This is a genomic window from Bordetella flabilis, assembly GCF_001676725.1.
Lineage (GTDB): Bacteria > Pseudomonadota > Gammaproteobacteria > Burkholderiales > Burkholderiaceae_B > Bordetella_C > Bordetella_C flabilis.
The window spans coordinates 626,205-856,890 of sequence record NZ_CP016172.1 but is presented as its reverse complement, the minus strand read 5'-3'; the positions used below and the strand labels follow the sequence as shown (position 1 = coordinate 856,890).

The 230,686-nt window shown below is 65.2% G+C and carries 200 protein-coding genes, 1 tRNA gene and 5 pseudogenes (2 of these 206 only partly in view); 103 read left to right on the top strand and 103 right to left on the bottom strand.

Annotation, left to right across the window (positions count from 1 at the left end):
• Positions 1–735, bottom strand: partial view of a CaiB/BaiF CoA transferase family protein gene (locus tag BAU07_RS03770; protein ID WP_066654265.1) — the 5' portion only. Its footprint begins 510 nt before the window's first position; the window shows 735 of its 1,245 coding nt (coding positions 1–735); its start codon is at positions 733–735; its stop codon lies off the left edge, out of view.
• A gap of 33 nt (positions 736–768) precedes the next feature.
• Positions 769–1,743 (bottom strand): Bug family tripartite tricarboxylate transporter substrate binding protein, encoded by a 975-nt coding sequence (locus tag BAU07_RS03765; RefSeq protein WP_066654263.1) that lies wholly within the window; start codon positions 1,741–1,743, stop codon positions 769–771.
• 643 nt (positions 1,744–2,386) lie between these two features.
• Here BAU07_RS03765 and BAU07_RS03760 point away from each other — a divergent pair.
• The 4 genes from BAU07_RS03760 (at position 2,387) to BAU07_RS03745 (ending at position 6,327) form a co-directional block, all read left to right on the top strand.
• On the top strand, positions 2,387–2,842 hold the full coding sequence (locus BAU07_RS03760; protein ID WP_066654262.1) for a YsnF/AvaK domain-containing protein: 456 nt from the start codon (positions 2,387–2,389) through the stop codon (positions 2,840–2,842).
• 57 nt (positions 2,843–2,899) lie between these two features.
• Positions 2,900–4,006, top strand: a complete 1,107-nt coding sequence (locus tag BAU07_RS03755) for a YsnF/AvaK domain-containing protein (RefSeq protein WP_066654261.1) — start codon at positions 2,900–2,902, stop codon at positions 4,004–4,006.
• Positions 4,007–4,418: 412 nt separating this feature from the next.
• Complete coding sequence (locus BAU07_RS03750; protein ID WP_066654259.1) at positions 4,419–5,297, top strand: amidohydrolase family protein; 879 nt, start codon at positions 4,419–4,421, stop codon at positions 5,295–5,297.
• Between the two features lie 67 nt (positions 5,298–5,364).
• Positions 5,365–6,327, top strand: coding sequence for a Bug family tripartite tricarboxylate transporter substrate binding protein (locus tag BAU07_RS03745; protein ID WP_066654257.1), 963 nt, complete (start codon positions 5,365–5,367; stop codon positions 6,325–6,327).
• 76 nt (positions 6,328–6,403) lie between these two features.
• Here BAU07_RS03745 and BAU07_RS03740 read toward each other — a convergent pair whose 3' ends face one another.
• Positions 6,404–7,330, bottom strand: a complete 927-nt coding sequence (locus BAU07_RS03740) for a LysR substrate-binding domain-containing protein (RefSeq protein WP_066654255.1) — start codon at positions 7,328–7,330, stop codon at positions 6,404–6,406.
• A gap of 105 nt (positions 7,331–7,435) precedes the next feature.
• Here BAU07_RS03740 and BAU07_RS03735 point away from each other — a divergent pair, with 105 nt between their 5' ends.
• From BAU07_RS03735 to BAU07_RS03710, 6 genes are all read left to right on the top strand, one after another.
• The gene (locus BAU07_RS03735; protein ID WP_084025267.1) at positions 7,436–8,854 is read left to right on the top strand and encodes an MFS transporter; all 1,419 of its coding nucleotides are present in this window, start codon (positions 7,436–7,438) and stop codon (positions 8,852–8,854) included.
• Between the two features lie 182 nt (positions 8,855–9,036).
• Positions 9,037–11,133: a hydantoinase/oxoprolinase family protein gene (locus BAU07_RS03730; RefSeq protein ID WP_066654253.1), complete on the top strand. Its 2,097-nt coding sequence runs from the start codon at positions 9,037–9,039 to the stop codon at positions 11,131–11,133.
• Positions 11,130–12,767 (top strand): hydantoinase B/oxoprolinase family protein, encoded by a 1,638-nt coding sequence (locus BAU07_RS03725; RefSeq protein ID WP_066654251.1) that lies wholly within the window; start codon positions 11,130–11,132, stop codon positions 12,765–12,767. Before BAU07_RS03730 ends, BAU07_RS03725 begins: the two co-directional genes overlap by 4 nt.
• Before the next feature lie 123 nt (positions 12,768–12,890).
• Positions 12,891–13,874: a tripartite tricarboxylate transporter substrate binding protein gene (locus BAU07_RS03720; protein ID WP_066654249.1), complete on the top strand. Its 984-nt coding sequence runs from the start codon at positions 12,891–12,893 to the stop codon at positions 13,872–13,874.
• 45 nt (positions 13,875–13,919) lie between these two features.
• Positions 13,920–14,687 (top strand): maleate cis-trans isomerase family protein, encoded by a 768-nt coding sequence (locus BAU07_RS03715; protein ID WP_066654247.1) that lies wholly within the window; start codon positions 13,920–13,922, stop codon positions 14,685–14,687.
• 113 nt (positions 14,688–14,800) lie between these two features.
• A complete protein-coding gene (locus BAU07_RS03710) occupies positions 14,801–15,784 on the top strand; it encodes a Bug family tripartite tricarboxylate transporter substrate binding protein (protein ID WP_066654245.1) in 984 nt (327 codons plus the stop codon).
• On the opposite strand, the gene BAU07_RS03705 is transcribed toward BAU07_RS03710, so the two are convergent.
• Positions 15,756–16,784, bottom strand: a complete 1,029-nt coding sequence (locus BAU07_RS03705) for a LysR family transcriptional regulator (protein WP_232338242.1) — start codon at positions 16,782–16,784, stop codon at positions 15,756–15,758. The two genes, BAU07_RS03710 and BAU07_RS03705, sit on opposite strands and share 29 nt — an antisense overlap.
• Before the next feature lie 152 nt (positions 16,785–16,936).
• On the opposite strand from BAU07_RS03705, the gene BAU07_RS03700 reads away from it, so the two are divergent.
• Positions 16,937–18,139, top strand: a complete 1,203-nt coding sequence (locus tag BAU07_RS03700; RefSeq protein WP_066654243.1) for a pyridoxal phosphate-dependent aminotransferase — start codon at positions 16,937–16,939, stop codon at positions 18,137–18,139.
• A gap of 351 nt (positions 18,140–18,490) precedes the next feature.
• Here the strand turns inward: BAU07_RS03700 and BAU07_RS03695 are convergent, their stop codons facing one another.
• The 9 genes from BAU07_RS03695 to BAU07_RS03655 all read right to left on the bottom strand — a co-directional run bounded on the left by BAU07_RS03695 (position 18,491) and on the right by BAU07_RS03655 (position 27,671).
• On the bottom strand, positions 18,491–19,102 hold the full coding sequence (locus BAU07_RS03695; RefSeq protein ID WP_198168863.1) for an ANTAR domain-containing response regulator: 612 nt from the start codon (positions 19,100–19,102) through the stop codon (positions 18,491–18,493).
• A 4-nt stretch (positions 19,103–19,106) separates the two neighbouring features.
• Positions 19,107–20,249 (bottom strand): transporter substrate-binding domain-containing protein, encoded by a 1,143-nt coding sequence (locus BAU07_RS03690; protein ID WP_066654241.1) that lies wholly within the window; start codon positions 20,247–20,249, stop codon positions 19,107–19,109.
• A 46-nt stretch (positions 20,250–20,295) separates the two neighbouring features.
• The gene (locus tag BAU07_RS03685; RefSeq protein ID WP_066654240.1) at positions 20,296–20,997 is read right to left on the bottom strand and encodes a branched-chain amino acid ABC transporter ATP-binding protein; all 702 of its coding nucleotides are present in this window, start codon (positions 20,995–20,997) and stop codon (positions 20,296–20,298) included.
• Positions 20,985–22,793 (bottom strand): ABC transporter permease subunit, encoded by a 1,809-nt coding sequence (locus BAU07_RS03680; protein ID WP_066654239.1) that lies wholly within the window; start codon positions 22,791–22,793, stop codon positions 20,985–20,987. Before BAU07_RS03680 ends, BAU07_RS03685 begins: the two co-directional genes overlap by 13 nt.
• A gap of 4 nt (positions 22,794–22,797) precedes the next feature.
• On the bottom strand, positions 22,798–23,631 hold the full coding sequence (locus BAU07_RS03675; protein WP_066654238.1) for a branched-chain amino acid ABC transporter permease: 834 nt from the start codon (positions 23,629–23,631) through the stop codon (positions 22,798–22,800).
• Between the two features lie 43 nt (positions 23,632–23,674).
• Positions 23,675–24,835 carry a substrate-binding protein gene (locus BAU07_RS03670; protein WP_084025257.1) on the bottom strand — a complete coding sequence of 387 codons (1,161 nt, stop codon included), beginning with the start codon at positions 24,833–24,835 and terminating at the stop codon, positions 23,675–23,677.
• Positions 24,836–24,906: 71 nt separating this feature from the next.
• Positions 24,907–25,797: a nitrilase family protein gene (locus BAU07_RS03665; protein WP_066654236.1), complete on the bottom strand. Its 891-nt coding sequence runs from the start codon at positions 25,795–25,797 to the stop codon at positions 24,907–24,909.
• Between the two features lie 228 nt (positions 25,798–26,025).
• A complete protein-coding gene (locus BAU07_RS03660; protein ID WP_066654234.1) occupies positions 26,026–26,616 on the bottom strand; it encodes a DUF4202 domain-containing protein in 591 nt (196 codons plus the stop codon).
• 59 nt (positions 26,617–26,675) lie between these two features.
• The gene (locus BAU07_RS03655; protein ID WP_066654232.1) at positions 26,676–27,671 is read right to left on the bottom strand and encodes a LysR family transcriptional regulator; all 996 of its coding nucleotides are present in this window, start codon (positions 27,669–27,671) and stop codon (positions 26,676–26,678) included.
• A gap of 242 nt (positions 27,672–27,913) precedes the next feature.
• On the opposite strand from BAU07_RS03655, the gene BAU07_RS03650 reads away from it, so the two are divergent.
• The 7 genes from BAU07_RS03650 (at position 27,914) to BAU07_RS03620 (ending at position 37,454) form a co-directional block, all read left to right on the top strand.
• Complete coding sequence (locus BAU07_RS03650) at positions 27,914–29,956, top strand: hydantoinase/oxoprolinase family protein (protein ID WP_066664719.1); 2,043 nt, start codon at positions 27,914–27,916, stop codon at positions 29,954–29,956.
• A 32-nt stretch (positions 29,957–29,988) separates the two neighbouring features.
• Positions 29,989–31,734 (top strand): hydantoinase B/oxoprolinase family protein, encoded by a 1,746-nt coding sequence (locus BAU07_RS03645; RefSeq protein WP_084026016.1) that lies wholly within the window; start codon positions 29,989–29,991, stop codon positions 31,732–31,734.
• Between the two features lie 12 nt (positions 31,735–31,746).
• Entirely contained in the window at positions 31,747–32,916 is a 1,170-nt protein-coding gene (locus tag BAU07_RS03640) for a CaiB/BaiF CoA transferase family protein (RefSeq protein ID WP_066654228.1), read from the top strand.
• A gap of 74 nt (positions 32,917–32,990) precedes the next feature.
• Positions 32,991–33,806: an enoyl-CoA hydratase-related protein gene (locus BAU07_RS03635; RefSeq protein WP_066664713.1), complete on the top strand. Its 816-nt coding sequence runs from the start codon at positions 32,991–32,993 to the stop codon at positions 33,804–33,806.
• A gap of 121 nt (positions 33,807–33,927) precedes the next feature.
• A complete protein-coding gene (locus BAU07_RS03630) occupies positions 33,928–35,298 on the top strand; it encodes an MFS transporter (RefSeq protein ID WP_084025255.1) in 1,371 nt (456 codons plus the stop codon).
• 63 nt (positions 35,299–35,361) lie between these two features.
• Complete coding sequence (locus BAU07_RS03625) at positions 35,362–36,294, top strand: hydroxymethylglutaryl-CoA lyase (RefSeq protein WP_066654226.1); 933 nt, start codon at positions 35,362–35,364, stop codon at positions 36,292–36,294.
• A 92-nt stretch (positions 36,295–36,386) separates the two neighbouring features.
• Positions 36,387–37,454, top strand: coding sequence for an SDR family oxidoreductase (locus tag BAU07_RS03620; RefSeq protein WP_066654224.1), 1,068 nt, complete (start codon positions 36,387–36,389; stop codon positions 37,452–37,454).
• A gap of 49 nt (positions 37,455–37,503) precedes the next feature.
• Here BAU07_RS03620 and BAU07_RS03615 read toward each other — a convergent pair whose 3' ends face one another.
• The 4 genes from BAU07_RS03615 to BAU07_RS03600 form a co-directional block, all read right to left on the bottom strand.
• A complete protein-coding gene (locus BAU07_RS03615) occupies positions 37,504–38,784 on the bottom strand; it encodes a cation:proton antiporter (RefSeq protein WP_066654222.1) in 1,281 nt (426 codons plus the stop codon).
• A gap of 169 nt (positions 38,785–38,953) precedes the next feature.
• Positions 38,954–39,580: a dihydrofolate reductase family protein gene (locus BAU07_RS03610; protein WP_066654220.1), complete on the bottom strand. Its 627-nt coding sequence runs from the start codon at positions 39,578–39,580 to the stop codon at positions 38,954–38,956.
• 88 nt (positions 39,581–39,668) lie between these two features.
• Positions 39,669–40,559 (bottom strand): hypothetical protein, encoded by an 891-nt coding sequence (locus tag BAU07_RS03605; protein ID WP_157121962.1) that lies wholly within the window; start codon positions 40,557–40,559, stop codon positions 39,669–39,671.
• A gap of 203 nt (positions 40,560–40,762) precedes the next feature.
• The gene (locus tag BAU07_RS03600) at positions 40,763–40,978 is read right to left on the bottom strand and encodes a hypothetical protein (RefSeq protein ID WP_066654216.1); all 216 of its coding nucleotides are present in this window, start codon (positions 40,976–40,978) and stop codon (positions 40,763–40,765) included.
• A 93-nt stretch (positions 40,979–41,071) separates the two neighbouring features.
• On the opposite strand from BAU07_RS03600, the gene BAU07_RS03595 reads away from it, so the two are divergent.
• The 9 genes and pseudogenes from BAU07_RS03595 (at position 41,072) to BAU07_RS03560 (ending at position 50,384) form a co-directional block, all read left to right on the top strand.
• A complete protein-coding gene (locus tag BAU07_RS03595; protein WP_066654211.1) occupies positions 41,072–41,452 on the top strand; it encodes a DUF2946 domain-containing protein in 381 nt (126 codons plus the stop codon).
• Positions 41,453–41,664: 212 nt separating this feature from the next.
• Entirely contained in the window at positions 41,665–43,815 is a 2,151-nt protein-coding gene (locus tag BAU07_RS03590; protein ID WP_084025250.1) for a TonB-dependent receptor, read from the top strand.
• Positions 43,816–43,818: 3 nt separating this feature from the next.
• The gene (locus tag BAU07_RS03585) at positions 43,819–45,276 is read left to right on the top strand and encodes a PepSY-associated TM helix domain-containing protein (RefSeq protein ID WP_066654208.1); all 1,458 of its coding nucleotides are present in this window, start codon (positions 43,819–43,821) and stop codon (positions 45,274–45,276) included.
• 190 nt (positions 45,277–45,466) lie between these two features.
• Positions 45,467–46,921 (top strand): amidase family protein, encoded by a 1,455-nt coding sequence (locus tag BAU07_RS03580; RefSeq protein WP_066654206.1) that lies wholly within the window; start codon positions 45,467–45,469, stop codon positions 46,919–46,921.
• 72 nt (positions 46,922–46,993) lie between these two features.
• Entirely contained in the window at positions 46,994–47,485 is a 492-nt protein-coding gene (locus tag BAU07_RS03575; protein WP_066654203.1) for a DUF302 domain-containing protein, read from the top strand.
• Positions 47,486–47,560: 75 nt separating this feature from the next.
• A pseudogene (locus BAU07_RS27480) lies at positions 47,561–47,683 on the top strand (TetR/AcrR family transcriptional regulator); the annotation flags it as partial.
• The gene (locus BAU07_RS03570; protein WP_232338381.1) at positions 47,684–48,133 is read left to right on the top strand and encodes a TetR/AcrR family transcriptional regulator; all 450 of its coding nucleotides are present in this window, start codon (positions 47,684–47,686) and stop codon (positions 48,131–48,133) included.
• Positions 48,134–48,330: 197 nt separating this feature from the next.
• Positions 48,331–49,266 carry a LysR family transcriptional regulator gene (locus tag BAU07_RS03565; RefSeq protein WP_066654199.1) on the top strand — a complete coding sequence of 312 codons (936 nt, stop codon included), beginning with the start codon at positions 48,331–48,333 and terminating at the stop codon, positions 49,264–49,266.
• Positions 49,267–49,424: 158 nt separating this feature from the next.
• Positions 49,425–50,384 (top strand): tripartite tricarboxylate transporter substrate binding protein, encoded by a 960-nt coding sequence (locus tag BAU07_RS03560; RefSeq protein WP_066654197.1) that lies wholly within the window; start codon positions 49,425–49,427, stop codon positions 50,382–50,384.
• 128 nt (positions 50,385–50,512) lie between these two features.
• On the opposite strand, the gene BAU07_RS03555 is transcribed toward BAU07_RS03560, so the two are convergent.
• Positions 50,513–51,406, bottom strand: a complete 894-nt coding sequence (locus tag BAU07_RS03555; protein ID WP_066654195.1) for an NAD(P)-dependent oxidoreductase — start codon at positions 51,404–51,406, stop codon at positions 50,513–50,515.
• A gap of 64 nt (positions 51,407–51,470) precedes the next feature.
• Positions 51,471–52,907, bottom strand: coding sequence for an aldehyde dehydrogenase (locus BAU07_RS03550; RefSeq protein ID WP_066654194.1), 1,437 nt, complete (start codon positions 52,905–52,907; stop codon positions 51,471–51,473).
• A gap of 148 nt (positions 52,908–53,055) precedes the next feature.
• On the opposite strand from BAU07_RS03550, the gene BAU07_RS03545 reads away from it, so the two are divergent.
• A complete protein-coding gene (locus BAU07_RS03545) occupies positions 53,056–53,739 on the top strand; it encodes a GntR family transcriptional regulator (RefSeq protein ID WP_084025247.1) in 684 nt (227 codons plus the stop codon).
• A 193-nt stretch (positions 53,740–53,932) separates the two neighbouring features.
• Here the strand turns inward: BAU07_RS03545 and BAU07_RS03540 are convergent, their stop codons facing one another.
• The gene (locus BAU07_RS03540; protein WP_066654189.1) at positions 53,933–54,190 is read right to left on the bottom strand and encodes a TetR/AcrR family transcriptional regulator; all 258 of its coding nucleotides are present in this window, start codon (positions 54,188–54,190) and stop codon (positions 53,933–53,935) included.
• A gap of 142 nt (positions 54,191–54,332) precedes the next feature.
• Here BAU07_RS03540 and BAU07_RS03535 point away from each other — a divergent pair, with 142 nt between their 5' ends.
• The 3 genes from BAU07_RS03535 to BAU07_RS03525 all read left to right on the top strand — a co-directional run bounded on the left by BAU07_RS03535 (position 54,333) and on the right by BAU07_RS03525 (position 58,789).
• Entirely contained in the window at positions 54,333–55,184 is an 852-nt protein-coding gene (locus BAU07_RS03535) for an NAD(P)-dependent oxidoreductase (RefSeq protein ID WP_066654187.1), read from the top strand.
• A gap of 144 nt (positions 55,185–55,328) precedes the next feature.
• Positions 55,329–56,318 (top strand): quinone oxidoreductase family protein, encoded by a 990-nt coding sequence (locus tag BAU07_RS03530; RefSeq protein WP_066664698.1) that lies wholly within the window; start codon positions 55,329–55,331, stop codon positions 56,316–56,318.
• An 89-nt stretch (positions 56,319–56,407) separates the two neighbouring features.
• Complete coding sequence (locus tag BAU07_RS03525; RefSeq protein ID WP_066654184.1) at positions 56,408–58,789, top strand: hybrid sensor histidine kinase/response regulator; 2,382 nt, start codon at positions 56,408–56,410, stop codon at positions 58,787–58,789.
• A 95-nt stretch (positions 58,790–58,884) separates the two neighbouring features.
• Here the strand turns inward: BAU07_RS03525 and BAU07_RS03520 are convergent, their stop codons facing one another.
• Together BAU07_RS03520 and BAU07_RS03515 are read right to left on the bottom strand one after the other, a co-directional pair.
• On the bottom strand, positions 58,885–59,646 hold the full coding sequence (locus tag BAU07_RS03520) for an SDR family NAD(P)-dependent oxidoreductase (protein ID WP_066654181.1): 762 nt from the start codon (positions 59,644–59,646) through the stop codon (positions 58,885–58,887).
• Between the two features lie 36 nt (positions 59,647–59,682).
• A complete protein-coding gene (locus tag BAU07_RS03515) occupies positions 59,683–60,417 on the bottom strand; it encodes an SDR family oxidoreductase (RefSeq protein WP_066654179.1) in 735 nt (244 codons plus the stop codon).
• A 295-nt stretch (positions 60,418–60,712) separates the two neighbouring features.
• On the opposite strand from BAU07_RS03515, the gene BAU07_RS03510 reads away from it, so the two are divergent.
• Positions 60,713–61,624, top strand: coding sequence for an AraC family transcriptional regulator (locus BAU07_RS03510; protein WP_066664695.1), 912 nt, complete (start codon positions 60,713–60,715; stop codon positions 61,622–61,624).
• A gap of 229 nt (positions 61,625–61,853) precedes the next feature.
• Positions 61,854–63,119, top strand: coding sequence for a hypothetical protein (locus BAU07_RS03505; protein ID WP_066654177.1), 1,266 nt, complete (start codon positions 61,854–61,856; stop codon positions 63,117–63,119).
• Positions 63,120–63,170: 51 nt separating this feature from the next.
• Here BAU07_RS03505 and BAU07_RS27655 read toward each other — a convergent pair whose 3' ends face one another.
• Positions 63,171–63,833 (bottom strand): serine hydrolase, encoded by a 663-nt coding sequence (locus tag BAU07_RS27655; protein ID WP_198168862.1) that lies wholly within the window; start codon positions 63,831–63,833, stop codon positions 63,171–63,173.
• Positions 63,814–64,605 (bottom strand): serine hydrolase domain-containing protein, encoded by a 792-nt coding sequence (locus BAU07_RS27650; protein ID WP_066654173.1) that lies wholly within the window; start codon positions 64,603–64,605, stop codon positions 63,814–63,816. The genes BAU07_RS27655 and BAU07_RS27650 overlap by 20 nt, the downstream gene beginning before the upstream one ends.
• A 237-nt stretch (positions 64,606–64,842) precedes the next feature.
• Between BAU07_RS27650 and BAU07_RS03490 the strand changes: the two genes are divergently transcribed.
• Entirely contained in the window at positions 64,843–65,337 is a 495-nt protein-coding gene (locus BAU07_RS03490) for a GNAT family N-acetyltransferase (protein ID WP_066664693.1), read from the top strand.
• Between the two features lie 100 nt (positions 65,338–65,437).
• Here BAU07_RS03490 and BAU07_RS03485 read toward each other — a convergent pair whose 3' ends face one another.
• Entirely contained in the window at positions 65,438–66,379 is a 942-nt protein-coding gene (locus tag BAU07_RS03485; RefSeq protein ID WP_066654171.1) for a LysR substrate-binding domain-containing protein, read from the bottom strand.
• A gap of 178 nt (positions 66,380–66,557) precedes the next feature.
• Here BAU07_RS03485 and BAU07_RS03480 point away from each other — a divergent pair, with 178 nt between their 5' ends.
• Positions 66,558–70,133, top strand: coding sequence for an ABC transporter ATP-binding protein/permease (locus tag BAU07_RS03480; RefSeq protein ID WP_066654169.1), 3,576 nt, complete (start codon positions 66,558–66,560; stop codon positions 70,131–70,133).
• A gap of 45 nt (positions 70,134–70,178) precedes the next feature.
• Here BAU07_RS03480 and BAU07_RS03475 read toward each other — a convergent pair whose 3' ends face one another.
• Both BAU07_RS03475 and BAU07_RS03470 read right to left on the bottom strand, forming a co-directional pair.
• A complete protein-coding gene (locus BAU07_RS03475; RefSeq protein ID WP_066654167.1) occupies positions 70,179–70,934 on the bottom strand; it encodes a TerC family protein in 756 nt (251 codons plus the stop codon).
• A 148-nt stretch (positions 70,935–71,082) separates the two neighbouring features.
• A complete protein-coding gene (locus BAU07_RS03470; RefSeq protein ID WP_066654165.1) occupies positions 71,083–71,916 on the bottom strand; it encodes an oxidoreductase in 834 nt (277 codons plus the stop codon).
• Between the two features lie 169 nt (positions 71,917–72,085).
• Here BAU07_RS03470 and BAU07_RS03465 point away from each other — a divergent pair, with 169 nt between their 5' ends.
• From BAU07_RS03465 to BAU07_RS03450, 4 genes are all read left to right on the top strand, one after another.
• Positions 72,086–72,997, top strand: a complete 912-nt coding sequence (locus tag BAU07_RS03465) for an AraC family transcriptional regulator (RefSeq protein ID WP_066654163.1) — start codon at positions 72,086–72,088, stop codon at positions 72,995–72,997.
• A 99-nt stretch (positions 72,998–73,096) separates the two neighbouring features.
• Positions 73,097–73,966, top strand: a complete 870-nt coding sequence (locus BAU07_RS03460) for a hypothetical protein (protein WP_066654161.1) — start codon at positions 73,097–73,099, stop codon at positions 73,964–73,966.
• A gap of 94 nt (positions 73,967–74,060) precedes the next feature.
• Positions 74,061–75,329, top strand: coding sequence for an Hsp70 family protein (locus BAU07_RS03455; RefSeq protein ID WP_066664691.1), 1,269 nt, complete (start codon positions 74,061–74,063; stop codon positions 75,327–75,329).
• 187 nt (positions 75,330–75,516) lie between these two features.
• Positions 75,517–76,041, top strand: coding sequence for a hypothetical protein (locus tag BAU07_RS03450; protein ID WP_066654159.1), 525 nt, complete (start codon positions 75,517–75,519; stop codon positions 76,039–76,041).
• Here the strand turns inward: BAU07_RS03450 and BAU07_RS03445 are convergent.
• The 12 genes from BAU07_RS03445 to BAU07_RS03390 all read right to left on the bottom strand — a co-directional run bounded on the left by BAU07_RS03445 (position 76,018) and on the right by BAU07_RS03390 (position 86,437).
• The gene (locus BAU07_RS03445) at positions 76,018–76,593 is read right to left on the bottom strand and encodes a restriction endonuclease (protein ID WP_066654157.1); all 576 of its coding nucleotides are present in this window, start codon (positions 76,591–76,593) and stop codon (positions 76,018–76,020) included. The two genes, BAU07_RS03450 and BAU07_RS03445, sit on opposite strands and share 24 nt — an antisense overlap.
• A complete protein-coding gene (locus BAU07_RS03440; protein ID WP_066654156.1) occupies positions 76,590–76,823 on the bottom strand; it encodes an RNA-binding S4 domain-containing protein in 234 nt (77 codons plus the stop codon). Before BAU07_RS03440 ends, BAU07_RS03445 begins: the two co-directional genes overlap by 4 nt.
• Positions 76,824–76,984: 161 nt before the next feature.
• Complete coding sequence (locus BAU07_RS03435; RefSeq protein ID WP_066654154.1) at positions 76,985–77,746, bottom strand: glucose 1-dehydrogenase; 762 nt, start codon at positions 77,744–77,746, stop codon at positions 76,985–76,987.
• A gap of 209 nt (positions 77,747–77,955) precedes the next feature.
• Positions 77,956–78,540, bottom strand: a complete 585-nt coding sequence (locus BAU07_RS03430; RefSeq protein WP_066654153.1) for a DUF308 domain-containing protein — start codon at positions 78,538–78,540, stop codon at positions 77,956–77,958.
• A gap of 190 nt (positions 78,541–78,730) precedes the next feature.
• Positions 78,731–79,315: a TetR/AcrR family transcriptional regulator gene (locus BAU07_RS03425; RefSeq protein WP_066654149.1), complete on the bottom strand. Its 585-nt coding sequence runs from the start codon at positions 79,313–79,315 to the stop codon at positions 78,731–78,733.
• A 207-nt stretch (positions 79,316–79,522) separates the two neighbouring features.
• Positions 79,523–80,695, bottom strand: coding sequence for a GGDEF domain-containing protein (locus tag BAU07_RS03420; protein ID WP_066654148.1), 1,173 nt, complete (start codon positions 80,693–80,695; stop codon positions 79,523–79,525).
• 86 nt (positions 80,696–80,781) lie between these two features.
• On the bottom strand, positions 80,782–81,507 hold the full coding sequence (gph, locus tag BAU07_RS03415; protein ID WP_066654147.1) for a phosphoglycolate phosphatase: 726 nt from the start codon (positions 81,505–81,507) through the stop codon (positions 80,782–80,784).
• A gap of 49 nt (positions 81,508–81,556) precedes the next feature.
• Positions 81,557–82,309 (bottom strand): SDR family NAD(P)-dependent oxidoreductase, encoded by a 753-nt coding sequence (locus BAU07_RS03410; RefSeq protein ID WP_066654145.1) that lies wholly within the window; start codon positions 82,307–82,309, stop codon positions 81,557–81,559.
• A gap of 35 nt (positions 82,310–82,344) precedes the next feature.
• Positions 82,345–83,400, bottom strand: coding sequence for an Ldh family oxidoreductase (locus tag BAU07_RS03405; RefSeq protein WP_066654140.1), 1,056 nt, complete (start codon positions 83,398–83,400; stop codon positions 82,345–82,347).
• The gene (locus tag BAU07_RS03400; protein ID WP_066654138.1) at positions 83,397–84,905 is read right to left on the bottom strand and encodes a tripartite tricarboxylate transporter permease; all 1,509 of its coding nucleotides are present in this window, start codon (positions 84,903–84,905) and stop codon (positions 83,397–83,399) included. Before BAU07_RS03400 ends, BAU07_RS03405 begins: the two co-directional genes overlap by 4 nt.
• Positions 84,906–84,909: 4 nt before the next feature.
• Positions 84,910–85,386 carry a tripartite tricarboxylate transporter TctB family protein gene (locus BAU07_RS03395; protein WP_066654133.1) on the bottom strand — a complete coding sequence of 159 codons (477 nt, stop codon included), beginning with the start codon at positions 85,384–85,386 and terminating at the stop codon, positions 84,910–84,912.
• A gap of 70 nt (positions 85,387–85,456) precedes the next feature.
• Entirely contained in the window at positions 85,457–86,437 is a 981-nt protein-coding gene (locus tag BAU07_RS03390) for a Bug family tripartite tricarboxylate transporter substrate binding protein (RefSeq protein WP_066654128.1), read from the bottom strand.
• Between the two features lie 308 nt (positions 86,438–86,745).
• Between BAU07_RS03390 and BAU07_RS03385 the strand changes: the two genes are divergently transcribed.
• Positions 86,746–87,540: an IclR family transcriptional regulator gene (locus tag BAU07_RS03385; RefSeq protein ID WP_066654127.1), complete on the top strand. Its 795-nt coding sequence runs from the start codon at positions 86,746–86,748 to the stop codon at positions 87,538–87,540.
• A 47-nt stretch (positions 87,541–87,587) separates the two neighbouring features.
• On the opposite strand, the gene BAU07_RS03380 is transcribed toward BAU07_RS03385, so the two are convergent.
• The gene (locus BAU07_RS03380; protein ID WP_066654126.1) at positions 87,588–88,664 is read right to left on the bottom strand and encodes a malate/lactate/ureidoglycolate dehydrogenase; all 1,077 of its coding nucleotides are present in this window, start codon (positions 88,662–88,664) and stop codon (positions 87,588–87,590) included.
• Between the two features lie 211 nt (positions 88,665–88,875).
• Here BAU07_RS03380 and BAU07_RS03375 point away from each other — a divergent pair, with 211 nt between their 5' ends.
• A complete protein-coding gene (locus tag BAU07_RS03375; protein ID WP_066654125.1) occupies positions 88,876–89,847 on the top strand; it encodes an ATP-grasp domain-containing protein in 972 nt (323 codons plus the stop codon).
• Between the two features lie 202 nt (positions 89,848–90,049).
• The gene (locus BAU07_RS03370; protein ID WP_084025238.1) at positions 90,050–90,541 is read left to right on the top strand and encodes a DUF2846 domain-containing protein; all 492 of its coding nucleotides are present in this window, start codon (positions 90,050–90,052) and stop codon (positions 90,539–90,541) included.
• Positions 90,542–90,676: 135 nt separating this feature from the next.
• On the opposite strand, the gene BAU07_RS03365 is transcribed toward BAU07_RS03370, so the two are convergent.
• Positions 90,677–91,681: an amidohydrolase family protein gene (locus BAU07_RS03365; protein WP_066654121.1), complete on the bottom strand. Its 1,005-nt coding sequence runs from the start codon at positions 91,679–91,681 to the stop codon at positions 90,677–90,679.
• Between the two features lie 23 nt (positions 91,682–91,704).
• Positions 91,705–92,469, bottom strand: a complete 765-nt coding sequence (locus BAU07_RS03360; protein WP_066654119.1) for an IclR family transcriptional regulator — start codon at positions 92,467–92,469, stop codon at positions 91,705–91,707.
• Positions 92,470–92,845: 376 nt separating this feature from the next.
• Here BAU07_RS03360 and BAU07_RS03355 point away from each other — a divergent pair, with 376 nt between their 5' ends.
• The 4 genes from BAU07_RS03355 (at position 92,846) to BAU07_RS03340 (ending at position 97,538) form a co-directional block, all read left to right on the top strand.
• The gene (locus tag BAU07_RS03355; RefSeq protein WP_066654117.1) at positions 92,846–94,084 is read left to right on the top strand and encodes a BtrH N-terminal domain-containing protein; all 1,239 of its coding nucleotides are present in this window, start codon (positions 92,846–92,848) and stop codon (positions 94,082–94,084) included.
• Positions 94,085–94,183: 99 nt separating this feature from the next.
• Positions 94,184–95,161, top strand: coding sequence for a Bug family tripartite tricarboxylate transporter substrate binding protein (locus BAU07_RS03350; protein ID WP_084025233.1), 978 nt, complete (start codon positions 94,184–94,186; stop codon positions 95,159–95,161).
• A gap of 159 nt (positions 95,162–95,320) precedes the next feature.
• A complete protein-coding gene (locus BAU07_RS03345; RefSeq protein ID WP_066654115.1) occupies positions 95,321–96,292 on the top strand; it encodes a Bug family tripartite tricarboxylate transporter substrate binding protein in 972 nt (323 codons plus the stop codon).
• A 55-nt stretch (positions 96,293–96,347) separates the two neighbouring features.
• Positions 96,348–97,538, top strand: coding sequence for an alpha/beta hydrolase family protein (locus BAU07_RS03340; protein WP_066654113.1), 1,191 nt, complete (start codon positions 96,348–96,350; stop codon positions 97,536–97,538).
• Between the two features lie 48 nt (positions 97,539–97,586).
• On the opposite strand, the gene BAU07_RS03335 is transcribed toward BAU07_RS03340, so the two are convergent.
• The 10 genes from BAU07_RS03335 to BAU07_RS03290 form a co-directional block, all read right to left on the bottom strand.
• Entirely contained in the window at positions 97,587–98,771 is a 1,185-nt protein-coding gene (locus tag BAU07_RS03335; protein WP_066654111.1) for a pectate lyase family protein, read from the bottom strand.
• 11 nt (positions 98,772–98,782) lie between these two features.
• Positions 98,783–99,844, bottom strand: coding sequence for an SDR family oxidoreductase (locus BAU07_RS03330; RefSeq protein WP_066654108.1), 1,062 nt, complete (start codon positions 99,842–99,844; stop codon positions 98,783–98,785).
• Between the two features lie 41 nt (positions 99,845–99,885).
• Entirely contained in the window at positions 99,886–101,790 is a 1,905-nt protein-coding gene (locus BAU07_RS03325; RefSeq protein WP_066654106.1) for a tetratricopeptide repeat protein, read from the bottom strand.
• Complete coding sequence (locus BAU07_RS03320) at positions 101,783–102,814, bottom strand: KpsE/RkpR family capsule polysaccharide export protein (RefSeq protein ID WP_066664686.1); 1,032 nt, start codon at positions 102,812–102,814, stop codon at positions 101,783–101,785. The genes BAU07_RS03325 and BAU07_RS03320 overlap by 8 nt, the downstream gene beginning before the upstream one ends.
• A 121-nt stretch (positions 102,815–102,935) precedes the next feature.
• Positions 102,936–103,655, bottom strand: coding sequence for an ATPase (locus tag BAU07_RS03315; protein WP_066654103.1), 720 nt, complete (start codon positions 103,653–103,655; stop codon positions 102,936–102,938).
• Positions 103,656–103,664: 9 nt separating this feature from the next.
• A complete protein-coding gene (locus tag BAU07_RS03310) occupies positions 103,665–105,005 on the bottom strand; it encodes an ABC transporter permease (protein WP_066654101.1) in 1,341 nt (446 codons plus the stop codon).
• Between the two features lie 8 nt (positions 105,006–105,013).
• Complete coding sequence (locus tag BAU07_RS03305) at positions 105,014–106,177, bottom strand: polysaccharide biosynthesis/export family protein (RefSeq protein ID WP_066664684.1); 1,164 nt, start codon at positions 106,175–106,177, stop codon at positions 105,014–105,016.
• Between the two features lie 42 nt (positions 106,178–106,219).
• On the bottom strand, positions 106,220–108,661 hold the full coding sequence (locus BAU07_RS03300; RefSeq protein ID WP_418214865.1) for a glycosyltransferase: 2,442 nt from the start codon (positions 108,659–108,661) through the stop codon (positions 106,220–106,222).
• Positions 108,616–111,096, bottom strand: coding sequence for a hypothetical protein (locus BAU07_RS03295; protein ID WP_066654095.1), 2,481 nt, complete (start codon positions 111,094–111,096; stop codon positions 108,616–108,618). The genes BAU07_RS03300 and BAU07_RS03295 overlap by 46 nt, the downstream gene beginning before the upstream one ends.
• A gap of 37 nt (positions 111,097–111,133) precedes the next feature.
• Positions 111,134–112,411 (bottom strand): nucleotide sugar dehydrogenase, encoded by a 1,278-nt coding sequence (locus BAU07_RS03290; protein ID WP_066654093.1) that lies wholly within the window; start codon positions 112,409–112,411, stop codon positions 111,134–111,136.
• Positions 112,412–113,165: 754 nt separating this feature from the next.
• Between BAU07_RS03290 and dbpA the strand changes: the two genes are divergently transcribed.
• From dbpA to BAU07_RS03275, 3 genes are all read left to right on the top strand, one after another.
• Positions 113,166–114,554, top strand: a complete 1,389-nt coding sequence (gene dbpA, locus BAU07_RS03285) for an ATP-dependent RNA helicase DbpA (RefSeq protein WP_066654091.1) — start codon at positions 113,166–113,168, stop codon at positions 114,552–114,554.
• A 182-nt stretch (positions 114,555–114,736) separates the two neighbouring features.
• The gene (locus BAU07_RS03280; protein WP_066654089.1) at positions 114,737–115,312 is read left to right on the top strand and encodes a helix-turn-helix domain-containing protein; all 576 of its coding nucleotides are present in this window, start codon (positions 114,737–114,739) and stop codon (positions 115,310–115,312) included.
• Position 115,313: 1 nt separating this feature from the next.
• Complete coding sequence (locus BAU07_RS03275; RefSeq protein WP_066654087.1) at positions 115,314–115,853, top strand: GNAT family N-acetyltransferase; 540 nt, start codon at positions 115,314–115,316, stop codon at positions 115,851–115,853.
• 142 nt (positions 115,854–115,995) lie between these two features.
• On the opposite strand, the gene BAU07_RS03270 is transcribed toward BAU07_RS03275, so the two are convergent.
• From BAU07_RS03270 to hisD, 5 genes are read right to left on the bottom strand one after another with little or no spacing between them, the layout of a single operon-like run.
• Positions 115,996–116,781, bottom strand: coding sequence for an HpcH/HpaI aldolase family protein (locus tag BAU07_RS03270; RefSeq protein WP_066654085.1), 786 nt, complete (start codon positions 116,779–116,781; stop codon positions 115,996–115,998).
• Between the two features lie 31 nt (positions 116,782–116,812).
• Positions 116,813–117,856 carry a Bug family tripartite tricarboxylate transporter substrate binding protein gene (locus BAU07_RS03265; RefSeq protein WP_232338240.1) on the bottom strand — a complete coding sequence of 348 codons (1,044 nt, stop codon included), beginning with the start codon at positions 117,854–117,856 and terminating at the stop codon, positions 116,813–116,815.
• Positions 117,857–117,864: 8 nt separating this feature from the next.
• Positions 117,865–118,878 carry a LacI family DNA-binding transcriptional regulator gene (locus BAU07_RS03260; RefSeq protein WP_066654070.1) on the bottom strand — a complete coding sequence of 338 codons (1,014 nt, stop codon included), beginning with the start codon at positions 118,876–118,878 and terminating at the stop codon, positions 117,865–117,867.
• The gene (locus BAU07_RS03255) at positions 118,875–119,642 is read right to left on the bottom strand and encodes an SDR family NAD(P)-dependent oxidoreductase (protein WP_066654068.1); all 768 of its coding nucleotides are present in this window, start codon (positions 119,640–119,642) and stop codon (positions 118,875–118,877) included. The genes BAU07_RS03260 and BAU07_RS03255 overlap by 4 nt, the downstream gene beginning before the upstream one ends.
• The gene (hisD, locus tag BAU07_RS03250; protein WP_066654066.1) at positions 119,639–120,958 is read right to left on the bottom strand and encodes a histidinol dehydrogenase; all 1,320 of its coding nucleotides are present in this window, start codon (positions 120,956–120,958) and stop codon (positions 119,639–119,641) included. The genes BAU07_RS03255 and hisD overlap by 4 nt, the downstream gene beginning before the upstream one ends.
• Positions 120,959–121,392: 434 nt before the next feature.
• On the opposite strand from hisD, the gene BAU07_RS03245 reads away from it, so the two are divergent.
• Positions 121,393–122,082 (top strand): type 1 glutamine amidotransferase domain-containing protein, encoded by a 690-nt coding sequence (locus tag BAU07_RS03245; RefSeq protein WP_066654064.1) that lies wholly within the window; start codon positions 121,393–121,395, stop codon positions 122,080–122,082.
• Between the two features lie 175 nt (positions 122,083–122,257).
• On the opposite strand, the gene BAU07_RS03240 is transcribed toward BAU07_RS03245, so the two are convergent.
• On the bottom strand, positions 122,258–122,614 hold the full coding sequence (locus tag BAU07_RS03240) for a hypothetical protein (RefSeq protein WP_066654060.1): 357 nt from the start codon (positions 122,612–122,614) through the stop codon (positions 122,258–122,260).
• Positions 122,615–123,187: 573 nt separating this feature from the next.
• Here BAU07_RS03240 and BAU07_RS03235 point away from each other — a divergent pair.
• Positions 123,188–130,057, top strand: coding sequence for an autotransporter outer membrane beta-barrel domain-containing protein (locus tag BAU07_RS03235; RefSeq protein WP_157121956.1), 6,870 nt, complete (start codon positions 123,188–123,190; stop codon positions 130,055–130,057).
• 145 nt (positions 130,058–130,202) lie between these two features.
• Here the strand turns inward: BAU07_RS03235 and BAU07_RS03230 are convergent, their stop codons facing one another.
• Positions 130,203–130,976 (bottom strand): aldolase, encoded by a 774-nt coding sequence (locus BAU07_RS03230; protein ID WP_066654056.1) that lies wholly within the window; start codon positions 130,974–130,976, stop codon positions 130,203–130,205.
• A gap of 111 nt (positions 130,977–131,087) precedes the next feature.
• On the bottom strand, positions 131,088–131,651 hold the full coding sequence (locus tag BAU07_RS03225) for a tripartite tricarboxylate transporter substrate binding protein (RefSeq protein ID WP_415830464.1): 564 nt from the start codon (positions 131,649–131,651) through the stop codon (positions 131,088–131,090).
• Positions 131,652–131,940: 289 nt separating this feature from the next.
• Between BAU07_RS03225 and BAU07_RS27470 the strand changes: the two genes are divergently transcribed.
• Positions 131,941–132,435: a substrate binding domain-containing protein gene (locus BAU07_RS27470; RefSeq protein ID WP_232338238.1), complete on the top strand. Its 495-nt coding sequence runs from the start codon at positions 131,941–131,943 to the stop codon at positions 132,433–132,435.
• A 249-nt stretch (positions 132,436–132,684) separates the two neighbouring features.
• Here BAU07_RS27470 and BAU07_RS03215 read toward each other — a convergent pair whose 3' ends face one another.
• On the bottom strand, positions 132,685–133,641 hold the full coding sequence (locus BAU07_RS03215) for an AraC family transcriptional regulator (RefSeq protein WP_066654053.1): 957 nt from the start codon (positions 133,639–133,641) through the stop codon (positions 132,685–132,687).
• A 99-nt stretch (positions 133,642–133,740) separates the two neighbouring features.
• Here BAU07_RS03215 and BAU07_RS03210 point away from each other — a divergent pair, with 99 nt between their 5' ends.
• Positions 133,741–134,511 carry an SDR family oxidoreductase gene (locus BAU07_RS03210; RefSeq protein WP_066664680.1) on the top strand — a complete coding sequence of 257 codons (771 nt, stop codon included), beginning with the start codon at positions 133,741–133,743 and terminating at the stop codon, positions 134,509–134,511.
• A 74-nt stretch (positions 134,512–134,585) separates the two neighbouring features.
• Here the strand turns inward: BAU07_RS03210 and BAU07_RS03205 are convergent, their stop codons facing one another.
• Positions 134,586–135,722, bottom strand: coding sequence for a LysR family transcriptional regulator (locus BAU07_RS03205; RefSeq protein ID WP_232338237.1), 1,137 nt, complete (start codon positions 135,720–135,722; stop codon positions 134,586–134,588).
• A 24-nt stretch (positions 135,723–135,746) separates the two neighbouring features.
• Here BAU07_RS03205 and BAU07_RS03200 point away from each other — a divergent pair, with 24 nt between their 5' ends.
• From BAU07_RS03200 to BAU07_RS03110, 19 genes are all read left to right on the top strand, one after another.
• Positions 135,747–136,400 (top strand): hydrolase, encoded by a 654-nt coding sequence (locus tag BAU07_RS03200; RefSeq protein WP_066654050.1) that lies wholly within the window; start codon positions 135,747–135,749, stop codon positions 136,398–136,400.
• A gap of 182 nt (positions 136,401–136,582) precedes the next feature.
• Positions 136,583–137,587: a saccharopine dehydrogenase gene (locus BAU07_RS03195; protein WP_066654045.1), complete on the top strand. Its 1,005-nt coding sequence runs from the start codon at positions 136,583–136,585 to the stop codon at positions 137,585–137,587.
• 473 nt (positions 137,588–138,060) lie between these two features.
• Complete coding sequence (locus BAU07_RS03190) at positions 138,061–138,831, top strand: IclR family transcriptional regulator (protein ID WP_066654043.1); 771 nt, start codon at positions 138,061–138,063, stop codon at positions 138,829–138,831.
• A gap of 3 nt (positions 138,832–138,834) precedes the next feature.
• On the top strand, positions 138,835–139,980 hold the full coding sequence (locus tag BAU07_RS03185; RefSeq protein WP_066654041.1) for a thiolase family protein: 1,146 nt from the start codon (positions 138,835–138,837) through the stop codon (positions 139,978–139,980).
• 77 nt (positions 139,981–140,057) lie between these two features.
• Positions 140,058–140,417, top strand: coding sequence for a Zn-ribbon domain-containing OB-fold protein (locus BAU07_RS03180; RefSeq protein ID WP_066654039.1), 360 nt, complete (start codon positions 140,058–140,060; stop codon positions 140,415–140,417).
• Positions 140,418–140,487: 70 nt separating this feature from the next.
• A complete protein-coding gene (locus BAU07_RS03175) occupies positions 140,488–141,453 on the top strand; it encodes a tripartite tricarboxylate transporter substrate binding protein (RefSeq protein WP_066654037.1) in 966 nt (321 codons plus the stop codon).
• A gap of 54 nt (positions 141,454–141,507) precedes the next feature.
• Positions 141,508–143,742, top strand: a complete 2,235-nt coding sequence (locus BAU07_RS03170) for an acetate--CoA ligase family protein (RefSeq protein ID WP_066654035.1) — start codon at positions 141,508–141,510, stop codon at positions 143,740–143,742.
• Positions 143,739–144,716 (top strand): Bug family tripartite tricarboxylate transporter substrate binding protein, encoded by a 978-nt coding sequence (locus BAU07_RS03165; protein WP_066654033.1) that lies wholly within the window; start codon positions 143,739–143,741, stop codon positions 144,714–144,716. The genes BAU07_RS03170 and BAU07_RS03165 overlap by 4 nt, the downstream gene beginning before the upstream one ends.
• Before the next feature lie 12 nt (positions 144,717–144,728).
• On the top strand, positions 144,729–146,093 hold the full coding sequence (locus tag BAU07_RS03160; RefSeq protein WP_066654031.1) for an acyclic terpene utilization AtuA family protein: 1,365 nt from the start codon (positions 144,729–144,731) through the stop codon (positions 146,091–146,093).
• Between the two features lies 1 nt (position 146,094).
• On the top strand, positions 146,095–146,463 hold the full coding sequence (locus BAU07_RS03155; RefSeq protein ID WP_066654029.1) for an AtuA-related protein: 369 nt from the start codon (positions 146,095–146,097) through the stop codon (positions 146,461–146,463).
• Positions 146,456–147,274, top strand: a complete 819-nt coding sequence (locus BAU07_RS03150; RefSeq protein ID WP_066654027.1) for an SDR family NAD(P)-dependent oxidoreductase — start codon at positions 146,456–146,458, stop codon at positions 147,272–147,274. Before BAU07_RS03155 ends, BAU07_RS03150 begins: the two co-directional genes overlap by 8 nt.
• 11 nt (positions 147,275–147,285) lie before the next feature.
• Entirely contained in the window at positions 147,286–148,527 is a 1,242-nt protein-coding gene (locus tag BAU07_RS03145; protein ID WP_066654025.1) for an acyl-CoA dehydrogenase family protein, read from the top strand.
• 14 nt (positions 148,528–148,541) lie between these two features.
• Positions 148,542–149,603 (top strand): phosphotransferase family protein, encoded by a 1,062-nt coding sequence (locus BAU07_RS03140; protein ID WP_066654023.1) that lies wholly within the window; start codon positions 148,542–148,544, stop codon positions 149,601–149,603.
• A 48-nt stretch (positions 149,604–149,651) separates the two neighbouring features.
• Positions 149,652–151,292, top strand: a complete 1,641-nt coding sequence (locus BAU07_RS03135) for an AMP-binding protein (protein ID WP_066654020.1) — start codon at positions 149,652–149,654, stop codon at positions 151,290–151,292.
• Positions 151,293–151,450: 158 nt separating this feature from the next.
• Positions 151,451–152,446 carry a diacylglycerol/lipid kinase family protein gene (locus tag BAU07_RS03130; protein WP_066654018.1) on the top strand — a complete coding sequence of 332 codons (996 nt, stop codon included), beginning with the start codon at positions 151,451–151,453 and terminating at the stop codon, positions 152,444–152,446.
• A complete protein-coding gene (locus BAU07_RS03125) occupies positions 152,443–153,261 on the top strand; it encodes a metallophosphoesterase family protein (RefSeq protein WP_066654016.1) in 819 nt (272 codons plus the stop codon). Before BAU07_RS03130 ends, BAU07_RS03125 begins: the two co-directional genes overlap by 4 nt.
• A 525-nt stretch (positions 153,262–153,786) precedes the next feature.
• Complete coding sequence (locus tag BAU07_RS27465; RefSeq protein ID WP_232338236.1) at positions 153,787–154,467, top strand: DUF302 domain-containing protein; 681 nt, start codon at positions 153,787–153,789, stop codon at positions 154,465–154,467.
• A gap of 51 nt (positions 154,468–154,518) precedes the next feature.
• On the top strand, positions 154,519–155,805 hold the full coding sequence (gene soxC, locus BAU07_RS03115) for a sulfite dehydrogenase (protein WP_084025215.1): 1,287 nt from the start codon (positions 154,519–154,521) through the stop codon (positions 155,803–155,805).
• Positions 155,792–156,331, top strand: coding sequence for a c-type cytochrome (locus BAU07_RS03110; RefSeq protein WP_066654014.1), 540 nt, complete (start codon positions 155,792–155,794; stop codon positions 156,329–156,331). Before soxC ends, BAU07_RS03110 begins: the two co-directional genes overlap by 14 nt.
• A gap of 494 nt (positions 156,332–156,825) precedes the next feature.
• Here BAU07_RS03110 and BAU07_RS03105 read toward each other — a convergent pair whose 3' ends face one another.
• The 4 genes from BAU07_RS03105 to BAU07_RS03090 all read right to left on the bottom strand — a co-directional run bounded on the left by BAU07_RS03105 (position 156,826) and on the right by BAU07_RS03090 (position 160,102).
• A complete protein-coding gene (locus BAU07_RS03105; protein ID WP_066654012.1) occupies positions 156,826–157,437 on the bottom strand; it encodes a GNAT family N-acetyltransferase in 612 nt (203 codons plus the stop codon).
• A gap of 105 nt (positions 157,438–157,542) precedes the next feature.
• On the bottom strand, positions 157,543–157,845 hold the full coding sequence (locus BAU07_RS03100; RefSeq protein WP_084025212.1) for an EthD family reductase: 303 nt from the start codon (positions 157,843–157,845) through the stop codon (positions 157,543–157,545).
• 28 nt (positions 157,846–157,873) lie between these two features.
• The gene (locus BAU07_RS03095) at positions 157,874–158,614 is read right to left on the bottom strand and encodes an SDR family oxidoreductase (RefSeq protein ID WP_415830465.1); all 741 of its coding nucleotides are present in this window, start codon (positions 158,612–158,614) and stop codon (positions 157,874–157,876) included.
• Positions 158,615–158,662: 48 nt separating this feature from the next.
• On the bottom strand, positions 158,663–160,102 hold the full coding sequence (locus BAU07_RS03090; RefSeq protein ID WP_066654009.1) for an MFS transporter: 1,440 nt from the start codon (positions 160,100–160,102) through the stop codon (positions 158,663–158,665).
• A gap of 301 nt (positions 160,103–160,403) precedes the next feature.
• On the opposite strand from BAU07_RS03090, the gene BAU07_RS03085 reads away from it, so the two are divergent.
• Together BAU07_RS03085 and BAU07_RS27460 are read left to right on the top strand one after the other, a co-directional pair.
• Positions 160,404–161,270, top strand: a complete 867-nt coding sequence (locus tag BAU07_RS03085) for a LysR family transcriptional regulator (protein ID WP_066664665.1) — start codon at positions 160,404–160,406, stop codon at positions 161,268–161,270.
• Between the two features lie 100 nt (positions 161,271–161,370).
• Positions 161,371–161,576: pseudogene (locus BAU07_RS27460) on the top strand (site-specific integrase); the annotation flags it as partial.
• Positions 161,577–161,741: 165 nt separating this feature from the next.
• Here the strand turns inward: BAU07_RS27460 and BAU07_RS03080 are convergent.
• Positions 161,742–162,188 carry a carboxymuconolactone decarboxylase family protein gene (locus tag BAU07_RS03080; RefSeq protein WP_066654007.1) on the bottom strand — a complete coding sequence of 149 codons (447 nt, stop codon included), beginning with the start codon at positions 162,186–162,188 and terminating at the stop codon, positions 161,742–161,744.
• Positions 162,189–162,345: 157 nt separating this feature from the next.
• Here BAU07_RS03080 and pdxR point away from each other — a divergent pair, with 157 nt between their 5' ends.
• Complete coding sequence (pdxR, locus tag BAU07_RS03075; RefSeq protein ID WP_066654005.1) at positions 162,346–163,764, top strand: MocR-like pyridoxine biosynthesis transcription factor PdxR; 1,419 nt, start codon at positions 162,346–162,348, stop codon at positions 163,762–163,764.
• A 227-nt stretch (positions 163,765–163,991) separates the two neighbouring features.
• Here pdxR and BAU07_RS03070 read toward each other — a convergent pair.
• Positions 163,992–164,463, bottom strand: a pseudogene (locus BAU07_RS03070) (LysR family transcriptional regulator); the annotation flags it as partial.
• A gap of 212 nt (positions 164,464–164,675) precedes the next feature.
• On the opposite strand from BAU07_RS03070, the gene BAU07_RS03065 reads away from it, so the two are divergent.
• The 5 genes and pseudogenes from BAU07_RS03065 (at position 164,676) to groL (ending at position 169,991) form a co-directional block, all read left to right on the top strand.
• Positions 164,676–165,989 (top strand): serine hydrolase domain-containing protein, encoded by a 1,314-nt coding sequence (locus tag BAU07_RS03065; protein ID WP_066654003.1) that lies wholly within the window; start codon positions 164,676–164,678, stop codon positions 165,987–165,989.
• A 63-nt stretch (positions 165,990–166,052) separates the two neighbouring features.
• Positions 166,053–166,343 (top strand): annotated as a pseudogene (locus BAU07_RS26655) (NmrA family NAD(P)-binding protein); the annotation flags it as partial.
• 157 nt (positions 166,344–166,500) lie between these two features.
• Positions 166,501–167,520, top strand: a complete 1,020-nt coding sequence (locus tag BAU07_RS03060) for an aldo/keto reductase (protein ID WP_066654001.1) — start codon at positions 166,501–166,503, stop codon at positions 167,518–167,520.
• 504 nt (positions 167,521–168,024) lie between these two features.
• On the top strand, positions 168,025–168,312 hold the full coding sequence (gene groES, locus BAU07_RS03055) for a co-chaperone GroES (RefSeq protein WP_066653999.1): 288 nt from the start codon (positions 168,025–168,027) through the stop codon (positions 168,310–168,312).
• Positions 168,313–168,347: 35 nt separating this feature from the next.
• Positions 168,348–169,991 carry a chaperonin GroEL gene (gene groL / locus BAU07_RS03050; RefSeq protein ID WP_066653997.1) on the top strand — a complete coding sequence of 548 codons (1,644 nt, stop codon included), beginning with the start codon at positions 168,348–168,350 and terminating at the stop codon, positions 169,989–169,991.
• Positions 169,992–170,220: 229 nt separating this feature from the next.
• Here groL and BAU07_RS03045 read toward each other — a convergent pair whose 3' ends face one another.
• Positions 170,221–170,811, bottom strand: a complete 591-nt coding sequence (locus BAU07_RS03045; protein WP_198168861.1) for a GNAT family N-acetyltransferase — start codon at positions 170,809–170,811, stop codon at positions 170,221–170,223.
• A 113-nt stretch (positions 170,812–170,924) separates the two neighbouring features.
• Here BAU07_RS03045 and BAU07_RS03040 point away from each other — a divergent pair, with 113 nt between their 5' ends.
• Entirely contained in the window at positions 170,925–172,415 is a 1,491-nt protein-coding gene (locus tag BAU07_RS03040; protein ID WP_066653995.1) for a hydroxysqualene dehydroxylase, read from the top strand.
• A gap of 98 nt (positions 172,416–172,513) precedes the next feature.
• Here the strand turns inward: BAU07_RS03040 and BAU07_RS03035 are convergent, their stop codons facing one another.
• The gene (locus BAU07_RS03035) at positions 172,514–173,245 is read right to left on the bottom strand and encodes an acetoacetate decarboxylase family protein (RefSeq protein ID WP_066653994.1); all 732 of its coding nucleotides are present in this window, start codon (positions 173,243–173,245) and stop codon (positions 172,514–172,516) included.
• 343 nt (positions 173,246–173,588) lie between these two features.
• Here BAU07_RS03035 and BAU07_RS03030 point away from each other — a divergent pair, with 343 nt between their 5' ends.
• Both BAU07_RS03030 and BAU07_RS03025 read left to right on the top strand, forming a co-directional pair.
• Complete coding sequence (locus tag BAU07_RS03030) at positions 173,589–174,482, top strand: YihY/virulence factor BrkB family protein (protein WP_066653992.1); 894 nt, start codon at positions 173,589–173,591, stop codon at positions 174,480–174,482.
• 148 nt (positions 174,483–174,630) lie between these two features.
• Positions 174,631–175,761 carry an FUSC family protein gene (locus BAU07_RS03025; protein WP_066653990.1) on the top strand — a complete coding sequence of 377 codons (1,131 nt, stop codon included), beginning with the start codon at positions 174,631–174,633 and terminating at the stop codon, positions 175,759–175,761.
• 103 nt (positions 175,762–175,864) lie between these two features.
• On the opposite strand, the gene BAU07_RS03020 is transcribed toward BAU07_RS03025, so the two are convergent.
• The 11 genes from BAU07_RS03020 to BAU07_RS02970 all read right to left on the bottom strand — a co-directional run bounded on the left by BAU07_RS03020 (position 175,865) and on the right by BAU07_RS02970 (position 187,713).
• Positions 175,865–176,947, bottom strand: coding sequence for an Ldh family oxidoreductase (locus BAU07_RS03020; RefSeq protein WP_232338235.1), 1,083 nt, complete (start codon positions 176,945–176,947; stop codon positions 175,865–175,867).
• 5 nt (positions 176,948–176,952) lie between these two features.
• Positions 176,953–178,164: a D-mannonate dehydratase ManD gene (manD, locus tag BAU07_RS03015; protein WP_066653986.1), complete on the bottom strand. Its 1,212-nt coding sequence runs from the start codon at positions 178,162–178,164 to the stop codon at positions 176,953–176,955.
• A 126-nt stretch (positions 178,165–178,290) separates the two neighbouring features.
• The gene (locus BAU07_RS03010) at positions 178,291–179,379 is read right to left on the bottom strand and encodes a mandelate racemase/muconate lactonizing enzyme family protein (RefSeq protein WP_066653984.1); all 1,089 of its coding nucleotides are present in this window, start codon (positions 179,377–179,379) and stop codon (positions 178,291–178,293) included.
• Between the two features lie 115 nt (positions 179,380–179,494).
• The gene (locus BAU07_RS03005; RefSeq protein WP_066653982.1) at positions 179,495–181,030 is read right to left on the bottom strand and encodes a UxaA family hydrolase; all 1,536 of its coding nucleotides are present in this window, start codon (positions 181,028–181,030) and stop codon (positions 179,495–179,497) included.
• A 56-nt stretch (positions 181,031–181,086) separates the two neighbouring features.
• Complete coding sequence (locus tag BAU07_RS03000) at positions 181,087–181,950, bottom strand: fumarylacetoacetate hydrolase family protein (protein ID WP_066653977.1); 864 nt, start codon at positions 181,948–181,950, stop codon at positions 181,087–181,089.
• Between the two features lie 39 nt (positions 181,951–181,989).
• Positions 181,990–182,745, bottom strand: a complete 756-nt coding sequence (locus BAU07_RS02995; protein ID WP_066653975.1) for an SDR family oxidoreductase — start codon at positions 182,743–182,745, stop codon at positions 181,990–181,992.
• Positions 182,746–182,769: 24 nt separating this feature from the next.
• Entirely contained in the window at positions 182,770–184,176 is a 1,407-nt protein-coding gene (locus tag BAU07_RS02990; protein ID WP_066653973.1) for a TRAP transporter large permease, read from the bottom strand.
• A 27-nt stretch (positions 184,177–184,203) separates the two neighbouring features.
• Entirely contained in the window at positions 184,204–184,815 is a 612-nt protein-coding gene (locus BAU07_RS02985) for a TRAP transporter small permease (protein ID WP_084025206.1), read from the bottom strand.
• Between the two features lie 13 nt (positions 184,816–184,828).
• Complete coding sequence (locus tag BAU07_RS02980) at positions 184,829–185,803, bottom strand: sialic acid TRAP transporter substrate-binding protein SiaP (RefSeq protein WP_084025203.1); 975 nt, start codon at positions 185,801–185,803, stop codon at positions 184,829–184,831.
• 62 nt (positions 185,804–185,865) lie between these two features.
• Positions 185,866–186,894, bottom strand: a complete 1,029-nt coding sequence (locus BAU07_RS02975; protein ID WP_066653971.1) for an L-idonate 5-dehydrogenase — start codon at positions 186,892–186,894, stop codon at positions 185,866–185,868.
• 69 nt (positions 186,895–186,963) lie between these two features.
• On the bottom strand, positions 186,964–187,713 hold the full coding sequence (locus BAU07_RS02970) for a FadR/GntR family transcriptional regulator (RefSeq protein ID WP_066653969.1): 750 nt from the start codon (positions 187,711–187,713) through the stop codon (positions 186,964–186,966).
• A gap of 117 nt (positions 187,714–187,830) precedes the next feature.
• Here BAU07_RS02970 and BAU07_RS02965 point away from each other — a divergent pair, with 117 nt between their 5' ends.
• The 3 genes from BAU07_RS02965 to pyrF all read left to right on the top strand — a co-directional run bounded on the left by BAU07_RS02965 (position 187,831) and on the right by pyrF (position 190,479).
• Complete coding sequence (locus BAU07_RS02965; protein WP_066653967.1) at positions 187,831–188,226, top strand: diacylglycerol kinase; 396 nt, start codon at positions 187,831–187,833, stop codon at positions 188,224–188,226.
• A gap of 112 nt (positions 188,227–188,338) precedes the next feature.
• On the top strand, positions 188,339–189,658 hold the full coding sequence (locus BAU07_RS02960; protein WP_066653966.1) for an NAD(P)/FAD-dependent oxidoreductase: 1,320 nt from the start codon (positions 188,339–188,341) through the stop codon (positions 189,656–189,658).
• 2 nt (positions 189,659–189,660) lie between these two features.
• Positions 189,661–190,479 (top strand): orotidine-5'-phosphate decarboxylase, encoded by an 819-nt coding sequence (gene pyrF, locus BAU07_RS02955; RefSeq protein ID WP_066653965.1) that lies wholly within the window; start codon positions 189,661–189,663, stop codon positions 190,477–190,479.
• 12 nt (positions 190,480–190,491) lie between these two features.
• On the opposite strand, the gene BAU07_RS02950 is transcribed toward pyrF, so the two are convergent.
• The 6 genes from BAU07_RS02950 to ribBA all read right to left on the bottom strand — a co-directional run bounded on the left by BAU07_RS02950 (position 190,492) and on the right by ribBA (position 194,931).
• Positions 190,492–191,031, bottom strand: a complete 540-nt coding sequence (locus BAU07_RS02950; RefSeq protein ID WP_066653964.1) for a CinA family protein — start codon at positions 191,029–191,031, stop codon at positions 190,492–190,494.
• Positions 191,028–191,534 (bottom strand): phosphatidylglycerophosphatase A family protein, encoded by a 507-nt coding sequence (locus BAU07_RS02945; RefSeq protein ID WP_066664654.1) that lies wholly within the window; start codon positions 191,532–191,534, stop codon positions 191,028–191,030. The genes BAU07_RS02950 and BAU07_RS02945 overlap by 4 nt, the downstream gene beginning before the upstream one ends.
• A gap of 29 nt (positions 191,535–191,563) precedes the next feature.
• A complete protein-coding gene (gene thiL / locus BAU07_RS02940; protein ID WP_232338312.1) occupies positions 191,564–192,472 on the bottom strand; it encodes a thiamine-phosphate kinase in 909 nt (302 codons plus the stop codon).
• A gap of 166 nt (positions 192,473–192,638) precedes the next feature.
• Positions 192,639–193,127, bottom strand: coding sequence for a transcription antitermination factor NusB (gene nusB, locus BAU07_RS02935; RefSeq protein ID WP_066653958.1), 489 nt, complete (start codon positions 193,125–193,127; stop codon positions 192,639–192,641).
• A complete protein-coding gene (gene ribH / locus BAU07_RS02930; RefSeq protein ID WP_066653956.1) occupies positions 193,111–193,635 on the bottom strand; it encodes a 6,7-dimethyl-8-ribityllumazine synthase in 525 nt (174 codons plus the stop codon). The genes nusB and ribH overlap by 17 nt, the downstream gene beginning before the upstream one ends.
• Positions 193,636–193,752: 117 nt before the next feature.
• Positions 193,753–194,931 (bottom strand): bifunctional 3,4-dihydroxy-2-butanone-4-phosphate synthase/GTP cyclohydrolase II, encoded by a 1,179-nt coding sequence (gene ribBA, locus BAU07_RS02925; RefSeq protein WP_066653954.1) that lies wholly within the window; start codon positions 194,929–194,931, stop codon positions 193,753–193,755.
• Positions 194,932–195,272: 341 nt separating this feature from the next.
• Between ribBA and BAU07_RS26650 the strand changes: the two genes are divergently transcribed.
• On the top strand, positions 195,273–197,162 hold the full coding sequence (locus tag BAU07_RS26650) for a CYTH and CHAD domain-containing protein (protein ID WP_084025200.1): 1,890 nt from the start codon (positions 195,273–195,275) through the stop codon (positions 197,160–197,162).
• 147 nt (positions 197,163–197,309) lie between these two features.
• Here BAU07_RS26650 and ftsY read toward each other — a convergent pair whose 3' ends face one another.
• On the bottom strand, positions 197,310–198,548 hold the full coding sequence (gene ftsY / locus BAU07_RS02915; protein ID WP_066653952.1) for a signal recognition particle-docking protein FtsY: 1,239 nt from the start codon (positions 198,546–198,548) through the stop codon (positions 197,310–197,312).
• Here ftsY and rsmD point away from each other — a divergent pair.
• The 4 genes from rsmD (at position 198,547) to BAU07_RS02895 (ending at position 201,280) form a co-directional block, all read left to right on the top strand.
• Positions 198,547–199,113 carry a 16S rRNA (guanine(966)-N(2))-methyltransferase RsmD gene (gene rsmD, locus BAU07_RS02910; protein WP_066653950.1) on the top strand — a complete coding sequence of 189 codons (567 nt, stop codon included), beginning with the start codon at positions 198,547–198,549 and terminating at the stop codon, positions 199,111–199,113. The two genes, ftsY and rsmD, sit on opposite strands and share 2 nt — an antisense overlap.
• Before the next feature lie 56 nt (positions 199,114–199,169).
• Entirely contained in the window at positions 199,170–199,673 is a 504-nt protein-coding gene (coaD, locus tag BAU07_RS02905) for a pantetheine-phosphate adenylyltransferase (RefSeq protein ID WP_066653948.1), read from the top strand.
• Between the two features lie 145 nt (positions 199,674–199,818).
• Positions 199,819–200,070 carry a YfhL family 4Fe-4S dicluster ferredoxin gene (locus BAU07_RS02900; RefSeq protein ID WP_066653946.1) on the top strand — a complete coding sequence of 84 codons (252 nt, stop codon included), beginning with the start codon at positions 199,819–199,821 and terminating at the stop codon, positions 200,068–200,070.
• A gap of 4 nt (positions 200,071–200,074) precedes the next feature.
• A complete protein-coding gene (locus BAU07_RS02895) occupies positions 200,075–201,280 on the top strand; it encodes a benzoate/H(+) symporter BenE family transporter (protein ID WP_066653944.1) in 1,206 nt (401 codons plus the stop codon).
• Positions 201,281–201,325: 45 nt separating this feature from the next.
• Here the strand turns inward: BAU07_RS02895 and BAU07_RS02890 are convergent, their stop codons facing one another.
• The 3 genes from BAU07_RS02890 to BAU07_RS02880 all read right to left on the bottom strand — a co-directional run bounded on the left by BAU07_RS02890 (position 201,326) and on the right by BAU07_RS02880 (position 205,396).
• Positions 201,326–201,709, bottom strand: a complete 384-nt coding sequence (locus BAU07_RS02890) for an MOSC N-terminal beta barrel domain-containing protein (protein WP_066653942.1) — start codon at positions 201,707–201,709, stop codon at positions 201,326–201,328.
• Positions 201,706–204,300, bottom strand: coding sequence for an AsmA family protein (locus tag BAU07_RS02885; RefSeq protein ID WP_066653937.1), 2,595 nt, complete (start codon positions 204,298–204,300; stop codon positions 201,706–201,708). Before BAU07_RS02885 ends, BAU07_RS02890 begins: the two co-directional genes overlap by 4 nt.
• 379 nt (positions 204,301–204,679) lie before the next feature.
• Entirely contained in the window at positions 204,680–205,396 is a 717-nt protein-coding gene (locus BAU07_RS02880) for a TetR/AcrR family transcriptional regulator (protein ID WP_066664652.1), read from the bottom strand.
• Between the two features lie 184 nt (positions 205,397–205,580).
• Here BAU07_RS02880 and BAU07_RS02875 point away from each other — a divergent pair, with 184 nt between their 5' ends.
• From BAU07_RS02875 to dkgB, 7 genes are all read left to right on the top strand, one after another.
• The gene (locus BAU07_RS02875) at positions 205,581–206,606 is read left to right on the top strand and encodes an HlyD family secretion protein (protein ID WP_066653935.1); all 1,026 of its coding nucleotides are present in this window, start codon (positions 205,581–205,583) and stop codon (positions 206,604–206,606) included.
• Positions 206,603–208,480 (top strand): ATP-binding cassette domain-containing protein, encoded by a 1,878-nt coding sequence (locus BAU07_RS02870; protein WP_066653933.1) that lies wholly within the window; start codon positions 206,603–206,605, stop codon positions 208,478–208,480. Before BAU07_RS02875 ends, BAU07_RS02870 begins: the two co-directional genes overlap by 4 nt.
• Positions 208,477–209,682 (top strand): ABC transporter permease, encoded by a 1,206-nt coding sequence (locus BAU07_RS02865; protein WP_232338234.1) that lies wholly within the window; start codon positions 208,477–208,479, stop codon positions 209,680–209,682. The genes BAU07_RS02870 and BAU07_RS02865 overlap by 4 nt, the downstream gene beginning before the upstream one ends.
• A gap of 5 nt (positions 209,683–209,687) precedes the next feature.
• On the top strand, positions 209,688–210,803 hold the full coding sequence (locus BAU07_RS02860) for an ABC transporter permease (RefSeq protein ID WP_157121947.1): 1,116 nt from the start codon (positions 209,688–209,690) through the stop codon (positions 210,801–210,803).
• A 10-nt stretch (positions 210,804–210,813) separates the two neighbouring features.
• Positions 210,814–212,472: an efflux transporter outer membrane subunit gene (locus tag BAU07_RS02855; protein ID WP_335617536.1), complete on the top strand. Its 1,659-nt coding sequence runs from the start codon at positions 210,814–210,816 to the stop codon at positions 212,470–212,472.
• A gap of 234 nt (positions 212,473–212,706) precedes the next feature.
• Positions 212,707–213,909, top strand: a complete 1,203-nt coding sequence (locus BAU07_RS02850) for an MFS transporter (RefSeq protein WP_066653929.1) — start codon at positions 212,707–212,709, stop codon at positions 213,907–213,909.
• A 262-nt stretch (positions 213,910–214,171) separates the two neighbouring features.
• Positions 214,172–214,975, top strand: a complete 804-nt coding sequence (dkgB, locus tag BAU07_RS02845) for a 2,5-didehydrogluconate reductase DkgB (RefSeq protein ID WP_066653920.1) — start codon at positions 214,172–214,174, stop codon at positions 214,973–214,975.
• 18 nt (positions 214,976–214,993) lie between these two features.
• Here the strand turns inward: dkgB and BAU07_RS02840 are convergent, their stop codons facing one another.
• Both BAU07_RS02840 and BAU07_RS02835 read right to left on the bottom strand, forming a co-directional pair.
• On the bottom strand, positions 214,994–216,370 hold the full coding sequence (locus tag BAU07_RS02840; protein WP_066653918.1) for an arylsulfatase: 1,377 nt from the start codon (positions 216,368–216,370) through the stop codon (positions 214,994–214,996).
• A 30-nt stretch (positions 216,371–216,400) separates the two neighbouring features.
• Positions 216,401–217,387 (bottom strand): Bug family tripartite tricarboxylate transporter substrate binding protein, encoded by a 987-nt coding sequence (locus BAU07_RS02835; protein WP_066653915.1) that lies wholly within the window; start codon positions 217,385–217,387, stop codon positions 216,401–216,403.
• A gap of 368 nt (positions 217,388–217,755) precedes the next feature.
• On the opposite strand from BAU07_RS02835, the gene BAU07_RS02830 reads away from it, so the two are divergent.
• Positions 217,756–218,751, top strand: coding sequence for a LysR family transcriptional regulator (locus BAU07_RS02830; RefSeq protein ID WP_066653912.1), 996 nt, complete (start codon positions 217,756–217,758; stop codon positions 218,749–218,751).
• 209 nt (positions 218,752–218,960) lie between these two features.
• On the opposite strand, the gene BAU07_RS02825 is transcribed toward BAU07_RS02830, so the two are convergent.
• Positions 218,961–219,962, bottom strand: a complete 1,002-nt coding sequence (locus BAU07_RS02825) for an alpha/beta fold hydrolase (protein WP_198168860.1) — start codon at positions 219,960–219,962, stop codon at positions 218,961–218,963.
• 470 nt (positions 219,963–220,432) lie between these two features.
• Between BAU07_RS02825 and BAU07_RS02820 the strand changes: the two genes are divergently transcribed.
• Positions 220,433–221,311: a formate/nitrite transporter family protein gene (locus BAU07_RS02820; RefSeq protein ID WP_084025188.1), complete on the top strand. Its 879-nt coding sequence runs from the start codon at positions 220,433–220,435 to the stop codon at positions 221,309–221,311.
• 87 nt (positions 221,312–221,398) lie between these two features.
• Here BAU07_RS02820 and ychF read toward each other — a convergent pair whose 3' ends face one another.
• On the bottom strand, positions 221,399–222,490 hold the full coding sequence (gene ychF, locus BAU07_RS02815; RefSeq protein ID WP_066653899.1) for a redox-regulated ATPase YchF: 1,092 nt from the start codon (positions 222,488–222,490) through the stop codon (positions 221,399–221,401).
• A 521-nt stretch (positions 222,491–223,011) separates the two neighbouring features.
• Between ychF and BAU07_RS26645 the strand changes: the two genes are divergently transcribed.
• Together BAU07_RS26645 and BAU07_RS02810 are read left to right on the top strand one after the other, a co-directional pair.
• Positions 223,012–223,203: a DUF4160 domain-containing protein gene (locus tag BAU07_RS26645; protein ID WP_084025185.1), complete on the top strand. Its 192-nt coding sequence runs from the start codon at positions 223,012–223,014 to the stop codon at positions 223,201–223,203.
• Complete coding sequence (locus BAU07_RS02810) at positions 223,200–223,652, top strand: DUF2442 domain-containing protein (RefSeq protein WP_066653896.1); 453 nt, start codon at positions 223,200–223,202, stop codon at positions 223,650–223,652. Before BAU07_RS26645 ends, BAU07_RS02810 begins: the two co-directional genes overlap by 4 nt.
• Before the next feature lie 45 nt (positions 223,653–223,697).
• On the opposite strand, the gene BAU07_RS02805 is transcribed toward BAU07_RS02810, so the two are convergent.
• The 8 genes and pseudogenes from BAU07_RS02805 to BAU07_RS02770 all read right to left on the bottom strand — a co-directional run bounded on the left by BAU07_RS02805 (position 223,698) and on the right by BAU07_RS02770 (position 230,433).
• Entirely contained in the window at positions 223,698–224,471 is a 774-nt protein-coding gene (locus BAU07_RS02805; RefSeq protein ID WP_066653893.1) for a CPBP family glutamic-type intramembrane protease, read from the bottom strand.
• Positions 224,468–225,064, bottom strand: a complete 597-nt coding sequence (gene pth, locus BAU07_RS02800) for an aminoacyl-tRNA hydrolase (RefSeq protein ID WP_066664642.1) — start codon at positions 225,062–225,064, stop codon at positions 224,468–224,470. Before pth ends, BAU07_RS02805 begins: the two co-directional genes overlap by 4 nt.
• A gap of 110 nt (positions 225,065–225,174) precedes the next feature.
• Positions 225,175–225,795 (bottom strand): 50S ribosomal protein L25/general stress protein Ctc, encoded by a 621-nt coding sequence (locus tag BAU07_RS02795; protein WP_066653890.1) that lies wholly within the window; start codon positions 225,793–225,795, stop codon positions 225,175–225,177.
• A 123-nt stretch (positions 225,796–225,918) separates the two neighbouring features.
• On the bottom strand, positions 225,919–226,869 hold the full coding sequence (locus BAU07_RS02790; RefSeq protein WP_066653888.1) for a ribose-phosphate pyrophosphokinase: 951 nt from the start codon (positions 226,867–226,869) through the stop codon (positions 225,919–225,921).
• 104 nt (positions 226,870–226,973) lie between these two features.
• Positions 226,974–227,047 (bottom strand) — tRNA-Gln (locus BAU07_RS02785).
• The gene (ispE, locus tag BAU07_RS02780; RefSeq protein WP_066653883.1) at positions 227,048–227,977 is read right to left on the bottom strand and encodes a 4-(cytidine 5'-diphospho)-2-C-methyl-D-erythritol kinase; all 930 of its coding nucleotides are present in this window, start codon (positions 227,975–227,977) and stop codon (positions 227,048–227,050) included. It abuts the tRNA gene before it with no gap.
• 2 nt (positions 227,978–227,979) lie between these two features.
• The gene (lolB, locus tag BAU07_RS02775; protein ID WP_066653880.1) at positions 227,980–228,555 is read right to left on the bottom strand and encodes a lipoprotein insertase outer membrane protein LolB; all 576 of its coding nucleotides are present in this window, start codon (positions 228,553–228,555) and stop codon (positions 227,980–227,982) included.
• Positions 228,552–230,433: pseudogene (locus BAU07_RS02770) on the bottom strand (tetratricopeptide repeat protein). The gene lolB and the pseudogene BAU07_RS02770 overlap by 4 nt, the downstream one beginning before the upstream one ends.
• Here BAU07_RS02770 and mutM point away from each other — a divergent pair.
• Positions 230,432–230,686: the beginning of a bifunctional DNA-formamidopyrimidine glycosylase/DNA-(apurinic or apyrimidinic site) lyase gene (mutM, locus tag BAU07_RS02765; protein WP_066653874.1), read on the top strand. It continues 573 nt past the right edge of the window; the window shows 255 of its 828 coding nt (coding positions 1–255); it begins with the start codon at positions 230,432–230,434; the stop codon falls past the right edge of the window. The pseudogene BAU07_RS02770 and the gene mutM overlap by 2 nt on opposite strands.

Below are 230,686 nucleotides of genomic sequence, written 5' to 3'. Positions count from 1 at the left end.
CACGCCGGTACCCGCCAGCCGCTGCGTGCCCGCGTTGCGCTTGCGGACAGTGCCCTCCAACTCATAGAACTGCACCGCGTTCTCCATGCCAAGCACCACGCATTCCTGCATGGAGACATCCACGTGCTGCCCGCTGCCGCTCACCTCGGCGTCGTAGACGGCCGCCAGGGAGGCGACCGCGGCGTATACATTCGCCGCGCCGATGGCCTGTTCGCCGCACGCGACCATCGGGGCGGTATCGGGGTAGCCCGCCAGGTACAGCATGCCGCCCAGCCCCATCGCGGTCAGGTCGGTCGCCTGCCAGTGCGCGAAGGGGCCGCATTGGCCGAAGGCGCTGATGCTGGTCATGACCAGCGCGGGCTGGACTTCCCCCAGGCTTGCGTATCCGAGGCCGCGTCGCGCCATGGTGCCCGGCTGCTCGCTTTCGAGGACCAGGGCGCTACGGCTGGCCAGCGCGCGGAACACCTGCTGTCCCGCCTCGCTGTCCAGGTCCAGCGCGATGCTTTCCTTGTTCGTATTCTGGAACTGGAACGTCAGGCTGGCATCGGCATCATCGCGGCCGGCGATCCGCGGTTCCAGCTGCCGTGCAGGCGCCCCGGCCAGGGGCTCCACCAGGATGACACGCGCGCCGAGGTCCGCGAAAAGTTTTCCGCAGTAGTTGCCGAGCGGGCCGGCGACATCCAGGACGGTAATGCCGGCCAGGGCGGCCTTGCTGGGTGATAAGGATTGATGCATGGGAATCCGAGGCGTTTGCGAAGGCGGAATGGCTTATTGCGTGTGGAAAATGCCCGCCTGCTGCGCCACGTCGCGCCACTTGGCGATGTTGCGCTCGATGTCCTTGCGCATGTCCGCGGATGAACTCGCCACTACGGTGTAGCCCAGGCGCTCCAGCTGCTCCTGGCGCTTCTTCAGGGACTTCACGATGGCCGCATTGAGCGTGGCGACGACCTTGGGGTCCGCCTTGGCCGGCATGTTGAAGCCGTACCAGGTATCCGAGTCGTAGCCCTTGAGCCCGATCTCATTGAAAGTCGGCACGTCCGGCAATTGCTTGTTGCGGTGCGCGCTGCCGATGGCCAGGATGCGCAGCGACCCCTTGTCCGCCAGGTCCTTGGCCGATGCCGACTGCACGAACATCATGTCGATATGCCCGCCCAGCAGGTCGCTCATGGCGGGACTGCCGCCGCGGTAGGGCACGTGGGTAATCTTGACGCCTGCCATGGCCTTCATCAACTCCCCCGCCATGTGCTGCGAACTGCCGACCCCGGCGGAGCCATAGCTGAGCTTCTCCGGATTGGCCTTGGCGTAGGCAATCAGTTCCTGCGCGGTCTTGAATGGCGAGTCGGTGCGCACGGCCAGCACCAGCGGCGCGCTCACCGCGATGGACAGCGGAGTGAAGTCCTTGAGCGGGTCGTAGCCCAGCTTTTTGTAGATCGACGGGTTCACCGACAGGATGCCGTCCGTCGTCAGCATGATGGTGTAGCCGTTGCCGGGCTGGCGCTTGACGTAGTCCGCAGCGATCGTTCCGCCCGCACCGGCGTGGTTCTCGACGATCACCGGTTGCTTCAGGTCCTCCGCCACGTCCTGCCCGACGAGGCGGGCCAGCGTGTCCGTACTGGCCCCCGCGGCATACGGGACGATGAGCTTGATCGGTTCGGAGGGGAAAGGCTGGGCGGCGCTGGCGTTCAGCGCGAGCGCCAGGGACGCAAGGCCGAGCAGGCATTTGAACGGACTGATGGAAAGCACGGACGTCTCCTGTTTTTTATTCAATGGGGTCGCCGGCCATGGGCCGGACGCGTTCGTTCTCGACGGAACGATTCCACGTCCACGAATAATAGGAAGCGCCCAGGCGGGCGGCAACGCAAAAAAGACCACAATGTGAGCTACAGGCGGATTACTTCTTTTAGCGGCGGGTGCCCGCCAGCCGTGTGCTTCGGGCATCATGCCGCCCGAGTCCAACTAGTGAGACTACCGTGCGGCCCACGGCGGGCTGGCCAGCAGCCAGGATGCGCAATGCCGGCGAAGCGATGCGCCAATTAATCCGCCGGCACAACCCGCCGGGCTCCCTTCTCCACGACGTCCGTCGCCAGTTCCGCCGCCAGCCCGCTCCCGACATTGCGCGCCGACCGCGCCGTCCCCACAGGGATGAAATGCGATGCGCCCGACTGGAGGATGGTCGGCTGCCGGTCGCTCAGCTGGCATCGGCGTCCCTGGAATTTCGCCCGGAATCTTCGGCCCGGGCCCGGAGATTCACGGGCACGTGAAGTGCGCAAGGCAATCATCGCCGCGCGTCGCTTTTCCCGACAGCGCGGCACGCGCGGCGTTGGAAACCAGTCCATCGCAATCATCCAGGCGCGCCTGACACGGCGCCACGATCGGTGTGGAAAGCATGGCCTCAACAGATGATGCGGAGTGCGCGGGCGACCGGCCGCGCCCCAGGCAAGGCGACGCCAAGGTTGTTGCGGTCCAGGAGAACCTGGAAGTCTCGCTGCGCGAGACCGAAACGGGCGCCGTGCGCGTGCGCAAGGTTGTGCATGAGGACGTGCACCAGGTCCCGGTCACCGTTCGTACAGGCAAGGTCGCCATTGTGCGGGTTCCGATGAGTCGGCAGGTGGATAGCGAGTTCCCGGTCCGCCAGGAAGGCGACACCACCGTTATCCCCGTTTTCGAGTACCGCGTTGTCGCCGAGCGGCGGCTGTTCCTCGTGGAGGAGGTCCGGATAACAAAGGAAATGACGCAAAGCACGCATACGGAAGAGGTCGTCACGCGGCGTGAAGAAGTCGTGGTTGAACGGCGGGACACATCGGGCCCATGGCGGCAACAGCCGCCAGACACGCCCGAGTAGCTGCGCGGGATCCCTCGCGGCTGAGCTGAGGTTTATTACCACTCTTGGGGAAGCAACATGGCACAGAACATAGTTGGAGTATTCGATTCGTTCGAGCGGGCGAACGATGTCGTAGAGCGCCTGGTGGATGCCGGCATTTCCCGTTCGGACGTGAGAGTCCATGCGCGGGACGGCAATGCGGCGTATGAAGCCGACACTGAAACAGGTGAGCCGGACCGTGGCTTCATCGAGAATGTCCAGCACTTCTTCAAGAATCTGTTCGGCGAAGAAGACCATCGCGAGGAAGTCGGCCACTATAGCGAAGCCGTACGTCGCGGCGGCGCGCTGCTTTCCGTCGAGGTACAGGACGAGACGCAAATGGCCACCGTGCAATCCCTGATGGAAGAAGGTGGCGCCGAGGATATCGACGCGAAGGTCGCCGTCTGGAAATCAACGGGCTACGCCGGATTCGACCCCGACGCGGCCCCCTATACGCAGGAAGATATCGAGGCCGAGCGCCAGGCCATCCCTGTAGTACGGGAAGACTTGGTCGTGGGCAAGCGGGAAGTCGATACCGGCCGTGTACGCGTGTATTCCCGGCAAACATCGACGCCGGTCAGCGAGTCGGTGAATCTGCGGGACGAGCGCGCGACCATCGAACGGCGTCCGGTGGACCGGGAAGCGACGGCGGCGGACCTGCAAGGCGGTACGGTAGAGGTACGCGAGACCTCGGAGGAGGCCGTGGTCGGCAAGACTTCGCGCGTCGTCGAAGAAGTGCTTGTCGGCAAGGAGGCGTCCCAACGCACGGAGACCGTGCATGAAACCTTGCGCGGTACCGAGGTCGAAGTGGAGCGCACCGATGACAAGCCTGGCGGGCCCGCCCGTGCCACCGGTTCGACGATGGATGCGGCGTCCTCGCCGGGCGCGGCCTCCGCGCCCTCCACCGCAACCGGTGGCCCGGGATCGACCGGTACCGCTGCGGGGACGACGGGCACCGGCCTGGGCGGCGGCACCTCGGGCACGCGCGGCACCGCGGCGGGCGGCGCCCCGTCCGTCGCGCCGGGTACCGGCCAGGGCGGTGGCACGGTAGGGACTTCCGGCACATCCGGCGCCTCCGGCAATGACTCAAGCAGCACGAGCACATCCTTGCCTGCCGGCACGTCGAGGGAGCCACGCGACGTGTGAAGCGCTACCTATTTGGCATGGCGCTAGCCGGCGCGTCCGACCTCCGGGTCGGCGCTCCGGCTTTTTTTATGTGGGGCATTGCCGGCGTCACGACACGGTCCATGCGCACCGATGCGCAGGTCAATTCTGCCCTTCCCATGTAAATCGCGGGACCTCCGCTGCCCTTGGGCAACAGGCCCGTCGCGCCGCAGTCGCGGCAATCCCGACAGGCGCTCCACCTCGTTCCCAACCGCGCAACGGCGGGCGGGCAAAGGGCAAGGCCGCGCGCAAAGCCAGCGGATTTTCCGCAGCGCCACATCTTCCGATAACAAAAGAGCAGCGCCGCGCGCGCAGAAGGCATTACCCGTCGCGCCGGCGGGCAAGGATACTAAGGGCCAGAGCCTCATCGCCGAACAAGACCCAGGAGACTTGCATGCCGTACGTGACCCCGCCCTTCGACCCCAATCCCCGGAAGCCCGCCATGGACGTTCCGCCGGGCGGCTGGGACTGCCAGATCCACCTGTTCGGTCCCGCAGACAAGTGGCCGTTCGATCCGGAGAGCCCCTATGTCTCCGGCGAGGCCCTGCCCGAGCACGCGATACACATGCTCGATACGCTGGGCCTGCGCAAGGCGGTGGTGGTCAGCGGCGGGGGCTATGGCCGCGACTACAGCTACATGCTGGATGCGCTGAAGCGCTTCCCCGACCGCTTCGCCGGCGTCATCCTGCCGCCCGATGAACTTTCGGATGAGGAACTGCTGCGGCTGGACCGGGCCGGCGTGCGCGGCGTGCGCTTCGTCAGCGCCAAGCGCGCCTCCAACCTGCCCCAGATCCTGCCCGACATGGCGGCCCAGGTCGAGAACCTGGGATGGCCGGTGCATTTCTATCCGCATGGCGAGGACATCGTGTCCTATGCCGACAAGCTGCTGGCCCTGCCCAACAAAAAAATCGTGCTGGATCACTTCGCCAGCGTGCCGGCCGACAAGGGCGTGGACCAGCCGGCATTCAAGACCGTGCTGAAGATGCTGGACACGGGCCGGGTATGGATCAAGCTATCAGGCCCCATGCGATGCGCCAAGGGCGACATGCCGTATGCCGCCGTGACGCCGATTGCCCGCGCGCTCATTCGTCATGCCCCCGAGCGCATGGTATGGGGCTCGGACTGGCCGCACGTGAATATGGTCGGACGTGCCATGCCCAATGACGGCGATCTGTTCGATCTGCTGTCGGACTGGGCGCCCGATGCGGAAGACCGCAAGCGCATTCTCGTCAGCAACGCGGACGCCCTGTATGGCGCGCCGGCGCACAACTGAAGACGCGGCGGCGTAAGCGTCCGCCCAATAACGATAAGGGCGCGGCTGCGCCCATCAGGAGACATCGATGAAGAGGACCCTACTGGCGCCGGCGCTGATGCTGGCGGCCTTGGCGCTGTGCGCCTCCGCACAGGCAGGTACTTTCCCGGATCATCCCATCCGCCTGGTGGTGCCGTTCTCGCCGGGCGGCAGCACCGACCTGGTAGGCCGCCTGGTCGCCACCAAGGTATCGCAGATACTCGGCCAGCCGGTCATCGTGGAAAACCGTGCGGGCGCGGGCGGCGTAATCGGCTCGGACAATGTCGTCAAATCCCCCGCAGATGGCTATTCGCTGCTGATGGCGACCACCTCGCACACCGCCAACCCGTCGATCTACAAGAAGCTGCCCTACGACACGCGCAAGGACTTCGTGTCCATCGCCCTGATCGGGGACATGCCAGGCCTGCTGGTGGCGCACCCGTCGATGCCGCCCAACGACTTCAAAGAATTCATCGAGTACGCCAAGAGCCACAGGCTGTCGTATGGCAGCGCGGGATCGGGCACATTCCCGCACCTTTCGATGGAACTGCTCAAGGCCGCGGCGGGGCTGGACATGACCCATATCCCGTACAAGGGTGCGGCGCCGGCACTGACGGATCTCGTCGGCGGCGTTTACCAGGTCAAGATCGACGCCTACATCACAGCGGCGAACTTCGTCAAAGCCGGCAAGCTGAAGCTGTACGCGGTGACGAGCTTGCAGCGCATGCCGCAATTGCCGGACATTCCGACCGTCGCGGAATCCGGTTACCCCGGCTACGAGTCCACGTACTGGATAGGCATTGTTGCGCCCGCCGGCGTGCCCGCCGACGTACGGCAGAAGCTGGAGCAGGCCTTCGTCGCCGCGGTGCACGACGGCGGTGTGGCGGCCAAGCTGCAGGACAGCGGCACGCGACCCATCGGCGGCACGGCGGCGGATCTGGACACGCTGATGAACCGCGAGTTCCAGCAATGGCCCGGCATCATCGAGAAGGCCGGGATCGCGGAGAAATAGGCTGCCGAGCGCGGCCGAGACCGCGTCGGCAAACGCGCGCGGCACAACCCGGAAAGCGCGGCGCCGTCGGCGGCGGCTATCCGCCTGGCTGTATGTATTCGCGCATCATGGCGGCGAGGCGATCCGCCAGCGGCTGTGTTTCTCCGGGACGCTTCAACATCACGAGGGGGATGGCGGGCAGGGCCGGCAGGCCGGCGGCTTTTCCCTCCAGTACGCGCACCGCGGCCGGCAGGCCGTAGGGCGTGCGCACATTGACGCCCAGCCCGGCGGCGGTCGCGGCCCACAGGCCGCTCAAGCTGGGACTCGTGAAGACGAGTCGCCACGGGATGCGCGCGCGGTCCAGCGCGACGACCGCCGCATGGGTGAACAGGCAGGGCCGGTCGAAGGCGATCAGCGGCAGTGGGTCCATTTCATCCGCGGAATCGTTGCGCCCTGTTGCCGAGGCCCCCGCCGCCGGCCCGATCCAGCACATGCGCGGCCGCGCGATCACTTCCCGAGACCCGTCCCCGCGCGGTCGCGCCGGGCCGCCATTGCCCTGCGCGTCCATGCTGCCGTCCCACAGCAGGGCCAGGTCCAGCTGGCCAGCGTCGAAACGCTCCTGCAGATCCGTATTGCGCGCCACGCGCGCTTCGATCCGCACCTTCGGGTGCGCGCGCGCAAATCGCCCAAGCAATTGCGGTAACAACGCTTCGCCGAAGTCCTCCTGCAACCCCAGGCGGATCCAGCCCTCCATATCCAGCCCTCGCGTGGCCACGGCGGCCTCGTCGTTCAGGCCCACCATGCGGCGTGCGTAATCCAGCATGACCTCTCCCGCGTCGGTCAGGGCCAGCCCTCGCCCGGACTTGCGAAACAGCGGCGCGCCGGCCTGTTCCTCCAGCTTTTTGATCTGCGCGCTGACCGCCGACGTGGAGCGCCCGACACGGTCCGCCGCCTTGGCGAAGCTTCCCAACTCCATCCCGATGACCAGCGTGCGCAGGGCGGCGATATCGAGGTTCACGTGCATGGATCATCCCATTTTATTGGACTATTTGGCAAATATTATTCGATATTCGAAACCGTTAAAAGTGCTCAGACTGATGCCATCGCATACAACGAAGGCGCCAATACGATGCCTGCAACCGCCGTAGAACCGGTCCCCGTCGATGGCGCGGGACGTCCCCACGGAACCGCCGCACACGGACCCCGCCCCGCCGGCCTGGACCTGTCCGCGGCCGCGGCGTCCAAGGCCGCACCGCACGCCTCCAAGGCAGGCGCCACCCTTGGACCGTCGCACCGCTGGAAGGTCCTGGCCGCGGGCGTCGCGGCGAATGTCAGCTTCTCCGCCGCGGCAGCCGGCATTCCCACGACGGCGATCTGGCTGCGCTCCGGATACCGCCTGGACGACGTCGCGCTTGGCGTGGCCCTCGGCGCGATCGGCCTGGGCGTCGCCCTGACGGAATTGCCGTGGGGCGTGGCCACCGATCGCTGGGGCGATCGCCCGGTGCTGTTGAGCGGGCTGGCGGCCACCACGGCGGCGCTGCTGGCGATGACTCTGTTCATGGTCCCGTCCCCACACGCCGTGCCGGCCTTCCACTGGCTGCTGGTCGCGCTATGCGTGGTCGGCCTGGCCGGCGGCAGCGTCAACGGATCCAGCGGCCGCGCCATCATGCGCTGGTTCAAGGAGGGAGAGCGCGGGCTGGCCATGAGCATCCGGCAGACCGCCGTGCCGCTGGGCGGCGGCCTGGGCGCCCTGCTGCTCCCGTGGCTGGCATCCGACGGCGGGTTCCGGGCGGTGTACGCCACGCTTGCCGCGATGTGCGCGATGTCGGCCCTGCTGGCCTGGCGCTGGCTGCATGACCCGCGCGAGGACGAAACAACCACGGGCGATCGCCACGGCGCCGGCGGTCCCGCCACGCAGCCGGACACCCGTGCGCGTCCGGCGGTACGGGCGACAGCGCGTGTGGACGCCGGCGCGTCCGGCCCCTTGCGCGACCCGCTGATCTGGCGCATGGTCCTCGCCATCGGGCTGCTGTGCGCCCCGCAATTCGCGGTACTGAGCTTCGCGACGGTCTACCTGCACGACTTCGGCGGCGTCGGCATCGCCGGCACCACCTTCGCCATGGTGAGCGTACAGCTGGGCGCCATGGTGATGCGGGTGTGGAGCGGACGACTTACCGATGTGCGCGGCAACCGGCGCGGTTATGTGCGCGCGCTCGTGCTGCTGAGCGCATGTGCATTCGCCGCCCTGACGCTGGCGACGGCCGGCAGCGCCGCCGCGCCGCTGCTGGTCGCGGCCATCATCGCGGCCGGCATCATGGTGTCGGCGTGGCATGGCGTCGCATACACGGAACTGGCCACGCTTGCGGGCCAGGCACGCGCCGGCACGGCACTGGGAATGTGCAACACCCTGGTGTACCTGAGCCTGTTCCTCGCGCCGCTTTCCATCCCGCACGTACTCGCGGCCAGCTCATGGACCGGCGTCTGGCTGCTTGCCGGCCTGGTTGCCCTGGCGACCTGGCCGCTGTTTCCGCGCCCGCTGGCCCGCTGACGCGAACAGGCTGTCCGGCCGCATGCGGCGGGCGGCGACCTCGCGGAGTGCGTGGGGAGGAACGGCGCCCGCCACCCCGATATATTGACCTGCCCGAATTATCCTTCTCTATTTTTCATTAGTTCTATGGTGCCCGCCTTCCTATCATTCTCCCTGGACTGGACATACGTGGAGAAACAGGCGTGGCAACGTGGGCGATCGGCATCGATATCGGCGGCACCTTCACGGATGTGGTGGCGCTGGACTACACCGCAGGGAGCTTGCACGGCTTGAAGGTTCTGACCACGCACGGCGACCCTGCGGAAGGCGTCGCGGATGGCGTGGCAAAGCTGATGGAGCAATGCGGCATCGCCGGACGCGATGTGCTGCGCGTCGTGCATGCCACGACACTCTTCACCAACGCCCTCATCGAGCGTCGCGGCAGTGTGACGGGCATGCTGGTCACACGCGGCTTCGCCGATGCGGTGGAGATCGGCAATGAACGCAAATACGATCTCTACGATCTGAACATGGAGGCGGCGCCGCCGCTGGTCCCACGCGACCTGCGCGCGGAAATCGGTGGCCGGCTGGACGCGCGCGGGAATGTCCTGGAGCGGATAGACCCCCAGGAAGTACGGGCCGCCGTCCGGGCGCTGGCGAACCGCGGCGTGGAATCGGTAGCGGTGTGCCTGCTGCACGCCTATGCGAACCCCGACCAGGAGCGCGCGGTGCGCTCGCTGGTCCTGGCCGAGCAGCCGGCCATGGAAGTGACTCTCTCGTCGGATGTGGCGCCGGTTATCCGGGAATTCGAACGCATGTCCACCACATCGGCCAACGCCTACATAAAGCCGTTGGCCAACGGTTATCTGGAAGCGCTGGAACGCCGGCTGGAAGCCCTGGGACTGCGCACCGGAGTCCTGATGATGCTATCCAACGGCGGCCTGTCGCATATGCAGCAGGCCAAGAGCAAGCCGATCGAGCTGCTCGAGTCCGGGCCCGCCGCGGGAGCGATCGCTGCGGCCCACTACAGTGTGCGCGACAGCTACGGCGATCTGCTCGCCTTCGATATGGGCGGCACGACCGCGAAGCTCTGCCTCGTGGAGAAGGGAAAACCCGCCATCACCTTCGGTTTCGAAGCGGCGCGGCGCAAGCGCTTCGCAGAAGGCAGCGGCCTGCCCGTGCGCATCACCACCATCGACTTGATCGAGATCGGCGCTGGCGGCGGCAGCATCGCGCATACCGACAGGATGGGCCTGTTGAAGGTCGGCCCCGCGAGCGCCGGCTCGGAACCGGGACCCGCTTGCTACGGACGCGGCGGCACGGAACCCACCGTCACCGACGCCAACCTGGTCCTCGGATACCTGAATCCCGATTACTTCGCCGGCGGGACGATGGCGATAGACAGCGGCATGGCCGAGGCCGCCATCGGTCGTGCGGGCGCGCGCCTCGGGCAGGAGGTCACCTCCGTGGCCTGGGGCATGCACGACATCGTCGCGGAGAACATGGCGGCCGCGGCACGTGTGCACGTGGCCGAACGTGGCCGCGACCCGCGCGATTTCGTTTTGCTGAGCACCGGCGGCGGGGGCCCTTTGCACGCGTACTACGTGGCCCGCAAGATCGGGGTGCGCCGCATCATATGCCCGCCCTCGGCCGGGGTTGCGTCGGCTTACGGGCTACTCGTCGCGCCGGCGCGCGCGGACCTCTCGCGCACCGTCACGGTACGCCCTGCCGTTGACGGGCTGGCGCCACTGGAAGCCGCGTTCGCCGATATGGAAAAGCACGTCGCCGCAACGCTGGCCCCCCTGGCCGATGGCTTCGGCCCCCTGTCCTTGCATCGACACGCCGATGGACGTTTTGTCGGCCAGGGTTTTACGCTGTCCGTACCTTTGCCGGACGGCCCCTACGACATCGAAGACGAACAACGGATGCGCGATGCCCTAGTGGCGGCCTTCGAGGCCGGCTATCGCGACAAGTTCGGGCGCACGCCGCCGAACGTGCCCGTCGAACTGGTGAATCTGCGGGTATCGGGCGAAGCGCCGCCGCGCCATGCCGGGGCGCGGCAGGCACTGGAGCAGGGCGCAATACCGCAGCCGAAGCAACGCCGCAAGGTGTACTTCCGTGAGTTCGCCGGCTATGCCGATACGCCCGTCTACGACCGGGATTCGCTGCGCGCCGGGTTCTCCTGCGCGGGGCCCCTGCTGGTCGAGGATGCCGGATCCTGCCTGGTCGTCGGCCCGCTTGGTCATGTGGAGCAGATGGCCAGCGGAAACCTAATGATCACCATCAAGGAGCAAGCATGAAGGCAGGCGAGCGGCAAGACGAAGCGGCGCTGGCATCGGACCCGATATTCCTGGAGGTCTTCTGGACCCGAATCTGCTCGGTCGTCAACGAAGCGGCCAAGCTCATCGTCAGGACTTCCTTTTCCACGCTTTCGACCGAAGCAAACGACTTCGCGGTCGTGCTCACCGACTCGCAGGCCCGATCGCTGGCGGAGAACGCCGGCAGTATCCCGTCCTTCATCGGCACCCTGCCCCGTACCGTGGCTGCCGTACTGGAGCGATTCGGCAAGGACGCCATGCGTCCGGGCGACGTCTACATCACCAACAACCCCTGGATAGGCACAGGCCATCTAAACGATGTAAGCCTCGTCAAGCCAATTTTTCACAATGAAAATCTGGTGGCTTTCGCGGCCACGGCTGCGCATGTCCCCGACATCGGCGGGAAGATCCGCTCGGTGGACGCGCGCGAGCTTTTCGAGGAAGGTTTCCACATCCCCATCATGCGCCTGCTGCGCGACGGCGAACCGGACGAAACGCTGCTGTCGCTGATACGGACGAATGTGCGGACGCCGGACCAGACCGTCGGGGACATCTGGTCGCAGGTCGGCGCGGTGGAATTGATTGCCCGGCGCCTGGAGGAGATACTCGGCGAGTATGGCTTGAGCGGCATCGATCCGCTCGCCCATGCACTGTTCGAACGCAGCGAGGCCGCGATGCGCGCGGCGATCTCCGCCCTGCCGCGAGGCGAGTACCGCTACGAAATGGAGACGGACGGTTTCGACCAGCCATTTCGCTACGCCGTCTCGGTCCGGATCCAGGGCGACGAGATCGAATGCGACTTCGCCGGCACGTCGCCGCAGCAGCCGCGAGGCATCAATTGCGTATTGGCCTACACGGCCGCCATGACGGCCTATGCCATCAAGTGCCTGCTTTTGCCGGACCTGCCCAACAACGACGGCCTGTTCCGGCCGATCCGCGTCGTCGCCCCGCTGGGCTCCCTGCTCAATCCGACGCAGCCGGCGCCCGTGGGGGGGCGTGCCTGCACCGGGCATTACGTGCCCGTGGTCATCTTCGGCGCGCTCCATGCCGTGCTGCCGGACAGGGTGATGGCCGGTGCCGGTTCGCCGCTGTGGATCGCCAACCTGAGCGGCACTCGCGAGGACGGCAAACCCTTCGCGACGGTACTTTTCTATAACGGCGGCATGGGCGCCACGTCGGTGAAGGACGGGGCGTCGGCGATGTCCTGGCCCAGCAACATCTCACCCACGCCGGTGGAAATCGCCGAGCGCGATTCGCCGGTTTTCTTCCGCCGCAAGGCGCTGCGGACCGACTCGGGCGGCCGGGGCGAGCATCGCGGCGGCCTGGGACAGGAAATCTGCTTCGTCAGTCGCCACCATGCGCCCATGTCGGTGGTCTTCCTGACCGAGCGGGTCCGCGTCGGCGCGCCGGGACTCGGCGGTGGCCAGGCCGGCGCCCGGGGCGAGGTGCTGATCAACGGCAACGCGGTGAACAGCCGGCTCCCGCATGTATTGATGCCGGGCGACGAAGTGATTCTGCGTACGCCAGGCGGCGGCGGTTACGGCCTCGCCGAGCGGCGCAGCCGGCAAAGTATCGCGCATGACGCGGCACAGGGATATGCATTGATGAGCACATAGCGCGCTTCGGACGCGCGAAGCGGACCTGCCTAGCGTGGGCCTGCCAAGGGGAGATGCAAAGCACACTGCCCTTGCCGGCGTCCGGACGTTTCCAGCAACTCCATAACGATCCAAGGGGAAAACATGAATCGGATACTTGGGAGTGTTGTCGTGACGGCCGTTTGCCATGCCTTCGGCATGGCGCCGGCTCATGCCGCGGATGACGCGGCGGCGTACCCGGACAAGCCGATACGCATCGTCGTGCCGTATCCGGCGGGAGGTTCCACCGATGTCCTGGCACGCACCTTGGGACAGAAGGTCGGCGAGACCCTGGGGCAGGCGGTCATCGTGGAGAACAAGGCCGGCGCCAGCGGGGCTATCGGCGCCACCTATGTCATCAACTCGCCTCCCGACGGCTATACGCTGTTCCTTGGAACGTCCACCGCGCTGGCGGTGAACCCGGGGCTGTTTCCCGACCTCTCCTACCGGGTCGACGGCTTCGCACCCATCATCCTGGCCGCGATGTTGCCGAGCATCGTGGCGGTCAACAAGTCCTTTCCCGTGCAGCGCATGACGGATCTCGTGCCCTACCTGAAGGCCCATCCCAACGCGGTCAACTATGCCTCCTCCGGCAACGGGACGCCGGCCCACCTGGGCGCCGAGCTGTTCAAGATAATGACCGGGACCACCATGACGCATGTGCCCTACAAGGGCGGCGCTCCTGCGCTGACCGATCTGGCCGGGGGCCAGACATCGCTGATGTTCGCGATCCTGCCGGAGTCCATGCCGCTGGTGAAGACAGGCAAGCTGCGCGCACTGGCGGTGACGACCGCGGAGCGCCTGCCGGCCTATCCGGACCTGCCCACCGTTGCGGAGTCGGGCGTGCCGGGCTACGAACTGATCGGCTGGTACGGATTCCTCGCGCCGGCGAAGACGCCGCCCGCCATTGTCGCGAAACTGAATCTCGCGTTCGATGACGCCTTGCGGGATACCGTGGTCCGGCAGAAGCTGACGGACATGGGCTTCGAGGTCGCGGGCGGCCAGCCCCCGCGCTTCGCCGAACTGATCGCATCCGAAACCGTGAAATGGAAGAAAGTCATCACCGACGGCAAGATCGTTGCACAGTAGCCGGCGCGGCTTGCCGGTCCCCTTTCCCGTTCACAGGAGAGTCCCATGAATAACCAACTGCGCCGCTTCGGCGTGCTGGCCCCGCCCGGAAATATTGCGCTGGAACGCGAGTTGCCACTGGCGCTGCCCGCCGGCGTGACCATGAACCACAACCGGCTGTCGCGGCCCGGCTCCGATATCAGCGCCGACTCGCTGCTCGCCATGGCGCAATCGATCGAACGTGCCGCTCATGATCTGGCGCAGGCTCATCCCGAAATCATCCTGTACGGCTGCACCAGCGGCAGCTTCCTGGCCGGCCTGGGGCGCGAAGCCGAAGTCGCACAGCGCATCGCGGACCTTACCGGCATAGCCTCGATCACGACCTCCACGGCCGTGGTGGACGCGCTCCGCGCGGTAGGAGCACAACGGGTGTTCATGCTGACGCCGTATCCCAAGGACATCACTTTGCACGAAGTGGATTTCCTGCGGCACTACGGCATTGCGACGGACGGCTGGGACACCTTCGAATGCCCCACCAGCGAGGCAATCCGCGCCGTGTCGTCGGAACGCGTGGCGGACCGCGTGCTGGCCAACCGCCATCGCATCGATCGCTGCGACACCGTCTTCATCAGCTGCACCAACCTGCTGACCATGGACCAGATCGCGGCGCTCGAGCAGGAGCTCGACAAGCCGGTGGTGTCCTCGAACCAGGCATCCCTATGGGCGGTCCTGCGCCACATGGAAGCGGACATGCCGGGTCGGCCCGACCGATTGTTCGCCGCCCGCGGGGCTGTCGACGTGTCGCTGCCGCGGCCAGCCGCCGCCGCGGCCTGAGGCGGGCCACCGGACCATCCTTCCAACATCTTCAAGGGGATACGAGACCGATCACGCCACGATGTGTCGCCGTAGAACACGGGATGGCGTGTGGAAGCGCTCGTACGACAATCATGATCCAGAACATCCGCTTTCTCGCCGCGCTGTGCCTGTGCGCGTCCCTGGCGACCGCCGGGCCTGTGCATGCCGCCGACCCTCGCTACCCCGACCATCCCATCCGTTTTATCGTCCCGTACGCTGCTGGCGGCTCCACCGACGTGCTGGCGCGCATCCTGTCGGAAGCCATGGGGCAAGCCCTGGGACAGAGCGTCGTCGTGTACAACCAACCCGGCGGCGGGGGCGCTATCGGAACGACCGCGGTGGCCCGCTCCCTGCCGGACGGATACACATGGCTGATGGGCACCAACGGGACGCATGCCATCAACACCACGCTGTACGCGTCGCTGAGCTATGACGCCGTAAAGGACTTCCAGCCGGTCAGCCTGGTCGCGACGGTACCGCTGGTGCTGGTCGTGCCCGCCACCTCGCCGGCACGCAGCCTTCAGGACTTGCTGGCGCTCGCGCGCGGACAGAAGGCCGGGCTGAACTTCGGCTCGGCCGGCGTGGGTTCGTCCGGGCACCTGGCGGCCGAAATGCTGAAGATAGAAGGCAAGATCGCCGGATCGCATATTCCCTACAAGGGCGACGGCCCTGCCCTGGTCGACCTGATGGCGGGTCGGGTGGATTTCTCGTTCGCCAACATGCCGGCGGCGGTGAACCAGATCCGGCAAGGAAGCCTGCGCGCGCTGGCCGTCACGACGGCGCAACGCTCGCCGGAGCTACCCGGCGTCCCGACCGTGGCCGAAGCGGGCTACCCGAGCTTGCAGGTGGACCCCTGGTATGGCGTCTTCGTGCCTGCTGGCACGGATGCCGCCCTGGTCCAGAAGCTGAGCGTCGCGTTCGCCAGGGTGCTCAAGGACCCGACGGTCGCTCAACGCGTCATGGGCCTGGGCGCCACACCCGTCGGCACCACACCCGATCAGTTCGCCCGGACCATCCAGGAAGACACGGAAAAGTTCGCCAAGGTCATCAAGACTTCCGGCGCGCAGGCGATGTAGGGCGCTCCGCCGATGTAGGGCGCTCCGCCGTGGGTTGTCGCGCCGTGCGCTTCGCCGGCGTGACGGCGCTTATGGAAACACCCGGCGGCAACCGGGCTTGTCGTATCGAGTTCGCCAGCACGTCCAATATGCGCTGCGAACTGGGCGACAGGGATCGCAGCCGCCGGGTGATCAGGCATATCTGCCGGGTCAGTACCGGCGTCTTCAACTGGCGGAACGCCAGGTCCTTGAATTCCTCCACGTTGGCCGCGAGCGCGGGCACGATCGAAAAGCATCCCCCGCCGCGCAACATGGCGTACAGAGACGTGGTGCTGGATATCTCGTCGTGGCGCCCATCGAAAAGGCGCCATCCGGCGGCTTGTTCGCGCAGGTACGTCCCGATACCGGTGTCTTCCGAGAACGCCACGAAGCCATCGCTGCTCAACGACGCCCAACCGAGGGCCGACTTGCTGCCGGCCAGCGGATGGTCCTTGCGGCATGCGACCCCGTAGCGATCCTCCAGGAGGGGCGTGTAGACCAGGTCCGGGTGGCCCTTGTGGCGGCTCGTGATGGCGAAGTCCACCATGCCGCTATAGACCATCTGTTCGACCTCCTGCGCGCCGGCATCGCGCAGCGAGAAGGTAACGTTCGGATAGGCCTCGCGGAACGTGGAGATGGCCTGGACCAGGAACTGCTCGATGACCGAGGCGGCCGCGGCGATCCGGATATGACCCTGTTGGCTTTGCGAGAAGGCCTGCAGGTCGCTCAACGCGCTGTCGAAGTGATTGAGGATCTTGTCCGCTTCGATCTTGAAGCGCAAGGCCGCGTCGGTCATTGCGACACGGCGCGTCGTGCGATCGAACAGCTTCAGGCCCACGGCTTCCTCGAACTGCTGGATGGTCGCGGTAAGCGAGGACTGCGTGAGGAACAGGCGCGATGACGCGATAGTGAAAGATCCGGAATCGGCCACTTCGACGAAGCAACGCAAGTGGCGCAGCGAGACGGTCCGCAGCAAAGACATGGCAGCCAGTCCGAAGGTCGGGGAGCAGTCGAACATATATCTGCCAAAACGAACAGTCAACAAAAACTATTAAATTGTTCCGAATGACCCGCCCCCCTAGAATTTTCCGTATCGGGCTTGGCACGCCTTCATCGACGGGGAGCGGGAAAATCATGGCAGTACTGGCGCAACGACTGGATCGCATCAAGCCTTCCCCCAGCTCCATGGCCGGGCAGCGTGCGCGCGAGCTGCGTGCCGCGGGCCGTGACATTGTCGGCCTGACGGCGGGCGAGCCCGACTTCGATACGCCAGAGAACGTCACGCAAGCCGTCGTCGAGGCAATGGCTGCGTCCAGGACCAAGTACACCGACGTCGGCGGCACCCCGGAACTGAAGGCCGCGATTCGCGCCAAGTTCCTGCGCGACAACGGCCTCGACTACCGCACCGATGAAATCATCGCAGGCACGGGCGGCAAGCAGGTCATATTCAATGCGCTCATGTGCACGGTGGAACGCGGCCGCGAGGTCATTGTTCCCGCGCCCTATTGGGTCTCGTATCCGGACATCGTGTTGCTCGCGGGGGGAACGCCGGTCACCGTGCAGTGCCCCGCCGACAAGGGCTTCAAGCTGCAGCCCGAGGACCTGGAGCGCGCCATCACGCCACGTACGCGCTGGCTCATCCTGAACGCGCCCAACAACCCCAGCGGCGCGATCTATTCGAAAGCAGAGATGCAAGCCCTGGCCGACGTGTTGGCGCGCCATCCGCATGTGTGGGTGCTCGCCGACGACATGTACGAACACATCATCTACGACGGCCTGCCCTTCGTCACCCCAGCGCAGGTGGATCCGTCGCTCAAGCCGCGCACCTTGACGGTGAACGGTGTATCGAAGGCCTACGCGATGACGGGCTGGCGCATCGGCTACGCGGGCGGACCTGGCGAGCTGATCAAGGCCATGACGAAATTGCAGTCGCAGAGCACGTCCAACCCCTCGTCGATCAGCCAGGCCGCCGCGACGGAGGCATTGGCGGGACCGCAGCACGTCATCGCGGAGCGGCGCGCCATCTTCCAGGCGCGCCGGGATGCCGTCCTTGCGCTGCTGCGATCGATTCCCGGCATCGATTGCCATACGCCGGAAGGTGCGTTTTATCTTTTCCCGTCCTGCGCAGGATTGCTCGGGCGCACGACGCCAGGCGGCAAGCGCCTGATGACGGACGAGGACTTCGTGCTCTATCTGCTGGACGAGGAGAACCTGGCCTTGTTGCAGGGCGCCGCGTATGGCGTGGAAAGCCACTTCCGCATTTCGTTCGCGACATCCATGGCCATGCTGGAAGAGGGTTGCGCGCGCCTGCGGCGGGCTTGCGGAAAACTGGCGTGATAGTGTCGAAGAAAGTCCTGAGGCTGAGAGCGGCAGGAAACGCCAAAACGCGCCGAAAGCGCATCGAGCCGCCGATCATGTGTCCAGAGATCAGTACCCGGGTTGACCAGAACCGAAGCCAGCAATAGCACGTCCACGAGACCGCACCCCAGGCCGTAAAGCCGCTCTCGCTCGATGAAAGCAATGGCTTCGGGCAATGTCGCACGACGCAATGGTTGCAGTAGCTCCAGGTTGGCCAAGGTCTGCGTACGATTGGGGGGTGTGCCGCACGCAATCTCGCCGATCACCATGGGATGCGTTAGTACGGCATCTAACGCAAGCAGATTCGCGAGCGCCCCAGTCGATGAGACATTACCCGCTTCGCCCCAGCCCCAGCTTTTCCATGACCTCCTGCGCCTCGACCACCATGGAGGCCACCTCGGCAACGGTCACCCGCAGGCTGGTCGCACGGGCGCGCATGTGCTCATAGGCCTGGACCTCGTCCATGCCCTGGTGGTCGACCAGAACCTTGATGGCCTTCTCGATCTGGCGCCGGGATTTGATGGTGGCCTCCAACTTCTGGATCTTGGCCTGCTGGCGCTGCTGGAAGCCCTGGGCCGAACGGGCCAGCACCAGCGTGCTCAGCACCCCGGAAGAGCGGAATGGCTTGGTCAAAACACCATGCGCGCTGCTGTCGAGCAACAACTTGAGCGTGGTGGGACTCTCATAGTCGGACAGGGCGATCAGCGTCGCGTCGGTCGCGCTGGCGCACCACAGGCCGTTGCCCGGGATATCCTGGGACAAATGAAAAAAAACCACGTCGGCGCCGCGCGGCGGCTCCTGGCAGTAGGGCCAGAAGACCTGCAGGCGGCAGCCGATGCGTTTCAGCTGCTCGATCAGCAGTTCGCGGTCCTCGCCGGGCGGGTGCACGACCGCGACGCTGATGCTGCGCAGGTCCTCGAACAGGCGGCGTATGCTGCTCATTGCGTCATTTCAGCCAGAACGCTGACAAGCCGAAGGTGGACAGGTAGGGATCCGGCCGGACCGGTCCCGACCCCTGCCACACCACGTCGAACTGGCCGTCCTCGCGGCAAACGCCGATGCGCGGCGTAAGCATGCAGTGATTGTTTTCCGAATCGATGGCGAGCGGCCCTTCGGGCGAATCGTAGCGCACGGAGTGCGCCGTGCGCACCAATCTTGCGGTATCCAGGCTGCCGGTGCGCTCCAGGGCGCGTGCGAACAGGTGGACCTGGTTGTAAGCCGACTCCGACCAGGTGCTGGTGGGCCGGTCGCCATACCGGCTGCGCCACAGCTCGGTGAAGTGGCGGTTGCTCTCGTTGTCCAGCGAGTTGAAATAGGTGGCGGCCGTGATGTGCCCGGCGCAAAGCGAGGGCCCGACCAGGCGGATCTCTTCTTCCGCCATGGAGAGGCTGGCGATCGGGATGCGGCGCGGGTCCAGCCCGCTTTCCGCATACTGCCGGTAGAGCATGCGCGCCGAATCCCCGACGACCGTGGAGAAGACCACTTCCGGCTGGGCAGCCTTGATATCGCGGATGACCTCCGCGACGTCGGCCGGGCCGGCGGTCAACGGCAGGTAGACTTCGTCCAGCACCTCTCCCCCATGCTGCTCGACCATGTCGCGCATCACGCGATTCGATTCGCGCGGGTAGATGTAGTCCGATCCCACCAGGAAGAAACGCGAGCCCTTGTGCAGCAGCAGGTAGGCGGCCAGTTGCATGGCGTTCTGGTTCAGGACCGCGCCCATATAAAGCACGTTCGGCGAGTACTCGAAGCCCTCGTAGAAAGAGCAATACCAGAGCAGGCCGTTGTTGCGCTCCACCACCGGCAGCACGGCCTTGCGGCTGGACGACGTGGAACAGCCGAAGATCACGTTGACGTCATCCTCGGCCATCAGGCGCGTGGCCAGGCGCCGGTACTCCGCCGGATCGCTGGCCGGATCGTAGACGACAGGCGCGAGCTCACGATCGAGCACCCCGCCCCGCGCGTTGATTTCCTCCACCGCCAGCGCGGTGCCCAGGAAATGCTCCGAGCCTGTAATCCGCGTCACGCCAGTGCGCGAAAACAGAATGCCGATACGCCAGTCCGCCGACGAACCCCTGGTCCCCGTCATGTTCCCATTCCTGTCCCACCCGCGCCCCGGGACCTGCCAGCAGGCCCTAGACGCGCAGGTGAGCAAATACCGTTACGGCGGCGCCGTCGTCCCTGGCGTCGCCCTGCTCGACGATCTCGCCCTGCTTGAGAACCGCGAAGCGGTCCGCGACGCGCAGCGCGAAAGCGACATTCTGCTCGATCAACAGCATGGCGGTGCCGTGCTCGCGCCGCTCCCATAGCAGCGCCTGCGCCAGGCGGTCGATGACCGAAGGCTGCAGGCCCTCCGTGATCTCGTCCAGAAGGATAACGGACGGCCGCAGCATCAGCGCCCGCGCGACCAGCAACATTTTCTGCTCGCCGCCGGACAGCGTGCCTGCCGGTTGCCTGAGCCTGTCCCGGAACACCGGGAACACCGGCTCGATCGCCGCGAAGCGGGCCGGAAAGTCCGCCTCGCGCGCCAGGCCCAGCCGCAGGTTGTCGCGTACGCTCAACTCCGTGAAGATGGCCTGCTCCTGCGCGGCGTATGCCACCCGCTTGCGCGCCACCTCGTGCGGCGCGAGCCGCGTGATGTCCTCGCCGTTCAGCGCGACCGTCCCGGCCTGCTTGGGCAGGTAGCCCATGACGGTCTTCAGCAGCGTGCTCTTTCCCATGCCGTTCTTGCCCAGCAGGGCCACGGCTTCTCCTTCGCCGACATCCAGGGAAAGCTCGCGCAGCACGACCGAGGCGCCGTAGCCGCTGGTCACCTTGTCCAGCTTCAAGGCCTGCATGGCGCCTCCTCCGTCTGGCCGGTACCGGCGTAGATGGTTTTGACGAGATCCGATCCGACGACCTCGGCGAAGCTGCCGTCCATCACAATTGCGCCCTGGTGCAACACCACGATGCGCGTGGCGATCTGCTCGACGAAATCCAGGTCATGCTCGACGAGCAGGCAGCACAGGCCATGGCGATGGGCGAGCGAGGCCAGGATCTCGCCTATCCGCGACCGCTCGTGCTTGCTCAATCCGGCGGTGGGCTCGTCCAGCAGGACGACGCGCGGCGCCAGCGCGAGCACCATGGCAAGCTCCAGCGCCTGCTGTTCGCCATGGGACAGGTCATGGGCGACGGCATCCAGCTTGCGGTCCAGGCCCGTGGCATGCACGACTTCCAGCGCGTACGACGGCAGGCGCAACGTGTCCGAGCGCCGCCAGAACGAAGGCCGCTCGTGCAAGGAGCCGGCGATGCGCAGGCTCTCGGCCACGGTCAAGGTGCCGAAGATGTTGGCGTTCTGGAACTTGCGGCCCAGTCCGTCCCGCACGCAGGCCTGCGGCGGCTGGCTACCGATATCGTGTCCGCACAGCAAGATGGTGCCGCCGCTGCGGTCCGTCCCATCGCTCAGGCAGCGCATCAAGGTGGTCTTGCCCGCCCCGTTCGGGCCGATCAGGCCCACCAGCTCGCCGGCGCGCGCGGTCAGCGTGATGCCGCGCAGCACCTGCAGCGAACCGAAGCGGCGGCTGACATCGAGCATTTCAAGGGCGGCCGCCGCATCGTCGCGCCGCGCGGGAAGGTCGCGCGAGGCCAATGCCGGCACGCGGGGCGCCAGACGCCCCAGACCGAACGGCCGCAGCAGCAGCGGCACCAGTCCGTGCGGCAGCAGCAGGATGACCGCGACGAAGGCCACGCCCAGTATCAGTTGCCACGCAAAGGGCATGCTGCCGCTGAGATACGCACTGGCCACATTGATCAACACCGCGCCGATCAAGGGGCCCCACAGCGTCCCACGCCCACCCAGCGCGACCCATATGATGAGTTCGGTACCCAGCACGAAGCCCGTCAACTCCGGCGCCACCACGCCGCTGAAAGCGCCATAGCCGAATCCGGCCAGGCCAGCGACCACGGCCATGACGACAAGCAGCAGGATGCGCGCGCGCGGCACGCGTACGCCCAGGTATTCGCAGCGCGTCTCGTTGTCGCGCATGGCGGTCAGCAGCCGCCCGCCGTCGCTGCGCGTGACGACCCATCCCGCCACGCTCACCGCCGCGAGCGCGATGCCGGCCACCCAGTACCAACCCTCCAGGGACAGGTCGAAGCTTTCGTAGCCGGTCAGGCCCGAACTCGACCCTGTCCATTCGCCGCCCGACAGCACCAGCTGCGTCAGCACGATGGGCAACACCAGCGATATCACGGTGGCAAAGAACGGCGACGCACCGCGATAGAAAGACAGCCAGCCCACGAAGGCGGCCAGTATCGCCGTGCCGGCCACCGCCGCCGCCAATGCCAGTACCACGACCGTGGGCGAGAACCCGTAGTGCGTGAAGGCCAGGCCCGCGGCGTAGGCGCCTACGCCGAAAAACGCCGATTGGCCGAACGTGAGATACCCGGTGTAGCCCCACAGCACATCCACGGTCAGCGCGGCGATGGCGAAGAAATACGCCTTGATCAGGACGTTCAGCAGATAGGTGTCGAAGATGAAGGGCCCGAGCGCCACCAGCGCCAGGCCGCCGACGGCAAGGAAAGCCAGTCCGCGCCCGGTGGCGTGGCGGCGCGGCCGCCCGGCGGCCCCCGCCGTCGCGTCTTGGTGCGTCATGGCCTTAGTCATGGGCAAATCCCTTGGGGCGCACCCGCAGTGTCAGCGCGGCCAGCACGGCGATCGTCAAGCCGCCGAGGACCGGATTCAGGTAAATACTGACCAGCACCTGGCACGCCCCGAAAACCAGGCAGGTCAGCATCAGGCCGGATATGGAGTGGCCCGCCACCATCACAAGCATGAAGGCGCTGACCAGCCAGCCGACGCCCATATTCGGATCGACGCTGGACAGTGGCGTCACCAGCGCGCCGCCCAGCGTACCCAGCCCCGCGCCCAGGCTGAACGTGATGAAACGGATGCGCGCGGCGTTGATGCCCAGGCCGCTGGCCAGGGGTTCGTTCATGATGACCGCGCGCGTCTTGACACCGAACCGCGTGCCGCTCAGCAAGCCGGCCAGCAGTACCCACAGCGCCAGGGCGACCGGGACCAGTACCAGCCGATAGGCGGAGTACTCCGTGCCGGCGACAGTCCAGATGCCGGACACCGGCGCGTCGGCGAACTGCACCTCGCGGCCGAAGGCCAGCACGATCAACTGGCCGATGACGATGCCCAGTCCCCATGTCGCCAGGATGGCATCCAGCGGACGCCGGTAAAGCGGGCGCACGACCACCCACTCCACGATCATCCCGACCACGATGCCGCACAGCACGGCCAGCGGCCATCCCAGCCAGGGGTCCAGGCCCAGCCGGGTCACGATGTAGCTGACGTATCCGCCCAGCGTAATCAGCGCCCCGTGCGCGAAGTTGACGATCTTCATAACGCCGAAGATCACCATCAGCCCGACCGTCACGATGAACAGCATCGCGGCGGTTGTCAGTACGTCCAGCAGTAAAGCCATGTCGGTCTCCGCGCGCGGGCCCCGCAGCCCGCGCCAGCACGCATTACTTGATGTTGGGGCACTGCACGCCGGGATCCACCGCCGTAAAGGTCTGCAGTATCTTCACCGAGCCGTCGGACTGGATCTGGCCGAGGTTCATGTTGAGGGCCGCGTGCCGGCTCTTGTCCATGCGGACCGTCCCGCGCGGGCCATCGTAGGAGACCTGGGCAAGCGCCGGGATCACCTTGTCGGAATCGGTGGTGCCGGCCTTCTCCACCGCCGCCTTGTACAGGAAGAAGGCTTCGTACTGCGGCTCGGACAATTCATTGGGTGTCTTCAGTTCCGCGCCGAATTTCTTGCGCATCGCGTCCAGGAAACGCTTGTTCTGCGGCGTATCGATGCTGGTCAGGTAGGAAGCGGACAAGTACATGCCCGCGGCGACATCCCCCATGGTCTTGGCCGTGCCTTCGTCGATGGCCAGGTTGCCGTAGGGAATGCCGATACCGGCGGCCTTCAGTTGCTTGGCCAGCGACACGTTGGGCGCCCCGCCGGCCGTGGAGCTGATCAGCGCGTCGGGATGGGCGGAGCGGATCTTCGAGATCACGGCGGTCCAGTCGCTGCCGTCCATGGGCAGGTATTCCTCGCCCACCACCTTGCCGCCCTTCTGCTCGATGTACTTTCGGGTGAAGCCCAGCATGCCGCGGCCGAAGGAGTAATCGCTGCCGACCAGGAAGAAGGTCTTCGCCTTTAGGTGCGCGGTGAAGTAATCCACCACGGGGGCCACCTGCTGCTCCGGTACCCAGCCGTTGACGTACAGCCACCTGCTGCACGACCGGCCTTCGTAGAACGACGTGTAGATGTAGGGCGTCTTGCCGCGCGCCACCACGGGCAGGCCCGCGCTGCGGGCCGCGCTGGTTTCCATGCCGATGATGGCATCGACTTTCTTCTGGAACACCAGGGTGTCGAAGGCCTTCTGCGCGCCGACGGCGCCGGAACCGTCGTCGGCGATTTCCAGCTGCACCTGGCGGCCCAGGATGCCGCCGGCCGCATTGATTTCATCGACGGCGAGCTGCGAGGACTGGACAGCGGCCGGCGCGACGACGCTGTTGGCGCCCGATAGCCCGACGGCGACGCCGATCCGGATGGGGTCGGCCGCGTGGGCAACCGGGGCCAGCATGCCGGCGGTCGCCAGCAGGGAAGCAAGGAAAGCAGCGGTGGTTTTCATCGTCGATCCTGTGAAAGGTAAGGGCTGACCGATGCATGGGCCATCGGCGGGAAACGGGGCGAACGGGGACCCTAGCCTGCCTTCGCGGGTCCCGGTCCGAGAACCACCCGATAGACATCGTCGCGACGGTCGCGCAACACGACGTTGTAGGGATTCAAGTGACGGGCGGCGCGCGAACGCTTCAGGTTGATCGAGGCGTAGAGAATCTGTTCCTGGTCCGGACTGGCGGGCCCGGCCAAGGGCCAGCCCTGCGCGTCCACCACCAGGCTCTGCCCCAGGAACGGCTGGCCCCGCTCGACGCCGACGCGATCGGCGCAGACGATGTTCAGGCCATTGCTGTGGGCGGCCGCCATCGCCAGTGTGTTCGCCATGGTGGGATGGCGCGGGTCCTGCCCCGGCATCGGCACCCAGTTCGTCGGCATGCAGACGATGTCGACGCCCTGCATGGCGAGCAGCCTGTAGACCTCCGGGAACCAGCCGTCGTAGCAGATCGCGACGCCCAGCCGGCCGTGCTCCGTATCGAAAACGGGCAGGCCCAGGTCGCCGGGCTCGAAGAAAAGATTTTCCTCGCCCCACAGGTGCAGCTTGCGATAGGTGCCCAGATAACCGCGCGGCCCGACGACGGCGGCGGCGTTGTACAGGCGGTCCCCGGCGCGCTCGGTGATACCCGCCACGATGTGGATATTCAGGCGTGCGGCGGCCGCCATCCAGGCCTGCGTGGTGGGGCCGTCCGGAACGGCTTCGGCCAACGCGAAGGCCTCGGGCCGGCTGTCGAAGACATAGCCTGTATTGGACAGCTCCGGCAGGACGACGATGACAGCCCCCCGGGCCGCCGCTTCTTCGATCAGCGCCAGCGACCGCGCGACGTTATCGGCCTTGCGGCCGATGCGGCAGTCCATCTGCACAGCCGCCACGACGGTATCCGGAAACACACGCTCGCCGTTGGGATCGGTAGACGACATGGAAACTCCAAAAACAAAAAGCCCTCGACCACGCGGGAAGCGCGATTCGAGGGCTTTCATAGCCGGTGTTTGAAGCAGCAGTCCTGCTGCGTGGCGCGCGACGCTGTTGTCGCACGCTTGTAGCGGATTATCAGGATTGCGGACGCGCCGTGTCAATGCGGCGCGGGTTGGTGGATACCCTAGGACGGCCGTGAGACCGGCGGGGCCTTATCAGCGCACCGCGTACGTCTAGGCGGAAATCTGCGCCAATGCGTCCTTGATGAACACCATGCCCTGCTCCGAATAGGATAGCGACAGCGCCGCGCCACGCCCTGCCGCATCCATCTTCAGCAATGACTTCTTCAGGATATCGACGATCTTGTCGGCGTTGGCCTTATGGAAATCTTCGTACTGGTATTGCAGGAAGACCAGGCATAGGCCGTTCTCCATGACCTGCACGTCCGGATCGCGCTTGATGCCGTTCTTCGAGATGATGGAGCGCACCCTATCGATGACCGGTTCCTCGTATCCCAGGCCGCGCAGGATTTCTCCCGACTTATCGGCATGGTGGTGCATCAAGTCCCGGCGCCAGGCGAGATAGCCCGCACGGCCGTCGGGATAACTGTTGCGCGGAACCTCCCAGCGGCCGATATGCTGGCTGCGGGATGCCAGGACCAACGGCTCGGAGGCATGCGGGCAAAGGCGCAATACCCATTCGTACAAGCGCCGGGCGAAGAAGAGCTCCCGCGGATGCCGCGTGCCCTCCCATTCGAAAACGTGGGGATCCGTGCTGTTATAAGCGTCGAACGCCGCCAACGCCTGATCATGCTTGCTGTTCATCGATCTCGCCTTCGCGTCGCTTTGGTTAAGCTACCGGACTCCAATGTCCGGGTTGTACATCACGGCGTTGCCGCATGAGTACCGCCTTCCGTGGTCGCATTGTCACACGCATCGTTCACCCATCGGCGTTCTCCGCGCGCCTGGCACAGGCGTATGAAGGCCGCGACCACCGGCGTCAGCGGGACGCCGCGCCGTGTGGCGATGCCATAGGGCATGCCCGTGCGCGCGATCCTGATCGGTAGTATGCCTATCAGGCCGCAATCGGCGAAGTAGCGCGCGACGGGCAATGGAAGCATGCCGATGGTGCCTTCCTCCGCGCGCAGCAGCGACAGCGTGGCGAAGGTGGACGACGTCTCGATGGCATAGGCCGGAAAGGGCAGGTTCTCGTCGGCGAACAATTGTTCCAGCAGGGATCGCAAGGGTAGCTGCGCCTGCGGAACGATCCATGGATGCCCGGCGATATCGCGCAGGCGCAACGCCGTACGCCGCGCATAGGAATGCGCCCCATCGATGACGAAGCACATTTCCTCCACTTCCAGCGGAATGAAGTCGTAGGCCTCGGGATGGACGCTGACGCTGGTGCGCCCTATCACTACATCCAGGTTGCGCTGGTCCAGCATAGAAAGCAGGCGCGCGCTATTGTCCTCCCAGACTTCCACCAGGGCGTGGGGCTGCGCCCGCCGCAGCGCGCCCAGCGTGGGCGTCAGCCATGTCGGCACCGAACCCATGACGGCCCCTATGGTGATCGTGCCCCCGCTGCCGCGCGAGATCGCCGTCAACTCGTCGCGCAAGGCGCCGACGCTGGCGCGCAGCGCCCGCGCATGCCGGACCACGCAGCGGCCAAGTTCATTGGCCTCGATGCCGCGCGGCGATCGGTTGAACAGATCGGCGCCGAACATGGACTCGATCTCCTGCAACGCCTTGGTGGTCGCGGGTTGCGACAGCGCAATGTGCTGCGCCGCCTGGCGCAGGGAACCGTAGTCGTCCAGCGCGATCAGCAGCGCGATGTGGCTGCCGCGCAGACGCCGCAGGATGGAATCGGTACTGGTTATCACGGATATAACTCCGGTGATTCACGCGATCGGAACGTTTCATTATCGGGCGCCCTTCCCCGTCACTACACTTTCCCTGTCGATGCCGGTGCGACGTGCAATGCGGCGCACCATCGGCGTCCGTCGCCGGGCGGGCGTCGATCATAGCGCAGCCCCGTCCGCGCCAGAAGCCGCGCTGGCACGATGATCCGGAGCCAGCGATGCTGCGCCGCCAGATCCACGCAGAACCGAAGTGGAGAGACAACGTGAAGAGAATAGGCATCGATGTCGGAGGCACGTTCACCGACGTCGTGATGGTGGATGACGTGACAGGCCGTATCTGGTCGACCAAGGTTCCGACGACACCGCGCGACCGGGTGGTGGGCGCCACGCAGGGCTACCTGCGCATCCTGGAGATCTCCGGCGCCCGCAGCGACGAGGTGGGCTTTCTGGGGCATGGCACCACCATGGCCACCAATATGGTGGTGGAGGCAGCCGGCGCCTTGACCGCCCTGGTCACCACGCGCGGCTTTCGCGACGTCCTGGAACTGCGCCGCGTATCCCGGCACGACCGCGCCGACCTCTATGACCTGATGTTCGACAATCCGCGGCCCCTGGTACAGCGCCGCTGGCGGCTGGAGGTGGACGAACGCATGCGTTTCGACGGCGCCGTCGAAACGCCGCTGGACCTGGAAGGCCTGCGCGCCGTGGCCGGGCGTATCGCCGGCTCCGACGTGGAAGCGGTGGCCGTGTCCTTCCTGCATGCCCACGTCAACCCGGTCCATGAACAGCAGGCGCTGGAGTTGCTGCGATCCCTGCTGCCCGACCGCTTCATCTGCGCATCGCACCAGGTCAACCCGGAAATCATGGAGTATGAGCGCACCAGCTCCACCGTGATCAACGCCATGCTGGGTCCCGTGTGCGGCCGCTACATCAACCGCCTTGAACAGGCGCTGGCCGAGCTGGGCTTCAAGGGGCGCTTCCTGTTCATGCAGTCCAACGGCGGGCTGGCCAGTCCGGCCATGGTGGCGGACCGCCCCATCGTGTTGCTGGAATCCGGGCCGGCGGGCGGCGTCAGCGCCGCCATACGCAGTTGCGAGAAAGGCGGCCTGCGCAACGCTATCCTGGGCGACATGGGCGGCACGACTTTCGACGTTTCGCTTATCCGCGACTTCCGTCCGGAAGTGCGCAACAAAAGCCTGCTCCATACCTATGCCGTACGCAGCCCCAGTATCGACATCGATTCGGTGGGGGCAGGCGGCGGGTCCATCGTCTGGATCGACGCCGGCGGCGGCGTGCGCATCGGGCCGGAAAGCGCGGGAGCGGACCCGGGTCCCGCCTGCTACGGTCGCGGCGGACAACGGCCCACGGTCACGGACTGCAATGTCGTCCTCGGATATATCGACCCCGCGAGCTTCCTTGGCGGCGAATTCAAGCTGGACGCCGAGGCCGCGCACCGCGTCGTGGAAACGCACCTGGCCCGGCCACTGGGCCTGAGCGTGCAGGAAGCGGCGCAGACGGTGCGCTCCGTGGCCAATGCCCTGATGGCGCAGGCCATCCGCATCATGACCGTGGAGCGTGGCTACGATCCGCGCGAATTCGCCTACATCTGCTATGGCGGCGCCGGGCCGGTGCACGCCGTCGACCTGGCGCAGCAAATGGGTATCCGGCGCGTCATCGTGCCGCCGCTGCCGGGACTGTTCAGTGCCTTCGGCATGACGGTGGCCGACCAGCAGTACGACTACCAGCGCCCGCTGGAACGCGGCCTGGACCAACTGAACGACGGCGAACTGTGGCAGGGCTTCCAGGCTTTGCTGGACCAGGGCAGCGCAGAACTGCGCCGCCTGGACGTGGATCCTTCCACGGCGCGCGTATTGCGACTGGCGGATTGCCGCTACGCCGGGCAGCCGGACGTGATTACGGTTCCCGCGCCAACCGGGGAAACCGGCATGCGGGAGGCGCTCGGACGCGAGTTCGAAGCGGCCCACCAGCGCCTGTGGAACTTCACCAGCGCGGACAAGCCCATCGTGGTCGCGAACCTGCGCCTGCAACTGGTGGCCGATACGGGCTGGCGCGGCGGCGTGGTGCCGCCCGCGACGGGCGCGGTGGCCGCGCATGGTTCGCGCCAGGTGTACCAGGACGGCGATACACGCTCGCTGCCCGTGTTCCGCCGGGGCGCCATTCCGGTGGGCGGCCGCGTCGACGGCCCCGCCGTGATCGAGGAGCAGAGCAGTTGCGCCGTGCTGGGCGCCCGCCACAGCGCCGTGGTCGACGAGAACCTGAACCTGGTCATCGAGCTGGCCGCCTAGGCAAGGAAACAAGGAAGACTATGAGCACGAGCATGGACATCGTCACCTACGAAATCATCCGCAACAGCCTGTTCGCCATTGCGCGGGAAATGAAGATCGCCATGATGCGCACGGCGGGCAGCCCGCTCATGCATGCCAGCGGCGATTCCAGCGCGGCGATCTTCGACGCCGACATGCAACTGGTGGCCCAGGGCAACGATATTCCCACCATGCTGGGGTCGGCGGTCATCTCCACACGCGCGTCCGTGGAGGCCATCGGCCGCGACCGCCTCCGTCCCGGCGACGTGATCGTCAGCAACGATGCCTACGTCGGTGGCGGCAATCATCAACCCGACGTACAGTTCACCCGGCCCGTATTCGTCGATGGCGATATCGTGGCATTCGTCATGACGCGCGGGCACTGGACCGACATCGGCGGCCAATCACCAGGCAGCTACACGGTCACCACGTGGGACGTCTTCGCCGAAGGCATACGCATCCCCCCGGTGCTGCTCTATCGCGAGGACAAGGTGGTGCGCGACGTGCTGGAGATCCTGACGCGCAACAGCCGCAACGCCCATGAGCTGCTGCTCGATATCCAGGCCCAGTACGCGGGCACCTATGTCGGCGAGCGGCGGCTGCTGGACCTGATCGCCAAGTATGGCGTCCGCGACCTGGCGGCGGCCATGCGCCAGAGCCTCGACCATTCGGAAAAGCTGATACGCGCGGCCATCGGCCGCATACCGAACGGCGTCTACGAGGCGCAGGAGTATCTCGATCCCATCGAAGCGCCGGGCTGGAAGCAGGAGCGGCCGCTGCTGAAAGTGAAGATCACGGTCGACGACGACCACATGACATTCGACTACACCGGTACCGGCGCGCAAGTGCGTGGCGGCGTCAACTGCCCGCTGTCCGTCACCTGCAATAGCACCTGGTTCACGGTCAAGGCCATAACCGACATCAGCATCCCGATCAACCAGGGCTGCTATCGGCCGGTCACCATCATTGCGCCGCCGGGCAGCGTGCTGAACTGCCAGTATCCGGCGTCGGTGGTGTCCGGCAATACGGAGACCTCGCCGCGCGTGATCGACATGTTGTTGAAGGCGCTCGCCCCCGCCATACCGGACCGCATCGTCGGCCAGAGCAATTGCGCGTCCTGCGCGGGCATTTTCAGCGGCCGCGATACGCACGCGGGCCGCGTGGCGCAGACCGGGCAGGAGTTCGTCACCATGCACGACGTGCATGCCGGCGGCATGGGTGCGCGTCCGGACAAGGATGGCGTCAGCGGCATCCGCGTGTACGTGGGCAACGCCGGCAGCCAGCCGGTCGAAATGATAGAACGCACTTCGCCGCTCACCGTGGAAGCGTGGAGCCTGGTGACGGACAGCGGCGGGGCGGGGCGACAGCGAGGCGGATTGACCTCGCGCCGTGTGTACCGGGTGGAGTACGACGAAGCCACCTTCACGGTGTCCGGCGAGCGCGGCCGTTCCGCCCCGGAGGGCTATTTCGGCGGCATGGCGGGGTCGCCCTTCACCTGCATGGTCCATCGCGCCGACGGGACGCAGGCGCCCATCGCGGCCAAGGGCGGCCAGACCGTCCTGCAGCGCGGCGACCGCGTGGTCGTCAGTCCGGCGGGCAGCGGCGGCTATGGCGATCCGCTGGAACGGCGACGCGAGGACGTGGCGGCCGACGTGGCGGACGGCTATGTGAGCGTCCACGCCGCGCGGACCCTCTATGGCCTGGACCCGCATCCGGCGCAGGCGCAGGCCGATGTTGCGCAGCCCGCCACGGCGGAATAGGAGCGGCGCGCCATGGCCGGATCCCTGCCCCTGGAAGGTATATGCGTGGTCGAAATAGGCCACAGCCTGGCCGCGCCCTATGCCGGCATGGTGCTGGCCGGCCTGGGCGCGGAAGTCATCAAGGTCGAAAGCCCGGATGGCGGCGACCACGCGCGCGATTGGGGGCCGCCGTATATCGACGGGGCGGCGGCCTTGTTCCACGCCGTCAACCATGGCAAGGCCAGCGTGGCGATGTCCCTGTCCGACCCGCAGGCGGTGGCGCGGCTGCGCGCGCTGATCGACGCGCGCGCCGACGTGGTGCTGCAGAATTTGAAGCGAGGCAGCCTGGACAAGTACGGCCTGGGTGCGGCGCAACTGCGCGCCGCCAAGCCGTCGCTGGTGTACTGCAACCTGGGCGCCTTTGGCGAGGCCGGCCCGCTGCGCGACAAACCGGGCTACGACCCCTTGGTCCAGGCCCTGAGCGGCCTGATGAGCTTGATGGGCGGCCCCGGTGAGCCGCTAAGCCGCATCCCCGTGTCCGTGAACGACATGGGCACGGGGCTATGGGCCGCCATTGGCGTGCTGGCGGCGCTCTTGCGGCGCGAGCAAACCGGCGAGGGGGAAGTCGTCTCCGTGTCCCTGTACGAGACGGCGCTCAGCTGGGCCGGCATGCAGATCGCCGACTACCTGGCCAACGGCGTGCTGCCGGGGCGCTGGGGCTCCGGCACCGCCGCCATCGTGCCGCACCAGGCGTTCGAGTGCGCCGACGCACCCATCATGGTGGCCGCCGGCAACGACCGCCTGTTCGCCCGCCTGTGCGACGTGCTGGGCACCACGAAGCTCGCGGGCGACCCGCGCTACGCCACCAACGGCGCGCGCGTGGCCAACCGGCAGGCGCTGATGGACCGGTTGATGCCGGTCTTCGCATCCCGCCCTGCCCGCAGCTGGCTGGCCGCCCTGGACGAGGCCGGCGTGCCGTGCGGGCCCATACACACCATGGACCAAGTGGTGGAACACCCCCAGACCCAGGCGCTGGACATCCTGAAATGGACGTCGGATGGCGCGGCCCGGATCGTTGGCCTGCCGATGTCCTTCGGCGGTGAACGGCCGGCGGCCATCGGGCGCACGCCGCGCCTGGGCGAGCACAACGATACATTGGCACGCGCCGATGACGACGCATCGACGATGGCGCGGGAACGATGACACGCGGGGCGACGACGACACGCCGGCGGCGCACTGATGATGCCCCGACTGATGATGACTGCACAGGAGACATGGTGAAAATCACGGAACAGCTGGACCCCGCAGCGCTCGAAACGCTGCGGTTGCGGGAAGTGGATGGCCGGATACTGGTCGTCTGCCTCGACCGGCCGCAGGTCGCCAACGCCATCAGCACCGCCATGGGCCACGAACTGCTGCATGTGTTCGGCGCGTTGCATGCCGATCCCGAATGCTATCGCTGCGTGATCCTGACCGGCGCGGGCGACCGAGCCTTCTGCGGCGGGGCCGACCTGAAGCAGCGCGAGGGCATGAGCGACGCGCAATTCGGCCGCCAGCATTACCTGTTCGAACGCATGAACCGCGCCATTACGGAGTGTCCCCTGCCGCTGATCTGCGCGGCCAATGGCGCCGCCGTGGCGGGCGGCCTGGAATTGCTGCTGGCCTGCGACTTCGCCTACGCGGCGCGCAACGCGGTGTTCGGCTTTACCGAGGTGAAGCGCGGCATCATGCCCGGCGGCGGCGGTACGCAGCAACTGCCCCGCGCAATCGGTGCGCGACGCGCCAAGGAGCTTATCTTCCGCGGCGGGCGGTTCAGCGCCGAAGACGCGCTGGCCTGGGGCGTGGTGAACCACTTGTCCGAGCCGGGCCAGGTGCTGGACGATGCCATCGCCGCGGCGCGCGACATCTGCACCAGCGCGCCGCTGTCCATCATGCAGGCCAAGAAAGCCATCGACCTCGGCATGCAGGCCGACCTGCATACCGGCCTGTTCGTGGAGATCGAAGCCTACAACCGCCTCATCCCGACGGCCGACCGGCTGGAGGGCATCAACGCCTACAACGAAAAGCGCCAGCCGGTGTTCAGCGGACGCTGACGACAGAGGCCGTGCCGGCCGTCGGCGCAATCCCGCCTGCGGCCGCACAGGACCGCCCGGAGCACGGCAGAACGCTGCCGCGCCATTCCATAACCGGCCGCAGCCGGAGGAGACAACGACCATGGAGCAACAACACCAGAACGCCGTACAGGCGGACCGGACCTACGGGCGCATCACACGCCGGCTGATTCCGTTCCTGTTCCTCTGCTACACCTTCGCTTTCCTGGATCGCATCAATATCGGCATTGCGCAGCTGGACATGAAGCACGACGTGGGGTTCAGCGACCTGACCTACAGTATCGGCGCCGGGATCTTCTTCCTGGGCTACGTCCTGATGGAAATCCCCAGCAACCTGCTGCTGGCGCGCATCGGCGTCAAGCTGACCTTCTCGCGCATCATGGTCATATGGGGTCTGGTGGCGGCGGGCACGGCCTTCGTCACGCTGCCCAGCCACTTGTACGTCGTGCGCTTCGTGCTGGGCCTGGCCGAGGCCGGCCTGTACCCGGGTGTCATCTACTACCTGACGCGATGGTACCCGGTGGAGCGGCGCGCAAAGGTCATCGCCCTGTTCACCTGCGCCACGGGCATCGCCGGCCTGTTCGGCGGCCCGATGTCGGGCTGGCTGATGACCTACTTCGAAGGCTGGCATGGGCTGCACGGCTGGCAGTGGATGTTCATTGTGCAAGGGCTGCCGGCCAGCGTGCTGGGCATCATCGCCTATTTCTACCTGGACAACCGTCCCGAGGACGCCCGCTGGCTCAGCGCCGCGGAAAAAGAGCAGGTGTCGGCGGACCTGCGCAACAGCTCCGGCGTCACGGACGCACACGCGGAGCATACATTCGCCCGTGCGCTGCGCGACCCGCGCGTGTACCTCATGGGCTTCGTATGGTTCACGCAGATCGCCGGCGTCTTCGCCATCGGTTTCTGGCTGCCGACGCTTATCAAGAACGCCGGCGTCGGCACTCCCCTGGCGGTGGGCGCCTACTCGGCGATTCCGTATTTCGTCAGTTGGGTGGCCCTCGTTCTGCTCAATCGCCATTCCGATCGCACCATGGAGCGCCGCTGGCATTGCGGCGGCGCGATGCTCGTGGGCGCGCTTGGCCTGATCGCCGCCGCCATGACGCCTGGCAGCCTGACGCTGTCGCTGATCGCCTTGTCGGTCGCCACGGCCGGCATCCTGGCTCCGAATCCGCTGATCTGGGCCATCTCCACCGACTACATCCGCGGACGCGGCGCGGCCGGCGGGGTGGCCATCGTCAACTGCGTGGGACTGCTCGGCGGCTTCGTCAGCCCCATGATCATCGGGTCGGTCAAGACCTGGACCGGCAGCATGGTCGGCGGGCTGGGCGCGGTGTCGCTGCTGATGGTGCTGGGCGCGGTGGCGGTCATCCGCTTCGCCACCGGCATGGTGGCCAGCGAGAAGGCCGCGCGGCCCCAGCACCAACCGCTGGACACCGCCGTGCCCGCCACCGGCATGCCCGCCCGGCATTGAGGCGGCCAACGCCGCACTCCGGTGGCGCGCCGGCGCCACCGGCATGAAACAGGAAGCACAATCATGGACAATCGAGTCGACGTCAGGGAAGTGGGGCCGCGCGACGGCCTGCAGATGGTAAGCCAGATACTGCCCGCGGAACGCAAACTGGCCTGGTGCCGCGGCTATGCCGACGCCGGCGGCCGCCATGTGGAGGTCACCTCCTTCGTGCCGCCGCGCATCGTGCCGCAGTTCGCCGACGCGGAAGAAGTGGCGCGCGGTGCGCTGGAAATCCCCGGCCTGACGCCGGCCGCACTGGTGCCCAATCTGAAAGGCGCGCAGCGCGCCATGGCGACCGGACTGCCCAAGGTGCATTACGTGTTGTCGGCGAGCGAAGCCCACAACCTGAAGAATGTTCGGCGTTCCACTGCTGAATCGGTGGAGGACTTCCGCCGCATCGTCGCCGCGCGGCGCGCAGATGGGCACGCCGGCGTCAGGCTGGGCGCGGGCATCGCGACCGCGTTCGGCTGTGCCATCGCCGGCGAGGTGCAGGCGGCCCAGGTCCTGGGCCTGGTCGACGCGCTGCTGGATGCCGGCGCCGACGAACTGACGATCGCCGACACCGTGGGGTACGCCCACCCTTCCCAGGTGCGCGGCCTGATGAAGCAGGTCATGGCTCGCTGCGGGGACGTGCCCGTGGCCTGCCACTTCCACGACACGCGCGGCCTGGGGCTGAGCAATGTACTGGCCGCGCTGGAGGCGGGGGTGCGCGCCTTCGACGCATCCATCGGCGGACTGGGAGGCTGTCCCTTTGCGCCGAACGCCACCGGCAACATCAATACGGAAGACACGGTCTTCCTGCTGGAATCCGAAGGGCTGGACACCGGCATCGACCTGCCGGCGCTGCTGGCCTTGCGCGCCGCCGTGGCTTCCTGGCTGCCCGGCGAAGCTTTCGTGGGTGCGGTCGCGAACGCCGGCCTGCCGCTGACCTACAAAGCCCCCGCGCGGCCGGCCTGACGGGGTGCCAGCTCAAGCGCCCCGCAGGCCAGCCGATCGGGCAACCATCGCGATCGCAGTATGCTGGCGCAATACCCATGCGGAGCGAACACATGATGAACAAAGCATTGATTGTCGGCGCCAGCGGCGTCATCGGCCGGGCACTCGCGGAGCGCCTGCTGTCGACGGGCTGGTCGGTCCATGGACTCTCGCGCGGGCGCACCGCCAGCGTCCCGGGGTGCACCCCGGTCATCGCGGACCTCACCATGGCCGATGCCGTCTCGGCCGCCGTGGCGGGTTTGGACGTCACCCACGTTTTCTTTACGGCATGGTCCCGCCAGGCAAACGAGCAGGAGAACATCCGCGTAAATGGCGCCATGGTGCGCAATGTCCTTGAACCGCTCGGGCGCAATCGGACGCTCAGGCACGCCGCGCTCGTGACCGGGCTCAAGCATTACCTGGGTCCCTTCGAAGCCTACGCATCCGGCGCCGTGCCGGATACGCCGTTTCGGGAGTCCCAGGGCCGCCAGCCGGTCGAGAATTTCTATTACGAGCAGGAAGACCGCCTCTTCGAGGCCGCCGATCGCCATGGTTTCGGCTGGAGCGTGCACCGCCCTCATACCATCATCGGCTTCGCTGTCGGCAATGCGATGAACATGGGACAGACCCTGGCGGTGTATGCGACCCTGTGCCGGCATACCGGCCAGCCGTTCGTCTTTCCGGGGTCGGGGGCGCAGTGGCACGGCCTGACGGACATGACCGACGCGCGCCTGCTCGCGCGTCACCTCGAATGGGCCTCCACCACCGACGCGGCGCGCAACGAAGATTTCAATGTCGTGAACGGCGACGTATTCCGCTGGAAGACAATGTGGCGCCAGATTGCCGATTACTTCGGCTTGGAGGCCGCCCCCTTCGATGGCACGGTGCGGCCGCTGGAAGGCCGCATGCGGGACGCCGGCCCTGCCTGGGCCGAGATCGCCGCCAAGCACGGCCTGCTTGAACCGGACATCGGAAAGATGGCGTCCTGGTGGCACACCGATGCCGACCTGGGACGCCCGATGGAAGTCGTCACGGACATGACGAAGAGCCGCAAGGCCGGCTTCCTCCTGTACCAGAGCACCTCGGATGCCTTCTTCGACCTCTTCGATCGGCTGAAGGCGGAACGCCTTATTCCCGCGTGAACCAGCGTCCGAGGCGCCGCGGAAGCCGCGCCTCGCGCACCCAGGTGCGTCACCGCTTCAGCAGGGGCCGCACCGATGCCCCATGAAGCAGGATGGAGCCAGCGACCGTCACCAGGGTGATCGTGACCAACTGCTCCGCCAGGCCGGGCTCGATACCATGGCGGATGGCAAACATAAGATAGAAGATCGACCCGATCCCGCGGATGCCGAACCAGGACGTCATCGCGCGCTGACGCCACCCTTGGGAGCTCCATGCGGTGCCGACGATCACCGCCAGCGGACGTAGAACCACGAAGAGGAGCGGGACGAACCACCATTGCATGGTCCGTAGCGCCGCATAGGGCAACATGGCGCCCACCAGGAGTACCAGGGTCAATTCCGCAAGCCTTTCCAACTGCGCATTGAAGGAATGCACCGCACGAGTCATCTCGGCGCTTGCATGGTGGGAATGCGTTGCCAGCACCCGGTCGCTGTGGCCCGTCGTATCTTCCGGCGCCCCCAGCGGCGTGCTGCCCCGGCGTGGCTGTTCTTCGACACGTTGAAGCGCCAGTCCCGCCGCGAAGACAGCGAGAAAACCCGATGCCAGGCAGACCTGGGCCGCCCCATAAGTCAGCGCGATCAGGCCCAGGGAAAGAAACTCGTCCAGTCCCACCGCTTGTTGGTGCCGCGTGCGCAGGTACACGACCAGCCGCCCTATCAGCGCCCCCAGCCCTGCCCCTATGGCCAGCCCCCCCAGGGTGCCCCAGGCCAGGTCGACCAATGCCCAGCGCCATGCCCCGCTTCCAAGGTCGTGGTGGCCCAGTAGGCCCAGCCCCAGCATCACGAAGGGAAACGCGGTCCCGTCGTTCAGGCCTCCCTCGCCTGCCAGGCTGAAGCGCAGGTGATCCGGGTCCGAGCCCCGATCCGTCTTTACGCCCGAAGCCAACACGGGGTCGGTCGGCGCCAGGATCCCACCCAGCAGCACCGCTTCGCCAACCGACATGCCCAGGCCCCACACGCCGACCACGGCGATCAGCCCCACGGTGATCGCCATGGAAACGAAAGCAAGACGCACCGGCAGGATCCACCTGCGGTCCAGCATGGGAACGCCCATGCGCAATCCGACGGTGAATAGCGAGATCAGCAGAGCGACCTCCGCCACCCGTGCCAGCACATCGGCATGTCGAAAGGGGTCCGGCGTAAACAAACCGAGCAAACCGGGACCCAGCGCATATCCAATGCACAGATAGACCGCGGCGCCGCTCAACAAAAGACGGGCGAGCTGCGACCCTCCCAGCACCATGGCAATGAGCAGCGCACCGAATAAAAGAGACCAATAGGGGTCAGACATGGCAGGTATGCGTTCCTCGGTAGACGATGCCGCCAGCCGCGCCGGCGGCAGGCAGGCGCCGTCGCGCCCGGGCGCCCCGCACGCAAGTACTTCTCCCGCTGCGCGGATTTTTCCAAAACTTCGCAGGATGGTGCAGGAGGTACTTGCGGTGACCAGTATGCACGACTCGTCAATCGACTTCCTCGAATGCGCCCGTGCGCACCTCGCCGGCGCGCGTATAGCGGGTGATCAGCACGCCGCCGGGCGTTTGGATCGAGTGCGCCAGGTGGAAGGCGGACGCCGCCGCATCATCGCCGAACAGGCGCTTGCCGTGCCCGAGCATGACGGGGTAGATCGAAAGGCGAAGGTCATCGACGAGGCCCGCGGCCAGCAGCTGGCGGACCAGGTCGCCGCTGCCGAACGTCAATAAGTTGGCGCCTTCCTGGCGCTTGAGCAGGCGTATCGCGCCGGTCAAGTCGCCCTGCAGCGCATTGCTGTTCCGCCAGTCGAGGCTTGCGGATCGATGCGTGGCCACGTGCTTCGGGACGCGGTTGAATAGTTCGGCGATGGCCCCGCTGCGTGAATCGGCCGGCACGCGCGGCCAGTACGCCGCGAAAATGTCATAGGTTCGTCGCCCCAGCAGCAACTCGAACGGCTGCGCAAGCACGTCGCGCAGGTTCTGGCCGGTCGCCTCGTCGGCATAGGGAACGATCCAGCCGCCCAGCCGGAAATCGCCACTGCGATCTTCCTCCGGCCCTCCAGGGGCTTGAATGACGCCGTCCAGGCTGATGAAAGCGGAAACGGTGAGCGTACGCATGGTCTTCTCCAGGTCCACGGACCCGATCGGTCCGCAGATACGACGAACCACGGGCATGTGAATCGACAATCGACGCTGTTGGCCCTGTTTACGTTTGCGTCGCGGTCCGTTCGCCCTCCAGCAGCTTCCATAGCACCAGCTTCCTGCCCAGAACGCCCGATTCGCCGGTATCCCCCTTGAACCGCTCCCAGTCGGCCAGGAAATCATGCATGGCGGTTTCCACCCAGTGGCGGTCCTTGCCCGGGTTCAGCAGCAGCTCGGTGCGAATATCCTTCTCGTAGTTGGGGGTTCGCCTGCCGATTGCCAGGCGCTGGTCGACCAGCCGGTCGTAGTCGCCGCTATCCTTGAGTTCCGCCACCACCGCATCCATGAAGCTGGCATAGGAATCGGTGCGCCGCCAATCCTGGTAAGGGGCTCGGGCCAGGACAGCGAACCGGCCATCGCGCCATTTGCGGCGCAACTGCTGGATAACGGCCAGGCTACGATACTTGCCGCGGAAAGAGATCAAACCGTCGAGCGGGTCCAGCCGACTCTGCCACCGCTGCAAGTCTTCAGCCGTGCCGCCGCTGAAGGGCTCCGACTCGGACTGCCGCTGGCAGTCGGACATGCTGGGAGCTGTCGTGCAGTCGGCGTTCGCGAACTTCGAGGAGGGCGCGCCCAAGGTGCTCGCGACGGCTTCCCGATTCGCCGCAACCACGAGGTCGGACGCTCCCGCCGTGGAAAACCGGATCATCGTTGTGACGGCACCGACGAGCCAGTTGGGGGCACGGCAGATCTCGCGGCGACGCCTGACGGACGAGGAATCGGTGTATCCGAGGGAGCCCTGGCCGCCGGTGGGGGCGGCGGCCGCTTCATACGTCGAAAACGCCGTGGCCATGGGCCACGGCGCTTGCCGCGCCTCTCCTCCGTCGGTACCGGCGGGGGTATTCGCGGGGCTTATCGCGGCGTCAATGGAGGAGCCAATGGCGGCATCGGCCAACCGGCCTGTAACGTGGCTGGAAAATGTCATCGTGTGCGGGACCTTATCGCTTGCGAAACTTTCGGTGAATCGGAACAGTGCGGCCTGTCTCCGGCGGCGGCGACTCCGCCGCCGCATGTCGTGATCGACACAATGCCTATAGTTCCCGCTGGGAGGCAGGTTGCTTCACTCCTCCTGGCCTCCGCGCCCGCAGCCTGCCGATATCAGGCTGTCCCGCTCCCGTCCATCTTGACGACGAATGCGATCAGCAAGGCTCCCAGCGTCAACAGTGCGGCGATGGCATAAAGCCCATGGTCGAGACTGCCCGTAGCCGTCTTTACCCAGCCAAGCAGCGACGGGCTGAAGAATCCGCCGGTCAACCCAATGCAGTTGATCCTGCAGTTCCGCGCCAGCAGCGCATCGGCCGGCGAGCTCGGCACTGACACTCCACACTTGACACAGACCGCAACGTCTATAGAATCGCACCGACCCCGGACACCCGCTCGACACTTCACAGCGGCATGCAAATTTCAATGCGATTGCGCACATACGCCACATGGCTCGCACTTTGCGCCATGTGCTTCGGCGCCATCGCACCTACCGTGTCCAAGTGGCTGGCCTCCGGGGCGGGCCGTACGCTATGGGTCGAGCTCTGCAGCGAAACGAGTGCGACGCACGCGATTGCCATATCGATCGCCGCTGAAGAACCGTCCTCGCATCCAGTCGCGGGCGACGAGCATTGCCCTTATTGCGCGCTCGTCCATCACCTTCCCTTCATCCCGCCCACCGCGGCGGTGTTCATTGCCGCATTGCCGGCGATGGCGTCTGTCTATACCGATGCCGGCATAGAACTGCCGCAGACGCACCAGCCCAGGCGCGCGCACGCACCGCGCGCGCCGCCCTTCATTTCCTGATTCACCTTCGACTGGCCATGAGCCATCTCCGAGGCCGGGCGGACGTCGCCAAGGCGGACCCAAGTCCGCGGCCTACGCCGTGACCGTGCCTTGCCGGCTCGCTCACTCCGGCCCGGATCCGCATATCCGATAGCGAGGCTGGCCACCATCCGCGCCTCCCCATGGGGGGTGCGGCGGAGCCGTGCGCGCGACTCACCGTACCTCAGGAAACCATGAGAATCCTTCCAGCTGCTCCCGGCGCGGCACTGTTCGCCGCGCGCCTGGCTTTTCCATCGCTTTGCCTGCCCATGTTCCTTTTCCCCGCAAGCGCTGCGCGCGCAGCCGACGCCGTCACAACGCTCGCCCCGATATCCGTGACCACGGACGATGTTTCGCCGCTGAGCCAGCCTGCGTCGACCGGATCCAATCTGGGCCTCACTCCCCTTCAGACCCCGGCCAGCGTCGACACCATTACGCGCGAGCAATTGGATGAGCGCGGCGATTCCAGCCTGATCGATGCCATCAGCCGCGCACCAGGGTTCAGCAATATCGCGCATCCGGGCAATGGCGGATCCGCCCTGTCGGTGCGGGGTTTCACCGATTCGACCTCCGTCATGCAGTTGTATGACGGTGTGCGGCAGTACGGCGGCATCGGCATCACGTTCCCGTTCGATACCTGGTCCGTGGACCATATCGAGGTACTGCGGGGCCCGGCTTCGGTGATCTACGGGGAAGGCGCCATCGGCGGCGTGGTCAATGTGATACCCAAGAAGCCGACGCGCGGTCCCGTCGAAAACGAAATCCAGGCGACCGTCGGCACCGAGGATACGCAGCGGCTTGGGTTTGGCAGCGGCGGCGCCATCAACGACAAACTGTCGTACCGGTTCGATATCAGCGGCAACCATTCCGGCAATTGGGTGGATATGGGCGACTCACGCAACTTGAGCGTGTCGGGCGCATTGCAGCTGGATGTTTCGCCAGACCTGTGGGTCAAGTTGAGCTATGCGCAGGGTTGGCAGGAGCCGATGCGCTACTTCGGCACGCCCCTGATAGACGGCGAGCTGGATGGTTCGATACGCAGGAAGAACTATAACGTCGGCGATTCGATGATCAAGTACGACGACCGGTGGCTGGAGCTGTCGACGCAATGGACGCCGAACGCCAATACCACCGTGCGGAGCCGGCTGTACCAGATAGACAGCCACCGCCACTGGCGGGACGCGGAGTACTACGATTACCTGCCTTCCAGCGGCCTTATTGAACGATCCTCCTACACGGAAATCCTGCACGACCAATCCCAGATCGGCAACACCACAGATGTCACCTTCAAGAGCCGTCTGCTGGGATTGGAGAACCAGGTCTCCATAGGCTTCGACGTAAACCACAGCGCGTTCAAACACACCAATAATTCGCCGTACTCGGGTACGTCATTCGTCGACCCCTACGATTTCGATCATGGCGACTTCATCAATGTCGCGGGAACGACGCCACGCTACAGGAACAAGTCGTCCCAGTACGCGCTCTTCGCCGAGGACAGGCTGACATTGACGGACGCATGGTCGATCCTTGCGGGAATACGCTACGACCACGCGGAGGTCACGCGGCAAGATCTGGTGCAGGACGTGCGCGCTTTCGACAAGACCTTCACCAATGTCGGCTGGCGCCTGGGCACGGTGTACGACCTCACGCCGGACCTCGCGGTATACGGCCAGTATTCCGAAATGGCCGACCCGGTCAGCGCGCTGCTCATGATGAATCCGTCCACCAGCGACTTCAAGCTGGCCACCGGCAAGCAGGTGGAAGTGGGCGTCAAGCAGAATTTCTGGGACGGCAAGGGCGACTTCACGCTCGCGGCCTATCGCATCGTCAAAAAGAATCTATTGACGGCGGATGTGACCGACCCCACGGTCAGCGTTCAGGTCGGCCAACAGTCCTCCCGTGGCATCGAGGCCAGCTTGCGGCTGGACTTCGCCCGCAACTGGAGCCTGGACGCCAACGCCACCGTGCTAAGGGCTCGCTATGACGATTTCACGGAGTCCGTAGGGGGAACAGCCGTTTCCCGGAATGGCAACGTGCCGACCAATGTGCCGGAACGCCTGGCCAATGTATGGCTGAGCTGGCGCTTCCTGCCCGACTGGACGGCGATAGCGGGACTGCGCTATGTGGGCCGCCGCTTCGCCGATCGCGCCAATACGCTCGAGCTTGCCTCCTACGCCACCACGGACCTCGCACTGCGATGGCAGGCACGGCGTGACATGAGCTTTACCTTGCGGGGATTCAATGTGTTCGATCGGCACTATGCCACGACCGCCTATTACAACGAGACGCAATGGCTCATCGACGATGGCCGCCGCGTCGAGCTCACCATGAACTACCAGTTCTAGAACATGAACACTCCGACAAATCCACGGCCCGCGCCCCTGTCCCCAAGCGCGGGCAACTACCGCACGCTTTGGCGTTGGCACTTCTACGCCGCCCTGTTCGTCATGCCTTTTCTGGTCGTGCTTGCGATCACCGGGACCGTGTACTGCTTCCAGCCGCAGATCGAGCCGTTGCTGTATCCACACCTGCTCACTGTCGCGCCGGTACAGGCCGCGCGATTGAGCGATGACGTATTGCTGGCCCGCGCCGGTGCCGCGGCTCCGGCCGGTTCGCTGGCGGCCGCGGCCTCCATCGACAGAGACCCGGCGCGCAGCGCGGAGTTCGTATTCCGTTATCCGGACGGCGAAAAACGCAGCGTCTATGTGAACCCCTACACCGGCCAAGTCCTGGGAAACTTGAGCGTCGAGCGCCGGTTCATGCAGGTCGACCGGATGATCCATCGCAAGCTGCTGATCGGCAAACCCGGGGAACTCATCATGGAGCTCGCGGCTTGCTGGACGCTGGTCATGGTGGGAACCGGTGTCGCGCTATGGTGGCCGAGGACGGCATTCACTTGGCGCGGTACGCTATGGCCGCGTTTCTCCTTGCGGGGCCGTCCCTTGTGGAAGAGCGTGCATGCAGTGATGGGGATATGGCTGGCGGTCGGCGCGGTCGCCTTCATTTTGACGGGATTGCCCTGGAGCGGATCGTGGGGCAGGAACCTGCAGTCGCTGGCCACGCGGGTCAATATGGGCTCGCCCCCTGGGGCGTGGGGCGATACGCCGTTGCGGTCCGCCATTCCAGGGCAATCCGCACATCCGGCCTTGCAACAGGACCACGGCGACGGTGGCCACCATGGACACGCGGCGGAGAGCATGCCCGGCATGGTAATGGACGATCTACCCTTATCGCAGACGCCCTGGGCGGTCGGCGCCAGCGCCGTGCCGACCTCGGGCCACGAGGGCCTTGCCGCCGTTCCGCTGACCCTGGACCAGGTGGTCGGCATAGCCCGATCCCGCGGACTCGTTTCCGGCTACGACGTCGCGCTTCCATCGGGCCCGACCGGCGTCTATACGGTTTCGTACTTCCCTGCCGATCCACGAGACGAACGCACGCTGCATATCGACCAGTACGGCGGCAAGGTGCTGGAAGACATTGGCTACGATGACTATGGCGCCATCTCGAGGGTCGTGTCGTACGGAACGTCGCTACACATGGGTCGCTACTTCGGCCTGGCGAACCAGATGCTGTGCGCGTTGATCTCGATCGGATTGGCGGCCATGGCCGTCACGGGTTCGGTGATGTGGTGGAAACGCCGCCCCCGGAATGCGCTGGGCGCGCCGGCACGCCTGACCGCACCGTCATCCCTGCGGGGATGGGTCGCGGGGTTGGCGTTTCTTGGGGCGGTGTTTCCCCTTATGGGCATTTCCCTGCTCTTCGTTTGGGCGCTCGACGCGGCGCTGGTGCGAAGAAGCGCCGTGTGATCGCGGTATAGCCGAGCGCTTTCGCCCCGGGCTGGCCCGGCCAGCTGCGGCTTGGTGATCCCCTTTTCCGGCGCTTGACACGCCGCGCCACATGGAATTACGATCGTACTATGACATTACGATCATAATTTAACCGTTGCCGGTGGGCAGGCGCCAGCTCGACGCTTATTCCCTGGCCAGTGAGGATCTCATGCAGGAAAAATCTGGAATGTCCGCGGCGGCTCACACCGCCGGGCTTGCATCACTTGGCGTCGCCGCGGCGGCCGATGCCATCCGCAAGGGCGAAATCTCGTCCGAGACTTATGCCAGCGCGCTTTTGGAGAGGGCCCGGAAGCATTCCGACCTCAACGCCTTTATCACGATCGATGAGGAGGCGGTGTTGGAGGCCTCCAGGTCGGCGGACAAGGCGAGGGCCAAAGGTGCGAGCGCTCCCTTGCTCGGTGTCCCTATCGGGATCAAGGACAGCTATCTGACCCGAGGCCTTCGCACGACGCTGGGCATATCGACGCTGGATGGCTTTGTACCGGAAAAGGATGCCGACACTGTCGCGGAAATCAAGGACGCCGGTGGCATCGTGTTCGGCAAGAACAACCTCGTGGAGATGTCCTATGGGTTGACGGGCCACAACAGTGCCTATGGCCAGGTGAAGAACCCGCATGACCGCGGCCATGTCTCGGGCGGGTCTTCCAGCGGGTCCGCTGCATCGGTTGCCGCGCGGCTCGTGCCGGCATCCCTGGGCGGCGACACCATTGGCTCGATCCGCGTGCCGGCGTCGTTTTGCGGCGTGGTCGGCTTCAAGCCGACAACGGGACGGTGGCCGCGTGGCGGGGTCGCTCCGATCTCCCATACCCTGGATACAACCGGCGTGTTCGCGCGCAGCGTGGAAGACTGCCTCCTCATCGACCATGTCGTCACGCGAAACGCGACGCCGGATGTTCCCGGCCGGCATGGTCTGCGAGGCGTAAAACTCGCCTACGCGCCTCGACAGTATCTGGAGCTCATCGCGCCCGAGGTCGGGGCGCATTTCGAAGATACCCTCCGCCGTCTGCGCGACGCGGGAGCGGTAATCGTCGAAATCGACCTTGGCGATGATTTCTCTTCACTGGCCTTGTCGGCTACGTGGAATATTTTCTTCCGCGAAACCCGGGACGCGGTCGCAGGGTTCCTGCATCAGCAGAATATCCCGGTCACCTTCGAAGCGCTACACGCCTGCCTGAAACCCGAGCTGAAGGACGTATGGGCGCAATTCGTCGTACCCAGCGGCACAGGGTTTCTCAGTGCGGAGGCCTACGACAAGGTCCTGTCCGTTGAACGCGTCGAAATCAAGCGTCGCTTCAAGGAGGCGTTCTCCAGCAGCGGCGCCGAGGCCCTGCTTTTCCCAACCACCCCCTGCACGGCGCCGGCCATCGAACATCAGGCCAAATTCCTGATTGCGGGACAGGAAGTGAGCTACGTGGCTATCGCTCAAAACACGATTCCCACGAGCGCCGCCGGACTGCCAGGCATCAGCATTCCTATCGGCTTTACCCGTGACAATCTGCCGATAGGGCTTGAAATCGATGGCGCACATGGCAAGGACAGGTCCCTGCTCGATCTCGCGCGCCGTATCGAAGCCGCGGTCGGCAGGTTGTCGTCACCGGTCTGATTCGCCCCCTTGGGCCCCCAACGCCCGGGGACGAAGAGCCCTGGGCCGCCTCTTTATTGAAAGGCTGGAAAAATGGAAAAACCGACTCACCGCAGCAGCATGGTCTCGATCGAACATGTCACCATCCCGTCGCATCACTCGTTCGAGATCGTCAAAGCCAAGCTGGAAAGCCTGCTCCCGCGCATCGACGACGGTATATTCACGCTGTTGCGCTACGGAGAAACCGTACGCGCACTGAAAGAACTGGAATCGCTGCCCACCCTCTCGATCTTCGGATTCCGGGATCATGGCGCGCTGCTGGGCATAGCTGGCCTTCGACGCCGAGCGATACAGTACGACATCGGCAACCCGCTGACCGCGGCGAAAATGTCGCGGCATCACTTGTCCACCGCACTCTACGCGCCGATTCGCGTACTCCTTCGTGAAGCCGAAAATGGAATGGCAGCCTTCGAATATGATCGCCCCGCGTCCACCTTCGGGCAATTCGGCGATAACCAGGTCGATCCGGTTGCGCGTCAGCTCGACCAGGATCTCCAGGCTGCCCTGGATGCAGCGGCGTCGTAAAGTAGCGTAGCGAGCAAGAAGCAGGGATGGCGCCGGCCCTTCCTGCTTCAAGGTATCCGATGACAGGTGGAATGAATGCGTTTTGAGAAAGGGCACAAGGAAAACACTCGGCGCCGCATCGTCGATGTCGCCTCCAGGCGTTTCCGCAGAGACGGAATTTCAGCATCAGGGCTGGCCGGTATTATGGCCGAGTCGGGATTGACGAATGGGGCCTTCTATCCTCATTTCGATTCCAAGGACGCCCTGGTCCGGGAAGCGGTGTCCAGCGCGTTGACGGAACAGCTCGATCAATTGACGGACGCGGGTGCAGGCGTCACCGGTATCGAAGACGCCATTCGGCGCTACCTGAGCAAATCGCACCTGGAAGGTCCCGAAGAAGGGTGCCCGTCCGCTGCCCTGTTACCTGAGCTAGGTCGGCAGCCCGCCCTCACAAGGAAGGCGTACGAGGAAGGACTCCTTGCCTATGTCGGCAGCCTGGCGGCATTGCTGCCCAGCCCAAAGTCGGTCCAGACCAGGCGGCGCGCCACGGCAATTTTCAGCCTCATGGTCGGCACGCTGCAGATGGCGCGGGCCGTTTCCGACCCGGCCCTGGCCCAGGAAATCCTGGAAGGGGGCGTGCAGGCTGCCTTGAATCTGGCCAAGGCGTGACACCTATCGCTGACCGGAAAGTCATCCAGCCCCTCGGCGTGCAGGACCGCGTCACGGTCGGAGTACCGGCGAACCGCTATTGATAGCGCCCGGCAGAAATTCCTTGTCGAGTATTAGCCCAGTGTTAATAATCAGCGTCACGCCTGGACTTCCCGCCCCTTCCGCGCGGGATTCAGCTCCTCCATAACGACGACAGCATGGCGCTGAACATCAAATACCGGCCGCTCAAGGCTTTCCTGTTGGCGGTCGAAACCAAGTCTTTCACGCATGCCGCGGCCCGCCTGGGCGTGACGCAGCCATCGTTCACGGCGCTGATAGCCGATCTGGAGGCGGTGCTGGAGGTCAAGCTGTTCGAGCGCACCACGCGCCATATCGCCCTTACCGCGGCGGGCGTCGAATTCCGAGACCGGATCGAGCGGCCCATCGCCGACCTGGAAGAAGCCTACCGAAGCATGCTGGACCTGGCTTCGATGCGCCGCGGCGCCGTAGTCATCGGCGCATTGCCCTCCACGTCGCTGACGCTCGTGCCGCCGGCCCTGGGAGCGCTGCGCCGGCTGCATCCCCAACTGCAGATTCGCGTCGTCGAAGCCCACAATGACGAGTTGATCGGCATGCTGCGCATCAACCAGATCGAGTTCGCGCTGGCCACCTTGCTCACCGACGCCCCCGACCTGAAATTCACGCCACTGGTCGCCGACGCCTTCTTCGCCGTATATCCCTCGCGCCATGAAGTGGTGGCCTTGCCATCGCTGCATTGGGAAGACCTGATCCCGTTCGATCTGGTGTTGCTGGCGCAAGGCTCCAGCGCCCGCCACCAGTTCGACCGCGCAGTGTTCGCGGACAAGGCCACTGCGGGGCTGCGCTACGACGTCACCCACATGACCACTGCGGTGCGACTCGTGGGTCAAGGACTGGGGGTCGCCATACTGCCGCGGCTGGCCCTGCCGTCGCTGGGCCTGGGCGCCTTGCGCAGCCGCCCGATCGAGGACGACAGCGCCAAGCGGACCATAGGCGTCCTGCACCGGCAGGACCGGCTGCTCTCTCCCGCAGCGCAAGCCCTCATCGAAACGCTGCGCCAGGTCGCGACGGAGGTCGAAAGCGCCCTGCCCCCGCTGCGTCCGCGCCAGATATAGCGCAGACCTAATAGTCCCCCAAGAATATCTATTTGTGGCTATGAAAGGCCGCAGGCACACTGCCGTGCAGGCGGGTCCGGCCGCCGCCGCGGCTGGCGACCACCGCGCCGCCATTATTTAGATCAAGTACGGCCGCACAAGGCCAGGAGACCTTTCCCATGTTTGGTATGAAGACTTTGCTCGCGGGTATCGCCGCGGGCACGATGGCGCTGGCCGCCGTGCCGGCCGCCGCCCAGTGGCCCGAGCGCCCGGTGGAACTCATCGTCGGCTTCGCGGCCGGCGGCGGTACCGACATCACGGCGCGAACCCTGGCGGTATTCCTGGAGAAGGAATTGGGCGCGTCGGTGGTGGTGGTGAACAAGCCCGGGGCGTCGGGCGCGCTGGGGCTGAGCCTGGTGGCGCGCGCCAAGCCGGATGGCTACACGCTGGGAATGACCAACATGCCCGGCCTGCTGACGCTGCCCATCGAACGCAATGCCGGTTTCACCGGCGCCGATTTCACCTACCTGGCCACGCTGGTGCGCGATCCCAGCGCCTTCAGCGTCAAAAGCGACTCCCCCTATCAGTCTCTCAAGCAACTGATCGACGCGGCCCGCGCGAAACCCGGCCTGGTCAGCTATGGCTCGACCGGCGTCGGCACCGACGATCATCTGGCGCTGGTGATGTTCGAGGCCGCGACCGGCACGGATCTGAACCACGTACCCTTCAACGGCGCCGGCCCGCTGCGCAACTCCGTGCTGGGCGGCCACACCGACGTGGGTGGCATGAACCTGGGCGAGGCCATGCCCTACAGCGGCAGCAAGTTGCGCATCCTGGCCCAGGCCAGCGAGAAACGTTCGCCCTTGGCGCCGGATGTACCCACGTTCAAGGAACAGGGCGTGGACCTGGTCTTCGCCTCCGAGCGCGGCGTGATCGCACCCAAGGGCCTGCCGCCCGAAGTGGAGCAAAAGCTGGCCAAGGCACTGGAACGCATCGCCAACAACCCCGAGTTCCAGAAGACCATGCTGCAGCAATTCACCGAGATGGACTACCTGCCGGGCGACAAATGGCAAGCCCGCCTGCAAGCGGCGGACACGCAATTCCGCGCCATGTGGGCCAGGCAGAAGTGGGTGGATTGATCAAGCTGGCCCGTGGCCAGGCGGCCTGGTCCGCGCAAGCTGCCATGCGCACGCACACGATACGCACTTAACGCAAAAAAGCCCGCCGCAAGAGGAGTCCCCTTGCGGCGGCCTCGCGACGCGTCACATCATGCCGTGGGGACCGCCGGCTTGCCCCAGTCCGCCCACACCTTGGCGATGGCCGCGTAGTCGTCACGGCCATAGCCGGAAGCGGCGGCGATTTCATAGATGGTGTGCGAACCCTGGATGGCGAACAGCGGCACACCCAGCGTCTGCGCCAGTTCGAGCGCCAGCACTGAATCCTTGCGGGCCGCGTCCAGCGGCATGCCGCCTTCGTAGTTGCCCTGGGCGATGCGTTCCGCATAGCGGTGGGTCAGCGGACGATGCAGGCCCATTTGCGGATCGGACAACAAGGACACGAGCTTCTCGCAGCTCACGCCCGAGGCGGTGGCCAATGCGCCCGCCTCGGCCACGACCACCATGACGGCATGCGCCACGGCATTGTTGATGACCTTGGCCGCCGCCCCCGCGCCGGAGTCCCCGAAATAGATCTGCTTGGGTGCGATGGCGTCGAGCACTGGCTGGCTATCGGCGACCGCGGCCGGGTCGCCGCCCATCAGCAGCATGGCGGTGCCGGCCTTCATCTGGCTGACACCGGCCATGACCGAGGCATCGACGATGCGCAGGCCGAACGAGTCCAGCAGCTTTTTGCTGGCGTGGATGTCCTTGGGGTTGACCGTGCTGGTTTCCAGCACCACCGCATGGCTGGGCAGCCTGGCGGCGATCTGGCCCAGTACGGCCAGGGAGATGGCCGGGCTGGGCAAGGACAGCACCACTACATCGACATCGGCCAGATCTTCCGGGCCGTTGATCGGCACGGCCTGGAAGCCGTCCTGCGCACGCTGCACCAGCGTCTTGTCGAGGTCGGCGACTTTGGTGACGAATCGCGCGGCGGCGATGCGCTCGGCGACCAGATACCCCATGTTGCCCAGGCCGTAGACGGCAACTTTGGAAATACTCATAGGAAATGACTCCGGATACGAACAGGATGGTCGCGCGTGGCGCGACGGCTTGGCGCTGCGGCCCTTACTTCGCCACCGGCAAGGGGTGGGCGTGAAGGCCGAAGTACATACTCTTGACCTGTGCGTAAAGCTTCATGCCGTCGATGCCCTTTTCACGGCCGATGCCGCTGTTCTTGAAGCCGCCGAATGGCGTGCTGGTGACGGACTGCTTGTAGGTGTTGATCCATACCGAGCCCGCCTCCAGCGCACGGCCGATGCGCCAGGCCTTCTTGAAGCTTTCCGTCCAGATGCCGCAGGCCAGGCCGAACACAGTACCGTTGGCCTGCGCGATCAGGTCGGCTTCGTCCTTGAAAGGCAGGGCCACCAGCACGGGGCCGAAGGCCTCTTCCTGGCAGCTGGCTGCGTCCGACCCCAGGCCGTCGATGATGGTGGGCAGGTAGAACGCGCCGTGGTCGTATTCCCCGCCGGCCGGCGCTTCGCCGCCGCAAAGGATACGTCCTCCCTCCGCCCGGGCGCGATCCACGAATCGCGCCACCCGGTCGCGATGATGGAAGGACGCCAAAGGACCCACTTCCACGCCGGCTGCATCGGGCAACGCAACCTTCAGTGCCTTGGCGCGTTCGACGACGGCTGCCAGCACCTCGTCGTACACGCTGGCCTCGATGAACAGGCGCGAACCGGCCACGCAGGACTGTCCGGAAGAGCCGAAGATGCCGGCCACTACCGCGGCCACCGCATGCTCGCGGTCGGCATCGGCGAACACCACATGGGGCGATTTGCCGCCCAGTTCCAGCGCCGCCGGCACCAGCCGTTCGCCGGCCACCTTGCCGATATGCGAACCTGCGACCGTACCGCCGGTGAAGGAGATCATGCGCACACCAGGATGCGCCACCAGGGCCGCCCCGATCTCCGCGCCCCGGCCCTGCACCACCTGCAGCAGGTTCTCCGGCAAGCCGGCTTCGCGCGCGATACGTGCCAGCTCCGGGCCCAGAAGCGGCGAGTCTTCGGAAGGCTTCAGAATGACCGCATTGCCCGCGGCCAGCGCGGGCGCCACCTTGGTCGCGTCGTTCATGATGGGCGAGTTCCAGGGCGTGATGGCGGCCACCACGCCGAACGGCTCCAGCACCGTGAAAGATACGTAATCGCCACGCGGGGGCGTAACGTCGGTTTCCAGCGTTTCGCACACGGCCGCGTAATAGCGGAATGTGCCGATGGCCGATTCGACCATGCCGCGGCATTCGGCGATGGGCTTGCCGTTGTCGCGCATTTGCAATTGGGCCAGTCGCTCCTTCTCGGCCACGATGCCGTCGGCAATCGCATTGAGCACCAGCGCGCGGCGGTGCGGCAGCAGCGACTTCCACCCTGATTCGTTGAAGGCGGTCCAGGCGCGCGCCACGGCGGCATCGAGCTCCGCCAACGTCGTGGCCTTGACGCGTCCGACCTCCTGGCCGTTGGCGGGGTCGATACTGATGATGTCCTGGGGTTCGGTTGAGGCGTTCATGCTAGTCCTGGTTGTTCAGCCGAAAAAGTCTAGGTACAGACCCCAGCGAAGACAACCGGCACGTTGTCGCCAATCTTTATAATAGGATTATTGATAATGTGCGCCCCGGCCCCGCCGCGATCTGGCCAGCGCGGTATTTGCGAGCGTCATGAGCCACAATAGCTTTTCCTCTCTCCTCTTTGCCGAGACCCCGCTTCCCGCACAGGTCACCGGCGTCATGGAGGCGATCGAGACGGACATTATCCGCGCCCGCATCCTGCCTCGCATGCGGCTCATCGAAGACCACCTCATGGAAGACTACGCGGCCAAGCGCCACGTCGTGCGCGCGGCGCTGGTGGAACTGCAGCGCCTGGGCGTAGTGGTCAAGCCACCGCACCTGGGCGCGCAGATCCGGCGCTTCGATGAGCAGGAGCTGGACGACCTGTATCGCATGCGCAGCGTGCTGCACCACACCGCCATCGAAATGATCGAATTCCCGGTGGCGCCCGGCCGGCTGGAAGCGGTAGAGGCGGCATGCAACGCGCACGCGCACGCCGCGGCGTCGGGCGAGCTTATTGCCATACACCGCAGCAATATGGTGTTCCACCGCGAGCTCTACGGCCTGTGCGACAACGTCTACCTGGCCGAATCCATCCGGCTGCACGATTGGCTGAGCTTCCCGGTGCGGGCGTATGGGGTAGCCGATGCGGGTGCGCTCGAACAGGCCTGCCGGGAGCATCAAGCCATGGTCGATGCGGTCCGCGCCGGCAACCGCGCGGCGCTGGAAGCCCTGTCGGTGGCCCATATGGGACGTGCCCGCGCCATTTACGAAGCGAAGTTCCTGACGCGTTGACGCCCCTAGACGGGGCGCGCAGAACGCGTCCAGGCTCCGCTTCGCGAGCCAAGCTTCAGCAGCCTGAATAAGCGCCTCGCCCCGGGCCCGCGGGCGAAGCAAGCGCGGTGTGCGTGGAAGTTCTGCATGCGTCCCAGGCCGCCATGACCTGCACTGCATCCTTGCCGACCGGCGCAGCGTGGTTTCGAAGGCGTCACGAGGCGGAAGATCCGCATCGCACAGGCATTCCTGTCACGCGCGCGTAGGCAGACAGGTAGCGCTGCATGCACTGCCGGAACAGCGCCTCCTTGGAGCCGAACGCTGCGTAGAAGCTGGGCGCGGGGATGCCGCCCCCAATGCCAGCCTTCCGTCGCGCCAACGACGTCGATTCGTATCCGTTCTTCCGGAACAGATGCATCGCTTCGTCGATCGCCCTGTCCCGCTCGAAGGTTCGCGGCGTCCGGTTGCCCATGTCAGGTTCCCTGGTCATTACCGATTTATATATCAAGTGATATATAACTCATTGACAATCACCGCCTTGGCATATACTGTATCGATCGATATATATGTACAACGGGTTGGCCGGCGTCCGCGCATATCGTTGGGAGAATGGAATGGACATAGGAATCCTTGGCCTTGGCGCAATGGGCCGCGAGATGGCGCGCAACCTGGTCAATGCAGGCCACGCCGTCAAAGCGTGGAACCGCTCGGGCGGCCAGGTCGATGGTGTCGGCATGGTCGGCACGCCATCGCAGGCCCTGCAGGCGGACATCGCCTTGACCATGCTCTCCGATGACGCAGCCATCCGTAGCGTCTTGCTCGATACGAACGTGCTGGCCCAGGCCAGGCCAGGCCTGGTGCATGTGGTGGCCTCGACGATTTCCGTGTCGTTCGCCCAGGAGCTGGTCAAGCATCACGAGCAGGCGGGAATCGACTATGTCGCCGCACCGGTGCTCGGGCGGCCGGATGTGGCCGCAAAGGGAGAACTCAACATCCTCACCGCCGGCTCGCCGGCTTCGCTCGGCAAAGCCAGGCCCGTGCTGGAGGCGATCGGCAAGCGAATCTGGGACATGGGCGATCAGCCGCCCACGGCGCATGCCGCCAAGATTGCCTGCAATATGATGATCACCATGGCGATCGAAGCCATGGCTGAAGCGGTCGTCCTGACCCAGGCGAATGGCCTGGCACGCGAGCGCTTCTTCGAATTGATCCTGAACACCTTGTTCGGCAGCCGCTCCTACCAGGTCTATTCGGCCAACATAATGCAGGATCACTACGAACCGGGGTTCAAGGCTTCGCTGGGACTGAAGGATCTGCGGCTGGCCAGTTCGGCGGCAGCGCAACTGGGACGCACCCTGCCGATGCTCGATGCGGTGCATGGCCAGATGGCGCGGGCCGTAGAGGCGGGCGGCGGGGAGAAGGACTGGTCCGTGATGGCCGACTACACCATCCGGTCGGCGGGTTAGGGACTTCGCGCCGCGGGAAGCGACCCGCAGGGCCGACGCATCTTGCTCTTGCGCAGGCATCCGGAGTAGCGTTGCCCCATACGTCAGCGCCGACCTCCGCCATTCTCCTGGAGCCATTCCGTGAGCCCTGCCCTGCCCAAGACCATGCGCGCCATCACCATCGACACCTACGGCGGCCCCGAGGTGGTGCAGGTTCGCGATGACGCCCCAGTGCCGATTGCCGGGCCCGGCGAAATCCTGGTGCGGGTCGTCTGTGCCGGCGTGAATTTCATGGATATCCATACGCGCCAGGGGAAATACGCGGAGTCCCGCACCTACCCCGTACGCCTTCCCTGTACCCTGGGCATGGAGGGCGCGGGCATCGTCGTGGCCACGGGTCCGGGCGTATCCCGGCTGCGGGTGGGACACCGGGTGGCCTGGTGTATTGCCTGGGGGAGCTTTGCCGACTATGCCGCCATCCCGGCGCGGCTTGCCGCCGTCATCCCCGACGAGATCGGTTTCGATACGGCCGCCTCGGCGATGTTCCAGGGCTGCACGGCGCATTACCTTGTTCACGATGTCGCCCGCCTGACGCGGAACAGCCGGTGCCTGGTGCATGCGGCTTCCGGCAGCATTGGCCAGATCCTGATCCAGATGGCCAAGGGCATCGGCGCTACCGTCTACGCCACGGCCAGCACCGAGGACAAGCGCGCGGTGGCCCTGCGATGCGGCGCGGACGCCGCCCTGCCCTATGACAACGGCGGCTTCGCGGACCGCGTGCGCCACCTGACCGGCGGCATGGGCGCGGACGTCGTATTCGACTCGGTTGGCGTGGCCACCTTGCGCGACAGCATGCGCGCCACCCGCACGCGCGGACTGGTTATCAATTACGGCAACGTATCGGGCTCGGTGAAGGACCTCGACCCTTACGAGCTCGGCGAAGCCGGATCGCTCTTCCTGACACGGCCACGGCTGGCCGACCACATGGGCGACGCCGAAACCGTTCAACGGCGCGCAGATGCGGTCTTCGCGGCCATCCTGGACGGCAGCCTGGCCATCGCAATCGCCCACCGCTACGCCTTCGACGAGCTCAGCCAGGGCCACGCGCGCATCGAAGCGCGGGAGCAAGTGGGCAAGGCGGTCGCCTGGATATAGGCGACGCGCCGGCGCCCGCGCGTTCCACCGGCCGCCCGAGGCACCCTCTGCGGTACTATGGGTAGTTCGACATCTTTCCGGAGCACACCATGTCACGGCAAGAGGCTGTCGACAAACGGCCGCCGCCGGCCCATGACTTCCGACGCCTGGTCGAATCGATCCAGCGGTATGCCGTTTACATGGTGTCGCCCGACGGTGTGGTGCTCAGCTGGAACGCGGGCGCACGCCAACTGACCGGGTGGGATGCGGTCGACATCGTTGGCCGCCATTATTCCGAGGCCTACGAACGGGCCGACCAGGCGACGACAGACCCGACGACGCTCTTGGACGATGCGAAGTGCAAAAGCGTTGTCGTTCGAGATGGCTTCATGCGCCGTAAGGGCGGATCGCAGGTGCGCGTGAGCACCACGGTTGACCCGGTGCGCGACGACGATGGGACGTTACTGGGCTTTGCCTTCGTTTCATGCGATGTCGCCGATATCGATGCGTCTGACGAAGCCCTGCGTCGGAGCGAGGAGCAGTTTCAGCTGCTTATGCGCGGCGTAGTGGACTATGCCATCTATATGTTGGATCGCAACGGCCATGTAACCACATGGAATGCCGGGGCCGAGCGGATCAAGGGCTATTCCCGCGAAGAAATCCTGGGCAGCCATTTCTCGCGCTTCTACACCGACAATGACCGGGAAGCAGGTGTGCCGGCACAAGCCTTGCAAGCTGCCCTTCGCGAAGGCCGTTACGAGCGCGAAGCATGGCGGGTGCGCAAGGACGGCACCCTCTTCTACGCTCATGTGGTGATCGATCCGGTCTTCGATCCCGACAACAATCATGTCGGGTTCGCGAAGGTAACGCGGGATATCACCGAAAAACAGGCAGCCAAGGAAGAACTGGAACGTACGCAGCGCGCGTTGCAACAGGCGCAAAAGCTGGAGACGATCGGCAAGCTGACCGGTGGAGTGGCGCACGACTTCAATAACCTGCTGCAGGTTATTGGCGGGAACCTGCAACTGCTGGCGTCGGATATACAGGATACCGACCGTGCGAAGAAGCGGCTGGCGAATGCGTTTTCCGGGGTGCAGCGTGGCGCGAAGCTGGCAAGCCATCTTCTGGCGTTCGGGCGCAGGCAACCCCTGGATCCCAGCGTCGTGAATATCCGCACGTTCCTGCGCGGCTTCGACGATATGCTGCGACGCAGCCTGGGCGAAGCGATCGAGGTGGAGACCATCGTCGCGGGGGGCCTCTGGAACACCATGATAGACGCGGCGCAGCTCGAGAACGCACTGCTGAACCTCGCGATCAATGCCCGGGACGCGATGAACGGTGTAGGAAAACTCACCATAGAAATCGGCAACGCATACCTCGACGACGCCTACGCCCGCACGCATCCGGAGGTGAAGGCGGGCCAGTACGTCATGCTGGCGGTCACCGATACGGGTTCGGGCATGGCCAGCGACGTGATGGCGCAGGCTGTCGAGCCGTTCTTTTCCACTAAGCCGGAAGGCCAGGGTACAGGCTTGGGGCTGTCGATGGTCTACGGGTTCGTCAAGCAGTCAGGTGGGCACCTGGCGCTATATAGCGAGCTCGGCCACGGCACGACGGTCAGGTTGTACCTGCCCAGGTCTTTCGAGAAAGAGGACGTTGGAGGGGACTCCGTGCCCATACCGATAGCCGGCGGCTCGGAGACGATCCTGGTGGCGGAAGACGACGAACAGGTCTGTACGACCGTCGTCGAATTGTTGCGCGGCCTGGGATATCAAGTACTCCGCGCCGGCGATGGCGAGAGCGCGTTCGCGATCATCGCCAGCGGTATAAAAATCGATCTGCTTTTCACCGATGTCGTGATGCCGGGACCGCTACGCAGCCCGGACCTGGCGCGCAAGGCGCAGGAGCGGCAGCCGGACATGGCGGTACTGTTCACGTCCGGGTACACCCAGAATGCCATCGTGCACGGTGGCCGGCTGGACAAAGGCGTCGAACTGATCGCCAAGCCGTACACCAGGGAAGATCTGGCCCGCAAAGTGCGGCATGTCATCGCGAATCATAAGCATCGCCGCAATGGTTTGCGTGGGCGGGCAGAACCCGCAGCGCCTGTCCCGCCCGTCCAGTCGGCGGCACGCCAGCTGACCATCCTGCTGGTGGACGACGACGAGGACGTGCGGACCATTACCGCAGCCATGCTCGAAACCCTCGGACATGTGGCCTTGGAAGCCGCCGACGCGAACGCCGCCTTTGCAGCCCTTGATGAAAAGACGCCCGACCTGATGCTGGTGGACGTGGGCTTGCAGGGCATGTCGGGCATTGAGCTGGCCAACGAGGTCAAGAAGAAGTGGCCGGGCGTCGGCATCGTTTACGCGACCGGGCAGGACGCGCCGTCCGATTCCGCGCCCGATATGGTGCTGCGCAAGCCCTACAGTACCAATGAGATCGTGCAGGTGTTGAAGCCATTCCTGAAGATGCCGAACCCCTTGGCCTGAGGACCGACGTGGCGTGCCAAGTCATGCACGCATCCACGGTGCGTCGACAAGTGGACGAAGCCGTCGCATTGAGATAGGGAGCCGCAAAGCCGGCCTTACTTGAGCGCCACGCTCATCCCGCCATCGGCCATCACCACGGCGCCGACCACGTAGCTGGCCTTTTCCGATGCCAGGAATGCGATCACCTCGGCGATTTCCCTGGGGTGAGCGGCACGCTTGATGGGCGCATTCTTTCCGTGCTCGGCCAGGAAGGCCTGCCCATCGGCGTGGATGTGGTTGGTAATGTTGGTCACCGCGTCGCCCGAACCGACGGCGTTTACACGTATGCCGTGCTCGATCGCTTCCAGCGACAAGGCGCGCGTCAACTGCGCTAGCGCGCCTTTCGAGGCCGCATACGCGGAGATCGTGGGAAAGGCCTGATAACACGCATACGAACCAACATTGACGATGGCCCCCGACTTTGCCGGCACCATCGCGCGCATTGCCTCGCGAGAGAACAGGAAGGCGCCCGTCGCGTTGACAGCCAGGATGCCGTTCCAGTCGTCCAATGTCATGTCGACCAGCGGCTTGTTGATGATAATTCCGGCGTTGTTCACCAGGATGTCGAGCCTGCCGCATTGGTCGATGGCCCTGGACACGGCGCGCACGGCGCTTTCCTCCTTCGAGACGTCGGCGACGAGCGGCAGTATCCCTGGCCGGGCCAGGTCCTCGACGTTCGCGCCCCGGTCGACCGCGATCACGGTGGCGCCTTGCGCGTGAAGAAGGTCCGTCGTCGCGAGACCGATTCCGCTGGCGGCGCCGGTCACGATGGCGACCTTGCCGGAGAAGGGAAGTACCTCGGATGCTTGCGTATTCATGGTGGAAATCTCCAGAAAGTTGTGGTTTGCTCAGGCTCAAAAGGGGCTGGCCGTGGGGCGAACGACGATTTCGCTCACATCGACGCTGGCCGGTTGCTCGATTGCGTAGGAGACAGCGCGTGCGATCGCGTCCGCCGCCAACGCGACACGCCTGAAATCACGCATCGCCTCCCGCGCCGTATCGTCGGAGATCGAATCGGCCAGCTCCGATTCGACGACACCCGGACAGATGACCGTAACGCGGATCTTGTCGGTTTCCTGGCGCAGGCCGTCGGAGATCGCCCGCACGGCAAATTTGGTGGCGCAATAGACAGCGGCTGTCGGCGAAACGCCAAGGCCACCTATGGACGACATGTTGATTACCTGGCCGAAGCCTTGCCGCTCCATGACCGGCAATACAGCCGCGATGCCATGGAGAACGCCGCGGATGTTGACGTCGATCATCCGGTCCCATTCGTCCACCTTGATGGCTCGAAGCGGTGACAGCGGCATGACGCCCGCATTGTTCACGATTACGTCGATTTGCCCAAAGCTATCGAGCGCCTGCTGGGCGAATGCCTTGACGCTGGCCGCCGACGTCACATCCAGTTCCCGGTAGATGACCGAGCCCCCGGCCGCCTTCAGCTCGGCCGCCAGCTCGGCCAGTCGTTCCGTGCGCCGTGCGCCTATAAGCAGGCGATGACCTTGCGCCGCCAGCATGCGTGCCGCCGCCTCGCCGATTCCGCTACTCGCTCCAGTAACCAGAATCGCCTTGGACTGTTGTTCTGCCATGTGCAACTCTCCATGTGTGGATAGATGAATCGACAGCCGCGGGGCGAGCCACGGTTTCCCGCAAGCAAACGGAAGACCTGAAATGACCCTGCTTCGGGCAGTCCCGTCGAATGACGCGGCCGTCAACGGCATCTTAGGTTTCGGGGGCTGCCCCGCCCATACCCACGACGATGCCTACCTTGCCCATTCCTATCGATCGAGAACGCGCTGCGCAGATACGCACGGTAGAATTCCCCACATCCCGACCTGCACAGGAGATGCCGTGGCAACCGCCAATCGCCCGACCCGCGAGAAAATGGCAAGCCTGCTGGAACGGCTTGCTCCCAACGAGGGGTACACGCAGTCCGCGCTGGACGGCGTGCGTTTCATGCGATCCAACCGTCCGTTGGGTCGCACTCCCGTGCTTTACGAGCCGGGCATCGTAATCGTGTGCCAGGGACGCAAATTCGGCTTCCTGGGCGACGCGGTCCATGTGTACGACGCGCAGCACTATCTCGTACTGTCGGTCCCGCTGCCGTTCTCCACCGAAACCGAGGCCAGCGAGACCGAGCCGATGCTCGCCGTTTCGCTGCGGCTGGAATTGACCGAGCTGACCGAGTTGATATTGGCGATCGATGAGATGGCGCCATCGGGCGCCAAGGCGACCCCCGTAGGCATGGTATCGACACCCTTGGATGGCGACCTGGCCGACGCCACGCTGCGCTTGTTGCGGGCCTTGGGCTCGCCGGTGGAAGCGCGCATTCTGGGGCCCGCCATCCGGCGGGAGATTTTCTTTCGGGTTCTTTCCGGAAGCCAGGGACCGGCAATGAAGGCCGCGCTGGCACACCAGGGCCGCTTCGGGCGGGTCGCGAAGGCGCTGCGCCGTATCCACGCCGACTTCGCCCAGCCGCTCGATGTGGGCAGCCTGGCGCAGGAAGCAGGCATGAGCGTCCCGGCCTTCCACGCGAACTTCCGGGCGGTCACGCTTACGTCGCCCATCCAGTACATCAAGTCGACGCGCCTGCATCAGGCACGGCTCATGATGATCCGGGACGGCCTGACGGCTGCATCGGCGTCGGCGCGCGTCGGATACGAAAGCCCCTCCCAGTTCAGCCGGGAATTCAAGCGCTTCTTCGGCCGGTCGCCGATCGATGAGGCAAGGGACATGCGGGCATCGTTCGCGCTCAGTCCCGCGGTGTCGATCGCAGCGTTCGCGGGCGCGCATTGACGCACTGCCGCCCTCCTACATTCCCGTCGACGGAATCTGCTCCGGCCCTGCGCCGCCTGTACGGCGGTCGCAGCATCCCGTGGTACCGGAACCTTCCCGGTCATCGAAGCTGGCATGCGGCGTGCTAGCGACCCTGCGGCACCCACCGTATGCAGGACGGCGGCGGGTTGCGAATCCCGGTACGATCCAATGAACTGAGCCGGCCCACCCCATCGTCACTGGAGCGAGCATGCCCGACCCAGACAGCCCTTTGCTGCACGGCGCACTGGAATTCCCCACCTTTACGATTGAAAGCTACAGCGTGGCGCTGCGAGACGATAAAGGCTTCGTGGGCGACAACGCCAGCCGCCCCGCCTTCCTCGGTATCCTGGACGCCTGGCGCGTGCTGTTCGAAATCCTGCACGGCAAGGACCCCCTGGGCGACAAGGCGTCGGAGGACATTCCGAAGAAGAAGCTGGACGAACTGATGGCGCGCGAAGGCGCGGCGGCCGCGGCGATACACGGGGCGCTCGAGGACTATGCCGAACAATTGGCGCGGGTCATACGCCGCTTCCTCAGCCAGAAGTCGTGGAAAGGCGTGCAGCGCGTGATCATCGGCGGCGGCCTGAAGCAGAGCGACATCGGCGCCCTGGCGGTCGAGGCCGTGGCGAAACGGCTGTTCCGCGACGATGTGCATGTCCAGTTGCGGCTGCTGCATCATCATGCCGACGAGGGCGGGCTGATCGGCTGGCTGCACCTGATGCCGGAGGAACTGGCCGAGCGCTACCGCGCCATGCTGGCTGTCGATATCGGCGGCACGAACATACGCTGCGGCATCGTGCGGCTGCCCAAGAACCGCGACCCGCGCAAGGCCAAGGTCGTCATCTCGGAAAAATGGAGCCATGCGCGCGACGAGAACACGACGCGCAAGGAACACGTCATCCAGGGCATCGCCGATATGCTCATCAAGCACATCGAGTACGCCAGGAAGAGAGGGATCGAGCTTGCGCCCTGGATCGGCGTGGCCTGCCCCGGACGGATTCGCCAGGATGGGTCCATCAGCCGCGGCACCCAGAACCTGCCCGGCGACTGGGCGCACCGCAATTTTCATCTGCCGGCCGCGCTGTGCAAGCGTTTGCCGCCCATCGACGGCCAGGAGACGCAGGTTGTGCTGCACAACGACGCTGTCGTGCAAGGCCTATCCGAACTGCCGTACCTGGACGATGTCCGCCGATGGGGCGTGCTGACCGTGGGTACGGGCCTGGGTAATGCCTGCTACACCGTGCGGCGCAGGCGCTCCGACGATAAGGCGGTAGAAGACCGCGCTGAAACTTCGAAAGAACCGAACACGGCAAAGCGGAAGTCACCGGGGCCGGCGCTAAGAACCGCGCCGGCGAAGGAAGCGGCTTCAGGCGATGGGCGCAAGGCGACGAAGGTTACGGCGAAGACGGCCGCCCGGAAGGTGCCAGCCCGAAAGACAGTTGCCAGAGTCGCTGGTAAGGCAAGGCGGGGATAGTCCGCGAACAACGCCGGGACCGGCCCCCGGCCCTCCGCTTCCGAGCGCGGCTCATGGGTTTTCCCCGTTCAGATCACGCTGGAAGACAATGTCCGACACAACTGGTTCAAGTGGCGACTTCAGTGCAACGACTTGGCCTTCCGCGTTCATCTCCAGAGAGACGAAAAGTCCGGCTGGATATCGGGGCACGCCCTGCTCCTTCAACTGGTATGAGTGCCGGCCATGGTGCACGAGCAGCCCCTCGAGCCCACGCCACTCCCAATGCATCCCAGCCGCCTTCTGGACAATCGAAATGCAGCCATAGGCCGGATGCCGATATATCCCCTCAATATTTGGCGTCAGTCCATCATCGCGCGGATCCGCTGGATATCTCGCGATGCGACCACGCTCTTGAGCCTCCTGCTCCTGCAGTAGCGCTAAGTGCTTGCTCCGGAATACAGTGAACCAATCGAGCGACCCAAGCGCCAGGAGCCGGTCATAAGTGGCATAGGCAATCAAAGCGCATACTGGGCTGAAATCCCCATTGGTCAGCACGATCACACCGATCCGACGTTCGGGCATCATCGTCATGAATGCGCCCCAACCCGGCTGCGACCCGGGGTGCGAGATCGTTGCGTTGCCGCGGTAATGTGCACACCACAGTCCGAACCCGTACTGGATCTTTCCGATCTCCGCGAATTCAGACTCACCGACGTCAATATGCGGGGTCATCATGGCGTCCATCGACGCGGCCGCGTGATAACAGCAACCGTAGCCAAAGCGCCATATCGGCGACGGACGCATTGATGCCGCCGGCAGGCGTGGCTTGCATTGGCCACAGCTTGCCGCGAAGAACACTACGCATATCCCACTCATGCGGATGGGCGTGGTCGGGCGCAGACTCCAGCGCCGCTTTCGAGAATCCGAAACTGCTGAACCCCAGTGGTGACAGCAGCCGCTGCGTCGTGAACGCCTCCCAGCTCTTGCCGCTTAGCCGCTCCGCGAGCATGCCGGCAACCACATAACCCAGGTTGGAATACTGGTGACACTCGCGGAACCGTCGGCTCGGTTCGAGATAGCGCATGGCTTCCAGCATCTGTTGTCGAGACCGCTCACCTGGCGGCGACCATATCCGATCGTGCGCGGGAAGCCCGGTGCGGTGGGTGAGCAAATCCGCAACCGTGGCTTCTGCGCTCGCGGCAGCATCGCGCAGCTCGAACTCCGGCAGTATCGCCCGCACCTTCGTATCCCATCGCAGGCGCCGCTCGTCAACTAGGAGTGCCAGGCCCGCCGCGGTAATGGATTTGGTAAGGGAGCAGATCATGAACTGGGTAGCGGTCGTTACCGGCGCATTGTTGCCGACGTCACGCACGCCATAGCCGCGAAGCAGGATTATGTCGTCGCCTTCCACGACACCAACCGCGACGCCTGGGACACCCCAGCATGCCATTGCATCATCGACCAGGCGGTCCAAGTCGGTCCAGGCAGCGCCGTGCATGGCAGCCATCGTTCTACCTTTCAGGTTGGAGATACGACGATAAGGGCAGAGGACGCCCGCGGAAAGCGGAGGAATTTATTCGACTCGGGCTGACATTCGACTTTCAGCGGATCGCCTTTGCGCTGGAACTTTTTTGGAAGCGGACCCGTATAAGATGCTGCCTGGCGCAGTTCCGCCTTGTTCTCGGCCCCTGCCTCCGTTTGGAAGAACGTGGGCGCGTGGCATTACAACCTGGACAGCACAGAGATGACAAAAAGGGCAATCCGCAGCGCCGCCGAAGCCGACCTGCCCCATCTGGTGGTCATTGGAACCGAGGCGATCGCGTATAAGCTGGGTCGCGGAGATTACGTTTGGGGCACCAGCGCGTGGACGGTCCAGGCGACACAGCGGATGCTGGATCAAGGCGGTTTATACGTTATCGAGCAAGACGGAATGCCGGCGGGGATGCTGTCGTTCGCCTGGCAAGATGAAGAATACTGGGGACCACAGGACCGGAACGCCAGGTACGTGCACAAGCTTTCGCTACGGGACGGCTTCCGCGGGCTCGGGCTTGGCGTTTACGCAATCGACTGGTGTGCCGATCTGGTACGGGCAAACGATGGAGATCGCTTAAGGCTGGACTGTGAACTCCGGAATACCGGTCTATGCGCGTACTATGAGTCCCTGGGCTTCGTGCGCGTGGGTACGAAACCCTTTCCCAGCGGCTACATTGCATCGCTCTACGAGCGGTTTCTCCGCTAGACCGTCCGAACGGGGATACCGCCATAGGCTTGTGGACGCGACATCCACACGGCTCGCCGTCTGCTCCTTGTTAGATCCAGCAGCGGTAGCCCCGCCCCCGCTAAGAACCAGCATGCTTGGCTTCTTCCAGCAGGAATTCCACCAGGGCCGGTAGGGCGGCATCGTTGGGGCGATCCGGTCGCATGCGTATGACATAGCCCCATGATCCCGCCATGCGCAACGCCGGCATCAAGGGCACCAAACCTCCGCGCGCCACTTCCTCGTCGATCAGCGGCGAGCGGCCCAGCGCGATGCCGGCGCCGGCCACCGCGGCCGACACCACGGTGCTCAGTCCGCTCAGGACCAAGGGCTCCTGCCAATCGGCATCGCGCAGGCCCAGGCGCTTCCACCAGGTCCGCCAACTCGTCTCCGGGCTGGCGATGTGCTTCTCCTCGAGCCAGCGGCAGCGGCTGAAGAGCGCCGGATCATCCCGCGAGGCGGTATCGACCAGGACCGGACTGCATACCGGCACTACCGTCTCCGTCATCAGCCGAATGTCGCCTGCCGCGGGCCGATGCGGCCCTTCGTCCCGCATATGCAGGAAAGCCAGGTCGATATCCTGTTCCTGCCACGCCGGGTCCTGGTTGCTGTGCAGATAGACCTGGATGTCGATATCCGGGTGAAGCTCGACGAAGCGCCCGATGCGGGGCGCGAGCCACAAGGCCGCCAGCGAGGGGTTCGCCGAAATGTTCAGGCGCTGGGGCTGCCGGCCCCTGGCCGCCGCGCGCACATTGCGGCAGGCGCTTGCCAGCAGGGTCAAGGCTTGTTGCACCGAGGACAGCAGGTCGGCTCCGGCGTCCGTGGTTTCCGCCCGCCGGGTGGTGCCCCCGCGCCGCAGCAGCACGACGCCCAGGTCGGCCTCCAGCGCGCGCAATTGATGGCTGACGGCGCTCTTCGTCACGTTGAGCTCGGCGGCGGCGCGGCTCAGGCTGCCCAGGCGTGCGACAGCCTCGAAGGCGCGCAGGGCGGCGAGCGGAGGTGTGCGATTGGGAAGGCTTGCCATGGGTGTAATTTAACTCAACCGAAGATCGAAAAACTATCACTAGTGCGCCGCGGCCGACGACGGCAACAATGCGTGGGTTTGGAATGAAGACAACGTCCGCTTGAACCGCCGGCACGCCACCTCGCTATGCGGTTCTGGCGCCGGAATTGCGCCGTACACGGCAATCAGGGGCATCCGCATGTATTTCGATTACCGGCTGTGGCAATTCACGCAGGGCATGCGGGCGCGCATGGCCGGCGGGATCCTGCTGGGCCTGCTGGCATTGGCAGCGGGCATCCTGCGCTATGTCTTCCTGGGCCAGATGCTGGCACGCGTTCTTGCCGGCGATCCATGGCAGCGTTGGGCCGCGCCGGCAGGGGCGGCGGTCGTGATGGTGGTGCTGCGCGCGCTGTTCGATCATTGGCGCACGCAGCAGGCGAACCGCTGCGCAGCGACCGTGCAACAGGTATTGCGCGGCCGGCTCTACGATCGCATCGTGGCGCTTGGACCCGCATGGTTCGCCAACCAGCGCACCGGCGGCGTCATGCTGACCGTGGTGGACGGCGTCGAACAGCTCCAGACTTTTTTCGGCCAATACCTGCCCCAGGTCGCCATCGCGGCCGCGGCGCCTTTCGCCATCTTCGCAGTCATCGCGTACTGGGACGTGCCGACCGCCGCGGTGTTCCTGGCCGCGGCCGTATTTGCCCTGTTCGGTCCCATGGCCGTGCATATGCTGGACAAGCGCGCCAGCCTGGAGCGGGCGAAGTCGTTGAAGGACTTCGGCGAGGAATTCCTGGACGCGGTGCAGGGCCTGCCCACGCTGAAGTCCTTCGGCCAGGGCAAGTCCTGGGGCAGGCGGTTGGCCGCACGCGCACGCCGCTTGTCGGATGGCACCATGTGGGTGTTGTCGGTCAGCCTGCTGACACGCGGCATCAGCGACCTGGGCGTGGCGCTCGGCGCGGCGCTCGCCCTGACGCTGGGCGCGTGGCGCGTCGGCCAGGGCCAGATGAGCCTGGAGGCGCTGCTGATCGTCCTGATGGCGGGCACGGAGATTTTCCGTCCCCTGCGTGACCTGCGCGCGGTCCTGCACCGCGGCATGCTGGGCCAGTCGGCCGCGGCCAGCATTCACGCGCTGATGGATGCGGAGTCGACAGCCAGTTCGCATGCGGCACGGCGGGGCGCGCACGCACCCACGCATCTGGACCCCACCATCGAATTCGACCACGTGACGTTCTCCTACACGCCGGAACGTCCGGCACACCAGGGATTGAGCTTCCGGATCGCGGCGGGTGAACGGGTGGGGATCGTCGGCCCCAGCGGAGCCGGCAAATCCACCATCGTCCGCCTGCTGCTGCAGGAGGGAATTCCGCAGCAGGGGGCGGTGCGCATCGGCGGCACGGACGTGCGCGAACTCGATGCACAGGCCCTGCTATCGCGCATCGCCGTGGTCAGCCAGGACATTACGCTGTTCCATGGCACGCTGGACGACAATTTGCGCCTGGGACGGCCCGATGCCACGCACGAAGAGGTACGTGCGGCGGCGCGGGCCGCGAATATCGACGACTTCATCCAGGCCTTGCCCAAGGGCTACGCAACCCGCATCGGCGAACGTGGCTTGCAGCTTTCCGGCGGCCAGCGCCAGCGCATCGCGATCGCGCGTGCCTTGTTGCGCGACGCGCCCATCCTGATCCTGGACGAGGCGCTATCGTCGGTGGATACCGAGAACGAAGCCATCATCCAGCAGGCCCTGGACCGCTTGATGGCCGGCCGTACGACACTGATCCTCGCGCATCGGCTGGCCAGCGTGGTCGGCGCCGACCGCTGCCTGGTGCTCGATCGCGGCAGCATCGTGGAACAGGGTACCCATGCCGAACTCATGGCGCGCCAGGGGCTGTACTACCGCTTGATGCATGACCAGGATGCCGCGCGCCGCCAGGCGGCCCAGGACCGGCCGGCGGAGGCTGCAACCGCAATGACGCAGGTGGTGCAGGATGGCACCGAAGCGGCCGGTACGCCACGCCCGGGCCCCGCACCGCGCGCGCTGGACGAAGACGCCGATCACGTGGGCTGGCGCGAGACCTTGGCGACGCTGCTCGCTGTCGTGCGCCCTTGGCGCGGCACCTTGCTGACGACCATCGTGCTGGGCGTAGCCCGCGTGGCGGCCTATATCGGTGTCGGTGTGTTGAGCGCTTTGGTGGTGGCCGCCATTCGCGACGGCCGGCCCACGGGCGGGCTGGTCATCGGGCTGCTGATCGCGGCGCCCCTGGCCGCGCTGTTCCACTGGCTGGAGTCATGGCTGGCGCATGCCATGGCCTACCAGCTGCTGGGCGATATGCGCGTCAAACTCTATGACAAGCTGGAACGGCTGGCGCCCGCCTACCTGCTGCAGCGCCGCTCCGGCGACCTGGTCGCCTTGGCGACGCAGGACGTGGAGATGATCGAGTACTTCTATGCGCATACCATCGGGCCGGCCATCGTCTCGCTACTGGTTCCTTTGACGGTGCTGGGTTTCCTGGCGGCCTATAGCTGGCCGGTAGCGTTGGCGTTGCTGCCTTTCCTGGCCTACGCCCTGTTTGCGCCCATCCGCGGCCGCCGCCGCATCGATGCCCTGGGCGACAAGGCGCGCGCCGCGCTGGGCGAGATGAGCGCCCACACGACCGACACCATCCAGGGGCTGGGCGAGCTGACGGCCTTCCAGGCTACCGGCCGCCGCCGCGCGCAGTTCCTGCTGCTCGCCGAACGCTATGGCCTGAGGCGGCTGGACATGCTGCGCGACCTCTCGTCCCAGACCGCGCGCTTCGAGATCGCGATGGGATCGGGAGGCCTGGCCGTGGCCATCGTCGGGGCGATGCTCGTATCGGCCGGCGCCCTGGCCCCCGGCATGCTGCCCTTGCTGATCCTGATCGCCCTGGCCACCTTCCTGCCCGTATCGGAAATCTCGCAGGTAAGCCGCCAACTGGCCGACACCGTGGCGGCGTCGCGCCGGTTGCATGTCGTCAGCCATGAGCCCGAGCCGGTCACGGATGGTCCCCGGACGGCGCCGCAGGCGGCGGAAGGCTTGTCGCTGGAATTCGATCGGGTCCGCTTCACCTACCCGGGTAATCGCGAGCCGACGCTTAAGGACCTCAGCTTCCAGGTCCCTGCCGGCGCCATGGCGGCCATCGTCGGCGCCTCCGGCGCCGGCAAGAGTACCGTGGCCAGCCTCCTGCTGCGCTTCTGGGACCCAGGCCAGGGCACGGTACGCCTGGGCGGCATTGACGTGCGGGAGTTGAATCTCGACGAACTGCGCGAATGCGTGGCGCTGGTCACGCAGGACACTTACCTGTTCAACGACACGCTGGAAGCGAATATCCGCCTGGCGCGCCCCGACGCCAGCGAGGCCGAGTTGCAGGCCGCGCTCGAACAGGCTGCCTTGGCGGATTTCGTCCTTGCCTTGCCGGAAGGCCTGGCGACGCGCGTGGGCGAGCGAGGCATGCAGTTGTCGGGCGGGCAGCGCCAGCGCATCTCCATCGCGCGCGCCTTCCTGAAGAACGCGCCGGTGCTGATCCTGGATGAGGCGACTTCGCACCTCGATACGCTTTCGGAGCTGCAGGTGCGACGTGCGTTGCAGGTGCTGATGCAGCATCGCACCACGCTGGTCATCGCGCACCGGCTGTCGACCATACAAGAGGCCGACCTGATCCTGGTGCTGCAGAACGGTGCCTTGGCGCAGCGTGGGACGCACGAAGAGCTACTGGGCCAGCACGGGTTCTACGCGCGAGCCAGCGCCCATTGAGGGCGTCGGCGTGGGGGCGATCGGCTTGGCGCCAGCCCTCTCCGCTCAGTGGCCCCCCGCCCCACCGCCGCGTCGGTCCTTGGCGCGCCGCGCCATCAGGTTCAGGCCTTCGACCAGGGCGGAAAACGCCATGGCGGCGTAGATGTAACCCTTGGGCACGTGGGCGCCAAAGCCTTCCGCGATCAGCGTCATGCCGATCATCAGGAGGAAACCCAGGGCCAGCATCACAACCGTGGGATTGCGCTGGATGAAGCGAGCCAGCGGATCGGCGGCCAGCAGCATGACCAGCACGGCGACGATCACCGCGATGAACATGATGGGGATATGCTCGGTCATGCCTACCGCGGTGATGATGCTGTCGATCGAGAACACCAGGTCCAGCAATAGAATCTGGCCGATGGCCGCGGCAAACCCGATGGTGGCCGCCTTGCCTTCGAATATGTCGCCGCCCGGGTCGGGATCGACATGGTGATGGATTTCCTTGGTCGCCTTCCAAACCAGGAACAGGCCGCCGGCGATCAGGATGAGATCGCGCCAGGAGATGCCGCGCCCGAATATCTCGAACAACGGCTGCGTGAGCTGCACGATGAAAGCCACCGTGCCAAGCAGCGCCAGCCGCAGGATCAGGGCCAGGCCGATGCCGATGCGTCGGCCGCGCGCCTGCTGCGCCGCCGGCAGCTTGTTCGTGAGGATCGAAATGAAGATCAGGTTGTCGATGCCCAGTACGACTTCCATTGCGATCAGTGTCGCCAGCGCAATCCAGGCGGCAGGGTCCTGGGTCAGCGATAACAGGTAATCCATACGTGCTCTCCGGCTCGTGCGGCGCCCGCGCGCCGTCGCGACCTATCATAGTGGGTACGCGCCAATTGCGGCGGTTGCACGATCCCTATCGCACGCGGCCTGCTGTCAACGCGCCGGACACCCCGATGCGCGACTGGCGCCTTCCCGGCTATCCGTCCGTGGACCGTGTAACGCTTTCCCAGGCATCGAGTTCGGCACTGAGCAACGAAAACTTTTCCCGGACCATGCCGAGCGCGTCACTTCCCAACAGCAGATGCGCAGGCGGCTCATCGGCGTCGATGATGGACAACATCGCGCGTGCAGCCTTCACGGGATCCCCGAGTTGCCTGCCGGATTTTTCTTCGCGACCTTTGCGGATCGGGTCGAACAAGGAGTCGTAGTCCGCGATCGAACGCGGCGATCGAACCATCGACCGGCCTGCCCAGTCCGTGCGGAACGAGCCGGGCGCCACGGCGGTCACGCGGATACCGAACTGCCTTACTTCCTTGCCCAGGACTTCGGAAATCCCTTCCAAGGCGAATTTGCTGCCGCAGTAATAGGCGATGCCAGGCATGGTGATAAAGCCGCCCATCGACGTGATGTTCAGGATATGGCCATGCCTGCGCTCGCGCATATGCGGCAACACGCACTTCGTGACGGCAACGGCACCGAACACGTTTACGTCGAATTGCCGGCGCATCGCATCCAGGGGAGATTCTTCCATGACGCCCTCGTGACCGTAACCGGCGTTGTTCACCAGCACGTCCAGCGGACCGAGGTTCGCCTCGATATCGTTGACGACGTCCGGGATGGAATCAAAGTCGGTGACATCCAGTATTCGGCCGAATGCGCGCGCGGCATTGAGCGATTCGAAGTCGTGCTTCGCCTGCTCGCTCCGCACCGTGCCGACCACCCGATATCCCGCGGCCAGCGCTTCCTCCGCCAATGCGCGTCCAAAGCCGCTGCTGACGCCGGTGATAAGCATGGTTCTGGTTGATGACATCGCAAGTGCTCCCTTCGAATCAGTTTCGAGAACTGCATGTTATTCTCGACATTCGCCCGAAATCAGCCATAAACCTCTGTTTTTATTGCCTGATTCTATGAATCCACGACCCCGCGCTCAACGCATCGAGTGGCCCGTTGCCTGCGCGGATGCCGATGAACAACGACGGATGGTGACGCTGCTGACCGCGCTCGCCCCGCAGGAAGGCTACAACCTGACCGTGTTGCCCGATGTGCGCATCCTGCGTTCGGACCGGCCGTTGACTCGCACACCGGTGCTCTACGATCCGGGCATCGTGATCGTCTGCCAGGGCAGGAAGCGGGGATTCCTGGGTGACCGGGTGTATGTCTACGACGCCCAGCATTACCTCGCCGTCGCGGTACCGGTCCCCTTCACAATGGAAACCGACGCGACGCCGGAGTCTCCTCTTCTGGCGCTGTACATGCATCTGGACTTCCAGGTGGCGGCAGAGCTCATGATCCAGATAGATCGTCATGGCCCGCCATCGTCGCAGGATGCGCCGCAACCGATGATGTCGAGCCCCATGGACGCGTCGATGCGAGCATCTGTACTGCGCTTCCTGGAAGCCATGAACCAGCCGCTTGACGCCGCGATACTTGGACGGGGGCTGGTACGTGAACTGTATTTCCGTGTTCTCACCGGCGCGCAGGGCGACACAATGCGTGCGGCTTTGGCCATGCAAGGACAATTCGGCAAGATCGGAAAGGCGCTCGAGCGCATCCATGCCACGTATGCGGAGCCGCTGGACCTCCCTGGCCTGGCGAACCAGGCCGGGATGAGTATTCCCACGTTTCACAGCCACTTCAAGGCCATCACCAGTACTTCGCCGATGCAATACGTGAAATCCACGCGATTGCATCAGGCCCGCTTGCTGATGGTGCGCCAGGGCATGACCGCGGAAGCCGCATGCCATGCCGTCGGCTATGCCAGCCCGTCTCAATTCAACCGCGAGTTCAAGCGACTCTTCGGCCGTACTCCCGCTGCGGAGACGAAGCGCCTGCGCGAGAGCTTCGCGCTGCCGCCGGCATTTCCGGAGGCGAAGTTCGTCTCCTCACATTGAGGCCGGTAGTCGGCGCGCAGAGCCGGTCCCCACCCGGCACTACTGCGGCCTGCCCGGTCCTTGCTAAGATCGCGGCAGCCGATACACGGAGCGGAGCGCATGTCCCATCCCATCTTCCTGTCGAGCGCGTCACAGCCCCGGATGCCCGAAGGCAGCCGCAATGAATGGCGTGACTTCTTCGGTCATGGCGTCGAGCTGGAAGCCAACGCTTTCTTCCCGCTTTTCTGGCGGGCGCTCTTCGGCGCCGACGACATCCGGCACGCGCGCTTCATCGACGAGTACGACGCTGACGACGAAGCCTCGGCTGTCGAACGCGAGGAATGCCTGGAGGACTTTGGCGCCGAGGCCGCCTACCCCTACCTTGCCATCGACCGGGCTACCGGGATTACGCGCCTGGCGGCACGGCGAGAAGCCATCATCGGCGCCATTGGGGAACGCTACCGCGCGATTTACGAATCCTTCGAGACATTGATAGCGCAGCGCTTCGCGGACCATATCGTGCTCCGTACCCGCGGCCTGCCCGATGCCGCCGACGCCGAGCCATGGCTGCGCGCCTGCCTCGCGGAGATCGAGAACCTTCCCGGCGGCAAGGCGCTCGAACAGATCAGGTCCGAGCTTGCGAGGCATGATGTGGACCCGGTCTGGACATTGGCGGGCACCGGTTATGAAGCCTGGCCCCCGGCGGCGCTGCGGGAGCGCTTCCCCGACCCGCGGAAAAAGAGGACCGGCGCTCCGCCGATGCCCTCACAAAGCGAAGAATCGCATCGGCCGCACGCCGCGAAAACGCCGCGCAAGGCCGGAGGCGGCTGGGATAACGTGCTGGAATGGTTCGGCGCGGTCGTCGCGGCGGGCGCGGGCCTGGGCGTCTATGTCATGACCGGGTCCGGCTGGCTGGCCGCCCTCGCCTTCCTGGCCGCGGCGGTGGCACTGGGCTTCGGCATCGTCAAGCTGCGCGGCCCGCGTGCATGACAAGCCGGGCATCCATACAGTCCTCGCCGTACAATCGCCCTTTGACAACACCATCGCGCCCCGCGCCGGCTCGCCGCGGGGCGCGCGCATTTTTATGAATCCTTCCGCCCATGCCCGCGCCTGCGGCATCGACTTCGGCACCTCCAATTCCGCTGTGGGGTGGTACCGCCCTGGCGCATCTGCCCTGTTGCCCCTGGAAGACGGCCACCCGACGATGCCGTCGGCAATCTTCTTCCACGCAGAAGACAGCACCGTCAGCTACGGCCGCGCCGCGCTGGAGGATTACCTGGCCGGCTACGACGGGCGCCTGATGCGCGCCATGAAGAACCTGCTGGGCAGCTCGCTGATCGACGGCCATACGGAGATCGGCGGCCGCGCCGTCCCATTCCGGGTCCTGCTTACCCACTTCATCGCCCGGCTGAAGGCGCGCGCGGAGGCAGCCGCGGGGCGTACCTTCACTTCCGTGGTCATGGGCCGGCCGGCCTTTTTTGTCGATGGCGACGAGGCGGCCGATCGCAACGCCCAGGAGACCCTGGGCGAAATCGCCGCCGCGGTGGGTTTCGAGCACGTCGCCTTCCAGTACGAACCGCTGGCTGCGGCCTTCGATTACGAGTCCCAGATCGCCCGCGAAGAACTGGTGCTGGTAATCGACATCGGTGGCGGCACGTCGGACTTCTCCTTGATCCGCCTGGGGCCGGAGCGCGCCGGCAAGCCCGACCGCCGCGAAGATATCCTTGCCCACGGTGGCGTGCATATCGGGGGTGGAGATTTCGACCGCCACTTGAACCTGGCTGCTTTCATGCCGCTGCTCGGGCTCGGCGGCAAGTTGCGCAGCGGCAAGGACGTACCTTCCACGCCGTACTCCAACCTTGCGTCGTGGCACACCATCAATTTCGCCTACACCAACAAGGCGCAGGAAACGCTGTCGTACATCCGTGCCAACGCGGCGGAGCGGGACAAGATAGAGCTGCTGCTTACGCTGGTCAAAGAGCGCGCCGGGCATTGGCTGTCGCTGCAGGTGGAACAAGCCAAGATCGACCTGTCCGACGCGCCGGCCACCGAGGCCAGCCTGGATCGCATCGCACCGGACCGCACGCTGGCCATAACGCGCGCCGACCTGGACCAGGCCACGGCGCCCTTGATCGACCGCATCGAAAGCAGCGTCGCCGCCCTGCTGCGCGAGGCCGGCGTCGCCAGGTCGGCCGTGGACACCGTGTTCTTCACCGGCGGTTCCAGCCGGGTCTCATGCCTGCGCGAACGCATAGGCGCGATGCTGCCTGGCGTGCGCAACGTCGAAGGCGACCTGTTCGGCAGCATCGGCGCCGGGCTGGCGCTGGACGCCGCGCGCAAGTTCGGCTTTTGAAAGGACGCAGGCCGGGAACCTTGTGCAGCGCGCCGGTGGCGCACCGGACGCGCGCTGGGCCATCGCGGTCCAGTGGAGGCGCCGCGGCGAATTCCGGCAACGGGCTGGCGCGCCAGCGGGCCGATAGCAACTGTAGGTATGATGCGGGACGGTCTACGGACGAACAAAGGGCAGGAGAAATACCGCAGTGAACGACACCCCCATCCCGGACAGCGATGTGCCCGAAGACCGCAAGACGCAGGAGCCCCGGCTTTGGTGTGATGATGGCTGGACCGCGCGGATAATCAAGAACGAGGACGACGACGGCTGGGCCGTGGAGATGACCAAGGACGGCGAATCCGAACCGGCCCTGGTAGGCCCCTGGACCATGGGACGCGACAAGAAGAACCCGAAGCCGCTCGACTCGCCTGCCTTCTTCACCCTGGTCAAGACCGCCAACGAAGTCCTGCGCCGGCACGAACAGCAACTGCATGCAACGCTGCACAAGAGCGTGAAGGTCGATACCGCCCAGGGCCGCCTGACCATCAAGCTGGACATCGTCCCCGACGAAGACGAGCCGTATGCGGTGCTGAGCGCGTACGATGAGTTCGGCGAGCAGTTGGCCCAGGTCCATGTCCCACCGACGTACAAACTGGGCGTGCAACGCGCATCGGACTGGGTGGCCGGCGGTTTCGGAAAGCCGGCGGGGTCAGATTCCCGAACCCCGCAATAGCTTCGCCAGGTCCGGCGCGGTCATGAAGGATATGCCATGCGCGGCCGCATACTCCCGCGCCGAAGGAGAGATGTCTCCCAGGGCGATGTAGACCGCTTCGTGCGCGGCACGTGACTCACGGACGGCTTGCAGCTTGCGGACCGTGTCGATACCTGTACGGGCCGCTTTCCAGCGCTGCGCGCTGACCAGCGCGATGCGGCCCTTCTTCGTCAAGGCGAAGTCCGCGCCCGCTTCGTTCAAACGCTCCACCTGGCAACCGTCGCGTTCGAAACCCGCCTGGATGGCCTTCGAGAATACCGGCCATGGCATGGCCACGACGGTCGCGGCGACCGCTTCAACGCGTGAAGCAGAGGGGGTCCGCAATTGACGCAAGCCGGCCAGGATGGCAATGGCGGCGAAGGGTATCGCGGCAAAAACGCCAATCGCCCAATACTCCTTGGGCAACGCCGCAATGGCGCCGAGGACCAGCAGGACCGCGATACCGGCACTCATCCACCATGGCGAACGCAGCAGTATCCCGAAAATCGAATTCCTGGACGGCTTGAGCTTCATGCTTCGGCGCCCTGGCGCACAACGATGCGCACATCCGCGCAGCTCACCGTTTGTCCGGCACGGATCTTCGCCGTCTTGCGCGTTTCCACCGCCCCGTCCACGCTGACCATGCCGTCCGCCACCATGGCCTTGGCGGCGCCACCGCTATCGCAGACGCCCGTGACCTTGAGCAGGTGGTTTACTTCAATATGGAGAGCGCCGGGCGCGAGGTCGAATTCGATGGTTTGCATTGGAGCCTGGGGTAAAGGAGCGGGGACACGGACGAATGCCGTCTCGCAGGACGCAGTCTACTGCGAGTGGGATTTGCCACCATCAGGCCACTCTTTTACTGGAAACCCAGGCTCGCGTGTATTGACGGGTCAGATAGTGCTGGATAACGACCGTTGCCCGCTCACTTGCCGCCAGTGACATCGAGGAATGTGCCGGTGATGAAAGAAGCCTCCGCGCTGGCCAGCCATAGAACCGCCCGCGCAACTTCCTCAGGCTGCCCTCCTCTTCCCATGGGAATGGAGTCCTTGACGCGATCGACTCGTCCCGGCTCCCCCCCGCTGGCGTGCATCTCTGTATAGATATGCCCAGGTCGTATGCAGTTGACCCGTATGCCCTCCCGGGCGACCTCCTTTGCAAATCCGGTCGTGAATGTCTCGACGGCGCCCTTCGATGCAGCGTAGTCCACATACTCGTTGGGACTGCCAAGCCGGGCCGATGCCGAAGAGATATTGATCACGGCGCCGCCCCGCCCATTGTGACGATAGGCCATCCGCTTCACCGCTTGCTGCGCGCACAGGATAGGGCCGATCGAGTTGACGGCAAAGATACGACGCATCCGCTCGAAGTCCAGATCCTCCAGCCGGGACTGGCGCGCCAGTACCGCAGCGTTGTTCACCAGTACATCGATGCGGCCGAACTTCCGATCGATCGCCGCGAATAACCGGGCGACCTGCTCCGGATCCGCGCTATCCGCGCGCACGGGTAAAGCCCGGCGGCCCAGAGCTTCTACATCGGCCGCCACCGCAAGGGCAGCAGATTCGCTGGAGACAAAGCTGATCGCAACGTCGTAACCCTGTGCGGCGGCAAGACGCGCGGTCGCGGCGCCCATGCCCCGACTTCCACCCGTTATCAGAATCAGCGGCGCCTGGGACACGGTATCCATTTAGCAGACCTTCTTGGAGTTGGGATCGTGATTCAGGGCCGGGGTCGCTTGAATGCCGGCCAGGAGGATGATCCAGGAGTGCGACAGGATATCCACCGTGTATTGGTCGCGGCAAGCCAGATAAATGGGCAAGTCGTGTTAGAAAAGCTCTCGCATATGAATCTGTATCGCCGCCTCCTTCGCCCTGCCGAGGACGCGCGATTCGGATGCTAGGACGACCGGGCCGCCTTGCGGCGCAGTTCGCTGACCGACAACCATACCGCCGAGATCAGGAAGTAAAGCGCCCCGACCGCCGCATAGCCTGCCACGTTCGCGATCGATGGCGTATCGGGCTTGCCGGCCTGCGCAATGAAGAACATGCCAGCGAGCGCCGATTGCGCGCCGCTCAGGACCATTGCCCATTGCGCACCGAAGCTCTTCCAACGCCTGATCGCGGTGCCAAGCTGAAGCAAGCCGGACAGTATGGCCCAGGCACCAAACACCCCGAGCACCCAATTCATGCTTTCCTGCAATGCGACCACGACGGCGACTGCAGTCGCAATGCTCACGACCACGTTGATGGCTTGCGTCCGGTTGTCTCGCAGTCCGCCGCTGCGGGACGCATCGACATAGTTGGCGAGGGCATCCCACGCGGGGTAGACCACGAGCAGGATGGCTGCGAGGGCCGGGGCATGCTGACCCAGCGTAAAGGCCGCGAATACCCATACGACTGAAAACGCGGCCCTCATGTAGTAATACAGCTGGAGCCATTGCTGCTGGCGGGAACCGGGAAAACTGCTGTTGCTGTCGCTCATGGTGTTCCTTTCGATTGTCTGGGTAGCCGGCTCGTAGCGGCCACGAATCCACCCTGCGACTGCAGGGCGTCCTGGGGGCTTGTCGTCATTGCGCATCGTCCCAGCCTATGCGTTCCGCCAGTATTTAAACCAACTAGTTGGTCGATATTTTCCTTAAAAAAAGCCGGGCACTTCGCCCGGTACTATGCCGTCAATTCGCCCCAGCCAGCCGGCTGACTGCCGTCCGCGTGATGGACGCGAAAACCTCTGGATTATCGACAGCCCGTGCGGTCAGCATCGCCCCATGCACGATGGACATGAAGGTCTGCGCCTCGATATAGGCGCTGTCGCGCAGGTGGAAGCGACCCGTTTGTGCGCCCTGCGCAAGAGTCCTGGCCAGCCAGGCGGTCAACTCGCCGAAATAGCCGCGCACCTCGTCTGCGATCACTTGGGGAATCTGCGGCAATTCGGCAGCCAGCATCGCGCAAATGCATATGGAAGAGCTGCCCTCGCGTATGCACTGCGACCAATAATCCGTGTAGGCCTTCAGCCGCGCCAGCGGGTCATCCATCCGATCGAGCGCCGCCATACCCGCCCGGGCCTGTTCGCGGTGTCGCGCGACGACGGTAAGGACGAGATCTGCCTTGCTGGGGAAATGATGATGGATACTGGCCTTGCCAATGTGCACGCGTTCGGACACATCGGCATAACTGAACCCGTGATACCCACCGGCCGCCAACAGCAGCTTCGTGTGGTCCGCGATTTCAACCGCGCGGGGAGACAACTCGGCGTTCATAGATCTCGACTCGAATAGTGAAAACCTGCAATGCCACCAATCTACTAGTTGGTTGGCTTTATGTCAAACGCCTGGGAAGTCTCGCGGAGCGACAAGACCCGCGTTTGTGGAGAGGGCGGCCTTCCGGCTCGGATGTCGACGCAAGCACTCCGGGCGGGGCAATCGCGTCACGGGCACTCGGGCAAACGCCGTAGTAACCGCTGGAGATCAACCGCCAGGTGAAGCGGGGCCCTGCGCCAGCTCCAGGCGATTGCCGCCCAGTGATTTTGCCCGGTATAACGCGCGGTCGGCGGCGGCAAGCGCCTCGGCCAGCCCCGGCGCTTCGTTTTCGACATGGGCCAGGCCTATGCTGACCGTTGCCGGGACCCCATGGCTCTCGACCTGGTTGGGTACGACTTCGGCGAAGCGCTTCGCCACGGTCTCGCCGAGCCCCCTGGCGCGCACGGCGTCTTCCCCCACCAACAGCGCGGCGAACTCTTCTCCGCCGATACGCGCGAAGATCGTGTCGGGGCCCACCACGCCACGTGCAATTTCCGCGAACGACTTCAACACCTTGTCGCCCGTCTGGTGGCCGTACAGGTCATTGATCGCCTTGAACTGGTCCAGGTCGAACGCGAGGACGGCGGCGGACCTGTACCGCTGCCGGTCGTTCAGGACGCGCGCGCCTTCCTCAAAGAACCACCGACGATTGCCAAGACGGGTCAGGTAGTCTGTCTGGGACTCCCGGAGCAGCTGTACCTGGGTTTCGTCGCGTATGAGCTTGAGCAGGGCCATGGGCAGTATGACCGAGTACAGCACGCCCTCGTACATGGTGATCTGGCTGGCCAGCACCTGCGTCGCCGGTCCATGCGCCGCCACCAGGACGGGCAGTACGACGGCGCGGGCAGCATAGATGAACGCATGCAGGCCGGTCAGCACCACGACGATGTGTCGCGATGCCAGCGGCTTCATGGTCGCGCATCGCAGCATCTCCCAAGCCGTCAGGCCGCTGGCGATCGCGATCGGCGCCGCGCTGATGTAATTCCACACCACACCGTGCCACCGCGAGCCCGCCACGGCCCATACCAGTGCCATCGCGATCAGCAGGGCGGCTGAAGTGGCGCGGTACCGCCTGCCGCTCAATGACGCGACGCCGCCAAGGACCAGAAGATATCCAGAGAGAAAAACGAGATTGCTGATAGCGGATCCGAGCGGCGCCGGCAGCGCGCCACGGAAGAGCACCGCGACGCAGCCGAATGCGAGCGTTGCATAGCCTGCGGACAGGATCCGCAACGCCTGGCCGCGCGTCGGATTGGCGCGATGCTCCCAGAACGTCATCCCGGCGCTCGCCAGCAGTGTTCCGATCGCAAGGAAATAGAGGGTCAGGAGATCGACGTGCATCCTGGATATATGGGCACTGCGCCGATGTGTCCCGGCGGCATGGGATTTTACGTCGAAATGTCTAGACTCGACTTGTTACGATCGCGTCATGCCCGTGCCTCGCCAAGCCGATCGATTCCACGGCCTTTATCCAGCAGGCCGGCACAGGCTCCCACCAGGTCATCGAAATGATGCAGCAGCACGTCCGGCGCAAGCTCGGCCGCCGGGATTTCGGTATAGCCGAAGTCGACCAGTATCAACGGCGTCCCGGCCGCTCTCGCGGCGCCGGCGTCGGTGTCCGCGTCGCCCACCATGATCGTGCGCGCCAGATCGCCCCCCACCGCGTCCACGGCTTCGATCAGATGTGCCGGGTCGGGCTTGGCAGCCGTGACGGCGTCTATGCCCACGACGCCGTCGAACAGTCTTAGCATGTCGAGCTGGCTCAACAGGCTGCGGGACAGCCCGGTGGGCTTGTTGGTGCAGACGACCAGCCGGGCACCTGCCGCCTTCAGGATTTCCATGGCCTGGACCGCGCCCGGGAAGGGCTTGGTTTCGTCCGCGACATGGGCGCTGTAGTAGCTGATGAAATGACCAAAAAGGGCCGCGGTGCGCGCGGCCGGGTCTTGCGCTCCGGCCAGCTCGAGGCCCCACTGCAGCAACCACCGCGCTCCACGGCTGATGAAGGGCCGACCCTGGTCGTAGCCCAGGGGTACGAGCCCTTCCGTGGCCAGGATGGCGTTCACGGCGTTGATCAGGTCGGGGGCCGATTCGACGAGGGTTCCGTCAAGGTCGAAAGCGATGGTCGCCCCGTCAAGGGCAGCGAGGTTGGTCACAATACGAGCTTCCTGTCCGTGCCCGCGCACAGGTCCAGCGGACATGCCATCAATACGTCGCGCGCCCGCCGGAGATGTCGAATACCGCGCCGGTGCTGAATGAACAATCCGGCGAAGACAGCCAGCACACCATGGCGGCGATCTCGTCCACGCGCACGAAGCGTCCCATCGGGATCCTGGACAGCATGTAGTCGATGTGCTGCTGCGTCATGGACCCGAACATCTCGGTCTGGGCGACGGCGGGCGTCACCGCGTTGACCAGCACCCCCTTGCCAGCCAGCTCCTTGCCCAGCGACTTGGTCAATGCGATCAGGGCGGCCTTGGAGGCGCTGTAGTGCGATGCGTTCGGATTACCCTCCTTGCCGGCGATGGACGCGATATTGACGATCCGCCCATACCCTTGCGCGATCATGTGCGGTATCACGCTGCGGCAGGTGTGGTACGGCCCGAACAGGTTGATGTCCATGACTTCCCGCCAGACACTCGGCTCCAGTTCCCAGGCCAGGCCGTTGCCACCCGTGATGCCGGCATTGTTGACCAGGATGTCCACCTTGCCATGGCGCTCCAGCGTCTCGCGCATCGACGCCTCGACCGCGCCCGGTTCCGCCAGGTTTACGACGTGCGTACTGACCCGGGACCCGGCCGACAATTCCCGTTCAGCCTGCCTCATCCGTGCCTCGTCCCTGTCCCAGATGGCGACCGTGCCGCCCGAGGCCAGCGTGCGCTGCGCGATGGCGAAGCCGATACCGCGCGCCGCACCGGTTACGACGGCCACGCGGCCGTCCAGGTCGAGTTGGTTCATGCGGGTTCTCTCCTTCGGCGCGGGGCGCCACGGTTTCAACGGCTTGTGGGGAACGGCACGGCGTGGGCCTGCGCCAGCCGCTGCAAGGCAGGGACGATAACGTCTTCCAGGACCACACCCCGCGCGAGTTGCCGCGCGCGCAACGCCAATGCGCGGTCCCCAGGCAGGCGCACCGCCTCGACGCCCGGCCGCGGCCGATTGCCGCGGCACTGGTCTGCCAGCCAATCCATTTGCCGCATGAATGCCTCTTTGCCACAGAAGCCCACGGTGTCATACAGGCTCAGATAGACGGTCGCCCCCCAGCCGCTTGCATCATCGGCGCGGCCATACCCGGCCAGTCCGCCGGTCAAGGCCTCGATCAGCAACGCCAGTCCGTATCCCTTGTGGCCCGCCGACAGGCCGCCGACGGGAAGAATGGTGCCTGGCGGCGACTGGAACAGCGTGGCGGGGTCACGCGTGGGATTTCCCTGGGCATCGATCAGCCATTCCTCTTCGAACTGCCTGCCCTGCTGCGCCAAGCGGGAAGACATGCCGTTGGTGGTGACCGACGCCGAGATGTCGATCAACAGCGGCGAGGCGGCCGGTATGCCGGCTGCGATCGGATTTGGCGTGAAGACGGCCTCCGTGCCGCCGAAGGGCGCCACGCTCCGGCCGGCAGGGTCGGACGACGCCAACACGATCAACATGTCCTGCTCCACGGCCTTGAGCAGATAACTGGCCAGGCAGGCGATGTGGTGGCTGCGCCGTATGACCAGCGTCGCGGCGCCGAATTGCCGCGCGCGCGGCAGCAATGCCTCGATGGCCTGCGTGACCAGCCAGGGCCCGGGCAGCCGCCCGCCATCCCACAGCACGGCCGCGCCCTTATCCGACAATACCTGCGGCTCGCCGGCGCAGGACATCTGGCCCTTCTCGATGTCCGCGACATACGGCGCCAATAGCGCCAACCCGTGCGTAGTGTGGCCGAGCAGATCGCCCTCCACCAGCACGTCGGCCACGGTGGCGGCCAACTGCGCCTGCATGCCCGCCTTCTCCAGCACCCGTGTCGCGAAATCCCTTAGCGCTTCCGCCGGATAGCTTTGCTGCCCCGTCATGCCTGTACCCTCCTCGCGCCGGTTGCCATTCGATAGGCTCCCCTGAACAGGGGAAACAGCCACACCAGCAATGCCAGGATGCCCAGGCCGCATGCGATGGGCCTGCTGAAGAACATCATGAAATCGCCGTCCGCCTTGATCATCGAAAAAACGAAATTCTCTTCCAGCATGCCGCCCAGGACCACGCCCAGCACGGCCGGCGCGATGGGAAAATCGTTCTCTTCCATCAGGTACGCCAGCACGCCGACACCGAGCATCACCATGACGTCGAACACGCTGTTGTTGATCGCGAAGGTCCCGACGATGCAGAAGATAAGGATGATGGGCATCAGGATATTGCGGGGCACATTCAGAACCTTCTTCGCCATTTTCACCGCCAGGTAGCCCAGCGGCAGCATGATGATGTTGGCCAGCACGAACACGGCGAAGACCGCATACATTTCGACCGGGCTATTGGTGAAGATCATGGGCCCGGGCGCCATGTTCTTCATGTACAGGACCCCGATAACGATGGCCGTGATGGAATCGCCCGGAATGCCGAACACCAGAGCGGGGATCCAGGCTCCCGCCAGGGCGGAATTGTTGGCCGCGCCCGCTTCCACGATGCCTTCCACATGGCCGGTGCCAAATTTCTCGGGTTCGCGCGAGAAGCGCTTGCTCATGCCGTACGACATCCAGGCCGCGATATCGGCGCCGGCGCCCGGCAAGGCGCCCACGATCAGGCCCAGCGTACTGCCGCGCAGGATGGACTTGGGATACTTGCGCATCAGCCGGCCCATGCCGGTGAAAATATGGCCCACCCGTTCCTTGATGTCGATGCGTTTCTGCTCGGCATGGGTGGCATAGCGCAGCACTTCCGACAGCGCGAACATGCCCACCATCATGGGCAGCAGCGTGACGCCATTGAGCAGGTCCTCGTTGCCGAAGGTAAAACGCGGGAAAGCCGCCGGATTGTTCATTCCCACGCAGGCCAGGAACAGGCCGATCAGCAGCGAGACGAAGCCGCGCAACGTGCTGGAGGGCGAAATGAAAATGGCGCAGGACAGCCCCAGCACGACCAGCCAGAAAAATTCGTACGACGAGAAGTTCAACGCGAATTCGGCCAGCACGGGAGCGCAGGTGATCAGCACCACGGTGCCGAACAGCCCGCCTATGCAGGAAAACACGATGCTTGCACCGAGGGCCTCGTTGGCCAGCCCCTTGCGCGTCATGGCGTATGCCTCGTCCGTGTACGCGGCAGAAGATGGCGTGCCCGGGATGCGCAACAGGCAGCCCGGAATGTCGCCCGAGGTGATGGCCATCGCGGTCGCCGTCACCATCATGGCGATGGCTGGCACGGGGTCCATGAAGAAAGTAACGGGCACCAGCAAGGCCACCGCCATCGTGGCGCTGAGGCCCGGCACCGCCCCTACGAACAGGCCGAAAATGGCCGCCACCAGAATGACGCCCAGCACGAACGGCTGGGTCACCAGTGCGAGGGCATCGTAAAGATGCGTCAGTTCCATCGATTCACCACGCGATCGGTTCCAGCAGGCCCCAGGGCAGCGGCACGTGCAGAACGGTGTAGAACATGAAGTGGATGATGAGCGTGGTGGCCAGCGCCACGACGAGCGCGGTGCGCCAACGTACACCGAACAGGCGGAACAGCACGATCAGCAACAGGAAAGCGCAAGGTACGAACCCCAGCCAGTCGCCAAGCTGGAAATAGAAGACCAGCGAGGCGGGGACCATCAGGAAACGCATCACCGATATCGGATCGCGCAGCCAGGACGGCGAGGCCGCCTTGGGCGCGCCCGCCGCTCGGGCACGCAGACCGTGCGCCACCAGCAGGACGGCACAGATGAACAGCCCCACGGCGATGAGCATGGGGAACAGGCTGGCACCGAACTGCTGGCCAGGGATGACGGGGAAGGTGCGCGCGGCCGCGAACACGATCACCGAGAACACCCCCAGCACGATGCCGATGTGGATATCGTTGAATTTCATGGCGGCTCGCGAACGGATGCGCGCCCGGCCGATTGGCCGGTCCGGGCACGAACGGCAGCAGGGCTGCGGATCAGTTGGGCGCGGGGCGCGACATGCCGATGGCCGAGATCACCGTGCCGAAATCGTCCATCGACTTCTTCATGAATGCACCGTATTCGGCGCCGCTCGCATAGCCGACGCCAAAGCCGCGCTGCTTCATGAAGTCGCGGAATTCCTGGCCGTGATTGACACGGTCCAGGGCCTGTTCCATCCGTTTGACGACCTCGTCAGGCAAGCCCTTGGGACCCGCGATCCCGCGCCAGACGCCGATCTTCCAGTCCAGGTTGACGGACTCCTTCAGCGTGGGAACGTCGGGATACAAAGGTTCGCGCTGGTCCGCCATCACGGCCAGCGGCCGGGCCTTGCCGGCATCGATCATCGAGCGGGCCTCGGGCAGCGAGGTGGGAACGATGTCGATACCCCCCGCCGCGAGCTCAAGCATGGCGGGCGCCGCCCCGTTCGACGGCACGAAGGGCACGGCGTTGGGGTCGAGTCCGGCGGTCTTGAGCAGGCCTGCCATGGCGATATGCCAGATGCCACCCTGCCCCGTACCGGAAGCCTTGAGTTTGCCGGGATGCGCCTTGATGGCATCCAGCAGCTCGCCCATGGTCTTGTAGGGAGAGGTCGCGCTGACGGAAACCGCGGCAGGGTCGACGTTCATGAGCGCAAGCGGGGTGTAGTCCGCGGGCGTGAGGTTGGTCAGGCCCTGGTGCTTCATCATGGCGATCTCGACCGTCAGCATGCCCAGCGTATAGCCATCGGGCTTGGCCTTGGCGATCGCCGAATGCCCCACCACGCCATTGCCGCCGGTGCGGTTCACTACGTTCACCGGCTGGCCCAACTCCTTCTCCAGCAGCGAGGCGATGATACGGGCCGTGGCATCGGTGCCGCCGCCTGCGCCCCACGCCACGATCAGGGTAATGGGTCGTTCAGGCCAGGCAGCATGGGCGGCGCCCACCATCATGCTGGCACAGAACGCCAGCGCCAATCCCGCTAAACGGTGTCTCTTCATTGTCTCCTCCGTTTCTTTTCTGCTTTTTGCTGCGGGTCTGCTGCTGCGTCGGCATGCCGACGGTCCCTGGATAGGACACGGTCACGCGGCGCCGGCGATCGTGCTTATCCAGTTGTGGACAGCACGCACCCGCTTTTTATTAGTAAAACTGGATTTGCAGTCGCAGGGATATCCTAAGCCGTTGCACGCGCCGGATCAATTGGAAGTTGCGGTCTTCCTTTCAGGGATTTCCCGTTGTTCAGCCCGTCGCGAATAGCAGATAAGCTTGCACGGGGCACCCGGGCCTTTCATAGGTAAAACTCCACCGCATGAACGACAGCATCGTCAACCGATATCGCGCGCCCGCGCTGGAAAAGGGCCTCGACATCATCGAAGCCCTGGCCTGCAGTGAACAGGGCTATACGCTGAACGAACTGAGCCAGGCGCTGACGCGCAACGTCAGCCAGATCTTCCGCATGGTCATGACGCTGCAGGATCGGGGGTACATCGAGCAGGCCGATTCGGACGGCCGCTATACGCTCACGCTGAAGATGTTCCGGCTCGCGCACCGGCAGCAACCCATAAAGTCGCTTGTGCAGACCGCGCTGCCGCTCCTGCGGGAATTGGCCGAGCGGGCACGGCAATCCTGCCATTTGTCGCTATTCCGCAGCGGGCGGGTCATCATCGTGGCGCAGGTCGACAGTCCGGAGCGCTGGTCCTTCGGGTTGAAGCTCGGCGAAGCGATGGGGCTCACCGACACCTCGTCGGGCCATGTCCTCCTGGCCTACCAGGACGAGGCGGAGCGCGCCCGCATGCTGAGCAGCCACATCAACGTGGAAGGCGAACTGCAGATGGATCCCGGGCAGCTTTTCGCAATATTGGAGAAAGTGCGGGCCCAGGGCTACGCCACGATGGCGAGTATCCAGATCGCCGGCGTCACGAATATCACCTTCCCCATCTTCGGCAATAACCGGCGTGTAGTCGCCGCGGTCAATGTGCCGCACATCGCCCGGATCGACGGAATGCCGCGACCGGATATCCCGAAGATCAGGGAAATCATGTCCGAGGTCTGCCTGCGCTTATCGACTCGCCTCGGCTTCGACCCGGATAGCGGAATGGCTTGACCCGTCAGGCCCGGGGAACCAGCCCGTTTCACTCTTCGACGCGATCGCTACAGCCCGACGTGCCGATTGACGGTCGCCACAGGCACCCCCAGCATATCGGCGTGCCGCACGATGTCAGCCCAGGTCTGTTCATCGACGGGGATGCCCTCGGCCTGCCGTTGCGCCGTGGCTCGACGTTCCGGCTCGCCGGCCACCAGCACGCTGTCCACGCCTGGCTGCGGCGGCGACGCCTTGATCCAATCCAGCGTGCGCCGCGCCTGCTCTTCGAAGATCGCGCGATCGCCAATGCGCGACGGATCGATAAGAATGGTCAGCATGCCATTCAGCACCCGCCGTCTGCCGTCCGCCGGTCCGTCTACAGAATGACGGCCCGCCAGCGCGCCGCCCAGCAGTTCGCACACCAGGGACAGGCCGAATCCCTTATGCTCGCCGAACGGCAGCAGTGCGCCCAATGGGTCCAGCACGCCGAAGACTGGGTCGGTGGTCGGCCGCCCCTGGGCATCGAGCAGGCATCCAGGCGCCAGGGATTCCCCCTTGTTGAAAGCCACGCGGGTCTTGCCTTGCGCGATCATGCTCGTGGCGAAGTCCAGCACGATGGGTTCACTTGAAGCCAGGGGAATGCCCACTGCGAACGGGTTGGTTCCGAAGCGGGCATCGCTGCCACCCCACGGCGCTACGATGGGCCGCGAGATCACATTCACGAAATGGATGGAGATCAGTCCCTGGGCCACCGCCATCTCGGCCCATTCGCCAATACGGCCGAGGTGGTGCGCGTTGGCCAGCGCCATGATGCAAGCCCCATGCTGGCGGGCGCGCTCGATGCCGAGGTTCATCGCCTCCTGGCCGACGACCTGGCCAAAACCCGCTCCGCCATCGAGGGCGAGCAGCGTGCCGGTATCCAGGCTGATGCCTACCTGCGCATTGGGTTTCAAGTTGCCTTCCTGGAAGGCCTGCACATAGCGCGGCAACATCCCGATGCCATGGGAATCATGGGCAGTCAGGTTGGCGCGCACCAGATTCGCCGCCACCAGCTCGCCTTCCCTTTCGCTGCTGTGAAAGCCGCGCATGATCTCGCGCACGGCCGCGCGCAGCGCGTCCGGCATGAACATGTGGAACTGGGCCATGAGTACTGCCTCCTTTGTGTCTTCTGGATGTTGGGCTGCGGGACGATTCCCTATACCCGCCCGGCGCGCAGGCGGGTTACGGCGCCATAGACGAATCCTCCATAACTATATGCAGTATCCGCCATATTCAACGCGGGGCCCGGCCGGTATCCTCGTTATAACCCTTAGTCAGATCCCCCCTTTCGCGCCATCCGCGCATATCAAAGCGACCATGCCGAAAATCCACGTGATTCATGAAAACGCCGCCTGGGTAGAACCCTTGCGCGCCGCCTTCCAGGAACTGCGCCTGCCCTTCGAGGAATGGTTCCTGGACGAAGGCACGCTGGATCTTTCCGGCGTGCCGCCCGAAGGCGTGTTCTACAACCGCATGAGTGCCTCATCGCATAGTCGCGGCCACCGCTATGCCCCTGAGTACACCGCCGGTGTACTGGCGTGGCTGCAATCGCATGGCCGCCGGGTCATCAACAATGGACGCGCCCTGCAGCTGGAGGTAAGCAAGATCGCGCAATACGCGGCATTGGCGAACTTCGGCATCCGGACGCCGCACACGGTGGCGGCCATCGGGCGCAACAACATCCTGGTCGCCGCGGGCAAGATGCGCGGTTCGTTCATCACCAAGCACAACCGCGCCGGCAAGGGCCTGGGTGTGCACCTGTTCCATAGCGTCGACGCACTGAATCAGCATCTGGACAGCGATGCATTCGAGGATTCGATCGACGGCATCACGCTGATCCAGGAATACATCCGCGCACCTCAGCCCTACATCACCCGCGTGGAGTTCGTGGGTGGAGAGTTCCTATACGCCGTACGGGTGGATACGTCGCTCGGCTTCGAGCTTTGCCCGGCGGACGTGTGCCAGATTGGCGATGCGTTCTGCCCCGTCGGCGAAACGGCGCCGGTGGCGGCCCCGCCACGCTTCCAGATCATCGAAGGCTTCAGCAACCCGATCATCGACAAGTATCGTCGCTTCATTGCCGCCAACGGCATCGGCATTTCGGGTATCGAGTTCATCACCGACGAACACGGAGAGCTCTATACCTACGACGTCAACACGAATACCAACTACAACAGCGACGCCGAGGCGCAGGCCGGCCGCTATGGCATGCGCGCGATCGCGGCCTATCTGGGCGAGGAGCTGCACAAGCTGCAGGAAGGCCGCACCGCCGCGCGCGCTGCGGCCTAGCCCCCAACCGACTTAGTGATCCGGCATGCCGCTTCCCGGTCTTCGCCGGCAGTGCCGATGCAGGGCCGGGCAACCGCCGTGTGGCCGGAAATCGGCAGTCCGCCCATATTGACGGAACGCTCCCGGGGTTGGCCGGGGGCGGGAGGTGTTTGCTTGATGTGCTTAAATGTAAGTACATCTTAAAAAGAGGAGCAAGCACGCCATGAACCGTCGAACGGGAATGATCGCCATCCTTGCCATCACGGCGGTTGTGTTGGCCGGGTGCGCCCGGCCCAGCTACGACACCGTCGAGATGAAGTACGGCAATCTGCCCGCTGGCCAGGGGCGCATCTACGTCTACCAGCCCTCCAGTCCGGGCGACCCCGTGACGGGCAATCCTTATGTGCTCGTCAACGGCTGGAAGGCAGGCCGCACGTCCCCGGGCAATTTCTTTTTCGTGGACCGCCCCGCCGGCAAGTACACCGTCACCATCCAGTACAACCCCTCGACCCCGCTCACCTTCGACCTGGCCGCCGGGCAAACACGCTATGTGCGCGTGAACAAAGGCGGCACCAGGCTCACGTTCAACGAGGAAACGAAGGACAAGGCCGAGGCGGAAATGGCGTCGATGAGCTATCACGGCGCTTCCTCGCGGGAACGCCGTGCGCTCAAGCGGGCCTATCCCGGACCTGATATGTCTCCCGCGCCGCAATAAGCGGCGGCCGTGCATCCATCGCCGTGAAGGGTGGCGAGCTGCTGCGCGGCCCGCCCGCGCAGCAGGCGGGCCTGCCCGTCCCATCGGGCAAGGCTATCGCCGGCGAGGTGGCCTGAAGGGCCGTACCATCTCTCTTTACGCCAAGCTGCCCGACCCCTCGCCGAGCAGGCGCAAGGCGGTTCCGCAGCAGACCTCGTGCTGCTCCGCGTGCGAGATATGCGGCACGTGTTCCAGCGTCTCGACCGGCCTGGCGTCGCACATATCGAAGGGCGCATCGGTGCCGATCGCGATATGGTCGGCGCCGACGAGATCGATCAGGTACCGCAGGGCGGCGGGCTCGAAGACGAGACTGTCGAAATAGAAGCGCCGCAGCAGCGCTTTCGGGTCGCTGTGGGTATGCACTCGCGCTTCTTGACGGACCTTGTGGCCGTGGACCAGGCGGCCGATCTGGTAAGGCGCGAACCCGCCCCCGTGGGCCAGCAGTATCTTCAGACCAGGCAGCTCGTCCATGACGCCGCCGAAGATCAGATTGGCCACGCAGGTCGTGGTATCGAGCGGATTGCCGATCAGGTTGGTGAGATAGTAGTTTTCCAGCCCCGCCTTCGAGCCGATGTAGTAAGGATGGGCGAACACGAATACGCCGAGTTCGGACGCGCGCTTCAGGACAACACGAAAACGCGGATCGGCAAGTTGCTCGCCTTCGATGGTGGTGCCGATTTCCACGGCCTTGAAGCCGTACTCCCGCACCACCCGCTCCAGCTCCGCGACCGCCGCGTCCGGGTGTTGCATCGGTAAGGTGGCCATGCCGCGCAAGCGGGCCGGATGGGACGCGACCATGTCGGCCACGCCATCGTTGACCATGGCGGAAATCCTCAGGCCCAGGTCGGCGTCCGCCCAGTAGTAGAACATCGGTGGCGCCGGCGAGATCACCGAAATATCGATGCCCTTGCGGTCCATCGAATCGAGCTTGGCGAGGGGATCGACAAACTCCGGGAACAAGGGGTAGACATAGCCCTGGTCATGGGCCATGAGCGGATGGCCCTCCGCGAGCTTCAGGCGCGCGGCATAGGTCCCGGCGTCGCGCGTGATGGCGTCGACGACCCGTTTTGGAATCACATGGCTGTGCATGTCGATGCGCATGGAGGAGTGGCCTTTTCTTCAAGTCAGGAGGAAAGAGTGGACTCGATGGCGGTGACGCATTCAGAGATGTGCCTGTGAATCGTCAACTGTCGGGTTTCGGTCATGCGGCTGCTGATGGAAGCCGCGAACACGGCCGCGGTAGGTACGCCGCCGCGGCTGCGCACGGCTTTGCCGAGCGCGACGACATCGAGGGCCGCGCTGCCTTCGTCGATGGCATAACCGCGTTCGCGGGTCCGCGCGATGCGTTCGCGCAAGGCGTCTTCCGTCAGCCGGTAACGGCTGAGCTGGCAGGCGATCGCCTCGATGGTGATATCGACATCTGCGTTGTTCAGCGCAGCCAGAATCGCCAGTCCGCCGGCGCCTATGCCCAGCGGATGCCGGTCGCCGACGTTGCGGGTCAGTGTCTGGATTTCGAAGTCGCCGGCGATCCGGTTCAGGCACACGGTCTCGAATCCGCTGCGCACGATCAGGAAGGCCATGTCGCCCGTGGTCCTGGCGAGCCGGCGCAAGGCAGGCTCGGAAGCGGTCTGGATATTGGTCTCGGGCAACGCGGCCAGCCCCAGCTCGTGCAGCAGCGGGCCCAACCGGTAGCCGCGCCGGCTGGGGTCGCGCTCCAGCATGCGTTCGTGCACCAGGCGCTGCAGCAGGCGATGCGCGGTGGATTTGTCGAGCGCGGCCATTTCGGCGATATCGATCAATCGCAGATTGTGCGACTTGCTCGACGCGACCAGCCGTAAGAGCTGGATGGCCCTGCCGACGGTCTGCGAAGTGGATGTCGCGCCAGTCAAGGTTTTCCCCTTCGTGCGATTGTGCACTTCTCAGAACCTGAGAAATCGTTTCTGCCGCGAATCCGATCCGGTGGTTTTATAAGTAAAAGTCGATCGGGACTTCAGGTTCAGCGCGTATCCCGGACGCCCTGTATTCCGGCGCAACCGCAATCGATTCTATCGACAGGCCCGGCGCGGTGGCAATAGCATGGCCGCGGTTCTATCGTTTTCCCCTAAATTTCTTGCTATGCGAGAACGAGGAAAAAAACCTGCTCGGGCCGCTGGGACGCGGTGCTAGGATCAAAAAAAACGGCGACGAGCGGGCAGGCGCGAACGCCGGCCTGCCCCGCATCGACCCACGAGTTGCTTGCCCTACGGATCTTCCTGGAGAAGCAAAATGCCCGAGATCGCTTCCTACTCGTCGAGCTATTTCTCTATGACGTGGCTGGGCCCGAAAGGCTATCCCGATGGCGGGAATTCGGGCCGCTGCTATTTCACCGGCGTCATCGGCATGCTGCGCCATTCCGGCGAAGAGGACGCGCTGTTTGCCGATGGCATCAGCGGCGATGGCTTTTCCTTCCGCTGGAGCCCGGTATACGGCGCGCCCGCCTTCAACGGCGGGGTCGGTCCCTTCCATGAGATGTGGGAATACACGCCGCGCACCCTCGGTTTCCGGAGTCATTGGGAAGAGGATGACGAGGACGGCTTCGAAGGCGCTTTCTCCAAGCTGAGGGCGCTGATCGACCGGGGCATTCCCGTGCAGGTGGGCCTGCACTACAGCCTGCTGTTGCCGTACGGCGCGATGAGTTCGCCGCGCCTGGCCTTCCAGAAGGCCACCATGAAGGACACCGGCTTCGGCCACCATGTCGTCGTCAGCGGCTATGACCTGGAAAAGAAAACCGTCGTCATCTGGGAACCGAATGACCTGGCCGAGCATGCCCGGTTCGAGTGCCCGATCGATGTCTTCAGAGCCGCGTGGGAACAGTCGCAACAACGCACCGGCGACCACTACCAGGCATGGCCTCATCACCGCGCGTGGGAAGGCGAATGGAGCCTGCACGACGGTTATGGCCCTTACCTCATGGTCTGGGTCGAACCCGAACGCGACCCGGACTGGGACATCGCGGCTGCCATCCGGAACAGCTTCCGCCGCAACCTCAAGATCCTCAGCGGGGAATACCCCAAGCCCTACGCCCTGTACGGCAATCAATGGCAGATCCCCCATTGGGAGACCGGCGCACCCGGCATGGCGCGCTTCGCGCAGGCCGTACTGGACGGCAAGGTCAGCGATCCGCTGATGCCGTCGGGCCAACGCGAACCCCTATTCGTCAATGGCAACATCCCGAACCATGGCGTCCTGGGCCGGCGGGGCGCCAGCGGCTATCTGCAGCGGGCGTCCAAGGAACTGGTCAAGCGCGGCCTGGATGGCGCCGCGGTGGCGCGCGCCGGCGAGGCCATGGGCAAGTCCTCGGATCTGTTCCGCACGCTGCGCTACGAAAAGGACCTGCGCAGCGCCGGCCTGCTGGTCAAGGAAATCGCGGGCGTCGAACTGCAGGCGCTCGAGGATATGCGCCAGGGCTGGGAGCATGTCAGGAAGCTCGCGCCCTCCGCGCAGTCCGTGTCCAAGGCCGCATAGGCATAGGATAGCGGCGCCAACGGCGCGGATGCCGTCCCGGACATCCACGATATAAGAACGCGCGGGTGTGCCGGGGCCATCCGCGAGGCTGGAGTTCGCATGAAGAAAAGCCACCTGCTCTTCGGCATGGCCGCGCTCACCGCCGCACTGCCGCTGACCGCGCCCACCTGGGCGGACAACTATCCGAACAGGCCGATCACCATCATCGTGCCCTTTCCGCCGGGCGACGGCACGGACCTCGTAGCGCGCCTCATCGGCGCCGAGATCGGCGCGCAACTGGGCCAGGCCGTCGTGATCGAGAACAAGCCCGGGGCGACCGGACAGCTGGGCCTGGCCATGACGGCCAAGGCGTCCCCCAACGGCTATACGCTGGGCGTGGCGCAGGTGGCCAACATGGCGCTTGCGCCCTCCACCTACAGGAACCTGCCATACCACCCGTTGAAGGACTTCGTCCCGGTGGCAATGTTGTCGACCAATTATCTCGCGGTCGTCACGCGGCCCGACGCGCCGTTCAAGACGGTATCGGAGATGACCCAATGGGCCAAAGCGCATCCGGACACCCTTACCCTGGGTACAACCGGGACCGCGGGCCTGCAGCATTTGTCCTTCGCCCTGCTGGCGAAGGAATCCAATGGCTTTACCTTTACGAATGTGCCCTATAAAGGCAACGGCGCGGTGATGACCGACCTGGTCGGCGGCCGCATCGACGTCGCCTTTCCCTCCTATACGGCCGCCGCGCCGCTCATCGCCAGCGGCCAGATACGACTGCTGGGCATCACGAATCCCGGGCGGGACGCCAGACTCAAGGATCTGCCCACCGTGGGCGAATCAGTGCCGGGATACGGCGCTGTCGGCTGGTACGGCATCGTCGCGCCGGCGGGCACTCCGCCCGCCATCGTCAAGCGCCTCAACGCCGAGATCAATCGGGCCACCAGGCAGCCGCGCATCCAGGACGCCCTGCACGCGATGGGTCTGCAGCCGGTGACCGAATCGCCCGAATATTTCGGCCAGTTGATCGATGCCGAGAGCCAAAAGTTCGCCGCCTTGGTCAAGGACATCGGCTACGAACCGCAGTAACCGGATTGCACGTTCCAGCGCGCCGCGAGGCCATGCATCGAAAAGCGCAGGGGCCATCGCTGCCAACCCGGGGGCGCAACGGCCCACGCGGCGAGGCGGACACAGCCTCGTCCAGGGGCCGAGGCCAGCCCTGGGCCGATTTTGTCACGGAGGTTGCTCATGAGAATCAAGCTCTTCACTGGCGCCGCGGCCATGATCGTCGGACTGGCTACATCATGGTCGGCGGCGGCGGATGACTACCCCAGCCGGCCCATCACGATCATCTGCCCCTACACCTCGGGCGACGGCCCGGACGTCATCGCACGCCTGGTCGGCGCCGAGCTCAGCCAACGTCTCGGCCAACCGGTGATCGTGGAGAACCGCGCCGGCGCCAGCGGGCAGATCGGCATGACGACCACGGCCAAGGCACCGCCCGACGGCTACACGCTGGGCGTCGGGCTGGTCACCAATCTGGCGCTGGCCAAGCATACCTACAAGACCTTGCCCTACGACCCGTTGAAGGACCTGGCGCCCGTCGCGCTGGCTACCGTGAACTACCTCGCGCTGGTGGCGCGGCCGGACGCCCCCTTCAAGAACGTCACGGAAATGATCGCCTGGGCCAAGGCACATCCGGGCAACTTGAAGATAGGCACCACCAGCATGGGAGGCCTGCCGCATATGTCGTTCGAACTGCTGGCCCACATGACCGGCATCAAGTTCATCAATGTGCCCTACAAGGGCAACGCGGCGATCATGGCCGACCTGGCCGGCCAGCGCCTGGATCTGGCTGTGACGTCCTACACCAGTGTCGCCGCCCTGATCGAGTCTGGAAAAATGCGCCTGCTCGGCATCACCTACGGCAAGCGCGATCCGCAGTTGCCCCAGCTCCCCACGATCGGCGAGTCGGTGCCGGGCTACGCATCCGAGGGCTGGTTCGGTTTCGTGGCGCCCGCGGGAACGCCCAAGCCTATCGTGGACAAGCTCAATGCCGAAATAAACCGGGCCTTGAAGCAACCGAAGATGCTGCAGACCCTGAACACCCTCGGGCTCATCCCCGTGACGGAATCTCCCGAATACTTCGGCAGGCTGATGCAAAGCGAAAACCAGAAATTCGCCAAGCTCGTATCGGATATCGGCTACGACCCGCAATAGGAGCGGCCGCGAGAATAACGCAAGACGGCAGCAATTCACTTTGACGGAGAAAACGATGAACGATACCGCTAAGCCACCTCGCTATGAGCCCTTCGGCTGGCACCATTGGCCCGAAGATTTCTGGATGTCCTACCAGTTCCGCCGCGGCCTGGGCGAAACCCAGGAAGGCGGCGGCGCGGTCAGCGAAGTCTTCCAGGCGGGCAGCAAGATCATCGCCAACGATTTCGACAGCTGGCATCGCGAATGGATGCATATCGGCGAACGCAACGATCTCCGCGGCGACGAGGAATTCGGGCGCAAGCACATACGTACCGCCATGAACTGCTGGCTGCGCGCCGCGAATTATTTCCGCGAAGCCGAATTCTGGCTGGCGGCGGACGATCCGCGGCGGCTGCCCACCTTCGACCGCTGCGAAGAGGCTTCGCACAAGTTCCTGCGGCAACTCACGCCGAAGGCCGAAATCGTCGACATTCCCTATGAGCCGGGCAAGCCACTGCCCGCCTATTTCATCCGATCGGCCAACGGGGGCGATCGCCAGCCCGTGCTGATCTCGGTCGGCGGCCTCGATTCGTTCAAGGACGAGCTCTGGTTCATGACCGGGCGCGGTGCCCTGCAGCGCGGGATGTCGGTGCTGCTGGTCGATGGGCCCGGCCAGGGCGGTGCGCTGCGCCGGCACGGACTGGTAACCCGCCACGACTACGAAGTGCCGATCGGCAAGTGCATCGACTGGCTGACGCAGCGCAAGGACGTCGACCCTGCCCGCATCGCGGTGAGCGGCTCCAGCCTTGGGGGCTACTATGCTGCGCGTGCCGGCTCAATGGAGCCCAGGCTCGCGGCCTGCATCTCGCATGGCGCGATATGGGACATTCACGAGCGCTGGAAAACCCGCGACGACAATCATGGCCTGGCCGGCCATATCAAATGGGTGTTCGGCGCCAAGAGCATGGCTGAGGCCACCGAGATCGCCAAGCCGTTCAAACTGGAGGGCGTTCTCGACAAAATGAAATGCCCGTACCTGATCATCCATGGCGGTCACGACGTGCTGGGCGTGGAAGCCGTGAAGAAGGTGCATGACTATGCCGTCGAGCACGGCGTCAACGCCACGCTACGGCTGACCAGCGAGGAAGAGACCGGGGCCGAGCACTGCCAGCACGACAACCCCACACTGGGACAGGAGCTGATGCTGGATTGGCTGGCGGACGTGTTCGAACTCGACCAGACGTCCCTCGCCCACTATCCCGGCTGAGCGCCGGCGTGCCGGCATCCGCGCACGCCTTCCGACCACCCATCCGGATCAGGGGCACGCCGATCCGCTCCGCGCGATAACGGCAGGGACAACTTCCTGTGTATTGCCAGCCAGCCTGCGGATCTTATCGGCGAGTTCCGGCGTCGGCCGCTCATACCCGTAGCAGTACGGCGGATTCGGCACCGACTCCGGGCGGTAGTCCTCCAGGACTGCTTTCGCGTCGCCCAGGTAAAGATTGTCCTTCACGCGCAAGAATGCCTTGAAGTCGTGCTGGTAGCCATACTGGCCCTTTGATTTCTCGTAATTCCGCCGGTCGGACTCGCCGTTGGCCAGCGCGCTTCTCCCGGGGGCCTCCGGTATATAGCGGCAGTAGTTCACGTTGATACCTTCAACGGTCGGGAAGAATTTCGGTTCGGTGCAGTTGCGCCGCGATGCGTTGCTGAACATGTTTCCCTCGACCAATGCCCGGGCGGCGAGGCTGAAGCTCATGCCGTAGAAGTCCCAGTTTTCCACCAGGTTGTTGAACAGGTGGAAAGTGCCGAATTGGGCTCTCGGATTGCGCTGTACGGTGTTCAGGAAGTAATTGTGGTGCAGCGTCACCCGGGCGATCGAATCCCGTTCGTAGTTCTTGAAGAGATTCGACGAAGTAATGTTGTTGAGCAGCATGACCTTGTTGGAGTCATGAAACTTGTTCCATGAAACCGTGACATCTGTCGAGCCGTTCTTCACGTTCAGCAGTCGATCCGAGAATCGCGAGAGATCCAGGTGGTCTACCCACACATCCTGGCTGCCATTGGCCACATTCACGGCCTGCGTGAGCCTGCTCAATCGGCCGTCTATCGTGAGATGGGTAACGATGACATTCCTGCTGCGGTAGATTCCGAGCCCATCGTCGATCAAGGTGACATGCCGCCCGCGTCCATCGATCGTAATGTTCGACGGCACGCGGAGCTGGGAGTCCAGCACGATGGTCATGTCGGAAGCAAAGCGGATCCACGTGGGCCCCTTCGCGTGCTTCAGCGCGGCGCGCAGTGTTCCCGGCCCCGCGTCCTTGTCGGACGTCACCTCGACGAACCGCCCGCCCAGGCCGCCTGTGGCCTTCGCCCCGTAGCCTTGCCGTTGCTGTAGAAGCGACGAGACGGCCGGACAATGCTCGTCCGGGATGTCGCACGACTGGCTGGCGGCCGCCGCGCCGCCATACAACAACGCCAAAGCAAGCAGCAAGCGCATCATATCGGCTCCTTTCAGGCGGCCGCCCGGGCGGTCAGAAAAGCGATGTACCACGGCAACGCCTCCGTCATCCCACGCCGCAGATCGACGAGCGGCGCGTAGCCGATCCCTGCCTGCGCCTTCGATACGTCGGCCTGCGAATGGCGCACATCGCCTTCGCGGAACGGCCGGTACTCCGGCGCGCGCGCGTACTCGAAGCCATGCGGCGCCAAACCGTCGCGGATGATGCCGAACAGATCGTTGAGCGTCGTGCGGCCGCCGACGGCAACGTTATATACCTCGCAGGCGCCCGCGGCCTGACGCAATGCGGCGCGCAGGTTCGCCTGCACCACATTTCCCACGAAGCAGAAATCCCGGCTGGTTTCCCCATCGCCGTTGATCTGGACCGCTTCCCCCTCGATCATGGAAGAGATCCATTTCGGGATCACGGCCGCATACGCCCCGTTCGGATCCTGGCGCGGACCGAATACATTGAAGTAGCGCAGCCCCGTGGAGGCGAATCCATACGTGCGCCGGAAGACGTCGGCATAGATCTCATCCATGAGCTTGGTGGCCGCATACGGCGACAAGGGCTTGCCGATCCGGTCTTCGCGTTTGGGCAGATTGGGTTCGTCGCCATAGGTGGAACTGGATGCGGCATAGACAAAACCGCGGATCGGCGCCCGCCGAGCCGCATCCAGGATATTCAGGAAGCCCGACACATTTACCTGGTGCGAGGTCAACGGATCCTTCACGGAACGCGGAACCGAACCCAGCGCGGCCTGGTGAAGCACGTAATCGACGCCGGCGACGGCCCGTTCGCACGCAGGCATGTCGCGGATGTCCGCTTCGTGCAGCGTAAACCGCGACCAGCGGTCTTCGCCGACGTTCTTGCGGATCTCGTCCAGGTTCCGCCGATGTCCGGTGGAAAAATTGTCCAGGCCGTGCACATCCTGGCCCAGGAGCAGCAGCGTTTCCACGAGATTGGAGCCGATGAAGCCTGCCGCTCCGGTCACCAGCCAGCGGCGGCGCTGCGCCAGCAGTTCATCGCGAAGGTCGCGTTGAGTTTCATCGAGCAGCCACGGCGAGATGGTCATATCTTTTTCAAGTCCGGTTGGTTTCATCAAGTCTTCGCTCCCTATTGCTGCACGCTGCGGTCCGGGGACTTCACGTGCCGCCAGATGCCCCCGCTCAAGCGCAGGTTCTCCGGCGGGCCGGCCAGGTGCTCCCGCAGCTTTTCGAAATACGCCTGCTGCCATCGATGCGCATACGCAGCAGCGTCCTCGCCGGGCGTGACCCTGGGCAGCATTTCGAGCGTGAACGTGACAAGGCCGTTCTCCCAGCGGGGGGTATAGAAAACCGAGGGCAGGTCGAGGCGATGCGCCATGTGGGCGGCGAAACCCGAGTACGTCACTTCCTGCCCCTCGAAGGTCGTGCGCGGCGCCGCCGGGTTGGCTGCGCCGTCGACGGCCAGGCATAGCACATAGCCGGAACCGAGCGCGCGCATGCACGCCTTGGCGACCTGCGCTTCGGTCTGGTCGGCGGTGGAGATCAAGGCCTCGGCGTAGCTGGTCCGGGCTATGCTGGGCGCGGTCGCGAGCCAGCGCGACGGAATGCCCACCAGTTCCAATGCCATCAGCCCCGCATACATGGGACCGACGTGCGCAGTCGCGACCACGACACCCCGGCCCGACGCCAGCAAGGGCGCGAAGAAGCGCTCTGCGCTATCGAGCTCTCCGAGCAGCGTCATTGCCTCTTCGACGCGATCCTCGCGGCATTCGAGCCAGTCGAACAGAAGATGGTCCACCAGGTGGCCCCAGCGCGCCGCCCGCTCCCATTGCGCGCGATCGACATCGGTATTGCCTCGCATCGACCACGCCCAATCGAAGCGCGCCTGCGGTATCGAAGCTGTATCGAGCCGCTTGTCCAGCTGCGCCAGGGCTTCCTGGAAAGTGTCCGGAAGCTGCTGGCTGCGTTTCGACAGATACTGCTCGAACAGTGCTTCGGCTTCCTGCTTACGGCCTGCCTGGGATAGCGCGCCGATGGCGGCACGCTGCCAGAGCAGTTTTTCCGGGGATTTCTCCAGGACCTTCACAAGCTGCTCGGCGGCATCGGCATACTGGGCCGAATAGCGCAGGGCGCGCGCATAGAGCACCCGGGTCTGTTCCAATTCCGGCGCCAGGTCGATCGCCTGCTTCAACGGCGCCAAGGCGTCCTTGTAGCGTCCGGCCCGCAGCAGCGTTTCGCCGTAAAGCGACAGCACTCTCACATCCGATGGCGATGCTCTCAAGGCGGTCTCGAAATGCGCCACCGCGTGCACCTTGCGGTCTTCCTCGGTGCCGCGCCGCAGGTGCGCCTGCCCGAGTTGGGTACGCAGCGCGGCGCAATCGTGGCCTGCCTTCAGCGCCGCGTCGCCAAGGCTGATCGCCGCTTCCGTCCTGCCATCCTCGAACAGGGCGCGCACGGCCATTGCCGCCACGCGTTCATTCGGCAGCCTCTGTGGATCCAGCGCCGCTGCCGTGTGCGCCGCTTCGGCGGTATCCCCGTCGCGCATGAATGCCATCATCCAGAAATAGGCCTCGCCCGGCTCGCTGGCCGCCATGCCGGCGGTCGCCCGCGCAACCGCCGCGGCCTCCGCCACCTGTCCGGCCTGCAGGCGAAGCTGGATCCGGGCGGCATGCAGCGTCGCGGAATCGGGCTCGATGCCGGCAGCGGCGTCCGCTTCGGCGATCGCCCGCCCCCACTGCTCCGATCGCCCCAACAGGCTGGCGAGAAAGCGGCGCTCCTCGGCTCGCGACGGATAGGCGGCCACGAGAACCTCCATCGCGGCGATCGCGGGCGCCAACGCGCCCTCTCGCACGAAGGGGGAAACCAGCAATCGCCTGACGTCGCGCCCGCCATCCGCGGCCTGCACCAGCTCGGGGGCAAGCCGGGCCATATCCAGAGCGGGATCCGTCGCCGACCGGATCTTCTGGATGACATCAAGCAGCCGGGCGGTGGCGTCGGGGGACGCGGGACGACTCGCAACAATCGTTTCAACCATGGCGCAACCCCCTCAGCAAGGCCATCCCTATGCGAGTGATGAACATCAGTACAAAGCCCACGGCGAGGGCTTGCAGCAGCAGGTTCATCCAGCGCGGGCTGCTGGGCTGGTCGGTTGGAACCGGCTGCGCGATGATGGACAAGTACCGCTGCAATCGCAGGGCATCCACCATCGCCTGCTGATACGACTGCTGCGCCAGGGTAAGGTTCGAATCGGCGAACGCCTGGGCGTTTCGCAGCGCCTCGTACGATTTAAGCTGCTTGGCTTCCGTATTGCCCTCGCCGCTCAGGCGGCGACGCACGGCCACTATCCTCTTTTGCAGGGCCGCGACCTGCATCTGGGCGGGCTTCAGCATGGGATGGTCCTTATTGCCCAGCGCGCGCAGCTTGTCGAGATTGATCTGGGCGTTGCTCAGTTCGCCCTCGAGCTGGCTGGACAGGTTCAGCAGCATCGCCACGGACGCCGTGGGGTCGATATTGCCGTGAGCCGTCCGCCACGCCGTCAGGGCATCCCTGGCCTCGAGCGCCTTGCGCTCCGCCCGTCTCACCGCTTCCTCGCTCACCTTCAGCTTGTCCGCGACACCCTTCTCGTTCATCCGGCTGACAAAGTCCTCCGCCAGGCCGATCAGGGCCTTCGACAGGATCGCCGCGTCTTCCGGCGAGAACGCGCTCACGCGCAGCACATCGATCTGCTCCAGCACATTGAAGGAGACTTCAACCGAGGCCTGGTACGCGCGATAGAGATCATCCTCGCTCGCGTCCGGCGGAAGGCGGTTGGCGAAGTCCGGCCCGGTATGGACCAGGTAGCGGCGCAATCCCACTTTCTCGTCAAGTTGGCGCATGCAGTCGCGCGATTTGAGAAAGTCGCTGACCGCCCATCCGTCCACGAAACCGCCAAGCATGGCCGGCATGTTCCCCGTGGATAGCAGATTGCCCGCCCCTGCTCCCGCGGATTGCTGGCCGGAACCCGATTGCACGAAAAACCGGGACTCCGCTTCGTAGCGCGGCGTCGCGATGGAGAACAGATAGGCCAGGACGAGCGCTACCGGCGCGACGACGATGCCCGCGTTGATCCAACGCTGGCGCCGGCGCTCGCGCAGCGCCGCGTGACGCTCGCGCTGGCGGCGCTCGATCTCGGATTCGCCCTCAGAGCCCGAGCTGGCTTTCCCCGAAGTCGCTTGCGAAAGTGTCCTCTCCTGCGCTGCCGGATTCGCTCCTGGATCGTCGGGGCGGGTACTTGAGGATGCACCGGTCGAGGTCATCTTCGATTCTGAGACTGCTTCGTTCATAAACCAGGCCTTTGAAGCAATAGTCCGCCAGCTGGTTCTGGCGATAACTGGAAAAAACAAGCGTCCGGCCAACCAGCCGTTCTTCGAACAGCGCCAGCCAGAGACGGGTGAAGCGGCAGGGCTCGAAGGGCATGGCCGCTTCGATGACGTAGACATCGAAGGCAGGCGCCAGCGCGAGCGCGAAGGAGAACTCCTGCCGTACGTACAGCGGCCAATGTTCCATGGGCGTGGCCAGCGTTGCGGGCTCGCTGATGAGGTCCGCGACAAAGTCGACCGTGGCATCCGCGTCGAGCTCGTACATCTCGCAAACGAACTCGATCATGCGCAGTCCGTTTGCCTTGCCGCGGATGAAGCCTTGCCGTCCTATCGCCCAGGAAACTCTTCCACCGTGGCTGACGAAGCCCTCGCGCGGGGGACGCAGGCGGCACAACACATCGATAATCTGGCGATGCAGTTCCGGCGAGGGCGAGAGCAACGCATAGCGCCCGACGGGAATGTCCAGATCGACATTGGCAAGCAGCGGCTGCCTGTTTCCGAAGGCATAAGGCTCATCCGTTACACCGTTGAGATGGATCATTGCTGCCCCTCACATAGGCTGGATATGGCTGCGCGCCAGGCGCTCGCCGGCCAGGGCGACAACGCCTAGAAAAACCAGCGAAGTCAGGAAATAGCCCAAGCTTGCATCCTGCGACGTGTAGTTGGCGAAATAGGCCGATCGCAGAAGCTGCATGCCGTGCGCGAATGGCGACCAGAGGAGCCAGGGACGCAGTTGCTCCGGCAGTTGCTCCGAGACAAAGAACACGCTGGAGAAAATCTGCAGGAACCGTTCGATCACCGGCGCGAGCCTGAGGAAGAAATGCCAGGCGGTTGCAATCGCGCCGAACAGCACGCCGAGCGCCGCGCCGCCGGCCCCCATCAACACGACATACAACAGGAAACCGGCCCAGCTGACGGGCAGCGTGATCAGGTCCAGCGCACTGCCCGCCCCGATCAACACGCCGAACACCACCAGATACACCGACACATAGATAAGCGCCTGCACCAGCGCGCACATCAGCGGCGTGACCCCTTCGAAATTCAGCAAACCCCTGGCCGACACATAGCCCGTGCTGCTGCGGAAAACAATCTGCCTGAACATGATCCAGGTGGTCGCGCCCAACAGAGAGAACGTCCGCACATCCATCCCAAGGATGTAATGGGTGCCCATCAGGAAATACAGCGACGAGATCAGCGTCAGCAACACCACCGGGCCGACCAGCGCCCAGAGCAGGGCTACCCGGCTTTCCCCCTGCATCACGTGCAACTGATAGACGAACAGCGGCAGCAGGGTGCGCAGGCGCAGTCCGGCCTCGTCTGCGGCCCGCGGCCGCTGCCCCAGGTGCAATGCATGCAAGCGTTCGCGCAGGATCGCGAGGTCCTGGGCCTCGTCTTCAGGAAGCTCGCGTTGCAGCGCGATGTCGTTGCGGGACGCATGCCGGCGGGCGTCCCGCTCGTCGTCCAGTTTTCGCCGCTGAACGCGCCGTTGATGCGCCACGCCCAGTCGCGCGTCTTCCGCCTCCAGGGCGGACGGCACGTAGCCAGGCTGGAACACATCGACACCCGCGCGCAGATCCTGTTCGAGCAGGCGAACCATGATACGCAGGCGCCGACGGGCAAAATCCGCGAACGTATCCTCGACGCCCGTGCGCTGGCCCTCTTGCTCCAGCTCCGCCTGTACGGCCTCGTATACCGCCCGGCGAGCGGCCACGGTATCGTGCCGCTCACCTTGCAGTCGCGCCACCAACCGCTTGACCATGACCGCCGGCGACGACATGGCGTCGAACAGCGTGGCGAGATCCAGGCGCCACGCGGCAACGCCGGCACCTACGGCGTAGTTCCGATCCTGCCGGCGCGCCCGCCAGCCCTTGATACGTTCCTCATTGCTCATCGACGGGGCTACTGGGTTACACCGGAGCTGGAGCTGGAGCCGCCCGAATCGCTGTCGATAGCGCGCGTGGCGCTGAAGCCGGCGCTCATGGTCACCCGGAATGCCGACAGTACCTTCTGCACCTGGGTAAAGGGAGCGTCGGATATATAGATGGCCTGGCCTTCGCGTACCGTGAACTGGCCGGCCAGGGCGACTTGCTCCGGACGAGTGAGATCGAACTGGTAAACGATCGGCAGAGTGTCCGGCGCCCCCTGGGTGCCCGGCTTGGCGGGCGTGAACAGGAACACGGACCGCGGATCGGCCGTCTTGTCGTCGAGCCCCTTGGAATCCCCCAGGGCATCCAGCACGCTGTAGTTGCGCTTGCTGATGGCGACACGCCCCTGGGTGCCGGCCGCACCGAGCACGGTCAGGTACTCGCGGGCATCATGGGCGGTAATGACATCGCCTGCGCGCAGCAGGATATCGTTCGCCTGGTTGCGGTAGATATCCGACAGCCGCACTGAAGCAATCTCATTGGCACGGCGCAGCGTAATCACGAGCTGCTCGGGATTCGTCTGCACAGGCGCCGCAAGCGCCAGCGCGCTGCTCAGGCGCTGGGTGGTCTGCGTAATGGGATACATGCCCGGCTTGGCCAGGTTGCCCTGGACCGTAACCATCTGGCCGCGCGAGTCGGCCGCGCGGGTCACGCTGACGTCGGAACCGACGATGAGCTTGCTGAGGCGGGCGACGACGGCGTCATGCAACTGCGCCAGCGTCAGTCCCGCGGCGCGGAACTTCCCGAGAATGGGGAAATAGAGGTTTCCCGTCCGGTCTATCTCCTGGTTTCCCAGATCGCTTACCCCCGCGGCATTGGCCGCGAACACGCCCAGCCCATCGCGCTCCCAGACGGTGATGTTTATGCCGTCTCCAGGGACCAGTACGTCGAACTCGGCCTGGCTGGCATTCCGATACCGCGCGGGAAAGTCCATGACTTCCGGCACGTTGCTCGCCCGCGCGAGCTCCCGGGAGACCGGCATGACGATGACGTCCTTGTCATCGTGGGCCGACATCATCTCGCTCAACATCGGCCCGGAACGCGGCAACTGGCATCCCGTAAGGGAGAACGCGGCAAGCAGCACCATGACGAGCGCCGCCTTGCCCCGCGGGGCGGCGCTCGGGCCATTCCATTGCATCGAAGCCATAAATTTCGGAACCACGGGGATATTGCGCAGCAATCAGGCCTCCATCAGACGCATCGACCCGACGCCGAGGGCCTCGTCGTTTCTCGACGTGCCCATGACTGTCACGCATAAACTCAGGAATTTGCTCAACATCGCATTGAGCGAAAACAGATCCCGGGCCCGCTGGCGGCTGTGCTGTTTCAACACATCGTTGCCGCGCACCAGGTCGACCATGGATTCGATTTTGTCGCACGCCTCGGTCAGGTCGGGATGTTCGACATCGCCCAGCAGATGCCCTGTCACGTTCTCGACAAAGCACTCGCCCGCCCCGCCGGCCGGTGTCGAAACCACCGGGACGCCCAGGAGCTGCGCCTCGATGAGCACGTTCGGCAAGCCTTCATACCGGGAAAGCAGGACTTTGACGTCCATCTGCGAATACCAGTACCCGACGTGATTCGACAGGCCGACGAACAGCAGCCGGTCTTTCACGCTGAGCTCCTCGGCCAGCGCCACCATGTTGTCGAGCAGGCGCCCGTCACCCACGATGAAGAAGCGCGCCTGCGGCCGCCGCTTCAGATATTGCGCGGCGAGCTTGATCCAGAGTTGCGGCCGCTTGTCCGGTTCCAGGCGGAACACGCCGCCTATCGTCTCCGTGGCATCCGCCGTATATGCCTGGAAGGCGCTCCACTTTTTCTCGTCCTCGGGCGACGCACCTGTGGCCAGTTCGGGCACGCCGTTATAGAGAATGTGGAAACGCACAATCGGAATGCCGAGCCACTTCGCATACTCCTGCGCGGCCGTGCGGCTATTACTGACGAAGTGCACCCCCGGGACCTGGGCCAGTGCCTGGTACAGCACCGGATACTCCTCGCGGAAGCGATCCTTGCGGATGTTCGGCGGCAGTCCGCGAAATACCAGATGGATGGTCGGGACGCCGGCAAGCAGCGCGGCCAGGGCCCCGAACAGGCACGTTCCGTCCTGCCACAAGCTCACGACGTCGAAGCGGTTCTCGCGCAACAGCGGTGCAAGGCGCGTGACGCCGTAGTGCACCGGGGGCGGCAACTGCTCCAGCAAGCGGGTCAGGACGGGATCCGCGACCGATTGATGGGACGTCGAAATCGCGGGCAGCCCATTGATCTCCGTGACAGGGATCTGCGCATCGGCCAGCACGGGCAGGAAAAAATCCAGCCCTTGTTTTTTCCCGGAGCCGGAAGGCTCGGTGTGCTGTTTCACCAGCACTTCGACCTTTTCCGGCTTCACGCGCATGAAGGCCGGCGGACGCTCGGCGGAAGCCGCCATGCGATGGAGTTCGCCAGCGAGCCGCGTCAGTTGCCGTTCGGCGCCGCCGGGGCCAAGGCTGCCTGTGACCAGCGCGATCGAAACCGCGTTTTCGGACGGCTGCTCCGCGATTACGCGATTCCTGAAGTGCAGGATCGCGTGCTTCATCGAAATGATCCTGATGTCCTTTCCCGCGAGTTCCTCCTCGGACTCGAAACCGCGGTAGAACTCATAGTCGCTCGTCAAGGTGCTGGCGAGTTCCGCGGCCTTGCTGCCCGGCGCGAGCAGGTGCATCACGGGCTTTATCGTATCGAACGCGTCCGCCAGCAACCCACGCTTGCGCAGGCGCTTGGCGAATTCGATACGTACATTGCGGTCGTCATGGCGCGCGATCAGGCGACGAAACAGCGCATCGGACTGCTCATACGCGCGGACATCGCTGAGCAGCTTGGCCCTGGCGAGCAACATGTCCGGATTGTCGGGCGACTCCGGAAGATAGCGCTCGATCAGGGCCAGCGCGTCATCGACATGCCTCTCCTTGACGAGACGGGTCGCGCAATAGCGGACGACCTGCAGATCATCGGGACACTCGTTCAAAAGCGCCGACCACTGCTCGAACATGCCCTCGTTGAAACCCGCCGACTCCTTGAGCCGAAGCAGGAGAAAGCGGACTTTGGGGTCCGCCATGTGATCGCGGGCCAGCGCCTCCGCGCGCGGCAGATTCGCCTGCGCAAGCTGGACCCTGCCCGACGACGCCACGATCTGCTCCAGTTGGACGCGAACCTCCTGGAGACCGGAAGTATCGTCCTCCAGCTCGGTAACAGGTTGGTGGTGCACTGGCCTGCCCTCCTGAAGCGGCGCGCCACCTTCGCGCGGACCGGCAGCGCGGCCTCCCCGCGGACGGGCGTTTCGTTCTCCAGGCGGCCGAGCGCGAGTGTCGTCGGTGGCCTTCTGTCGCTTCGCGTCGCCACCCTGGGAAAGGGCGGTACGCTCTCCAGGCGGCCGAGCGCGCGTATCGCTGGTGGCCTTCTGTCGCTTCGCGTCGCCACCCTGGGAAAGGGCAGTACGCTCTCCGGGCGGCCGGGCGCGAGCGTCGTCGGTGCCCTCCTGTCGCTTCGCGACGCCTCCCCGGGGGAGGGCAGCGCGCCCTCCGGACGGCCGAGCGCGCCCGCTCATGCCGCCTTCCTGCGGTTGGCTTTTTCGATCCAGACCAGGCATCTCTGGATGTAGTGGTCGAACTGCTCCGGCTTGTCCGAGCGTTGCTTCAACAGTTCCCAGTACGGCAAGGCCTGTTCGAATCGGTGCAGACGCATCGCCCCGACGGCTGCCGCCCGCAGTCCAATAGGATCGTCGGGAACGAGTTTCAGGATCCGCTCGCCGAGGGCAAGGCGTTCGCTCGCGCTGGACGGATCCAGCGCTCGTGCTTCTGCGTACAGCACCGCGAGGATGCGCCGCTTCTCCTGGGCGACTTCCGGCATGTCGGGCCAGGACTGCGCGATGCGCTCCAGCAGCGTCCAGGCGGCCTGGTGCTCGCCGGACGACAGCATCTCCCGGGCGGCGCGAATCGAACGGGGGCCGAGCCTGCCCAGCTGACGCTCCGCCTCCTCTTTCGCGTTCTGGTCGGCCGATGGGTGGGCAAGGACGGCGGTGTAGGCGTCGATTGCTTCGCCGAACCAGCCGCCATTGAACGCCACCCGTGCAAAGAACAGCTGCGTGCTGAACGGAGCCGAAGCGTCAGCCGCCGCCCGTTCGAGATGACGCATGGCGGTTCGCTTGTCCCCAAGCGCATCCGCGGCCCGGCCGCGCATTGCGTCAAGTTCGGGGAAATCGACCTGCGCATCGAGCGCGATATCCGTGAGCTCGATCACCTCTTGATGATTGCCCGCGAGGAGCGCGGCCCGCACACGCAAACGCATGGCTCGCTCGAACGCGCGCTGCGCCCGCACGCCCGCCATCGCGCCGGGATCGAGCAGACGATGCGCGCAGATTCTTTCCGCGGCGTCGCGCAAGCGCCCTTCTTCCAGCGCGCGCGCGCCTTCTTCCGCCCATGCCGACGACTGCGCCAGCAGCCAGCCACGGATATCCTCTCGCTCGCTCCTGGCCAACCCGCACGATACAGCCAGCGCGCTGGCGGCCACGATGCAGCCTCGCCACGAGGCCTCCTTGACCAGCTCCAGCGCGTCGTGGTCCGCAAGGGCAGGCGATTCGGTTGCCATAACGCGCAGCGCCGCACGATCACCTGCCATCAGCCGGTCGCGCCACAGCACGGCGAAACCTCGCCCGTACGTGGGGAGCGCTGCGCGAACCTCGTGCACCCAGCGAATGGCGGCCTCCGTGTCTCCACCGGCCTGCAACATCGAAAGCACCGTATCTGCCGCCTCCAGCGCCACGGCTTCGTCAGCGCTGGAAATCCGGAACAACTGCCTCCAGTTGCCCAGCGCCTCGTCCGCCTTGCCGAGCTGACTGGCGGACGCCGCCGCGACCCGCACGATCTCGGGGGTTTCTATCTCATCGCCAAGCAGGCCTGCCGCGAGCGAGTACGCCACATCATGGTGCCCAAGCTCGAAATGGCTGCGCATCAATATCTGCTCGGCCTTGCTGCCGGAGGCTACCGTGCCATCGGCGTCTTGCAGCAGGGCAATCGCGCCTTCATGGTCGCCCAGCTCTCCCTGCATCCGCGCCAGCAGCGTCACATGGTCGGGCAGACCGGGATACCGGCGCAGCACGTCGCGCACGCGCCGCGAGGCTTCGCGCAGTTCGCCCGACTCCCAATCCCTTTCGATGCGCTCGGCGGCTTCGTCCGCGGACAGTCTCGCCACCACGGCAGGAGCCGTGGACTCGCCCATCCGGGGACGCATATAGTTCTTGTACCAATCGGCGCACAGGCGATCGGCGAAGAGCTCCGTGTAATGGGTAAGGTCCAGCCCCCCATTCTCCATCGCATCCGCCTGGCCTATCTTGTTCATCAGCGGCGTCGGGTCGTAGCAAGGCACGCCAATGTGCTCGGCGCCAGCCGCCACGGCGGATATCAGTTGCTGCCGCTGCTCGATCGGCACATTGTCCGGCGTCAAGGCGTTGACATGCGTGACGAATACCACCTTGTCCTTGCCCAGCAGACCGACGAGTTCGCGCATTTCGCCCTCGATCTCGTCATCCGCGAGATCCCGCTTGACGATGCGGGCGAGCAGTTCCCGGTCGTCCGCCGGAAGGCTCTTGAATACCGGGTCCCGCTGCAGCGATTCGCGCCGTTCCGCCAGGCGGTCGGTCGCGGCCAGGGACCAGAACATCCGGCTGCGACCGCGATCGGCGAAAAACTCGCTGAAGTAGCGCACCAGATAGTTGGACTGGATGGGATAACCGTCGATCGTCAGGAGCTTGCGCGATGACAGTTCGACCATGTACAGATCGGCTGGCTTATGCGTCCCACGACGGGCCTGGTCGCCATTCGACGGCCGGAAAACCAGGCGCTGTATGTCGGCAGGAATCTCCTGCTCGCCGTACATGAATCGCGCCTGCTGAAGCGCCTCCGCGCTCGTATGCACGAACCCGTAGTTGCGCCCTAGCTGCAGCTTGAGCGGGTAGCGTCCCACCGCGTCGCGCAGCGGCGTATGGATACGGCAGGTCCCGATCGGAGCGATCGTAAAAGTAGCCATTCAGGGTCACCTTTAGTGATGGATTGACGGCCCGAACTCAGAGCGTCCAGTACACGAGATCGGACTGAAGCCGCTTGCTGTCGAGTACGGACTTCAGGTCGCACACCATGCCGCCGCTCTTGACCAGTTCGGGCAGGTCGTCCCAGATGGACTCCATGGTCTGGCGATGCGGAACGGCAAGAATCAGCACGTCCATGCTGCGGAAATCCTTGCGAGGCACGAGCTTGATGCCGTACTCGTGCTCCATCTGGATCGGATCGGCCATCGGATCGCAGGCGACCGGGCTGATGCCGTAATCGCCAAGCGCGTTGTAGAGGTCGACCACTTTCGAATTGCGGATGTCGGGGACGTTTTCCTTGAACGTCATCCCCAGGATGCCGACCCGGGTCGAGGTATGGAGGCGGCCATTGCGGGCCAGCACCTGGGCCACCCGGGAGGCGACGTGATTGGCCATCCCGTCGTTGATCCGGCGGCCCGACAGGATTACCTCGGGGTGGTAGCCGAGTTCCTGCGCCTTGGACGTCAGGTAATACGGGTCGACCCCAATGCAATGCCCCCCCACGAGACCGGGCGTAAATCGCAGGAAATTCCATTTGGTTCCCGCGGCGGCCAATACTTCCGATGTGCGAATGCCGACCAGATCGCAGATCTTCGACATCTCGTTCATCAGCGCGATATTGATGTCACGCTGTGTATTTTCGAGGACCTTCGCAGCCTCGGCCACCTTGATTGAAGACGCCCGGTGGACACCCGCGTCGATAATCTTCTCGTAGGCATTCGCGATTATTTCGAGCGCGTCCTCGTCCTGGCCGGACACGATTTTGACGATTTTCTCCAGGGGATGGTCCCGATCACCGGGATTAATACGCTCGGGGCTATAACCCAGCTTGAAATCCTTTCCGCAGCGCAGGCCGGAGGCTTTTTCCAGTTCCGGGCCGCAAATCTCCTCGGTCGCGCCGGGGTGGACGGTGGATTCGAAGACCACAATGCTGCCCGGGCGCAGTACCGGGCCGATCAACTGGCAAGCACGAACCAGCAGCGAAAAATCCGGATTGCAGCGCTCGTCGACGGGAGTCGGGACGGCGACGACAAAAAAGTCGCAGCCTTCGAGGTCCCTTACGTCATCCGTAAACCGTAGAGTGGAATCGAGCAGCACGTGCCGCTCGATCTCGCCGGTCCAGTCGTCGGCGTCTTTCAGGCGTTCGATGCGTCGCTTGTCTACATCAAAGCCTATAACATCGAAACGCCTGGCAAACGCCACGGCGACCGGCAGGCCTACATAACCCAGGCCACATACTGCGATTTTCTTTACCACGGGTACCTCACTGTTTGTCGGCGTGTCGGGGACACTGAAAATTGACGCTCGTAAACAAATCGAAATATCTCTGAAATGTCTTGTCTTATCCGAGCAATACTCTGAGCTGCACACATTTAGATATTGTTTGTCACCCGTCCGCATCTTTCGGATGCCGAACGCCCCGGCCGGCGAATCCTAAACGCGAGGTAGAGCAATACTTTTGACCAAATATTTGCATTGCTCTGGAAATGAATCGGCATGAATGCAATAAAGCCCGCGCTGCGGCGTAATAAATTACATTCATTACACGGATGGCAACAAAGCCGCTCGGCGCTTTTATTGTCAAATATTTACAAGCGTGTCATTTGTGCGTATTTAATCTGAGCGCAATAAAGCGCGCGTTCCGTTTGGGAATATATATATGCCCGATCCGCAGAAGGGCCTCTTCTTCATAGGCGAAAGCTAAGCCCCTGAGGCGCAAGGCCCCCCACAGCCGCGTGCGGATCGAAAGGCCGGAACGGCGCGCAGAAAAGCTATTTTTTTTCTCAATGCCAGCCCGATTCGAGCCGTCGATCAATAATGAAAAATAGCCACGCCATTAATATCGGTTCGGTTCTTATTGTTTGGCGTGCCTGCAGCCTTATTGGTTTACTGTGCCTGGAGCCGCTCCTGCCCGCGGTAGGCAGGCATTCGGCTTCGGCAGCCGGCAAAGGGGTGCGACGGCATACACTGTGTGATTCAGCCTTCCGCCATTCAGGCAATCCGCCCTATTGTGACCAACGCTCCCTTCTCATCCCTGCCGCTCCTGCCCGCCTTGCTGGACAACCTTGAAGGCCTGGGCTTCGAACAGATGACGCCTATCCAGGCGCAAAGCCTGCCGCTCATTCTCGAAGGCCGCGATCTCATCGCACAAGCCAAGACCGGCAGCGGCAAAACCGCGGCGTTCGGCCTGGGCCTGCTGCAAAATCTGGACGTCAGCCGTCTTGCGCCGCAGGCGTTGGTGGTCTGCCCTACCCGGGAACTGGCCGATCAGGTGGCGCAGGAACTGCGCCGGCTGGTCCGCCTGATTCCCAACGTCAAGATACTGACCCTATGCGGCGGCGCCGCCGCACGTCCCCAGGCCGAATCGCTCGCCCGCGGAGCGCATCTCGCGGTAGGCACGCCCGGCCGGATCAAAGACCATCTGGAGCGCGGCAGCCTGGACCTGTCCGAGTTGAAGACGCTGGTCCTGGACGAAGCCGATCGCATGGTGGACATGGGCTTCCATGACGACATCGTGGCGATCGCCTCGCACTGCCCGGCCAAGCGCCAGACCCTGCTGTTCTCGGCCACCTACCCTGACAACATCCGCAAGCTCAGCGCCCGATTCCTGCGCAACCCGGCCGAGGTCAAGGTAGAGGCGCAGCATGACGCCGACCGTATCGAACAGGTCTTTTACGAAATCGACGAAGCCGAAAGGCTGGACGCCGTCGTCACGCTGCTGGCGCATTTCCGCCCGCTATCCACGCTGGCGTTCTGCAACACCAAGGTGCGCTGCCATGATCTGGTTGAACGCCTGCGCGCAGAGGGTATCAGCGCCCAGGCGCTCAACGGCGACCTCGAACAGCGCGAGCGCGACGAGATACTGATCCAGTTCGCCAACCAGAGTTGCGCCGTGCTGGTGGCCACCGACGTCGCCGCCCGCGGCCTGGATATCCAGAACCTGGCCGCCGTGATCAACGTGGACGTGACCAAGGACACCGAGGTCCACATCCACCGTATCGGCCGCAGCGGTCGCGGCGAGCAGAAGGGGCTGGCGCTGAGCCTGTGTTCGCCCGAGGAGATGCGCTGGGCCACGCTGATCGAGCAATACCAGGGTGCCCCGCTGAAATGGGGCGACCTCAGGTCCCTGCGACCCAAGGCCGACCGCCCGTTGCGGGCCCCCATGATCACCTTGTGCATACAGGGCGGCAAGAAGGACAAGCTACGTCCGGGAGACCTGCTCGGCGCCTTGACCGGCGAGGGTGGCTTGCCATTCGAGCAGGTCGGCAAGATCAACATCACCGAGTCCAGCTCCTATGTGGCCTTGAACCGCGAATCCGCCAAGAAGGCCTTCGCGCGGCTTTCCAACGGCAATATCAAGGGGCGCAAGTTCCGCATGCGCTTCCTGGAAGAGTTCTGAGCGTCTGCTGCCATCCGCTAGAGAGAAGTCGAAGCCCGCAGGCTGACGCACAAGCGTCCAACTGCCTATCGGAGAGGGGCTGCCCTCTGCGCTGCCGATGTCGAAGAGCTCAGGACATCGCGGATTGACGCCGCGGCGGACTTCTATAATAATGGAAAAATTATCCATTATTATGGACATCGATGGACATCAACCACGTTATCGCGACGCGCGTCCGGGACCTGCGAAGCCAACACGCCTGGTCGCTCGACGTCCTGGCGGATCGCAGTGGTGTGAGTCGCTCAACAATATCGTTGATCGAACGAGGGGAAAGCAGCCCGACCGCCATTGTCCTGGACAAGCTCGCCACGGCGCTTCATGTCCCGCTTGCATCCTTGTTCGAGCAGTCGTCTCCCGAAACCAGCCCTTCGCCCATCTCCCGAGCGGACACGCAAGCGGTGTGGAAAGACCCTGCATCGGGATATGTTCGCCGCCACCTCTCGGCGCCCATGCCCTGCCCCACCCAGTTGGTCGAGATCCACTTTCCGGCCGGTCAGCGCGTGTCGTACGAGACGGCGATGCAGGAGCCGGATGTTGTCCAGCAACTGTGGATGATGCGCGGAACGATGGAGGTACGTATGGGAGAGACGGTTTGGCGACTGGCAGAAGGCGACTGCCTGACGATGAAGCTGGATCAACCCACCACCTTCCATAATCCTGGCCGTGCAATGGCCCGCTATCTGGTCGCGCTAACGACCGTTGCCCACAAAGGAATCTGAAATGACGACTCAAGCAAGGATCCGTGTTGTCGCTGCCGACGAGGTTCCAGGCCTGGCGGAGAAGCTGGCCGAGCTGCTGGTGGATTGCGTCGCCGGTGGCGCCTCTGTCAGTTTCACAGCGCCTCTTGAGATGCCTCAGGCGCTGCGGTTCTGGATGAATGTCGCTGACGGCGTGAGGCAAGGCGAGCGGATTCTGCTTGTCGCTGAATCCCGGGCGCGCATCATGGGTACGGTCCAGATAGTCATCGGACAGCCCCAGAACCAGCCCCATAGAGCCGATGTGTCGAAGCTGCTGGTTCACCGCGACTTCCGCCGTCAAGGCATTGGAAACCAGCTGATGGCGCAGGTGGATATTGTTGCCGCGGGCGCCGGGCGGACGTTGTTGGTCCTGGATACCGAGACAGACAGCGATGCCGAGCGACTTTATCAGCGGTTAGGCTGGACGCGCGCAGGGGTGATTCCGGATTACGCATTGAAGCCCTACGGTGGACTCGCGGCGACGACTTATTTCTATAAGCGCCTGGCGTCCTCCGTTCTATAAGCGCCCAATGCCCTCCGGCCACGCCCAATGCGCCCCTTTTCGTGAATGAGGAGTGGCGCTTACTTTATTCGGCTAGCCAATGGGCGTGACCGGGACCGGGCCCGAGTCCGCTTCCTCGCAGTAGCCAGTACCAGGCGCGGAATCAATAGCGCAATCCCGCTTCCATTCCCGCGGACGCTACTTGGGCGAGGGCTTTGGAGATGATGCTGGTCGACACATTGGCGAAGTAGCGAGCGCCGAAGCGCCCGTATTTTTCCTCGTCCTGCGGAGTCAATGCGATGATGCCGGGACATTTCCCGGCGGCGGCGATGGCCTTCAGGCCTCGTTCGATGGCGCGCTGTACCGGCGCGGCATTCCAATCGCTGCCGTGCCCCATCGCATGCGCCAGGTCATTGGGCCCGATGAATACCGCATCAACGCCATCAACCGCCGCGATTTCCGAGGCGACGTCGATGCCGCCAGGCGTTTCTATCATGGCGACGAATACGATACCGTCGTTGCTGCGCTGCGTATGTGCCGCGCCGCCGAACGCGCCATAACCCGCCGCGCGAGTGCTGAAGGCGCTGCCACGACGGCCCAAGGGCGGATAGCGCGTCATACCCGCCAAGCGCCGCGCCTGTTCGGCGCTTTCCACCATGGGTATTTGAACGCCGCTCGCGCCCATATCGAGAATGCGTGGCAAGTCGTGTTCGAAACAACGCACGATGGGCGCAATACCGGACGCCCGTGCCGCACGCAGCATGTGCTCGGTCTGACCGAGGTCGGCGCTGCCGTGCTCATTATCGAGAATGATGAAATCGAAGCCAGCGTAGGCGCACATCTCGACGATGGCGGGGCTGGGTAAACCGTTGAATAGGCCGCGCAGCGGCTTGCCGCTGCGCAGCATCTCCGGCAGGCGGCCGTCTAGGGGTGAGCGGGCATCAGTCATACTGACCTCCTGGATACGGGAAAGGGAAAGATCAATCGGCCTGGATGCCGGCCTGCTTGATAACCTTGCCCCATTTTTCAACCTCGGCTTGCTGGAATTTGGAAAATTCGGCGGAACCACGTCCGTCTGGCGTTACGCCCAGCTGCAACAACTTGGCGCGTAGTTCAGGTGTATTAACCGCAGCCGCGATCTCCTGCGCCAGCCGGTCGACAATGAGCGTTGGCGTGCCGGCTGGTGCGAAAATTCCCTGCCAGGACTGCATTTCAAAACCAGGCAAACCAAGGTCGGCCAGCGGTTTGGCTTGTGGCAGGCTGTCCAGCGGCTCGGCCGACGTCACGCCAAGTACCTTGACCCGCTTGGCGTCGATCATGGGGCGGGCCGCCGCGACGGTATCGAACACGATATCTATCTGCCCGCCTATCAAATCCACCATGGATTGGGAGCCGCCCTTGTAGACGATCTGGCGCAGCCGCGTGCCGGAAATGGACTGGAAGAGCTGGCCGGACAGATGCTGCGATGTTCCTGGTCCGGCCGTGCCGTAGGTCAGGCTGTCCGGCTGGGCGCGGGCGGCATCAACCAGTTGCTGTACGGTGTCATAGGGACTGTCCGCACGCACGACCAGCGCATTGCTGACCATGCCGACCAGCGCGACCGGTGTGAAGTCCTTCACAGGGTCGTACCCCAGCGACTTCTTGAAGAAGGGATTGACCGCGTGCGTGGTGATGGTGCCGCCCTCGATCGTGTAGCCATCCGGTTCGGCACGTGCGGCCAATTGCGTGCCGACAATGCCGGACACGCCGGGCTTATTCTCCACGATGACCTGCTGCCCCAGCCTGCTGGATAGCTGTTCGGCTATCAGGCGCGCTACGCCATCTGATACGCCGCCCGGCGAGAACGGGACGATATACCGGATGGGTTTGGCAGGCCACGCTGCCGTCGTGCCTGCCGCTTGAACAGCAGTGGTATTGAACCCGATCACCGTCGCGAGCAGAACACCCAGGAATTTACTGCGCATACATTGTCTCCTTCTGTACATGTTGCGAGCGCGATCCGCGCCCTCTTTAGGTTTGATCACCAGATAGGTCAGGAAGCCGCACGGACAGTCGCACGCTCGACCAGGGTGCATGGCACGACGATGTCGCGCGGTTGCAGCTCGCCGCGCATCTGCTCGCGCAGCAGGGTCAACGTGGCATCGACCATGGGCTCCAGGTGCTGGCGCACCGTCGTCAGTTGATAAGCGCCCCACGCGGCCTGCGGCACGTCGTCGAATCCGACGACGGCCACATCCTGCGGCACCCGCACGCCCAGCTCCAGCCGCAGAACGTCCAGCGCCGCGATCGCCATGTGATCGTTGGCGACGAAGAGCGCGTCCGGCGCGTCGGCGGCAAACATAGCGCGCAAGGCCTCCTGAGCCAGGTCGAAGCTGTAGTGTCCTACGGCCCGGCATCGCACCTCATGTCCGAGTTCGCGCAATCCTTCCCGATAGCCACGCTCCCGTTCGATGCTGGTGGATGAGTCCTCCAGCCCTGCCAGATATCCAAAGCGCCGGTAACCGCGCTCCACGACCAAGCGTGCCACCGCGCGGCCACCGCCATAGTTGTCCGATGTAGCCGAGCTGCTGGCGTGCCGGGCCAGGCCTCCCAGTATCGAAATCCGGTTGAACTGCACCACCGGCACGCCTACGTCCGCGCAGCTGCGGACGATATTGGGCGAGAGCATGGCCGAAGCCATGATGATGCCGTCAACCTGGTATTGGAGAATCTCGGCAAGCACGCCGTCCGCCGCCTCGTCCACCTCGGCAATGAACATCAGTACGTGGTAACCCTCCTTCTGCAACTTCTGCGAGAGCTTCTCGATGACGAGGGGATAGAACTGGTTCTCCAGATAGCTCATCACCAGCGCCACGATACGGCTACGCCGCGTAATCAGGCTTCGAGCCAGCGCATTGGGTCGGTAGCCGAGCTTTTGCGCGGCGGCCAACACCTTCTTCCGCGTTTCTTCCGACACGCTGGCGCCCGGCGTGAACGTACGGCTTACCGCCGACTGGGATACCTTGGCCAAGTCGGCAACGTCCTGGGCGCGGGGCGAGACCTTCATGCTGCGGTCCAGCCCCCATCGAGCATCAGCGCGCTGCCCGTCATCAGGCTGGACGCATCGCTCGCCAGAAACACGATCGCGCCCATAACCTCGTCCAGCCGGCCGACGCGGCCCAACGCATTGCGTGCGCAGACCCATTCGCGGAAGCCGGGCTGCTCTAGCATCCCGGCAATCATCGGTGTCTCGATAAAGGTCGGGCAGATGGTGTTCACGCGTATGCCCGCCGCGCCCAGCTCCCACGCCAGCGCGCGCGTCAACCCCTCCAGCGCATGCTTGCTGGCGCAATACAGGGTGCGCTTCGGGCTGCCCACATGCCCCATTTGCGACGACACGTTGATGATGGAGCCGGGCAGGCCTTCCGCGAGCAGGCGGCGCGCCGCCGCGCGGCTGGTACGAAACGCCGCCTTGACGTTCAGGTCCAGCACCGCATCGATGTCCTCGTCGGATTGCTCGACGAGCAGCTTGGGACGGTTCATGCCTGCGTTATTGACGAGAATGTCGAACGCTGCGCCGCCCTCGATGGCGCGGTCGACCGCCGCGACGTCCGTTACGTCCAGCACCAGGGCGGCGCATTCTATGCCCTCTGAACGGAGCGCGTCACAGACTTGCGTCAATTCGGCGCCACGCCGCGCCGCCACCGTCACATGCGCGCCAGCGCGGCCCAGTGCGGTGGCGGCCGCCAATCCTATGCCGGCGCTGCCCCCCGTAACCAGGGCGCGCCGGCCATCCAGACGAAAGTCCGGCGCTTGGGGCAAGGCGATCATGCCTGCGCCCCGACCGGCTGGTACCAGGGCAGGTCCGGTTGGCCGCCATAGCGCCGCACGCGGATATTGGCCTGTTCGCCATGACCCGCAAAGTTTTCCATATGGCACAGGCGCGAGCAGTACGCGCCTATTTCCGCACTGGCCGCGTCCGTCAACACGCGCTGATAGGTGCATGTCTTCAGGAACTTGCCCACCCAAAGGCCGCCCGTGTAGCGGGCATTGCGGTTGGTCGGCAGGGTGTGGTTCGTACCGATCACTTTGTCGCCAAAACTGACGTTGGTACGCGGCCCTAGGAAAAGCGCGCCGTAGTTCGTCATGTTGTCGAGGAAGTAGTCCGTATCGCGCGTCATGACCTGAACATGCTCGAAGGCCAGGTCGTCCGCCACCTGTAGCATCTCCTCGACGGTGTCGCAGACGATCACTTCGCCGCAGTCCTCCCAGCTTTTGGACGCGATGCCGGCCGTGGGCAACCGGGCCAATTGCCGGTCGATCTGCGCCATGGTGTCGCGCGCCAACTGTTCGCTGGTGGTGAGCAGCACCGCGGGCGACGTCGGGCCATGTTCAGCCTGACCCAGTAGATCGACCGCGCAAAGCTCGCCGTCCACGCTGTCGTCCGCGATCACCAGTGTCTCCGTGGGACCGGCGAACAGATCGATGCCCACGCGCCCGTACAGCTGTCGCTTCGCTTCGGCCACGAACATATTGCCCGGTCCCACCAGCATATCGACCGGCGCCACGCTGGCGGTCCCCACCGCCATCGCTACCACGGCCTGCACGCCGCCCAGCACCAGGATCTCGTCTGCACCAGCCATGTCCATTGCGGTGACGATCGCCGGATGGGGCGCGCCCTGGTAAGGCGGCGCCGTCGAAACGATGCGCTTGACCCCTGCCACCTTGGCGGTCACCACGCTCATGTGGGCAGAGGCCAGCATGGGGTATTTGCCGCCCGGGATGTAGCAGCCGACGGCGTTCACGGGTACATGCTTGTGGCCGAGGACCACACCGGGATAGGTTTCCACTTCGATGTCCCGCATGGAGTCGCGCTGGTGTTGCGCAAAGTTGCGCACCTGCGCCTGGGCAAACGAGATGTCCTCGATCTCGCGCGCCGACAGTTGTTTGCGCGCGGCTTGGATCTGCGCGCGGGAAAGCCGAAAGTCCGCCGGGTCCCAATTGTCGAATTGGCGGCTGTACTCGCGTACCGCTTCGTCGCCACGGGTTTCGATATCGTGGACGATCGCTTCGACGGTGGCGCGCACCTGGGCATCGGCCTGGGTCTTCACGGCGGCGGGACGGCCGCGCTTCAGATAACGGATCATGGATCTCCTTCCCTACGGACGGAATGACTGGATAAGCCGGCAGTTTTTGGCGCTTGCATACGTATGCAAATAGGGGGAAACCCGCCCCCTCGCGCTAGCGCCAACTCGGGCAACACACCACGCAGAAATGTTGTTGGGCGCGATACGTCCGTCGACCTGCGCGCTGGTACGACTTCGTGGGCGCCGTGGATGCAGACGAACAGCGTCATCGCTGGTCCAGACGCAAGGTCGCCGTGGGCCGCGCAATAGATGGCCCAGTCTTTCGCAGACTGCCGAGGCGAGTGCTTGGCGGTTAAGCTGGGTGCGAAGGTGGTCGACTCATCCGAAGCCATCCGCATGGCACTTAAGAAAGGCATTCCGCAGTCGCATGCCGGGAGCGCTTATTACGTCTCCCGATGCGACCAGCGGCCTAATTGTCTGAATTGGAGAAGCAAATGAAAGTTCTGATCGTCCTGACCTCGCACGATAGGCTCGGCAACACGGGCCGCAAGACCGGCTTCTGGCTCGAAGAGCTGGCCGCTCCCTATTACGCCTTCAAGGATGCCGGCGCCGAGATCGTGCTGGCCTCGCCCAAAGGTGGGCAGCCACCGCTCGACCCCAAGAGCAACGAGCCGGCATTCCAGACCGATGAAACCCGTCGCTTCGAGGGCGATGCCCAGGCCACCGCACAACTGGCCGCGACCGTGCGCCTGGATAGCGTGACGCAGGCCGGTTTCGACACCGTGTTCTACCCGGGTGGCCACGGCCCGATGTGGGATTTGGCCGAGGACAAGGACTCGGCCGCGCTGATCGAGTCCTTCCTGGCTGCCGGCAAGCCGATCGCGCTGGTCTGCCATGCGCCGGGCGTGCTGCGTCACATCAAGTCGCCGGACGGTCGCCCGCTGGTCGAAGGCAGGCAGGTTACCGGTTTCAGCAACACCGAAGAAGCCGCCGTCGGCCTCACCGACGTTGTGCCCTTCCTGGTGGAGGACGAACTCAAGGCGAAGGGCGGCAGCTACTCCAAAGGGCCGGACTGGGCGCCTTACGTCGTCAGCGACGGCCTCCTGATCACGGGCCAGAACCCCGCGTCCTCGGCGTCGACCGCGGCGCTGTTGCTCCAGCAACTCGCGGGGAAGTCATCATGAGCGCGTCAAGGACATGCACTGCGGAGGGCCGCGCGCGCCATCGGTTCGCCTGACCGATGGTTCCCCGGATGAAACTAAAATCCTTCATCGGCACGCCGCGACCGCGATCGGCTGCTCATCCCTCTTCTCCCGCAATGGCCGCAAGTCCACTTGCGCAGACGCCGCCATCGTCACATCAGGCCACCTCCCATAACGCCGCCGTCAGGCCCAGAAGCAGCAACACGGCCGACCCGATGAACCATCGCACGGTTTTCAGGTATTCGTCCTCCGCCTCATCGTCCAGGCGCAAGGCTCGGTAAAGGGCAACGATCTGCAGCAGGGTGGCCAGGAACAAGGCGATACCCGGCAACACCGACAGGACGCTCCATTCGCCGGGCGCGTCGAAGCCCCAGTAACGCAGGAAACCCAGCGAAAAGCCCAGCAACACCGTAATGGCGGTGATCAATCCAGCCCGATAGCCTTGCGGCAGATCCGGCGGCCTCCGCCGGCGGGTGCGCACTGACTCGTCGCAAGGATTTTCCGGTGTCGTCATCGAGACATCCCCAGTGCGCGTCTGCGGCCGGCCGTATCACCATCGGCAAGATGAGGAAGCGCGAGGCAGGCACCTGCCGTCCCGCGGCGCCGGGCTGGGGCCCATTATGGTCAATATCGCCATGGCATGGACGGACCTCAGCCATATGGATTCCCCTGCGGGACACCTTTGAACTGTGCGCCGCATGGATTGCGGCGGCGGTTGCCGTTCGGCCTGACGGGTCACATCGGTACGTGTCACCCGGCCCCATATGTCGTTTTGTACCAACAAAGAACGATTACTGTCTTATTCCTTAAAAAGCCTTGCTAATCTCCTGTCCACGCAACGCAATGCAACGATAACGAATCATTTCATTACAAAACCCACGCTGATTGGCGAGTCAGCCGCCGGTATGCCCGGAAGCCATTTAAAGGGAACACAGGGATGAGGCAGTCGATCAATGCGGGGGGAAAGAGACAATGCGTGGCTACCGGCAACGCTCAATACCTCATAAAAACGTCGATCCATGGCTGCTTCCCCGGCGCCTTCAAACTTCACGTCCTTGCCGGCGCTCTCCTTGCGATCATGCCGGTCATGGCAGCAGATGCGCAGTCGGGCATTACGGTAAACAACAATTCCGTCATTAATCAGACCGCCGTCGATGGCAACGGATACATCTTCGGGATCTGGCAAAGCCAAAGCGGAACCACCGGCTCCACGGGCGGTTCCACCTCCAATGGCATCAAGATCAACAACACCGCCGAGATCACGCTGAACGCCAGCGGTCCGATCGTAAGCGGCGCCGCAATCTGGGCGACGGACCAAGGCGGCAACTCGGTCGATTCCGGCGGCCCAAGCTACGGCGGTCCGGGCGGAGCGTCCTCCGGCGTCACCATTACCAGTTCGGACAACAACCTGAACGCAACGGCGTCGGGATCGACCGGATTCGCCGACATCCAGGCGATGTCATTCGGTGGCAATGGCAGCAATTGGGGCGGAGGCGGAAATGGCGGTACGGTGCAGGTGACCCTGAACCAGGCCGCCCGACTCAATTGGACGTGGCAGAACGCAGGCAGCAGCAATAGCGGCGTTTATGGCATCCAGGCCTTATCGCAAGGCGGCCAGGGCGGCAGCACAGACTCCGGCAATTCGAATAACAACGGCGGCTGGGGTGGCAATGGCGGCTCCGCGACAGTGAACCTGACCTATTACGGCGACGTTTACGTGAATGTCTCCGGGACGCCGCCGAGTGCGCAGCCCGCCATACCCAGCGGCGCGGTTGTTGCCGCAAGTGTCGGTGGAAACGCGGGGTCAGCAGTCGAAGGCAACAACAATTCCGGCGGACAAGGCGGAAGCGCCGGCCTCGTGACCATCACCCATGCTGATTCCAGCATTACCACCAACAACGATTATCTACCCGGGTTCGTTGCCTACGGTGTCGGGGGCGCCGGTGGCAACGGCGGCACGCCGGCCTCCCAGGTCGGCGGAGATTCGAACCCATCGGAGAACGGGGGCGCCGGCGGAAGCACCAGCGGCGCAAACATTACCTTCAGTGCCCCATCGCGTTGGGCGTCGATAACCACCCAATCCTATGGCGTGGGCTTTTCGCCTGCGATCGCGGCAACCCAGGTTGGCGGTGCGGGCGGCTTCGGGGGATACAGCCACGACGCGGCATTCTCGGCTTCGCATGGGGGCGACGGAGGTGCGGGCGGCAATGCCGGTCCCATAACGATCACGGTCCAGGGAAGCAACGGCAACTTTGCAGGGCTGACAACGGATGCCCCTAGCTCGCCCGCTATCTATGCCTCCAGCCTGGGCGGCGCCGGTGGGTACGGCGGCGATGCCGATACGTCGGCGGCCGGCAACTCGCATGGCGGCAACGGCGGGGCCGGTGGCGCGGGCGGCGACATCACGATATCGGTGACGAACTCTCTCATCACTACCCATCACTCCAACTCGCCGGGCATCATGGCGCGTTCGGAAGGTGGCGTCGGCGCGGATGGTGGTTCCGCGGACGCGGGCACCGCCAAGGGCTACGGAGGAGACGGCGGCGCGGGAGGGAACTCGGGCAACATCACCATCACGACGGACAGCGCTTCCACCATCACGACCACCTATGGCACCGATGCCATGGGGATATTCGCGCAAAGCCTGAGTGCGGCGGGCGGCAATAACAACGGCAAGAACGCAGGGTTCGGCGGCAACGATGGCACCGCCGGCGCCGGCGGCAACGTAGGCACGATAACGATCAATAACGGCGCCGCGATTTCGACAGCGGGTCCCACATCCCGCGGCATATTGGCGCAGGCGATGGCCGGGACCGGCGGGACGGGCGGCTCGAGCTGGTCGCTGGGTCATTCGGGTGGGGGCAGCGGGGCGGCCGGCGGCGCCGCCGGCACGATCAACCTGACCAACAGCGGTGCCATCAGCACTGCCGGCGACAGCGCGCAAGGCATCCTGCTGCAATCGATCGGCGGCGGCGGCGGCGCCGGCGGCGCGGGGTCCGGCATCATCGCCGCCGTGGGCGGCAATGGCGGCAACGGCAGCGATGGCGGGGCGATCAATTTCACCAATACCGGCAGCGTGTCGACGACCGCGGCGGGCGGCATAGGTGTACTCGGACAGTCCGTCGGCGGCGGCGGCGGCGACGGTGGCGGAGCTTCCGGCATATCGGTCGCCATCGGCGGCAATGGCGGCAATTCCGCCAACGGCGGGACGCTCACGGCCAATCTCAACAGCGGTACCCAAGTCATCACCGTAGGCGACATCGCGCATGGCGTCGTCTTCCAGTCGATAGGCGGCGGCGGCGGCAACGGCGGCAATGCCGTGGCAGACGGCATATCCGTGTCGGAAGCGATCGGCGGCACGGGCGGCGCGGCGGGCACGGGTGGACAGGTGACCATCAATACGAACGGCGCGGTCATATCGACGGCCGGCAATAAGTCCGTCGGCCTCGTCGCCCAGTCCATTGGCGGCGGCGGCGGCACGGGTGGATCGGCGACAAGCACCTCCGTGGGTCCGATGTACGACGTTTCGCTTGCGGTGGGCGGAGCGGGCGGCAATGCGCCCAGCTATGGCGGAATCGCGGCCATAAACATGACCGGAGGTTCGATCGCCACGGGACAGAGCCCGAGCCTCCTCAACGGATCGTCTGCCGCAACGGGGATCTGCCCCGGCACTTCGAATGGCGCCTGCAACGTACAGCCGGTGGACAGCTACGGCGTCGTTGTCCAGAGCATTGGCGGCGGCGGCGGGCATGGCGGCGCCGCCAGTGCGCAGGCCATCGCCATCTCCACCCCCTTCGAGCCCGATGGCAGCCAGCTGGCGCTCTCCGAGTCGATGGGGGTAGGCGGCAACGGAGGCGGTGGCGGCAACGGCGGAACGGCGATGTTCGCCATGTCCACCGGCGCGAAGATCACCACGGTTGGAAACGGCGCAACCGGCGCGATGGTGCAAAGCATCGGCGGCGGAGGCGGCAACGGCGGCGATTCTTCGGCCATGTCCGCCGCCGTCGGATACACATCCGATTCGGCGCCGACCGGCTTCTCGCCCGGCATCAGTTTGACGGCCACCGTCTCGGGTAATGGCGGCAGCGCGGGCGCGGGCGGCACGGTCCAGGTTGCCATCGGGGGCGGTACCGACCAGTGGGGCGGGATCTGGGCGGACGGCAGCGGTGCAGCGCCGACCTCCATCGTGACCTACGGCGACTACGCCGCCGGGATCAAGGCGCAGTCCATTGGCGGCGGCGGCGGCGACGCCGGGGTGGGTGCCGGTAATACGCAGAACTTCGGCACGGGCTCGACCACTTCGCTTTCGATCAATCTGGGCAGTTCCGGTTCGCCCGGCGGCAACGGAGGCAATACCACGGTGGCCCTTTATCCGGGCAATGGCATACAAACCTACGGGTCTTCCGCCGTGGGCATCATCGCCCAATCGATCGGCGGCGGCGGCGGCACTTCGCAAGGCGGGTCGTTCAGTTTCGCGCAGTCATTCAAGCAAGACGGCGGGCCCACTCAGAAGCCCGGCGTGAATCTAAGCATGGGCCATGCGTCGAGCGCGAGCGGAGGCTCGGGCCAAACGGTGGTGGTCAACGTGCAGGCCCCCATCACGACGCACGGCAACGATTCAACCGGCGTGGTGGCGCAGTCGATCGGCGGCGGCGGCGGAGTGGGCGGTTCGTCCGGGTCGGACGGCTCGGGGGACAATCCGGTGCTCCAGGCCATGCAGGGACGCGAATTCACGAGCGATGTCACCAGCTGGCTGAACGATCAGTCGACGCCGCAGGAAAACACGACGCTGAACATGAACGTCGGCGGACAGGGCGGCGCCGGCGGCGATGGCGGTCCGGTAACGGTGTGGCTGGCCTCGAAAATCGCGACGGTCGGCAATCCCGTCGTCGCGGGAGGCAACCAGGCGCCCAGTTCCGGGGACTGGGCACACGGCATCGTGGCCCAATCCATCGGTGGCGGCGGCGGCAAGGGCGGCACTGCACTCGCGTCCAGCAGGGGCGGCGATTGGGCCGAGATCAACGCCTCCTATGATGTGGCAGTGGGCGGCACGGGAGGCGCCGGCGGATCGGGCGGGACCGTTACGGTCAACCTGCAGGATGGCGGCGTGGTGCAAACGGTCGGTTATGGCGCCACGGGGGTCGTCGCGCAAAGTATCGGCGGCGGCGGCGGCATGGGTGCCGACGGCTCCGATGCGCTGGGTGGACGTATCTCGTTGGGCGCCTCGGGCGGCGGCGCTGGTGGAAGCGGCGGCTCGGGCGGCAACGTGTACATCCAGGAGGATGGCAACCTCGGCAGTACGATTTCCACTTCAGGAACGTTCGCCGACGGCATCAACGCGCAAAGCATCGGCGGCGGCGGCGGCATTGCAGGCGCCGGATCCAGCGTGTGGGCCGAGTATGGATCGAAGCAGGTGTCGGGCAGCATGACGCTGACGGCAGGCGGGGGAAACAACTCGGGCGGATCGGGTGCCAACGTCTACATCAACCAGAATTTCCAGAATTATCCGCTCTTCGTCAATGTGACCGGCTACGGCGCGTATGGCATCCTGGCGCAGAGCATAGGCGGGGGCGGGGGCAATATCATCGCGAACCAGGCCGCGTCGGGAGGAACGACGACCCAGCTGGGCAGCATGAGCACGTCATCGGGGGCGTCCGGCGGCGGCGTCTACATCAATCTGACCTCGGGTTCGGTCATCACCGCCAGCGGCACGGCCGGCATGGGCGTCGTGGCGCAATCCATTGGCGGCGGCGGGGGGATCATCCGCGTCAACGACGGCAGCAATACCACCCCTTCCCTCTATACCGGGTACCAGCCAGGCTTCTCGAAACAGGCGAGCACCAGCCAGGCCAACGGTGGGCCGGTCATCATCACCTCGTACGCCAATATCAGCGCCAACGGTCCCGGTGGCATCGGCATCTTCGCGCAAAGCGTTGGAGGCGGCGGCGGCCTGATACTGAACGGGTCCTCGCTGTATGCGGGAACGCCAATGGCAGACGGCTGCAGCCAAGCGAGCTGCGGCGGCACGGGGGCCAACGGCAGCGACAACTTCTCGGTAACGCTGCTCGGCGGATCGGTATCGGCCACGGGCACGAACGGCATCGGCATCTTCGCGCAATCAACCGGTTTCGCGCAGCTGACCAATGCGACGCCGAATGTGGTGATCGGAAGCGGGGATCCCAGCACGATCGTCACGGTCACCGGCGGCTCCGGTAACGGCGCGGGCGTGTGGATCGATCGTCCGGGCGGCGACTCGAACGACAACCAGGGCTGGCTCAAGGTCCAGGAAGGCGGCGTCCTCACGTCCGTATTGGGTTCGGGCGGCCTCGCCGTCAATGCAACGGGCGGCGGCAGCGTCGCGGTGACGAACCTCGGCACCATCGTGGGGTCGATGTCCCTCGACACCACCGAGAACAACGATAACAACGGAACCTGGACTCCCGGCCCAGTGGACAGCAAGGGCATGCTGCAGAACGATCGCGGTACTTTGCTGAACCGCGGAACATGGGTCCCCGGTGCGTCCGCGCGCGCGGATATCCTGAACCAGGGGTCGATTGCCTTCGATAACCCGGCGATGACGACCAACGTACACGGCCGCTTCATCCAGACCAGTACGGGCAGCCTCAGTCCGGTCATCGACTCCTTGAACAACCAGGTCAGCCTGTTCAAGGTCGACGGTACGGCTTCCCTCGACGGCTTGATCGCGCCCAATGCCGTTTCGTTGCTGCCTGGCACCACGCCTGCCGTATTCGCGGCCAATACGTTCGCCACGACCGCGCAGGCGAAGGATTCGCTGGTGTTCGATTGGGATGCCAGGACCTCGGGCAACACGATCACGCTGACGCCTGCCAGCTTCACGCCGAATATCAGCCCGCTCAACGATAGCCAGTCTTCGCTGGCGAACTACTACAGCCGGGGTTGGGGCAACGTCGATCGTGGCCTGGCCACGACGTTCGCGGGTCTTTCGCACATCGACGATGTCGGCACCTATAAGGACACATTGAACAACCTGTCGAGCAAGGCGACGCAGGCGCAGTCCATGGCCGTCATCGAGTCCGCAGGGACCATCCTCGGCGCAGGCATGAGCTGCCCCATCTTCGTCGGCGACAGCGTGCAGCTGGGCGAAGATAACTGCGTCTGGGGCCAAATCAGCGGCCGCTGGACCGATCAATCGTCCACCAGCGACATCCAGGGCTACCACGTCTCGGGCACTACGTACCGCATCGGCGTGCAGCACCAGGTTGCGCCCAACTGGTTCGTAGGCGGCTCGCTGGCTGCCGGGCAGACCTACGCCCGCACAAAGGGCGGGTCGTCCGGCGACGGCGACGTATACGACGGTTCGCTCACGGTGAAGCATCTGAGGGGCCCGTGGTATTTCGCCGGATCGCTGGCCATGGCGACCGGATCGTTCAACAACAACCGCCAGGTCAACGTGTTCGGGGATTCGGTATCGCTGGGCAGCGATTCCAACATCTTCCTGGCCGGCGGCCGATTCCGCGCGGGCTACGAGTTCGATCGCGGCGATTGGTACATCAGGCCCTACGCCGACGTGGATGTCGTCCACACGCATGCGCCCGGCTTCAAAGAAGGCGGCTCGTCGCCATATGCCTTGAAGGTGCGCACCGCGAACCAGACCAACGTCTCGTTCTCGCCCATGATCGAATTCGGGCGGCGCGGCGACCTGGATCCGAAGACGACGATCCGCGCCTATGCGGCGTTCGGCTTGAGCTGGCGACCCGACAATACGCGTACGGTAACGTCCAGCTTCTCGAACGCGGATTCGTCCAACGGCACCTTCACCGACTACATCAAGTCGCCTGAAGTGCTGGCCAAGATCGACCTGGGGCTGCAGTTGTTCCGCGCGGGCGGCTACGAAGTAAGAGCGGGGTATTCGGCCGATATCGGCAGCAACTTCACCAGCCAGACGGCAACGGCCCGCTTCGCTTACCACTTCTAGCGGAAGGAGCCCTACTTGCCAGTCCGGCGCCTCGTCGGTGACCTTGGCGCCGGTCCTCTTCCAGGGCGCCCTGGGGCGCGCTTCGATGCCGGCTTTGGTAAACACGGAGCGCGCGCTGATCCAGCCGGGGCGCGCCCGCTGCGACTCAAAGCGCCGGAAGCTCCCGGCGCGCGCGCCGCGAGTAGTAGGCGAACGTGGCTTCGTACCGCCGCGGCGTACTGACCCACTTCTGCGCCTCCGCGCCCAGGTCGTGGGGAATCGGCTGGATCTCGCCCGCGGCCATCGCCAGCAATTGCAGCCGCGCTGCGCGTTCGAACATCACGCCCAGCACGCAGGCTTCTTCTACGCTGGCGCCGCACACCAGCAGCCCGTGGTGCGAAAGCAGGATAGCCTTCTTGTTCCCCAGCGCGCCGCTGATGATCTCGCCTTCCTCATTGCCCACCGGAATGCCGGGCCACTCGCCCAGGAACGCGACCTGGTCATACAGCACGCAGGTATCCATGTGCGAGATGGTCAACGGCACTTCCAGCATCGCCAGCGCGGATGCGTGCGGCGCGTGCGAGTGCACGATGCAGTTGATGTCCGGCCGCGCGCGATACAGCCAGGAATGGAAGCGGTTGGCCGGATTGGGCATCCCTTCGCCCTTCAGCACGTTGAGGTCTTGGTCGACCAGCAGCAGGTTGTCGCTGGTAATTTCATCGAAACCCAGGCCGAGGCGCTGCGTCCAGTAGGTGCCCGCCGTCTCCGCGCGAGCGGTGATCTGGCCGGACAGGCCGGAGTCGTGCCCGAACGCGAAGAGGATGCGGCAAGTCTCGGCGACCGCTTCGCGCAGCGGCATCTTTTCCGAGCGCAGGTCGCTTTCCATTTTCTTGAGCGAAGCGCTGACGATTTCGCCCTTTTTGAGTTGCATGGTTTCCATGTCGGTCTCCTGGTTCGAGAAGAGTGAAAGGGGTTGTCCGTAGCGGGTGTCTGTCGGCCGGGCAAGGAGCGCCGCGGGTTGATAGCCGCGGGGGCCTGGCTCAACCGGTCACTATTCCTTCGCGCCGGCCAGGATCTTGGACCAGCGCTTGTCTTCCTCCGCCACCAGACGCCGGAATTGCTCTGGCGAGGACGAAGCGGTGGCCGTGCCCAGCTTGAGCAATGTGTCCTTGAATATGGGATCGACCACCACCTTGGCCACGGCCGCATTGAGCGTGCTCACGACATCGGCCGGCAGGCCGGTCGGGCCAATCAGTCCGGCCACCGATCCCGACACGATGCCCGGATAACCGAGTTCAGTCGTCGAGGGCACGTCCGGCGCGCTCGCCAGGCGTTGCGTATTGGCCACCGCCAGCGCGCGCAGCTTCTGCGAAGCGACGAAGGGCACGACTTGCGGCGTCGCTTCGAAGGTCATGTCGACCTGCCCGGCTACCACGCCGGTCACGGACTCGGCGCCGCTCTTGTATGGCACGTGCAGGAACCGGATGTCCTGCGCTTCCTGCAGGATCGCCATGCCTTGATAGGGCGAACTGCCCAAGCCAGCCGTTCCGAAGCTGATCGAGTTGGGCTTGTCCTTGGCCAGCTTGATCAGGTCGCCGAGGTTCGCGGCCGCCACGCCCGCGTTCACCGGGGTCCTTGAAAGGCACCTTGGCGTGCAGTTGCTCAATCGCAGCACGCGCAGCGTCACGTTGACCGACCATGGAAGGAGATACTACGAGCGGACGAAGCCTCTCCTCGACGAAATGGCGCAGGCGGATGGCGAGCTGATGAACAGCACGCTTGAGCTTTCAGGGCTCGTCAGGATCGCGACTTCGCCACGTTCGGCCGGCTGCACGTCCTTTCCCTCATCCCGAAGTTGCTGACGCTACATCCGAAGCTGAGACTGGATCTCAATCTCGCGGACGGTGTGCCAGGACCTGCTGGCAGAGGGCGTCGATCTGGCCATCCGGATCAGCCCCGTCTATAGCCCCGACGCTGTGGTAAGGCGCGTGACGAACGCCTCATTGGTGTGTGTCGGGGCGCGCCGCTATTTCGAACAGCATGGAACGCCAATGACGCCGGAATATCTGGCTCACCACAACTGCATCATTTTCAACGGCGTGGAGCACTGGGCGTTCGAGGGCCCGCACGGCAAATTCAGCGTACGGGTGAGCGGAAATCTTTCTTCCAATTCCGTCAAAACAATCCTGTCAGCCGTGCAGGCAGGTATCGGCATCGGCATGTTTCATGGCGCCTCCTTAGCCGCTGAATTGCGTAACGCAGATGTCGTCACTGTGCTCGACGAATTCATCGGTGAAACACGTGATGTCAGCCTCATCTGGCCGAATCGGAAATTCATTTCGGCGAAGGTGCGACAGGTAACCGAGTTTTTTGCGTCCGCGCTGGCTGAACGCATCTGAATGGTCGGCTGTTCAACCGTGGCCGGCCGAGCGGCCGCGAAGCAACAACTACTTCACGATCACGCTGCCCTGCTCCTCATCTGAATATCAGGTACCAAGTGAACCACCGGGCGAAAATTCCCCCGCAGCTTTCGCGAGCTATTGACCCATCCAGCACCTGCGCGGCCTGGGGATACGCCTGTGCCCCAGGTTCAGGCGTGGCGGAATTGATCGCCGCATGACGCTATGTCCGTGTCCCACGAATGCGTTTTATCGCCTGGTAAGAGCCAACTCGGGCGGTTCATCCTGCACGCCTTCCTGTGCCGCAGCCGCCATCTCGCGCGCGTACTGTGTCGGCGGACATCCGACGTGGCGGGTGAAGGCGACGCTGAACGTGCTGGCCGAGCTGTACCCTACCCGTTCGGCGATCTCGGCCACGCGAACTCCGTCCCCACGCTGAAGTTGGTCTTTCGCAAGCGCCATGCGCCAGGCTAGCAGGTACTCCATCGGTTTCAGGCCTACGCCGCGCCTGAAGCGGACGAAGAACGACGACCGCGACAGTGCAGCCTCCTTTGCCAACTCCGCGACCGTCCATGCTCGCGCCGGCTGCCCGTGCATTGCGCGGATCGCTGCTGCGAGACGTTCGTCAGCGAGCCCGCGCACAATACCCGGGGAAGCTGCCGTGCCGGCCGACGATCGCAGCGCCTCGATGAGCAGCACCTCCAGCAGCCGCGTGAGCATGATTTCGCGCGCGGGCCGGTTCGCGCGAGACTCATCACCCACCAGTTCCACGAACGTCGCCAGTCGCTGCTCGCCGCGAACGTGAACGAGCTGCGGCAGCAGTGACACCAGGAGGGTCGCGTCTGGTGAGCCGAAGCTGCAATGTCCCACAAGGACGCGAAGATCGGCCGGGCCCTCCTGCGTGCCGATCCTGAACCGGCCATCACCCAGCGCGACGGGCGTGGAGTCTTCCATATCGGCCGGCCGCTGCAGACTGGACATCGCGACACCGAAGGCTGCCGGAATGAGCACGAAGTCGCCGGACTGCAGCACGATGGGTTCGTTGCCGTCGAGCGCAAGCTGGCATCCGCCTTCGAGGACGACGCAATAGAAGGGTTGTCCGGCGTCCGAGCGCCGGATCTTCCATGGACCCGCGCCCACGACATGCTTGGAGAAGCGGGCGGCCGGCTGCAGGAGCGCCACGACTTCGGCGAGGGGATCTATCATGAGCTGGACTGTCGCGAATGAATCGTGGACGGTGCATTGTAGCGAGTGCAGATTCGGCGACGTATCGTGGATGCCTTCGCGACACACCAAGGACTGTCCATGAATACCGTACTGATTACCGGCTGCTCTTCCGGCTTCGGCCTCGAAACCGCACGCTGCTTCCTCGAGCGCGGCTGGCAGGTCGTGGCCACAATGCGATCACCGCGCGAGGACGTGCTGCCGCCGTCCCCACGCTTGCGCGTGCTGCAGCTCGACGTGACCGATGCGGAAGGCATCCGAAAGGCCATCGACGCCGCCGGCCGGGTTGACGTGCTGGTGAACAACGCCGGCTTTGCCGCACCCGCGCCATTCGAGCTTACGACTATGGAAACGGTACGTGCGCTCTTCGAGACCAATACTTTCGGTACCATCGCGGTCACGCAAGCGGTATTGCCGCAAATGCGCGCGCGCGGGTCTGGCGTGATCGTGAACGTGACTTCGGGGGTGACGTACAAGCCCTTGCCGCTCGTGGGGGTGTACCGGGCATCCAAGGCGGCCGTGAATGCGTTCACCGAGTCGCTGGCGAACGAGGTCGAGCAGTTCGGCGTGCGTGTCCGGATCGTACTGCCCGGATCTTCTGCCGAAACCCGCTTTCGCGACACCGCCCGAACCCGTTTGCGGGGAATTGACGACGATGTGTACGGCGAATTCATGAAGCAGGCCATGGAGCGCATGACTGCGTCAGCGGGCGTCGGCACGCGGGCGAAGGACGTTGCGGAAGCGGTGTGGCGCGCGGCGACGGATCCGTCGGTGCCCATGCATATCCCGGCAGGTGCCGACGCCATCCAGTGGGCCGGATCACTTCGTGAAGATGCCCAACGCCTCAATTGACTCGGCGCGCAAGAGAAGTTGGAAGATCCAGGCAATCAGCGTCGCGAACGTACGGGGCGTCCATCGCGATGCAATCACCCCGCATCGACCCCCGCAAAATGCGGCGACTGCCCGAAATGTTCGATCAACAGGTCCGTCAAGACCCGTATCTTTCGTGCGGGGTGCTGGCCCGGCGGGCGAACCACGTAGGCCCCGGCCGGTGGCGGAGGATAACCGGTCATGATGGCCACCAGCGCGCCGGCGGCCACATAGTCGTGGGTAAGGCAATCGGGCAGATAAGCGATCCCGAGTCCTGCCATTGCGGCGGCGACCAAGGCCGCGCCGTTGTCGGCCTTGAAGCGCCCTTGCGGACGAACTGCGATGGTCTCGTTGCCATTCATGAACTGCCAGGTCTCGGTGCCCTGCATGAGGGCCTCATGCGCGGCGAGTTGGTCTGGCGTTTCGGGCGCGCCATGCGCCTGGATGTAGCCGGGGCTGGCGAGCAGCTTGCCGTGGATGGGGCCGACACGTCTTGCGATCAGGTTGGAGTCCTGCAGATAGCCAACGCGTATCGCACAGTCGTAACCCTCGGCGATGAGATCGACGAAGCGATCGCTGTAGCAGGTCTGGACATGAAGCTTGGGGTGGCGCCGCGCCAGCTCCGCGACCACCGGCGCGAAATGCGTCAGGCCGAACGACACGGGAACGGAGACTCGCAACCGGCCTTGCAGCTCGCCAGCCGGATCGATCGTTTCCCGGGCCATGTCGATTTCGGCGCAAGCCCTGGCCGCGTGGTCCCGGAAAATCGCCCCGGCCTCGGTAAGCGCCGCCCCGCGTGTCGTCCGCACCAGCAACTGGACGCCAAGTTCCGTTTCCAACCGCAGCAACCGGCGGCTGACGATCGACTTGGAAACGCCCAGCCGAAGCGCGGCGGGCGACACGCCGCCCGCATCGGCGACTTCGATGAAGGTCTGAAGTTCTTCGATATCCACTTTGCGTTGCTCCCCGTTTTGCGACGCAGTTCGCCGCAGGATAGCACTACGTAGCCAGCATCGAATCGGACAGCAGCGCGCGCCGACGATGTTCCTGATGGCGCGACACAGCTCGCCCTGGAACGGAACTACCGCATCAGGATCGGCGAAAACATAATGCTGAATCCGGGCTGCGTCGCCGACTACGCGCGTTTTTCCGGAAAGTGACTTGCAACGCAACCCGCGATGCAATTTCCACAAACCACAGCAAACCAGGGATCGCTAATGACTTTTCGCAATGGCCTCGATTCGCTTCTACGTCCAGAGGATTCGGTACTCGTCCTGATCGACCACCAGCCTTATCAGCTCACCAACCTGAACAGCCACGATCCGCATGCCGTGGTCAACAATTCGACGGCGTTGGCAAAGGCCGCCAAGGTCTTCGGCGTGCCGACGATTCTGACGAGCGTGATCGCGGCCCGCGGCGGCCTTATCTTTCCCCAGATCACCGATGTGTTTCCGGGCCAGGAAGTCATAGACCGCACGTTCATCAACACGTGGGAAGACAAGAAAGTGGTCGACGCGGCCAAAGCCACGGGCCGCAAGCAGTTGATCATCGCTGGGCTGTGGACCGAGATTTGCGTCGCGATGCCGGCGATCCAGGCGGCGGGCGAAGGCTGGGATGTGACGGTCGTCACCGATGCATCGGGCGGCGTGTCGGTCGAGGCGCACGAAGTTGCCCTCCAGCGCATGACAGCGGCCGGCGTGAATCTGATGACGTGGATGGCAGTGGCCGCCGAGTGGCAACGCGACTGGGCGCGCGCCGATACGGCCGCCGGGCTGACCGACATCCTGGTCCAGCATGCCGCCGGCAGCGGCATCGCATATCTGTGGGAACAGCAGTTGCTTAACACCCCGGTTCCCGCCACGGCAGGCTGACCGTGCTGGGGATGACCTGCTCGCCAAGCGCAGTGTATTTCATGATATGCGCGGTCATCTCTTGCATCAGCTATAGCTAACGCTTGCAACGTGTCGGGGCGGCTCCGACATTGCCTGCAAGAAAAGCGCACGAAACGTGCAGCCGTCCGCGCCATGGCCAACACCCGGAGGTACGTACCTTGATGACGAAACCTATTCTGTTGATGGGTGGTACAGGCGCTATCGGCCGCCTGAGCGCCGGCGCACTGCGCGCCGTGCATCCTGATGTGCCGCTGCTGATCGGCGGGCGCGATGCAGGGAAATGCGCTAAAGCGGCTGGCGACTTGCGTAACGCCGAAGGGGTGGCGATCGACCCCGGCGCAGACGACCTGGGTCTGGGTGATCGTCCGGTAGCCGCTGTGGCGGTGTTCTACGCTGACGATCGATTGGCCGGCCTGCGCTACGCGCAACGTCGCGGCCTGCCTCACCTGGGCATTTCTTCCGGCATCTATGAAATCGCCCCCGAAGTCGCGGCCTACATGCTGGCGCCAGACGCCTCGGCGATCGTGCTGGGCTACGAGTGGCTGGTGGGCGCCACGACCGTTGCCACGTTTTCGTGCGCGAAGGCCTTTGCGCAGCTTGACGACATCACGATCGGTGCGCTCGTCGATGATCAGGATGGAGGCGGCCCCGCGGTCGCCGAGGATTTTGAGCGGCTGAACCGAATGCTGCCGGACGCGCTGACACGTCGGGATGGCCGCTATCTGTGGCGCGGCAAAGACGAGGCCAAGGCCGAATTCCGTGCGGTCGATGGCACCACGATGCGAGGGACGGGCTTCTCGTCTATCGATGTCGCCGGCCTGGCGGCCGCAACGGGAGCGTCGAACGTGCAGTTCAACATCGCAAGCGGAATCAGTTCGTCTCGGCGTCGCGGCGAACCAAAATCCACGGAAATCATCATCGAACTGGCAGGTAAGGGCCACGATGGTCTTGCGCTACGCACCCGCCATGCGGTCGTGCATCCGCGCGGCGCGGCCCACCTGACCGCTCTCGGCGTCAGCATGATTCTGGAGCGGCTGGCGGGCCTGGACGGCAATGCGGCCACTCCGACAGGTTTATATTTTCCGTTCCAGGTTATCGATCACGCCACGTATCTTTCGCGCTTGCAGGCGGAAGGCGGACGTATCGTTTCGCTGGACGTCGAGTGACAAGGTCGCCAGGCCTGACTATCAACCCGACGTGGCCATGAACGCGAGGTGTGCTTATCGGGAAAGATAGCGAAGCATGTAGGTCGGCCAGCGGCGCCATGATCGAGTGATCGCGCCGTTCGCGGTCAGGGGGTACAGCACCTGAGGCAGCGCCCGAATATTGATCAGCCTCCTGCGCACGACTGCGAGCACGCCGACGCCAGGCCGATGCGGCGGCCTACATCCGGCGCTGTTGGCCGGCCAGATGTTGCGGCGGCCCGTCTTCTGACGCCCTGGCGGCGGCAAACGGGCGCCATGCGGAAGATGGGAAGACCGGCCGAAAACTCCCATCATCACGCCCAGGCGGCCCGCTTGCCTTGGGCGCGACAATGGAAAGCGCGACTTTCATCTGACGAAATTTTGCTGCGACGCAACTTTACCGTGCCGGCGCGGCAGACCTATCTTCAATGCGCCACTGCTTGCCTGATCGCCCGATGCCGTCACCGCTCGCCAATTCCGCCTCCGCCACCCAGAAAACCTGCCGCGTACTAAGCGCGCTGACGGATCCCCGCGTCAACCGGCTGACGGAAATCGCGCTGCATGCGCAGATCGACGTATCAACGGCACTGCGCATCCTGAAGGAACTGGAAGGCGAAGGTTTCGTGGAGCGAGACCCGCAAACCAAACAGTACGTGCTGGGTCCGCAGGTATACGCCATGCATCACGCCATGGTCGACCGGCTCGACATGCGCGCGCTTGCCCGGCCCGCGCTGATCCGCCTGTCGCGGCAATTCGGAGACACGGCCATTCTCTCGGTGCCGATCGGCTGGCAATCCGTGTGCCTCGATATCTGCTTTGGCGACTACCCGATACGCGCGAACTACCTGGATATCGGTAGCCGGCGGCCATTGGGAGTGGGCGCCGGCAGCCTGGCCTTGCTGGCTGGTCTGGACGCCCTGGAGACAGCGGCCGTCATGCCTCTGGTGCATGCCCGCATGGCGCAGAAGTATCCACGCTATCCCCTGCAACGCCTGGACCAGGAACTCGCCCGGGCACGCGCGCTGGGTCACGCCATGCTACTGGACGTGGTGGTCGAGAAAATGGGCGGGCTGGGTGTGGCGGTGCGCGGCCCCACCGGCCACCCGATCGCCGCCCTGAGCATCGCCGCCTTGAATGAACGGATCGAGGGCCGGGAAAGCGAACTGGCCGCCGCCCTGGCCGCGCAGGCGCAAGAAATCGAACACGCCTGGATGCCGGGAGACTGACCGATGAGCGAAACCGCGTACCTGCAAGCCGCCGCCACCACCCGCTTTGGCCGCCGCGAAGGCGCATCGGCCCTGGATCTGATGGCCGAGGCAGCCAACACCGTCCTGGCCGATGCCGGCGTGGCGCGCAGCGATATGGACGGCGTGCTGTGCGGGTACGCAACAACGTTTCCGCATCTGATGCTGGCCACACTGCTGAGCGAAAAACTGGGCATCGAACCCGAGTATGCCCACTCGATGCAGATGGGAGGGGCCACTGGCGCCGCGATGGTGATGCTGGCAAGCGATCTGGTGCGCTCGGGCCGATGCCGTCGAGTGCTGGTAGTCGCCGGCGAAAACCGCTTTACGGGACAGGCTGTCGATACCTCCATACAAACCCTGGCACAGGTCGGCGAGCCCGATACCGAACTACCCAACGGCGCCTGCGTACCCGCCTATTACGCGCTGCTGGCGTCCGCCTACATGGCCCGCACGGGCCTGCGCAGCGAAGACCTGGCGGAATACGCGGTGCTGATGAGGCGCAACGCCAGCACGCATCCTCACGCGCACCTGGCCGAACCTATAACACTGCAGCAGGTGCTGGACTCCAAGCCCATCGCGTCGCCGCTGCGCTTGCTGGACTGCTGCCCCATCTCGGATGGCGCGGTCGCCGTGCTGGTGGGCGCGGACGAAGGCCCGGTCACCATCGACGGCGCCGGCCAGGCCCATCGGCACCAGCACCTGTCCGCGCTGCGCGACCTGGATGACACCGGCGCCGCCCGCGCCTGCGCACGCGCGTTGCAGCAGGCGGGCGCCAGGCGTGAAGAAATCGATTACCTGGGAATCTACGACTCCTTCACCATCACACTCGTGATGCTGCTCGAAGAGCTGGGCTTCGTGCCGCGCGGAAAAGCGGGCGACGCCGCGCGGCGCGGCGATTTCGATGCACATGGCAGGTTGCCATTGAACACGCACGGCGGCCTGCTTTCCTTTGGGCACTCCGGCGTGGCGGGGGGCATGGCGCACATCGCCGAAGCCTGGCTGCAATTGGCCGGCCGCGCAGGCGGTCGCCAGGTCTCGCCGCGCCGCTGCGCCCTGGTGCACGCCGACGGCGGCGTGTTGTCTTCCCACGTCAGCCTGGTGCTGCGCCGCGCCGAGGAGCATGCATGAGCGGGCCCGCGCGGCCGCCCGAAGGGCGCGCTGCCCTCCCTCGGGGAGGCGTCGCGCAGCGACAGGAGGGTACACCAGTGAGCCCATCGCGCCATCCCCTGGACATCCAGCGCTGCACCGGCTGCGGCGCATGCTGGACGCTGCGCCCTTACGCCTGCGCATCGTGCGGCGGCACCGAACTGCAGTGGATACGCGCCCGCGGCGCGGGCGTCGTCACTGCGATCAGCAAAGTGATGCGCGCGCCGGACAGCTTCTGGCGCGCGCACGTGCCCTACACGCTGGTGTTGGTGCGCCTGGATGAAGGGCCGGTGCTGATGGCGCATGCACAAGACCCGGCGAGTATCGGCGACCGGGTGACCGGCGCGCCAGTGGAGATTGGAGGAAGGACGTTGCTGCGCTTCTCGCCGCGCCCTCCTCCGGCTGCAGGGCCGGCCTGAGGGCGGCTACAGGCGTGTGCCGCATACCGCGTCCACGCACCACAACAAGCAATAAAGGAGGAAGACAACCATGCGCATCTTCGCGATGTGGCGGCCCCTGCTGGCCGCGTTCGGCCTGACGGCCGCCACCACTGCCGCCGCTGCGGACTGGCCCGATCACCCTATCACGCTGGTCGTGCCGTATCCGGCGGGTGGACCCACCGACATCGTGGCGCGCGTCGTCGCGCAAGGCCTGACCCAGAAGCTGGGCCAGAACGTGATCGTCGATAACCGGTCCGGCGCGGGCGGCAACATCGGCGCCGATATGGTCGCCAAGGCCGCGCCCGACGGCTACACCCTGCTTGTCGCCACCACGGCGCACGCCATCAACATGTCGCTTTTCCATAACCTGAATTACGACGTGCGCAAGAGCTTCGCGCCCATCTCCCTGCTTACTTCCGGTCCGCTGTTGCTATCAGTGCGCCCCACCCTTCCGGCCAACAATGTGAAGGAACTGATTGCGCTCGCCAAGGCTGGAAAGCTGACGTTCGCCTCATCGGGCAACGGCCAGTCCACGCACCTGGCCGCCGAACTTTTCAACAGCATGGCGGGAACGAAGATGGTGCATGTGCCTTATCGCGGCAGCGCCCCCGCGCTGACCGATGTCATGAGCGGCCAGGACGATCTGATCTTCGACACCATGCTGTCGTCGCTGCCTTATGTGAAGGCCGGCAAGTTGAAAGGCCTGGCAGTCACCAGCGCCAAACGGTCGGAGGCGGCGCCCGATCTGCCTACCATCGCCGAATCGGGCCTGCCCGGCTACGAGGCGACCGCATGGAATGGCCTGATGGCGCCGGCCGGCACCCCGCCCGGGGTGCTGAAGTCCATCAGCGAGGCCTTGCAGGACGTGCTGGCGCGGCCGGAAGTGAAAGAGAAATTCGCCGCGCAGGGATTTACCGCGCAATGGATGGCTCCGCAGGACTACGCCGGCTTCGTCGACAAGGAAGTCGCCAAATGGGCAAACGTGGTGAAAACCTCGGGCGCCACGGTCAATTGAGCCTGCCGGGGCGCGCCGGCCTGCGAGCCCTCTACGGCCTCTTACGGAGCATTCATGACTTCAGCACAACGCGGGCTGAACTGCCTGCTGGATCCGGCGTCGATCGCCATCGTGGGCGCATCGGACAACCCCGACAAGATCGGCGGCCGCCCCATTTTCTACATGCGGCGCCACGGTTATGCCGGCAAGATCTATCCCATCAATCCGCAGCGCGCCGAAGTGCAGGGCGAACGTACCTGGCCCACGCTGGCCGACCTGCCGGAGGCGCCCGATGCGGCCATCGTCGCCGTGGCGGGCGACATGGCGGTGCAAGCGGTGGACGCCTGCATCGAGAAAGGGGTGGGCGCGGCCATCGTCATCGCCGCGGGCTTCTCGGAAACGGGCGCCGCGGGACGCGCGCTGCAGGACGCGATGACCGCGCGGGCGCGCGCCGCCGGCATGCGCATCGTGGGTCCCAATTCGCAGGGCCTGGCCAACTTCGGCAACGGCGCCGTCGCCTGCTTTTCCACCATGTTCATGGAGATGGCGCCCGCCGACGGACCCGTGGCCGTATTGAGCCAGAGCGGCGGCATGAGCGCCATGGTGTATGGCCTGTTGCGGCAGCGTGGCATAGGCGTGCGTCATGTGCATGCCACCGGCAACGAAGCCGACGTCACCGTCGCGGAGCTGGCCTGCGCGGTGCTGCAGGATCCGGAAATACGCGTGGTGCTGCTCTACCTCGAATCGCTGCAGGATGCGGGTCCGCTGACACAGGCGGCTGCCCTGGCGCGCGAGCGCGGCGTGCCGCTGATCGCGGTCAAGGCGGGCCGCACGGCAGAAGGCCAGCGCGCCGCCGCCTCGCACACGGGCGCGTTGGCCAGCGAAGACCGCACCGTGGAGGCTTTCATGGAGCGCCACGGCATCCTTCGCGCCCGCGACCCGCATGAAATGGCGCGCTACGCCGAGCTGGCGCTCAAGGGCCCCCTGCCGCGCGGCAGGCGCCTGGTTGCCGTCAGCAACTCCGGCGCCAGTTGCGTGCTGGCGTCCGATGCAGCCGTGGAGCATGGGCTGGAGGTCGCCCAGCTGCGCGAGGAAACGCAGGCCGAACTGATGCGCCGGCTGCCCGGCTTCGCCACCACCAGCAATCCCGTGGACATTACTGCCGCCCTGCTTTCGAACAACGGCCTGTTCGGCCATGTGCTGCCGGTCATCGGCCAGGATCCGGCGGCGGACATGTTCCTGATCGACATTCCGGTGGCAGGGCGCGGCTACGACGTGCAGGCGTTTGCCGCCGACACGGCCACATTCGCCCGAGCAGCAGAGAAACCCGTGGCGGTGGTGGCTTGGCAGGATGCCGTGGCGGCGGCCTTCCGCGATGCGGGCCTGGCCGTGTATGCCGACGAACAGCACGCTATTGGCGCGCTGGCCGGCCTGGCCCGGCTGGCGCGGCTGCATGCGCGTCCGGAGGCCGGATGGCCCGGGACAAGCCGCCGCCCGGCTGCGGCCGGCGACCATGAACGAGGCGAACCGCGCATGGCCGCCGGCTCGGCAACTGCCGGTGCGACGCGCGCGCATGAGTCCAAGCCCGGCCTGTCCGGTCTTCCGGCGGCTGCCGTTCAGTCCGGCGTGCTCTCGGAAGCGGACAGTCTTGCCCTGCTGCAGGCACAAGGGCTGCCGGTGGTGCGCCATCGGGTATGCGCCGGCGCGCACGAGGCCGTGGCCGCCTGGCGCGAATTGGACGGCCCGATTGCGCTGAAAGCCTGCTCCGCCGCCATCCCGCACAAATCGGAGCACGGCCTGGTGGCCTTGGGGCTGGATGACGAACATTCCATACGCGCGGCGGTCCAGGCGCAGGCGCGCACGCTGCAGTCGCTGGGCGTGCGCGACGCGGCCTGGATCGTCGCCCGGATGCACTCGGGCTTGCACGAGTGCGCGCTGGGCATGCACAGGGATCCGGTGTTCGGCCCGGTAATCATGCTGGGAAGCGGCGGCAAGTACGTCGAGGCCCTGGGCGACGTGGCGGTGCTGCTTCCCCCCTTCAGCGTAGAGGAGGCCGCGCACAAAATACACGCGCTGCGCATAGGCCCCGTGTTGCGCGGGGTGCGCGGCGAGCCGCCCGCCGACGTCGATGCGCTGGCCCGCATGGCCGTGCGGCTCGCGCAGTACGCGCTGCACGCGCCCGCGCAACTGCAATCCATCGACATCAATCCTGTGCTGCTGGGCCCGCGCGGCGAAGGCGCGGTCGCCCTGGATGCCCTGGTGGAATTCGCCCACAACACGCGCCGCATGCCTGGAGACAAGCAACCATGAAGAAGATACCGCTACTTGTTCTGGCGATGGCGATGGCGATGGCTGCTCCGGCCTGCGCAGGCGCAGGCCCGGCCGATGCCTGGCCGCAGCAGCCGATCACGCTGGTCGTGCCGTTCCCGCCGGGCGGCACCACGGATCTGCTGGCACGCCTGGTCGCGCGCGAAACGAGCAGCCGGCTGCACCAGAATGTGGTGGTCGAGAACCGCCCCGGCGCCGGCGGCAACATCGGCGCCGCGGTGGTCGCGCGTTCGCGGCCCGACGGCTACACGCTGGTCATGGGAACGGTGGGCACGCAGGTGACCAATCAGTTCATCTACAGCCAGATGCCTTACGACCCGGCCCGCGACTTCGCGCCGGTAACGCTGGTGGCCAATTCGCCCAACGTGCTGCTGGTCAGGGCCGGCCAGGGTTTCGGCAGCGTGCGCGAAGTAATCGCGCATGCGAAGGCACAGCCGGGCACCTTGAACTTTGCCTCGACCAGCGTGGGCGGCACGCCTCATTTGTCGGGCGAGCTGTTCAATCGCCTGGCCGGTGTCGACATACGCCATGTGCCCTACAAAGGCTCCGCGCCGGCCATGACCGATCTGCTGGGCGGGCAAGTGCAGCTCATGTACGACAACCTGCCCTCGGCGATCGGCCAGATCAAGTCGGGCGCGGTGCGCGCGCTGGCGGTCACCACGACCACGCCTTCGCCCATGCTGCCTGGCGTTCCCACCATGGAGCAAGCCGGGCTCAAGGGTTACGCCGTCGACTCCTGGTTCGGCCTGCTGGCGCCCGCCGGCACGCCCGCGCCGGTCGTCAAGCGCATACGCGACGCCGTGGCGCAGGCATTCGGCGACCCCGCGGTGCGCAAACAGGTGCAAGACCTGGGCGCCATCCCGATTGCCGATACCCCCGACGACTACGCGCGCATCATCAGAGACGACACCGCGAAGTGGCGGCAGGTCATACAGGACGCCCATATCCGCATGTAGAAGGAGACCCGCATGAACAGCAAGAGAACCCTGCGCATCGGTTCGGGCGCCGGCTGGTGGGGCGACCGCATCGACCCCGCACGCCTGAATGCCGAACACGGCAGGCTGGACTTCCTGTGCTTCGAAACCATGGCGGAAGCCACGGTGTCCGCGGCCCAGGTGCGCAAGCGCCGCGATCCGTCCTTTCCGGGCTACGACACCTGGCTGGACGACCGCTTCCGTGCTGTGCTGCCGCATTGCCACCGCAACGGCACCCGCATCGTCACCAATCAGGGATGGATAGATCCGGAGGCCGCCGCGCGCCGCATCGCCGAACTCTGCGCGGAGGCGGGATGGCAGGATGCGCGGGTGGCAGCCGTGACCGCCAGCGACCTGACCGCCACCATTGCGGACAGCGACCAGCCCATCATGGAAAGCGGTGAGCCGGTATCGACCCTGCGCGGGGAGTTGATTACGGCCGAGCCCTATGCGGGCGCGACGGCCATTGCCCAGGCCCTGGATGAGGGCGCGCATATCGTTGTCACGGGGCGCGTAGCCGACCCCTCGCTGTTCCTCGCGCCCATGATGCATTACTTCGGCTGGCGTAAGGACGACTGGGCCAGGCTGGGCCAGGGCAGCGGCATCGGCCATCTGCTGGAATGCGGAGCGCAGGTGACGGGCGGCTATTTCAGCGACCCCGGCTTCAAGGACGTGCCCGACCCCTGGAACCTGGCCTTTCCCATCGCTGAAGTCGAAGAGGACGGCAGCGCCGTCATCGTCAAGATCGAAGGCAGCGGCGGCCGTATCGACCTGCAGACGGTGAAGGAACAGATGTTCTACGAGGTGCACGATCCTTCTCGCTATATCACGCCGGACGTGGTGGTCGACTTCACCAGCGCCCGGCTGGAGCAGCTGGGGCCGGACCGCGTGCGCGTCAGCGGCATCGGCGGCAAGCCGCGCACCGCCACGCTCAAGGTATCGATGGGCTGCGCGGAGGGCTATATCGGCGAGGATATGTTCTTCTATGCCGGCCCGGGCTGCGTAGAAAAGGCACGGCTTGCCGAGCGCATCCTGCATGAACGGTTCCGCATTGTCGGACTGCAGGCGCAGGAAGTGCGCGTGGACTTCATCGGCGTGAACGCGGTGCACGGCGCCGCTTCGCCCATTCCGGCCTGCGAGCCCAATGAGGTGGCCGTTCGCGTGGCGGCGCGCACCGCCACGCGCGCCGAGGCGGAAAAGGTGGGCCGCGAGGTGGACGGCATGGCCGTCTGCGGTCTGGCCTCCACCGGCAAGCGGGTGCCGCACCAGGACCGGGTGCGCGAGGTCATCGGCCTGTGGTCCACCCTGGTCCCGCGCGGGTCCGTCCATACGCGCATCAAGCATTTTGGAGGAAAGTGATATGCGGGTTACGCTCAGGCATATTGCCCACAGCCGGGCCGGAGACAAGGGAAACACCTCCAACATCGCCGTCATCGCCTACGATGCCGCGTTCTATCCGCACATCAAGCGCGTGCTCACGGCGCAGGCCGTAAAAGCGCTGTTCGGGGACGCCGTGCAGGGCGAGGTCGAGCGCTACGAAGTGGACGGCTTGGGTGCGCTGAATTTCGTATTGCATGGCGCGCTGGGCGGCGGCGTTTCCCGCAACCTGGCGATCGACAACTACGGCAAGGCATTGGCCAGCGCGGTGCTGCGGGTCGAAGTGGAAGTGCCCGACGACCTGGCGCCTTCACTACGCGGGCCCCGGCAGGGAGACACGGTGCATGTTTGAGGATCTGCGTTCCAAAACCGTTCTGGTGACCGGCGCATACAGCGGACTGGGGCGGCATTTCGCAATTACGCTGGCTCGCGCCGGCGCGGCGGTGGCGCTGTGCGGCCGGCGCACGCACCTGGGCGCCGAAGTGCTCGAACAGATCCAGGCAGAGGGCGGCCGCGCCGCGGTAATCGGCATGGACGTGACCAATCCCGCCAGTGTGACGCAGGCGCTGGACCAGGCTGCCTCCGCCTTGGGGCCGATATCCGTCGTGGTCAACAACGCCGGCGTGGCTAACACGCTGGCGGCGCTGGATACGGACGAAGCCGACTGGGCTGGCGTCATCGACGTCAACCTGAGCGGCGCCTGGCGCGTGGCCCAGGCCGCGGCGCGCCACATGCGGGCAAGCGCCCAGGACCCGGACCCGCAATCGCGTACCACGCCATCCGGCCCGCCTGCCCAGGCGCCCGAGTGCGGAACCATCATCAACATCGCCTCGTTGCTGGGGCTGCGCGTCGCCGCCAACGTGTCGGCGTATGCGGCCTCGAAGGCGGGCCTGATCCAGCTGACGCGCGCGCTGGCGCTGGAGTGGGCGCGCTACGGCATTCGCGTCAATGCCCTGGCCCCAGGCTATATCGAGACCGATCTCAACCGCGAGTTTTTCGCGACGGCCGCGGGCCAGGCATTGATCAAGCGCATTCCGCAGCGCCGCCTGGGCCGGCCGGAAGACCTGGACGGCCCTTTGCTTCTGCTGGCCTCCGACGCCTCGGCGTTCATGACGGGTTCGGTGCTGGACGTAAGCGGCGGCCATGCCGTCAGCTCGATCTGAGGAAAACGAACATGGATTTCTCTCTGCCTCCCGAGATTGAAAGCTATCGCGCCCGCGTGCGCGACTTCGTCGACACGGTCCTCATCCCGCTGGAAGCCGACCGCGCCAACTACGACGAACATGAAAACATTGCCGAGCCGGCGCTGCAGCGCGTTCGCGCGCGGGTCAAGGAGGCCGGGCTGTGGGCGCTGCAGATGCCGCGTGAACGCGGCGGGCTCGGACTGCCCATGACGGGGCTAGCCGCCTGCTACGAAGAAATGAACCGCTCTATTTTCGGGCCGGTCGCCTTCAATGCCGCGGCGCCGGACGACGGCAATATGCGGGTGCTGGCGCAGGTGGCCACGCCTGCCCAGCAGGACCGCTGGCTTCAACCGATCATCGATGGCAAGGTACGCTCGTCCTTTGCCATGACCGAGCCGCATCCCGGCAGCGGCTCCGACCCCTCGATGATGCTGACCACCGCCACGAAACGGGGCGACAGCTGGAGCGTGAACGGACGCAAATGGTTCATAACCGGCGCTGGCGTGGCGCAGCACTTCATCCTGATGGCGCGCACCTCGGATGACGCCCGCAAGGGGCTTACCGCGTTCATGTTCGATGCGTCGCAGCCGGGCTGGCGCATCGAGCGGCGCATCCCCATCATGGGCCCCGAGGAACACGGGGGCCACTGCGAACTGGTCTTCGACGGGCTGGAGATCCCGGACGAAAACCGGCTGATGAACGTGGGCGACGGCCTGAAGCTGACGCAGATCCGCCTCGGCCCCGCGCGCCTGACCCATTGCATGCGCTGGCTGGGCCTGGCCCGCCGCGCCATGCAGATCGCGGTGGAGTACGTGAACAAGCGCAGCAGTTTCGGCCAGCGCCTGGCCGAGCGGGAAGGCGTGCAATGGCTGCTGGGCGAGGCCGCCATGCAGATCGAGATCGGGCGCCTGCTGACCATGCGCGCAGCCGCCCGCCTGGACCAGGGCGACTATGCCCGCAAGGAAATCTCCATGGCGAAGGTGGTGGTGTCGGAGACCCTTCACAAGGTCGTGGATACGGCCTTGCAGCTGAATGGCGCGCGCGGGTACTCCAAGGACACGCCGCTGGAATGGATCTACCGCTACGCGCGCCAGGCCCGCCTGGTGGACGGCGCCTCGGAGGTGCACAAGATGGTCCTGGCGCGCTACCTGATCGAGGAAGGCGATGGATTCTGGCGCTGGGATGCGCACGATGCGCCCTTCAAGCCGATCATTCCGCAATCGCGGGCGTGATAACAGGAGAATCCATGGCGCCGGAATCGAACTCGTCACGAGCCGCCGGACAGACGGAATGGCTTACCGCCCTGGCCGCCTATCTGCAACGCAATGGCCTGATGCAAGCTGCGGGCCTGCGCGCGGAACCGCTGTCGGGCGGACAGTCCAACCCCACTTACCTGCTCGATGATGGCGCGGCGCAGCGCGTGCTGCGCAAGCAGCCGCCAGGCAAGCTGTTGCCCTCCGCGCACGCGGTGGACCGCGAATACCGTGTCATCCACGCGCTGCGCGATACGCCGGTGCCCGTGCCCCAGGTCTTTCACTACTGCGCCGACCACGGCATTATCGGCACGCCCTTCTACCTGATGTCGTACGCGGCTGGCCGGGTCTTCATCGACCCCGCGCTACCAGGCCTGCAACCCGCTGAACGCGCGGCCCTGTACAACGAAAGCACGCGCGTGCTGGCGGCACTGCACCAGGTCGACTATGTTGCCGCGGGCCTGCAGGACTACGGCAAGCCGGGCGACTACCTGGGCCGGCAGGTATCGCGCTGGAGCCGCCAGTACCGCGACACGCAGACCGCATCCATTCCCGCCATGGAAACGCTGATGGACTGGCTGCCGCGCAACCTGCCGCGCGACGACCAGACCTGCCTGGTGCACGGCGATTTCCGCATCGATAACCTGGTTTTCCACGCGCACGGCACACAGGCTGCCGCGCTGCTGGACTGGGAGCTTTCGACCCTGGGCCATCCGCTGGCGGACCTGGCTTACTACTGCATGTGCTGGCGCATTCCGCCCAGCCTGTGGCGCGGCATTGCCGGACTCGACCTGCCAGCGCTGGGCATTCCCAGCGAAGAACAGGTGGTCGCCGGCTACTGCGCCGCGCGCGGCATCGAGCCGCCGCGCGATTGGGACGTGTACCTGGCCTACAGCTTCTTTCGCATCGCTGCCATTCTCCAGGGCATTTATGCGCGCGCGCAGGCCGGCAACGCCGCCGGCGCCGATGCCGCGGAAATGGGCGCGCGCGTGGCGCCGCTGGCGCAGCTGGGCGTGCAGGCCGCGCAAAGACTGGACCCCGCACTGCGCGGCTGAAATTCCGCGCAACAACCATCACCCTGCAACCGCACCGGAGGACGAACAATGGACAAAGCGCACCTGCCGCGCGGCGATGCCGGCTTGGCACCCAATGCCGCCAACCATGTCGCCCTGACGCCGCTGGGTTTTCTTTCATGGTCGGCCTCGGTGTATCCCGATCGCGTCGCCCTCATCCATGGCGAGCTGCGCCAGACCTGGGCCGAGACGGCGGCGCGCTGCGGGCAGCTGGCCGCAGCGCTGCGCGCCTGGGATGTAACCGCGGGCGATGTGGTGGCCGTCCTGGCGCCGAACACCCCCGCGCTGTACGAGGCGCACTTCGGCATACCCATGGCGGGCGCCGTGCTTAACGCGCTGAATACGCGGCTCGATGCGGCCACCCTGGTCTTTATCCTGCAACACAGCCGGGCGCGGGTGCTGCTGTTCGACAGCGAATACGCCGCGCTCGCCGCCGAGGTACTGGCGCGCCTGCCCGAGCCGCCGCGCGCCGTCCGTATCGAAGACACGGTCTATCCCGGCCCCCACGGGACCGTCGGGGAAACCGACTATGAATCCTGGCTGGCCGCGCAAGACCCTGCAGCGCCGTGGGAGCCGCCGGCCGACGAATGGCAATCGATCTGCGTCAACTACACATCGGGCACCACCGGCGATCCGAAGGGTGTGGTCTACCACCACCGGGGCGCCTACCTGAATGCCACCGGCAACGTGCTGGCCTGCGGCATGCCGCCGCACACCGTTTACCTGTGGACCTTGCCAATGTTCCATTGCAACGGCTGGTGCTTCCCGTGGACCATGGCGGCGCTGGCCGGCACCAATGTGTGCCTGCGGCGCGTCGAGCCGGCCGTCATCTTCCAGGCCATCGAAAGCCACGGCGCCGGCTATTTTTGCGCGGCGCCCGTCGTGCTGAACATGCTCGTCAATGCTCCCAAGGGCGTGCGCCGGCGCGCGGCCCACCCCGTCAAGGTCATGACCGGCGGCGCCGCGCCGCCCGCGGCCATCATCGAAGCCATGCAGGACCTGGGCATGGAGGTGACGCATCTTTATGGCTTGACGGAAACCTATGGGCCGTCCATCGCCTGTGCGTGGCACGACGAATGGAATGAGCTGCCGCTGCGGGAACAGGCGGCGCTGAAATCGCGCATCGGCGTGCGCAAGCTGAATGTGGAAGCCGTGCAGGTCGTCGATCCCGGCATGCGGCCGGTGCCGCCCGACGCCACCACCCTGGGCGAGATCCTCATTCGCGGCAATACCGTGATGAAGGGCTACCTGCACAATCCCGACGCCACCGCGCGCGCCTTTGAAGGCGGCTGGTTCCACACTGGAGACCTGGGCGTCGTGCATCCCGACGGCTACATCGAGATCAAGGACCGGGCCAAGGACATCGTGATTTCCGGCGGCGAGAATATCTCGACCGTCGAAGTGGAAAGCGTGCTCTACCGGCACCCGGACGTGCTGGAGGCGGCGGTGGTGGCGCGGCCCGATGCGGTGTGGGGCGAAACGCCCTGCGCCTTTGTCACGCTGAAGGAGGGCCGCAACGTGGAGGCCGAGTCCATCATCGAGTTCTGCCGCGCGAACCTGGCGCACTTCAAGGTACCGCGCACCGTCGTCTTCGGCGAACTCCCCAAGACGGCCACCGGAAAGATCCAGAAGTACGTGCTGCGCGCGCAGGCGGCAGGGCAGCTTCCATGAGAGTGTGAGCGGGGACCGGCTGACCCACTGATCCGGTGCGAGGGCGTGCGCCGTGGAAGCGGTGTCGCCGCGGATCCGACCCGTACCGGACGCTGAGGCGCTCCGCGTGGGTATATTGCTTGCTTAAAGCAAGCTGATCGCCCATTCGGAATCCATTCATGAGCGACCCGACCGCCCATTTCAATACAGTGACCGATACCCCGACTTCCTCCGTCACGCTTTCCGGCCACGAGCCGTTTTTCATCGTCTTCAACAGCGGATCCGGTAATGACGATTCGGCGCGTACGCGCGAACAGATCGAAGCATTGCTGACCCAGGCGGGCAGGACGCATACCTTCCTGGCGGTGGACGAGCCGTCCAGGCTGCCGCAAATCGCCGAACACGCGGTGAAGCTTGCGCGTGAAGCCGGCGGTGTGATCGTCGCCGCGGGCGGCGACGGCACCTTGAACGCGGTGGCGGCCGCCGTGCTTCCCAGCGGCTTGCCATTCGGCATCCTGCCGCGCGGGACTTTCAACTACTTCGGCCGTACCTACGGGATCGCGCGCGAGACCGAAGAAGCGGTAGCCAGCCTGTTGGACGCCCGTATCGAACCGGTGCAGGTCGGTTTGCTGGAGGGCCGGCCCTTCCTGGTGAATGCCAGCCTGGGGCTGTATCCGCAACTGCTGGAAGACCGGGAAGCGTACAAGCAGAAATTAGGGCGGCGGCGCTGGGTTGCCTTGATCTCGGCCATCGTCACGTTGTGGCGGACCCCGACGAACCTGTCGCTCGAACTGAATTCGCATGGCGAGCGCAAGGTGCTGCGCACCCCAACCCTCGTCGTAGGCAACAACGCGCTGCAGCTGGAGCAGCTGGGTCTGCCCGAGGTGGCGCATCTCGAGGAAAACCGCCTGGTCGCGATGGCGGCGCAACCGGTGAGTACGCTCGCCTTGTACTGGCTCATGGTCATGGGGGCGTTGAGCCGGCTGGGCGAAGCGTCGAATGTCATCAGCTTCGGCTTCGAGTCGTTGACCGTGCGTGTGCGAGGCCGGCGGCGTATCAAGGTCGCCATGGACGGCGAGATATTCTGGACCCACAGTCCGCTCTCATTTTCCGTCTCGCCGCAACGCCTTCAATTGCTTGTGCCGCGGGACACCAGCCGGCTGGATCGCTCATGACCCGCGTGCTGCATATCTCCGATACGCATTTTGGGACGGAGCAACCGCGCGTCGTGCAGGCGCTCCTGGCGCTGGCGCACCGGATATCGCCGGAGCTGGTCGTGCTTTCCGGCGATATCACGCAGCGAGCAAGGGTGGAGCAATTCGAAGCCGCGCGGCGTTTCGTCTCTGATCTCGGATTCCCGGTATTGGCCATACCCGGCAATCACGACATCCCGCTCTTCAATATCGCCGCGCGGTTGTTCAATCCGTATGGCGGCTACAGGAGGGCAATGGGCGTAACGCTGGAGCCCGTCTTCAGCAGCGAAGGCTTGTTGGTAATCGGCGTCAATACCACGCGTCCGGCCCGCCACAAGAATGGCGAGGTGTCACAGCCGCAGGTGGACCGCGTGTGCGCGCGGCTGCGGCAAGCCGGCAAAGGCCAGTTGCGTATCGTGGTCGTGCATCAGCCCTTGCGCGCGATCGTGGAGGAAGACAACCGGAATCTGCTTATCGGACGCGAGTTCGCCGCGCCCGCCTGGGCGGCGGCGGGCGCGGACCTGGTACTGGGCGGGCATATCCATCTTCCCTACGTCGTCGCCCTATCCGGGCTCCAAGGCCATCGCGCCTGGATCGTGCAGGCCGGGACGGCGGTGTCCGACCGCGTGCGCGGCGGCATCCCAAACTCCGTGAACGTGATCGAACACGCCGAGGTGGCGCCGCCTGGGGAAGTTCCTTCCTGTGCGGTCGAACGCTGGGACTTCGATCCGGCTCAGGGCGCCTTCATCGCCGTGAAGCGCCAGGTGCTGGAACTGCAAGCCCGCTGGCGTGGCTGATCGGCCCTTTCCATTGAACCGTCTCACGGGAAGAGCCGCGAGAAGGCTGGCTGCTCACACCTGAAGTGCCCTCGGGCAGATTGAGGAAGGAATTTATGGCTATCTAGTGGCGCTCGACACGGCGGACCGCACACAGCCCGCGGAGTTGATATTCACTCCTGGTAAGCCTAGAAGTATGGGCTGTATAACCGTCGGGTCCGCCCGCCTGACGCTTTTGGGCCAATGGGTTTTCCATCCGGGGATTCGTTGTTGGCGCCATCGCCCTCTAAGGAGTCCAGGCAGTCGATGGTTGATAGGGTCAAGATGACGATATATATCGACATCGAGAGTAGTTTCTTCTTACACTAGGACATCGTTGGTCCCCTTGCGTATCGGCCGAGCGGGAAAGTATGTCGAGCGCTACGCCGCCGCGCCATTCCAATAGAAGTTAAGACGTTTCGCGAATAGATCTGCTCAGCTCAAGAATATCCCCATGACCGTAGCCGCCCACGCCTTGCGAGACTTTTCCCTTTTCACCGACACGCGGTGGCTGAATCGACCGGGCATCCATTGGTGGCCATTTTCATGCGGCCCTCAGGCAGCATACGGGCATGCCGCCTGGCATTGTCCGGGGGATTGGACACCAAGTTCAAACTGAAGGCCTTCACGATCGGGGGCCTCTCTTATATCTTGTCGACGAAATTCATTGATCAATTCGATACGCCGCTTACGGGTCCTGGGGCGGTGCAGGAGGGTGTCGTGCGTTGGATCTCGCAACTGTTGGCAATCGCCTTGACGTTGGGCGGTTTACTGGTCACCGAAGCAGCCGTAGCGGAGCAAGCCATGAGAGTTCAGAGTGCATATTCATTCCCCGAAACGCTTTCCCGCCTGCGAACAGCGCTTGAGGGTAAGGGTTTGACCATTTTCACGACGATAGACCATCGCGCGGCGGCGCAATCGGTCGGGCTCGACATGCCGCCCACGACCGTACTTATCTATGGCAATCCCAGGGGAGGAACGCCGCTGATGGTTGCGGCGCCCGATTTCGCCCTTGAACTTCCTTTGCGCGTCCTGGTTCGTGAAGACGGCGATGGGAAGACCTATGTCACGCTGAATCCATCGAAGGACCTGGAAGGGAAACATGGTTTACCCGCGGGAATGACTGAAAAACTGGCTCCCGCCGAGAAGATCGTCTTCGACGCGATCAAGAAGCCAGACGCCAAGTGATCCGGACCGCCGCCCAGCGGGCAGCGCCTGATAACCAGACACGAGATAACAATGAGTTCGAAAGCTTTGAGTCTGAAAGCCAATAACGGGATAACGCCATCGGACCGGAAAGCCGTTTCCCGGCGAAACTTCCTGGCGGCATCGGCGGGGGTGGCCGGCGCGGCGATTGCACGCGCGTCTTCCGCCGATACGCTCGCGGATGTGCCGCCTCGCGTGCTGGGCGATGCCCTGTCTGGACACAGTGAGCGATCGCAATACGTCGATATCAGCCGTATTCCCGAGGCGGGACCCGGGATGCGCAACGTCGATCCGAGCCTCGCGATCAACTCCAAGACCCCCCTGCAAAAGCTGGTGGGTACGATCACACCGTCCGCCTTGCACTACGAGCGCAGCCACGCAGGCGTACCCAATCTCGATCCCGCCAAGCACCGGCTCCTTATTCATGGCATGGCCGAGAAGCAACTCGTTCTCTCGGTCGACGATCTGAAAGCGATGCCTGCGGTTTCACGTATTGCGTTCATCGAGTGCACGGGCAACGGCTGGGAAAATTGGAAGTCTGCGGACGAGAACCTGACCGTACAGAACACGCACGGGCTGATCAGCACCAACGAGTGGACGGGCGTTCCGCTCGGATATCTGATCGACCTCGTGAAAAAGGACCGGAAGTCCACCTGGATGCTGGCGGAAGGGGGCGATGCCGCGGGAGTCGCTCGCAGCATTCCGCTCACGGACGAGATCATGCGCGAGGCGATCGTGGCCTATGGCCAGAATGGCGAGCCGCTCCGGCCGGCCCATGGGTTCCCCATCCGCCTGGTCCTTCCGGGATACGAGGGGAATCTCAACATCAAGTGGCTTCGTCGCCTGAAGTTTGGCGATGAGCCGTGGATGACCCGCTGGGAGACGTCGCGATATACGCAATTGCTGGCCAACGGCAAGGCAATGCAATTCCAGTTAAGGCAGGAAGTCAACTCCGTGATTACCTCCCCATCCGGCATGATGGAGATCAAGAAGGGATACAACCGCATTACAGGCTTGGCTTGGAGCGGCTACGGCAAGATAACGAAGGTGGAGATCAGCGTCGATGACGGCAAGACGTGGAAGGCCGCGCAATTGAATCTTCCCGTATTGCCGAAATCACAGTCGCGCTTCCAGATGGATTGGGAATGGGACGGCAAAGCCACCAAGATCGTCAGCCGCTCGACAGACGAGAAGGGCAACGTACAGCCGGACCGCGCATCATTTATCGCGAAAGTAGGAACCAACGCGCTGTTTCACTATAACGCTCAACAAACGTGGAGCATCGATGCGAGTGGGAGGGTGCGCAATGTCCTCGCTTAAATTCCTCTGTCTGGGCGCGGCGATCGTCGCCGCCTTCACGTCATCCGCTTTCGCCCAAGAATTCGGCCGTCCGGCAACGCCGGAGGAAATCAAACTGTGGGATATCGACGTCCGCCCCGATGGGAAAGGGTTGCCGGACGGAAGCGGAACGGTCCTGCAGGGTAAATCCGTCTACGCCAATAACTGCGCGGCTTGCCATGGTCCGGACGGCCAAGGCGGCATCAAGGATCGCCTCGTCGGAGGACAGGGAACGCTGGCTTCAGCCGAACCCATAAAGACCATCGGCAGCTACTGGCCTTATGCCACGACGCTGTTCGATTACATCCACCGGGCGATGCCTTACCAGGCGCCAGGGTCCCTCTCGGTTGACGACACCTATGCCGTCACTGCCTATCTACTAAGCATGAACGGAATCCAGCTCAAGGACGGCAAGCTCGACAAGGAAAGTCTGCCAAAAGTGCAAATGCCGAACCGGGATGGCTTCATTGTCCAGCCGGAATTCCGGGTGATCAAAAACTCCAAATAGAATCTGGATTTCATCGCCCCCCAAGAGTTGGATGCGAATCCGGCTTTTGGGTTGCGCCCATGAAACGTTTTGTGCTTCTTGACGTCGGCGGAGCTTCTGCGCGAGTTTCCGCCTTTGAAGTAGGGATCGGACAGTTCCGAGCTGCTGCTGCCGGCCACCATCGGACCTTCGTCGACCGCCGCTCATGAGCGGCCGGACGCCCGCAGCTACGTCGATAACGGACATTAACCGGGCGACGTGACGCCGATAGCGTGTTCGCAGCCGCGAGCAAACGCATCGGCGTGCTTGTGCCATCTATGCAGCGGCCGCCGGTGCGCAGCTGATGGCGCGCGGTCGCGGGGACATCGAACGCATTGATCCGCAGCTATCGCGAAGCGGGGCTCTTGCGCTGCTAACGAGATCCTGTCTGCGCCAAGATGCTTGCCCGGAAGCGACCTTCGGTTTTCCCGCAGAGAACGACCCGTGGGCGGGTTTGACCTTGACGTCGGTCTTGATCAACGCAGGACTGATCGCTGGATTTTCCGCTGCAGCATCGCCTTCACGTCTGGCCACTCGGAATCGATAATGCTGAAGCGTACGGAGTTGCGCTTTCTTCCATCCGGCATGATCCGCTCGTGCCGAACGATTCCCTCTTGTTTCGCGCCGATGCGCAGAATCGCTGCCCTTGATCTTTCGTTAAGTTCGTCTGTCGTGAATTGCACGCGAACACAGTTCATTACCTCGAATGCGTGGACCAGAAGAAGGTACTTCGCTTCGGTGTTGACACCCGACCGTTGGACCGAGGCACACAACCATGTGTGCCCGATTTCCAGCTTTCTGTTCGCCCGGTCGATTTTCCAGAAACGGGTGCTGCCGACGACCAATCCGGTATCGCGCCTGACGATCACAAAAGGCATGACAGTGCCCGCCTTTCGACCTTCCAACGCGGAAGCGATGTAGTTATCGACACTTTCCGCCCTTGGAACAACCGTCACCTTCAGGTTCCACAATTCCCCGTCCGCGGCGGCGTTCAACAGCTCAGGCCCATGTTCCTGCTGAAGCGGCCGGAGTTCGACAGTTTCACCAACCAAGGTCGGTTGGATAACTTGAGAGGCGTTGTTGTTCATCACTCGCGGGCTTCGTTTTAGAACCTGCCATCGTACAAGTAGAACGCTGCGGCGGCGAATACTATGCTTCAGAAGACGACTTCTCGGCGCCGAGCAGCATGTTTCTCAAAACGGCGTGAATAGACTGCGTAACACGACTGGCGCGTCGGTGAATTTCTTCACGTCCGCCATCACTTGCTCTGTCTCTGGGCTCTCCAGCGCGTCTTTCACATCTTGCACCGAGGAGAATGTGTAAACACCAATGGATCTCCAGTCACCGCTTTCAGAGTACGGGAAGAACGCCTCCACAGACTGCAGTCCATACCGCTCCCAGCATGCCCTTGCCAGCCTGAAATGATCATTCGCATAGTAGTCGCGATCAAACCTCACGCTGGCATCGCCAGTGCAGACAACAATCATCCTGCTCATGCTCCCTCTCCATTCATGATTTGCCGCATTAGGCACTTATGCCGCCATCGACAAGGATTCCCGAACCGGTGACATAGGCGGCGCCAGGCCCGGCCAGGAAGGCGACGGCTTCGGCCACCTCCCTGGTCTTTCCGTAGCGGGCAATAGACAGGCTTGGCAGGATGGAGGAAGCAAGAGGGCCGTCGGCAGGATTCATGTCAGTGTCGATGGGACCAGGACGAACCAGATTGACGGTGATGTCACGAGGACCTAGCTCACGGGCAAGCCCACGGGTAAAGCTCTCCATCGCGGATTTGGTAGCCGCATAGACTGCGATGCCAGCGAATGGCACCGACAGGCCGGCATTGCTGCCAATAGTGATGATACGACCGCCATTGGGAAGGTATCTCAGCGCGGCCTGGGTGGTCATGAGAACGCCGCGCACATTGACGTCGAGTTGCAGGGTTATCTCCTCCAGCGACTGCTCGGAAAACGGGCCTGGAATCAGGACGCCGGCGTTGTTGACAAGGATGTCCAGCCCCCCTAGGTCCCCCACGGTCTGCTCTACCGCGGCCTTCGCGGCATCAGGGCTGGCCGCATCTGCTTGGATGGCGACGGCGTTGCGGCCGAGGGCGCGAATCTCGGCAGCCAGAGCCGCTGCCTTCCCGGCCGATTTCTCGTAGGTGATAGCGACGTCCGCGCCGTCTTCGGCCAGCTTGAGCGCGATAGCCGCACCGATGCCACGCGCTGCACCGGTAACAAGCGCCCGTTTATGGGCCAGACCAGGCAAGGGATTCTTCAAGGCAGTGTTCATGACAGAGCGTTCTCTCGGAAGCATTCATCCACGATGCAAAAGGATTTTTGATTTTTCATGTTCTTGGCGTTTCCAACTTAGTGCGGCGGCCAGTGCCAGTGACGCGCCTATGGCCAATGAAGCCACCGCAAAGCCGAGCTGCACGTCCTGAGCGCTTGCACCATCAGGCGCGATCGCGATGAATAGACCGCCGAACAAGGCGACGCTTACTGCAGCGCTGATCTGCAAGGTGGCGTTCACCAAGCCCGAGGCCAGCCCCGCCCAGCGTGTTTCCACATGGTCCACGTTCAAGCGCACCAGCGCAGGAAGGGCTATACCTTGCCCGGCGCCAATCAGAAACAAGGGCAACGCAAGCCACGACGACGCGCCGGCGAAAGCCAGCGCTGCGACCATGACCAGACCGAGCACCTCCAGAACCATGCCGAACCCGGCGGTGCGTGAGCCCATTCGCCGGGCGATGTGCGGGCTGCACAGTGGGCCGAGGAAGAACCCGATGCCGAGCGGCAGGATGGCCAAGCCGGCCGTCAACGCATCATGGCCCAGGCCGGCCTGTTCGTACACGGCGAACACCAGAAAGAACGCGGCGAGCGCATAGAAGAAGAACGTTGATGCCAAACTGCGTCGCAACCCACGCATGGCCAGAAGCGATGGCAGAACCAGAGGAGTTCTGCCGGCGCTCTCCTGTGCCTTTTCATACTGCCAGAAGAGCCATAACAACGGCATGCTCAAAACCAGCGGCACTATGCACCACCACGGCCAGTGGTGTTCCTGCCCTTCGATAAGCGGAACCACGAGCGCAAGCAAACCAACCGCCAGCAGCATTGCCCCCGGCACGTCCAAGCGAGGCGAACGTTCGGCTCGACTTTCACGCAGCAGCATCATTGCAGCTGGAACGGCAACGATGATGATGGGAAGGTTGATCAAAAAGACGCTGCGCCACCCCAACCCCCACGGGCTTGTCGAAACCAGCAGCCCCCCCAGCAGTTGACCGCCCACGGAGGCCAGGCCGAATGTCGCGCCGTATAGACTCAGCGCGCGATTCTTCTCGTTCGCCGGAAAGATGGCGTGTATCGAGGCCAATGATTGCGGCGCCATGATCGCTGCCGATACCCCTTGCAGCAGCCGGCCGACGACAAGCATGCCCGGCGCCGGTGCCAGGCCACACAGCGCCGAGGCGACGCCAAAGCCGAGCATGCCGGCCATGAATACGCGCTTCCGGCCATAGAGATCACCTAGACGACCGCCCAGGATCAGGGTGACGGCATAGGCTGCGGCATACACCGAAATCACCAACTGCGAGACGTCAGAAGACGCTTGCAGGTCCGTCCGTATGGCAGGTAGAGCCACGTTGACGATGAAGAAGTCCAAAGGTGGCAGGAGAGTGCCAGTCAGCAGGACGGCCAAGGCGAGCCAGCGACGGGAGTCAGGGGCTGCCGTCCCAGTGGTTTGAGTCAATGTAGTCATGGCGTGCGAGTCTTCAAAGCGCAGTCAGTCGAAGACGCAGCGGAGCAATGGTGGTGAGGCGCGGGACATCGTCCATCACAGCGGAGAGTTCGGGCGACGCAAACGCAGCTTCGAGCGCTCCTACAACGTGCCGAGGTTCAGTATTCATACCTTGAGGTCCAAATCAGACTGGCCTGAGGTGGGCGCACAGTCGGTTCGCAGAGAACATTCGTCATGGAGCCGCATGATGATCCAAACAATATTGTTCGAATACTGCCATTCGTGTAAATTCTTCGTACATTTTTGTACGGATATGCTTGGCATGGAGTGGAACGACGTTCGCATCTTCCTGGCAGTAGCTCGCAGCGGGTCCTTCGGAGAAGCCGCCAGGGTGCTGGGCGTGAGCCATCCGACAGTGGGTCGCCGCATAAAGGTGCTTGAGGACGAAGCCAAGCAACCGCTCTTTCGTAGAACCAAGGACGGACTGGTGCTCACGGACGCCGGCGACACCGTGCGGGCACTGGCAGAGTCCATGGAGGATTCCGCGCTGTCCATGGAAAGGCGTTTGACCGGCAACGACCAACGCCTCGAAGGCATCCTGCGGATCTCGTCAGCGGACTGGTTCGCTGGCTATGTCCTGGCGCCAGTCCTGCTCGAGTTGACACGCCGTCATCCCGCTGTCGTGCCGGAAGTGATTGCAAGCCATCGGTTACTCGATCTCTCACGTCGGGAGGCCGACGTGGCCTTTCGCATCGTGCCTTTCAGCGAACCGGATATTGTTCAGCGCCGCCTGATGCGGATTTCATATGGGGTGTATGCGTCGGCGGGAACCAAGCAGGCTTTGCAGGACGATCCAGCATCCGCAGGGGTCATTCTCATGAATACCGCACAATCGCATTTCCCCGATGTGGCTTGGGTATTGGAGAGGTTTCCGCTCTGCCGACGTGCTTTCAGAAGCACGAACCGTTCGGTCCAGGCACAGATGTGCTTGAGGGGCATGGGCATCGCGGTGCTGCCAAGGCCACTTGGCGATGCCGTCTCCGGATTGCAGCGCATCGACACGCCGGATGAACCTCCGACGCGGGATATATGGGTCGGCTATCACCAAGACCTGCGGCACATGGATCGCTTGCGTGCGATGCTGGATATCGCCGACATGATGCTGTCGGATTCCGCGGCTGCACAATGATCTGCGTGCATGCGGGTAAATATCCGGGTCCTTCCAGTTTCAACCTGTTCGCTATGGAGCAGTAATGCGTCATGAGGCGGACAGGGCCGCGAGTGACGTAGAAGGCCGTACACGCGAACTGGCGCCACTAAACCCCGGCATCGACAGCAAACTCGCGGATACGACCTCGTGGCTCTCAAGGTCCGGGACGTTTGCCACGGCGATCAAATGGCGACGCGCACCATAGTCATGCAGCGCAAGATTCGGCGCCCTGTGCAGTTTGAAATCACGCAGGCCACCCGTGACCCACTACAGCAGTGGATAAAACTAAATCAGGCTCAACAGCTGCAGTCCAGCGGGGATTCAGAGCCGCAATCCCGCCCAGGAAGCGCCGCTCGAACTAGCAGCCTGAATTGCATAATCCGCCGCTAGGGTCCCGAAATCTTGGGGCCGCCGTGAAGCAACACTTCCAATCCGCGTGTGCAAACCAGATCACGACTGGGCAGCGACAGGAAGCCGAAATGGCGCGCCCAATCGATTGAACGCGTTCATTGCGGCGATCGTGATCGTGAGGTCAACCAGATCCTTGGGCGTGAATTGTGCCGAGGCGGCGGCATACGCCTCATCAGAGGCGTGCGTTTCGCTGACACGGGTCACCTCTTCAGCCCAGGCCAGCGCGGCGCGCTCCTGGTCAGAGAATAGATGGTGCACCTCGTCCCATACCGGTACCAACGTGATCTTGTCGATCGACATGGTTTTCCTGAGATCGCGACTGTGCATGTCGATGCAGTGTGCGCAGCCGTTGATTTGCGAAACGCGGAGGAACACGAGGTGCACGAGTTCCTCCGGGAGGTTCGTCTTCTTCGTGACGTAGTGGTGGATACCGAAAAGTGCCTTCGCGCCCTCGGGTGCGATCTCTTGCCAGTTCAAACGGGTCATCACAGTCCTTTCCTGTCGTGGATGATGCCTGGGATCGGGGCCGGCGCGCCTTGGGGGCCGCCTATCGACTTCGACCGCGATCCATGTCATAAGCAGACGTTACTCCACCGGGTATTGGAGAAACAGGCCCAAAAACTGCTGAAACGACTGACCCAAGATGACTGACCTAAACTCGTTAAATGTGCTATCCATCCAGGTGGACCGTGCCGCCGTCGCGCCAATCGGCGACCAGATCCATGCGAGCCTGCGGCAGGCGATCCTCGACGGCCGGCTTGCGCCGGGACAGCGTCTGCCTTCCGGTCGAGACCTCGCCGCGCAGCTTGGCGTCGCCCGCGGCACCATCCGCGTGGCTTACGATCGGCTGATCGCCGAGAACCTGGTATTCGGTGCGGGACCCGCAGGCACGCGCGTATGCGCTCCGCCGCCCGCCGGCCCAGCGGTCGACGAGGCGCCAATAGACAGGCCTTTGGCGGCTTTCACCCGTCCATTTTCGAGCGCCCCGTTGCCGTTCCAAATGGGCGTACCAGCTCACGACGCGTTTCCGGCCAAGCTCTGGGCCCGTATGCGAACGCGCGCCGTACGCGACGACGCCATCACTTACACGGCCTACGCTGACCCGCGCGGCGAACCTGCGCTGCGGGCCCAGATCGCGAGCCACCTTGCCATTAGCCGACAAATGCAATGCCATCCCGATCAAATCATCGTCACCAGTGGATACCGGCAGGGTCTGCTGCTTGCGCTGACGGCACTACGCGCGCACGGGCGCAAGGCGTGGATCGAGGAGCCAGGTTATCCGCTGGGAAGACGCGGGCTCGAGCTGATCGGCGCAGCGCTCGAACCCGTGCCCGTTGATGCCGAGGGGCTGCGCGTAGAAGATGGGATCGCCCGCGCGCCAGACGCCATGCTGGCACTGGTCACCCCTGGCCAACACGCACCGCTTGGCGTGACCCTGTCGCCAGCACGGAGACACGCCTTGCTCGACTGGGCGGCGTCAAGTGACGCCTGGATCATCGAAGACGATTATCTCGGAGAACTTCAGCTCGACGGTCGGGCAGCACCGGCCCTTGCCTCAGGCCCAGGCGCCGAGCGCGTGGTTCACATCGGGTCGTTCAGCAAAACTCTCAGCCCGGCGCTTGGCCTCGGTTTCGTCGTCGCCCCACGATCGCTGGCGGAACGTCTGGTCGAAGTCGCCGCCGTGTTGGCCCCGGCTCCGAACCGGACTACCCAGTTGGCTGTTACGGACTTTCTATCCGATGGGCGCTTCCTGCGGCACCTGCGGCAGATGAAGGCTCTCTATGCCGAACGCCGCAGCCTCGCGCTAACGCATGTCAGCAGGTTTCTGCCGGGCACGCTGACGGCGGGCCTAGGCGTGATCGCACCGCTGCAACACACCGCCGACGACATCGCCGTGGTGCGTATCGCCCGCGCACATGGCCTCGCGCCTTCGGCGCTCTCCGCTTGGCACCTTTGCCGCGCTCACGCGCAACGTGGCTTGCTACTCAGCGTGACGAACCTGCACCGCGGCAACATAGACGCCGCATGCGCGACGCTCGCAAGAATCGTTGCATCTCATTGAGTCGCAGACCGCATATCCGTGTCGATCAAGCACGCAGCGTCGGAAGTCCGGTTCTCGTCGATACTGATGTCATCGGTCGGCGGCGGACTTCCGCCGACGCCCCACAACTGACGTTCGTGGCCTGGACGTGGAAGACCGCTGACAATGGGTAATCGGCCGATTCACCTCGCCTCGCCAGCTCGCCGCAGCAGCGCTAGCTCGTGCCGACGCGCCGGTTATTTCTGGTCAGCTCGCAGGGTGGATGTCCTGGGCTCGCCGAACCGTAGCGCGAGGTCGAAGCCGTCCATGACGAGGTCATCCAGACTGTCTCGCGCCATGAACCCGATCTCGAGCTCCGGGTGCGCGTCCACGAACTCGTTGAGCCGTTGCCCGAGAATGACGCGGTGGGAAACGGGGTCCAAATTGACTCTCGGCTTTCCGCGCACAGCCGACGCGCCACCTGCGGCGGCAGCGGCTGCTTCCTCCAGCCCTGTGAGATGGGGCATGACCTGCTCGCAAATCGGCGGCCTTCTTCTGTCAGGGAGACGGAGCGTGTCGTTCGGTTGAAGAGCCGAATCTTCAGATTTCTTTTCCAGCCTGGCAATCGCCCGACTGACGCCTGGCGGCGACATTCCCAGCACTTCCGAAGCGGCGCCCTGCATCGACTACCGCAGCGAACACGCTGATGCCGCCGGACAGCTTCTCGCTACTGCATTTCATGGTCGCGCTCGTACCGCGGATGATGGATCGCCAGTGATCGACTTAAGGACAGCACAGCATCATCGCACCGGACAGCCATGCCGTACAGATTTCAATCATGCCTCATTAGTGACTCAGCGTCACTTATCTAATGCTATCCATGTCATTTTGCTTTTGGCGGATTTCCGCAGAATGCACCTCACCGAAACATTGTTCATTCAGAGGAACTCCAAATGACTGCACGACTGAATCGTCGACACCTTCTGAAGGGTGCGTCGAGCCTGCTATCCGTCGCGACGCTTGGCGGATTCGCAAGCCGTAATGTACTGGCTGCGCCACCCCGTTCAACAGGAGACGCGGTGCTGATCCAGCACCCCGCCTACACATCAATCGATCAATGCCTGCAAGGGGCGGTCGACGACGGCACGGTAGCCGGTGTTGTCGCCATGGGTGCAACGGAACGCGGGCTCGTGTACGAGGGAGCGCGCGGTCGGGCTAATGTTCATAGCCGGGAGACCATCGGCCCCGACACGATCTTCTGGCTCCTGTCGATGACCAAGGCGATTACTGCCACCGCTTGCATGCAACTCGTCGAACAGGGCAGGCTGCGGCTAGATCAGCCGGCTTGCGAGATCCTCCCGCAGTTGAAGGCGCCGAGGATTCTCGAGGGGTTCGACGCTTCAGGGCAGCCGAAGCTGCGCCCCGCGCGTAACGCGATCACGGTGCGTCATCTGCTGACGCATACCTCTGGTTTCACATACAGCATCTGGAGCGACAGGCTTAGCCAATACGAAAAGGCGACGGGCATGCCCGACATCGGCTACTCGATGAACGGCGCATTCGCGGCGCCGCTCGAGTTCGAGCCCGGCGAGCGCTGGGAGTACGGCATCAGCATGGACTGGATCGGCAAGCTGGTCGAAGCGGTGACGGACCAGTCGCTGGAGGTCTACTTCCGCGAGCACATCTTCGAACGGCTGGGCATGCGTAACACGGGCTTCCTGATCGGCAGTGCGCAGAAACAACGCGTCGCCACCATGCACAGGCGTCAGGGAGACGGGTCACTGGCGCCCGAGCCGTTCGAGATCAACCAGCGACCTGAGTTCTTCATGGGCGGTGGTGGACTGTTCAGTACGCCGCGCGACTACATGGCGTTCCTGCAGATGCTGTTGAACAGCGGCACGTATCGCGGCGAGCGCGTGCTGCGTGCCGACACTGTCGCGATGATGTTCCGCAACCAAATCGGTGATCTGCAGGTTAGCAAAATGGAGACGGCCCAACCGTCGTGGTCGAACAGCTTCGACCAGTTTCCGGGCGCAGCGCACAAGTGGGGATTTTCGTTTGACATCAACACACAGCCCGGACCACACGGACGCAGTCCGGGCAGCGTGAGCTGGGCCGGGCTGCTGAACACGTACTTCTGGGTGGATCCCGTCAAGCGCGTCGCAGGATCGCTTTTTACACAGATGCTGCCTTTCTACGATGCCCGAGTGGTGAATCTTTACGGGCAGTTTGAGCGGGCGCTTTACGACGGTCTGCGGCGCGCCTGACCACTTGGCGGCCGCTGCTTCGGCGCGGAACCATTTTATTTGCCCATGTAAAGAGAAAGAGCAATGTTTGCGATCACGGGAATCACGGGCAAGGTCGGCGGCGAAGTCGCCCGCCGGCTTCTCTCGGCAGGTCAGCCGGTGCGTGCCGTTGTGCGCGAACTAACACGAGCAGGTCCGTGGGCAGCGCGCGGCTGCGAAGTCGCGACGGCTCGCATGGAAGACGCTGCGTCGCTCACCGCTGCGTTCGAAGGCGCAAAGGGTGTTTTCATCCTGCCTCCTTCCGAGTTCGATCCGGAGCCTGGATTTCCCGAGGCGCGGGCGGTGATCGACGCCATGTCGAAAGCGATTGTGAAGGGCATCCTGATGAAATAGCCCGCGGTGATGTCGAGCTTGAGACGGTTCTGGGCAAGCTCGTGTCACGCCCCGTCTGAACGAGACTGGTCGGCCGACGCGGGCAACCGCACGTCGCCCGACCATTGCATCACATTGCCGTACATACAAGGAATACGCTATGGAATACAGCACACTAGGTCGAACCGGCCTGCGCGTCTCACGGCTGAGCCTCGGCGCAATGACGTTCGGTGCCGGCTCAGGCATCTGGGGCGACATTGCCGGGCTGGACGCCGGTCAGGCCGCCCGGCTCGTCGCGATGGCCGTGGAGCGCGGCGTCAACCTGATCGACACGGCGGACGCTTACTCGCAGGGCAGCTCCGAAGAAGTTGTGGGGCAGGTTCTAAGCACGCTGGGCCTCGATGAAAGCCGGATGCTCGTCGCGACCAAGGTCCGACTACGCACCGGCTCCGGCCATAACGATGTGGGGTTGGGCCGCTCGCATATCATGCGCACGGTGGAGACAAGTCTGAAGAGAATCGGCCGAGATCACATCGACCTGTTCCAACTGCATGATCGCGACGCGCTTGTGCCGCTCGATGAAACGCTTCGTGTTCTCGATGATCTGGTCACACAGGGTAAGGTACGTCACATCGGCGTGTGCAATTTCAGCGCTGCTGATATCGAGCGAGCGTTCGGCATCACGACCCGCACAGATCGCATACATCTTGCGAGCAATCAGGTTCATTACTCGCTGACGAGTCGCGACATCGAGCACGAGATCATGCCTGTCGCTGCGACAAACAAGCTGGGCCTGCTGGTCTGGAGTCCGCTCGCAGGCGGTTACCTGAGCGGCAAGTACGCTCCGACCGGCGATTCCGCCGGGCGCCGTGCGAAACTCGACTTTCCGCCCGTTGATGCAGTCAGGGCCGAGCCGATCCTCAAGGTTTTGCGTGAAGTGGCCAGCGAGCTGGCCACTATGCCAGCGCCAGTCGCACTGGCGTGGTTACTCGCGCGCCCGCAGATTACTTCTGTCATCGTCGGAGCCCGGACGCCCGAGCAGCTCGCGGCAAATCTCGATGCGCAAAACCTTCTGCTGACCCCTGAACAGCTCGAGCGCCTCGATAAGGCCTCTGCGACGCAAGAGCCGTTTCCGCACTGGATGCAACACTTCCATGACCGCGACCGCGTTCCCCGGTGATTAACAACGGGGCGGTACAGATTTTGCGGTGCGCAGCGTCCTGCGCTCACTACACACGTGCCCTGTACGGCAGCATATGATCGAACCGCGGTCGCCCGGTCTTTGTGGTCGACGGACCGAAATGGATCGATAGCGCTCGTCCGCCTTTCTGGGGCCGGGGGTAATGGATGTCGTGGGGTCCCCGGTCACGTGAAGCCGGCCACTCGCCTGGCGCCCGTCACGTAGTCCTAGTTCCTTAACTTCTCCAAACATGGCCAGCACGGAAAATTGGGGACGCCGCGAATTCCAACTTGAACGACATGAATTCCAAGTTGAATGACATTCGACATGAAATTCGACAATTGGATGACATTCGACATCTTGCCGGTGTATTTGTAACACGCCGGCCCTTGCCCCTTGAAGGCTCCGAAACCGCCCCTATAATTAGCACTCGCCGCCGCCGAGTGCTAACACCCCGGTGGCCTAGTGAGACAACCCTTTCGTAATGAACTACAGGAGTTCTTCATGGCCCTGCGTCCTCTGAATGATCGCGTGATCATCAAGCGTCTGGACAACGAGCGCAAAACCGCCTCGGGCATCGTCATTCCCGAAAGCGCGGCCGAGAAACCCGACCAGGGCGAAGTGATCGCTGTCGGTCCCGGCAAGCGTACGGAAGACGGCAAGGTTCTGCCGGTTGACCTGAAGGCTGGCGACAAGGTGCTCTTCGGCAAGTATGCCGGCCAGACCGTCAAGGTCGATGGCGAGGAGCTGCTCGTCATCCGCGAGGAAGAAATCCTCGCCGTGATCCAGTAATTCCCCCAAATACCGAATTCCAGTAAGGAAAGACTATGGCTGCCAAACAAGTCCTGTTTGCCGATGACGCACGCGTGCGCATCGTGCGTGGCGTGAACATCCTCGCCAACGCCGTCAAGACCACACTGGGCCCCAAGGGCCGCAACGTCGTGCTGGAGCGCTCTTTCGGCGCCCCCACGGTGACCAAGGACGGCGTTTCCGTCGCAAAGGAAATCGAACTGAAGGATAAGTTCGAGAACATCGGCGCCCAGCTGGTCAAGGACGTCGCCTCGAAGACCTCCGACAACGCCGGTGACGGTACCACGACCGCCACGGTCCTGGCCCAGTCCATCGTCCAGGAAGGCCTGAAGTACGTCGCCGCCGGCTTCAACCCGATCGACCTGAAGCGCGGGATCGACAAGGCCGTCATCGCCGCCGTCGCCGAGCTGAAGAAGCTGAGCAAGCCCGTCACCACCAGCAAGGAAATCGCCCAGGTCGGCTCCATCTCGGCCAACAGCGATTCCTCCATCGGCCAGATCATCGCTGACGCGATGGACAAGGTCGGCAAGGAAGGCGTCATCACCGTCGAAGACGGCAAGTCGCTGGAAAACGAGCTGGATGTCGTCGAAGGCATGCAGTTCGACCGTGGCTACCTGTCGCCCTACTTCATCAACAACCCCGACAAGCAAGTCGCGGCTCTGGAAGATCCGTTCGTCCTGATCTACGACAAGAAGATCAGCAACATCCGTGACCTGCTGCCCGTGCTGGAGCAAGTCGCCAAGTCGAGCCGTCCGCTGCTGATCATCGCCGAAGACGTCGAAGGCGAAGCGCTGGCCACCCTGGTTGTGAACAACATCCGCGGCATCCTGAAGACCACCGCCGTCAAGGCGCCTGGCTTCGGCGACCGTCGCAAGGCCATGCTGGAAGACATCGCCATCCTGACGGGCGGCGTGGTCATTTCCGAAGAAACCGGCATGTCGCTGGAAAAGGCCTCGCTGCAAGACCTGGGCCAGGCCAAGCGCATCGAAGTGGGCAAGGAAAACACCACGATCATCGACGGCGCTGGCGACAGCAAGTCGATCGAAGCGCGCGTCAAGCAGATCCGCGTGCAGATCGAGGAAGCCACCTCCGACTACGACCGTGAAAAGCTGCAAGAGCGCGTGGCCAAGCTGGCCGGCGGCGTTGCCGTGATCCGCGTCGGTGCCGCGACCGAAGTCGAAATGAAGGAAAAGAAGGCCCGCGTCGAAGACGCCCTGCACGCCACGCGTGCCGCGGTGGAAGAAGGCGTGGTGGCTGGTGGTGGCGTGGCCCTGCTGCGCGCCAAGCAAGCCATCGCCGACCTGAAGGGCGATACGCCTGACCAGAACGCCGGTATCAAGCTGATCCTGCGTGCCGTGGAAGAGCCTCTGCGCACCATCGTCGCCAACGCCGGTGAAGAAGCCAGCGTGGTCGTCAACGCCGTACTGAACGGCAAGGGCAACTACGGCTACAACGCCGCGACCGGCGAGTACGCCGACCTGGTCGAGCAAGGCGTGCTGGATCCGACCAAGGTCACCCGCACCGCCCTGCAGAACGCTGCGTCCGTCGCCAGCCTGCTGCTGACGGCCGAGGCCGCCGTGGTCGAACTGGCCGAAGATAAGCCCGCTGCCCCGGCCGGTATGCCCGGTGGCATGGGCGGAATGGGCGGCATGGACTTCTAAAGAGTCCTGTCACCCGATGCTCCGGGCATGCCCGGAGCCTTCGCCTGATGGAAAAGCCCCGAGGGTAACCTCGGGGCTTTTTTGTCGCGGGATACCCGCGATGTGGCGGGTGCACCGCGGCTTCGCCACGCCGCTTAACCGGCCCTTGAAATCCGGTACAGCACGTGCCTGGACAGCGGGTGGTCGCCCGGCAAGGCCGGATGTGCAAAGTCGGCGCCTGGATCGTGCGTCATACCGATGCGATCCATGACCCGACGCGACCGGCGTTCGCCGGCACCGTGAACGAGACGATCTCGTCCAGCCCCAGTTCATTGAATCCGTAGGCGACGACAGCACGTGCGCCTTCGGTGGCGAGACCCAGTCCCCAGAACCTGCTGCCCAGCCGCCAGCCGATCTCGAAGCAAGGCGCAAAAGGCGCGGCGAAGTCCTGGTACTTCATCCCGATGAAACCGGCCAGCTCGCCGGATGACTTCAGTTCCGCGGCGAAGAAGCAGCAGCGGTGGCGGGCATAGAGCCCATTCTGGGTATCAAAGAACTGTCTCGCCATGTCCGGCGTGACGGGCCCCGGCAGGAACTCGGTCACCCGTGCGTCAGCATTGAGCGCGACGTATGGAAGTAGGTCATCGTCTTGCCACAGGCGCAAGCAGAGGCGTGGAGTCTGCAGGACACCGCCGTTCGTGTTGGCTCCGGTCATGGTATTGGGCAATGAAATCCAATGGCGGATGATAAGGCGGAAAAGGACGAGCATCCCGCCCGGCCGGTGAAGCCGCTTGGCATATCCGCTTGCCGGCCGGTCGGCACCGGCACGAAAGCTGCCCATGCCGCCCGCAAGTCCACCGGCCACCCACGCATTGCCGCGGACGCCGCCCGGCCGAGCCGTTCAAAGGAAACCAACCCGACGCGCCCACACCTGGCTCGTCGCCTGGAGCATGCATGCCACCCGCTTCCCCACGCACTGGCCAGGACCCCGACGCGGTCATCATCGGCGCCGGGATCGGCGGACTGACGTGCGCCAGCCTGCTGGCCCGCGCGGGCCTCCGGGTGTTGGTGGCCGAATCCAGCGATGTCCCGGGCGGGCGCGCCCGCAGCTGGCAAGATCCGCGCACCGGCGTAACCGTGGATATCGGCCCCCATATCCTGCTGAACAAGTACGCGAATATGCGCGCCCTGATGGCGCGCCTGGGCACCGAGAAGCAGGTTTTCTGGCAGACGGAGGAATTGCTGACCGTTCACGACCAGGGCCGCGCGATCCACTTCAAGGCAGGCGGGCCGTTGCCCGCGCCGCTGCATTACGTCCGCAATCTGCCGCGCATTCTGCCCAGCGTGCCCTTGCGCCACCTGTTGTCGAACATGCGCGTGGCCTGGCGCACCCTGCGCAGCAGCGCGGGCGACATCCGCGCCATGGACGGAGAATCGGGAAGGGCATACCTGCAGCGCATGGGCGTGAACAGCAGCTTCATCGATTGGTTTTGGGCCTCGGCGTCCATGGCGCTGTTGAATCTGCCGGTAGAGCAGTGCTCCGCGGCGGCCCTGATGCGCTTGTTCGCGCAGATGATGGGACATAACGATGTGGCCTTCGGCATTCCGGCAACGGGCCTGAGCGAGCTGTACGCCTGGCCCTGCGTGGCCGATATCGAGCGGCACGGCGGAGAGGTGCGCTTCGGTTGTGGCGCGACCGCGCTGCAAACTGCCGACGACCGTGTCGACGGCGTCGTGCTGGGCGACGGCACGCATCTCCGGGCTCCCGTGGTCCTGGCCGTTCCACCCACCGCCCTGCCTGCGCTTCTGCCCGATGCGCATCCTCTCGCCGCGCGGGCGCGGCATTTCGAGCCCAGCCCCTACGTCAGTTGCTACCTGTGGTTCGACCGCAAGCTGACGCCGACCCCCTTCTGGGCGCGGCCATGGTCTCCCGCCACCTTCAATACCGATTTCTATGATCTCGCCAACGTCCGGCCGCCCGCAATGTCAGCCGTCCGCACGGGCTTGGCGGGTGTTACCCATGATGCGGGCTCCATGATGGCGACGAATATCATCTGGAGCCATCGCGCCGCCCACCTGTCCGATGAAGAGATCATCGCCGCGACCGTCGCGGAGATCGCCGACTTCGCGCCCCTCGCGCGGAGCGCACGCCTGCTTGCCACCGCCGTGCACCGCATTCCGATGTCCGTGCCCTGCGCGCGGCCCGGCATCGAAGGCATGCGTCCACCGGTGCGCCTGGAGAAGGATCTGTTCCTGGCCGGCGACTGGGCGGATACGGGCTTGCCCTTCTGCATGGAAAGCGCGACGCGTGCTGGCGCACTGGCAGCGGAGGCCGTCCTGGCGGAGCGCGGACGTCACGTAGCGCTGGCCTTGCCCGCGCCTGAACCGGGCGGCCTGTCGCGTTTGTTGCGACGCAAGCCTTGGCGCGATGGCGTCGCGGGCTAGCCCGGCGCGATGGCGGCGGCATCGGGATACCTTCCCAACATGACGAGGCGCGCCTGCCACATGCGGCACGTCAGGTCACCCTCCACGCGCGACGCACGTCAGGCGCCAAAAGACAGCCGCATGGAGGTCAGCCGTGCGCTGACGAAGGGGCGCTTGCCGCGCAGGAACGACAGTGGACCGTTCGCGTCGAAATCCCAGTCGGCGTGCCCGAGCACGAGCTTGCCCTGCGCACGGCAAGGGGTAGGCAGCGGACCTCCCTCCCCGGCCTGCACGATCAGGCCGCGTGCGGGCAAGGCGACCGGGATCGACAGACGGCGGGTGAAACGCAGCGCCGCCACCAACCCGCCCGGCGCGGCCAGGCGGCCGGCGAACCCGCCGGCGCCCACGTCGCCATCCATGTCGAAATGGCCCAGCCGTTTGGGCACGCGCCACAGGTCCAGGCCCCCTTCAGCGGCGGCGGGTTCGCTGACCCAGACCTGGTGCAGCGTCGCCGCCGGCGGCAACATGCCGGGATGGCGCAGGAGTACGCCGGCGGCGAGTTCGTCGTAGCTGAGGGTGCCTCCGGGCAGATACCTGGCCCAGACCAGGAAGAAGAAACAGCGCCGGCCGATGCGCATATAGCGGGTGCCGGGCACAGGAAGGGAAATCAGCGCCGTGTCGATCAGCCAGGCCGATATGCAAGCATCCCCGTGCAGATGCCATGGCGCGCCGGGGTACGCGGGCAGCGCACGGGCATTGGTGATACGTCCCGTGGCCCCGGAACCTTCCGGTCCGCCGGAATCGTCCCGCCTATCCGCCCGATCAGCGTTATTCGCGTCGCTCGCATCCATGGTCACGCCGTGATGTGGTGTCTGCCTGAACCCGGCTTCCCCGGGCACGTACCGCGTCGAACCCCGCAGCCCGCATGCCCGGCCCACCCCTGACGGTTTCGAGGCGCCAGTATTATTAGCAGGGAACGCGGCAGGACGGGTAATCCCTGGCACCTATCGGGGGCCCTGCCTTTGTGGCGAGGTGCCGACGCAACTGGTAAGGTCTTGCACGGCTCACCGATCATGCCCTGGCCTGCGCGCCGCACGCGTGTGGCGCCACGGGAACATCGGTTGCTCTCCACACGTCAAGGCGTGGCCGGTGACAGGCACACGTTTCGAACGACCGAAAAAGGCGAGTCCACATATGTCCTTACTGTCCCGCCTGCGCGCCCATCCTCCCGCCCTGCTTCGCCTGCTGGTGGCATCCGCCAGGCAATGGTCGGAGCACCGCGCCTCCAGCAAAGGGGCGGCGCTGGCCCTGTACACCATTTTCTCCCTCGCGCCCATGCTTATCCTGGTGATCGCGGTCGCCGGAGCGTTCTTCGGCGAGCAGGCGGTGCGGTCGGAACTGGTAGGCCAATTGCGCGACCTGATGGGCGACCGGGGCGCGGAAGTAATCCAGATCGTGCTCGCCAGCGCCCATGAGTCGGGCGGCGGGCTGCTGGCCACGGTGATCTCGCTGGCCGTACTGGTATTCAGCGCCACCACTGCCTTCGCGGAACTGAAGGAAAGCCTGGATGAACTGTGGGACGTGCGCGGCAAACGCCGCAGCGGCGTGCACGGGCTGGTGCACAGCCGGCTGCTGTCCTTCGGGCTGGTGCTGGTGCTGGCCCTGTTCCTGCTGATTTCCCTGACCGTGAACGCGGCACTGGCCGCGGCGCACGATTACTACGGCACGCTGTGGACGAATTCCACGTTCGCGATGGCCGCAGAGATCCTGTCGGGTGTCTTCTCTTTCGCGGTGGTGGCGGCGCTGTTCGCCGTCATCTACAAGCTGCTGCCGAACGCGGTGATTCCGTGGCGGCACGTGCTGCCCGGCGCGGTGGTGACAGCGGCCTTGTTCCTGCTTGGCAAGTGGGGCATCGGCCTGTACCTGGGCCGCGGCGCGGTGGCCTCGGCCTATGGGGCGGCCGGCTCGGTGGTGGCCCTGCTGCTATGGATCTATTACTCGGCGCAGATCTTCTTCTTCGGCGCGGTATTCACTCGCCAATACGCTCTTTATCTAAGCCGCGAGAAGCAGCCGCCGGCGACCCCGTAACGGCGGCCAGGGGCGCGGTCGGCGCGCCGCGGCCTCCGGTAAAAGAACGATGAACCGGCCTGTTTCGAGTAAAGCGCAGGGCCTTCACGCACCGCGGCGTGCGACCGTACACTGTCGCACGTACCGCTACCGCCCAGAGCCCCGCCGCATGTCGTTCGCCGCCGCCCTTTCCCGCCTGCAACAGCCGGTCCGCCGCATGGCGGGGGCGCTGCGGTATATCACCTCTCCGTACCAGCGGTACCGTCACGCGCAGGCGCTGCACGCGATACGGGTGTCGCTTGCCATGTTGACCACCATCCTGCTCACCAGCGGGCTGCAATTGCCCCACGGCGATTGGGCATCCGTGTCCATGCTGGTGGTCATCGGCGGCATCCAGCACCACGGCAATATCCGCAAGAAGGCGGTGGAGCGCGCCATCGGTACCCTGCTGGGCGCGGCCGCCGGGCTGACGCTGATCCTGGTGCATGCGGCCTTGGGATCGGAGGCGATCACCTATGGGCTGCTGTCCCTGACGGCCGGCATCTGCGGATACTACGCCATCGGCCGTGGCGGCTATATGGCGCTGCTGACGGCCATCACCATGATTATCGTGGGCGGCCACGGCAACAACTCCATCGAAATGGGCCTCTGGCGCTCGGTCAACGTCGCCATGGGCATCGTGGTGGCGCTGGTGTTCTCGTTCGCGCTACCGCTGCTCGCCAGCTATGCGTGGCGTTTCGACATGGCCTTGAACCTGCGCCGCTCGGCGCGCCTGATCGCCCGCCTTCTGTCGGGCGAAGCGCTGACGCCGGAGGCTCGCAACGCGGCCTTCGCGGACTTGAACCGGCGTTCGATCAACCTGCGCAACCTGCTGCCCTCGGTCGCTAAAGAGATGCAGGTGCCCTTGTCGCAGCTCGAGGAAATACAGAACCAGCATCGCTCCATCCTCGCCACGCTGGAGATGGTCTCGGGCGTGCCGCTGGGCCCGGATCAGGCATCGCGGCAGGCCGTGTTGCAGGCCTTCCGGGCCGAGGGGCATACGATGCGCGGCAAGCTGCTCGTCATCGCGCGGGCCCTGCGCGCCGGAAATGCCGCCCCGCTGCCGCCCGCCGCGGGGCGCGGGCCGGCGGACGACGATAGCAGGACCCACGAACCCGCGCCGGCCGCGCAGCCGGACCCCGGCGGCGTGATGGCGTTGCCGCAGGCCTTGCAAGGTCCCTACTGGCTTATGCGCCAGGCGATCGAACAGGTCGAGCGCCTGAGCGGCCTGTTGCTGCGCCTGCGCCGGCCTGTCGCCTGATCGACGCCCGCGCCCCTCGGCCAGGCGCCGTTGGACCGCGACATTGCCGCAACCCCGCCGCATGCGGGCGCGCGCTACAGCCTTGCGGCGGGGTCGCGCCCGCTCAGGCCGCTGGACCGCGCAATGCCGGCGGGGCTACGCGCAGGCGCTCGCTCCAGATGCCTATTTCCGCCCACAGGCCCGGTTCGAGCGGTATGCCATGCTGCCGCCGCTGCGCGTCGCAGGCCACCTCCGGATCGCCCGGCATGCGGGGCTGGCCCGGTTCCGCCGCCAGTTCGCGCGCCATCTGTTCGACGGTCGCGGCCAGCGTCGGACCACCCGGAAACCGCGCGGGATCGACCACGATGAAGAACGCGCCCAGGCGACGCGGCAGCTCCAGCTTTTCGTACATGGGAGAAATATGCTGCCCGAAGGGGTTGCCGTTCAAGGGGCCGCACAGCAGTTCGATCATCAGGGCCAGCGCATAACCCTTGTGTCCATACTCGGGCCCGCCCAGTGGCCGCAGGGCGCGGGCCGCCTCCGCGTCCGTGGCGTCCGCGCCGTCGGCATCGACCGCCACGCCCGCCGGCAACGGCTTGCCCTCGCGGCGCGCGTTCATCACGCGGTTCCACGGGATGGATGTCGTGGCCATATCCAGGCACACCGGCTCGCCGCCCGCCCGGGGGAAGGCGATGGAAATGGGATTGGTGCCCAGGAACGGCACATGACCGCCAAAGGGCGCCGCGATCGAATCGGAATGTGTAAACGCCACGCCCACCATGCCGGCACGCGCCGCGTCGCGCGTGTAGAGCCCCATGGCCCCGCAGTGCGACGAATCCGAAACGCCCACCGCGGCCACGCCGGTTTCGGTGGCGATGTCCATGGCGGTGCGGTTGGCGCGATGCGAGACGACAATGCCCAGGCCTTGCCCGCCGTGGACATGCGCGGTGGCCGGCCCGGTGCGGCTGACGGTGATCTCCGGGCGCGCCAGGATAGAACCATGCGACAGGCGGTTCAGGTAGTGGGGCAACCGCGCGATGCCATGCGAGTCGACGCCCCACAGGCTGGTCTGGACCAGGCTTTGCGCGAGCAGGCGCGCGTCATCGTCGGGCACGTCTTGCGCGCGCAGGCAGGCTACGCCCCATTGCACGAGCGCCTCTGCATCGCAGTGGCGCATCACAGGCGTGGAGGAAGAGCGGTTTTCCATGGTGTTTACCAATTCCATAAGGTGCCGTCGTGCGCCAGCCGGTTCACCGGCAGATACGCGCGGCTATAGGGATACTTGCGGGCCAGGTCCTCGTCGATGTCCACGCCATGCCCCGGTACGTCGCCGGGCACCATCATGCCGTCCTGGAAACTGTAGGCATGCGGAAAAACGGCATCGGTTTCCTCGGTGTGCCGCATGTACTCCTGCACGCCGAAGTTGGACACCGAGATGTCGAAGTGCAGTGCCGCGCCCATGCACACCGGCGACAGGTCGGTGGCGCCGTGGCAGCCGGTGCGCACCTGGTACAGGGCGGCCAGGTCGGCGATGCGCCGCAGATGCGAGATGCCGCCCGCGTGGACGACGGTTGCGCGGATGTAGTCGATCAACTGGTTCTGGATCAGGTCCTTGCAGTCCCACACGGAGCTGAAGATCTCGCCGACGGCAAGGGGCGTGACGGTGTGCTCGCGTATGAGGCGGAAGGCCTCCTGGTTTTCGGCGGGCGTCGGGTCCTCTATCCAGAACAGGCGATAAGGCTCCAGCGACTTGCCGAGCCGCGCAGCTTCGATGGGCGTAAGGCGGTGATGCACGTCATGCAGCAGGTGCACGTCCCAGCCCACCGCGTCGCGCACCTTTTCGAACAGGCGCGGCGTGTGGTCCAGGTATTTTTCGGTGGACCAGTCGTGCTCGGACGGCAGCGAAGCATCCGCCGGCTCGTAGAACATGCGGCCGCGGCCAACGCCGTATACCGACTGCAGCCCCGGCACGCCGCTCTGCGCGCGTATGGCCTGGTAGCCCATGTCGCGGTAGCGCAAGACCTCGTCGACCGTCTCGTCGATATCGCGGCCATTGGCGTGGCCGTAGACCATGACGCCGGTGCGGCACTTGCCGCCCAGCAGTTGGTACAGAGGCAGGCCGGCCGCCTTGGCCTTGATGTCCCACAAGGCAGTGTCGACCGCCGCGATGGCCGTCATCGTGACCGGCCCGCGCCGCCAATAGGCGCCACGGTACAGAAACTGCCAGATATCCTCGATCTGGTGGGCATCCCGGCCGATCAGGCAAGGCAGGACATGGTCGGAAAGATAGCTGGCGACCGCCAGTTCGCGCCCATTGAGCGTGGCGTCTCCCACACCGGTCAGCCCCTCATCGGTTTCGATCTTGAGCGTGACGAAATTCCGGCCGGGACTGCAGACAATGACGCGGGCGTTTGTAATTTTCATGGGCGAGCGTTTCCCTGTTCAGGCCGGGCGATGGCGATGGACGCGCGGCCCGGCCGACGCATGTCCCCGGGGCGCGATGCCCTGCTGCGCGCGCCGCCGTCCGCATGGCAGGACCTCATCACGGTCCTAGCGCATTTCGGACAACGCGCCCTCCTTGAAACGGAATCCCCACCCCGGCCCCTGGCGCGGGAAGGCGTTGCCATGCTCCATGTGCATGGGCGTGTCGATAAGCGTATCGATCCAGTCGAAGCTTTCGGCGGCCATGCCGTTGGGCGTGCCGCAGAGCAAGGGGACGTCATAGTCGCGGTAGTGGTGCGGAAGTACGCCAAGGTGGTGGGCCGCGGCGAAGACGGTGGAGGCGCGCCAGTTCTCCACGCCGCCCAGCCGCATGAGGTCGGGTTGCCACATGTCGATGCCATTGCATTGCACCAGGATCTTCAGGGCTTCGACGTCGTGCTCCCGTTCGCCCATGGCGAGCGAGAGACCCCCCTGGCTGCGCAACGCCTCGTAGCCGCCATAGTCCCGTCGGTGCAGGGGCTGTTCGAAGCACACGACGCCAAGCTCGACACCGACCCGGGCCAGCACGAGCGCGTCCGGCCGTTGCAGGCCTTCGTTGCCGTCCATGATGATGCGCACGCTGGGCCCGACGGCATGCCGCACCTTGCGCAGCCGCGCGGCATCGCGGGTGATGTCGGAGGAGCCGACGCGTATCTTCACGGCGCGAAAGCCGCGCTGGGCAAAGGACGTGACTTCGTCGACCAATTCCTGGTCCGAATAGGATAGCCAGCCCCCGGACCCGTAGCACGGGATGCTGGCGCAGTGGGTGCCGAAAAGATTGTGCATGGACACGTCCAGCGTGCGTGCCCAGGCGTCCCACATGGCGACGTTGACGACGCCGACCGCCCAGCGCTGCAGCCCTTCGCCGCCGAAGTAGGCATGCTCGCGATTGGCGCGCTGCAGGAGCAGGCCGGGCGCGGCGCTGTCCAGGCCGACGACCAGGGGCTCGAGGTCGCGCAAGGCGCCGCGGATGGCGTTGTGCGAATAATGGAAGGCCACCAGATAGCCCTGCCCGGTGCGGCCGTTGTAGAGCTGGACCTCCGCGATCAGGAAGCGCAGCGCCTGGATGGTATGCATGGCGTCCGACAGCGGCCTGTGCAGCGGTGTGGACGCCTCGTAGAAGCGCAGGGATTTGACGGCAGTGGGGGCTTTGCTCATCGGGTCGTTCCCAACGCTGGGGCTATTGCGTTCTTTATACCCCTCGGCCGTGACACGTGCGAGATCCCGCGAGCGGTTTTTCCGGATGAGCTGATGTGCATGACGCCGCCCGCGGCTACATGACGGCTCCGAGCTGCCAGGGCACGAACTCGTTCTGCCCATAGCCGTGCGCCTCGCTCTTGGTGGTCCGGCCCGATGCGGTGTCCAGCATCATGCGGAAGATCCGTTCCCCCATTTCCTGCACGGTGGCGCCGCCTTCCACGATGGCGCCGCAGTCGATGTCGATGTCGTCTTCCTGGCGTTGCCACAGGGCGGTGTTCGTGGACAATTTCAGGGACGGCGCCGGCGCACAGCCATATGCGGAGCCGCGGCCGGTGGTGAAACAGATCAGATTGGCGCCGCCCGCCACCTGGCCGGTGGCCGATACCGGGTCGTAGCCCGGGGTATCCATGAATACCAATCCTTTGGCGGTCACCGGTTGGGCGTATTCGTAGACATCGACCAGATTCGTCGTGCCGCTCTTGGCGATGGCGCCGAGCGATTTCTCCAGGATGGTGGTCAGGCCGCCGGCCTTGTTGCCCGCCGACGGGTTGTTGTCCATTTCTGCATCGTTGCGCCGGCAGTAGTCTTCCCACCAGCGCAGTCGCTCCAGCAGCTTGTCCGCGACTGCGCCGGAGACGGCACGGCGCGTCAGCAGATGTTCGCCGCCATAGATCTCCGGGGTTTCGGACAGAATGGCCGTGCCGCCGTGGCGGACCAGCAGGTCCACGGCCGCGCCCAGCGCGGGATTGGCGCTGATGCCGGAATAGCCGTCGGAGCCGCCGCATTGCAGCCCGACCGTGATATGGCCGGCAGGCACCGGCTGCCGCTGCACGCGGTTGGCTTCCTCCAGCATCCACTCGACGAGTTCGATGCCGCGCGCCACGGTCTTGCGCGTGCCGCCGGTGTCCTGGATGTTGAAAGTCTGGAACTGGCGGCCGGCCTGCAGGCCTTCCTGCTCCATGAGGCCACCGATCTGGTTGGTCTCGCAACCCAGGCCGACCACCATCAGCCCGGCAAAGTTGGGATGCCGGGCGTAGCCGCCCAGGGTACGGCGCAATACTTTCAGGGGCTCGCCTTCGCTGCCGGTGGCACAGCCCGCGCCGTGCGTAAGCGCGACGACGCCATCGACGTTGGGATAGGCGGCCAGGGCCTCCGGATGGATGTCGCGGCGGAAATGATCGGCGATGGCGCGCGCCACGGTGGCCGAACAATTGACCGAGGTCAGCACGCCGATGTAGTTGCGCGTGGCGACACGCCCATCCGGGCGGACGATGCCGTCGAAGACGGCCGGCGTATCGACATAGGGCGTCGGGTGAGCGTCCTGCCCCGGCGCATAGTCGCGCTGGAATTCGCTGAACTCCAGGTTGTGCGTATGCACATGCTGGCCGGCGGCGATGTCCTGGCGGGCGACGCCGATGACCTGGTTGTAGCGGCGCACGGGACTGCCGGCCGCAATGGGGCGCACGGCGATCTTGTGGCCGGGCGGGATCAGGCCCACCACGGTGACGTTTTCTGCTTCGAGCCGGGTACCGCCCAGCAGTTGGCGCCGGGCGATGACCACGTTGTCGGCGGGATGGATGCGAATGACGGGGTTGTCGATGGCGCTCATACCAAACTTCCGGTGTGACGCCGCGGCGAAACGTTCGCCGCGGCCAGGCGGACGGCTCAGCCGTCGATCAGTTCGGGGTTCCAGGCGTGTACGCGTTGGCGCTGCTCGCCCAGGCCGTCGATGGCAAGGCGCATTTCGTCGCCGGCCTTGAGGAACTTGGGCGGCTTCATGCCCAGCCCCACGCCGGGCGGCGTGCCGGTGGTGATGAGGTCTCCCGGATACAAGGTCATGAAGCGGCTGACATAGCTGACGACCTGCGCGACGTTGAAGATCATGGTGCGCGTGTTGCCGTTCTGCACGCGCGTACCGTTGACGTCCAGCCACATGCCCAGGGCCTGCGGGTCGGGAATTTCATCGGTGGTGACCAGCCAGGGGCCGACCGGGCCGAAGGTGTCGCAACCCTTGCCCTTGTCCCAGGTGCCGCCGCGCTCGATCTGGTATTCGCGCTCCGATACGTCGTTGACGATGCAATAGCCGGCGACATGCTTGAGCGCATCGGCCTCGGAGACATAGCGCGCCCGCGCGCCGATGACCACGCCGAGTTCGACTTCCCAGTCGCTCTTGACGGAATCCTTGGGCAGCACGACGGCGTCATTGGCGCCGACCACGCAACTCGTCGGCTTCATGAAGACGACCGGCTCGGCGGGAATCGGCAGGCCCGATTCCGCGGCGTGGTCGGCATAGTTCAAGCCGATGCAGACGAACTTGCCCATGCCGCTCCACGGCGGCGCGATGCGGCCCGGGTCGCTGACGATGGGCAGGCTGGACGGGTCCACCTTGGCGATGGGCGCCAGTCCCTGCGGGGTCAGCAGATCCGCGGTGATATCGGGCACCACGCCGGAGAGGTCGCGGACCTTGCCGTCGCGATCCAGGATGGCCGGCTTTTCGGCGCCTTTGGCGCCATAGCGCATGAGTTTCATCTTGCTTGCTTCCTTCAGCGTTGATAGAGGTGTGGACGTTCAGTTGGACCAGCCGCCGTCGATGACCTGCACCGTGCCGGTCGTGAAGGCGGATTCGTCGCTGGCCAGGTAGACGGCCAGCGCGGCGATTTCCTCGGCACGGCCCAGGCGACCCATCGGCTGCCGCGCCACGAAGGACGCTTCGACTTCCTGGGTCGTGAGCCCGCTTTGCCTGGCCTGCGCCGCGATGCGGTCGCGCAACGAGGGAGACTCCACCGTGCCTGGGCAGATGGCATTGCAGCGAACCCGCTTGGCGACGAAATCCAGCGCGACCGACTTGGTCAGTCCCACGACGGCGGCCTTCGTCGTACTGTAGACGAATCGGTTGGGCACCGCCTTGACGCTGCCCGCGACCGAAGCCATGTTGATGATGGATCCGCCGCCCTTGGCGACCATGCCGGGCAGGAAGGCCTGGATCAGCCGCACCATGGCGCGCACGTTCAGGTCCACCGCGAAGCTCAGGTCTTCGTCCGTGCTTTCCAGTATGGTGCCGCTGTGCACATACCCGGCGCCGTTGAACAGGATATCGACGGTGCCGGCGGCCGCCGCCGCGTCCTTCACGGCACGCGCATCGGTGATATCCAGTTCGCATACGGTGCAGTGCGGCAGCTCCGCCAGGGCGCTGAGCCCGGTCGGATTGATGTCCGCGGCAAAGACCTGGGCGCCTTCGCGCAGGAAGGCTTCCGCCGTCGCCCTGCCGATGCCCTGGCCCGCCGCGGTGACGAATGCCACCTTACCCGCCAATCGCTGACCCATAGTGCTACTTCCTCCGGTTAAGAATTACTTGCCCATGCCCAGCGCGGTCGGCAGCCACAAGGTGATCTGCGGCACATAGGTAATGGCGATCAAGGCCGCGAACAGCGGCACCAGCCAGGGCAGGATCGCCATCGTCGTGCGCTCGACCGACAGCCGCGCCACGCGCGCCAGCACGAACAGCACCATGCCCAGGGGCGGATGCAACAGGCCGATCATCAGGTTCAAGGTCATGATCAGGCCGAAATGGATGGGGTCGATGCCGAGCTTGAGCACGATGGGCAGCAGGATGGGCACCAGGATGGTGATCGCGGCGATGGTATCGATGAAGCAACCGACGACCAGGATGAGCACGTTGGCCAGCATCAGGAAGACCCACTTGCTCTGCGTGACGCTCAGTATGGCGTCCGTCAGCGCCTGGGCGGCCTGGGTGGTGGTCAGCAGCCACGCGAACACCGACGCGGCGGTGACGATGAACAGCACTGAAGCCGTCGTCTCGATGGTTTCGAAAGTCGCCTTGGCGAGCAGGCGCAGCGTCATGCTGCGATAGCGCACCAGCCCCAGGAACAGCGCCCACACGACGGCGGCTACAGCCGCTTCGGTAGGCGTGAACCAGCCCAGCGTCATGCCGCCGATCAGGATAACCGGCGCCATCAGCGCCATGACCGCGGAGAAATTGAAGCGCCAATCGAGCAGCAGCAGCACGGCGAACGCGATGATGGCGGCCAGGTTGGTCGACACGCCCATGCGCGACATCATCCAGATGGAAAACGGAAACGCGAGGACGACGACGACCTCCAGGCCGGCGGCGGCCAGGCGACGCAGGTCGAACTTGATATCGCCGCCCCAGTTGTTCTTGCGGGCGTAATACGCCACGGTGAACATCATCATGATGGTCAGCACCGCGCCGGGCACCACCCCGGCCAGGAACAGCGAGCCGATCGATACATTGGCCATCATGCCGTAGATCACGAAAGGCAGCGAAGGCGGGATGATGGGTCCCAGCGTGGCCGATGCGGCTGTCACGCCCACCGCGAACTCGGTGTCGTAGCCGTGGTCCTTCATGGCCTTGATTTCGATGGTGCCCAGGCCGGCCGCATCCGCGATGGCCGTTCCGGACATTCCGGCGAACACCACGGAGCCGACGATGTTCACGTGGCCCAGCCCGCCCCGCATCCATCCCACCAGCGCCACGGCGAAGTTATAGATGCGGCCCGTGATTCCGGCGATGTTCATCAGGTTGCCAGCCAGGATGAAGAAGGGCACCGCCAGCAACGGAAAGGATTCCACACCCGCGATCATGCGCTGCGCCACGACGACGTCGGGCACATCGCCGGAGACCAGCAAATACAGCAGCGATGCGCCGGCCATGGACACCGCCACCGGCACGCCGACGATCATCAGCAGGAGAAACGAACAGATCAATATCCACATGCCCAGCCCCTTGTCGTGTGCCGCACCTCAATCCACCTTGTCGTAAGCTTCGGGCCGTTCCAGGTTGGAATAGCCTTGCCGCCAGTTCTGCGCCGTGACCTGCAGCGAGCGCAGGCACATCAGCACGAAGCCGAACAGGGCGAGCCAGTACACATAGGCCTTGTTCCACTCGATGGTGGTCATCGGCTCGTCGCCAACCAGCTGGATGTATTGCCACACCAGCCAGGCGACATAGGCGAAGAACGCCGTGCGCAGCACGTCGATCGCCGTCGACAGCACGCGGCCCGCCGCGCGCGGCAGGTAGCGGTACAGCAGGTCGACCTGGATGTGCCGGCAGGTACGCACGCACATGGCGGCGCCGATGAACACGACCCCGATCAGGGCATAGGTGGCCAGTTCCTCCGTCCATGCGAACGAATCGTTCAGCACATACCGGGTGAAGAACTGCAGGAACACCAGCAACGCCATGATCCAGAACAGTCCCAGGCACAGCCAGTCCTCGAAGGTATGCCCGGACAGGTCCACTTCCTGGTGGTCGGCCTCCTCGAAACTGGAGACGATGGACTCCACCGACGATGGGTGTTGCGTGGCCTGCGCCGCAGGGCCGCCCGGCGGGGAAACGTGTACATCGGTCACCATGTCGGCTCCTCCGTTACTTCACGGCCTGGATCTTTTCCCAGTCGGCCTTCTCGTAGCCGTACTGCTTGAACGGCACATTCTTCAGCACGGTGTCGCGGAAGTCGGCGACATCCACCGTGTCGACCTCGATGCCTTTCTTCTTGAACTCGGCGACCAGTTCCTGTTCACGCTTGATGATCTGGTTGGACGCCCGCACGGCGGCCTCCTGCGCCACTTCGGTGAAGATCTTGCGGTCTTCCGGGGACAACTTCTTCCACAGGCGGCCTGAAATGATGGTGTTCAGGTGGTCGACGATGTGGCCGGTCAGGACGATGTTCTTCTGCACCTCGTAGAACTTCTTGGCTTCGATGGTCGTCAGCGGGTTTTCCTGGGCTTCGACCGTGCCGTTCTGCAGGGCGAGATAGACCTCGGCGAAGGCGATGGGCGAGGTATTGGCGCCGCAGGCGCGCGGCATGGCCAGGTAGGCCGGCACATCGGGCACGCGCATCTTCAGGCCCTTCATGTCCGCGCACTTGTGGATGGCCTTGTTCGCGGTGGTCTGGCGCGTGCCGTAGTAGGTCGTGGCGACGATATGGTTGCCGCTCTTGTCCTCGTAGCCCTTGGTCAGTTCCTTGTAGATGTCGCTCTTGGTGTAGGCCAGCAGATGCTGGGGATTGCGGAAGGTGTACGGGTAGTAGGTGACGCCGATGCGCGGAAAGGACTTGGCGGCGAAGCTGGATCCGGAAATGATCATGTCCACCGTGCCCAGGGTCAGCCCCTGGTTGATGTCGTTTTCCTTGCCCAGTTGCGAGGCGGGATAGACATCGATGTGATAGCGCCCGTTGGTGCGTTTTTCGATTTCCTGCGCCGCCCATACCGATTCGGTGTGGAAGGGTTCCGACGTCTCGTAGACGTGCGCCCACTTGAGCTTGGTCTGCGCCGTGGCGCCAGCCGAGACGGCGAACGCCAGGGCGGCGAACAGCATTTTCACTGCGTGGCCTTGCTTCATGTGTGTCTCCTCTCTCTTTTGTGTCAGGACGTCATGCGCTCTTTGGCGCCGCCCCGGTGGCGTCAATCACATACCAGCTGCACCTTCGTACTGCGGGAACGGTCGGCCGCCAGCTCGAAGGCCTGCACGGCCTGGTCCAACGGCAACTGCGCGCTCATCAGCGGGCGGACGTCCACCCTGCGCGTGCGCAGGTAGGCGACCGCCCAGTCGAACTCGGGTCCCGCGCGGAAAGCGCCGACGTAGTCGAGCTCGCGGGCCATGATGCTGTTGGCCGGGAAGTGCATGCCCTCCCCCGGCAAGGTGCCGACCTGCACGATGCGGCCGCCACGCCGGGTCGCCGCCAGGCAGGTCGCGAGCGCGGCCGGACTGCCGGCGGCTTCGATGGAGACATCGGCGATGTCGACCAGCTCGCTGGCGTCGGTGGTGTCGCTGCGCACCGTGGCGTCGGCCCCCACGGTGCGCGCCATTTCGAGGGGGCGGTCGGCGATGTCGCAAACGATGATGCGCGCCGCGCCCGCCAGCCGCGCGGCGATAACGGCCATGCAGCCGATGGTGCCGCCACCGGTGACGAGCACCGTGCGGCCCATCAGTTCCCCGGCGCGGCGCACGCCGTGCAGGCCGATCGACAGCGGTTCGGCGCAGGCCAGTTCGCCCAGGGAGATGTCCTCGTCGACCGGCGTCAACTGACGTTCGCCCATGACGAAGCGTTCGCGAAACATGCCCTGGACGTGCGGATACACGCTGGCGCTGCCCAGGAAACGCATATTGCTGCACAGGTTGTCGCGGCCGGCCCTGCAATAGTCGCAACGGCCGCAAGGATGCGAGGGATTGATGGCGACCTTCATGCCGGGCGCGACCCGTGTCACGGCATCGCCGACGCGCAGCACGACGCCGGACGCCTCATGCCCCGGAATGAGCGGTTCGCGGATGACGAAGGCGCCGACGCGCCCGTGCAGGAAGTAATGCAGGTCGGACCCGCAGATGCCGGCCGCGCCAAGGCGCACTTCGACCTCGTGCGGCGCCAGCGGCGCGGTCTCGTCGGGCTCCAGCCGCAGATCGCGGGCGCCGTGAATTCTGCAAGCCAGGCTCATCGCGCCACCTCGCCCCGGGCCTGCTGCATCGCTGCTGCGCGCTTGTTCATGCGTTCTCCTGGCGTGTCGTCATGCCGTGCGCTTGTCGGCGCGCGGGCGGACCTTGTAGCGCCCGGGCTGCCCCGCGTCGCTCGGGGACCAGTTGGCGGTGAAGCGATCATGCGACCGCGCCATGTGTTCGCGCATGGCCGCCCGCGCGCCGTCCGGGTCGGCGGCCACGATGGCGGCCACGACGCGCTCGTGCTCGGCGATGGCGGCCGCCCAGCTTTCGGCGTTTTCGAAATGGCTGCCCAGTTGCACGGCCAGGGGATTGTGACGCTCGTCGTAGAGCTCGCCGACCAGGCGCAACAGCACGGAGTTGTCGGTAGCCTGCGCGATGCGCACATGGAACAGACGGTCGCCGCGCGCGGGGATGTTGCCCGACGCGGCTTCCTCGCGCATCACGTCCAGTGCCTCGCGCAGGCCGTCCACGTCGGCCGCTTGCATGACCAGGGCCGCCTGCGCGGCGAGTTCCCCTTCGATAAGCTGGCGCGCCAGGATGGTGTCCAGGGGGCTCTCGGCCACCACGCTGCCGTGGTGGCCTTGATCGCGGGCACGCACGTAAATGCCGGAACCCATGCGGACTTCGACCAGCCCTTCGACCTCCAGCGCAATCAGGGCCTCGCGCACCGACGGACGGGACACGCCCATTTTCAGGGCGAGGTCGCGCTCCGGCGGCAGGCGGGTGCCGACGGCGAACTCTCCCCGCTCGATCAGCGCGCGCAACTGGTCGGCGATCTGGCGATAGAGGCGGCGCGGTTCGATGGCTTGGAAGGGCATGCGGGCAAAAGGTCAAGTGGCCTTACCAGTTGACCGAATACTGCGCTGCTGCCATGCGTGAAACAATTAGGGTTTGTGCTTATGATGCCTGTCCAGCCAGCCTTCCCTCCCCCCGCCATGACGCCCACACCGCAGCACTCACCCTACAAAAGCACCGGCGGCGTGCGCCGCATCTTCAATGCGCTGCGTTATTCGATGCAGGGCCTGCGCGCCGCCATCCGCTACGAGGCCGCCTTTCGCCAGGAACTGGTGCTGGCCATCCTGCTGATTCCAGCGGCCTTTTTCCTGGGCCGATCGGTGATCGAGGTGTTTATCCTGATCATGTCGGTGGTCCTCGTCCTGGTCGCCGAACTGCTGAATTCGGCCATCGAGGCGCTGGCCGACGCGCTTTCCGTGGAAATGCACCCCTTGCTGGGGCGGGCCAAGGACCTGGGCAGCGCCGCGGTACTGCTGCTTTTGATTTTCACGGTGGCGGTCTGGGCGGGCGTGGCCATCGGCCGCTTCGCGCATTGACGGGCTGGTTCACCGCCCGGGGCACAGCTCCGTGTCACGGCCCGTTCACAGCTCGATTCACGCTCTCGTTTTGGGCCGCATACCGGCCCTGGAGACCGCTATACTCCCGGCCATGCCGACCCCTCCCTTCCATGCCCCACCCCACCGCGTCGTGATCGTGGGTGGCGGCGCCGGAGGACTCGAACTGGCGGCCAGGCTGGGCCGCGCCCATGGACCGGCCTGTGTCACGCTGGTGGACGAGCGCCCCTTCCATATCTGGAAGCCGTCCCTGCACGAGGCAGCGGCCGGTACGCTCGATATCCACCAGGAAGGCCTGTCGTACCTGATGCTGGCACATATGTGCCACTTCTCCTTCGTCCTGGGACGCATGCAGCGCGTCGATCGCACCAACCGCACGGTCAGCGTGCAGTCGGTGGTGGATGCCTCCGGCGTCCCCATCATCCCGGAACGCGCGCTCCCCTACGAAACGCTGGTGCTGGCCATCGGCAGCATATCGAACTTCTATGGCACGCCCGGCGCGGCCGAACATGCCATCACCCTGGACTCCACCGAAAGCGCGGAGCAGTTCAGGCTGACGCTGTTGAAGGCGATGATCCAGGTCGACCAGGCGAAGGTGCACGATCCGACGGCGCGCCTGAACATCGTCATCGTGGGCGGCGGCGCCACCGGTGTGGAGCTGGCGGTGGAACTGCACGAGGCCAGCCACGTCATCGGCGCGTACGGGCTGCCCAGTTTCCGGCCGGAACGCGACCTGAGCATCACCGTGCTCGAAGGCGCGCCTCGCATCCTCGCGGCCTTGCCGGAAAAGCTGGCGCGCGCCGCCCATGCGCGCCTGGCGGAACTTGGCATCAAGGTCCAGACGGGGCGACGCGTGGCCGAAGTCACGGCGCAAGACGTGCGGACCGAAGACGGCGTCCATTTCGACGCTCACCTGTGCCTGTGGGCGGCCGGCATCCAGGGCCCGGCCGTATTGCGCGAACTGGATCTGCCGGTCAATCGCATCGGCCAACTGGAAGTCAACGAACGGCTCGAAACGGCGGACCCCTACGTGCTGGCCTTCGGCGACTGCGCGGCCGCCCCGTGGAAGGGTCATGGCACCGTTCCGGCCCGAGCACAGGCGGCGCACCAGCAGGCCACCTACCTGGCGCGCAAGATCGGCCTGCGCATACGCGGGCTGCCGGAAGCGCCCGGCGGCTATGTCTACAAGGACCACGGGTCGCTGGTGTCGCTGGGCCAGGGCGCCGGCGTGGGCAGCCTGATGGGCAAGCTGGCCGGCCGGGGCCTGTTCGTAAGCGGTACACTGGCGCGGTTCATGTACATGAGCCTGCACCTGATGCACCACCGGGCCCTCCTGGGCATCTGGCGCACCGCCTGCCTGGCCCTGGGCCGCGTGCTGCTGCGCCGGACACGCCCCCGCGTAAAACTGCATTGACGATGAACTTCAAAGAAAAGCTCGATCGCGCCTGGCTAACGTCCGGCTCCCTGCTCACCGTGGGACTGGACCCGGATCCGGGCCGCCTGCCGCGCGAGCTGGACGGCCAGCCGGACGCCATCTTCCGCTTCTGCCGCGACATCGTCGACGCCACGGCGCCCTACGCCTGCAGCTTCAAGCCGCAGATCGCGTACTTCGCCGCCAACCGCGCCGAGGACCAGCTGGAAGCCCTGTGCGACCACATCCGCACGCGGCACCCGGACCGCCCTATCGTGCTGGACGCCAAGCGCGGCGATATCGGCACCACGGCGGAACAGTACGCCCGCGAGGCGTTCGAGCGCTACCAGGCCGACTGCGTCACGGTCAGTCCCTACATGGGCCTGGACTCCGTCGAACCCTATCTGCGCTGGACCGATCGCGGCGTGTTCGTCCTGTGCCGCACGTCGAACCCCGGCGGTTCGGACCTGCAGTTCCTGAAGACCGAAAGCGGCGAACCGCTCTACCTGCATGTGGCCGGGCTGGTGGCTGACAAATGGAACGCCCAAGGGCAATGCGGGCTGGTGGTGGGCGCGACCTACCCGACGGAACTGGCCGCCGTGCGCCAGCGCGTGGGCGACGGCGTGCCGCTGCTGGTGCCCGGCATCGGCGCCCAGGGCGGCGACGTAACCGCCACGGTCACCAATGCGCGCAATGCCATGGGTACGGGGATGTTGATCAATTCATCGCGCGCGATCCTGTACGCGTCCAGCGGCAAGGATTGGCGCGAGGCAGCCGGCAAGGCGGCCGCCGACCTGCGCGACGCCATCAACGCCGTGCGCTAGGTCCCGGACCTGTCAGGCCAGGGTCGGGCTGGGCATCTCCGCGCTGGCCCCGATGGTTTCCAGTACGCCGCGCAACGCGAACATCACGGCCTGTTCGCGCACCTGGGTACGGTCGCCGGGAAACACATGCGTGGCGGCGCGGGTGGTGATGCCGTCGCCGGCGCGCACCGCGAAACCGAAGCACACCATCCCCACCGGCTTGCCCGGCGTGCCGCCTTCCGGCCCGGCGATGCCGGTGGTGGAGACGGCCACATGGGACATGCGCGAGGCCAGCAGCACCCCGCTGGCCATTTCCTGGGCCACCGGTTCGCTGACCGCGCCGTACAGGTTAAGGGTATCCGGCGAGACTTCCAGATCGACCACCTTCGCTTCATTGGTGTAGGTCACGAAGCCCCGGTCGAACCAGCCGCTGGAACCCGGCACCGCCGTGATGGCGCCCGCCAGCAAGCCCCCGGTGCAGGATTCGGCAGTTCCCATCATCCAGTTGCGCCGCGCCAGTTCCTTGCCCAGCATCCTGGCAAGGTCGATTACTTGGGTATCCAACATCGTCATTGAAAGGCTCCGAAACGCACAGCGATTGCCATGACCAGCAGCGTATAGGCCGCCGCCAGAAGATCGTCCCACATGACGCCGACACCGTTCTTCATGCGGGCGTCGAAATAGCGGATAGGCGGCGGCTTGGCGATATCGAAGATCCGGAACAGCACGAAGGCGCAGGTCTGCGCGATCCAGCCCCCTGGTGTCAACCACAGCACCAGCCAGAACGCCACCATCTCGTCCCAGACCATACCGACATGATCCGGGGCATTCAGTTCCTGGCCCGCCCGATGGCAGGCCCAGCAACCATAGGCGAGCGCCAAAGCAAGAAGCAGGCCCAGGACGGGATCGCTGAACCAGCGCGCGACCGCCAGCCAGATCAGCCAGGCCAGAACCGTGCCCCAGGTGCCCGAAGCGGGACGCACCAGCCCGGAACCCAGGCCGAACGCGACGAAGCGCGATGGAGCGCCGCAGATCCACGCGAAGGAAGGATAGGCCACGCGCTGGCGTTCGCGCATGGAAACGGATTCGGAAGGAGGGGTCTGGGTCATGTGGATCGGAAGTGGTCGAAACCCCGCGGCAAATCGGGCAGGGGCGCGCCGTCGGCGTCGAGCACGACCAGCGCTTCATCGGCGTCGATGACGCCGATGCGGGAGACCGCGACGCCGGCGTGCGTCGCGGCGGCGCGTATGGCGTCGCCGTGTGCCGCGGGCGCGGTAAAACAAAGTTCGTAGACATCGCCGCCGGCCAGCACTGCATGCCGCAGCCGGTCCGCCGGCAACCCCGCCAGGGCCGGCGACACGGGCAGGTCGTCCATGCGCAGGCGGGCGCCGACCCCGCTGGCGCGCAGGATATGCCCCAGGTCCTGCAGCAGGCCGTCGGAAATATCGATGGCGGCGTGGGCCAGGCCGGCCAGCGCCTGGCCGAGCGCATAGCGCGGCTGCGGCCATTCCAGCGCCGCGCGGGTGCGGGCCAGCAAGGCGTCGTCCGCCGGCATCTGGCCGCTGAGCAGCCGGTAGGCAATGTCGGCCTCGCCCAGCACGCCCGACACCCAGATATCGTCGCCGGGCCGCGCGGCGTCACGGCGCAGCGCCGCCTGGGGATAGACCGCGCCGAATACGGTCACGCTGATGGCCAGGCCGCCGGGATTGCCGGTGGTGTCGCCGCCGATGAGCGGGCACCCGGCCGCGAGCGCCATGGCATGGAAGCCGTCCGCGAAAGCAGCCAGCCAGGGTTCACGCACCTGGGGCAGCGCCAGGCCCAGCAGGCAGCCGATGGGCTGGGCGCCCATGGCGGCCAGGTCGGATACATTGACCGCCAGCGACTTGTGGCCCAGTGCCCGAGGATCGACATCCGCGAAGAAATGCCGCCCCTCGATCAGCAGGTCGGTGCTGGTGGCCACGTGCATGCCGGCGGGCACGGCAAAAAGCGCGCAGTCGTCGCCTACGCCCAACATGCCGGCCGGCGCCTTGCGCTTGAAGTAGCGGTCGATCAGGTCAAATTCGGAAGCCACCGGACGCTCCTGGAGTATCGCGACATCACGGCCGGACTTGGTTCGCACAAGGTCGTGGGCACAAGAGCAAGGCAAGCGCCACGCCGCCGATGTCAGGGCCCGGACAGGCCTAGCGGCGTGGAGCCGCGCGTACTTCGTGCGGACGCACCACGGCGGCCAGCTTGTCCAGCACGCCATTGACGAACTTGAAGCCATCCGTGCCGCCGAACGACTTGGCCAGTTCGACGGCCTCGTTGATGGCGACCTTGTAAGGCACCTCGACGTGATGCACCAGCTCGTAGCTGCCGATCAGGAGAATGCCGTGCTCGACGGGCGACAGCTCGTTCAGCGGACGGTCGATGAAAGGCGTGAACCGTTCGCGCAGGTTGGGTGCTTCACGCAGGACGCCGTGCAGCAGCGTCTTGAACCACTGCGCATCGGCTTCCGGGAAGTCCTCGGCGTCGCGCAGGTGCGCATCGATTTCGCCGGCATCCTGGGTGCCCTCGCCGCCGCGTAGCAGCCAGGCGTAGACACCCTGCAGGGCGAACTCGCGCGCGCGCCGGCGGGCGCTGCGCGCATTGGCGCGCGCCTGCGCGGCTTGATCAGGAGCGGTCGTCATCGTCTTCTTCGTCAAAATCTTCGTCTTCTTCGTCCTCGTCGTCCGTCTCCGGCTCGAGGGCGGCCACCAGATTGGCCATTTCCACCGCGACCTGGGCGCAATCGCGGCCCTTGCCAGGCGCGCGCGCTTCGGCCTGTTCGTCCGTATCGGTGGTGAGCACGCCGTTGGCGATGGGAATGCCGGTCTCGATGGAGATACGGGTGAGCGCGGCGGCCATCTCGTTGCTGACGATCTCGAAGTGGTAGGTCTCGCCACGGATGACGGCGCCCAGGGCGATCAGCGCGTCGAATTCATAGGTCTCGGCCATGCGGGCCAGCGTAACGCCGAGTTCCAGCGCGCCCGGCACGGTCACCAGCATGACATCACGCTCGTCCACGCCGAGTTTTTCGAGTTCCTCCAGGCAGGCCTCGAGTTCGGCCTGGCCGATCTCCTCGTTGAAGCGTGCGCGGACAATGCCGATGTGCAGCCCCTCGCCGTTCAGATCGGGGGATAAGGTATAGGGGTTCATCGATGACTGCCTTATGGTTGCGGGGCGGTTGGTGCAAGGGTTTGATGCGACCGGATAGCGGGCCGACCGAGGCGGCGTGCCGTGTCCGCCCGGCGAAGGTGGACATGACAGCAGGCCCTAGCGTACCGGGGACGCAGGAGGGTCGCAATCGTAACCTGTAATGGACAGGGAAAAGCCGGCCATGCTGGGCATTTTGCGCGGACGCGCCAGCAGCTTCATCTGGCCGACGTTCAGGTCGCGCAGGATCTGCGCGCCGATGCCGTAGGTGCGCAAGCCCAGACGGTCGCCGCCGCGTGCTTCGCGGGTGGCGTCGGCCGCTTCGTTCCAGGCGGCGATTTGCGCCGACACGTGTTCGCCCCCGGCCTCGCAATTCATCAGGACGACCACACCGGCCGGCGCCGCCGCGATCGCCTGCAAGGCCTGGGCGACACCCCAGCTGTGGCCGCTGGCGCCGGTATCGAGCACGTCCAGGATGGAGGCCGGCTCGTGTACGCGGACCAGGGTCTCGCGCTGCGGGTCTATTGCGCCGTGGACCAACGCCAGGTGGATGGACTGGGTGGCGGTATCGCGGTACGCCACGGCCTGGAACTCGCCCCAGGCCGTCTGCATGGGCCGCGCGCCCAGGCGCTGGACGATGGATTCGTGTTCGCTGCGGTATTGGATCAGGTCGGCGATGGTGCCGATCTTCAGTCCATGGGCGCGCGCGAAGGAAACGAGATCCGGCAGGCGCGCCATCGCGCCGTCGGGCTTCAGGATTTCGCAAATGACGGCCGCGGGCGTCAGCCCGGCCATGGCAGTCAGGTCGCAGCCGGCCTCGGTGTGGCCGGCGCGCACCAGCACACCGCCCGGCACGGCGCGCACGGGGAAGATGTGGCCGGGCTGGACCAGGTCCTCCGGCTTGGCGTCGCGGGCGACGGCCACGCGGATCGTGCGGGCACGGTCGGCCGCCGAAATACCGGTCTCGACACCGACGGCCGCTTCAATGGACACGGTGAAATTCGTGCCGAAGCGAGTCCCGTTGCGGGACGCCATCAGGGGCAGGTCCAGCTGGCGGCAGCGTTCTTCCGTCAGCGTCAGGCAGACCAGGCCCCGGCCGTGCGTCACCATGAAGTTGATGGCCTCCGGCGTGACGAATTCGGCCGCCATGACCAGGTCGCCCTCGTTTTCGCGGTCTTCTTCGTCCACCAGGATGACGATGCGGCCGGCACGAAGTTCGGCGATGATCTCGGAGACCGAGGCGATGCCGAACGATTCAGCTTCGGGGGCGGGTGCGACGGAGTTCGGCTGGGCGGACATGACGGAAAGAACGGGCGGAGAAAAGCGGATTTTACCGCTGCGCGCAAAACCCGCGGCCGGCGCCGTTGAATTGGCATTTCCTCGTCCCCGGACCCGCGGCGCCTGTGACTCCGCGCCATGGGCGGCGGTGTCGTCGGTGGGGCGGTGGAGGCGGTGGACGCGTGGACACGAGGGGTAGGCGTGGAACCGGAGCCCGGAAGCAGCAGCCGGTGCCCATGGTGCCCCCAGGCGCTGCCTGCCCTGGCCGTCGGGGCCCGGCGACATGACCGCTTCATGACTGGTCATCAATATCCGGCCATGGATGCGTAAGATCCGTACTTTTCGTGGTTTTGCGGAATGTCATGTCGGAACAGGAACTGAAGCTGCACGTGCCCAGGGCGTCCCGCGCGGCCGTCGAGCGGGAACTCAAACAGGCCGGGGCCGAGCGCGTGTCGCTCCATGCCATGTATTTCGATACCCCGGGACGCGAACTGGCCCGCGCACGGGTGGCGATACGGCTGCGCCGGGAAGGGCGCAACTGGATCCAGACGCTGAAAACGCCCGGGGCCAACGCCATTACCCGGGTAGAAATAAACCATCCGCGCCCCGGCCCGATCCTGGACCTGTCCGTCTATGCCGGCACCGAGGTGCAAGACACGCTGGCCGGCCTCAAGGGCGAATTGGGACTGCGCTACGAAACCGACGTGATCCGGCTGCTGCGCAAGTCGCGCACGCGCTATGGGACGGTGGAAATCGCCTATGACAGCGGGCTGTTGCGCGCGGGCGAGCTGGAACTGCCCATCTGCGAAGTGGAGTTCGAACTGATGTCCGGCCGTCCGGCGGCCATCTTCGCCGCGACGCGTACCTGGCAGGCCCGTCATGGACTGGTGCTCGATCCGCGCAGCAAATCCGAACGCGGCGACGCCCTGGCCCAGCTGGCCCATACGCTGGCGCAGCCGGACCTGGGCGAAGAGGCGCGCACGGCCGCCATCGCGCAATTCTGGGGCCCCCGCTCTGCCAAGCCGGTGCGGCTGTCATCCGATATGACGCCCGCGCAGGCCCTCGGCGTGGCAGCCGGGGAATGCCTGGACCAGGTGGCCCGCAACGCCGCCATGCTGGCGGAGGTCGATACGCTGGATCGCTACAGCGCGGGCCAACCGGAGCACGTGCATCAGTTGCGGGTCGGCATGCGGCGCCTGCGCTCGGCATGGCGCCTGTTCAGGGGCTGGGCGCAGTTGCCGCCCCAGACCATGCAGGACGCCCTGCGCGCGCATTTCGCGCACTTCGGTGCGAACCGGGACCAGGATGTCCTGCAGGAGTCGATCATTCCGGCCCTGGTGAAGGCCGGTATGCCGACCTTTCCCATCCCCGACGACGGGGCGCCGCCCGAGACCGCGCAGGTGAACGCCGCCAGCACGGCATTCCAGGCCTGGCTGCTGGACATGCTGGAATGGAGCCTGGACGTGCGGCCGGAGGACGGGCAGTCGCAGCAGCCGGCGGCCGCGAGTGCGCCGCAAGCCGGCGACGCCGCATCCGGCTCACGCGGCCCCGTGCGCAGGGCGCCGCCCGCCGCGCCCGCGCTGGCTCGCGGATCATCGCGCCTGGCCGTCGCCAGCGTTGCCGTGCAGCCCGGCGCGGGGAACGACGGCAGCACCGGGAAACAGGCCGACGCCGGCAGCCCCGGGAACGATGCCGATGCGGCGCCCGGCGCGGGTCCGGCGCGCGCCGAGGGCAAGCATGGCGGTTCCGTGGATGGCGGCACGGCCGATCGCGGCACGAACGATGGCGGCGGGATCCCGGCAGGCCACGCCGCCGCCCCGCTGCAGCCGACCATCATTCCGCTCAACCCGCCGCGCGAGTCCCGTCCCTTGCAGGTCTTGCTGGCGCGGCGCCTGCGGAAATGGCATAAGCAGGTACTGGGCGAAGGCGCCGTTTTCGCCGATCTGGAGATCCCCGCGCGGCATGAGCTGCGCAAGCGCGCCAAGCGCCTGCGCTATGGCCTGAGCTTTGCCGAGTCGCTGCTGCCGGCGGCCAAGATGCGCGATTACCGCCGCAGGCTGGCGGCCGTGCAGGACGTGCTGGGGGAGATGAATGACCTGGCGGTGGCCCATGACCTGTACCGCCAATGGAGCAGCCGCTATCCGCAGGCCTGGTTCGCGCTGGGCTGGATCAGCGCGCGCCAGGAGAAGCTGGTGACCGAAGCCCAGCGGGCTTTCAAGAAGCTGGGCGAAGCGAAGCGGTTCTGGAAGTAGCGGCGGCACGCCGCTGCGCGCCGGCGGCGATTCGGCTGAAACCCGCCTGCAATCCGGCATGCCGGCTGCGATGGCGCCAGTTCGGCTCCAGGCGGGCTGGGCTGCCCAGGCCGGCGGGGGAGCCGGCCCTGGCGCGGCAATGCGACCTCAGGCGGACATGCCGAGCAAAGCCGCGGCGAATTCGTCGGCGACGAAGGGCTGCAGGTCTTCCAGGCGTTCGCCCACGCCGATCCAGTACACCGGCACGGGGCGCACGCCCTGGCTGCCGGCCGCCACGGCCGCCAGCGTGCCGCCCTTGGCCGTGCCGTCCAGCTTGGTGACCACCAGACCGGTGAGATTGATGGCGGCATCGAAGGCGCGGATCTGGGCCAGCGCATTCTGGCCAGTATTGCCGTCGACCACCAGCAGGACCTCATGCGGCGCCGCGCTGTCGGCCTTGGCGATCACGCGCCGGATTTTCTTCAGCTCTTCCATCAGGTGCAACTGCGTGGGCAGGCGGCCCGCCGTATCCACCATCACCACGCCCGCCCCCCGGGCGCGCGCGGCGTTCACCGCATCGAAAGCCACCGCCGCCGGGTCGCCGCCTTCCTGGGCGATGACCGTGACGTTGTTGCGGGCGCCCCATTCCATGAGCTGCTCGCGCGCCGCCGCGCGGAAGGTATCCCCGGCGGCGAGCAGGACGCTGGCGCCCTGCCTCTGGAAGGTATTGGCCAGCTTGCCGATCGACGTGGTCTTGCCGGCCCCGTTCACGCCGGCAATCATGACCACCAGCGGTTTGGCGCGCGCCAGGTCGAAGCGACGCTCCAGCGGCCGCAGGTGGTCGGCCAGGATCTGCCGCAAGGCCTCGCGCACCTGCGTGGCGTCTTCCAGGCGGTCTTTCTTGACCCGGGCGCGCAGCGCGGTCAGGAGCTTTTGCGTGGCCTCCATACCGGCATCGGCCATAATGAGCGCGGTTTCGAGCTCCTCGAAGAGGTTCTCGTCGACCTTGACGCCCACGAACAGGCCGCCAATGCTCTGGCCCGTGCGCGACAGGCCCTGCTTGAGGCGTTGCAGCCAGGACGTCCTGGCCGCCGCCGGCTCCGCTGGGGCGGGGGCTTCGGCCTCGACCGGCGCCGCCGGCTGCAAGGGCGCTTCGGTATGGGGGGCCGGCGTGGGGAACACGGGCGATTGTTGCGGCACGCCCGCGGAGGCATCCTGCAGGTCGATGGCCTCGGCATGGCCCTGCGGCCAGGGCGGCGGCGCTGGCGTTGCCTCGGGAGGTGCCGGGGGCGCGTCGACGGACGGGGCGGGAACGGGTGCGGCCTGGCCGGCCGGATCGGCGGGCGGGGGGGCCTGCGCCGGTTCAGGGACGGGCGCGGGCGGTTTTTTCTTGAAGAATCTCAGCATGACGAACAAGTATATTCGCATCGTCGGCGGTCAATACCGGCGCACGCCGATCGCCGTGGTCGACGCCGCGGGATTGCGCCCCACGCCAGACCGCGTGCGCGAAACGCTCTACAACTGGGTCAACCATTTCTGGAACGGCGAATTCGCCGGCAAATCGGTGCTGGACCTGTTCGCCGGCAGCGGCGCCCTGGGATTCGAAGCCGCGTCGCGCGGCGTGTCGCACGTCCAGATGGTCGAGCGCGACCGTGGCGCGCTCGCCGCCCTGCGCGCCCTGCGCGACAAGCTCGACGCCCAACACGTGCGCATCCATGCCGGCGACGCCCTCGATGCATTGCGGCGCATGGACGCCTCGCGCTACGACCTGGTGCTGCTCGACCCGCCCTTCGGCCAGGGCTGGCTACCGCGCCTGTGGCCGCTGCTTCCGGGCGTGCTGACCGATGATGGCCTGGTGTACGTGGAGAGCGAATCGGAGCTCGTCCCACCCGAAAATTACGAAACATTGCGCAAGGATCGCGCAGGCGCCGTCCACTATCAGTTACTCCGGTTTGCTGCAATGCAGAAATAGATCAATAATCGGCGATTCGGAGAGATGACATACACCTACAAAACAAGGGAGGGCGCATGATCATCGCTATTTACCCCGGCACATTCGACCCGCTGACGCGGGGACACGAAGACCTGGTTCGACGCGCCGCGGCGCTGTTCGACGAGGTGGTGGTGGGCGTTGCGCATAGCCGCAACAAGAAGCCCTTCTTCAACATCGACGAGCGCGTCTCGATCGCGCGTGAAGTGCTGGGGCATTACCCCAACGTCCGCGTGGAAAGCTTTGGCGGACTGCTGAAGGACTTCGTGCGGGACCAGAACGGGCGCGTCATTGTGCGCGGCCTGCGCGCGGTGTCCGATTTCGAATACGAATTCCAGATGGCGGGCATGAACCGCCACCTGCTGCCCGATGTCGAGACGCTGTTCATGACGCCGTCCGACCAGTACCAGTTCATCTCCGGCACCATCGTGCGCGAGATCGCGCAATTGGGTGGCGACGTGAGCAAGTTCGTGTTTCCGTCGGTGGAGCGCTGGCTGCAGGAAAAAGCCAAGGAACGCCGCGAACAAAGCTGGCCCGGCTAGGTTGCCGGCATGCGGGGCCGCCGCGCTTGCGCGCGATGCCGGGGCGGCAGCCATCATGGACCGGGTCGCATGATGGCGGGATTACAATGACCAGCTTGGCGCGCCCTGCGCCCCGCCCGACCGGCGCGCGTCGCCGTAGTCCGCCATGGCCCTGAAGATCACCGAAGAATGCATCAACTGCGACGTCTGCGAGCCGCAGTGTCCGAATGAAGCCATTTCGATGGGCGATGACTATTACGTCATCGACCCGGACAAATGCACCGAATGCGTGGGGCATTACGACGAACCGCAATGCAAGGTCGTCTGCCCGGTGGAATGCATCGAACTGCACCCGCAGTGGCAGGAAGGCCAGGACCAGCTCATGGCCAAATACCGCCGCCTGACCGGAGGGGCATAGGCCGATGCCGGGCTCGACCGCTACCAGTTCCACCACTCCGTCCCGCAACGACATTTCGCTATCGGCCATCGTCGCCGGCCTGGTCGCCGTGCTCGTGAGCTTCGGCGGCACCGCCGTGCTGATGGTGCAGGCCGGCCATACCGCCGGCCTGGACGCCGCCCGCATCGGTTCCTGGCTGGGATCCATCTGCCTGGCGCTGGGGCTGGGTGGCGTGTACCTGAGCCTGCGTACCCGTCTACCGATAGTGCTGGCCTGGTCGACGCCGGGCGCCGCCCTGCTCATCACCGCCCTGGCCGGCGTACCCTTCGGCGAAGCGGTCGGCGCCTTCGTGGTGGCGGCCGCGCTGGCGCTGGTGTGCGGCGTGTTCGGCTGGGTCGATCCCATCGCGCGCCGCATTCCGCCGCAGATCGCCTCGGCCATGCTGGCTGGCGTGCTGTTGAACTTCGGCGTTGGAGTGTTCGGCGCCATGGGCCGGCAGGCCGCGCTGGTCCTGCCCATGGCCCTGGCCTACCTGGCCTTCAAGCGCTATGCCCCCCGCTACGCCATCCTCGCCGTCCTGGCGGTCGGACTGGCCGTCGCGGCTGCCCTGGGCCTGTTGCGGTTCGACAGCGCGGGCTGGCGGCTGACCGAATTCGTGTGGACCACGCCGGTGTTCACCTGGCGCGGCGTCGTCAGCCTGGCCATCCCGCTTTTCGTTGTGGGCATGGCCTCGCAGAACCTGCCCGGCCTGGCGGTGCTGCAGGCCGCCGGCTACCAGCAGGTGCCGGCATCGCGCATTATCGGCGTGAGCGGCGGCATCGGCTTGCTGGCCGCGCCGTTCGGGGCACACAGCGTGACGCTGGCGGCCATCATCGCCGCCATCTGCGCGGGCAGCGAAGCGCATCCCGATGCGGCGCGGCGCTATGTGGCCGCCGTCGTCTACGGGGTGTCGTACATTGCCTTGAGCGTGGCGGCCGGCGCGGTCGCGGTGTTTTTCCAGGCCATGCCCCCGGCGCTCATCGCCACCCTGGCCGGCCTGGCCTTGCTCGCGCCCATCATGGGCGGCATGGCGGCCGCCATGCAGCAACCGGAAGGACGCGAAGCCGCGCTGATCACCCTCCTGGCGACGGCGTCCGGCATGAGCTTCTGGGGCGTGGGGTCGGCCTTCTGGGGCCTGGTGGCGGGCCTGGTCGCCCATTGGATCATCACGGGCCGGCGCCGCGGCGGCTGAAGGCCGGGCACCATCGTGCCATGCGGCGCCGTGGCCGCCAACACCCTATTCCGGCCAGTCGACCGGTCCCATGTCGGGATGCACCTTCATCAAGCGGCACGGGATGCCCGTGAAATTGGACACCCACGCAGCGGCCAGTTCGCCTTCATCGACGACATCCACGGCCTGCGTGCCCACCAGCACGGCACTGCGTACGCTGTCGTCATCCTCGATTACGTCCAGGGGGATGTCGATGCGCAGCATTCCGGGCGCGCGCAGCACCAGGTACCCGAAGCGCATTTCGACGGCGATATCCGCGAGCGCCGGGCATTCGGTCCGCGTCATCCATTGACCGCCGGAGTTCACCAGCAGCCAGCGGCGTTCGTAGTCCGCGGCGCGCGGATCGTCGAGACCGCCGCAGTGGGCGACGGGATGGTACAAGGCGCTCATTTTCCGGTGATCCCTTTCAACATTCTGCCCAGGTCCTTGATGGCGTCCTGGCGCGATTCGCCATTTCTATTACTGTCCGCGCCACGGTCGCGCAGCGCCCGCTGCAAGGCGCGCGACAAGGCATCGCCCGCCACGGCGCGCCAGTCGACACGGTAGCGCAAGGCGTCGTAAGGGCCGGCGACATGGACGGGGACCGCGAGGCCGCGCAACTCGGCCAGGTCCGCATAGGACGGCGGCGGGTCGGCAATGCGGACATTGGCGACTACGTCCAGCGTACCCTTGGGCAGATCGATGATGGCTGGCGTTCCCTGGCTGACGCGAACCACCGGCGACACCACGTCCAAGCGCTTGATGGTTGCGATGCCGGCCGCCAGCGCGAGGTCCGCGTCCATGCGGCTGAATGTGGTCTCCCGCGACGCATCCGCGCTCACGTCGGCTTGCTCGCCTTGCTTGCCGCCAAGTATGGCCTGCTTCAGCTCACGCAGCGTGCGCGCCACGTCGAAGCCCTTGATCGCGCCATCGCGCAAGCGCAATTGCAGGGTGCCGCCCAGGTTATCGCGCAAGGCATCGCCCTGCCGGCCGTGCGTCGTCAGGTCGGCCGCCACGTTGCCCACGCCTGTCATGGGCGAGCGTTTGGCGACCGCGGCCAGCAACGGGCCGATGGCCACGCCGTCCAGCGTGAAGCGCGTGGCGATGGCATTGTCGCGCGCCGCATCGACGGACACGTTGCCGGCCAGCTTGCCGCCATACAGCGTGGCCGCCAGCGGTGAGACATCCAGCTTGCCCTGCGCCAGCCGTACCGCGCCGGAGAGGTTCTCCGCCACGAGACCGCGCGCGACCAGGCGCCCTATTTTTATCGTGCCCTGTGCCTGGGGACCCACCAGCACGGAAAGATCGATGCCGCCACCGGGGCGCGGAGCGGACGCGGCCGATGGCGATGCGGGCGCCGCGGTCCCGGGTGGCGCGGCGCTGGGGCCGCCGGGCGCCGCTGGCGCGGGCGCAGAGGCAGGCGCGGACGCGGCCCCTGCCCCCGGTACGGCGGCTCCCGTACCGCTGTCCTTGCCGCCAACGGCTGCCGGGCCGGCGCGCTGCGCGGGCGTACCGGCGGGCATCAGCTTGTCCAGGTCCAGGGTATCGGCCGCCACGGCGAAGCGTATGGCCGGCTGGGCGGAAGTACGCGCCACGTCGGCCGACAGCGCCAGCTTGCCGCCTTCCAGCTGCCCCTCCAGGCGCAGGTTCGCGGTATTGGCGACCCCGTCGGCCTGCGCGGCGCCGGTATAGGGAATCTTCAATGCGCCGCCCGGCAATCCGGGATCAGCGATGGCGACCTCGCCGGCCAGCGCCGTGGCAGCGATCGCGCGCCTCGCGGGGACGAAGGTTATCGGCGATGCCGCGCTCAAGGTCCACGTGCGCGCGCCCTGCTTGATCTCCCCGGCGATCGTGGCTTGCGCGGCCGACAGGCCGCCGGTATTGCCGCCGACACCGTCGATGCCCAGGCGCAGGTCCATGCCATCGTTGCCGGCCACACGCAGGCGCGCCGTCATGGCGACCCCGGCGGCGCTCTTGGGCGACAGGTCCAGGGAAGGCGCATCGACCGCCAGCTCGAAAGGCCCGGGGCGCGCCGCGCCCTTGGCGCGCACCGCCAGTTTGTCGACGCGCATGGCGCCGCCGGCGCGATCCAATTGCAGCCGCTGCGCCGCGACGCTGGCGTCCATGCTGGCCGGGCCACCGGCCAACCGCGCGAGCTCGCCCTGGAAAACCGCCATCAGGCCCGTCACGTCGAGGGCGCCGCGGCCTTCGTCGAAAGCGATGTCGCCGCGCACCGCCAGGTTCTTGGCCTGGACCCCGGGCAACTGGCCTGCGATCTTCACGTCCAGCTTGCGGGCGGCATACCGCCGCGCATCGGGGTCCATGGTCAGTTCGCCCTGGCCGGACAGGTCGGCGTTGAACTGCGGCGCGCTGCCTTCGATATGTGCCGACACGCTCAGTTCGAAGGGCTCGGCGACCCGCACGCGGCCGGTGCGGGCGCTGAGCTGCGAAATGGTCAGCGCCCGGCCGGTGGCGTCGTCCTGCAGCAGCACCTCGCCGTCCTTGATATCGAGCCCGGCGATGTCGATGTACGGCGTGCCCGCGCGCGATTCGTCGCCCGATGCGCCTGCATCGGCGCCGCCCGGGCCATCGCTCGTCTTTGCCTTGCCCATCAGGTCCTGGAAATTCAGGCGCCCCTGCTTGTCCCGCACCACGCGCGCCTTCACGCCGCTGAACGTGGCGTGATCGATCACCACGTTACGCGACAACAGCGGCCAGATCGCCACCGCCATGCGGGCGTTCTCCACCGAGGCGAAGGTCTCCGTGCCGCCCGGTTCGGACAGGGAGACGCCCTGCAGCGTCAAGCCGAGGCTGGGAAAAAGCGTCGCCTCGATATCGCCTTCTATGGTCAAGGTGCGGTGATAGCGTTGCTGGACCCAGGATTCCAGCCGGTCCTTGTAGGCGTTCGGATCGAAGGTCAGCAGAAACACCGCCAAACCTGCGACGGCGAGGCCGATCACCACTGCCAAGGCTATCGATATGCGCTTGATCCACGTTTTCATCGCTGTCCCGCGGTACTCGGTCTGGGCCTGTTCTTCATGTATCGCCGATTGCCGGCGCTGGTTGCGCGCGCCTGGTTTGCGCTGCCTGCCTTCCTGCGCCGCATTTCCGCAGCGTTGGCCGAGCGCGCCATCCGGCGGTCCTGGCCGCCTGCCGCAGGATCACCGCTTGCGGTAGCACGACGCCAAACGGCTATGGTAACAAAGGGATGTGACGCGCTGCGCCGGAAACAGCTGGCTCCGAAGCGCCTGGATCCGAAGCGCCTGGGTCCGGATCGACTGGTCCGAAGCGCCTGGGCCCGAAGTGCCGGAATCTGAGCGCCTGCATCCGAAGCGCCGGAATCCGAGGCGACTGGGCCCGGACCGCCGGGGCCGCAATCGGCTAGGCGCGGGGTCGGCGCCTCGATGAAGCCTGGGTGGGCTTGCGGGGCGCGCCAGCGCGGACCGCCCGCAGGCCATGCAGGGCCAGCACATGCATCTGGGCGGCCAGTTCGGCAGCCGGCCGCTGGAACAGGGACCGGATGGGCGTATCGATGTTGCGATCCACCACCAGCAGCATCAGACAGGGCGCGATGACGCTCAACACGCAACAGCTCAGTGCCGGCGTACCGGGCGCCAGCCCCGTGATTTCGCCGACGATGCCGCTTAGCAACTGGAACTTGGGCAAGGCTTGTTCGCGCATCACTTGGCCCAGCAAGGGCGACGGCGCCAGGATTTCCCGTGCCCAAAGGCGCGTATGCCAACTGGTTCCATCGACCACGGTGCTGACCAGGCCATCGAGGAACACGCGCAGCTTTTCCTCTGGAGACCTGGAGCTATCGGCGATCTCCTGCAGGAACTGCATGCTCATCAGCCGCTTGTGCACTTCACGCAGCAAGGCCAGATAAAGCTCGTCGCGGCTGCCGAAGTAATAGTTCACCGCCGCCATATTGGTGCGCGCGCGCTCGCATATGGCCTTGCTGGTCGCCTCGGCATAGCCCCGTTCGGCGAACAGCTGGCCCGCCGCCTCGATGATATTGGCGCGGGTGGCTTCGCCATCCGCGCGGGCGCGCAGGGTGGGCGCCCTGTATTCTGTGGAAAGCGGATCGCGAACGGACATGACGGCCAGGGCGCGCAAGTGCGCACGTGCATTCTCGGAAAAACTGTCGTAAAGTCTATCTCAAATTCAAATTTGAGTTAGAGTTTTCTTGGTCCGTACTTTCCATATCGATCCGGGACGCCGATCCGGGACGCCAGTACGAGACGTTGCCTCCCTCTTTCATCCACGCATTCGTCCCTGTGCCATGAAGAAAAAGCTGCTTATCCTCGCCGTGGCCATCGTCGCGCTCGCTGTCGCCGCGTGGGCCCTGTATCGCCCGGCTGCCGATCCGAGCCGCCTTACCTTGTACGGCAACGTCGATATCCGGCAAGTGTCGCTGGCCTTCGACGGCAGCGACCGCGTCGCGGAAATGCGCGTGGAAGAAGGCGACCGTGTCCGGGCGGGCCAGGTGCTGGCCCTGCTGGATACCCGGACCGTGGCCTTGCAACTGGCGCAGGCGCGGGCCGAAGTGGATGCACGCGAGCAGGCCTTGCTGCGCCTGCGCAACGGCACACGGCCCGAAGAAGTCCAGCAGGCGCGGGCCCAGGCGGCGGCAGCCCAGGCGGATGCCGAGCTGGCGGCACGCCAGTGGCAGCGATTGCGCGGCGTCGCCGGGCACACCGCCGGACGCGCCGTCAGCAAGGAAGACCTCGACGCCGCCGCGGCGCGCATGCATGTCGCCCAGGCGCGACTGGAAGCCGAACGCCAGGCGCTGCGGCTGGCGCAATTGGGACCGCGGGCGGAGGACATTGCCGAAGCCGCCGCCGCACGGGATGCCGCAAAAGCCCGCGCCGCGCTGCTGCAGCACCAGATGGACCTGGCGCAGCTGAAAGCCCCGCGCGACGCGGTGGTGCGGTCGCGCCTGCTGGAGCCTGGCGACATGGCGTCGCCCCAGCGTCCGGCCTATACCCTGGCCATCTACGATCCCAAGTGGATACGCGCCTACGTCAGCGAAGCGGACCTGGGCCGGATACGGATGGGAATGCAGGCCCAGGTCTATACCGACAGCCATCCCGACCAGGCCATCGCCGGCTCGATTGGCTATATCTCGTCGGTAGCGGAATTCACGCCCAAAAGCGTGCAGACCGAAAGCCTGCGCACCAGCCTGGTTTACGAAGTCCGGGTCCTGGTCGCCGATCCCCAGGACCGGCTGCGGCTGGGCATGCCGGCCACGGTGCACATCGACACCCAGGCGTCCGCGCCGGTCGCCTCCCGGAGCCCCGTCTCATGAGCGACGCCAGCGACCGCATCATCGATGCGCGAGGCCTGGGCAAGGGCTTCGTGAACAAGGCGACCGGGCGGCCGGTGCAGGCGCTGGACGATATTTCGTTGACGGTCCCACGCGGCACGGTCAGCGCCCTGGTGGGCCCGGACGGCGCCGGCAAGACGACCTTCCTGCGCCTGGCCAGCGGCTTGATGCGGCCCGATGCCGGCAGCCTGCAGGTGCTGGGCCGCGACACGGCCACGCAGGCCCAGGCCATCCAGGAACGCATCAGCTATATGCCGCAACGCTTCGGCCTGTATGAAGACCTCAGCGTGCAGGAGAACCTGGACCTGTATGCCGACCTGCATGGCGTGCCGGCGCAGGTACGGCGCGACCGATACGCGCGCCTGCTGGAGATGACGGACCTGAAGCGCTTCACCGCGCGGCTGGCCGGCAAGCTGTCCGGGGGAATGAAGCAGAAGCTGGGCCTGGCATGCACGCTGGTACGCGCACCGGAACTGCTGCTGCTGGACGAACCCACGGTGGGGGTGGACCCGTTGTCGCGGCGCGAGCTGTGGGAAATCATCGACCAGATGGTGCATGACGAAAGCCTGACCGTCCTCGTCACCACCGCCTACCTGGACGAGGCGGAACGCTGCGCGCATGTCCATGTCCTGCATGAAGGCCGCATGCTGGCAGGCGGCACGCCCGCCGACATCGCGGGCCGTGCCGACGGCCTGTGCTTCGTCGTATCCGGCCGCCACGGGGAAGCGCCGCGCGAGCGGCAGGCGCGCCTGCTGGACCACCGCGATCTCGTCATCGACGCGGTGCCGCGCGGCGGAGAAATCCGCTTTATCGTGTCGTCCCCGGATGGCCTGCCCGCCATTGCCGATGAAGCGCCCGGCGCCCAACCCGTGCCGGCAAGGCTCGAAGACGGTTTCATGGTGCTGCTGCGCGCCGGCGACGCCACGGAGCCGACCGACGCCGCCCGCGAGGCGCATCGCGACGGGCCTGCGTCGAAAGGCGCAGGCCCGGCCACGGCCACGACAACAGCAACGGCAACGGCTACCGAAACGCCCCCCACCACGGCCGCGCAGCCGGCATCAGCCAGTACTCGAACCGCCGACGGCCCTGCCATCGAAGTGCGCGACCTGGTGCGCCGGTTCGGCGACTTCACCGCGGTCGACCGGACCACCTTCAGCGTCGCACGCGGCGAGATCTTCGGGCTGCTGGGGCCGAACGGCGCGGGCAAGACCACCACCTTCCGCATGCTCTGCGGCCTGCTCCCCGCCAGCGGCGGCCAGGCGCGCGTGGCAGGCATGGACCTGCGTACCGCGCGCGCCCAGGCGCGTGCGCGCATCGGCTACGTATCCCAGACCTTCGCGCTGTACGGCAACCTGACGGCCCTGGAGAACCTGCGCTTCTTCGGCGGCGCCTACGGCCTGCGCGGCGCGCGGCTGCGCGAGCGCATCGATACGGTCACGCGCGAGTTCGCGCTGGGCGATCAATTGGACAAGCCGGCGGGACAATTGCCGGGCGGCATCAAGCAGCGGCTTGCCATGGCGGTCGGGCTGCTGCACGAACCGGAGATCCTGTTCCTGGACGAACCCACCAGCGGCGCCGACCCGCTGGCCCGCCGTGCGTTCTGGCGGCGCATCACCGCGTTGGCCGACACGGGCACCACGGTCGTCATCACCACCCACTTCATGGAAGAAGCCGAGTACTGCGACCGCATCGTGATCCAGGACGCGGGCAAGCTCCTGGCCCTGGGGACCCCGGAAGCCGTGCGCGCACAGGCGGGCGCGACGCCGGACCATCGGCTCACCATGGAAGAAGCTTTCATCTCCATTGTGCAAAGCGGTCGCCAACCCGCGCCCTCGCCTGCGGGAGCGCCGGCATGAGATGGACGATGGGATCGAGGATGCAACAAGGGCCGGAAAGCGAAACGGCGCCGTCCCAGCCGCGCGCGTCCGACACGGTGGCGGGCGGCGGCTTCTGGCGCCGCGTGGCGTCCTTGACGCGCAAGGAGGTCCGGCAACTGCTGCGTGACCGCGCCAACATGCTGATCGGCCTGGTGCTGCCCATCTTCCTGATCCTTATCTTCGGCTACGGCTTATCGCTGGATGTCAAAAACGCCCGCGTGCTTGTCGTCATGGAAGACAACTCGCCCCAGGCGCACGACCTGGTGTCCAGCATGGCGCTGTCGCCTTACCTGGACTGCGAGCCGGCCGCGTCCTATCCCGCGGCACGGCGCGCGATGGAGAACCACGAAGCCGATGCGCTGTTGCGCATTCCCAGCGATTTCTCCAGCCGGCTGGCGGGCGGCGATGCCCGCGTGCAGGTCCTCGTCCAAGGCAGCGATCCGACGCGCGCGCTGGCGGTGGGCCGCTATGTCGAAGGCGCTGTCGGCATCTGGCTGCAGAAACGCGGCGATCGCGGGGCGGCGGCCCCGGCCGGCGGCGTCACGGTGGTCGACCGCATGTGGTTCAACGCGGCCAACGACAGTACCTGGTATCTGGTGCCGGGCCTGATTGTGCTCATCATGACCTTGATCGGCGCCTTCCTGACCGCGCTCGTCATGGCGCGCGAATGGGAGCGCGGCACGCTGGAGGCGCTGTTCGTGACTCCCGTGCGTCCCGTCGAAATTCTGCTCGCCAAGATCATTCCTTATTTCTGCGTCGGCATGCTGGGCCTGGCGCTGTGCCTGCTGGCCGCGCGCGTGCTCTTCCATGTGCCGCTGCAAGGTTCGGCCGCCGCCCTGCTGGCCGGCTCCATGCTGTACATGCTGGTGTCGCTGGGCATCGGCCTGCTGATATCGGCGGTGACCCGCAACCAGTTCCTCGCCAGCCAGATCGCCATCCTGGCCAGCTTCATGCCCGCCATGATGCTGTCCGGCTTCGTGTTCGACCTGCGCAATGTCCCGGTCGTCGTGCGCATCGTGGGGCACGCCCTGCCCGCCACGTACTTCATGGAGCTGGTCAAGACGCTTTTCCTGGCGGGCGACTACTGGCCGCTGATCCTGAAGGATTGCGCCATCCTGGCCGCCTATGCCGTCGCGCTCCTCTGGGCGGTGGGACGGCTTACCCGCAAAACACTGGACTGACGACCATGGATGCGCTGCTGCACTTCCTGCGCCATCTCGGCAACCTGTGCCGCAAGGAATTCCTGGCGGTGCTCAAGGACCCCGCCAGCCGGGTGATCCTTGTGGTGCCGCCCTTGCTGCAAAGCCTGCTGTTCGGCTACGCGGCAACCTACGACCTGACGCACGTGCCCTACGCGGTGCTGGACCAGAGCCGCGGCGCGGCCTCGACCGCGCTGCTCGCGCGCCTGGACGGCACCGGCGTATTCGAACGCGTGGCCTCGCTGACATCGCCGCGCGACATCGCCGCGACCATCGATGCGGGCGACGCGCTGCTGGTGCTGCATTTCGCCGAAGACTTCGAACGGGTGCTGGCGACAGGCGGAACGGCGCCGATGCAAGTGATCCTGGACGGCCGCAACTCCACCACTGCGGGTACGGCCGCCGGCCAGATACGCGAGATCGTGGCGGAATACAACGCGAGCCAGGGCGGGCCTGCGCCGCCTGTCACCGTGCAGACGCGGGCCTGGTACAACCCCAACCTGGAAACCCGCTGGAGCATCCTGCCCGGGTTGATCGCCACCCTGAGCATGATCCAGACCATGACGCTGGCCGCGCTTTCCGTGGCACGCGAACGCGAACAGGGCACCTTCGACCAACTGCTGGTGACGCCATACCGCCCCATGACCATCATGCTGGGCAAGGCGCTGCCTTCGATCGCCATCGGGCTGCTGCAATCCTCGCTGATCCTGATCGTCTCGCGCTTCTGGTTCGGCATTCCCATGGCCGGCAGCGTGCTGGTGCTGTTCGCGGGACTGCTGCTGTTCACCATCGCGATCGTCGGCATCGGCCTTTCCATCTCGGCGCTGTCGTCCACCATGCAGCAGGCCATGCTTTATACCTTCGTACTGCTCATGCCGCTGGTTTTGCTGTCCGGACTCGCCACGCCGGTGCGCAACATGCCCGAGGTCATGCAATGGGCCACCTATGCGAATCCACTGCGTTTCGCCGTGGAACTGGTGCGCAGCGTCTACCTGGAAGGCGCCGGGCTGTCGACCATCTGGCGCGACCTGATTCCCTTCTGCTGCATCGCCGGGCTGACACTGCCCCTTGCCGCCTGGTTGTTTCGTCACCGCCTTGCCTGAGGACCGCGCCTTGAACCTCGCTACCACCCAGCGCCGCCCGCGAATGCCGATGGGGCCGCGCTTCATGCGATTTTCCCTGATGGCGCTGGCCGCCCTGCTGGCCGGCTGCACGGCCGTGGGGCCGAATTACCATGCGCCCGCCAGCCCGGCGCCGTCCAGCTGGCAGGACTGGCGCAGCGGATCGCGCGACGGCGAGTCCGCCGCCACCATCGACACGGCACCGCTGTCCGCACAATGGTGGACCCTGTTCGACGACGTCACCTTGAACGCCTTGCAGGTCCGGGCCGCGCAGGCCAGTCCCGACCTGCGCAGCGCGGCGCTGCGCTACGCGCAAAGCCGCACGCAGCGCCTGACGGTGGCGGCCCAGCGTGGGCCGGTCGTCAACGCGACAGGCGCCGCGACACGCCAGCGCCAGAGCGAATATTCCGCCGGCACGCGACTGGCCGATGCCGTCGCGCCGGCGAACCGGGAAGAACTGGTCTCCGTGCTGAGCCAGCCCTACACCCTGTACCAGGGCGGCTTCGACGCGTCCTGGGAGCCCGACCTGTGGGGTCGTGTGCGACGCGCCATCGAATCGGCGGACGCCAGCGTGGACAACGCCGCCGCGCTGCTGGACCAGGTCCGCCTGGCCGTGGCCAGCGAGCTGGCACGCGATTATTTCGAATTGCGCCTGGCCCAGCAGCAGCGCCAATTGCTCGACCAGGATATCGCCGCGGCGCGCGACAGCCTGTCCCTTCTGCAAGCCAGGGCGCAAGGCGGACTGGTGGACGACCTGGACGTCAGCCGCCAGCGTACCCAACTGGCCGACCTGCAATCGCGCATGCCGGACCTGCGCGCGCGCGAGGCGGCCTTGATGAACCAGATCGGGCTGCTGGTCGATGCCCGTCCGGGTGAACTGACGGCGATGCTCGCCACCGCGCCGACGGCGACCGTGGCCGACATGCCGGCCGCACTGCCCGCCAAACTTCCCGACCTGTCGCTGGGCGTCCCTTCGGACGTCGCGCTCCAGCGGCCGGACATCCGTGCCGCGGCGGCACGGCTGCATGCCGCCACCGCCGAAATCGGCGTCGCCGTCGCGGACCTGTATCCGCGCATCACCCTGGGCGCCACATTCGGCTTCGAATCGTATGAAGGCAGCCGCTTCGGCGAATGGGGCACGCGCTCCTGGCAGATCGGCCCCTCGCTGATCCTGCCCATCTTCGACCAGGGCCGCCGCCGCGCCACCATCGTGCTGCGCGAACTGGTCCAGCAGGAGGCGGCCGTCGCGTACCAGCGCACGGTCCTGCAGGCATGGCAGGAGATCGACGATGCCTTGACCGGGTACGACGCCGAGCGCGCGCGCAACATGCGGCTGCGCGAGAAAGCCACCGCCAGCCGGCAGGCCTATGAACTGGCCCAGGCGCGATATGCCGGCGGGCTCACCGATTTCCTGGTCCAGCTCGACGCGGAGCGTAGTTATCTGCAGGCGCGGCGCGACCTGTCGGATAGCAACCACCAGCTTTTCGTGCGGCTGATCGCGATCTACAAGTCGGTCGGCGGTGGCTCGCCGGAAGCCTTGCAGGCGCAAACAGTACTGCCGCAAGCCACGCCGGGGCGCAGCGGCGCCCCCGATACGACGGCGGCCAGGGCGGCCGCCGGCGCGTCATCGGGACCGCCAGCCACACCGTAGCGCGCAACGTCGGCGGCACTGCGCCCGCGCCGGCATTGTGTTCGGCAGCACGCGCCGCCCGGCATGGGCAGGTACTGCATGGCCGCCCAATCCCACGGCGTGGCCCTTCCCACGAGGACTACACCCTTACCGCCGAAGCGTAGCCCCTACCAACATATGGGTATAACCATATAAGAATTAGAAATAAGGTATCGTGCCCCCTGGAGGTTGGCGTCGCCCGGCACAAGGGCATCGATGGGGACTACGGTTTTGCGCAACACGCTCTTGCTCGGCAATATCACGCGGCTGTCGGCCGCCCAGGCGCTGGCCGGCGCCAACACCACCGTGGTCTATGCGACCGCGGCCATCATCGGCAACACGCTGGCTCCGGACAAATCGCTGGCCACCATGCCGATCTCCGTCTTCGTGGTGGGCATGGCCGCCTGCACCCTGCCGGTGGGCGCGCTCGCCCAGCGCCACGGGCGCCGCGCCGCCTTCCTGTTCGGCAACGCCTGCGGGGTCCTCGTCGGCCTGCTGTCGGCCCTGGCCATCTATTTGGGCAGCTTCTGGCTGTTCTGCTTTGCCATGCTGTTCGGCGGCGCCTATGCCGCCGTGGTGCTGTCGTTCCGCTTCGCCGCGGCCGAAGGCGTGCCGGCGGCCAAGCGGGCCCGCGCCTTGTCCACCGTCATGGCCGCCGGCGTGCTGGCCGGGGTGCTGGGTCCCCAACTGGTCACCCACACCATGAACCTGTGGCAGCCGCACATGTTCGCGGTGACCTACCTGGCGCAGGCGCTGGTCGCGGTGCTCAGCGCGGTGGTCCTGTGGGGCATCGACCTGCCCAAGCCGACGGCCGCGGAGAATGCCGCCGGGCGACCGCTGGGCATCATCGTGCGACAGCCCGCTTTTATCGTGGCGGTGATCTGCGGGGTCATCAGCTACACGCTCATGAACTTCCTGATGACCTCCGCGCCGCTGGCCATGCGCCTGTGCGGGCTGCCGCAGGAGGCATCCAACCTGGGCCTGCAATGGCACGTCATCGCCATGTATGCGCCCAGCTTCTTCACCGGCCGGCTCATCACGCGATTCGGCGCGGGCCGCATCGTGATGGCGGGGCTGCTGCTGATTGCCGCGTCCGCCGCGGCCGGGCTGTCCGGGCTCACCGTGAACCACTTCTGGCTGTCGCTGATCCTGCTGGGCCTGGGCTGGAACTTCGGCTTCGTCGGCGCCTCGGCGCTGGTGCTGGAATGCCATCGCCCGGAGGAAAGGAACAAGGTCCAGTCCTTCAACGACTTCTTGGTATTCGGCACCATGGTCGCCGGCTCGTTCGCTTCGGGCGGCGTACTGGCGAACTACGGCTGGGACGTCGTCTGCTGGATTGCGTTCCCGCCGCTGGTGATCGCCATGGTGGCCCTGGCGTCACGGCGGCGCCTGGCGGTGGCCGGCGCGGCGAAGGCTTGACGCCAGGTCACGTTGCAGGCACCAGGATGCCGCGCGGGGAATATGGGCTCTCCCTGCTTGGTTTCCTCCTGCATGGCCTCTGCCGCAGGGCGTTGCCGCGTGACCTCTCGTGGGCGTGATTGCACGGTCCATCGTAGGGACTGCCGCACCGACTACTGATTTCCGCGCAAGGGTGTTTTTCTGCGGGACGGGTTTTTCCACGGGCCCGGAAGCCTCAGACTGCGGGCATACCGTTGAACCCTTCCTGATCCGGAGCAATACCTTGACACTTCCCGCTTTCGGCGTCGGCACCTTCCGCCTGCAAGGCCAGGCCGTGATCGATTCCGTGCGCAACGCCCTTGAACTGGGCTACCGCGCCATCGACACCGCGCAAATCTATGGCAACGAGGCCGATATCGGTCGCGCCATCGAAGACAGCGGCGTGGCCCGCAGCGAGCTTTTCCTGACGACGAAGATCTGGACCGAATCGCTGTCCGCCGACGCGCTGATCCCCAGCCTGAAGGACAGCCTGGCCAGGCTGCGTACCGACCACGTGGACCTGACGCTTATCCACTGGCCATCCCCCGAGGACGCGGTCCCCCTGGAGGAGAGCCTGGCGGCGCTGCTCCAGGCGCAACAGCAGGGCCTGACGCGGCAGATCGGCGTATCCAACTTCAGCATCGCGCTGATGGAGCGGGCCATCGCCGCCGTCGGGGCGCCGGCCATCGCGACCAACCAGATCGAGCTCCATCCCTATCTGCAGAACCGCAAGGTGGCGGACCACGCCGCCGCGCACGGCATCCGCATCACGTCATACATGACGCTGGCCTACGGCAAGGTGCTCAAGGACCCCGTCATCGAGGACATCGCGGCACGCCATCGCGCGACGCCCGCGCAGGTCGCCCTGGCCTGGGCCATGCAGCTGGGCCATGCGGTCATTCCGTCGTCCACCCGGCGCGAGAACCTGGCCAGCAATCTGCTGGCGCAAGGCCTGAAGCTGGACGAGGACGACATGGCACGGATTGCGGCGCTGGACCGCGGCGAGCGCCTGGTATCGCCAGCGGGACTGGCGCCGGCGTGGGATTGAGCGCCTGCCCCGGCGCGGTCAGCGCTTGCCGTCGCCATTGCGGACCGGAATGAAATCGTCCGGCGCGCCGGGCGGAACAGGCGGATAGGCCGCCAGCGTCTGCTGGAAGGCCTGCACCATCTTGCGCATGGGGCCGCGCACCCAGCCCTGGGTGGTGTTGACGTCGCTCTCTTCCTTGGGATCCTGCACGATGTTGAAGAGATAAGGCGTCTCCAGGTGGTTCGGGCCCGCGTTGGGTTCGACCTCCCAGACCAGGTGCATCTTCCAATCCCGCCATTTGACGGCGCGCAGCTCGCTCTTGATGTAGTAGACGAAGCCCTCGCGGCTGGACTTGTCCTGCTGCCCCAGCAGGAAATCCAGTTGGTCGATGCCGTCGATGACGCGGTCCGCCGGCAGCTCGGCGCCCGCGATGCGGGCCAGCGTCGGGAACAGATCGACCACGTGCACGATTTCGTTGGTCGCGCGCCCCGCGGGCACGCGGCCCGGCCACCGTACGATCAGGGGAACGCGCAGGGCGCCTTCCATCGCGGTATGGTAAGTGCCCGTCCACATGCCCGCCGAGCCGCGCCAGGGCCGGCGGTACTCCGGCCCATTGTCGCTGGCGAAGATGAATACCGTGTCCTGCGCCGTTCCGCTTTTTCCCACGGCATCCAGGATCTGCCCGACGCGTGCGTCCATTTCCACCAGCGAGTCGGCGAACTCGCCCTTTTTCGTGCGGCCTTCGAAGTCGCGGTGCGGAATGGTCGGGTAATGCAGCTGCGTCAGCGGCACGTACAGGAAATACGGCCGCTGCCCGGCATTGCGCTCGATGAAGTCGCAACTGCGGCGCGTCAGCTCGGCGTCGATGCGGCGACGCATTTCCAGGTCATAGAGCTCGCGCTTCTCCGCCGGCGATCCCTTGCGCCCTTCCATCACGTACGGCAGGTCCACCACCGAAGGATCGAAACCCACGGCATCGACGAACATGCTTTCGTTGGTGGTGCGCGGTATCCCGTACCACTCGTCGAAACCCTTGTCCTTGGGATAGCGGCCCTCCTTGTCGCCCAGGTGCCACTTGCCGTACATGGCGGTGGCATAGCCCGCGTCGGACAGCGCTTCGGCCATCGTGCGCTCCCACGGGATAAGGCCTTGCGGCAGCCCGGCCGGCACGGACTGCAGCGCGCCGGTGCGGATGGGATGCCGCCCCGTCATCAGCGCCGAGCGCGTCGGCACGCAGTCGCTTTCCACGTTGAAGTTCAGGAACTGGGTGCCTTGCGCGGCCAGCGCATCGAGGCGCGGGGTAGGCGCGCCGCGCAGCGCGCCGCCGCCGTAGCAGCCCAGTTCTCCCCACCCCAGGTTGTCCGCCAGTACCAGAACGATATTGGGCCTTGTCGCGCCCGCTTGCTTGTGATCCACGAAGATTCCGCCTTGTATGCCCGCGCTGCGTCAGTCCAGCCGCAGGGAAAGAGTCGAGATAAGGTGTTGCCACTGGTCCACCGTACGGGCCAGGAAGACGTCGAATTGCGGCGCGGCCATGGGGCGCACGTTCAGCCCGCTCTCACCGAGGCGGCGCACGATATCCGGATTGGCCAGGATCTTGGCCATCTCGTCGGACAGGCGTTGGACGATCGCGGGAGGGGTCTGTTTCGGAGCCACCAATCCCACCCATTGCGTCAGCACGATGTCCCGGTAGCCCAGCTCGCGCAGGGTCGGCACATCGGGAAGCGCCGGATCGCGCTGCTCGCTCGTGATGGCCAGGATGCGCACATTGCCGCTGCGATACTGCCCGATCACCGGCGCCACGCCCAGCACCGCGGCCGGTACCTGGCCGCCCACGAGATCCGTGATGGCCTGCCCGCCGCCCTTGTAAGGCACGTGCGTCAGCTGCACGCCGGCATCGCGCGCCAGCCATTCCCCGGCGACCTGTTGCGACGTACCCAGGCCCGACGTGCCGAATGCGATGGCGCCGGGTTGCGCCTTCGCCGCCGCGATCAGGTCGGCCAGCGACTTGTACGGGCTGCGCGCGGAAGCCGCCACGGCGATCGGCTGGTCCGCGATCATGGAAATACCCGTCAGGTCGCGCTTGAACTGCCAGGGCAGATCGTGGCGTACCGCGCCCAGTATCGTGGCGGTATCGGACGCCACTGCCAGCGTGTAGCCGTCGGCCTTGGCCTGCACCGCCGCCTGCATGCCGATGGCGCCGGAGGCGCCGGGGCGGTTTTCGACGACGACGCTCTGGCCCAGCGCCTTGCCCAGCTCGACCGCGACCAGCCGCGCCGCCGTATCGTTGGTGCCGCCCGCCGCCTGCGGCACGATGATGCGCACCGGCTGGTCCTGCGGCCAGGCCGCGTGCGCCGTGCCGGCCGCGCCAAGCCATCCCAGCATGGAGACGGCCACGGCCGCGCCCAAGCTTGTCCATCGATGTGTTCTCATGTTCTTTCCCCTTGTGTCCTTGTCCTGTGTCCTGTGTCCTGTGTCCTGTGTCCTGTGTCCTTGCGAGGTGCGTACTCCTGGATCGTGGCCTGGCGGCCATCCCTCGCGGCCATGCTGTCGTGTGACTGCGCTTTCGTGATTGGGCTATCGTGATTGCACGCTCGCGGTTGCGCTGTCGTGATCGCGCTATCTCGTCACTGCGCCCGATGTCTGCATCCGGGTCGCCACGCCGCTTTTCCCCCTGCCGGCTCACGATCGCTAGACTGCCGATAGTGGAATTCAGTCTAGCCAGCCGGCGGTGACAACACATAATCGAAATTCCAGATTTCGTGATAGCGTTTGTTTATCATCAAACCCAGGGCTTCCCCATGCCGCTGCACTCGCCCATGGCGCTTACCCACCTGAAATTCCGCCATCTGCTGTTGATCCAGCTGCTGGTCTCCGAAGGCACGATCCACAAGGCGGCCGCGCGCCTGAACATCAGCCAGCCGGCCGCGACCGCCATGCTCAACGACCTGGAAGCCCTGGTCGGCATGCCGCTGTTCCTGCGCAGCCGGCAGGGCGTGGCGCCGACCGAGCAAACCCTGGCCCTGCTCGGCCGGGTGCGCACCGTCCTGAATGAGTTCGACGAACTGGCCGCCGTGATCGCACGGGTCGCGGCCGGCGACACGCCGCTGCTGCGGGTGGGCGTGGTGCCGCAGGCCTTCATCTCCTACCTGCCCAAGGCCATCGACCTCTTCCGGCGGGCCGGCGGCTGCGCCATACGCACGCACGAGGCGACCGCGCGCCAGTTGCTGGACCTTCTTATCGCCGGGGAACTGGACTGCGTGATCGGCCGGCTGCCCAATGCCAGCGCCGCGCTGGCGGATGGCGCGCAGCGCTTGTCCTTCGTCAGTCTTTACCAGGAAGAGATCTGCATCGTCGTCGGGCCGCGCAACCCGGCTGTGCACGAGCACGACATGGATTACGCATCGTTGGCGCAACGCGAATGGGTATTGCAGCGGCCCGATTCCGCAATCCGCTCGGCGCTGGCCGAAGCCTTCCTGCGCCATGGCGTGGAGCCACCGCAGCCGGTGGTGGAGACCTCGACCTACATCCAGAACCTCGCCATCGTGGCGCAATCGAATCTGTTCACCGTTGCGCCACGACGCGCCGCCCTGATGCAGCAGGACCTGGGATTGGTCAGGATCCTGGACATCGCGCTGGATGTCGTCCCGATGCAGGTCTGCCTGATCCGCCGGAAGACGTCGAGCCAGGACGCCGCCCTGTCCTTGTTCCAGGACGCTTTTCTGCAAAGCGTCGAGTTGGGGAACGCGGGCCAGGATCGGCCGGCGAAGCAGGGCCGCGTCCCGGGCGGCTCATGATGCGGCCAGCACCACTTGCACGAACGACGCGCTCCCCGGGTTGGAGAGCGGTGCGTCCGCAAGCGCGCGCCGAGTGGTGTATTGATGTCCAGCACGGCGGTCTCTAACTGGCGGGGGTCGGCGTCGACGGGGCGTATGTCGTACTTTGGGGCGACTCGTTTGCCGCGGCGGCGTATCGCCCGGTCCGAAGACCGGGAACGCCCAAACCGTCAGGCATCCAGCAAGGCGGCCAGTTCCGTATTGAACCGCGTAGGATCTTCGTAGAACGTGGAATGGCCCACGCCCTGGTACACCGACAGCAAGGCTTGCGGGATCAAGGACGCGGTATGCCGGCTCATGGCGACCGCCGAGATCTGGTCCAGTTCGCCATGGGTGATGAGCACGGGCACCCGCACCTGCCGCAACGCCGCATCGTATTGCGCGGGACGGCCGCCCAGCAGCTTGCGCACGGCCACCGGCGTCTCGTTGTTGAAGCGCACCATCTCCGCCATCGCCGCGGGCGCGGGCTGGCGTTCGAAGCATGCACGCAGGAAGACCTCCGTGCCGCGCTGCGCGGTGGCGGGATCGTCCGACAGCATGTCCAGGAGCACGGCGTAGGAACGTCCCAGCGTGCTGCGATCGCCCGTCGAGGTCGCCGCCACGTAGTTGATGGCCCGCAGCTCGCCGTCGCCGTAGGCGGCCAGATAATCGTTGATGACGCGACCGCCGTACGACCACGCCACCACGCAGGGCTTGGCGCGGCACGTCGCCTGCACGACCGAGCGCAAGTCGTCGGCCCATTTCTGCGAATCGCGATAGGCCTCCGGCACCAGCGGCTTGTCCGATTGTCCGTGGCCGCGCAGGTCGTAGGCGATCAGGTGGTACTTCTCCAGCAGCGCGGGCGCCTGGAACTGGCGGATCCAGCTCTCGTGGCTTTGCGAGAAACCGTGAACGAAGACGATGGGCTGTCCGGCGGGATTGCCGGCTTCGAACACCGCCAGCTTCACGCCGTCGCTCGCGCTGGATGTCACCGTGCTTCGCTGGGTATCGGGCGTTTGGGTGGCGGCCCAGCTTAGCGCGGGCGTGGCCATGGCGGCCAGCACCGCGCACGACTGCTTCAACATGCGCCGGCGCGATGCCTGCGCGTGATTCGCCGGGCCTTGCCCTGCGCCATCCATTGCGTTGGCAGTGGTTGCAATGCCCGCGGGCCGCAGGGCAGTCCATCGGGCCATGGAAGTATCGTCGTCCGCCACAGTCGTCTCCTTTGTCGTTGGTCTTGTGGTTCTGCTTCGAAGGCTCGCGCCGCATGTGGAATGCGTGCTCGTTGTCTCCGGCGACGTAAGGCTATGCGGGATCGCCGATGGGCGGAAATGAAAAATATCGCGGAATGCTATCGATGGTGTCGATGATGGGCGCGGATGCAGTAACAACGGCGTCGGACGCCGGACCTGGTGAGGGGGATGTTGAGCAACGGTGCGGCATTGCGCATTGCATCGTTCCATCTCGCCGTAGATTGCATCGTCTGCGGTTGCAGTGGCGCGACGCGACATGCGGAAGCCACGCCCCGGGGCGCCGCGAAGGCGAGTACCGAAGTAAGGCGCAGCGGTAAGGCAGAGCGTACCGTCGGGTATGCCGATTGCGATGAAGGACGCTCGCGGCGCTCTTCGCGCGCGTCAGGCATCACACGGAAGCCCGCCTCCTCATGTCAAACGACCACGCCGCCGGAGAGCATTCACCTCATCTGTCCCAGGACGAGCGCGGCCAGGCGGCCGACCACTCGTCGCCACACGCGGTTGTCATCCACGCAATCGTCCGCGAAGACGGCGAGGCGGCGCTGGAACGGCCGACGGCTTCGCTCGCATGGTCTGGCCTTGCTGCGGGCCTGTCGATGGGATTCTCCTTTCTCGTCATGGCGGTACTTGAGTCGAGCTTGCCCGCCGCACCGTGGCGCCATCTGGTCGCGAGCTTCGGCTACTGCGTGGGCTTCGTCATCGTCATCCTCGGCCGGCAGCAGCTCTTTACCGAAAGCACCCTGACGGTCGTATTGCCCGTGCTGACGCATCGCACCGCAAGCACGCTCATGGGAGCCGCGCGGGTATGGATCGTGGTGCTGCTGGCGAACATCGCCGGCACAGCAGCCTTCGCGGCCCTGCTGACCATACCGGGGGTATTCGAGCCGGAGGTCGTGAAAGCGCTGGGTACCATCGCTATCCGGACGATACCGGAAGCATTCCTGCCCACCGTGCTGCGCGCCGTGTTCGCCGGCTGGCTGATCGCCTTGATGGTGTGGCTACTGCCAAATGCGCGCTCGGCGCGCCTGTTGACGATATTGCTGATCACCTACGTCGTGGCGATCAGCCACCTGTCCCACATCATCGCGGGCTCCGTGGAGGCCGCCTATGCCGTACTGGAACGTCACGCCACCATGCACGACTACCTGTTCCGCTTTTTTGTTCCTACGCTCATCGGGAACATCATCGGCGGCATATCGCTGGTCGCCATGGTGAACCACGCGGCGGTCAGGGCGGAGATAGAGGACCGCGAAGACAAAGAAACCGCTGCGGACCGGAGCAAGCGATGACGCCCAGGGTTGTGTCCCCGCGAGGCCTATCGCCAGCCCATGTCCACAGGGCGGAAGTTTGGGGCCTTATGTCCATACTGCATGACTTTAGACGTTGAACAGGAAGTTCATCACATCCCCGTCCTGCACCACATACTCTTTCCCCTCAGCCCGCATCTTCCCGGCTTCCTTCGCGCCCTGCTCGCCTTTGCAGGCGATGAAGTCCTCGAACGCGATCGTCTGCGCACGAATGAACCCGCGCTCGAAATCCGTATGGATCACCCCCGCCGCCTGCGGCGCCGTGGCACCGATCGGCACCGTCCACGCCCGCACTTCCTTCACACCCGCGGTGAAGTAAGTCTGCAACCCCAACAACTTGAAAGCCGCACGGATCAGCCGGTTCAGCCCCGGCTCTTCCATCCCCATGTCGGACAGGAACGCCACGCGGTCTTCCTCGGGCAAGTCAACAATCTCCGACTCGATCGCAGCGCAGATCGCCACCACCGGCGCGTTGCGCGACTTGGCGAATTCGGTCAAGCGATCCAGCAACGGGTTATCCGTGAAGCCATCATCGTTGACGTTGCCGACGTACATGGCCGGCTTGGAGGTGATGAAGCACATGGGTGCGATCAGGGCGCGCTCTTCGGCGGACAGGTCCAGGCCGCGCACGGGCTTGGCCTCGTTGAGCTGGGCGATGCACTTTTCCAGGATGGTGACCAGCCGCTGCGCTTCCTTGTCGCCGGAGCGCGCGGTCTTGTTGTGCCGGTGCAAGGCCTTTTCGGCGGTCTGCAGGTCTGCCAGTGCAAGTTCGGTTTCGATGACCTCGATGTCCGCGATGGGGTCGACCTTGCCGGCCACGTGAATCACGTTGGGATTCTCGAAGCAGCGCACGACGTTGACGATGGCGTTGGTTTCGCGGATGTGCGACAGGAACTGGTTGCCCAGCCCTTCGCCCTGGCTGGCGCCTGCCACCAGGCCCGCGATATCGACGAATTCCACCGTGGCGGGCACGACGCGTTCCGGCGAGACGATATCGGCCAGTTGCTGCAGGCGCGGATCCGGCACTTCCACCACGCCCACATTGGGCTCGATGGTGCAGAAGGGATAGTTCTCGGCCGGGATGCCGGCCTTGGTCAGCGCGTTGAAGAGCGTCGATTTACCGACATTGGGCAAGCCAACGATGCCGCATTGCAGAGCCATGAAAGTCCTTGATTATCTATACGCCATCGCGCGAAACGCCGACGTGATCGAAGTGCCCGACCCACATCGGAGCAGACTGGCCGTGTGTCGCATGAGCTGGTATGAAGGTGGCAAAACCGGGCGGAATCACCAGATTTGGCCGTATTTCGCCCACGAAGCAGAGGATTTTAACCGAGGCCCAGGAGGGACAGGGCCGGAACTGCTTTCGGTCGGAGTCCCCGAATGGTCATCCGCTTCCCATAAGGATGTCGCGTCTCTATCGTGACACGCCCCCACACCATACAGCGCCGGAATAGGGATCATAGCGACGAAGACCTCACATCACATGAATGACGCGATTCGATAGCGAACTGGAACCGCGGGATACGCTCTACCGCATTCAATACCAACGCTTCGAGAAGATCGATGATGCCAGGCCTGCGGGCTGGTAATCATCAATATGCAACCGTTGCACCAATGCAATAGTTGCACTAAACTCGTCCCATGCCAACCGTTGTCCGTTTCGCAGGTGCGCCATCACTATGTATGCTGGCGATCACCTACCGCCGCACTTCCATGTCCGGATGAACGACGGTCGAGAGGCGCTGATCGTTATCGAAACCATGGCCGTCCTGTCCGGCGCGATCAAGCCGCGTGAGTTGGTCGAGGCGCTCGCTTGGGCGCGTAACAATAGCGCCGCGTTGATGCAGAGGTGGCGGGAGTTGAACCCATGAACCAACAATTCCTTATTACTCATGTCGCCGTCATTGGCCCCAAGCGGCTGAAGCTGACCTTCGCGGACGGCTACGCTGCCGAAGTTGACTTGTCTGGCTTGATTGCCAAGCATCCCACTTTGACCCCACTGCATAACCGCAAGGTGTTCGCCAAGGTCGCGATCGATGAATGGCGACGTGGCGTCATCTTCGGCGGGGACGACAACTTGAGCCTGGCGAGCGATAACTTGCGTGCGCTCGCACTGGAACAAGCCGGGGAGTACTCACATCAGCACGTCATCGTGTGGATGTATCAAAACGGCTTGACGCTAGACGATGCTGCCCGGGCGCTTGGTATCAGCCGCCGGATGCTGGCTTACTACCGCAGCGGCGAAAAGCCTGTGCCACGGTCTATCGGTCTCGCCATGTTGGGCTGGGAATCGCTACAGCACGGGCGCAAAGCCGCCTGACGGGGCGCATGTTTTGTCGCTCGAAGCTGGCCCAAGCCTCCCGCTTCACGACACCAGCTCCGGCGCCCACTTCAACAAAGCCAGCACGACCAGCACCGGGCCGGCATTGAACATGGCGTGCATGGCGATGGATGTGCCGATGCCGCGCCGCGTGCGCATCCAGCTCAGCACCAGCCCCGTCAGCCACTGCGGCAGGACCAGCAGGGGCGTCAGCCACAGCGGCGTATTGTTCAGGTAGAAGTTGCCGATGTGCATGCCGGCGAACACCAGCGCGGCCAGGTGCAGGATCCAGGGGTAGTGGCGCACATACCGTCGGCGCCATTCCCAGCGCCACTGCCGCGGCGAGGCCTTGCCCGGCCGTTGCAGGTACACGACCAGGGCCAGCACCAGCACGACCAGCGCGCCCGTCCACGCGGTCGGCCCGCGCAGCAAGGGCCAGATCATCAGGGGGACGATCCACAGGGCCTGCGCCGGCCGCCGCAGGCCATAGCGGAACAGCATTTCCTCGACCAGCGGCGCCCATACGATGGCGGTGAACCACGGGATGGCGCCCATCTCCAGCTTGTGGTGCGCCCCGCCCATCGTCGCCACGGCGACGGCCACCGGCCCCAGCGCGAACAGGTTGATGGCCCACAGCATGGCGACCCAGGCCAGCAGGCGGCGCGCCGGTACGGGCGGCAGCCAGTCCGCGCGCTGGCCGGGGCCGCCGCGTCGCGGCGCCAGCCTGCGCAGGCTGGGACGGCGCAGGAAACGCCAGAAATCCGCGATGTCGGCGCGCAGGCGCGGAATACCGCGGCGTGTGGAGGACGGCGTCGTCATGCTTCGTTGTCGCGATGCAATTGCTGCGTGGCGCGGGTGAACTCGCCGTCCAGCAACTGCGGCATGATGGCGCGGCAGCGGGTGATGACGGCTTCGATGCCCGTCATCTCGTCATGGCGCGGCGGATGCAGCACGAAGTCCGCCACCTGCTGGGCCAGGTTCAGGGTGCGCGGGTGGCCGATGCCGATGCGCAGGCGCCAGAAGGCCGGGCTGCCCAGCGCGGCCTGGATATCGCGCAGGCCGTTGTGACCGGCGTGGCCGCCGCCCTGCTTGAGCTTGACCTGGCCCGGCATCAAATCCAGTTCGTCGTGCAGCACCAGCACCTGCTCCGGCGTGAACTTGAAGAACCGCGCCACCGCGCCGACGGACTGGCCGGAACGGTTCATATAGGTCATGGGCTTGAGCAGGACGACGTTCTCGCCGGCATGGCGCGCCTTGGCCACGAAACCGAAAAAGCCCTTTTCCATCGCGAAGCTGGCGCGCAGGTCGTCGGCGACGTGGTCGGCCAGCCAGAACCCGGCGTTATGGCGGGTGGTTTCGTATTCGGGACCGGGGTTTCCCAGTCCGACGATCAGGCGTATGGGTGCGGGCATGACATGCAGCGGCAGATTGAAATGTGAAAAACCCTGCGTATGGTATGCCACACGCAGGGTTCTCAAAACATCGCGACAGGCGCGCCAGCCGGCGGCGCGCCGGACAACGATCAGGCGGCGGGCGTCGCGTCGCCTTCAGCGGCTTCGCCACCGTCTTCCTGGGCGCCACCCTTGAGCAGGGCGGAAGCCAGGACGGGGTTGGCATCGCCACCGTGCGACAGGTAGGTCACACCCTTGGGCAGCTTGATGTCGGACAGGTGTATGGAGGCGCCGCCGAGCAGCTTGCTCAGGTCCACTTCCAGGAACTGCGGCAGGTCGGACGGCAGGCAGGCGATTTCCAGTTCCGTCATCACGTGGGTGATGATGGCGGCGCTGAGCTTGACGGCCGGCGAGACTTCAGCGTTGATGAAGTGCAGCGGCACCTTGGTGTGCAGCACTTTGCTGGCATCGACGCGCTGGAAGTCGACGTGCAGGACTTGCGGCTTGTAGGCATGCCATTGAACGGAGCGCAGCAGCACCTGTTCGCCCTTGCCGCCCTCGACTTGCATATCGAGGATGGAGGAGTGGAACTCTTCCTTGCGCAAGGCGTGGTAGATCTCGTTGTGGTCGAGTTCGATGTTCAGAGGCTGGCTGCCGGCACCGTAAACGATGGCGGGAACCCGGCCCGCGCGGCGCAGGCGGCGGCTCGCACTCGAACCCTGGACGCTACGCGCAGTGGCGTTGAATTTCATGAGGACTCCAGAATGGATAAATGGGATGCGCGAGCATCCCGTTGCAAGACACGGACGCACCATGCGTCTCGTGCATTCCGCATCCCGCCGCGACCAGCGGGATGCGAAAAAAGTGACGCGGAATCAGTCGGCGAACAACGAGCTGACCGATTCCGCGTTGGATATACGCAATATGGTTTCGCCAAGCAGGCCGGCGCAGGACAACTGGCGGATCTTGCCGACGGCGCGCGCCTGCTCGGACAACGGGATGGTGTCGGTGACGACCAGTTCATCCAGCTCCGACGCCTCGATACGTTCGGCCGCCCCGCCCGACAACACCGGGTGGGTACAGTAGGCGTACACCGCGCCAGCACCACGCTCCTTGAGCGCCTGCGCGGCCTTGCACAGCGTGCCGGCGGTATCGACCATGTCATCCATGATGACGCAGGTCCGGCCGTCGACTTCGCCGATGATATTCATGACTTCCGACACATTGGCGCGCGGACGCCGCTTGTCGATGATGGCCAGGTCCGCTTCCAGCTGCTTGGCCAGTGCGCGGGCCCGCACCACGCCGCCGATGTCCGGCGACACGACCACCAGGTTGGACAGGTTGCGGCGCCAGAGATCGCCCAGCAGGATCGGACCGGCGTAGATGTTGTCCACCGGAATATCGAAAAAGCCCTGGATCTGGTCCGCGTGCAGGTCCATGGTCAGCACGCGGTCCACGCCGGCGACCTGCAGCATGTTGGCCACGACCTTGGCGGAGATGGCCACGCGCGCCGAGCGCGGGCGGCGGTCCTGCCGGGCATAGCCGAAATACGGGATGGCGGCGGTGATGCGGCCGGCCGAGGCCCGGCGCAGCGCGTCCACCATGACCATGACTTCCATCAGGTTGTCATTGGTGGGGGCACAGGTGGGCTGAAGTACGAAAACGTCCTTGCCGCGGACGTTTTCGTTGATTTCCACCATGACTTCACCGTCGGAGAAACGGCCAACGGTCATCTTCCCGAGCGACATATCGAGATGATTGGCGACGTCGACGGCCAGGCGCGTATTCGCCGTGCCGGTGAAAATCATGAAACTGTCTTTTGTCATGATGCAGACGCAATGGTCGTTTCGAACACGAAACAAAAAAGCTGCTGAACCGGTGCCGACGATATAACGGGCGTGTTCAACAGCTCTTTTATAAGTTCGTTGGGCTGGGGAGGAAGGATTCGAACCTTCGCATGCCGGAATCAAAATCCGGTGCCTTAACCAACTTGGCGACTCCCCACTAGCTAGCAGTCCAGTGCCGCAACGGATGCTCGATCAACCCAGGACTTGCCTGCACCAACCGGAACCGCGCTGGCGGTTCTTGCATTGCCTGCGACGTATCCGGCATTCTACCGGCGACGCGCATTGTAGCGGCTATTTTCCGCTCCGCCAAAACCGCGGCTTGCATGTCGGCGAACTCGGCGAACAGACAGGCGCCGGAACCGGACATCCGCACATCGATTCCCCGATCCCCCGCTGCGAGCCATTGCGCGGCCCGAAAGACTTCCGGGAAACGCCGATGCACCACCGGTTCGAGGTCATTCCGGCCAAAAAAGCCGCCGGAAAGTGACGAAGCAAGAAAGTCCGCTATTGTGATACACGGCGTATCCCTTGTCAAATCGGGATCGCCGAATACAGCTGGCGTGGGCACGCTGGCATCGGGCTGCGCAACCAGGTAGGCGCGCGCCGGCAGATCCACCGCGGTCAGCACATCGCCGATGCCCTCGGCGAAGGCCGATTGGCCGAAGACGAAGACGGGCACATCGGCTCCCAGCGGCAAGGCCAGGCGCATCAGCTCGGCCCGCGACAAGCCCGTATTCCAGAGGCGGTTCAAGGCGATCAGCGTCGTCGCCGCGTCACTGGAGCCGCCCCCCAGGCCGCCGCCCATCGGGATGCGCTTTTCCAGCGCGATGGAAACGCCCCGCCGTGTGCCGGTGGCCGCCTGCAGCGCGCGCGCCGCGCGTACCGTCAGATCGGTATCGGCGGGCACATCGGGCAGCGGATCGACGCGCACGATGGCGCCGTCGTCGCGCGATTCGAAATGCAGGGTGTCGCTCAGGCCGATGAAACGGAAGACGGTCTGCAGCAGGTGATAGCCGTCCGCGCGGCGCCCCACCACGTGCAGGAAAAGATTCAGCTTGGCGGGCGCCGGGACGTCGTACAGCTTCACGTTCAGGAAGGATTGACGACCAGCCGCAGCACGATGCGGCGGTCGGGTTCGCGCCGTTCCAGCACGAGGACCTGCGGACCTTGAGCGTCATAGCGCGACAGGCGTGCCTGCCACCCGCCCTGGTCGAAGGCCACCGGACGTTGGGATTCGTCGCGCTGGACGTTGGCGGGCGCCGGCGTGGGGGCCAGGCGGCCGCGCAGCCAATCGCGCAGCCCCGACACCGGGATGCGGCTGCCGATGGCGTCCTCGACCAGGCCATCCGGATCGCTGGCCTGCAGGCGGGTGCCGTCGGATTTGTTCAGCACGGCCGCGCCGGGGCGACCTTCCACGCGCGCCTGCGTCGCGCCGAGCGGATTGGTCAGATCCAGGATGTAGCGGCTGCCGTCGTCCAGCCAGGAGAATCCGCCCTGTACGGCGTCCTGCTTGCCGTCGTCGTTGGTGACGGTCAAGGCGAAGCGCCCGACCCGGGAGAACTCGCCCTGCGAGCCGTTGCCGGCGATACGGGCAGGCGTCACGCAGGCAGCCAGCACCAGGCACAGCGCGACCGCGAAGGCGGCGCGCCAGCGCAGCAGGCTCACAGCGTGACCCCCAGGCGCTTCAGGGTATCGCGCAGCGTCTTGTTGGACGGGTCCTTCCTGGCCGCGGCGGCGAATATCGCGCGCGCTTCTTCACGACGCCCTTGCGCCCACAGCACCTCGCCAAGATGGGTGCCGATTTCAGGCTCGGGTCGGCGCGAGTACGCACGCTGCAAGAAGGTCAAGGCCGTTTCGTTGTCGCCCATGCGGTACTTCACCCAGCCCATGCTGTCCTGGATGTATGGATCGTCCGGCGCCAGATCGAGCGCCTGCGTGATCAGCTCCAGGGCCTCGGGCAGCCGCATATTGTGATCGGCCAGCGTATAGCCCAGCGCGTTGTAGGCGTGCGCGTGATCGGGATCCAGCGCGATCACCTGCCGCAGCAGGCGCTCCAGATCGGCGATCTTTTCCTGGCGCTCGTACAGCATGGCCAGTTCGTACTTGATTTCCACGGTATCCGGCAGCGCCTTGTCGGCGCCGGACAGCAAGGCCACGGCCTGGTCGGTGCGGCCGGCATCGCGCAGGATCTGCGCCTTGGTCAGGACGCCGAGGACGCGCTCTTCCTCGTCCTGGGGCTGGGCGTGGTCGACCATGACCAGCGCGGCATCGACATTGCCCTGTTTGGCGCGCAGCGTGGCTTGCCGCATGCGCGCCTGGAAGCGCATGGTGGGGTCGTCGATACGGCCGAGTTCCGCGATGGCGTCGTTGTAGCGGCCCTGGTCTTCGGCGATGCGCGCCAGCAGGATGCGCGCGTCCGCCGCGGCGCCCGGGGCGTCGGACGAGCCCGGCACCAGGGCGCGCTGGCGCTGGTTCTGCACGTCCAGGTATTGTTCGAGGAACCCGCGCGCCTGATCCAGGCGGCGCGCCTTGTAGGCGAGCTGCGCCTGCATGTAGAGCAGGTCGAAGTCTTCCGGGGAACGGCGCGCCATGGCCTGGAGTTCGGCCAGCGCGCCGTCGTAATCTCCGGCATCGGACAACTGCGAGGCCAGCATCAGCCGCAGGCGCCGGGCCTGGGGATGGCGGGCGATAAAGGCGCGGGCATCGGCCGTGGCCTGCTTGGGATCGACCCGCATGCCGTATTCGAGCACGCGCTGCGCGGCGGCCTCGGATTTCGGATCGGCGGCCAGGGCGGCGCGGGCTTCCTGCAGGGCGCGCGGAAAATCGCCGGCGGCCTGCGCCACATCGGCCAGCGCCATATGCGCCGCCGGCAGCTTGCGCACGGAGGGGCTGAGCGCCTGGTCCAGGATGGACAGGGCGGTCTTGCGATCGTTGATGCGGCCCAGTACCGCCAGGGCCTGCGCGATGGCGGTCGGCTTGTCGCGGGCTTCGTCGATGCGTTTGCGCAGCGCCGGCGCCAGCCCGGCCGTCTGGCCGTTCGCGGCGGCCAGCGCCAATTCGGTGGAGCCGGCCTCGTTGTCGTAGGGCGCCAAGCGGGACCAGACCCGCGCCGCATCCAATGCGCCGCTGAGGTTGCCGCCGGCCAGGTAGAACTCCAGCGCGCGGCGCGCCACGCGGGCATCGCTGGTGTCGCTGGCCAGGCTCAGCATGGTGGACGCGGCCGTCCCGTACAGGCCGCGCTGAGCGGCGATTTCGGAAACCAGGACACGGTACAGGATGCTCGAAGTCAGCCGCACGTAAGGCGGCTTGCCTTCACGCAAACGGATGATGTCGGTTTCCGTTTGAGGCATGCGGGGCGCACGGGGAGCGATGGCGTCGGCGGTGCGCCTTTCCGCGGCCTGTGCAGGCACCGCCTGCGCGCCGGCCAGCGCCAGCAGCAGCGCGGCTAACCCGAATTTGATATGCATATGCGACGACTTCACGCGTCCCGTCCGGTAAATGGCACAATCTGTACACGCAACTGATCATCTTACACTGGCTGATGCCCGAACTGCCTGAAGTCGAGACCACCCGGCGGGGAATCGCGACCGTCATTACAGACCGCCCGCTGGTCCAGCTAATCGTAAGAGAACCGCGCCTGCGCTGGCCTGTTCCGGCCGACCTCCCCGACACGCTGGCCGGCCGTACCATCGTCGAATGCGGCCGGCGCGGCAAGTACCTGTTATTGCGCTTCGAACACGGCACGCAGATCGTCCATCTGGGCATGTCCGGATCGCTGCGCCGCGTGGTCGAAGGC

Coding starts and splice junctions, on each gene's coding strand:
- coaD (WP_066653948.1), top strand. CDS start 199,170: ATGATCATCGCTATTTACCCCGGCACATTCGACCCGCTGACGCGGGGA.
- BAU07_RS03515 (WP_066654179.1), bottom strand. CDS start 60,417: ATGGCAGAACAACAGTCCAAGGCGATTCTGGTTACTGGAGCGAGTAGC.
- nusB (WP_066653958.1), bottom strand. CDS start 193,127: ATGACGACCGCTCCTGATCAAGCCGCGCAGGCGCGCGCCAATGCGCGC.
- BAU07_RS02900 (WP_066653946.1), top strand. CDS start 199,819: ATGGCCCTGAAGATCACCGAAGAATGCATCAACTGCGACGTCTGCGAG.
- BAU07_RS03345 (WP_066654115.1), top strand. CDS start 95,321: ATGAGAATCAAGCTCTTCACTGGCGCCGCGGCCATGATCGTCGGACTG.
- BAU07_RS03230 (WP_066654056.1), bottom strand. CDS start 130,976: ATGGAAACCATGCAACTCAAAAAGGGCGAAATCGTCAGCGCTTCGCTC.
- BAU07_RS03375 (WP_066654125.1), top strand. CDS start 88,876: ATGCCGAAAATCCACGTGATTCATGAAAACGCCGCCTGGGTAGAACCC.
- BAU07_RS03235 (WP_157121956.1), top strand. CDS start 123,188: ATGGCAGCAGATGCGCAGTCGGGCATTACGGTAAACAACAATTCCGTC.
- BAU07_RS03155 (WP_066654029.1), top strand. CDS start 146,095: ATGCGGGTTACGCTCAGGCATATTGCCCACAGCCGGGCCGGAGACAAG.
- BAU07_RS03490 (WP_066664693.1), top strand. CDS start 64,843: ATGACAAAAAGGGCAATCCGCAGCGCCGCCGAAGCCGACCTGCCCCAT.
- BAU07_RS02945 (WP_066664654.1), bottom strand. CDS start 191,534: ATGCGCGAACGCCAGCGCGTGGCCTATCCTTCCTTCGCGTGGATCTGC.
- BAU07_RS03000 (WP_066653977.1), bottom strand. CDS start 181,950: ATGAAACTCATGCGCTATGGCGCCAAAGGCGCCGAAAAGCCGGCCATC.
- BAU07_RS03560 (WP_066654197.1), top strand. CDS start 49,425: ATGTTTGGTATGAAGACTTTGCTCGCGGGTATCGCCGCGGGCACGATG.
- BAU07_RS03005 (WP_066653982.1), bottom strand. CDS start 181,030: ATGAGCGCCATCGACAACCCCGTCATTCGCATCCATCCCGCCGACAAC.
- BAU07_RS03105 (WP_066654012.1), bottom strand. CDS start 157,437: ATGAACAACAACGCCTCTCAAGTTATCCAACCGACCTTGGTTGGTGAA.
- BAU07_RS03480 (WP_066654169.1), top strand. CDS start 66,558: ATGTATTTCGATTACCGGCTGTGGCAATTCACGCAGGGCATGCGGGCG.
- BAU07_RS02965 (WP_066653967.1), top strand. CDS start 187,831: ATGACGCCCACACCGCAGCACTCACCCTACAAAAGCACCGGCGGCGTG.
- BAU07_RS27655 (WP_198168862.1), bottom strand. CDS start 63,833: ATGATGACCCCGCATATTGACGTCGGTGAGTCTGAATTCGCGGAGATC.
- BAU07_RS03745 (WP_066654257.1), top strand. CDS start 5,365: ATGAAGAGGACCCTACTGGCGCCGGCGCTGATGCTGGCGGCCTTGGCG.
- rsmD (WP_066653950.1), top strand. CDS start 198,547: ATGACGAACAAGTATATTCGCATCGTCGGCGGTCAATACCGGCGCACG.
- BAU07_RS03725 (WP_066654251.1), top strand. CDS start 11,130: ATGAAGGCAGGCGAGCGGCAAGACGAAGCGGCGCTGGCATCGGACCCG.
- BAU07_RS02890 (WP_066653942.1), bottom strand. CDS start 201,709: ATGAGCGCCTTGTACCATCCCGTCGCCCACTGCGGCGGTCTCGACGAT.
- BAU07_RS03215 (WP_066654053.1), bottom strand. CDS start 133,641: ATGATAGATCCCCTCGCCGAAGTCGTGGCGCTCCTGCAGCCGGCCGCC.
- BAU07_RS03355 (WP_066654117.1), top strand. CDS start 92,846: ATGCCCGAGATCGCTTCCTACTCGTCGAGCTATTTCTCTATGACGTGG.
- BAU07_RS03350 (WP_084025233.1), top strand. CDS start 94,184: ATGAAGAAAAGCCACCTGCTCTTCGGCATGGCCGCGCTCACCGCCGCA.
- BAU07_RS03315 (WP_066654103.1), bottom strand. CDS start 103,655: ATGATCCATCTCAACGGTGTAACGGATGAGCCTTATGCCTTCGGAAAC.
- BAU07_RS03085 (WP_066664665.1), top strand. CDS start 160,404: ATGGAGTGGAACGACGTTCGCATCTTCCTGGCAGTAGCTCGCAGCGGG.
- BAU07_RS03435 (WP_066654154.1), bottom strand. CDS start 77,746: ATGGATACCGTGTCCCAGGCGCCGCTGATTCTGATAACGGGTGGAAGT.
- BAU07_RS03140 (WP_066654023.1), top strand. CDS start 148,542: ATGGCGCCGGAATCGAACTCGTCACGAGCCGCCGGACAGACGGAATGG.
- BAU07_RS03130 (WP_066654018.1), top strand. CDS start 151,451: ATGAGCGACCCGACCGCCCATTTCAATACAGTGACCGATACCCCGACT.
- BAU07_RS03145 (WP_066654025.1), top strand. CDS start 147,286: ATGGATTTCTCTCTGCCTCCCGAGATTGAAAGCTATCGCGCCCGCGTG.
- BAU07_RS02880 (WP_066664652.1), bottom strand. CDS start 205,396: ATGTCCGTTCGCGATCCGCTTTCCACAGAATACAGGGCGCCCACCCTG.
- BAU07_RS03545 (WP_084025247.1), top strand. CDS start 53,056: ATGAGCCACAATAGCTTTTCCTCTCTCCTCTTTGCCGAGACCCCGCTT.
- BAU07_RS03410 (WP_066654145.1), bottom strand. CDS start 82,309: ATGAACCAACTCGACCTGGACGGCCGCGTGGCCGTCGTAACCGGTGCG.
- BAU07_RS03165 (WP_066654033.1), top strand. CDS start 143,739: ATGAAGAAGATACCGCTACTTGTTCTGGCGATGGCGATGGCGATGGCT.
- BAU07_RS03705 (WP_232338242.1), bottom strand. CDS start 16,784: ATGTCTTTGCTGCGGACCGTCTCGCTGCGCCACTTGCGTTGCTTCGTC.
- BAU07_RS03390 (WP_066654128.1), bottom strand. CDS start 86,437: ATGAAGAGACACCGTTTAGCGGGATTGGCGCTGGCGTTCTGTGCCAGC.
- BAU07_RS03020 (WP_232338235.1), bottom strand. CDS start 176,947: ATGGAAAACCGCTCTTCCTCCACGCCTGTGATGCGCCACTGCGATGCA.
- BAU07_RS02985 (WP_084025206.1), bottom strand. CDS start 184,815: ATGGTGACCGATGTACACGTTTCCCCGCCGGGCGGCCCTGCGGCGCAG.
- BAU07_RS03755 (WP_066654261.1), top strand. CDS start 2,900: ATGGCACAGAACATAGTTGGAGTATTCGATTCGTTCGAGCGGGCGAAC.
- BAU07_RS03665 (WP_066654236.1), bottom strand. CDS start 25,797: ATGTCGTCTACCGATCCCAACGGCGAGCGTGTGTTTCCGGATACCGTC.
- BAU07_RS03395 (WP_066654133.1), bottom strand. CDS start 85,386: ATGAAATTCAACGATATCCACATCGGCATCGTGCTGGGGGTGTTCTCG.
- BAU07_RS02870 (WP_066653933.1), top strand. CDS start 206,603: ATGAGCGACGCCAGCGACCGCATCATCGATGCGCGAGGCCTGGGCAAG.
- BAU07_RS03300 (WP_418214865.1), bottom strand. CDS start 108,661: ATGCCTGGTCTGGATCGAAAAAGCCAACCGCAGGAAGGCGGCATGAGC.
- BAU07_RS03340 (WP_066654113.1), top strand. CDS start 96,348: ATGAACGATACCGCTAAGCCACCTCGCTATGAGCCCTTCGGCTGGCAC.
- BAU07_RS03405 (WP_066654140.1), bottom strand. CDS start 83,400: ATGACGGGGCAGCAAAGCTATCCGGCGGAAGCGCTAAGGGATTTCGCG.
- BAU07_RS03030 (WP_066653992.1), top strand. CDS start 173,589: ATGTCCTTACTGTCCCGCCTGCGCGCCCATCCTCCCGCCCTGCTTCGC.
- BAU07_RS02980 (WP_084025203.1), bottom strand. CDS start 185,803: ATGAAGCAAGGCCACGCAGTGAAAATGCTGTTCGCCGCCCTGGCGTTC.
- BAU07_RS03760 (WP_066654262.1), top strand. CDS start 2,387: ATGGCCTCAACAGATGATGCGGAGTGCGCGGGCGACCGGCCGCGCCCC.
- thiL (WP_232338312.1), bottom strand. CDS start 192,472: ATGTTGGGCGTAGGCGACGACTGCGCGCTTTTTGCCGTGCCCGCCGGC.
- BAU07_RS03330 (WP_066654108.1), bottom strand. CDS start 99,844: ATGACCATCTCGCCGTGGCTGCTCGATGAAACTCAACGCGACCTTCGC.
- ychF (WP_066653899.1), bottom strand. CDS start 222,490: ATGGCTCTGCAATGCGGCATCGTTGGCTTGCCCAATGTCGGTAAATCG.
- BAU07_RS03710 (WP_066654245.1), top strand. CDS start 14,801: ATGATCCAGAACATCCGCTTTCTCGCCGCGCTGTGCCTGTGCGCGTCC.
- BAU07_RS03700 (WP_066654243.1), top strand. CDS start 16,937: ATGGCAGTACTGGCGCAACGACTGGATCGCATCAAGCCTTCCCCCAGC.
- BAU07_RS02850 (WP_066653929.1), top strand. CDS start 212,707: ATGGGGACTACGGTTTTGCGCAACACGCTCTTGCTCGGCAATATCACG.
- BAU07_RS03325 (WP_066654106.1), bottom strand. CDS start 101,790: ATGGTTGAAACGATTGTTGCGAGTCGTCCCGCGTCCCCCGACGCCACC.
- BAU07_RS03125 (WP_066654016.1), top strand. CDS start 152,443: ATGACCCGCGTGCTGCATATCTCCGATACGCATTTTGGGACGGAGCAA.
- BAU07_RS03135 (WP_066654020.1), top strand. CDS start 149,652: ATGGACAAAGCGCACCTGCCGCGCGGCGATGCCGGCTTGGCACCCAAT.
- BAU07_RS03550 (WP_066654194.1), bottom strand. CDS start 52,907: ATGAACGCCTCAACCGAACCCCAGGACATCATCAGTATCGACCCCGCC.
- BAU07_RS03685 (WP_066654240.1), bottom strand. CDS start 20,997: ATGCAGGCCTTGAAGCTGGACAAGGTGACCAGCGGCTACGGCGCCTCG.
- BAU07_RS03590 (WP_084025250.1), top strand. CDS start 41,665: ATGAGAATCCTTCCAGCTGCTCCCGGCGCGGCACTGTTCGCCGCGCGC.
- BAU07_RS03090 (WP_066654009.1), bottom strand. CDS start 160,102: ATGACTACATTGACTCAAACCACTGGGACGGCAGCCCCTGACTCCCGT.
- BAU07_RS03485 (WP_066654171.1), bottom strand. CDS start 66,379: ATGGCAAGCCTTCCCAATCGCACACCTCCGCTCGCCGCCCTGCGCGCC.
- BAU07_RS02825 (WP_198168860.1), bottom strand. CDS start 219,962: ATGGCCCGATGGACTGCCCTGCGGCCCGCGGGCATTGCAACCACTGCC.
- BAU07_RS26650 (WP_084025200.1), top strand. CDS start 195,273: ATGTCGGAACAGGAACTGAAGCTGCACGTGCCCAGGGCGTCCCGCGCG.
- BAU07_RS03280 (WP_066654089.1), top strand. CDS start 114,737: ATGGACATCAACCACGTTATCGCGACGCGCGTCCGGGACCTGCGAAGC.
- BAU07_RS03380 (WP_066654126.1), bottom strand. CDS start 88,664: ATGGCCCAGTTCCACATGTTCATGCCGGACGCGCTGCGCGCGGCCGTG.
- BAU07_RS02820 (WP_084025188.1), top strand. CDS start 220,433: ATGTCAAACGACCACGCCGCCGGAGAGCATTCACCTCATCTGTCCCAG.
- BAU07_RS03750 (WP_066654259.1), top strand. CDS start 4,419: ATGCCGTACGTGACCCCGCCCTTCGACCCCAATCCCCGGAAGCCCGCC.
- BAU07_RS03530 (WP_066664698.1), top strand. CDS start 55,329: ATGCGCGCCATCACCATCGACACCTACGGCGGCCCCGAGGTGGTGCAG.
- BAU07_RS02835 (WP_066653915.1), bottom strand. CDS start 217,387: ATGAGAACACATCGATGGACAAGCTTGGGCGCGGCCGTGGCCGTCTCC.
- soxC (WP_084025215.1), top strand. CDS start 154,519: ATGAGTTCGAAAGCTTTGAGTCTGAAAGCCAATAACGGGATAACGCCA.
- BAU07_RS03510 (WP_066664695.1), top strand. CDS start 60,713: ATGGCAAGCCTGCTGGAACGGCTTGCTCCCAACGAGGGGTACACGCAG.
- pyrF (WP_066653965.1), top strand. CDS start 189,661: ATGAACTTCAAAGAAAAGCTCGATCGCGCCTGGCTAACGTCCGGCTCC.
- BAU07_RS03640 (WP_066654228.1), top strand. CDS start 31,747: ATGGCCGGATCCCTGCCCCTGGAAGGTATATGCGTGGTCGAAATAGGC.
- hisD (WP_066654066.1), bottom strand. CDS start 120,958: ATGATCCGTTATCTGAAGCGCGGCCGTCCCGCCGCCGTGAAGACCCAG.
- BAU07_RS26645 (WP_084025185.1), top strand. CDS start 223,012: ATGTATGCTGGCGATCACCTACCGCCGCACTTCCATGTCCGGATGAAC.
- BAU07_RS03110 (WP_066654014.1), top strand. CDS start 155,792: ATGTCCTCGCTTAAATTCCTCTGTCTGGGCGCGGCGATCGTCGCCGCC.
- BAU07_RS02795 (WP_066653890.1), bottom strand. CDS start 225,795: ATGAAATTCAACGCCACTGCGCGTAGCGTCCAGGGTTCGAGTGCGAGC.
- BAU07_RS03295 (WP_066654095.1), bottom strand. CDS start 111,096: ATGGCTACTTTTACGATCGCTCCGATCGGGACCTGCCGTATCCATACG.
- BAU07_RS03615 (WP_066654222.1), bottom strand. CDS start 38,784: ATGTCTGACCCCTATTGGTCTCTTTTATTCGGTGCGCTGCTCATTGCC.
- BAU07_RS03715 (WP_066654247.1), top strand. CDS start 13,920: ATGAATAACCAACTGCGCCGCTTCGGCGTGCTGGCCCCGCCCGGAAAT.
- BAU07_RS02865 (WP_232338234.1), top strand. CDS start 208,477: ATGAGATGGACGATGGGATCGAGGATGCAACAAGGGCCGGAAAGCGAA.
- BAU07_RS03580 (WP_066654206.1), top strand. CDS start 45,467: ATGCAGGAAAAATCTGGAATGTCCGCGGCGGCTCACACCGCCGGGCTT.
- BAU07_RS03465 (WP_066654163.1), top strand. CDS start 72,086: ATGGTGACGCTGCTGACCGCGCTCGCCCCGCAGGAAGGCTACAACCTG.
- BAU07_RS03625 (WP_066654226.1), top strand. CDS start 35,362: ATGGACAATCGAGTCGACGTCAGGGAAGTGGGGCCGCGCGACGGCCTG.
- groL (WP_066653997.1), top strand. CDS start 168,348: ATGGCTGCCAAACAAGTCCTGTTTGCCGATGACGCACGCGTGCGCATC.
- BAU07_RS02975 (WP_066653971.1), bottom strand. CDS start 186,894: ATGAGCCTGGCTTGCAGAATTCACGGCGCCCGCGATCTGCGGCTGGAG.
- BAU07_RS03630 (WP_084025255.1), top strand. CDS start 33,928: ATGGAGCAACAACACCAGAACGCCGTACAGGCGGACCGGACCTACGGG.
- BAU07_RS03735 (WP_084025267.1), top strand. CDS start 7,436: ATGCCTGCAACCGCCGTAGAACCGGTCCCCGTCGATGGCGCGGGACGT.
- BAU07_RS03565 (WP_066654199.1), top strand. CDS start 48,331: ATGGCGCTGAACATCAAATACCGGCCGCTCAAGGCTTTCCTGTTGGCG.
- BAU07_RS03540 (WP_066654189.1), bottom strand. CDS start 54,190: ATGGGCAACCGGACGCCGCGAACCTTCGAGCGGGACAGGGCGATCGAC.
- ribBA (WP_066653954.1), bottom strand. CDS start 194,931: ATGTCCGCCCAGCCGAACTCCGTCGCACCCGCCCCCGAAGCTGAATCG.
- BAU07_RS03475 (WP_066654167.1), bottom strand. CDS start 70,934: ATGGATTACCTGTTATCGCTGACCCAGGACCCTGCCGCCTGGATTGCG.
- BAU07_RS03335 (WP_066654111.1), bottom strand. CDS start 98,771: ATGATGCGCTTGCTGCTTGCTTTGGCGTTGTTGTATGGCGGCGCGGCG.
- BAU07_RS03720 (WP_066654249.1), top strand. CDS start 12,891: ATGAATCGGATACTTGGGAGTGTTGTCGTGACGGCCGTTTGCCATGCC.
- BAU07_RS03385 (WP_066654127.1), top strand. CDS start 86,746: ATGAACGACAGCATCGTCAACCGATATCGCGCGCCCGCGCTGGAAAAG.
- BAU07_RS03595 (WP_066654211.1), top strand. CDS start 41,072: ATGCGATTGCGCACATACGCCACATGGCTCGCACTTTGCGCCATGTGC.
- BAU07_RS03275 (WP_066654087.1), top strand. CDS start 115,314: ATGACGACTCAAGCAAGGATCCGTGTTGTCGCTGCCGACGAGGTTCCA.
- BAU07_RS03420 (WP_066654148.1), bottom strand. CDS start 80,695: ATGCACGTCGATCTCCTGACCCTCTATTTCCTTGCGATCGGAACACTG.
- BAU07_RS03065 (WP_066654003.1), top strand. CDS start 164,676: ATGACTGCACGACTGAATCGTCGACACCTTCTGAAGGGTGCGTCGAGC.
- BAU07_RS03150 (WP_066654027.1), top strand. CDS start 146,456: ATGTTTGAGGATCTGCGTTCCAAAACCGTTCTGGTGACCGGCGCATAC.
- BAU07_RS03255 (WP_066654068.1), bottom strand. CDS start 119,642: ATGATCGCCTTGCCCCAAGCGCCGGACTTTCGTCTGGATGGCCGGCGC.
- BAU07_RS03470 (WP_066654165.1), bottom strand. CDS start 71,916: ATGTCATCAACCAGAACCATGCTTATCACCGGCGTCAGCAGCGGCTTT.
- BAU07_RS03100 (WP_084025212.1), bottom strand. CDS start 157,845: ATGAGCAGGATGATTGTTGTCTGCACTGGCGATGCCAGCGTGAGGTTT.
- BAU07_RS03010 (WP_066653984.1), bottom strand. CDS start 179,379: ATGAGCAAAGCCCCCACTGCCGTCAAATCCCTGCGCTTCTACGAGGCG.
- manD (WP_066653986.1), bottom strand. CDS start 178,164: ATGAAAATTACAAACGCCCGCGTCATTGTCTGCAGTCCCGGCCGGAAT.
- BAU07_RS03370 (WP_084025238.1), top strand. CDS start 90,050: ATGAACCGTCGAACGGGAATGATCGCCATCCTTGCCATCACGGCGGTT.
- BAU07_RS02970 (WP_066653969.1), bottom strand. CDS start 187,713: ATGCCCTTCCAAGCCATCGAACCGCGCCGCCTCTATCGCCAGATCGCC.
- BAU07_RS03455 (WP_066664691.1), top strand. CDS start 74,061: ATGAATCCTTCCGCCCATGCCCGCGCCTGCGGCATCGACTTCGGCACC.
- BAU07_RS03195 (WP_066654045.1), top strand. CDS start 136,583: ATGACGAAACCTATTCTGTTGATGGGTGGTACAGGCGCTATCGGCCGC.
- BAU07_RS03270 (WP_066654085.1), bottom strand. CDS start 116,781: ATGACTGATGCCCGCTCACCCCTAGACGGCCGCCTGCCGGAGATGCTG.
- BAU07_RS02895 (WP_066653944.1), top strand. CDS start 200,075: ATGCCGGGCTCGACCGCTACCAGTTCCACCACTCCGTCCCGCAACGAC.
- BAU07_RS03060 (WP_066654001.1), top strand. CDS start 166,501: ATGGAATACAGCACACTAGGTCGAACCGGCCTGCGCGTCTCACGGCTG.
- BAU07_RS03675 (WP_066654238.1), bottom strand. CDS start 23,631: ATGGCTTTACTGCTGGACGTACTGACAACCGCCGCGATGCTGTTCATC.
- BAU07_RS02995 (WP_066653975.1), bottom strand. CDS start 182,745: ATGGGTCAGCGATTGGCGGGTAAGGTGGCATTCGTCACCGCGGCGGGC.
- BAU07_RS03505 (WP_066654177.1), top strand. CDS start 61,854: ATGCCCGACCCAGACAGCCCTTTGCTGCACGGCGCACTGGAATTCCCC.
- BAU07_RS03425 (WP_066654149.1), bottom strand. CDS start 79,315: ATGAACGCCGAGTTGTCTCCCCGCGCGGTTGAAATCGCGGACCACACG.
- BAU07_RS02990 (WP_066653973.1), bottom strand. CDS start 184,176: ATGTGGATATTGATCTGTTCGTTTCTCCTGCTGATGATCGTCGGCGTG.
- BAU07_RS03365 (WP_066654121.1), bottom strand. CDS start 91,681: ATGCGCATCGACATGCACAGCCATGTGATTCCAAAACGGGTCGTCGAC.
- BAU07_RS03305 (WP_066664684.1), bottom strand. CDS start 106,177: ATGCAATGGAATGGCCCGAGCGCCGCCCCGCGGGGCAAGGCGGCGCTC.
- BAU07_RS03310 (WP_066654101.1), bottom strand. CDS start 105,005: ATGAGCAATGAGGAACGTATCAAGGGCTGGCGGGCGCGCCGGCAGGAT.
- BAU07_RS03620 (WP_066654224.1), top strand. CDS start 36,387: ATGATGAACAAAGCATTGATTGTCGGCGCCAGCGGCGTCATCGGCCGG.
- ribH (WP_066653956.1), bottom strand. CDS start 193,635: ATGAACCCCTATACCTTATCCCCCGATCTGAACGGCGAGGGGCTGCAC.
- BAU07_RS02960 (WP_066653966.1), top strand. CDS start 188,339: ATGCCGACCCCTCCCTTCCATGCCCCACCCCACCGCGTCGTGATCGTG.
- BAU07_RS03400 (WP_066654138.1), bottom strand. CDS start 84,905: ATGGAACTGACGCATCTTTACGATGCCCTCGCACTGGTGACCCAGCCG.
- BAU07_RS03520 (WP_066654181.1), bottom strand. CDS start 59,646: ATGAATACGCAAGCATCCGAGGTACTTCCCTTCTCCGGCAAGGTCGCC.
- BAU07_RS03210 (WP_066664680.1), top strand. CDS start 133,741: ATGAATACCGTACTGATTACCGGCTGCTCTTCCGGCTTCGGCCTCGAA.
- BAU07_RS03440 (WP_066654156.1), bottom strand. CDS start 76,823: ATGCAAACCATCGAATTCGACCTCGCGCCCGGCGCTCTCCATATTGAA.
- BAU07_RS02805 (WP_066653893.1), bottom strand. CDS start 224,471: ATGACGACGCCGTCCTCCACACGCCGCGGTATTCCGCGCCTGCGCGCC.
- pdxR (WP_066654005.1), top strand. CDS start 162,346: ATGACTGACCTAAACTCGTTAAATGTGCTATCCATCCAGGTGGACCGT.
- BAU07_RS03025 (WP_066653990.1), top strand. CDS start 174,631: ATGTCGTTCGCCGCCGCCCTTTCCCGCCTGCAACAGCCGGTCCGCCGC.
- BAU07_RS02875 (WP_066653935.1), top strand. CDS start 205,581: ATGAAGAAAAAGCTGCTTATCCTCGCCGTGGCCATCGTCGCGCTCGCT.
- BAU07_RS03430 (WP_066654153.1), bottom strand. CDS start 78,540: ATGAGCGACAGCAACAGCAGTTTTCCCGGTTCCCGCCAGCAGCAATGG.
- BAU07_RS03555 (WP_066654195.1), bottom strand. CDS start 51,406: ATGAGTATTTCCAAAGTTGCCGTCTACGGCCTGGGCAACATGGGGTAT.
- BAU07_RS03525 (WP_066654184.1), top strand. CDS start 56,408: ATGTCACGGCAAGAGGCTGTCGACAAACGGCCGCCGCCGGCCCATGAC.
- BAU07_RS03035 (WP_066653994.1), bottom strand. CDS start 173,245: ATGGATGCGAGCGACGCGAATAACGCTGATCGGGCGGATAGGCGGGAC.
- pth (WP_066664642.1), bottom strand. CDS start 225,064: ATGCCCGCACCCATACGCCTGATCGTCGGACTGGGAAACCCCGGTCCC.
- BAU07_RS03175 (WP_066654037.1), top strand. CDS start 140,488: ATGCGCATCTTCGCGATGTGGCGGCCCCTGCTGGCCGCGTTCGGCCTG.
- ftsY (WP_066653952.1), bottom strand. CDS start 198,548: ATGCTGAGATTCTTCAAGAAAAAACCGCCCGCGCCCGTCCCTGAACCG.
- BAU07_RS03190 (WP_066654043.1), top strand. CDS start 138,061: ATGCCGTCACCGCTCGCCAATTCCGCCTCCGCCACCCAGAAAACCTGC.
- BAU07_RS03200 (WP_066654050.1), top strand. CDS start 135,747: ATGACTTTTCGCAATGGCCTCGATTCGCTTCTACGTCCAGAGGATTCG.
- BAU07_RS27650 (WP_066654173.1), bottom strand. CDS start 64,605: ATGGCTGCCATGCACGGCGCTGCCTGGACCGACTTGGACCGCCTGGTC.
- BAU07_RS03170 (WP_066654035.1), top strand. CDS start 141,508: ATGACTTCAGCACAACGCGGGCTGAACTGCCTGCTGGATCCGGCGTCG.
- BAU07_RS03585 (WP_066654208.1), top strand. CDS start 43,819: ATGAACACTCCGACAAATCCACGGCCCGCGCCCCTGTCCCCAAGCGCG.
- BAU07_RS03670 (WP_084025257.1), bottom strand. CDS start 24,835: ATGAAAACCACCGCTGCTTTCCTTGCTTCCCTGCTGGCGACCGCCGGC.
- BAU07_RS03645 (WP_084026016.1), top strand. CDS start 29,989: ATGGACATCGTCACCTACGAAATCATCCGCAACAGCCTGTTCGCCATT.
- BAU07_RS03260 (WP_066654070.1), bottom strand. CDS start 118,878: ATGAAGGTCTCGCCCCGCGCCCAGGACGTTGCCGACTTGGCCAAGGTA.
- BAU07_RS02885 (WP_066653937.1), bottom strand. CDS start 204,300: ATGAAAACGTGGATCAAGCGCATATCGATAGCCTTGGCAGTGGTGATC.
- BAU07_RS03460 (WP_066654161.1), top strand. CDS start 73,097: ATGTCCCATCCCATCTTCCTGTCGAGCGCGTCACAGCCCCGGATGCCC.
- BAU07_RS03080 (WP_066654007.1), bottom strand. CDS start 162,188: ATGACCCGTTTGAACTGGCAAGAGATCGCACCCGAGGGCGCGAAGGCA.
- BAU07_RS03610 (WP_066654220.1), bottom strand. CDS start 39,580: ATGCGTACGCTCACCGTTTCCGCTTTCATCAGCCTGGACGGCGTCATT.
- BAU07_RS03695 (WP_198168863.1), bottom strand. CDS start 19,102: ATGAGCAGCATACGCCGCCTGTTCGAGGACCTGCGCAGCATCAGCGTC.
- BAU07_RS02810 (WP_066653896.1), top strand. CDS start 223,200: ATGAACCAACAATTCCTTATTACTCATGTCGCCGTCATTGGCCCCAAG.
- BAU07_RS02830 (WP_066653912.1), top strand. CDS start 217,756: ATGCCGCTGCACTCGCCCATGGCGCTTACCCACCTGAAATTCCGCCAT.
- BAU07_RS02950 (WP_066653964.1), bottom strand. CDS start 191,031: ATGACGATGTTGGATACCCAAGTAATCGACCTTGCCAGGATGCTGGGC.
- BAU07_RS03245 (WP_066654064.1), top strand. CDS start 121,393: ATGAAAGTTCTGATCGTCCTGACCTCGCACGATAGGCTCGGCAACACG.
- BAU07_RS03535 (WP_066654187.1), top strand. CDS start 54,333: ATGGACATAGGAATCCTTGGCCTTGGCGCAATGGGCCGCGAGATGGCG.
- BAU07_RS03160 (WP_066654031.1), top strand. CDS start 144,729: ATGAACAGCAAGAGAACCCTGCGCATCGGTTCGGGCGCCGGCTGGTGG.
- groES (WP_066653999.1), top strand. CDS start 168,025: ATGGCCCTGCGTCCTCTGAATGATCGCGTGATCATCAAGCGTCTGGAC.
- BAU07_RS03740 (WP_066654255.1), bottom strand. CDS start 7,330: ATGCACGTGAACCTCGATATCGCCGCCCTGCGCACGCTGGTCATCGGG.
- BAU07_RS03185 (WP_066654041.1), top strand. CDS start 138,835: ATGAGCGAAACCGCGTACCTGCAAGCCGCCGCCACCACCCGCTTTGGC.
- BAU07_RS03045 (WP_198168861.1), bottom strand. CDS start 170,811: ATGGGCAGCTTTCGTGCCGGTGCCGACCGGCCGGCAAGCGGATATGCC.
- BAU07_RS03575 (WP_066654203.1), top strand. CDS start 46,994: ATGGAAAAACCGACTCACCGCAGCAGCATGGTCTCGATCGAACATGTC.
- BAU07_RS03690 (WP_066654241.1), bottom strand. CDS start 20,249: ATGACGGGGACCAGGGGTTCGTCGGCGGACTGGCGTATCGGCATTCTG.
- BAU07_RS03040 (WP_066653995.1), top strand. CDS start 170,925: ATGCCACCCGCTTCCCCACGCACTGGCCAGGACCCCGACGCGGTCATC.
- BAU07_RS03445 (WP_066654157.1), bottom strand. CDS start 76,593: ATGAAGCTCAAGCCGTCCAGGAATTCGATTTTCGGGATACTGCTGCGT.
- BAU07_RS03660 (WP_066654234.1), bottom strand. CDS start 26,616: ATGAACAGCAAGCATGATCAGGCGTTGGCGGCGTTCGACGCTTATAAC.
- BAU07_RS03240 (WP_066654060.1), bottom strand. CDS start 122,614: ATGACGACACCGGAAAATCCTTGCGACGAGTCAGTGCGCACCCGCCGG.
- BAU07_RS02790 (WP_066653888.1), bottom strand. CDS start 226,869: ATGACAAAAGACAGTTTCATGATTTTCACCGGCACGGCGAATACGCGC.
- BAU07_RS02860 (WP_157121947.1), top strand. CDS start 209,688: ATGGATGCGCTGCTGCACTTCCTGCGCCATCTCGGCAACCTGTGCCGC.
- BAU07_RS03680 (WP_066654239.1), bottom strand. CDS start 22,793: ATGACGCACCAAGACGCGACGGCGGGGGCCGCCGGGCGGCCGCGCCGC.